Raw genomic sequence first — 166132 nt, forward strand, 5'->3', positions numbered from 1 at the left:
GGAGACTGGTCGGAGGCGTGGGGGCCGGTCGGAGACTGGTCGGAGGCGTGGGGGCCGGTCGGAGACTGGTCGGAGGCGTGGGGGCCGGTCGGAGACTGGTCGGAGGCGTGGGGGCCGGTCGGAGACGCGACGGCGCGGAAGGCCGGTCGGAGGCGTGGGAGGCGGCGCATCCGGGCCGACCGGGGCAGTGGCCTTTGGCCTGGGGCGGGACATGCCGGACGGGCCCCCGAGCCCGGCCCGGGGTAGCCTGACTCTGAAGGCCGCTCCGACACTGCCGAGCTCACCGGGCGGCCGCGGTGCGGGCTGCACGCTCCGGCACGCCGGGCCCAACCGTCGCTGTCGGTGCGCTTGACGCTCCTCGGGTGCCGGTGAAAACTTCCCGGTGTCAGTCGGCATCGCCGTACATTCTCGGCGGATTGCGGCACTGCGCCGTGCGGGCCCCCGGGTCGAGGCCCGCTTGTCCGTGGGCGGTTCGGCTGCGAGGGCACGCTCGTCACGGACGCCGGGCGGGGCGCGGGACTCCCCGCCGGGCGGAAGTCGCCAAGGGAACCGCACGCTGCACGGAGCAGCCGGGGCCGACCCACCGGGCCCGGCCTAGGAGCCGCCATGAGCAGTGGAGACACAGTCGTCGGCGAGATCATCGGTGCCGCGTTCCTCGTCCTGTCCGGCACCGGCGCCCGCGCGGCCGTCACCATGCTCGTGGCCGGTATCGGCCTCTCCCTCGGCCTGCCGGCCGGCTACGCCGTCGACCCGGCGCGCGACCTCGGTCGGCCTATCGTGCACACCTTCCTGCCGATCCCGGACAAGGGCACCTCCGACCGGGCGTACGCGCGGGTCCCGGTCGCCGGTCCGCCGGCCGGAGGGGTACGGGCGGGCCTCCTCCACAACGCAGCCTTCTGAACCCGAGCCCAAGGGGTAGCCATGACGGACAACGCCGAGAAGTACGTGGCCGCGATCGACCAGGGCACCACGTCCAGCCGTTGCATCGTCTTCAACCAGGACGGTGCGGTCGTCGCCGTGGACCAGCGCGAGCACCGCCAGATCTTCCCCAAGCCCGGCTGGGTGGAGCACGACGCCACGGAGATCTGGGCCAGGGTGCAGGCGGTGGTCGCCGGGGCGCTCGCGAACGCCGGCCTGCGGGCCGACCATCTCAGTGGGCTCGGTATCTCCAACCAGCGCGAGACGACGGTCCTGTGGGACCGGGCGACGGGCAAGCCGGTGCACAACGCCATCGTGTGGCAGGACACGCGCACCACCGCCCTGTGCAACCAACTGGGCGGCGGGGACGGGCAGGACCGCTTCCGCGACCAGACCGGGCTGCCGCTGGCCAGCTACTTCTCCGGCCCCAAGGCAGCCTGGCTGCTGGACAACGTGCCGGGCCTGAGGGACCGCGCCGAGCGTGGCGAGATCGCCTTCGGCACGATCGACTCCTGGCTGATCTGGAACCTGACCGGTGGGACCGACGGCGGGCAGCACGTCACCGACGTCACCAACGCCAGCCGCACCATGCTGATGAATCTGGAAACCCTGCAATGGGACCCCTCGATCCTGTCCGCGATGAACGTGCCGGAAGCCGTCCTGCCCGAGATCAAGTCGTCCGCCGAGGTGTACGGAACCGCCGTCGGCCAGCTCGCCGGCGTGCCGGTCGCCGCGGCACTGGGCGATCAGCAGGCGGCCCTGTTCGGCCAGGCCTGCTACGACGTGGGAACGGCGAAGAACACGTACGGCACGGGCAGCTTCCTGCTGCTCAACACCGGCGACCGCCCCGTGCCGTCCAAGAACGGGATGCTCACGACGATCGGCTACAAGATCGGCACCGAGACGCCCGTCTACTGTCTGGAGGGCTCCATCGCGATAACGGGTGCGCTGGTGCAGTGGTTCCGCGACCAGCTCGGCATCATCCGGACCTCCGAGGAGATCGAGACCCTGGCGGAGAGCGTCGACGACAACGGTGGCGCGTACATCGTGCCCGCGTTCTCGGGTCTGTTCGCACCGTACTGGCGCTCCGACGCGCGCGGTGTCATCACCGGGCTGACCCGGTACGTCACGAAGGGACATCTCGCGCGCGCGGTGCTGGAGGCGACCAGCTGGCAGACGCGCGAGGTCGTGGACGCCATGTTCCAGGACTCCGGGGTGCAGATCACGACCCTGAAGGTGGACGGCGGCATGACGAAGAACAACCTGCTCATGCAGCACCAGGCGGATGTGCTCGACGTTCCCGTCATCCGGCCCAAGGTCGCCGAGACGACCTGTCTGGGCGCCGCGTACGCGGCCGGGCTGGCCACCGGCGTCTGGCACGACCTCGGCGAACTCAAGGCGCACTGGCAGCAGGACGTCGAGTGGACACCCGGCATGAACCCCTCGGTGCGCGACCGCGAGTACCACAACTGGCGCAAGGCGGTGGAGAAGAGCTTCGGCTGGATGGAGGACGACGGCGACCATTAGGGCCTGTCTGTCCGGCGGAGCGGACCGCGCGGCGCGTCGGCCGTGCGGTCAGGTGGTGACGGCGCGGCGGCGGTCCGCCGCATGGGTCATCGCGTGCTCGACGACGCCGACGAGGATGTCCTTGACCGACTCCCGGTCGCGGGCGTCGCACAGCAGGAGCGGCACGTCGTCGTCGAGGTCGAGGGCCTTGCGGACGGCTTCGGCCGGGTAGCGCGCGGCCCCCTCGAAGCAGTTGACGCCGACGAGGAAGGGTATGGAGCGCCGCTCGAAGTAGTCGATGGCGGCGAAGCAGTCCTCCAAGCGCCGGGTGTCGGCGAGGACGACGGCGCCGAGCGCGCCCTCGGAGAGCTCGTCCCACATGAACCAGAAGCGCTCCTGGCCCGGCGTGCCGAACAGGTACAGGACAAGGTCCTCGCGCAGCGTGATGCGTCCGAAGTCCATGGCGACGGTGGTGGTGTGCTTGCCCTCGACGCCGCTGAGGTCGTCGACCGGGCGCCCGGCCTCGGTGAGCAGTTCCTCGGTACGCAGCGGCTTGATCTCACTGACCGCGCCGACCAGCGTGGTCTTGCCCACGCCGAAGCCGCCGGCCACCAGGATCTTGAGCGTGACGGGCTCGATCAGGTGCTTGCCGCGCTCAGAACGCCCGAGGATCATCGATCTCTTCTCCTGCTGTGTGGGGGTCGGCCGACGGCAGGCCGTAGCCTCCGCCGCCGGGGGTTTCGACGACGAGCACGTCGCCGGGGCGGACGTCCACGGAGTCGCTGCCGCGGAGCCGGACGACGGTGCCGTCCGCACGTTCCACCCGGTTGGCGCCCAGGGCGCCGGGCGCGCCGCCGGCCATGCCGTACGGCGGCACTCTGCGGTGCTGGGACAGGGTGGAGACGGTCATGGGTTCATCGAACCGGATCCGGCGGACGGCTCCGTCCCCGCCGGGCCAGCGTCCGGCGCCACCGCTGCCGGGCCGGACGGCGAACTCCTCCAGCCGGACCGGCAGCCGCCATTCCAGGACCTCGGGATCCGTCAGCCGCGAGTTGGTCATGTGGGTCTGGACGACGCAGGCGCCGGGGAAGCCGTCCCCCGCGCCGGATCCGGAGGCGACCGTCTCGTAGTACTGGTGGCGTTCGTTGCCGAAGGTGACGTTGTTCATGGTGCCGGAGCCCTCCGCCTGCACCCCGAGCGCCGCGTAGAGGGCCCCGGTGATCGCCTGGGACGTCTCCACGTTGCCCGCGACGACGGCGGCCGGCGGCCGCGGGGCGAGCATGGAACCCGGCGACACGACGATGTCGAGCGGGCGCAGACAGCCGTCGTTGAGCGGGATGTCGTCGTCGACCAGGGTGCGGAAGACGTACAGGACGGCCGCGTTGACCACGGAGAACGGTGCGTTGAAGTTCGTGGCGAGCTGGGTCGAGGTGCCGGTGAAGTCGACGGTCGCCCGGCGGTTGTCTCGGTCCACGCGCACGCGTACCCGGATGACGGCGCCCGAGTCGGTCTCATAGGCGCACTCGCCGTCGTCCAGGGCGTCGACGACCCGGCGCACCGCTTCCTCGGCGTTGTCCTGCACGTGCCTCATGTAGGCCTGGACGACGTCGAGGCCGAAGTCCTCGATCATGCGGCCGACTTCCTCCACGCCCCGCTGGTTGGCCGCGATCTGGGCACGGAGGTCGGCGAGGTTGATCCTCGGGTTGCGTGAGGGGTGCGGGGCGTCGGTGAGCAGGCGGAGGGTCTCCGCCTCCCGGAACCGGCCCCCCTCGGCGAGCAGCCAGTTGTCGAAGAGGACGCCCTCCTGCTCGATCGTGCGGCTGTCGGCGGGCATGGAGCCCGGGGCGATGCCGCCGATCTCGGCGTGATGGCCGCGGGAGGCGACGTGGAACAGGATCCGCTCACTCTCCGTGCCGTCGGCCGGGCCGGTGCCGAAGACGGGGGTGATCACGGTGACGTCCGGAAGGTGGGTGCCGCCGTGGTACGGGTCGTTGACGGCGTAGGTGTCGCCGGGCCGCATGGTGTCGCGGCGGCGGCGGACGACCTCCTTGACGCTGGTGCCCATCGAGCCCAGGTGGACGGGGATGTGCGGGGCGTTGGCCACCAGGTTCCCGTCCGGGTCGAACAGGGCGCAGGAGAAGTCGAGACGCTCTTTGATGTTGACGGACTGGGCCGTGGACTCCAGCCGGGCGCCCATCTGTTCGGCGATCGACATGAAGAGGTTGTTGAAGACCTCGAGCAGAACCGGGTCGACTTCCGTGTCGAGATCGGAACTCTGCGTGACCGTCGCGCGTTCCATGACCAGATGCCCGTCGTGGGTCGTCGCGGCCCGCCAGCCGTCGTCGACGACGGTCGTGGCGCCGGCCTCGGCGATGATCGCGGGTCCGGTGACGGTCTCGCCGGGGGGCAGGCCCTCGCGGTGATACAGGGGTACGTCGCGCCAGACGCCGCCGGTGTGGAGGCGGACGGTCTCCGGCGCGCGGGAGCGGCCTTCGTACGGGGCGAGGGCGGACAGATCGGGGGGGTCGGTGAGGCCGGTGGCTTCGACGGAGAGGGCTTCGACGACGATCGGGCGGTCCAGGACGAAGGAGTACGTGGCGCGATGACGTTCTTCGAAGGCGTGTCTCATGGTGTCGGGCTCGGTCAGCTCGACGGTGAGGGTGGTGTCGGTGCCGTCGTAACGCAGCTGGGCACGGCGGGTGACCCGGATGCGGTCCTCGGGGACGTCCTCGGCCCGGAGTTCGGCGCGGCCCGCGGCCTCCAGGTCGGCGGCCGTCTTGTGGATCCCGGGCATGGCGGACGGCTCCAGCGGTGCCTCGACGGACTGCTCGCGCATGGCCGTGGTGTCGGCGAGGCCGATGCCGAGTGCGGACAGGACGCCGGCCATGGGGGGTACGAGGACCGTGCGGATGCCGAGCGAGTCGGCGACCTTGCAGGCGTGCTGGCCGCCCGCGCCGCCGAAGGTGGTGAGGGTGTAGCGGGTGACGTCGTGGCCCTTCTGGACGGAGATCCGCTTCACCGCGTTGGCGATGTTGGCCACGGCGATCCGCAGGTAGCCCTCGGCGACCTGCTCGGGGCTGCGGTCGTCGCCGGTCTGCTCGTGGATCTCGCGTGCGAGGGCGGCGAAGCGGCGGCGGACGAGGACGTCGTCGAGGGGCTGGTCGGCGTCGGGCCCGAACACGCGGGGGAAGTGGGCGGGTTGGATGCGGCCGAGCATGACGTTGGCGTCGGTGACGGCGAGCGGACCGCCGCCGCGGTAGCAGGCCGGGCCGGGGTCGGCGCCCGCCGAGTCAGGACCCACGCGGTAGCGCGAGCCGTCGAAGTGGAGGATCGAGCCGCCCCCGGCCGCGACCGTGTCGATGTCCAGCATCGGCGCGCGCAGCCGCACCCCGGCGAGCTGTGTGGTGAAGACGCGTTCGTACTCCCCCGCGAAGTGCGAGACGTCGGTGGAGGTGCCGCCCATGTCGAAGCCGATGACGCGGTCGAAGCCGGCGAGCTGCGACATGCGGGCCATGCCGACGATGCCGCCGGCGGGGCCGGAGAGGATGGCGTCCTTGCCGCGGAACTGGTGTGCCTCGGCGAGTCCTCCGTTGGACTGCATGAACATCAGCCGCACGCCTTCGAGTTCGCCGGCGACGTGCTCGACGTAGCGGCGCAGCACCGGCGAGAGGTAGGCGTCGACGACGGTGGTGTCGCCGCGCGGGACCAGCTTCATCAGCGGGCTGACCTCGCTGGACAGCGAGATCTGCGGGAAGCCGATGCGGGCGGCCACCGCGCGGACGGCGTGTTCGTGTCCGGGGTGGAGGTGGCTGTGCATGCAGACCACGGCGACGGCGCGGATGCCGTCGTCGTAGGCCTCCTGGAGGGGACCCGCGAGAGCGTCCGGGTCGGGGGCGCGCAGGACGGTGCCGTCGGCGGCGATGCGCTCGTCGACCTCGACGACCCGCTCGTACAGCAGCTCGGGCAGTTCGATGCGGCGGGCGAAGATGCTGGGCCGGTTCTGGTAGGCGATGCGCAGGGCGTCGCGGAAGCCGCGGGTGATGACGAGCAGAGTGCGTTCGCCCTTGCGTTCCAGGAGGGCGTTGGTGGCGACCGTCGTCCCCATCCGGACGGCGGCCACGGGGTCCCGGGAGTCGTCGAGGAGCGCGCGCACTCCCGCGACCGCCGCGTCGGCGTAGCGCGAGGGACTGTCCGACAGCAGCTTGTGCGTCAGCAGCCGGCCGTCGGGGCGCCGCGCGACGATGTCGGTGAAGGTACCGCCCCGGTCCACCCAGAACTGCCAGCCTGTCACGTATTCACCTCGCTTCCGCGCTGCTCACAGCGCCCGGAGGCCGTCGATCACGTCGCGCAGAATACTCTCGTCCGGCAGTTCGGCAGGCGGTACGGGCCGGTTCACATGGACGAATTCCCCGGTCACGAGGTCACCGACGAGGACCCGGACCACTCCGATGGGCAGATCGAGCTCGGCGGCGAGTTCGACGACCGACTGCGGGGTGTCGCGGCACAGCTCGACGATGTCCACGTGTTCCGGGGAGAGGCTGTGGTCGCCTTCGGGGTCGTCTCCGTGGGGTTCGGTGACGACCACCGCGATCAGGTCGAGGCGGTGCTGAGCCGCACCCGTGGTGCGGCCGCGCGTCATGGCGTACGGACGGACGACCGGTCCGGCGTCGTCGTCGAACCAGTGGCTTCTGCGCTGACCGTCTGTGCTCATGCCATCTCACTACCCGCCCGAGGGCAGGTCGGTACGCGGGGAGGCACCCAGATGTGCGCCGACTCTCTTGACCAGGAGTGTCATCTCGTAGGCGACCTGGCCCACGTCCGAGTCGGCGTCCGCGAGCACGGCGAGGCAGCTGCCGTCGCCGGCGGCCGTCACGAACAGGAAGGCCTCCTCGAGCTCGACGACCGTCTGACGGACGTTGCCCGCGTCGAAGTGCCGCCCCACGCCCTTGGCGAGGCTGTGGAATCCGGACGCGACGGCGGCGAGGTGCTCGCTGTCCTCCCGGGTCAGGTCCTTGGAGACCCCGATGGCGAGACCGTCTCCGGAGAGCACGACGGCCTTGCGAATGCTCGCGACGCGGTCCACCAGTTCGTCGAGGAGCCAGTTCAGCTCGCCCTTGCCGTTCGTGGTGTGGTCGGTTGCCTTCGGTGCGGTCATCGACCGTCCCCCTCTGTCGTTCCTTGTGATGCCGTGTCGCTGTGGGAGTCTTCGCTCTCGGCGTTCTCCTGGCGGCCGCGTTGCCAGCCGCGTTGGAGTGAGGCCATGCGGCTGCGTACCTCGTCGGCGTCGCGTTCCGCGAGCTCCGTGCTGTCCTGCGCGCGTCGCGCGGGATCCTGTTTCAGTTGCGGTGCCAGGTTGGCCTGCCGCACCCGGCGGGGCAGTGGGCCGGTGCCGGGGGCTGTCTCGTGATCCGGGGTGCGCAGGGGGCGTTCGGTGGCGTCCGGTCCGCTCGGCGGGTCCGTGCGGCGCCGGGTGCGGGTGGGAAGTGCCGGGGCGACCGGCGTCTCGTCCGGCCCGGTGGCCCGGGGGCTGGTGGTATCGGGGAGTCCGTCGCCGTGGCCGGCGGCGCCTCGGGTCCGGCTCAGGGGCGCGGTGACCCCGCGGCGACGGGTCGGCAGGGGTGCCGGGCCGTCGGTGGCCGGGTTGTCCGTGCCCAGGCCGCGCGGGCCCGGCACCGCGGACGGTTCCTCGTCCGGCTCGCGGCGCCGGGAGCGCTGCTCGGTCACGGGGCGGCCGTGGGAGCTGACCAGCTTGGGGGAGCTGCGGCGGGGCAACGGCAGCGGGGTGCTCGGATGCTCGCCGGGGTCGATGCGGTCCGCCGGGCGCTGGGGGTCGGTGTATCTGCGGTTGCGCTCGCCGCCGGGGCCGCTCGGCCCGGCCGCCGCGCTCGCTCCCTCGGCCCTGCTCGTCCCGTCCGGGGCGGGGACGATCGAGCGGCGCGGGCGGAACAGCCCGCCGGCTTCGTCCTCCTCGCCGTCCTCGCTGTCGAGCACGCCCGGGAAGCCGTCGAGGCCTTCGAGGCCGAGGGGGCCTTCCAGTTCGACGGGCCCGTCCAGGAGCGAGGCGGGCAGACCGGGCAGTGGCACGGGCGTCGGGGAGAGTGTGGTGCGCCGGCTCTCGGCGGGAGATCCCTCGGGCGAGGGCCGGGGCCGGTCGAGGCGGAATCCGATGCCGTTGGTGTCCGGGACGTCGTCCGTCAGCAGGACGTCCGGGATGAAGACGACGGCGGTGGTGCCGCCGTAGGGGGACGGCTGGAGGGAGACCCGGACGTTCTGCCGCTGGGCGAGCCGGCTCACCACGAACAGACCCAGCCGGTCGGTGTCGGACAGCTCGAACTCGGGGGTCTCGGCGAGCCGGAGGTTGGCGTCCAGCAGTGCCTCCGCGGTCATGCCGAGGCCACGGTCGTGGATCTCCAGGGTGAAACCGTTGGCGACCCGTTCGCCCAGCACCTGGACGGCGGTGTGCGGCGGCGAGAACACCGTGGCGTTCTCGAGGAGTTCGGCGACGAGATGGGTGAGGTCGGCGACCGCCGGGCCGGTGATGGCCGTGCGGGGCAGTCGGCGCACCTCGATGCGTTCGTAGTCCTCGACCTCGGCGACGGCGGCGCGCACGATGTCCATGAGCTGGATGGGTTTGCGCCACTGCCGCGAGGGGGCCGCGCCGGAGAGGATCACCAGGCCCTCGGCGTGCCGCCGCATACGGGTCGTGAGGTGGTCGAGGCGGAAGAGGTCGGCGAGTTCCTCGGTGTCGTCGGTCCGGCGTTCCATGGTGTCGAGCAGGGTGAGCTGCTTGTGGAGCAGGACCTGGCTGCGGCGGGCGAGGTTGACGAACACCTCGGAGACTCCGGCGCGCAGCTGGGACTGTTTGACGGCGGCTTCGACGGCGGCCCGTTGCAGGGTGTTGAGCGCCTGGCCGACCTCGCCGATCTCGTTCCTGTCGTACTCCAGACGCGGCATCTCGGTCTCCACGTCGACCTGCTCGCCCGCGGACAGCCGGCGCATCACGCTGGGCAGCCGCACACCGGACGCCTCGTGGGCCTCCAGGCGCAGTTGGCGCAGGTCGCGGATGAGGCTGCGTCCGATGCGCACGGACAGGAAGAGCGAGAGCAGCAGGGCGATCAGGCCGAGCACGCCGACGACGGCCGACTGGACGATGACGCCCATCGCGATGGGGCGGACCCGGTCCTGGAAGCGGTCGTTCGCCTGGTCGTCGAGGTGGGCGAGTTCGTCGAGCACGTTGCCTGCCGCGACGTCCCAGTTCTCGGCGGTCACGCCACGGGGCATGTCGTCCGGCCGGGAGGCCAGGACGGACTGTTCGGCCGTGCGCAGCGGGGCGGTGGTGGCGTTCTTCCAGAAGCGCTCGTAGCGGTCGCGTTCGGCGGTCGGCAGCTGCGGGAGGCTGATGTCGTACACCGCGGCCCGCTGTGCCTCGATGTTCGAGAGGTGGTGGACCTCTTCGCGCGTGACCCGGCCCACGACCAGGGCGGAGCCCAGCAGGGCGTCCTCCTGGGAGAGCAGTTCGCGGGCTCGCGCGACGTTGACGAGGGCCCGGTACTGCTTGTCCATGTCCACGCTGTCGACCACGTCGATGGTGGCCAGCAGGGCGTAGCAGGGGTCGATCAGACGGTTGTAGAGGTCGAGTGCCTGGGCGCGGGAGACGGTGCCGTCCTCGACGCTGCGGCGCAGCGAGCCGATGCCGTCGAAGGCGTCCAGGACGGCGGTGAGGGCCTCGGTGTCGTCCTGGTCCAGGACATCACGGACGGCGGCGCTGTCGGAGTTGCCGCGGATCCTGGCGATGACCTCGTTCGTCGCCCGACGGGTGCGGCGGAGCGCGGCGAGGGCGTCGGCGGCGCGCGGGTCGGCGAGGTAGACCAGGGTCTGGCGGCGTTCCTGCTGGATGGCGCGAGCCGTGTCCTCGACGGGGTAGCCGATCCTGTCCGCCACCGACGACACGTTGAACAGCCGGTTCACCTCGCGGCCCATGAGTACCGTGGCGAAGCCCCAGACGGCGGTCAGGGACACCAGCGGCACGAGCAGCAGCGCCACGATCTTCCGGCGGATCGACTTCCCGCGAAAGCGCATGGCCTCCCCCAGCTCGACCCCCACAGGGAAGGGGGGTACACCTGTGCGTCAATAAACGGCGCGAGCCTACTACTGACGCACGAGTAACTCGAAGAGGCATCCGGAAGCCGAAATTCCGAACCAGCGTCAAGACATGGCGAGTTGTCATGTCATTGCGGGAGATTGCCTCCCCGAAACCGGCAGCGACCGACGAGGCCGATCCCGCGTTCCCGTACGGGTAGTTGGCCAGAATTTTTCGTTCATTGGGAATCTTCGGGAGACTTCGTTCGTCTTTTTCTACGGGAGTCGGGGGCGGAATCGGCCACAGGAGCCGCATCTCGCACCCGGGCGGCGTAAAACAGCGCAAGCCGGGCAGCCACTGGGGAGTCGGGGTCTTCGGACCGGGCGAGGGGTCTGCTGGCGGTGGGGAGTGACACGGTGATGGGCACGGCGGAGCGGCATGACGCGCCGGAGTACGGCGCGGTGGCGCACAGGACGGTGCCTCGGCGGCGCGAGGCACCGGATCACGACATTCCGGCGGATGGACACGGACCGGCACCGCAGACGGCCCGGGACGCTGTGCGCGAGACGGTCCAGGACCGGCCGCAGCACCGGCCGTTGTGGGTCGAGGAACCCGCCCGCCGGCGCCGGATGCCGGACCCGGTGCGCAACGCGGCCGTTCGCGCGGTGCTGTTCATCGCGGTGACGCTGATCCTGGCGATGACGGCTGTCCTGTGCACCCTGGCGGGCTCGTGGCTGGCGTTCCCGATGGTGATCGGCAGCGTGGCCGGCACCGTGGTGGCCACCTGGGGCGCACTCGACGTCTGGATCACGCGCCAGGTCTGGAACCAGCGCAACGGCGTGGTGTCGGTCCCCAGCAGCACCGCCCGGGCGCTGCGCCGCGAGCGCCGCCGGGCCCGGCGGCAGGCACGGGCCGACGAGCGGGCGAAGAAGCGCATAGCCAGGGCCGACGGTACCGGACAGCTGTCGCACTCCTGACCGGTTCCGCCCCGGCCCCGCTCGTGGGGAGAACCACTCGACTCCCCCCACGAGCCACCGCGCGGGCCGCGGCTGTGCCACGGCCCGTCCGGGCCACGGCTACGCGGGCCGCTTGAACATCCGGGTCGCCGTGATCTCGCTGTGGACCGACTCGCTTTCTCCGGCGGGGGCCTGCTGGGGCAGACCCGGCCGCAGGTGCTCCTCCACGCTGATGTACTTCAGGCCGGCGCGCAGGTCGGCGTCGTTGCGCAGCCGGATGACCAGCGGGAACTCCGCCAGCGCCGTGGTGTCGAACAGGCCGGTGGTGTAGAGGAGCTGGACACCGAGCGCGTCGGACACCGCCCGCTGGAGCTCCAGCAGATAGGTGGCGTTGGCGCGGCCGATGGGGTTGTCGAGGAACAGGGTGCCGGCGTGCCGGTGCTTGTCCCGGCCCCGGTCGTTGGAGCGCAGGGCGGCCATCGTGCAGTACAGGGCGATGGCCGCGGTGAGCAGCTGGCCGCCGGAGAACACGTCGCCCATCTGGCCGACGGGCACACGCTCGGCGCGCAGGACGGCATCGGGCTTGAGGATCTCGACCGCGATGCCCCTGGGCTGGAGGGCGGCACCGACTCCCCGCAGCAGCAGGGACATCCCGTCACGCCGGAGATCGGAGTTCTTCTTCACCGCGGCCCGGGTCGCCTCGTCGACGACCTCACCGAGGCGTTCGGTCAGCGTGGCCTGGTCGGGTTCCTCGAACCGGATGCGCAGGAACTCCTGTCCGGACCACTCGCCGAGCCCCTCGGGCAGCCGGGACAGACGCTGGGCAGAGCGCAGGGTGGCGAGGGACGACTCCACCAGTCCCCGCAGCCGGTCCACGATCGAGTCCCGGTTCCGCTCCAGCTGCGCCAGTTCGTCGGTGAGGACGCGCAGCCGGGGCGCGAAGGCGTCGGCCCACTTCTGGGCGTGCTCGGGCAGCGCCGCGGCGGGCAGTTCGCGGATCTGCTGGCGGGCCGGGGTGCGGACCTGCTCGTAGCGGGTGGAGTTGGCGTGCCGGACCAGGATGTCGCCGGCTTCGCGCACGGACGCCTCCGCGGTGGACAGGTCGGCGGCGCAACCGCGCAGCGAACGGCGGGACTCGGCGGCCGACTGCCGGGCCTCCTCCAGAGTGCCGGGGTAGGGCTCCACCTCCTCCTGCTCCTCCTCGGACGCGTGCTCGCGCAGCAGGTCGCGGAGCATCGCGGCGGTCTCCTCGAAACCGCCGACGGCGTCCTCGGCGGCCCGGTGCGCATCCAGCAGCTCGGAGTGCGCCCCGCGAGCCTCGACCAACGCCTCGGTACGGGCGGCCAGTTCGGTGCCGGCGGTGCGCCGCAGCGCCTGCGCGTGGTCGGCGTCGCGCGGCTGGAGCTCCTCGGACAGCTCGGTGTGTGCCTCGCCGTCCTCCGGTGCGTGCCGCTCGGCCTCGCCGCGCAGCCGCCCGAGCTGCTCGCTGGCGTGCGACATCCGGGTCTCCAGAAGCTGCACCAGTTCCTCGGCCCGTGCGGCCGCGGCCTGCCGGGACGGTCCGTCGGAGCCGTCCGGCGACTGGAGCAGCTGCTCGGCGCGGGTACGGACCTTGTTGCTCAGCCGGTCCAGTTCGGTCCGTGCCGCGCTCTCGTCGCTCTCCGCGCGGGCCTGCTCGGCACGCAGATCGGCGCCGACGCCGACCTTCTCGTAGACCTGGGAGGCGGCCCGGTAGGCCTCACGCAGGGCGGGCAGGGACGCCTGGGACGCGTGCGGGTCGTCCTGCGGCACGTCGTCGGGGGCGCCGGCGATCTCGGCCCGCTCGGCGCGCAGCGCGCGGGCCGTGCGACGGCTGTCGTCGGCGGCGCGCTGGGCGGCGCGGCGGTCCTCGTCGGCGGCCCGGGCCCGCTCCAGGCAGGTCTGGGCGCGGGCTTCCGACTCGGTGGCGTCGTCGGCCAGTTCACGCAGTTTCACCTGCCAGCCGGCGCGCTCGCGCAGCCGGAAGGCGAGCCCGGCGAGGGCGTCCGCGGCCCGCCGGGCGCGCTGGGCGCTCTCCTGTCGTTCGTCGCGCACCCGTGCGGCCTCGGCGGCGGTCTCCTCGGCCTCGGCCCGCACGGTCCGCGCCTCGGCCAGCTCGGCCTCGGCCTCCTCGGCGAACGCGCGTGCCTCCTGGGCGAGCTGGTCCAGCTGCGCGAGCCGGCCGGCCGGGCAGCCCGTGCGCCACGAGGCGAGCCTGGCGGCCAGTTCGCGGTCCTTGCCGAGGCGGGCGGCAAGGCCGCGGATCTCCTCGTCGCGCTCCGCGGCCCGCGCCCGCAGGGCCTGCCGCTCCTCGTCGGCGGCGTGCTCGTCGTGCATGGCCGGGTTCGGCGGTACGAGGAAGACACCGCTGTCCTGCGACTCCGCGGCCGGGGTGGGCGCGAGGAGGGCGGCCGCGGTGCCGACCGCCACGGTCGACCGGGGCAGCAGCGCCGCGTTGCCGAGGGCTTCCCGGGCCCGTGCGTGCGAGTCCGGATCGGTGATGATCACACCGTCGACGAGTTCGGGGCGGGCGGCCAGCACACGCGCGTGGTCGGCGGGGTCGACGGCCTGGGCGAGATAACGCCAGCCGGGCAGCGCGGGAATGCCGTGTTCGCCGAGGAACTCCACGGTGGCCAGTACGTCCGGGCCGGGCGGCAGCAGTCCCCCGTCGCCGAGCGCGCCGAGGATGCGCGCGTCGTCGGCGGCCGCGGTGCGCAGCTCGAAGAGCTGCCGTTCCGCGGCGGAGACGGCTTCGGCGAGGAGTTCGCGCAGTTCGTCGGCGAAGCGGTCCAGCTCCGTGGGCGCAAGGGCGCCGTCCGGGGCGTCCTGGCCGATGTCCTGCCGGGTCCGCGGGCCGCCCGTCTGCGCGTCACCGTGGGTCAGTCCCAACAGGTCGGCCAGCCGCTCCTCGGCGGCAAGTGCCTCGGCGAGGCGCAGTTCGGCCTCGCGGGAGCGCTCGGCCGCCGTCGCGGCGTCCGCCGCGCGGGCCGCGGTCAGTTCGGCGCGGGACTCCGCGGACGCCGCCTCCCGGGCGTGCTCGCTCGCCCGGCGGGACGCCTCGCGTGCGGTGTCCCAGGCCGCGACGGCCGTCTGTTCGGCGTCGCTCGCGGCGAGGGCCGCGCGCGCGGGGTCGGCGTCGGGCGCGCTGTCGTCGAGCCAGCCCGCGCGCACCGCCTCGGCGGTCTCCTGTTCCACCTCGGCCAGGCGCTGGCGCAGGTGTCCGATCTCGCTGCGGGCGCGCTGGGACTCGGTCGCGGCGGACGTGGAGTCCCGGTGGGCCGAGTCGCCGGCCTCCTGGAGCGCCGCGGACCGCTCCTCCTCCTCGTTGGCGAGGGTCTCGGCGTTCTCCGCGGCCAGGTGCAGGGCTCGTACGAGATCGACGGCGGCCTTGGTCCGGGCGGCGAGCGCGGGTGCGGCATCGCGCTCGGCCTCCTGGATCGCGGCGGACACCCGGGTGACCCGGTCGGTGGCGGCCCGGTGGCGCAGTACGGCCTCGGCGGCCTGCCAGGCGGCGTGCAGGGTGCGCGCCTCGGCGAGCTCGCGCTTCTGTGCGGCGGCCGACTTCTCGGCCGCGGCCAGGGCCAGCGAGGCGTGCCGGTAGGCGAGTTCGGCGGCGACGAGGGCGCTGCGCTCACGCGCTCCCTCGGCGTGGGTGACGGCGTAGGCGGCGGCCGTGACCCGCTGGGCGAGGTCGGTGGCACGCGTGCGTTCGCGCACCGCGCGGGTGGACAGCCGACGCGCCAGCGTACGGGTACGGCGCTCGGCCGCCGTGTGGATGTCACGCGCGCGTGCGCGTGCCTCGGTGGCCTCCACGATCCGGCCGAGCAGGTCCACCGACCCGGCGGTGAAGTCGCGTTCGGCGATCAGTTCGGCGCGTCGCCCCAGCTTGTTGCCGAAGCCGCTGACGAGGTCGGCGAGTCCGTCGGTGTCGCGGGTGTCGGTGACGGCCCGCAGCAGCAGGTCGGTGAAGTCGGAGTCCTTCTTGACCGCGAACAGGCCGGCGGCCTCGCCCTCGTCGGCGTTCATCTCGCGCTGGTAGCGGAAGAGTTCGGGGTCGAGGCCCAGGTCGCCGAGGTGTTCGATCCAGCGGTCGTGGATCTCCTCCCAGTGCACCTCCAGGTGCGGGTAGGCCTTGCCCGCGTCGGTGATGGCGTCCCGGAAGCCCTTCATGGTGCGGCGCCGGCCCTGCGCGCCGGACTGGCCCTCGACGGGCGGCCGTACCGCGGTGGCCTCGGCGACCGGCAGGTTGTCCAGGCTCAGCCCGGGACCGGGCCGGAAGGAGTACCAGGCCTCGGCGAACTTCCGCGGGTCGTTGGAGACCTGGCGGCCGCGCCATTCGCTGACCTTGCCGACGACGACGCACTCGCCGGTCAGCACGTGCTGCCACTCCAGTGCCACGTGCCCGCAGTCGTCGGCGAGCAGGAACTTGCGCAGCACGCCGGAGCTGGCGCCGCCGAGCGTGTTGCGGTGGCCGGGCAGCATCACGGAGAAGATCAGCTTGAGCAGGACCGACTTGCCGCCGCCGTTCTCCAGGAAGAGCACGCCGGCGGGCGCGGGCCGGCGCGGCGGGCCGACGGGCTCCTCCTCGAAGAACTCCGCCTGGGTGGGTGCGGGGTCGGGCACGACGTCGCCCACACCTCGCAGGTCAAGCACGGTGTCGGCGTAACGCGCACCGGCGGGCCCGATGGAGTAGAGACGGACCCGGGACAGCTCGTACATGGCGGACTCTCGTAAGTCTTCGGCAGATCGGTCGGCAGAGCGGGGGCGGAAGCCTGCGGCGGTCCAGCGGCTTCCGGCGCGCTTCGGGCCCTTCGAGGACTCGGGCCCTCCGGGGACTTCCGGCGCGCTGTGGGCGCTGTGGGCGCCTCAGGAGTGGAACGGCAGGCCCGCGTCGGCGACCAGTTGCAGGTCGTCCGTGTCCTCGGCGGGCAGCAGGGTCGGCGTGCCGTCGGTGACCGGGACGACGCCCAGTTCGATGAGCTCGGCCAGGGCCGCGCCACCCGCCATGTCCCGCACCTGGAGCTGGTAGCGGGCCGTGGTGCGGTAGGTGCCGCCGCCGTCGTCGCCGGTGCGCTGGAGGAAGCCGGAGTCGGTGAGGAAGGCGACCGCCTTGCCGACGATGCCGGTCGTGGAGCCGGCGAGGCGGCGCGCGTCCTTGGTGGCGCCGGTCGCGCTGCGTCTGGCCCAGATCCGCCAGGCGGCCTCCAGACCGGGGGCGTCGGTCGCGGGGTCGCTGTTGTGGCCCTGTTCGTCCGCGCGCTCCTCCAGCCTGCGGCAGGCCTGGCGGACGAACGCGTCGACGCCGTTGACGCTCACCCGGCCGATGTACCCGTCGTCGGCGAGGTCCTCCGGCCGCGGGAACGCCAGCGCGGCGACCGCGAGGTGGGCCAGGCCGTGCAGGAAGCGGTCCCCGGAATCCGCGGACGTGCGGCGCGCGTAGTCGCCCATGCGGACGGCGAACACCGAGTCCTCGGCCGCGGTCACGGCCATCCCCGCCCGTGGCGAGACCTCCAGCACCACGAGCCCGAGGCCGGCCGCCACGGCGTCGGCGAGCCGTGCGAACGGCGGGTCCTCCCGGTAGCGGCGCAGCAGATCGGCGTACTCCTGGTCGCGCGCGGGCTGCACCTTGGGCTGGAGCCCGAAAGCGACGAGGCGCGCCGCGTCGGCGGCGTCGGCGGGGGTGACGGCGGCGGTCGCCGGAACGGGACCGGCGTCCGGCTCACTCCACTCGACGTACTCGCTCACGGTCGGGACTCCTTGTTGCGTCGGCGGTCGTTCGTTCGGTTCTCGGGCCGGCTCATGCCGCCTCCGTCCGGTCCGCCGCCATCCCGGCGGCGTCCAGGAGCGCGGTGCCGACGATCAGGTCGGCGCCGCCGAACTCCGGGTCGTCCAGCTCGGTCCCGTCGTCCACGGCGAACAGCAGCTTCTCCTCGCCCTGGCGGTAGGCCGTGCCCACCGCCGGGCTGGCCGCGTGGACGGCCAGCAGCGCCACCAGATAGGGCAGTTCGGCGTCGCGTCGCCGGGCGTCGGCGAGCAGCCCCGACAGCCGTCGCGGGGCGTCCGCCGGCAGGTCGAGCAGTTTCATCGCCGCCGCCAGCTGCTCCTCGCTGAACCGGCTGTCGTCCGGCGTGGCGATGAGGTCGGGCTCGGGCATCTCCGCGCCGAGGTGCTCACGCTCCACCGGGGGCGTCAGCAGGATGTCGACGAGATCCGCGACCCGCACCGACACGGGCGTGCGCAGACCCGTCCCGCGGGCGAAGAACGCGTCGGTGACCCGGACCGCCTGCTCGACCGGCAGCGGCAGCGCCGGGGCGACGAGATGTCCGTACAGGTCGATCCCGGACGTCGTCATCGGGGTGGCGAAGGCCTGCCGGTCCTGCTCCGCGCGGAACAGCGGCCCGGCCTCCAGCAGGCGCGACTGCAACTGCGTGTGGCGGCGGATGCAGTCCTTCACGATGTCGACGAGCTCGGCGGCGCGCCGCTTCTGCTCGGGGTCCTCGGACTCGTCGCGGGCCTTGCGGATGTTGGTGAGGATCGCGTTCTCGTGGCGGTAGCGGTCGGCCACGTGGTCGAGGGCTTCGGCGATCATGTCGGGCACGGAGTTGAGCCAGTCCACGGCCCGTACGTTGCGCCGGGTCGCGTCCAGCGCCCGGCGCAGGGTCTCCGAGTACTGCACGGTGCGGTAGCGGGCCTGCTCGGCGGCGAGCTGGGCGTCGGCGAGCCGGCCGCGGCTGATGAGCACCTCCAGCTTGACCTCGGCGGCGATCTGGGCGCTGGTGACATCGGTGTCGAGGGCGCCCACCAGGACGTTGACGGCCTCGTCCGTCGTGCGCAGGTAGACGCTGCCGCCGGGGCCGGGGACCTCCTCGATCAGCTTGAAGTCGTAGTCGCGGCGCACATAGCTGCCGTCGGTGGTGAACGTGCCGTATATGGCCCGGAAGCCGCGGTCGACGCTGCCGACGTTGATCAGGTTCTCCAGGACCCAGCGGGCCACCCGCTCGTGCTCGGCGGCGGAGCGCTGCGGGGCCTGGGCGGTGATGCGCGGGACGAGCCTGGTCACTATCTGGTCGTGGTCGGCGCCCGTGTCGAAGTCCATGTTCAGTGTGACGAGGTCGATCGCGGCGAGGGCGATCTCCGCCATGCCGTACACCGAGTACGCGCCCGCGAGGTTGGCCTTGCGGGCGTCGAGGTCGTGGATCGGCGCCGTGCAGGCGAGCGCGCGCAGCCGCCGCGCCAGCCCCTCGTCGGCGGCCGGACCCGGTGCGAGTCGCGGCGCCGCGCTGAGCTGGGGCGGAACGCTGTCCGGCGATGCAGGCGAAGTCACGGTGCACAGACTAGGTCCTCCATCTGACAACGACCCAAACGACGCAGATGGGGCCCGGCGTCACGCTTGTCACACCGCCCCTGCGCCGGCCCCCTGCACCACCGGCCCCGGGGCGGCTGCGTCCGCGCCGGCCCCGGGTCCGGTCCGCCCGCACGGCCCCGACGGCGGCCCGACGGGAGTCCCCCACGCCCGCCCCGTGGTGGTCTCCCTCACACGAGCCCCGCCGTGGCCCCTCTCACACGAGCCCCACGGCGGCCCCCCTCGCCCCGGCCGCCGGACGCCGGACCGACAGGCCCGGTGGCGTACCCCCGGCTCGCACCGCGCCAGCCACGCGCCGCCGGCTCACTCGGCCGCGGTGGCCGCCCCCTGCTCGCCCTGCCCGACCCTTCGCCGGTACACCTCCACGACCCGCTCCAGCGAATCCGCGAGATAGACCTCCAGCAGCTTTTCGGCCTCGCCGCCGTCCCCGTCCTCCAGCGCCCGGAGGATCTGTCGATTGCGGGCGAGGTAGGGCTCGTGCAGCCGCCGGGGGTCGTCCACGACGTGGAAGGCCAGCCGCAGCTCGGCGAAGACGCTGCGCATCAGTTCGTCGGTGCGCTCGCTGCCGGCCAGGGTGACGAGTTCCCGGTGGAAGTGGATGTTCGCCGTACCCACTGCTTTCCAGTCGTTCTCGACGACCGCCGACCGGCCCTCGGCGACCGCCGCGGCCAGACCCTCCACCGCGTACGGCGGCTCCCCCAGACCGCGCACGACGGCGCACTCCACGAGGATCCGGGTGCGGTAGATGTCCTCGACGTCCTCGACGGTCAGGACCCGGACGAAGACGCCCCGGTTGAGCTCGTGGACGAGCAGACGTTCATGGGTGAGCAGCCGGAACGCCTCGCGCAGCGTGTTGCGCGAGACCCCGAGCGCCCCGCCGATGCTGTCCTCCGACAGCCGGGTCCCCGGCGGGAAGTAGCCGTCGGCGATGCGGCTTCTGAGGATGTCCGAGACGCGTTCGGCGGTGCTGGTGCGCCCCAGGAGCGCGCGGTCGTCGGCCAGTCCCGTCAGCTGCTCTGCCATGCCCGGAATTGAACCGCAGACACCAGGACGAAACAACAGGGGTATTGAGGGATCGTTGAACAATCCTCTACGGTGCTCCGCACGGCACGACAACGCACGGCGCCGCCCGGCACGGCTCGACACGACACCGGACGACCCGGCACGACCCCGCACGGCATCGCACGGCACGCCCCCGCACGGCATCGCACGACACCCCACGGCACGACCCCGCACGGCACGACAACGCACGGCATGACACGGCACGGCACGGCTCACCCCCAGCACCCCTCCGTCATCCCTCTGCGAGGTGCCCATGAGCACGACCCCTCCACCTGAGGCCCTGGCCGCCGGCCACCCCGCCACCACCGCTGAACACGCCGTCGGCGACGGCGCGTCGGGCTGGCTGCGCGCCCTCGGTCCACGCGGCCGCCGCGCCTTCGCCGGCGCCTTCGGCGGCTATGCGCTGGACTCCTACGACTACTTCGCCCTCCCCCTGACCATGGTCGCGCTGGCCGCCCACTTCGGCCTGGACAGCGGCCGGACCGGACTGCTCACCACCGTCACCCTCGTCGTCTCCGCCGTCGGCGGCGCCCTCGCCGGTGTCCTCGCGGACCGGGTCGGCCGGGTACGGGCGCTGATGGTCACGGTGCTCACCTACGCCGTGTTCACCGTCGCCTGCGGCTTCGCTCCCGACTACGGGACCCTGCTGGTCTTCCGGGCGCTCCAGGGCCTCGGCTTCGGCGGCGAGTGGGCGGTCGGCGCGATCCTGGTGGCCGAGTACGCGAGTGCCCGGCACCGCGGCCGTACGCTCGGCGCGGTCCAGAGCGCGTGGGCGGTGGGCTGGGCGCTCGCCGCGGTCGTGTACACCCTGGTCTTCTCGTTCCTCGGCGACGACCTGGCCTGGCGCGTGATGTTCTGGACCGGCGCCCTGCCCGCCCTGCTGGTGGTGTGGCTGCGCCGCCGGGTGCAGGACGCGCCCGAGGCGGCCACGGTACGGGAGCGCAACCCGCGGCGGGGATCGTTCGCCGCGATCTTCCGGCGAGGCACGGCCGACTCGCCGGGGCTGCTGCGTACGACGGTCTTCGCCGGCCTGCTCTCCACCGGCGTCCAGGGCGGCTACTACACCCTCGCCACCTGGGTTCCGACGTATCTGAAGACGGAGCGCGGTCTGTCGGTCGTCGGCACCGGCGGCTATCTGACCTTCCTGATCTCGGGCGCCTTCACCGGCTACCTCACCGGCGGCCATCTCACCGACCGGCTGGGCCGCAGGCCCAACATCTGGCTCTTCGCCCTCCTGTCGGCGGTGTGCATCCTGGCGTACGCCCACATCCCGGACGGCGCCGACACACTGCTCCTGGTGCTCGGATTCCCGCTCGGCTTCTGCATGTCGGCGATCTTCAGCGGCTTCGGCTCGTACCTGAGCGAGCTGTACCCGACGGCCGTGCGGGGCACGGGCCAGGGCTTCACGTACAACACCGGCCGGGCCGTGGGCGCCGCCTTCCCCACCACGGTCGGCTTCCTCGCCGACAGCTGGGGCGTGGGCGGCGCACTGGTCTTCGGCGCGATCGGCTACGGCATCGCGGCACTCGCGCTGCTGGGACTGCCGGAGACGCGCGGGAGGGAACTGCTGTGAACGGTACGCAGGACCGCCCCTCGCCCGGCACCACGGATCGCCCCCTGCTCCTCGCCGACGAGCACGCGCACGCGTGGAGCCCGAGAGCCGCCCGGACCCGGTTCCGTGACGGCCTGTCCGGTCCGACGGCCGGGGTCGCGGCCGGCCACACCCAGGTCAACCTGATCTCGGTCCCCGCCGACTGGGCGTACGACATGCTGCTGTTCTGCCAGCGCAACCCCAAGCCCTGCCCCGTCCTGGACGTCACGGACGCCGGCTCGTGGACCACCGTTCTCGCGGACGGCGCCGATCTGCGCACCGACCTGCCGCGCTACCGGGTGTGGCGGCACGGCGAACTGGTGGACGAGCCGACGGACGTACGCGCGTACTGGCGCGACGACCTGGTGTCGTTCCTGATCGGATGCAGCTTCACGTTCGAGTGGGCGCTGTCCGGGGCGGGCGTCCCGCTCCGGCACATCGAACAGGGCCGCAACGTACCGATGTACGTGACGAACCGCCGGTGCCGGCCGGCGGGCCGGCTGCACGGCCCGCTGGTGGTGTCCCTGCGCCAGGTGCCGCCGCAGCACCTGGCGGCCGCGATCCGGGAGAGCAGTCTGCTGCCGGCGGTGCACGGCGCTCCGGTGCACTGCGGCGATCCGTCGGGCCTCGGCGTCGCCGACCTGGCCCGGCCCGACTTCGGCGACCCGGTGGACGCCGAACCGGACGACATCCCGGTGTTCTGGGCCTGCGGGGTGACAGCGCAGGCCGCGGTGGTGGCCTCGCGGCCGCCGTTCGCGCTGACGCACGCACCGGGACAGATGTTCCTCACCGATGCCCGCGACGAGCAGTACCGCGTGGCCTGAGCAGGAGAGACGTGACATCCATGACCTCCATCGACCTGAACGCCGACCTCGGCGAGGGCTTCGGCCGCTGGCGGCTGACCGACGACGAACAGCTGCTGTCCGTCGTCACCAGCGCCAATGTGGCGTGCGGCTTCCACGCCGGGGACGCGGCCACCATGCGGCGGGTGTGCGCGCAGGCGGCCGAGCGCGGGGTGGCCATCGGTGCCCAGGTCTCCTACCGGGACCTGGCCGGGTTCGGACGGCGTGCGATGGACGTCCCGGCCGCCGAGCTGACCGCCGAGGTGGCGTACCAGATCGGTGCTCTGGAGGTGTTCGCCCGCGCGGCCGGCGCACGCGTGGCGTACGTCAAACCGCACGGCGCGCTGTACAACCGCGTGGTGCACGACGAGGAGCAGGCGCACGCCGTCGTGGACGGCGTGCGCCTGGCCGACGCTGCGCTGCCGGTGCTCGGACTGCCCGGGTCGCGACTGCTGGAAGTGGCCTCGAAAGCCGGACTGCCGGCCGTCGCGGAGGCCTTCGCGGACCGCGCGTACACCGAGGAGGGCACCCTCGTGCCGCGCGGCCGGGACGGCGCGGTGGTCACCGACGCGGCCGCGGTCGTGGCGCGCTCGGTGGAGCTGGCCCGCTCCGGCACGGTCACGGCCCACTCGGGGGTGCGTATCGAGGTACGGGCGCGGTCCCTGTGCCTGCACGGCGACACGCCCGGTGCGGTGGAGCTGGCCCGGCGGGTCCGGCGGCGGCTGGAGGAGTCGGGCGTGCGGGTGGAGGCGTTCGAATGAGGGCGCTGCCCGTGGGTGAGGACTCGCTGCTCGTCGAGGTCTCCTCGGGCGAGGAGGCCCAGGCCCTGCACGCCGAGCTGGTGCGCAGGCGGGCGCAGGGCCTGCTCGTCGTCCGCGAGATCGTCCCGGCGGCCCGTACGGTCCTCCTCGACGGGGTCTTGGACCCAAACCGGCTGGCCCGCGAACTGGCCCGCGCCGAAGTGCCTGCCACGGTCCCGCGCGCCGCGGAGGTGGTCGACATCCCGGTGCGCTACGACGGCCCCGACCTCGCGGACGTCGCCGCGCACTGGGGTGTCCGGGCGTGCGAGGTGGCGCGGATCCACACGGCCGCCGAATTCCGTGTCGCGTTCTGCGGCTTCGCCCCCGGCTTCGGCTATCTCACCGGTCTGCCGCCGGGCCGCGAGGTCCCGCGGCGGGCCACGCCGCGTACGGCCGTGCCGGCCGGGGCGGTGGCGCTGGCGGGCCCGTACACGGGGGTGTACCCGCGGTCGTCGCCGGGCGGCTGGCAGCTGATCGGCCGTACGGACACACAGCTGTGGGATCCCGCGCGGGTGCCTGCCGCGCTGCTGTCACCGGGTACCCGGGTGCGCTTCGTCGCGGTGGAGGGCGCATGACGGACCGCGCGCTCGCCGTCGTACGGGCCGGGGCGCTGACGACCGTGCAGGATCAGGGGCGTTCCGGGCACGCCCACCTCGGTGTGCCCCGTTCGGGGGCGCTCGACGGACCCGCGGCGGCGCTCGTCAACCGGCTGGTCGGCAACCCGCCGGAGGCGGCCGTCCTGGAGACCACTCTGAACGGCTGTGCGCTGCGCCCGCGTTCGGCGGTCACCGTGGCGGTGGGCGGCGCGCCCTGCCCGGTCACGGTGGACGGGCGGCCGGTCGCCTGGGGGGCACCGGTACGGGTGCCGGCCGGGGCTCTCCTCGACGTGGGAGCCGCCGTGCACGGCGTGCGCAGTTACGTGGGCGTCGGCGGCGGCATCGCCGTCGAGCCGGTCCTCGGCAGCCGCTCCACGGACCTGCTCTCGGGGCTCGGTCCGCCGCCGCTCACGGACGACTCGGTGCTGCCGCTGGGCAGGGCCGCCGGCCGGTACGCGCGCGTGGACAGCGCTCCGCAGCCGAGGCCGCCGACGGAACTCGTCCTGCGGGTGGCGCTCGGCCCGCGCGACGACTGGTTCACACCGCGGGCCGTACGGGCCTTCACCACCGGCACCTACCGGGTGTCGGCGGCGAGCAACCGCATCGGCCTGCGCACGGAAGGGCCCGCCCTGGAACGGGCCCGCCCCGGTGAACTGCCCAGCGAGGGCATGGTCCTGGGCGCGGTCCAGGTGCCCCCGGACGGGCGTCCCGTGGTCTTCCTGGCGGACCACCCGACCACCGGGGGCTACCCGGTGGTCGGGGTCGTACGGGCCACCGACCTCCCGGCGGCCGCGCAGGCGATGCCCGGGGTCCCGGTCCGCTTCGTGGCCGTGCGCCGGCGCTCCGGGCGCCCGGGGCCCGTCTGACCGCCGCCGGCCACCCCGCGGCCCCTCCCGTCCGCCCCGCCGCCACTGGGTGCAGGACGACGGGAGCGGCCGGACCGCGGGGACGGCCGGACCGGCCCTACGCCACGTCCGCCTGATCGACCGACGACAGCGCGGCGAGTGCCGTGGAGACCGCCGCGGAGGCTCTCAGGTCGAGCCGGGCGCTGGTGCCGCGGGCCCGGTGGCGCATCTCGTCGACGGCCAGGGTGAGCAGCTGCGGCAGCAGGTCGGTGCACCGCCGCATCACCCAGGCGGTGCCCGCGGTGGCCAGCCACAGCAGGCTCGCCGATCTGGTCGGCGCGGGGAACTCGGGCTCGGGCGAGGGCGCGGCCCCCTTCGCGACGCCCGCCTGTGCCAGCAGGTCGTGGAAGCTCACGGCCAGCTGCCGGTGCCCGCGCTCGCCGGGATGCAGCCGGTCCGAGCTCCACATGGCGCGGTCGGTCAGCCACTCCTCCTCGGAGGCGTGCAGATGCACCGCCCCGTAGCGTTCGGACAGCGCGTGCACCACGGCGTTGACCGCGCGCTGCCGCCGGGCGAGCGGCCGGGCCAGGGCACCGGGGAGCCGGAGCATCGACCCCGGGTCGGGCAGGCAGGCCGTGAGCAGGACCGCGCGCCGCGCGGTGAACGCCGCGTACACCTTGTCGAGCCGTTCGGCGACGGCATGGATGTCGAAGGTGCAGCGCAGCGTGTCGTTGACGCCGATCACGACGGACACCACGTCCGGCTCCAGCAGGAGCGCGTCCTGCGTCTGCCGTTCCAGCACGTCGCGCGTCTGCGCCCCGCTGACCGCGAGGTTGGTGAACTCCACGGGCCCGGCGGCGAGTCCGTCGGCGAGCAGCGCGGCCCAGCCGCGCCATTTCGCGGCGTCCGCCGGATCGCGCACCGGGTCGCCCACCGGGTCGCCCACGCCCTCGGTCAGCGAGTCGCCGAGGGCCACGAAGCGGACGGGTCTCATGCGGCGCCCTCCGGCACGGCAGGACGCGTCCGGACCGACGGTACGTGAGCGTCGTGTGCGGCCAGGAACGCCTGGACCGCCGTGTCCCAGCCGAAGCACTCCGCACGCGCGCGTGCCACTTCGCGCCGCTCGGCCTCGGACCGGGAGAGGAGGGTCTCGACGGCGTCCGCGAAGGCGTCTCCGCTGTCGGCCGCGGTGGCGCCGGCCGCCCCGATCACCTCGGGCAGCGCGGAGGACGCGCTCGCCACCACCGGTGTGCCGCACGCCATCGCCTCCAGCGCGGCGAGCCCGAAGGTCTCGGCGGGGCCGGGTGCCAGCGACACGTCGGCGGAGGCCTGGAGCGCGCCGAGCAGCGAGCGGTCGGCGACGTGTCCGAGGAAGGTGACCGGCAGTCCCCGCTCCTTGGCGCGCTGCTCCAGGCGGGGCCGCAGGGGCCCGTCCCCCGCGACCACCAGCACCGTCTTCCGGCCGCGCCGCAGCAGCGCCTCCAGGGCGTCCAGCGCCGTGCCGGGGCGCTTCTCCACGGACAGCCGGGAGCACATGACCAGCAGTGTCTCGTCCTCGCGCGCGTGCAGGTCGCGCACCGCCGGGTCGCGCAGCGAGGGATGCCGCTGCACCAGGTCGACACCGAGCGGAGCCCGTACGACGTTGCGGGCGCCGATGCGGACGAACTCCCTCTCGGCGAACTCGGTGGTGCACACCACGCGCGAGTAGGTGTGCGCCGTCCGCACGTTGAGGGCGTCGGCGGTGCGGCGCGCCGCCCGCTCCGACAGGCCCCAGGTGCGCAGCACCCCGTCGGCGGTCTCGTGGGAGACCATCACGGCCGGGACCCGGGCGCGCCGCGCCCACCGGCCGGTCCACCGCAGGGTCGTACGGTCGGACACCTCCAGCCGGTCGGGGCCGAGTTCCTCCAGGAGCCGGGCCACGCGCCGCTTGTCGGTGAGGACGCGATAGCCGCCGGTGCCGGGCAGCAGCGGGCCGGGCAGGGTGATCACCCGGCCCTGCTCGGTCTCGCTGTCCGTGTGCCGCTCGCCGGGCACGATCAGGACCGGCTCGTGTCCCGCGGCCTTGAAGCCCTTGCCCAGCTCGCGCAGCGCGGTGCGCAGCCCGCCGGAGGCGGGGGCGACGAAGTTGGCGAGCCTGACGATGCGCAACCCGCTCATGCCGCCACCACCGGCTTCCGCTTCCGCGCGGCCAGGACGTCCGCGTAGTGCCCGATGAGCAGGTCGCCGACGGCCGCCCAGGTGCGGCCCTCGACCGTGGCGTGTCCGGCGGCGCCGTAGGCGGCGCGCAGGGCGGGGTCGGCGGCCAGCGACGCCACCGCGTTCCGTACGGCGTCGGCGTCGCGCGGCGGCACCAGCAGCCCGGTGCGGCCGTGGTCGACCAGGTCCAGCGGACCGCCGGCCGCGGGCGCCACCACGGGCACACCGCTGGCCATGGCCTCCTGCACGGTCTGGCAGAAGGTCTCGAAGGGGCCGGTGTGCACGAAGACGTCCAGGGAGGCGAAGATCCGGGCGAGGTCGTGGCCGGTCCGTCGGCCCAGGAAGACGGCGCCGGGCAGCGCCTCGCCGAGGCTCGCCCGGCTGGGCCCGTCGCCGACCACCACGACCTTCACGCCGTCCAGGCCGCAGACGCCGGCCAGGAGCTCGACCTGCTTCTCGGGGGCGAGCCGTCCGACGTAGCCCACGATCAGCTCGCCGTTGGGGGCGAGTTCGCGCCGCAGTTCCTCGTCGCGGTGCTCGGGGCGGAAGCGGTCGGTGTCCACACCGCGGGGCCACAGCTTCACCCGGGGCACGGCATGGGCCTCCAGGTCGCGCTGGGCCGCGCTGGACGGGGCGAGCGTGAGGTCGGCGGCGGCGTGCACGGAGCGTATGCGCCGCCAGGCCGCGGCCTCGCCCGCGCCCATGTACGTACGGGCGTACCCGGCGAGGTCGGTCTGGTAGACGGCCACGGCGGGCAGGCCCAGCCGGGCGGCGGCCGCCATGCCGCGGACACCGAGGACGAAGGGACTGGCCAGGTGGACGATGTCGGCGCGGTGCTCGCTGATGGCCGCGGCGACACGCCGGCTGGGGAGGGCCACGCGGACCTGGGGGTAGCCGGGGAGCGGTAGGGAAGGGATGCGGACGACGGGGCACGGCGCGTGGGCGTCGGGCCCGCTGCCGATGGCGGCTCCTGCCTGGTCGAGCGGGGCCGTGAACTTGGGGGAGGTGGCCGGAGCGACGACAACAGGAGCGTGACCGCGATCGACGAGGTGCCGGGCGGTCTGGAGCGCGCAGTGGGCCACGCCGTTCACATCGGGGGGAAAGGATTCGGTCACGATGACGACACGCATACGGGTGTTCTCGCCGTGCTGGACGTGGTCGCGACAACGTGGATCTTTCCGAACGAGGAACGTCCCATGAGCGTTGCGCTGCACACCCGAGCAGGCCAGGCCGCGTCCATGCGCACCTGGTCTGCGGGTCACCCGAAGTTCATACGACGTGCCGCGACGCGCCGAGCGCCCGATCCGGTCCCGCCCGGGTCACCGCACCGGAACCGCCGCCCCGGTCCGGCCCGGGAGCACGACGCACACCGCCCCGGCCGACGTGGCCGGGGCGGATTCGAGAGCCGGGCGGGGCCGTCCGCGTCGGCGCGGCCCCGGCCGGTTCACATCGCTGCGGCGTCCGGGCCGATGCGGCTGCGGACGGCCGTCTGGACCTCGTCCTCCTCCGCCGGGTCCGCGGCCAGCCGGCGCAGGCGCTCCACCACGCGCGCGTCACCCGTCTCGGCGTGCCGGGCGGCGACCTCGCGGGTGGACTCCTCGCAGTCCCAGAGGCACTCGACGGCGAATCCCACGGCGAAGGCCGGGTCGGTGGCGGCCAGCGCCCGTGCGCAGCGTCCCCGCAGATGGGACGAGGCCGTCTCGCGGTAGATATGACGCAGGACAGGGGCCGCGCAGGCGATGCCGAGCCGCCCGGTGCCGTCGACGAGGGTCCACAGGGTCGGCGCGTCGGGGCCTTCCCCGCGTACGGCCTCGCGCAGGGCCCCGAGGACCAGGTCGCTGTCCTGGGCGCCGCCCCGGCAGGCGAGCACGCGCCCGGCGGCGGCACCGAGCGGATCGGGCCGGCGGGCCCAGCCGCGGGCACGGTCGACGGCGTCGGCACCGCGCATGCGTTCGAAGGCGTCGACGGCGGCGTCGACGACGGTGGCGGAACCGGTGGCCACGGCCCCCTCGATCAGGTCGAGGGCGTCGGGATCGTCACGATCGGCGAGATAGCGCAACGCGGTGCAGCGGGCGCCGTCGTCGCCGTCCCGGGCGGCCTGGAGGATCTCCGGCCGGTCCTCGGGGCCGGCCACGGCCACCAGACAGCGGGCTGCGGGCACATGCAGGGCGGCGCCCCGTTCGATGCCCTGCTGGGCCCACTCGAAGACGGCGCGCACGCTCCATCCCGGCCGGGGGCCGCTCGGCCGCATCTGGCGTTGCCATCGGTCGAAGCAGCCGGCCTCGTGGGCGGCGCGCACCCGGGCGGAGACGTACTCGCGCGGGTCCTCGGCCCACAGCCGCCAGGGCCGGGGCTCGAAGGCGTCGCGCACCACCGCGGCCAGCTCGGCCTCGCCCTCGGCGTCGGTGGCGAACCGCGCGAGGACGGGGGCGGCCAGGGCGCGCAGGCCGGCGTCGTCGTCGCGCAGGGCCAGCTCGTCCAGGGCCCAGGCCCAGTTGGAGCCGGAGGCGGCGTATCTGCGCAGCAGTTCGAGGGCGTCCCGCCGGCCGTAGGAGGCGAGATGACCGAGCACGGCGAGGGCCAGCCCGGTGCGCGACTCGCCGGTGTCGAAGGCGTCCTCGGCATCGAAGAGATGGGCCTCGATCGCGCCGAGGTCGCCGTCGAGATCCAGGTGGAGTCGGGCGTAGTAGAGGGAGCGGTTCTCCACCTGCCAGTCGTGGCGGGGGTCCCGCAGCACACAGTGGTTCAGGGCCGCGAGCGCTTCGGCGCGCGGGGCGGTGAGCGCGTGCAGTGTGCCGTCGCCGCGCCCCCGCTGGAGCAGGCCGAGCAGCGTACCGCTGGGCGCTATGACCGGATCGAACATGGGAAACAGCCTCACATCAAGCGTCGACGCAACCGGGGACGTGCATTACCTGGCCGCGTGACAACACGTCGGGGCGCCCGCCGCTTCCTGCTTGCTGTAGACCATTTTCCTCTGCCTCTCGTCGGTGGCCCATGCGGACCGCATCACGGCCCGCGCGGTGCGGCAACGTCTGCCCAGCCATCGCGTCCGTGAATCACGACGTCATGATGACTCGGCACTTCCGTCTGCCGCGACCGAAATTTCCGGCGGCCCCGCTCCGCCTCCCCGTGTGGTGTGTCATGTCTGGTCAGGAAACCCGTCCCGGCTGCTCGAAGCAGCCGGTTCAGGTCAGACCGAACAGTTCCAGCAGCTCCGCTTTACCGAACATGCGCGCGGTGTCGACGGCGGACGGAGTACCGGCCGCCGGATCGGCGCCGGCCTCCAGGAGCACCGTGACGACCTCCGTCTCGCCCTTGAAGACAGCACCGGCGAGCGGGGTCTGCCCCCGGTCGTTGACCCGGTCGGCCTCCGCCCCACGGGCCAGCAGCGCGCGTACCGTCTGCGCGTGACCGTGGTAGGCGGCCAGCATGACCAGGCAGTCGCCGCGGTCGTTGGTGAGACCGGCCGGTACGCCCGCGTCTACGTACGCCACGAGCTCCTCGGTCCGGCCCCGCCGAGCCAGGTCGAAGATCCTGGTCGCCAGTTCCACGACCTCGGGGTCGGGGACATCGGTCATCGGCCTGACCGCCTCTCGCTACGGACGTCGGGGACTGGGGACCCACGCGTCTGCGGGCCTGCGGGCCGCGGAACCCTGGGTCCCGTGGGGAGCAAGCCTACGGCCACGGGTGATGCGGCCGTACGGGTGATTCGCCAGCGTACTGGCTCGACGGAGACATGACCGGACCCGTCGCGGCAAAGATCCCCGCAGGACCCGTTCGACGCAATCTTCCTGCTCAGGCGGCCCATCAGGGCTTCCGCCAGTCGGGGGAAATCGCTGAGATTTCACCCAGTTGCACCTTTTATCCTATGGATACATCCTGTGATCCTGGAAGTACTCATGGTGACTGTCCCCACGAACCAGGAGAGCTCAAATGATCCTGTCCATCTCAGGTGTGGTCCTGCTCGGCATCGTCGTCTTCCTCTTCTTCCGCAAGGACGGTCTCAAGCCGTCGCACTGCCTGGCGTCCACCCTGTTCGGTTTCTACCTGGCGAGCACCGCCATCGCCCCGAGCATCAAGGCCGGCGGGGAGAGTCTGGCGAGCCTCCTCGGCGGCATCAAGTTCTGACCCCGTCCCCACCCACCTCCAGGAGACCGCAGTGGCCCGGCGCCCCCTCCCTCGCATTCTGAGCAACGGCAGCGCGCAGATCGCCCGGAGCCGGGAGCTGGCCCGGACGGCGGCGGACAGCGCCACCGATGTCCTGCATCCGCTGATCACGATCGCTCGTGGTCTGCGCCGACTGGCCTCGGCCGGGCGGCGCAAGGTGGCCGAGACTCCCAAGGACAAGCGGGGTCCCCTGCTGTTCATGGTGGCCTCGGCGATCCTGGTCGTGGTGCTCGTGCCCTACGGCCCACTGCTTGCCGCCGTCACACTCATGGCGGCGGCAGCCTGGCACGGCAGGGACCGCACCCCGCCGGAGCCCGACGGCCCCGACGAGACCCAGACGCAGCGCCTCCAGTCGCTGCACGAGGCCCTGGTCCCGTACTTCTCGGCCGCCAAGGACCCCGCGCCGCTGTACGCGCACGGCGGCGACTGGGAGAAGACCTTCCCGGCGTACGAGTTCGACGACACGGGCCGCCTCACCCACCTGGTGATCCGCTACCCGGCCTACTTCACGGACGGCGAGGCCGCGTCGCGCACCCGGATCGAGAACCTGCTCACGGCCAAGTCGGGCCGCGGCCGCGAGTACCACTTCGGCTGGGACGAGGAGGGCAACCAGGTCACGGTCACGGCCCTCCCCCCGCTCCCCACCGACACCGCCGCCCAGCGCTTCGTCACGGCACCGGGCGAGACGGTGCTCGGCTTCACCGACCCCACCCAGATCCAGCGCACCCTGCCCCTGTCCTTCGGCGAGGAGCAGCGGGACGTCCCCCCGGTGGTCTGGCGCACCGGAATGCGCTCCACCGAACCGCATCTGCTGGCGGTGGGCCAGCCCGGCAGCGGCACCTCCACGCTGCTGCGCTCCATCGCGCTGCAAGCCCTTCAGCACGGTGACGTGCTCATCGTCGAGGGCGGCGGCACCGGCGAGTACGCCTGTCTCACCGGCCGGGACGGAGTCCTGGCGGTCGAGTGCGGGCTGTCCGGGACCCTGGCCAGTCTGGAGTGGGCCGCCCACGAGACGGAACGCCGTCTGATCGCCGCCAACCGCGCCCGCCAGGAGGGCCACCCGCCGCCGGAGGACACCAGACGGCCGCTGTGGATCCTCCTCGACCGGCCCGGCGCGTTCACGCACCTCGCCGCCGCCGACGGCCGCACGGATCCCCAGTCGCTGCTCCAGGTGCCCCTGCGGCACGGCCGCGCGGCCCATGTGACGGTGGTCGTGGCCGAACAGTTCGACGCCCTGGACACGCTCAGCGACGCGGTACGTCAGCACACCCGCGCCCGTGCGGTGCTCGGCCAGGTCACGGCGCAGCAGGTCGAGGCCGTCCTGGGCGCTCCCCCGCACACCACGCCCGCCGGCCATGTGCCGCCCGGCCGCGGGTACGCCCGGCTGGGTGTCGGCCCGGTGCACCGCCTCCAGGTCCCGGCCACGCCCGACCCCTACGACGACGCGACCTCCGACGCACATCGGCAGGCCGTGCTGGCGCTGCTTCCCCAGCGCTCGACGCCGGCGGACGCACAGCCGGGACAGCAGGAGCAGGAACAGGACCCCGAGCGGGTGCCCACGGAGCCGGTGCCGGCGAAGGCGGTGGTGGTGGAGCAGGCCTGACCACGGCCGTACGCCCCTCGCCCCGGCCTGACCACGGCCGTACGCCCCCCGGCCTGGCCCCTGCCGCTACGCCACGAAGGTGCGAGGCGCCTCCGCCCCCGTGGTCCCGCCGCTCTCCACCAGCCGCGCGGCGGCCGCCAGTCGTGCCGCGGCCTCGTCCGCCACCGAGCCGCCCACGGTGAACGGCAGCCGCACATAGCCCTCGAAGGCCCCGTCCACGCCGAAGCGGGGCCCCGAGGGCACCCGCACCCCGACCCGCTCCCCCGCCTCGGCGAGCCGCGAGCCGGACAGTCCGCCCGCCCGCACCCACAGCGTGAGCCCGCCTCGGGGCACCTCGAACTCCCACGTCGGCAGCTCCCGCCGTACCGCCGCCACGAGCGCGTCGCGGTTGTCCCGGGCCTGGGTGCGCCGCAGCTGCACGGCCTGCTCCCAGCCACCGGTGCTGAACAGCCAGTTCACCGCGAGCTGCTCAAGTACGGGGGTGCCGAGGTCGGCGTACGCGCGGGCGGCGACCAGGCTGCGGATCACGTCCGGCGCCGCCCGGACCCAGCCGATGCGCATGCCCGCCCAGAAGGCCTTGCTGGCCGACCCCACGGTGATCACCGTGGATCCGGCCGGGTCGAAGCCGCACACCGGCCGGGGCATCTCGACGTCGTCGTCCAGCCAGAGTTCGTTCATGGTCTCGTCGCAGACGAGCACGGTGCCCGCCGAGCGCGCCGCCTCCACCAGCCGTCGCCGCTGGTCCTCGGCGGCCAGCGCGCCGGTCGGGTTGTGGAAGTCGGCGACGATGTACGCCATCCGCGGCGCGGCCTCGCGCAGCACCTGCCGCCAGCGCTCCAGGTCCCATCCGGCGAGCCCCTCCGCCATCGCGACGGGCACCAGCCGGGCACCCGCCTCCCGCATCAGCTGGAGGATGTTGGCGTACGACGGCGACTCGACCGCGATGCGCTCGCCACGGCCGGCGAAGAGATGGCAGATCGCGTCGATGGCGCCCATCGCGCCGGTCGTCACCATGATCTGTTCGGGCATGGTCGGGATCCCGCGCGCGGTGTACCGCTCGGCGATCATCGTGCGCAGCGCGGGCAGCCCGGCCGGGTAGTCGCCGTGCGTGTGGGCGTACGGAGGCAGTTCCTCCAGGGCGCCCTGCACCGCCCGGGTCAGCCATGGCTCCGGCGCGGGCAGGGCCGCGCAGCCGAGGTCGATCACCGATCCCAGCGCCTCGGGCGGCAGGGGTTCGAGGCCGCGGGCCGGGAGCGGGTTCCCGGCCGGTACGGCCGTCCAGCTGCCGGCGCCGCGCCGGGACTCCAGGAAACCCTCGGTGCGCAGCGTCTCGAAGGCGGTGGCGACCGTGGTGCGGCTCACGGCCAGGGAGAGGGCCAGCTCGCGTTCGGCGGGCAGCCGGGCGGCGACCGGCACTCTGCCTTCCAGGACCAGCAGCCGGATGCCGTCGGCCAGCGCACGGTAGGCGGGCGGGCGGCGGGTGCCGGGGCCCGCGGGGCGGTCCTGCTGCGACTTGAGCAGCCGGGCGAGCTGAGCGGCCCCCACCGCGGAAGTCCACTGCGTCATTTTTCCAGTCCACCTTCCTCGAATTGGCCATGGTTGACTCTGGTTTCCGAGCCACAGAGTGTCATGCGCCAGGCCACTACCACCACAGGGAGCCCCCGTGTCCGCGTCACAGCCCCTCGCGCGACGGCTGATCCAGCTCTACGCCGGCCTTGTGCTGTACGGCGCGAGCTCCGCTCTGCTGGTGCGGGCGGACCTCGGCCTGGAGCCCTGGAACGTGCTGCACCAGGGGCTCGCCGAGCGCACCGGTCTGACGATCGGTGTGGTGTCGATCGTCGTGGGCGCGGCGGTGCTGCTGCTGTGGATACCGCTGCGGCAGCGCCCCGGCCTCGGCACGGTGTCCAACGTGTTCGTCGTCGGCCTGGCCATGGACGGCACGCTCACGCTGCTCCCCCAGGTCCACGGCCTCGCCGTCCGGGTGGCGCTGCTGCTGGCCGGCGTCCTTCTCAACGGCGTGGCCACCGGTCTCTACATCACCGCGAGCTTCGGAGCGGGCCCGCGCGACGGGCTGATGACGGGACTGCACCGCCGTACGGGCCGCTCGATCCGGCTGATGCGGACGGCCGTCGAGGTGGCGGTCGTCGTCACCGGCTTCTGCCTCGGCGGGACCGTCGGGGTCGGCACCGTGGTGTACGCCGTGTCGATCGGCCCGCTCGCCCAGCTCTTCCTGCGGGTGTTCGCCGCTCCGGCGGCATCCGGCAGCAGTCCGGTGGTTGCCGCCGGGACACCCGGGCGAGCGATACTGCGTCCGTGACCACGCACATACGCCACCCGTACCTCGATCACCCGGGCCCGATCGCCTTCGCCCACCGCGGCGGGGCCGCGGACGGTCTGGAGAACACCGTGGCGCAGTTCAGGCGCGCGGTCGAGGCGGGCTACCGCTACATCGAGACGGACGTGCACGCCACCCGGGACGGCAGGCTCGTCGCCTTCCACGACTCGACGCTGGACCGGGTGACGGACGGCGCGGGCCGGATCGCGGACCTGCGCTGGGAGGACGTGAGCCACGCGCGCGTGGGCGGCAAGGAACCGGTGCCGCTGTTCGAGGAGCTCCTGGAGACGTTCCCCGAGGTGCGCTGGAACGTCGACATCAAGGCGGAGCCCGCGCTGCACCCGCTGCTGAACCTGATCGCCCGGACCGACGCCTGGGACCGGGTCTGCGTCGGCTCCTTCTCCGAGGCCCGCGTCGTGCGCGCGCAGCGGCTGGCCGGGCCCCGGCTGGCGACGTCGTACGGCACCCGCGGGGTGCTCAACCTGCGGCTGCGGTCCTGGGGGGTGCCGGCCGCGCTGCGCGACTCGGCCGTCGCGGCCCAGGTGCCCGAGACCCAGTCGGGCATCCAGGTGGTGGACCGGCGCTTCGTGCGCACCGCCCACGCGCGCGGGCTCCAGGTGCACGTGTGGACGATCAACGAGGCGGATCGGATGCACCGGCTTCTCGACCTGGGAGTCGATGGCATCATGACCGATCACATCGACACGTTGCGCAAGGTCATGGAGGACCGGGGCGTCTGGGTCTGAGCCCGGAAGCACCGGCCCCGCCCTTCGCACACCACCTCCAGCGGGGAAGCGAGGGGCGCGGGTGGGCATCGACACCGTGCGGACCACGACGGCCGACGAGACCGCCGACCGGCGGCGCGAGCAGCGCGGCTGGTATTTCTACGACTGGGCGTGCTCCGTCTACTCGACGAGCGTGCTCACCGTGTTCCTCGGCCCCTATCTGACCTCGGTCGCCAAGGCGGCCGCGGACGCCGACGGATACGTCCATCCGCTGGGTGTGCCGGTGCGCGCGGGCTCGTTCTTCGCCTACTCGGTGTCCCTGTCGGTGATCGTGGCCGTCGTGGTGATGCCGCTGGTCGGGGCCGCCGCCGACCGGACGGGCCGCAAGAAGCCCCTGCTGGGCGCGGCCGCCTATGTGGGGGCCGCGGCGACGACGGGCATGTTCCTCCTCGACGGCGACCGCTATCTGCTCGGCGGCGCCCTGCTGGTCGTCGCGAACGCCGCGCAGTCGGTGGCGATGATGCTCTACAACTCCTACCTGCCGCAGATCGCGCCGCCCGAGGAGCGCGACGCGGTCTCCTCCCGCGGCTGGGCCTTCGGGTACGCGGCCGGGGCCCTGGTCCTGGTGGCGAACCTGGTGCTGTACATGGCCCATGACTCCTTCGGCGTCTCGGAGACCATGGCCGTACGGATCTGCCTGGCGTCGGCGGGTCTGTGGTGGGGCGCGTTCACACTCGTGCCGCTGCGGCGGCTGCGCGACCGGCGCTCGGCGACGCGGGAGGCCACGGCCCCCGGGCTGCGGCAGCTCGTGGCGACCGTGCGGGACATGCGCCGTCACCCGCTGACGCTGGCCTTCCTGCTCGCCTATCTCATCTACAACGACGGCATCCAGACGGTGATCTCGCAGGCCTCGGTGTACGGCTCCGAGGAGCTGGGGCTCGGTCAGTCCACGCTGATCGGGGCCGTGCTGCTGGTCCAGGTGCTGGCGGTGGCGGGCGCGCTGGCGATGGGGCGGCTGGCCCGGACGTACGGGGCCAAACGCACGATCCTCGGCTCGCTGGTGGCGTGGACGGTCACCCTGGGCGCCGGCTACTTCCTGCCGGCCGGCGCGCCGGCCGGTTTCTTCGCCCTGGCGGCCGCGATCGGGCTGGTGCTCGGCGGCAGCCAGGCGCTCTCGCGCTCCCTGTTCTCCCATCTGGTCCCGCCCGGCAAGGAGGCCGAGTACTTCTCGGCGTACGAGATGAGCGACCGGGGCATGAGCTGGTTGGGCCCCCTGCTGTTCGGGATCACCTACCAGCTGACCGGAAGCTACCGGGACGCGATCATCTCGCTGGTGATCTTCTTCGTCGTGGGGTTCGCGCTGCTCGCGCGGGTCCCGGTCCGGCGGGCGATCGGCGACGCGGGCAATCCCGTACCGGCGAAGATTTAGCACTCAGGGCGAAAGGGCGGTAGTGTACGCGTTTGGCCTGCCAGACGTACCGTTACTGCGCGTCAAAGATGCCGAAACGCTGTGTGACATCTGCTAGCAGATGTGACAAACCGGGCGCTGGTGGGTACAACAAGGGGCGGCTACGACGGCGACGCATGACCCGGAACGGGAATCTTTACCGCCGACCGGACGTTGACCGGATGACGACGACAGCGACACCTGTCCTGTGGGCGACAAGCCCGGGAGGCACGATTCATGAGTGAGCGAGCTCTTCGCGGCACGCGCCTCGTGGTGACCAGCTACGAGACGGACCGCGGCATCGACCTGGCCCCGCGCCAGGCCGTGGAGTACGCATGCGAGAAGGGACATCGCTTCGAGATGCCCTTCTCGGTCGAGGCGGAGATCCCGCCGGAGTGGGAGTGCAAGGTCTGCGGGGCCACGTCACTCCTGGTGGACGGCGACGGCCCTGAGGAGAAGAAGGCCAAGCCCGCGCGTACCCACTGGGACATGCTGATGGAGCGGCGCACCCGCGAGGAGCTCGAAGAGGTCCTCGAGGAGCGTCTGGCAGTTCTGCGGTCCGGGGCGATGAACCTGGCGGTCCATCCCCGCGACAGCCGCAAGTCCGCCTGATCCCCGCGGGATCCGAGCGGCATACAGCGCACCACGTACAAGACCGCGGGCGCCGTACCGGATTTCCGGTACGGCGCCCGCGGTCTTGTACGTCTGCGGCCGGCCCGTTCACCGCGTCAGCGGCGGGCGCGGTCCCGGGGGCGTCTCGCTCGGCCGGTCCCTGACGACCTCGCCCTGGACGACCTTGCCGTCGGGGCGGTGGATCCTGGCCTGCTGGAAGGCGTCGCCGAAGGTGCCGGGGGCGGAGCGGCGCAGGGTGCGGTGGAAGGAGCGCTCCGCGTAACGGGCCAGGACCTTCTGGACCGGCGGGATCAGCAGGAGCAGGCCCAGGGCGTCCGAGATCAGGCCGGGGATCATCAGCAGCAGCCCGCCGAGCATGAGCAGGCCGTTGCCGCCGCCCTTCGACGGGGAGCCGCCGCCCTGGAGCGCCTCGTTCAGGTTGCGGAAGGCGCGTCGGCCGGCCCGCTTGACGACCACCGCGCCCAGCACGAACCCGGCCACCAGCAGCAGGAACACCGTGAAGCCGCTCGTCGCTCCCGCGACCACGGTCAGCAGCCAGATCTCCAGCACCACCCACGCCGCCACGCCCAGGGGCAGGAAGGTCCGCAGCCGGGAACGCGGGGGTCGGGTGGAGGAGGGGGTCGGAACGCCTGTCGTCATGCATCCAGTGTGCCCGGACCGGGCTCAGTGCCGGATAAGGGGCTGATCAAGGGTGCCCGTGCGACCGTCGGGCACCCTGTGACCACGTGCTGCGTACGACTACCGCTTCGGCGGCTTCGTGGCTCCGCCCCGGCTCGTGAGCTTGCCGACCCGCTCCCCCACGCCCCACGCCGTGACCCGCCACAGCGCCTCGACGAGGATGTCCTTGCTCATCTTGGAGTCGCCGAGCTCGCGCTCCACGAAGGTGATGGGGACCTCGACCACGTGGTAGTCCGCCTTGACGGCACGCCGGGCCAGGTCGACCTGGAAGCAGTAGCCCTGGGAGGAGACCTCGTCGAGCCCGAGGCCCTCGAGGGTCTCGCGGCGGAAGGCGCGGTAGCCGCCGGTGATGTCGCGCAGCGGCAGGTCGAGGGCGATGCGCGAGTAGAGGCTGCCGCCCCGGGAGATGAACTCGCGGGACCTGGGCCAGTTCACCACCCGGCCGCCCGGCACCCAGCGGGAGCCGAGGACGAGGTCCGCGCCCTTGAGCGCGGTCAGCAGCCGGGGCAGCTCCTCGGGCTGGTGGGAGCCGTCGGCGTCCATCTCGATCAGGACGCCGTAGTCGTGCTCCAGACCCCAGCGGAAGCCCGCGAGGTAGGCGGCACCGAGGCCCTCCTTGCCCTTGCGGTGCAGCACATGGACCTGTCCGTCCTCGGCCGCCAGCTCGTCCGCGAGCTTGCCGGTGCCGTCGGGGCTGTTGTCGTCGGCCACGAGCACGTGTGCCTCGGGAACCGCCTTGCGCACCCGGCCGACGATCGTCTTGATGTTCTCCGCCTCGTTGTAGGTGGGGATGATCACCAAGGCCGTGCCGAGCGGGCCGAACTGCCTGCCCCGGGCCTGTCCCGCAAGGGTCCCGTCGCCGTCGTTCACTGCTGCCCCTTCATTTCCGTACGCAGAGGTCCACCATAGTGGCCACCGCCTGCGCTGACGTGACAGCACCGACCTATGGCGGTGTCGATTCGACAAGAGCGGGGTAAGAACATACTTTTCGCCCGTGATCGGCCCGATCGGTGACCGGCGACGGCGGCCGCGGAGCAGCGGCCCGGGAGCAGCGGCGGTCGGGGGCGGCGACGGCCGGAAGACGGCCTGCGGATCGCCGACCGGGTACGGCGGATGGGGGCCCGGCGCTCTTCGGGCCGACCTGGGGCCCGCTGGCTGCGGGTCGACCGAAAGCCGTTGTCTACTGAGCGCCCGGGCCCCATCCCGGTCACACCTTGCCGACCGGCCGGAACGTTCCCTCGTCGGCGCGGACGCTGAGCCTGGCTCCCAGTGGAGGTGCCCCGGTACGGCACACCGTCCCTGACCCAGCAGCGCTGCGACGAGTGCGCGGACGTTCCCCGGTTCGGGCGTCCGGTGGTGGACTCCGCCGAACCTACCGGCCCCCTGCCGTGACCTGTCAACAGCCGTCCGACCTGCTGGTTCTCCACAAACGTGCTGGTCAGCGCCGCGGATACACAGGTTTCGCGACAATCGGCGGCAGGTGGGCGGCCGCCCGCCTGCCGCGCCGGATCACTCGCCCGGCCGTACGAAGACCGTCCGTCCGCCCACCACCGTGCGCAGGCAGACGGGAAGGTCGGCGCCGGGGGTGAGGTCGGGCAGGCCGGGGGTGCCGGAGCGGGGGTCGGTGGACCAGCGCGCGACCCGGTCGTCCGGGGCCTGGACGACCAGGGCGTCGGTGCGCCACACGGCGTAGTCCGCGGGCGCGCCCGGCACCAGGATGCCCGCGTCGTCGCGTCCGATCGCGCGCCAGCCGCCACGCGTATGCGCCGTGAACGCGGCACGGACGGAGACGCGGTGCTCGGGCGTGCGGTGGAAGGCGGCGGCCCGGACCGTGCCCCAGGGGTCGAGGGGCGTGACCGGGGAGTCGGAGCCGAAGGCCAGCGGCACACCGGCCCGCAGCAGCGCCGCGAAGGGGTTCAGCGTCCGGGCCCGCTCGGCGCCCAGCCGGTCGGCGTACATGCCGTCCTCGCCGCCCCACAGCGCGTCGAAGGCGGGCTGGACGGAGGCGGTCAGCCCCAGCTCGGCGAAGGCCGCGACGGTCTCCGGGGTGAGCATCTCGGCGTGTTCGACCCGGTGCCTGGCAGCCCGTACGCGGGCGAGGCCGACCTTCTCGGCGGCCGCGCGCACGCCTTCCACCACCGCGGTCACGGCGGCGTCGCCGATCGCGTGGAAGCCCGCCTGCAGGCCCGTCTCGGTGCAGGCGGCGACGTGGGCGGCGACCGCGTCGGCGTCGAGGTAGGCGGTGCCGGTGTGGTCGGCGTCGGTGTAGGGCCGGTGCAGGCAGGCGGTGTGGGAGCCGAGGGCGCCGTCGACGAACAGGTCCCCGGCGGCGCCGAGGGCGCCCAGCTCACGCGCCTTGTCGAGGTCCCGGTCGGCCCAGTAGCCGACGACCCGCGGCCCCGGCTCCTGGGCGGCGAGCCGCAGCAGGCCGGTGAAGTCGTCCTCGGAGGAGATCTCGGGGCCGCCGCACTCGTGGACGGACCCGATGCCCAGGGAGGCCGCGTGGGCGAGGGCGGCGCGCTGGGCGTCGGTGCGCTGCGCCGGCGTCACAGCCGCGAACGCGGCGGCGCGCACGGCGTGGTGGGCCGCGCGGGTGAGGGGCTCCCGGTCCGCGAAGCCGGGCTCCGTGCGCGCGTGCGGCGCCAGGTCGAGCAGGGCGGTGGTGACGGCGGCCGAGTGGACGTCGATCCGGCTGAGGTAGAGCGGCCGGCCACCCGCGGCCTCGTCCAGCTCGTCCCGCCGGGGAGCCCGTCGTTCGGGCCAGCGTGCGGCGTCCCAGCCGTGGCCGAGCAGCACCCGGTCGTCCGGACGGCGGGCGGCGAAGTCCCGCACCAGGTCGAGCGCCGCCGCCAGGGAGGGCGCGGACGACAGGTCCAGGCCGGTCAGCGCGAGGCCGGTGGCGGTGCTGTGCACATGGGCGTCGGTGAAGGCCGGGGTGACCAGGGCGCCGTCCAGGTCGACCACCTCGTCGACACCGTCGGCGAAGGCGTCGGCGGCACCCTCGGAACCGACCCAGGCGACCTGGCCGCGCTCGACGACCATCGCGGTCGCGAACGGGTCGGCAGGGCTGTGGACCTCTCCGCGGCGGAGCAGGACGGTCTTCGGTTCGGCGGTGCGCTCACTCATGGGAACAGTCTCGCGCCTCGCCGCGGTCGCGCTGCACGCAGGTGGGTCAGATGCGCGGCGGCCGGGCCTCGTAGGGCGTCGAGAGCACCACGGTGGTCCGGGTGGACACGCCCGCCAGCGAGCGCAGCCGGGCCAGCAGCTCCTCCAGTTCGTGCGGGGTCGCCACCCGCACCTTGAGGATGTAGTTCTCGTCGCCCGCGACGCTGTGGCAGGCCTCGATCTCGGGGACCCCGGCGAGGCGGTCGGCGATGTCGTCGGGGGCGCTGGGGTCGAAGGGTTTCACCGAGATGAAGGCGGTCATGGGCAGTCCGACGGCCTCGGGGTCGACCACGGCCGCGTAGCCGCGGATCACACCGCGCTGTTCCAGCCGGCGCACCCGCTGGTGCACGGCGGACGTGGACAGGCCGGTGGCCTTGCCGAGGTCCGTGTAGCTCATCCGCCCGTCCTTGACGAGCAGCTGCACGATCTGACGGTCGAGCTCCTCCATGTCGCAAGAACCTACAGGGCGCTTGATCTCCTCCGATACCCGAGCAGCCCAGGTCATGCCCGGTTCGTGATGTGAAGGGGCACCGCCGGGGCGTCGGACGGCGACGCCCGGCGGGGGACGGATCCCGCGCGCGGGGCGCCCGCCGTCCTCCGCACCGGGCATCTGCGAGCGGCATGTGACGAACACCACAGCACCCGGACCGTCTCCGAGCTGGTCTCGCGATTACCGCCGAGACCGGACGGGAAGTGCTTGCTGTGGTCGAGGCCGCAGTGCCTTCACGGCCCAGCCCGAGGGGGAGAATCCCATGCAGAGTCTTAAGCGCCCTGGTCGTACGTTTGCCAAGCGGCAGCAGCCGGTGGTCGAGCCCGCGCCGGAGGGCGTCGAACCCGACGACTTCGACGGCGACGAGTTCGACGCGTACGACACCTTCGAGATGTTCCGGGTGATCTGCCCGGACTGCGCGCAGCCCATCGCCCTGCTGGCGGACGAGGAGTTCCTGCCGGAGCACGCGCTGTGCGCCTCGCCGTGGAACCCCTTCGGGCTCACGGTGTGCGCCGGTACGGGCCGGGAGGCCTCCGCGGCGCAGCCCGCGGACGAGTCCATCGAGCCCCAGGAGCAGGACACCGCACTGCTGTTGACGCTGCCCCAGGGACTCGACTGGCGCACGCAGCCCTTCTCGCACGTCGGCGGCCCGGGCTCGCGCCCGATGCGCGTGCCGGTGATGCGCCGCGCCGCCTGAGGCGCCTCGCACCGTCCTCGTAGCCGCCCTGCACCATGGCCCGCAGGCTGCCGTGGTGCAGGTTCGGCATGTCCGGACGCACCGGACGCGCCGGACGCACCGGGACGGCGATCTCCCGAAGTGCGCCGGGCGGTACGGACAGCGGGCTGGCCGGGACCCCGGCCGAGGTGCGACCGAAGTCCGGCCGAAGTCCGGCTCGCACGGGGCGAGCGGGCGCGCCGAGCGGCTCCGCGCGATCGGCGGCCACGCCGTACCGCCCCTGGAAGCATCACGGCCGACTCCGGAAACACCACAGCCGACGCTGGAAGCAGCACAGTTGACGCTGGAAGCAGCACAGTTGACGGCGCGTCAGATGCGTCGGGACAGGTGTGCGCACAACACCCCGGCCGCAGGGGCACAGAGCGAACTCACGGTCGATTGCGCGGGAAAGTGACCTGGCCGCCCGCCGTCGCGTTGCCCTGGTATGACCATTGCCCAGTCGCTGCCCGCAGTCACGCGCCGCGTGTTCGTCCCGGCGCCCGCGGAATCGGTTCCGCTGCCTCCTCCGCAGCCCCAGGACCCGCCCATCTACCGCGCGTTGATGCGCGCCTGGGCGGACCGGGGCCGGACGCTGCCGGGCCGCCACGACCCGGAGTGGGTCAGGCTGGCGGCCCCGCAGGTGCGGCCGGGTCAGTTCAGCGGGTCTCCGGACCCGCGAGGTGACGGGCGATGACCATGCGCTGGATCTGGTTGGTGCCCTCGACGATCTGGAGGACCTTGGCCTCGCGCAGGTAGCGCTCGGCCGGGAAGTCCGCGGTGTAGCCGTATCCGCCGAGGACCTGGACGGCGTCGACGGTGACCTTCATCGCGGTGTCGGTGCAGTGCAGCTTGGCCATCGCCGCCTGCTTCGCGAACGGCCGTCCGGCGTCCCGCAGCCGCGCCGCCGACAGGTACAGGGCCCGGCCCGCCTCGATCTGCGTGGCCATGTCGGCCAGCATGAAGCGCAGCCCCTGGAAGTCGGCGATCGGCCGCCCGAACTGCTGCCGTCCGGTGGCGTACTCGACCGCCGCGTCGAGCGCGGCCTGGGCCACGCCTATCGCGCAGGCCGCGATGCCGAGCCGGCCGGAGTCGAGCGCGGACAGGGCGATGGCGAAGCCCTGGCCCTCCTCGCCGATGCGCCGGGAGTCGGGGACCCGCACACCGTCGAAGTTGACCTGCGCGGTGGGCGAGCCCTTCATGCCCATCTTCTTCTCGGGCGCCGCGGCGCTCAGTCCCTCGGCGTCGGCCGGCACCAGGAACGCGGTGATCCCGCGCGGACCGTCGGCGCCGGTGCGGGCCATGACCGTGTAGAAGTCGGCGATCCCGCCATGGGTGATCCACGCCTTGGTGCCGGTGATCACCCAGTCGTCGCCGTCCCGCACCGCCTTGGTACGCAGGGACGCGGCGTCCGAGCCGGACGACGGCTCGGAGAGGCAGTAGGCGCCCAGCAGACCGCCGCCGAGCATCGCGGGGAGGTGTTCGACCTGCTGCTGCTTGGTGCCGTAGGCCGCGACGGCGTAGGAGGCCAGGGTGTGGACACTGACCCCGAGACCGACGGTCAGCCGGGCCGCGCTGAGCTCCTCCAGGACCTGGAGGTAGACCTCGTAGGGCTGCTCGCCGCCGCCGTACTCGCTGTCGTAGGGCAGACCGAGCAGTCCCGATTCGGAGAGCAGGGTGAAGACCTCGCGGGGGAAGCGTCCGGCGTCCTCCTCCTCGGCCGCCTTCGGTGCGATCTCGCGCTGCGCGATGTCGCGGACGAGCGAGATCAGATCCCGGGCCTCGTCCGTGGGCAGTTGCCGTTCCACCGGCTGCGGGGCGCGCTCCAGCATGGCGACGCTCTCCTCCCTGTCGGGCACATCGGCGGATGTACGCCTTGGGTGTGGGCGGCTCCGCCAGGTCTTTCTCGGTACCGCCGCCGCGCCTGCTTCCGGGTCGCGGAAGCGGCTGACCAGCGGCTGTGCGCTGTGAGTATGCCCGATCCGAGACACCCAGTCACCAGTTAACGACCGCTTACTTCAAGAAGTTCCATCCATGGTCATCCGCACCCGGACACGCCGGATCCGGTCCGGACCATTGACCTCACCGGTCTAGTCCATTTAGGCTGAGCCACGGGCGCGTTCGTCGTGTCCATGCCGAACGGCGCACACCTCTTTCCCCACGAGGGGACGAGACACCGGACGCGGGGCGCGGAACCCGGAACGTACGGCCGGGCACGCGGCCCCGACGCCTCTCAGCGCATCACGAAGACCGGTCCGCCGCATCACGAGCGGCCCCGGCCGGGCCACGGACCGCTGCCTTCGACCCCCGATGGGTCGGCCGTGCGGCCCGTTCAGCCGTCCCGGCGGGCGGGCGTTGGGGCCGGATAGGCGGGGTCGAGCTCCTCGATGGCCCGCAGGGTGCCCCCGAGCGACTTGACCAGCAGCTCGCCCATGGTCGCGCGGGACAGTTCGAGGCGGTCGATCCAGTCGAGGGCGGCGCCCTCCACGCTGCACACCCAGGCGATCAGGCCCATCCGCGCCAGCGGCGCGATGTCCGTGCGCCCGTACGCCCCGTCGGCGATGGTCGCCACGATCGCCTCGCGCACGCCGTCCCGGATGGCGTGCACCTCGGTGTCGAAGCCGACGCCACCGCTGACGATCGTGCGGTACGCGGCCTGGTTGTGCTCGGCGTAGCGCAGATAGCTGTCGATGGTCCGGTGGACCCGGTCGACCTGGCCCAGTTCGACCCCACCCGCCGCGTAGGAGACCAGGTCGGCGACGGAGTCCTGGATGATCGCCAGGTAGTAGCCGCGCTTGGACTGGAAGTAGTAGTAGATCAACCCCTTGGCGACATGCGCCTGCCGGGCGATGTCGTCCATCGAGAGCGCGTCGTAGGACGTGTCGGCGAACAGTCTGCGCCCGATGGCGATGAGTTCGGCGCGGCGTGCGAGTGAGCGCTCGGTGCCGCGCGCCCGCGGCCGGACGGCCGCGTCACGCTGTTGACTGATATTCAATTTCGACCCTGGTCTCCTACGGGCGGCGGAACATCCGCAGTATGTCAGGTTCGGGTATGTCTCAGGTCACAGCAGTCCGAGCTGAGTGACAAGCATCGCGATCACCACGACGAGGGTCCAGCCCAGCGCGTGTTCGAGGATTTTCGGGCCGTCTTCACGGGGGCCGCCGGTGCGGGCGCGGACGGCGGTGGCTGACTGTGCGGTCATGTCTTCTCACTGCGCTCGGAGGTACGGGACGAACTCCCCCACACCGGCCCATGCCGCTCCCCGGCCGGTCCGTCCACCTTGCCACCGTTCACGGCCTTTGCGGCGGAGAGTTCCGTCACAGCACCGACGGCCCCCGGGTCGGCGGGGGCCGTCGAGTGCGAGGTCGGAGGCCGGCAGGCCCCGGATTCAGTGGACGCCGACCGCCGCCAGGGCATCGCGCTGGCGCGGGGTCGGATGCGCCGGGAAGTAGAGATAGCAGACCCCGCCGGTGCCCGAGGCGACCTTGCCCGAGGCGTTGTAGCGCTTGGTCCGCAGCCAGATGGTCTCGAACTCCGACCGCTTGTACACGCGCCGGACCGCCGCGTCGTCCGCCGAGGCCGGGTCGTTGGCGATCACGTCGCCGGCCGCGGTGAAGCCGATCACCGTCATGAGATGTCCGGCGGTGCCGTAGCCGGCCCCGGTCAGCTCGGTCTTCAGGAACGACTGCGACGTGATGGCCGGGATGCCCGCCGCGATCAGCGTCTCCAGGTCGACCAGGGAACCGAGCCGGGTGACGACGCCCTGGAGGTCCTTGAAGGTGGCCGCGTAGGCGGCGTTGAACGGCCAGTTGCCGCAGCCGGTGTACTGGTAGTCGTAGGTGCTGCGGGCCGCATGGCACACCTGCGGGTCGGCGTAGGAGGGGTCGACCCAGGCCAGCTGCTCCGGCGTGAGCCGGTGGCCCCAGTACTCGATGATCATCTGCGAGGAGGTGGGACTGCACCAGGCCTCGCCGCCGTTGTCGTACTGGGGGTACTGACCCTTGTGGATCTCCTGCGAGTAGCGCGGGACGGCCAGCTCCCCGGCGTGCACGGGCGTGGACGTGGGGACGGTGAAACGGTCGGGGACGTCGGAGCCCATCGCACCGAGCCGCCAGACCTTCGGGGTGAGCTTGGTGCCGGGCTTGCGGTACAGGGTCAGCCGCAGCCGGTACGAGACCAGGCGCAGGCCCGACGCCGAGTCGTCGATCGAGAAGGTGTCCGTCCAGACGGTGCTCTTGCCGTCGCTCTGGCCGTCGACCGAGGTGCGCTTGATGTCCTGGTCGCCGGCTGCCCAGCGGCCCATCACGTACCAGGGGGTGTCGGTGCCGTCGGTGTACGTGCCCCGGAGTTCGATCTGGAGCCAGGTACCGGCCGGGGTGCGGGCGTTCCACGAGGCGATGACCTCGGTGGCGGGGACGGCGAGCCGGTGGACCGGGGAGGTCCAGGTCCCGTACTCCCAGGCCGCGGTGGTCCCGGTGTGCGGGTCCGTGTAGGCGAAGGTGCCGGCCGGGGTGCCCATCTCCAGACCGGGCCGGGCGCCCGCGACGGGCCGGGTGCCGCGGGCGGCGCCCTCGCGCCACTGGCTGTACGTGGTCCAGGAGTGGTAGCCGACCGGGCGCGCCGAGGGTCCTCCCCCGGCGGCGACGGGTGCGGGTGCGGGTGCGGAGTCGGCGGCGGTGGCCGGTCCCGCACCGCCCGCCACGGCGGCGGCGACCGCTGCGGCCAGAACGGTTCTCCGGGACGGCTGTTCGGCTCTGCTCATAGGCGGAAGGCTCCCAGGTGTCCGAGTCGGGGCGGGTCCCATGCACGGTGTGGGCCCACTATGACCGCAGGCGACATGCTCCTGCCAGCATTTCGGGCCATGCCACGCCCACCAATATTGGTCTCAACCACTGGCATGACCTGCGACGGATAGGACGCACGAGCGAGACGAGCACACCGGCACGACCGGGCCGGCCATAGACTTCACCGGACCCCACGACCGCAGGCGCACCTCATGCTCCCCCCGAACCCCACACCGCGCACCCCGAGCCCCGCACGCCCCCACCTCCGCACCCCAGGAACGGCCATCCAGCACCTCGCCTCCCGGCTCCGCCGCCTCCCCCCGTCCTGCGGCCCGGTCCGCCTGATCGGGGTCGACGGGCACGCCGGCTCCGGGAAGTCCACGTTCGCCGGGCGGCTGGCCCACGCCCTCGGCGACGCGCCGGTACTCCACCTCGACGACATCGCCAGCCACGACGAGCTGTTCGAGTGGACCGGGCGGCTGGGCAGCCAGGTGATCGAGCCGCTCGGCCGGGGCGAGCAGGCGCAGTACACGCCCTACGACTGGCACACCCGGCGCTTCCGGGCGCCCCGCCCCCTGCCGGCGGCCCCGGTGATCCTCGTCGAGGGCGTCGGCGCGGGCCGCCGCGCGCTGCGCCCGCACCTGGCCCGGCTGCTGTGGATGGAGCTGCCCGAGGAGGAGTCCTGGGCGCGCGGCCGGTCGCGGGACGGCGAGGAGCAGCGGGACTTCTGGGACGGGTGGGTCGTGGCGGAGCGACGGCACTTCGCCGACGACCCTTCCCGGCCGTTCGCGAACCTTCTGGTGCGGCAGGAACAGCAGGGGTACGAGGTGCTGCCGGGGCCTGCCGAGACGCGGGGACCGAACCGGAGAAGCACGCACAGTGACGGACCATCGGCAGTGTGCTGAACCCGTGAAGATCCCCGCACGGGAACTTCCAAGAGTGTCTCAACTCTGCTTGACCGGGCGCCCGTACAGGTCTTACGTTCTCAATGTGCGGAGTTGCAGGCCGCACCCTTGACGCGAAGCCCCCGGTTGTTCCCCCGTGATCGGGGGCTTCGTTCTGCCCGGGGCCCCTCTCCGGGCCCGTACCGGCTGCCGCGAGGCGTGATCCGCTCACGCTCGGTGACCATTCCCGCGGTCCATCCCGTCCGCTCCCACCTCGCCAAACGGCCGGTACCGCACCCTACGGCGGGTCGTGCCCCCGCAGGTACGATGCCCTCGGTGCGACCTACGGACGGCTGCTTCGCGCACTTGGCAACTCCGGTCCGCGGCACAGCGGTTCGACCAGGACACCGCCGGGCGACGCCCGGCGGCATCCATACCGACGGGGGCACGGTCTGTGGGGGACGTGACGTGATGGACTTCGGCACGCAGGGCCCGAAGGCCCCTGCCGACCTCGCCTGGACGCGAGGCGTGGACGCCTACACGATGGGGGCCTATCCGCAGGCGGAGGAGGAGTTCCGCAACGCGGTGCGGATCGACCCCGGAATGGCAGACGGCTGGCTCGGCCTGCACGCGCTGCGCGTCGACACCACGACCGCGCTGCTGCGGATGTTCCGGCACCGGGAGCGTTTCGGCGAGCAGCGGGCCAGGCACCGGCGCACGCTCAACTCCTGGTACTGGCTGGGCTGGTGGGTGCAGCCCGTACTGGAGAGCCCGCGCGACCTGCTGCTCGCGCACGCCTCCCACTGGCTCGACGGCCGCCATGTCCCGGAGCTGGACCGGGCGCTCGCCGGGCTCCCGCCCGTCGACGCCGATCCCCAGGTCCGCTTTCTGCACGCCTGCCGCGCCTACCTCGTCAAGGACTGGGAACAGCTCGTACGGCACACCGAGCCGCTGATCGACGACCCCATGCTCGGCATCGAGGCCGGCCTGTTCGGCGGGATGGCCCGGGTCCGGCTGGAGATGTACGGACAGGCCGAACCCCTGCTGTCGGCGGCCCTGATGCGCTGTCGCAGCGAGCAGCCGCAGCGCAAGGAACTGCGGTACTGGCTGGCGCGGGCCCACGAGGGGACGGGCCGCTCGGCGGCCGCGCTCCCGCTGTACCGGGCGGTGCACCGGGTCGACCCGGCCTTCATGGACACCTCGGCCCGGCTCGCGGCGATCGCCGAGGGCGACGGCTACGACGACCACGCCGACCTCGCCGCGATCACCCTCACCGGCACCGGACAGGACACCGTCGACGGTCCCGACCTGCTCGACCCGCTCTACGGCGCCGAGGGACGGGACCTCAAGTACCCCCCGACCGATCTGCCGCCGTCCGGACCACTGCCGTCGGCCGGCGACCCGGCCGTGCGCGCGAAGAGCGCCGTCCCCGCCTCGCCGCTGCCCGCCGGACCCACCGACCCCGGGTTACTCGAGGAAGCGCTCGCCGAGCTCGAGCGCATGGTGGGCCTGGAACCGGTGAAGCGCCAGGTGAAGGCGCTGTCCGCCCAGTTGAACATGGCCCGGCTGCGGGCCGGGCAGGGCCTTCCGGTGCAACCGCCCAAACGCCACTTCGTCTTCTCGGGCCCCTCCGGCACCGGCAAGACCACCGTGGCCCGCATCCTCGGCCGCGTCTTCTACGCCCTCGGTCTGCTGGGCGGCGACCATCTGGTGGAGGCGCAGCGGGCCGATCTCGTCGGCGAGTACCTCGGCCAGACGGCCGTGAAGGCCAACGAACTGATCGACTCGGCCCTCGGCGGTGTCCTCTTCGTCGACGAGGCCTACTCCCTGTCCAACACCGGCTACGGCAAGGGCGACGCCTACGGCGACGAGGCCCTCCAGGTGCTGCTGAAGCGGGCGGAGGACAACCGTGACCACCTGGTGGTGATCCTGGCCGGGTATCCGGAGGGCATGGACCGGCTGCTCGCCGCCAACCCCGGACTGTCCTCGCGCTTCACCACCCGGGTCGACTTCCCCTCGTACCGCCCTCTCGAACTGACCTCGATCGGCGAGGTGCTCGCCGCCGAGAACGGCGACGTGTGGGACGAGGAGGCGCTCGACGAACTGCGTTCCATCGCCGGGCACGTGGTCGACCAGGGCTGGATCGACGAACTGGGCAACGGGCGGTTCCTGCGCACGCTGTACGAGAAGAGCTGCGCCTACCGGGACCTGCGGCTGTCGATGTATCCGGGGAGCCTGTCGCGTGACGACCTGTCGACGCTGCGGCTGCCCGATCTGATGCAGGCGTACGGCGAGGTGCTGTCGGGCCGAGGCCCGCAGGATCCGTCGGCCCTGTGACGGATCCCGCGGGCCCGCTCGCGCGTCAGCTCGCCATGGCCCCCTCCGGGGACGGGGGTCCCGTCTGCTCCAGCGGGACCGGGATCTTGACGGCGCTGATCCGCGGCTCGGCCGCCCTGGGCTCCGGGGCCTTGCGGTGCGCCGGATCCCGTACCTCGCCGACCAGCAGCTCCAGCACGTCCTCCAGCGCGACCAGGCCGAGCACCTTCCCGGTGGGGTCGGCGACCTGGGCCAGGTGCGTCGCCGCGCGCCGCATCACCGTGAGCGCGTCGTCCAGCGGCAGTTCGGACCGCAGGGTCGTCATGGGCCGCCAGATGTGCTGCGGCACCGCCCGCTGCGACTCCTCCACGTCGAGTACGTCCTTGACGTGCAGGTACCCCATGAACGCGCCGTTCTCCGCCGCGATCGGGAACCGGGAGTAGCCGGTGCGGCCGGTGAGCTCGACGATCTGTCCGGGGGTGACCGAAGGACTGACCGTCACCAGGGACTCTCGCGGCAGCAGCACGTCCATGACCGGGCGGGAACCCAGTTCGAGGGCGTCCTCCAGGCGCTCCTGCTCCTCCGGGTCGAGCAGGCCGGCCTGCCCGGAGTCCTCCACCAGCCGGTTGAGCTGCTCGCTGGTGAAGACGGCCTCGACCTCGTCCTTGGGCTCGACGCGGAAGAGCTTCAGGATGCCCTGGGCGCAGGCGCCGAGGGCCACCGTGATCGGCCGGCACAGGCGGGCGAAGGCGACCAGACCGGGGCTGAGCCACAGCGCCGCCTTCTCGGGGGCCGCCATGGCGAGGTTCTTGGGCACCATCTCGCCGATCACGAGGTGGAAGAAGACCACCGCCGCGAGCGCGATGACGTACCCCAGGGGGTGGATCACGCCGGCCGGGAGGTGGACCGCCTCGAAGAGCGGCTCCAGCAGCCGGGCGACGGTCGGCTCGGCGACCGCGCCCAGGGTCAGCGAACAGACGGTGATGCCGAACTGGGCGGCGGCCATCATCTGCGGCAGCCGTTCCAGGCCGTAGAGCACCTGGCGGGCCCGGGCGGTGCCGAGCGGCTCGATCTGGCTGCGGCGCACGGACACCAGCGCGAACTCGGCACCGACGAAGAAGCCGTTGGTGAGCACGAGCAGGGCCGCGAAGACGAGTTGGAGCACGCTCATCGGGCCGCCTCCATCACCGCGGCGGTCCTGACCAGGCGCACCCGCTCGGCACGGTAGTGCCCGACCTGACGCACGGACAGCCGCCAGCCCGGCAGCTCGGCCCGGTCGCCGGGGGCCGGGATCCGGCCCAGCAGGTCGGCCACCAGACCCGCGACGGTCTCGTACGGGCCCTCAGGCACGTCGAGGCCTATGCGTTGCAGGATGTCCACCCGGCAGCTGCCGTCGACGTCCCAGGCGGGCCTGCCGTCCTCGGGCGGGGCGGCGGCGAGCTCGGGCAGGTCCTGGCCGTCGTGCTCGTCGCGGACCTCGCCGACGAGTTCCTCGACGATGTCCTCGAGGGTGACCACACCGGCCGTGCCGCCGTACTCGTCGACGACGACCGCGATGGGCTGCTCGCTGCGCAGCCGTGCCAGCAGCGGCTGCACGGGCAGCGACTCGGGCACCAGCAGCGCCGGGCGGGCGATCCGGCCGACGGGGGTGCGCAGCCGGTCCTGGGCGGGGACCGCCAGGGCGTCCTTGAGATGGACCATGCCGACGATTTCGTCGATCTTCTCCCGGTAGACGGGGAAGCGGGACAGACCGGTGGCCCGGGTGAGGTTGACCACGTCCTCGGCGGTCGCCGACGACTGGAGCGCGCTCACCCTGACCCGCGGGGTCATGACGTGCTGCGCGGTGAGCTCGCCCAGCGACAGGGTCCGTACGAAGAGGTCGGCCGTGTCCTGTTCCAGGGCGCCGGCCTGGGCCGAGTGCCGGGCGAGCGAGACGAGCTCGCCCGGGGTGCGGGCGGAGGCCAGCTCCTCGGCGGGCTCGATGCCCAGGGCGCGTACGAGCCGGTTGGCGACGGCGTTGAGCGCCGCGATGACCGGCCGGAACAGGCGGGCGAAGCCGTGCTGCGGGCCCGCGACGAACCGGGCGACCTGGAGCGGCTTGGACACCGCCCAGTTCTTGGGCACGAGTTCGCCGATCACCATCTGCACGGCCGCCGCCAGCAGCATGCCGACGACCACGGCGACCCCGGACGCGGCGCTCTCGGGCACGCCGAGCAGGGTGAACGGGCCGCGCAGCAGCCGCGCGAGCGCGGGCTCGGCGAGCATGCCGACGACGAGGGAGGTGATGGTGATGCCGAGCTGGGTGCCGGAGAGCTGGAAGGACAGCTCCTTGAGCGACTCGACGACCGTGCCGGCCCGTCGGTCGCCCTCGGCGGCGGCCTTCTCGGCCTCCGGGCGTTCGACCGTCACGAGGCCGAACTCGGCCGCCACGAAGAATCCGTTGGCGAGGATGAGCACAAAAGCCGCTCCGAGGAGCAGCAGGGAGATGGTCATGATGCCGCCGCCTCCGCAAAGACACGGACGCGGTCCGCGCTATGTCGGCAGGGGGCGGCGCAGGTACTGCAGGACGATCCGTCCATCGCCGGAGAGGGTCACTCCTCGGGTTGCAGGAATCCCCTGTGTGCCGGGACGGCACCACAGGGGTGGAGGCGCAGCGAAAGCGCCTCCGTCACCAGATTAATCAAGACACCGGCCTGTGCGGCAGGGTGGACGGCCCCGAGTCAGCCCTGATGTTGCTCCGGGTCGCGGATCGAGCGGGCTTCGACGAGCATGCGCAGGGTGCGCGCGTCGGCGACGGCCCGCTGCCTGGCGATGCCGGGCTGGATGCCGAGCGCGGGCAGGCTGGTGCCGTCACTGAGGTCGAGGAAGACCCAGGGGTCGCCCGCCCGCAGATTCACCCGGAGGATCTCCGCCCAGGCCAGACGGCGCCTGCTCGTGATGTTGACCACGGTGACACCGGAGTCGTCGGCGACGACCCTCACCCGGGCGAGCAGGGCCAGCACCCAGAAGATGACGGCCCCGGTGAGGATGAAGCTGAGCCGCTCCCCCGGGCCGAGCTGCTCCAGCAGCATCGCGACCGCGGAGATGACCACGAAGATCGCGACGCCGGCGCCGAGCAGCACGGCGCGGGTGTGTCCTGGCCGGAAGGTGACGGGCAGGCTGGGCAGGTCGGACATCGGTGTGCGGCTTCCCGGGCTCAGAGACGGCAGGCGTGGATGGCCGTGGTCAGGATGGCCCGTGCGCCGATGTCGTACAGGTCGTCCATGATCCGCTGGGCCTCCTTGGACGGGACCATCGCGCGGACGGCGACCCAGCCCTCGTTGTGCAGCGGGGAGACGGTCGGGGACTCCAGGCCGGGGGTCAGCGCGACGGCCTTCTCCAGCTGCTCGACCCGGCAGTCGTAGTCCATCATCACGTACGTCCGGGCCACCAGGACGCCCTGGAGGCGGCGCAGGAACTGCTGGACCTTGGGCTCCTCGACGTCCGCGCCGGTACGGCGGATGACGACGGCCTCGGACTTCATGATGGGGTCGCCGAAGACCTCAAGGCCCGCGTTGCGCAGCGAGGTGCCGGTCTCGACGACGTCCGCGATGACCTCGGCGACCCCGAGCTCGATGGCCGTCTCGACGGCGCCGTCGAGGTGGACCACGGAGGCGTCGACGCCCTGGTCGGCGAGGTAGCCCGCGACGATGCCCTCGTAGGAGGTGGCGACCGTGCGGCCCTTGAGGTCCTGGACGGTGCTCGCGGTGCCGGGCTTGGCGGCGAAGCGGAAGGTGGAGCGGGCGAAGCCGAGCGGCAGGATCTCCTCGGCCCCGGCGGCGGAGTCGACCAGCAGGTCGCGGCCGGTGATGCCGATGTCGAGGCGGCCGGAGGAGACGTAGATCGCGATGTCGCGGGGGCGGAGGTAGAAGAACTCGACCTCGTTGACCGGGTCGACGATCCGCAGCTCCTTGGACTCCCGGCGCTGCTGGTAGCCGGCCTCATGCAGCATCTCCGCCGCAGGTCCGGACAGGGAACCCTTGTTGGGGACGGCGATGCGCAGCATGAGGTCGGCTTCCTTCGCTCGGTCGTACGGGAGTGCCGTACGGGGAGTTTCGTACGGGGACGGTGGTGCGGGTGCGGCTCAGAGGTGGGCGTAGACGTCGTCCAGGGAGATCCCCCGGGCGACCATCATCACCTGGACGTGGTAGAGCAGCTGCGAGATCTCCTCGGCGGCTGCCTCCTTGCCCTCGTACTCGGCGGCCATCCAGACTTCGGCGGCCTCCTCGACGACCTTCTTGCCGATGGCATGGACACCCTTGCCGACCAGCTCGGCGGTGCGGGAGGTGGCGGGGTCGCCGGTGGCGGCCTTGTGCTGGAGCTCGGTGAAGAGCTCCTCGAAAGTCTTCTTGGACATGGTGGTCCTCACCCTACGCGCTCCCGCCGGTACCTCAGTGCCAGGGTTCGGATACTGAACGCAGGGTGGCCGCGGTCGCCACCGCCGCGGTCACCGCCTCGTGGCCCTTGTCCTCGTTGGAGCCCTCGATGCCCGCCCGGTCCAGTGCCTGTTCCTCGGTGTCACAGGTCAGCACGCCGAAGCCGACGGGCACGCCGGTCTCGACGGAGACCTGGGTGAGGCCCTGGGTGACGCCCTGGCACACGTACTCGAAGTGGGGCGTGCCGCCGCGGATGACGACACCGAGGGCGACGACCGCGTCGTAGCCGCGGCCCGCGAGGACCTTGGCCGCGACCGGGAGTTCCCAGCAGCCGGGGACCCTCAGCAGGGTCGGCTCGTCGATGCCGAGGTCGTGCAGGGCGCGCAGCGCGCCGTCGACCAGACCGTCCATCACCTTCTCGTGCCACTGCGCCGCGATGACGGCGACCCGCAGGTCCCCCACGTTGCGTACGGACAGTTCCGGTGCACCCTTGCCGCTCACGTCTCTCCTTCGTGCTGTCTCTTACTGGTTGCCGCAGGTGGACGCGGTGGGCGCGTCCAGCCAGGGCAGGTCGTGCCCCATCCGGTCCCGCTTGGTGCGCAGGTAGCGGAGGTTGTGCTCGCCCGCCTGCACGGGCATCGGCTCGCGGCCGGTGACCTCGATGCCGTGGCGCTCCAACGCGGCCGTCTTGTCCGGATTGTTGGTCATCAGGCGTACGCCGCGCACCCCGAGGTCGGCGAGGATCTGCGCGCCGGCTCCGTAGTCGCGGGCGTCGGCGGGCAGGCCGAGTTCGAGGTTGGCGTCGAGGGTGTCGTGGCCGCGCTCCTGGAGCTCGTAGGCGCGCAGCTTGGACAGCAGGCCGATGCCGCGGCCCTCGTGTCCGCGCAGATAGACCACCACGCCCCGGCCCTCGCTCTGGATGCGCTGCAGGGACGCGTCCAGCTGGGGGCCGCAGTCGCAGCGCTGGGAGCCGAAGACGTCGCCGGTGAGGCATTCGGAGTGGACGCGGACCAGGACGTCCTCGCCGTCGCCGATGTCGCCGTGGACCAGGGCGACATGCTCGACGCCGTCGACGGTGGAACGGTAGCCGTACGCGGTGAACGTGCCGTGGACGGTGGGCAGTCGGGTCTCGGCCTCGCGGCGGACGGTGGGTTCGGCGGAGCGCCGGTAGGCGATCAGGTCCTCGATGGAGATGATCGTCAGTCCGTGCTTGCGGGCGAACGGGATCAGTTCGGGCAGCCGCAGCATCCGGCCGTCCTCGCCGGCGATCTCGACGATCGCGCCGGCCGGACGCAGTCCCGCCAGCCGGGCGAGGTCGACGGCGGCCTCGGTGTGGCCGTTGCGGACCAGGACGCCGCCCGGCCGGGCGCGCAGCGGGAAGATGTGGCCGGGACGGACCAGGTCGGTGGGCTGTGCGGTCCCGCTCGCGAGGAGCTGGAGCGTGGTCGCGCGGTCGGCGGCCGAGATGCCGGTGCTCACGCCGTGGGCGGCGGATGCGTCCACGGAGACGGTGAACGCGGTCTTCATGGACTCGGTGTTGTCCTCGACCATCTGCGGGAGCCGGAGCCGGTCGAGTTCCTCGCCCTCCATGGGGGCGCAGATCAGGCCGCGGCACTCGCTCATCATGAAGGCGACGATCTCGGGGGTGGCCTTCTCGGCGGCCACGACGAGGTCGCCCTCGTTCTCGCGGTCCTCGTCGTCGACGACGACGATGGGCCGGCCGGCCGCGATGTCGGCGATGGCCTGTTCGATCGGGTCGAGCACGAAGTCCTCGAAGTCGTCGGAGCCGTACAGGATCGGTGCCGTGCTCATGCCGGTGCTCCTTCCAGGGCGGGCTGGGGGCCCTTGCGGGACCGCAGCCACCAGTCGCGCATGCCCCACAGGACGAGCGCGCCGTAGATGACGTAGACGAATCCGGAGAAGGCGAAGCCGTTGGCGAAGTTCAGGGGGACGCCGACGACGTCGACGAGCAGCCAGGCGAACCAGAACTCGACCATGCCGCGCGCCTGGGCGTACATCGCGACGACGGTGCCGACGAAGATGTAGGCGTCGGGCCAGGGGTCCCAGGACAGGGACGGGTAGGCCTTGAAGAGCAGGGCCACGGCGACGGTGCCGACGGCGGCGGCCGCGACCAGCACCGCGCGCTCGCGCCAGGTGGCGAAGCGCACGGCGATGTGGCCGTCCTCGCCCTGGCCCCGGCCGCGGTTCCACTGCCACCAGCCGTAGACGGCGACGACCATGACGACGATCTGCTTGCCCGCGCTGCCGGAGAGGTGCGCGGTGGCGAAGGCCGCGAACAGGATGAGGCCGGAGACGAACTGGGCGGGCCAGCTCCACAGGGAGCGCCGCCAGCCGAAGGCGAGCGCGATCAGCCCGATCACGTTGCCGATCATGTCCGACCACTTGATGTGCTGGTCGAGCAGGACGAAGGCCTCGGAGTTCAGCCAGTTCACCGGGTGCTCCCCTGGCCGGCCGCGAGCAGGCGCTCGACGTACTTGGCGACGACGTCCACCTCGAGGTTGACCGGGTCGCCGGGCTGCTTGTGGCCGAGCGTGGTCAGGGCGAGGGTGGTGGGGATGAGGCTGACGGTGAAGTAGTCGGGGCCGGCCTCGACGACGGTGAGGCTGATGCCGTCGACCGTGATGGAGCCCTTCTCGACGACATAGCGCGCGAGGTCCGCGGGAAGCGAGACCTTCACGATCTCCCAGTTCTCGGAGGGGGTGCGCGCCAGGACTTCGCCGGTGCCGTCGACGTGGCCCTGCACGATGTGTCCGCCGAGGCGGGCGCCCACGGCGGTGGGGCGTTCGAGGTTGACGCGGGAGCCGACGCCCAGGGCGCCGAGGCTGGAGCGGTCGAGGGTCTCGGCCATGACGTCGGCGGTGAACTCGTCACCCTCGTGCTCGACGACCGTGAGACAGACACCGTTCACGGCGATGGAGTCACCGTGCTTCGCGCCCTCGGTCACGACGGGGCCGCGCAGCCGGAAGCGCGAGGCGTCGCCGAGGTTCTCGACGGCGGTGATCTCGCCCAGCTCTTCGACGATTCCGGTGAACACTTCCCGGGTCCTCCTGCCACATAGGGGCACGGACTCCGGGGCCTGTCGAGGACGACAGAAAGTACGGACAACGGCACCGGGGGCGACGCCGGACAGACCCGTCCACACGGACGAGCACATACGGCGGCGCGCACGAATGCCCGCCCGCCGCGCACTGCCTCCCATCCGGACTTTAACCGTCGGTCCAGGAATTTCACCTGGTCAACCGGCCGCTGGAAGCGACCGGGTCGCGGACTGTAACCGCCGGTTCGGACTTTCACCGACCCCGGAGTGCGCTGCTTTAGGTACAGGGCCAGTCTGCCACGGCCGATCGGTGTCCATGCGAGTGGCCCGTGTGGGGTCGCTCACAAGTGACGTCAACGGACTTCCCGCACGGCCGCAGGGGCCCTAACCGCCGCTCACCCCGGACCACTTGAGGCTGGTCCGTACCTATTGACGGAGTGGTCTAGTCCTTTTTAGGGTTCGGATCATGCCCGGCGGCGGTGACGACGGCCCTTGCCCGCCGCCGGGCCGCCCCACACCTGCATCCCCACACCTGCGCCCCTGCCCCTCGCCGGGCGATCCCGCTACGGCTCCCGCGGTCCGAACAGTTCCCGCTGGGCCGACTCACGTGCCGTCAGCAGCGCCCCGCGCAGCACCGCGGCACCGCCCAGCAGGCCGGCCCGCACCTCCGTAGGCAGCGGGGACATCCCGCGGGTCCGCTCCGCGACCCGGGCGGCGAGCACCTCGCCCCCGGCCTGCCCCACCTCGCCACCCAGGACCACGCAGCCCGGGTCCAGCACGGCGGCGACGGAGGCGACCCCGACGGTGACCCGGCCGGCCAGGGCGTCCAGGAAACGGTCGGCGGCGGCACCGGACGAGGAGACGGCCTCGGCGACCAGGGCCGCGGCCCGCGGCTCGTGGGCGGCCGGCGCGGCGAGGATGCCGTACTCCGCGGCGAGGGCGGTGATCGCCTCCGACCCCACCAGGGCATGGAAACCGCCGTCGCAGCCCGTGGCCGAGGGGAGCCCGCCGGTCCCCGGCACCGGCAGGAAGCCGATCTCCCCGGTGCCGCCGGAGGCGCCCCGGCGCAGGACGCCGTCGAGGACGACGGCCGCACCGGTGCCGTGGCCGAGCCAGAGCAGCACGAAGGTGTCGTGGTCGCGGGCCGCGCCGTCGCGCTGCTCGGCCAGGGCGGCGAGGTTGGTCTCGTTCTCGACCAGGACACGGGCGTCCGGGAACCGCTCCTGGAGCGCGGTCACCAGACGGCGGTGCCATTCGGGCAGACCCGTGGAGTCGCGCAGTTCACCGGTGGCCGGCGCGATCAGGCCGGGGGCACCGATGCCGACCGTGTGCAGCCGGTCGACACCGGCCTCCTTCGCGACCCGTTCGACCAGCGCGACCGCCCGTTCGAGGGCCGGCCCCGTGTCCGTGTCGCCGCCGATCGGCACCGAGGCCTCGGCGAGCACCTCGCCGAGCAGGTCGGAGACGACCACGGTGACGCCCTCGGTGCGCACGTCCAGGGCGGCGAGATGGGCGAGGTCGGCGACGATGCCGTACAACCGGGCGTTCGGGCCGCGCCGTTGCTCCCCGGACTCGCCCACCACCGCGATCAGGCCGGAGACGGTGAGGCGCTCGACGAGGTCGGCGACGGTCGGCCGGGACAGGCCGGTGCGCTCTTTCAACTGCCCTGCCGTCAACGGACCTTCCTGCAACAGCCGCAGGGCGAGCCGGTCGTTGATGGCCCGGGCGGTGCTCGGGGATGCGGGCATGCCGGGAATCCTCCCAGATCGGCGCGGCCGCCCGGCGGGCACCTGCCCCCTCGTACCGCGTGGCCTCATTACCCCTATCTATCAGGCAGGGTTCCTGATAGTTTACGTCGGCGCTACGGGGATACACACGTCCGGGAGGGGCCCGAGAATGAGTGCAGTGGTCTACGAGGCGTCCGAGGTGCGGCGCGCCCGGTACGCCGTGGCGGCCGTGTTCGCCGTGCACGGCGCCGTCACCGGCTCGTTCGCGACCCGGGTGCCCTGGATCCAGGACCACGCCTCGCTCAGCACCGGCCAGCTCGGGCTGGCCCTGGCCTTCACGGCGTTCGGCGCCTCCTGCGCCATGCCGCTGGCCGGCCGGATCAGTCACACCCTCGGCAGCCGCAACGCCCTGCGCTGCCTGATCGCGCTGTGGACGGTGTCGCTGATCCTGCCCGCCCTGGCGACCAACCTGTACACGCTGTGCCTGGCGATGTTCGCCTACGGGGCGAGCGCGGGCATGGCGGACGTGGCGATGAACGCGCTGGGCGTCGAGGTCGAGCGGCTGCTCGACAAGTCGATCATGTCCGGGCTGCACGGCATGTGGAGTGCGGGCGCGCTGATCGGCTCTGCGGCCGGCACGCTCGCCGCCCACCTCGGATCGGACGCACGCCTGCACTTCGCGCTCGCCGCCGCGGTCCTCACCCTGCTCGGCGTGTCCGTCTGCCGCTGGGTGCTGGACCTCCAGCCGGCCGAGGACGAGGAGCCGCCGCCGCGGTTCGCGCTGCCGCCGCGCTCGGCGCTGCTGATCGGCGCGGTCGGCTTCTGCGCGGTGTTCGCGGAGGGCGCCAGCCTGGACTGGTCGGCGGTGTACCTGCGCGACCGGCTGGAGGCGTCGGCGGGTCTCGCGGCGGCCTCGACGACCGGGTTCATGCTGACCATGGCGGTGGCCCGGATCCTCGGGGACGCGGCGGTGGACCGCTTCGGCGCGGTGCGCACGGTCCGCGCGGGCGGTGTCCTGGCCGCACTCGGCGGGCTGCTCGTCGTGGCGGCCGGCCATCCGGCCGTGGCGATGGGCGGGTTCGCGCTGATGGGGCTCGGTATCGCGGTCGTCGTACCGCTGTGCTTCGCGGCGGCGGGCCGCAGCGGCCCGAACCCCAGCCAGGCCATCGCGGGCGTCGCGACGATCACGTACACCTCGGGACTGATCGCGCCGAGCCTGATCGGCGGGGTCGCCCAGGCGACCAGTCTGATGGTGTCGTTCTGCCTGGTGGCCGCGCTGTCCTGCGGGCTCGCCGTGTTCGCCGGCGTGCTGCGGGCCGGCGAGCGCGACCGGCCGACGGTCAGTCCGCGGGCCGCAGCAGTTCCCGACCCGCGGCCCTGAACCGCTCGCTCCAGGGCGCGGGACGCAGGGTGGCCGCGTCCAGCCGGACCAGCACCCGGGTGCCCTGGGCGTAGGTCACCGCCCCGTCGGCCGAGCAGAACCGGAACCCGTACGTCAGACCGGTGTTGCCGAGCCGTTCCAGCCAGAGGTGGACGGCGTAGGTGCCGGTCCGGGTGACCGGGGCGTCGTAGCTGATCCGGAGTTCCCGGACCGCGTTGCAGGCGTCCCCGGCCGCCACCCAGTCGCCGTCGAACCGTATGCCGTGCTCCTGCCACAGCTCGCTCCACGCCCGCTCGACCATGAGCGGGTAGCGGGCGTTGTGCAGCAGGCCGAGGGCGTCGAGGTCGTCGAAGTGGACGGTGACGGGGACGAGTCGGCCGTAGGAGAGGGCGGGGGCGATCGGGGCTTCGGCGGTCACGGGTGGTGCTCCTGACACAGTTGAGACGCTTACGTCCATCCTAAGCGGACGCTCAGCAGCCTCCTCGCCTCACATGCCCCACTCTCCCCATCCGACCCGCCCACCCCACACGTCACGCTCTCCGGGTCTCCCAGAAAGGGCCCTGACCAGGCACCTCCCCGACAATGGTGCGGACGGTCGCACCTTCCGACGAAAGCGAACCCGCACCATGGATCTCGGTGTCCGCTGGAAACTGCACGGGGACGGACGCACTCCGGCGCCGGGCGCGGTGGTCCGGCCCGACGAGCGGCTGTCCTGGCCCCGCACGGTGGGGCTCGGGGCCCAGCACGTGGTGGCGATGTTCGGCGCGTCGTTCGTGGCCCCCGTGCTGATGGGCCTGGACCCGAACCTGGCGATCATGATGTCCGGCGTCGCCACCGTGATCTTCCTGCTCGCGACCCGCGGCCGGGTGCCCAGCTACCTGGGCTGTTCGCTGTCCTTCGTCGGGGTCGCCGCGGTGATCCGCGCCCAGGGCGGCACCAGCGCCACGGTGACCGGCGCGGTCTTCGTCGTCGGCGTCGCCCTGTTCCTGGTCGGACTGGCCGTGCAGCGCTTCGGAGCACGGATCATCCACGCCGCGATGCCCCCGATCGTGACCGGCGCGGTCGTGATGCTGATCGGCTTCAACCTCGCCCCGGTCACCGCCTCCACGTACTGGCCGCAGGACCAGTGGACGGCCCTGCTGGTGATGCTGTTCACCGGTATGGCGGTCGTCTGTCTGCGTGGTTTCTGGTCCCGCATCGCGATCTTCCTGGGGCTGGTCTTCGGATACGGCATCTCCTGGGCCTTCGACGCGATCTTCGGGAAGATCCACTCGGTGGACGCGAGCGGCAAGCTCACCGACCACTGGCGGCTGGACCTGTCCGGCGTCGGCAAGGCCCACTGGATCGGACTGCCGTCGTTCCACGGGCCGACGTTCCAGTGGTCGGCGATCCTGGTCGCGCTGCCGGTCGTCATCGCGCTGGTCGCGGAGAACGCCGGGCACGTCAAGGCGGTCGGCGAGATGACCGGGGACCCGCTGGACGACGAGCTCGGCACGGCGATCTCGGCGGACGGCGCGGCCTCCATGCTGTCGACCGCGGTGGGCGGTCCGCCCAACACCACCTACTCCGAGAACATCGGAGTGATGGCCGCGACCCGCGTCTACTCGACCGCCGCCTACTGGGCCGCCGCCGGCTTCGCCCTGCTGTTCGGCCTGTGCCCGAAGTTCGGCGAGGTCGTCGCGGCGATCCCGGGCGGGGTGCTCGGCGGCATCACGGTGATCCTCTACGGCATGATCGGCCTGCTCGGCGCCCAGATCTGGCTCAACGCCAGGGTGGACCTGCGCAACCCGCTGAACCTGGTGCCGGCCGCCGCGGGCATCATCATCGGCGTCGGCAACGTCAGCATGAAGTTCACGGCCAACTTCTCGCTGAGCGGGATCGCCCTCGGCACCCTGGTCGTCATCACCGGCTACCACGCGCTGCGCGCCTTCGCGCCGGCCCACCTCAAGCCCCAGACACCACTGCTGGACGCGGGCACGTCGACGTACGACGACGACTCCGGCGGCGACAGCGGCAGCGGCGGTCAGCCCGCCAGGTCGTAGGCGTACGAGGCGCTGAACGTCCCCGGCTCCCCCTTGCAGCCGTCGGACTCCCCCGGCAGCTTCACCCACAGATAGGCGTCGATGCGCCCCTCGCCGGTGTCCAGCGTGGGCGCCCGGCCGATCCTCCGGCCGTCCGGGTCGCACCACTGTCCGCCGGCCGGGGCGCCGTTGCCGTTGCGACTGGTGTCGATCACCGCGCCGAGGTCCGCGGACCCGCCGAGGGCGTCGAGGACCGCACGGTCGTAGGTGATCTCGTCGGCGGTCCGGTGGAAGTTGGAGACGTTGCTGAAGACGCCGTCCGAGGAGGCGGGCGACGCGGCACCCGCCTGCCTGAGCAGGGCCGCCTGCTGCGCCGCGGGGTTCCAGGCCGAGTGGCCGGCGTCGTAGTAGACCCGGGCCCGCGGGTCGGCACCCTTGAGGACCCGGCCGGCCCGGGCCAGCGAGGCGAAGCGGGCGCCGCGGTCGGCGGCGGAGAGGCAGTCGGACTGCGCGACCGCGTCGGGTTCCAGCACCACCATGACCTCGCCGGAGCCCAGCCCGGCGGCGACCTCGTCGATCCAGCCGTCGTAGGCGTCGAGGTCGGACGCCCCGCCCTCGGAGGCCCCGCCGCAGTCGCGGTCCGGGATGGCGTACACGACGACGGTCGGCACCCGGCCCGCGGCGGCCGCCGACGCCGTGACCTCGCGGACCCGCGCGGTGGTGTCCGTCGCGTCGGCGTCGGTGAACCACACCGCGGCCGGCTGTTCGGCGATCCGGGACTCGATGACGGCCGCGCGGGGGTCGCCGGGGTGGTCGTGGACCCACTCGTCCACCTGCGAGTCGGGGTAGTGGTAGAGGCGGGGCGACACGGCGGCGGTCGCCCGGGCCCGTCGGGGGCCGGCCGGGGAGGCGGTGGGACTCGCCTTCGGCCTGGACGACGGCGAGGGCGAGGCCTTGGCCGTGGGGACCGGCGGCACGGCCGGCCACGACGCCAGGGCCGGTGAACCGGTCGGACCGGGCCGGGCCTCGCCGGAACCCCGGGCCTCGCCCGGCGCGGACGTCAACCCGGCCACGGCGGCGACGGCCACCACCACGGACGCGAGCGCGACCATGCTCCCCCGCCCGACGGCGCGGCCGCGCCGGTCCTCGCGCGCGGCCGGACGCTGGGCACGTAAGCCTGCCAAGGTGCTGATCCCCTCTCCCGCACGACGGGATCGTTCCCTCGTTCTGGGGAAGCGTCGGGCCCGCCGGCACGTCGCAGAGCCTAGGACTGGGACCCTGCCCTCATGGCGCAATTGGCACAGTTCACCACTTCCGTAGACACCGTGGTCTCCCGTATGCGCGCCCTGGACGCGACCCTGGACGCGCGGGACGGGATCGCGGTCTTCAACCGCGTCTACCTCACGGTGACCGAGGAGGTCGACCGGCACATCGACCGTGGGGAGTTCACGGACCCGCGGGCCGCGAGCACGCTGGACGTCCGGTTCGCCGAGCGCTATCTGGCGGCGGTCGACGCGGTGGCCGACGGGCGCCGCCCACCGGCCTGCTGGCGGCCGCTGTTCCAGCTCCGACGTCATCCGGGGGTACGCCCGGTGCAGTTCGCGCTCGCGGGCATCAACGCGCACATCGGCCACGACCTGGCGCTCGCCGTCGTGGACGCCTGTCGTACGCTCGGCTGCGAACCCGCGGCTCTGGAGGACGAGTTCGACCGCGTGGGCGAGCTGCTCGGGTCGCTGGAGGAGCGCATCCGCGACGAGCTGACACCGGGTCCCGACCTGTTCCGGATCGCCGATCCGCTGGCCCATCTGCTCGGCTCCTGGAGCCTGGAACGCGCCCGGGACGCCGCCTGGTCGGCGGCACGGGCCCTGTGGGCGCTGCGCGCACTGCCCGACGTGGCCGGGGAGTTCGCGCAGCGCCTGGACGCGGCGGTCGGTCTGGCGGGCCGCATGCTGCTGACACCGCTGCCCGTCTGATCCGCCGCGCCGGTGTCCGGATCCGGCCACCGCAGACCTGAACCGCCGTATGCGCGTTGTACGTTCGGCGGAACCGCACCCTGTGTCGAAGGAGCAGTCGGACATGGCGACCAAGCTCGGACTCGGTCTTCCGCAGAACCGGAAGTACGACCTCGGCCGGGACGTGCCCGACGTGGCCCGCACCGCGGAGGCGATCGGCTACGACAGCCTCTGGGTCTACGAGCGGCTCCTCGTCCCCGAACCCGCCACCCAGGGTCTGTACAACATCGAGGGCCTGCCCTGGCCTGACGAGTACCGCGGGGTGGCCGAACCGCTGGTCACGCTCACGCTCGCCGCGGCGGCCACCGAACGGGTCGAGCTGGGCAGCAGTGTGCTGGTCGCCCCGCTGCACATGCCGTTCCGGCTCGCCAAGACGCTCGCCACGCTGGACGCGGTCAGCGGCGGCCGGGTGCTCGCGGGCTTCGGCACGGGCTGGTCGCACGACGAGTACGCGGCCTCGTCGGTGCGCCCGTTCGAGGAGCGCGGCGCCGCCCTGGACGAGCTGATCGGGGTGTGCCGCGCGGTCTGGGGCCCGGACCCGGTGTCGTACGACGGCCGGGTCACGCGGATCGCCTCGGCGGTCGTGGGTCCCAAGCCCGCCCGGCCGATCCCGATCCTGCTGGCGGCGGGCCCGGGGCCGGCCCAGCGCCGGCTCGTCGACCACGCCGACGGATGGCTTCCGGTGGCCATGGGCGCGGAGAGACTCGCCGCGCAGTGGCGCGCGTTGCAGGAGCTGGCCGCCGAGCGCGGACGCACCCGGCCGATCCGGACCGTGCTGCGCGCCAACGCCCGGTACCTGGCCCAGGGCCGCTCCGGGACCGGCCGTGCGCCGTTCCACGGCAGCGTCGACCAGATCGTCGAGGACCTCGCCGCGCACGCCGAGGTCGGTCTCGACGAGATCCTCGTCGAGCTCCAGTCCGGGACGCGGGACGCGCAGGAACTGAAGGATGTGGCGGCGGAGGTCTACGAGAAATCTCGGGCGGCGGGGATCTGAGCCCGCCGCCCGGGTCCGGCTCGGGCCGGCTGACCTCCGTCGGCGGGGTCAGTCCTCCGGGAGTTCCACGGGGGCGATGTCGGCGTAGACGTCGCCCGGGCCCGGGTTGGTCTCGTCGGTCGTGCCGCCGAAGTGGTGCATGACGCCCCAGACCGCGTTCAGCGCGGTCTGGATCGCGCCCTCGGCCCAGCCCGCCGTCCACGAGATGTCGTCACCCGCGAGGAAGATGCCCCGCTTGTCCTCGGGCAGCGACTCCTGCATGAAGTGCGTGAACAGGCGCCGCTGGTAGCGGTAGTGACCGGGCAGGTTGGCCTTGAACGCGCCCATGAAGTAGGGCTCGTTCTCCCAGGACACGGTCACCGGGTTGCCGATGATGTGCTTGCGGATGTCGACCTTCGGGTAGATCTCGCCGAGCGACTTCAGCATGACCTCCATCCGCTCGCTCGCGGACAGCGGCAGCCACTTCAGGCTGTCGTCGCACCACGTGTACGACAGGCAGATGACGGCGGGCTTGTCCGGGCCGTCGTCCAGCAGGTAGGTGCCGCGGGTCATGCGGTCGGTGAGGGTCATCGACATGACGTCCCGGCCGGTCTCCTCGTCCTTGTCCAGCCAGAACGGCCGGTCCACGGGCACGAAGAGCTTGCTGGACTCCATGTAGTGGGTGCGCTCGATCGCGGTCCAGTGGTCGATCGGGAAGAGCGAGTCGTCGCAGGCGATCTTCGACAGCAGCATCCAGGACTGGGCGGTGAAGATCGCCGCCCGGTAGGTGCGGATGTCCCCGTCGGCGTCCGTGACGGTGATCCGGTTGCCGGCGGTGCGGTGCAGCCGCGTCACGGCGGGACGCGGCGCGCCGTCCTCGTGGAGCGACTTCAGCGAGGTGCCGTACGCCCAGTGGACGATCTTCTCCGGCTCGCGCTCCCACAGGCGCAGCGGCAGCTGCTGGGAGCCGCCGACGATGCCGCGGTGGTGGTCGTCCGCCTCGGTGTAGACGACCCGCAGGATCTCCAGGATGGAGTTGGGGAAGTCGGTGTCCCAGCCGCCGGTGCCGAAGCCGACCTGGCCGAAGATCTCGCGGTGCCGGAAGGACTTGAAGGACTCCGACTCGCAGAGGAAGCCGTAGAAGGTCTGGTTGTCGAGCTTCTCGACGAGCCGGGCCCAGATCTCGCGGATGCGCGGCACGTCGCGCTCACGCATGGCCTGGTTCATGTCGGAGAAGTCGGCGCCGTCCTCGAGGCAGGCGTTCCAGGCGTTCATCACGTCGCGGTAGACCTGCGGCAGGTCGTCGACGCTGGTCGCGTAGTGCGACTCGCCCTTGAGATCGACGACGGTCGACGGGGTCGCCTCGGCGAGGGGGTTGGGGAAGGGCTGGGTCTCAAGGCCCACCATGTCGATGTAGTGCTGGAGCGCCGTGGAGGACGGCGGGAAGCGCATCGCACCCATCTCCGCGGTGAGGGAGGGGTCGCAGCCCTCGAAGCCCACGGTCCGCAGCCGGCCGCCGATCTGGTCGGCCTCGTACACGACGGGCTTGAGGCCCATCTTCATCAGCTCGTACGCGGCCACCACACCGGACAGGCCGCCGCCGATGACGGCGACCTCCGCGCCGTGCTCGGTCGCGGGTATCTGGCCGAGGCCCGCCGGGTGGGCGAGGAAGTCGTCGTACGCGTACGGGAAGTCCGGGCCGAACATGGTGATCGGCAGCTGCTGCTCGTCTGCGTGCTCGGCGGCGTTGGGCACGGTGGACGTCATGGGGTACGGACTCCTTGCGCGAAAAACATGGGGACGAGGGAGCGGGGAGGGCTGGAGGGGAGCGGCGGCGGTCAGACCAGGGACCCGTAGAGGCCCGGACGGCGGTCCTTCAGATACGGGTTCGTCTCGCGGGACGCGGCGAGGAAGGCGGGGTCCACGTCGGCGAGCAGCAGTTCGTCCGCGCGGCCGGCGCGGGTGCGGGCGACCCCGTCGGGACCGGCCAGCGTGGACAGCCCGACGAACTCGAACTCCCCTTCGCGGCCGACCCTGTTGACGTAGGCGACGTACATCTGGTTCTCGAAGGCGCGCACCGGCACCACGGACTCGGCGACGAACTGGAACGGGTGCATCTGCGCCGTCGGCACCACCAGGAGATCGGTGCCGGCCAGGGCGTGGGCGCGGACGTTCTCCGGGAACTCGACGTCGTAGCAGATCATGATGCCGACCCGCAGACCGTTCAGCTCGGCCTGGACGACAGGCGTCCCGCCCGGGACGAAGTGCTCGTGCTCGAAGCAGCCGAAGAGGTGGGTCTTGCGGTAGTTCGCGAGGCGGCTGCCGTCGGCGGAGATCAGCTGTGCGGAGTTGAAGACGATCTCGCCGTCGCGCTCGGGGTATCCGTAGGCGACCGCGAGGCCGTGCCGGCCGGCGATCTCGGCGATCTCGTCGGCGCAGGCGCCGTCGGCGGGTTCGGCCAGGCGGCCGATGTCGTCGCCGATCGCGTACCCGGTCAGGAACATCTCCGGGGTGACCAGCAGCGCGGCGCCCGCGGCGGCGGCACGGCCCGCGGCCTCGTCGAGGACCTTGAGGTTCTCGACGACGGAACCGGGGCGGCCGGAGCTCTGGAGCAGGGCGGTGCGCATGCGTGTTCCTCACCGGATACGGAGGGGGTCGGGGTCACGTAGACGGTACGGGCGGCGGAGCGGGCCGGACAAGGAGGAGCCGTTGCGCGCCGGTGAGCGGTTCGTTGCGTCGCACCCGGGGTCGGCGGCGATTCGTTGCGCGGGCCCGCTCGCGTCTTCGGGCGGGGCATGCGTGCCGCCTCGGAGCGGGCCGTCGAGCGGCTTCGGGGTGTGTGACGCGACACAGTCACGGGCTCCCCCGCCCTGGCCTCGCGCGCCGCTCAGGGCTCCTGGTCGGAACCCTTGGCCAGAGCTCCTGGTCAGAGCTCCTGGTCAGGGCTCGTGGTCAGGGCTCGTGGTCGGGGCTCCTGGTCAGGGTCTCGCTCAGGGCTCAGAGCTCGCGCAGGCGGTCCGCGATCTCGCGCAGCAGCTCGGGGTCGGTGGCCGGGCCCGCTACGACCGGCCGCGGCTCGTCGACCCGCACCACACCGGCCGCGACCAGATCGCCGAGCAGCACGCGGACGACGGTCAGCGGCAGGTCGGCGTCGGCCGCGAGCTCGACGACCGGCCGCGGCCCACGGCGCACCAGGTCGAGCAGGGAGGAGCGGGCGTGGTCGAGCGCCGGGTCGCCGCCCTCCGGCCACAGGGCCGTGACCTGGGACATCAGGTCGATGACGGGTCCGCCGGAGGGCCGGGTCCGGCCGTGTGTCACGGCGTACGGCCGGACCATCGGCCCGGTCTCGTCCTCGTACCAGTGGTCGTCGTCTGCCACCAGGGGATCAGGCGCCGGCCGGACCGGCGGGTGCGGCGGCCTCGCGTACGGCGGCGTCCAGATGGCGGCCGACGCGGCGGACGAGCAGTTCCATCTCGTGGGCGAGCTGGCCGACGTCGGTCTGCGCCTCGCTGAGCACCGCGAGACGGCTGCCGTTGCCCGCCGGGGTGATGAAGAGATAGGCGTCGTCGAGCATGACCATGGTCTGTCGTACCTGGCCCGCGGCGAACCGCTCGCCCGCCGAGCAGGCCAGGCTGTGGAACCCGGAGCAGACGGCGGCCAGATGCTCGATGTCGCGCCGCTCGATCCCCTCCGAGCAGCACAGCGGCAGGCCGTCGGCGGTGAGCAGGACCGCCTGACGGACGTGGTCGGTCCGGGCCACCAGGTCGTCGAGCAGCCAGCCGAGGTCCGTACCGGGCTGTTCGACGGTGTTGTCAGGGAGCATCTTCGGCGTCCCTCCTTTCGTCCGTGTCGGCTCGCTCACCGGCGGTGTGGGCCTGAGGGGTGCGTGCGGTCCGCTCACCGGCGGTGTGGGCATGCGGCGTGCGGCCGGTCCGGTCGTCGACGGTGGCGGGGTGCCCGTGGTCCGTCGGGCCGTCGGCGGTCCTGGAGTGCCCGGCGCCGGTGGGCTCTCCGGGTGCGGGGGCGTCCCCCGGGCCGGGCTCGACGCCCCTGCGTCCGCGGTCCAGCCCGCGCTGGAAGGAGCCGAAGATCGCCCGCATGTCCTCGGGGCTCACCTCGCGCCCGGACGCCCCGGCGGGGGTCCGCGGGGGCTCCTGGCGCAGCTCGGGGGCGAGGGCCGCCTGCCGTACCCGGGTGGGCAGCACGGCGACACCGGGCGCGGCCGACGCAGGCGCCGCCGACGCGGGGACGGGTCCGGGTTCGGGTCCGAGTTCGGGTCCGGGTTCGGTTTCGGGTTCGAGGTCGGCTTCGGGAGCGGCGGGCTCGGGCGTGGCGGACCCGGGAAGCGCGGGTCGGGAGCGGGTGGGCAGCGGGCGCAGCGGCGGCACGGGCCCGGTCTGCGGGGCGACGGCCGCGACGGCGACCGGTCCTCCGGCACCGGACTCCACCGCGGCGCGCTCGCCGAGGCCGCTCTCCGCCGCGCCGGACCCCATCGGCTCCACCGACGCGAGCAACGACTCCGGCAGCAGGACCACCGCCGTGGTCCCGCCGTACGGGGACCGGCACAGCGTGACCTCGATGCCCTGACGGGCGGCGAGCCTGCTGACCACGTACAGGCCGAGGCGGTCGTGCCGGGTCGGGTCGAACTCGTCGGGCCGGGTGAGGGTGCGCCGGGCCTGCTCCGCCTGCTCCGGGTCGAGGCCCAGGCCGCGGTCGTCGATCTCCAGGACGAAGCCGCCGCGGGCGTGCCCGGTGCGCAGGGTGACCTGGGTCTGCGGCGGGGAGAACACCGCGGCGTTCTCCAGGAGTTCGGCGATCAGATGGACCACGTCGGCCACGGCGTCCGCGGCGATTCCGATCCGCTCCATCGACGGGACGACCACGCGCGTGTAGTCCTCGATCTCGCTGACCGCGGCGGAGACCACGTCGGCGACCGGGACCGGGCTGCGCCATCTGCGGCCGGGTGCGGCGCCGGAGAGGATGATCAGGCTCTCCGCGTGCCGTCTCATACGGGTGGTGAGGTGGTCGATCCGGAACAGCTCCTGGAGGATGTCCGGATCGTCCGTCCGTCGCTCCAGCGTGTCGACGAGCTTCAACTGGCGGTGCACCAGCGCCTGGTTGCGGCGGGCGATGTTGAGCAGCACCGCGAACAGCCCGCGCCGCAGGGTGGCCTGCTGCACGGCGGCCTCGACGGCCGCGAGCCGGGCGGAGTTGAAGGACCGGCCGACGTCGCCGATCTCGTCGGCGACCTTCTCGCCGTCCGACAGGGGCGGCGCCTCGGCCGCCGCGTCGACGTCTTCGCCGGCGCTCAACCGGCTCATCACCGACGGAAGCTGACGGGTCGCCAGCAGGTCGGCCGCGTCCCGCAGCAGCTCCAGGCGGCGCGAGATGCGCCGCGCGCCGCGCACCGCGAACCACAGCGACAGGGACACGGCGGCGAGTCCCAGCACGGCCACGACGGCGGCGCGGGTCAGCTCGCCGTAGGCGAACTCCCGTCCGCGCGCGGCGGAGTTCTCGGCGGCGCGGGTGCACAGCTGCATGTAGCGCTTGACGGCCCGGTCGGTGGTGGTGCGCCAGGAGTCGGCCGCGACGGCCCGCGCCGCGCCGCCCGCTCCGGCCCGCAGCAGGGCGTCCTCGCTCTTCGTGAGCTGCCGGTGCAGGTCCTCGCGCTGGAACTGCTCGAACAGCGCCCGGGAGTCGTCCGGCAGGTCGGGCACATAGGTCCGCTCGAAGACGCGGCGGTCCTCGATGGTCGCCGTCAGCATGTCGTACTGGCCGTCGGTCAGCCGGCCCGCGGCCCGCGCCCCGGCGACCAGCGCGTCCTCGCGCGAGACGAACTCCCTCACCCGGACGAGCTCCACGACGGTCTGCGCCTCGCGCGCCAGCTGTCCCGCCTGGAGGGCGGTGAGCGCGGACGGGACGTCGAAGCCGGGGTCCAGCAGCGTGTCGTAGGCGGTCACCGCCCCGTCCCAGGAGATGTCGCGGGACAGCACGCGCTCGCGCAGCGGCTCCAGGCCGCCCACGGAGGCGACCACGGTGTCCAGGACCTCGCGCTGCCGGGCGGAGAGCCGGCCGCGGTCGCCGTTGCCGATCGCCTCGCGCATCGCCTCGACGGCGCGGTCGGTGCGCCGCTGCTGCGTCATCAGCTCCACCGCGGCGGCCGTGCGGTGGCCGCCGCCCAGGTAGGCGGCCGAGAGCCGGCGCTCGATCTGGATCTGCCCGACCGCCGTGTCGACGGGCGTGCCGAAGTCCTCGTACACCCCCTGGAGGCGGATCAGGGCACGCAGTTCGCCGGTGACCGACACCATGGCGAAGGACCACAGCGTCATCAGGGCGAGGACGGGAGCGAGCGCGAGGGCCACGATGCGCGCGCGTACGGTGGTGGGACGGCCGAAGGGCCAGCGCATGGACTCCCCAGGGCGGCAGTGCGGTTCGGGCGGCGAGGCACAGGTTGGCCGCCACTCGCTGTTACCGGCGGGTAGCGGGCGGCGCTCAACCTACGGGATGCCCTGGTCGCCCCGCAATGGTTACCAAAGGTAACTCCGGGTCACTTCAGCGAAGGTACGGCAAAGCGGGTCCCGGTCGCCGCCCGGTTCGAGGGCAGCCGTTTTGCGCCACGCCGGGTCGGGGTGCCGCGGTGACTGCGGGTGCACGACCGCGGCCACGCCGGGCCACGGTGTGACGGTGGCCCAGGGGCCCCCGGCCGCCGCGGTCGGGCGCCCACGGTGTGACGGTGGTCCACCATGGGCCCCCGGTCGCCGCGATCGGGCCGGGCCGTCGCGTGACGGCGGTCCACGGCGCCCGGGTCAGGTCGCGGTCAGGTCGGCGAGCCCGAGGAGAAACGGCGCAGCAGCGGTGACAGCACCAGCACGGACTTCGTCCGCTCCACGAACGGCTCCCCCGCGATCCGCTCCAGCACCCGCTCGAAGTGACGCATGTCGGAGGCGAAGACCTGGACCATCGCGTCCGCGTCCCCGGTGACGGTGGACGCTGCCACGACCTCCTGGTAGCGCTCGAGGCCGCGCTGGATCGTCTCCGGCGAGGTGTTGCGCCGGCAGTAGATCTCGACGAACCCCTCGGTCTCCCAGCCGAGCGCCGCCGGGTCCACCCGTACGGTGAATCCGGTGATGGCGCCGGTGGCACGCAGCCGGTCCACACGCCGCTTCACCGCCGGTGCGGACAGGCCGACCAACTGCCCGATGTCCGCGTAGGAGCGGCGGGCGTCCTCGGCGAGGGCGTGCACGATGCGTTCGTCGAGATCGTTCAGCACTGCGGGTGGATCACTTCTCTGCGGTCGCGAGTCGGGAGCGGCGGTAGCCGTACACGAAGTAGAACACGAGGCCGACCGCCATCCAGACTCCGAAGACCACCCAGGTGACGGTGGCGAGACTGCCCATCATCCAGACGCAGAAGCCGAAGCCCAGGGCGGGCATCAGCGGCGACAGCGGCACCCGGAAGGTGCGCGGCATCTCCGGGCGGGTCCGGCGCAGCACCACGACGGCGATGTTGACCAACGCGAAGGCGAACAGCGTGCCGATGCTGGTCGCGTCGGCGAGCTGCCCCAGCGGAACGGCGGCGGCCAGGACGCCGCAGAACAGGGAGACGATCACCGTGTTGGCGCGCGGCGTGCCGGTCTTCGGGTGGACCCGGCCGAACACCTTGGGGGCGAGACCGTCCCGGGACATGGCGAACAGGATGCGGGTCTGGCCGTACAGAACGGTCAGCACGACACTCGCGATGGCGATGACGGCGCAGGCGGCGAGCAGCGTGCCCCAGAAGCTCTGGCCGGTCACGTCCCGCATGATCTGGGCGAGCGCGGCCTCCGAGTCGTTGAACCGCTGCCAGGGCTTGGCGCCGACGGCCACCGCGGCGACGAGGACGTAGAGCGCCGTCACGATGACGAGCGAGAGCATGATGGCGCGGGGCAGGTCACGCTGGGCGTTCTTGGCCTCCTCACCGGCGGTGGAGGCGGCGTCGAAGCCTATGTACGAGAAGAAGAGCGTCGCTCCCGCCGCGCTGACCCCGGCCATGCCCAGCGGCATGAAGTGCTCGTAGTTCCCGGAGCGGAAGCCCTGGACGCCGATGGCGCAGAACAGCACCAGCGCGGCGATCTTCACGGCGACCATGATCGTGTTGGCGCGGGCGGACTCGCGGGCGCCGCCGAGCAGGAAGGCCATGGCGAGCAGGACCACGATCAGCGCGGGCAGGTTGAAGATCCCGCCGTCACCGGGCGGCGCGGACAGGGCGTCCGGGATGGTCACCCCGATGGTGCCGTCGAGCAGCTCGTTGAGGTACTCGCCCCAGCCGACGGCCACCGCGGCGACCGACACGCCGTATTCGAGGACCAGGCACCAGCCGCAGATCCAGGCGATCAGTTCGCCCATCGTCGCGTACGCGTACGAGTACGAGGACCCGGCGACCGGGATGGTGCCGGCCAGCTCGGCGTAGGACAGGGCCGAGAAGAGCGCCGTGAGGCCGGCGATCACAAAGGACAGGGTGACGGCCGGACCGGCCTTGGGGACGGCCTCGCCGAGCACGACGAAGATGCCGGTGCCCAGCGTGGCACCGATGCTGATCATGGTGAGCTGCCACAGCCCGAGAGACCGGCGGAGAGCCCCTCCGTCGCCCTGGCCACCCTCGGCGACCAGGCGTTCCACGGGCTTGCGCCGCATCAGACGCGCGCCGAGGCCCGGGGACGCGGGGACTGTCTCGGTGCGGTCGTGCGGGGGTGCGCCTTGATCGAGCACGCGCTGACTCCTTCGTCGCTACGGTGAGGGCGACAGGGACCGGCGGCACTCCCGCACGAGCGGGAACCCACCGAGCGGGGTCCCCGCCACGCCTTGTACAGCGCTCGACCCTATGAGCCGGGGCGTCACGGCCGTAATGCAGCAACCTTGCGCGTCCCGGCAAGAACGTTGCGTTGATCGCGGCCGGGCGGGCGTTCGTTGCACGGCACCCGTCGATCGCGTCGATCGGGCCCGGTCGACGGGGCCGGAGGGCGGGGGCCGGGCCCGGGAGGCACTCTGGAGGGACCCCGGCCGGGCGGACGTTCGGGAGGCCGTGCGCGGGCCGCCCGCCGGGCGCGTCCGGGAACGCGGACGGCCCCCGCCCTCCCGGTGCCGGGGGGACAGGGGCCGCTCCGTACGGAGTCGGGGGTCAGCTCCAGCTGGCGTGCAGCGGCTTGCCCTCGGCGTAGCCCGCGGCGCTCTGGATGCCGACGACGGACTTCTCGGCGAACTCCTCCAGGGAGCCCGCGCCTGCGTAGGTGCAGGAGGAGCGGACGCCCGCGATGATCGAGTCGATCAGGTCCTCCACACCCGGGCGGTCCGGGTCGAGGTACATCCGGGAGGTCGAGATGCCCTCCTCGAACAGCGCCTTGCGGGCGCGGTCGTACGCCGACTCGTCCGAGGTGCGGTTGCGCACGGCACGCGCGGACGCCATGCCGAACGACTCCTTGTACGCGCGGCCGTTCGCGTCGTGCTGAAGGTCGCCCGGAGACTCGTACGTGCCCGCGAACCAGGAGCCGACCATCACGTTGGAAGCGCCGGCCGCGAGGGCCATCGCCACGTCGCGCGGGTGGCGGACACCGCCGTCGGCCCACACGTGCTTGCCGTACTTCTTCGCCTCGGCGGCGCACTCCAGGACGGCGGAGAACTGCGGCCGGCCGACGCCGGTCATCATCCGGGTGGTGCACATGGCGCCGGGTCCGACACCGACCTTGATGATGTCGGCGCCCGCCTCGATCAGGTCCCGCACACCCTCGGCGGCGACGATGTTGCCGGCGGCGATCGGCACGTGCGGGTCGAGCCCGCGGACGGTGCGGATCGCGCTGATCATCGACTCCTGGTGGCCGTGCGCGGTGTCGATGACGAGGGTGTCGACGCCCGCGTCCAGCAGCTGCTTGGCCTTGCCCGCGACATCGCCGTTGATGCCGACGGCGGCGGCGATGCGCAGCCGGCCGCGCTCGTCGGTGGCGGGCGTGTAGAGCGTGGCGCGCAGGGCGCCCTTGCGGGTGAGGATGCCGGCGAGCTTGCCTTCCGCGTCGACGGCCGGGGCGTAGCGCCGGTTGGCCGCGTCCAGGCGGTTGAAGGCCTCGCGCGGGTCGATGTCCGCGTCGAGCAGCAGCAGGTCCCGGGACATCACCTCGCTGAGCTGGGTGAAGCGGTCCACGCCGGTGAGGTCCGCGTCGGTGACGACACCGACCGGGCGGCCGTCCTCGTCCACGACGACACCGGCGTTGTGCGCCCGCTTGGGCAGCAGGGCGAGCGCGTCGGCGACGGTCTGATGCGGGGTCAGCACGATCGGGGTGTCGAGCACCAGGTGGCGGCCCTTGACCCAGGAGACGACATCGGTGACGACGTCGATCGGGATGTCCTGCGGGATGACCACGAGTCCGCCGCGCCGGGCCACCGTCTCGGCCATACGACGGCCGGCGATCGCGGTCATGTTGGCGACGACCAGCGGGATCGTGGTGCCGGTGCCGTCCGGTGAGCTGAGGTCGACACCCTGCCGCGAGCCGACCGCGCTGCGGCTCGGCACCATGAAGACGTCGTCGTACGTCAGGTCGTACGCGGGCTGGATGTCGTTGAGGAAACGCACGTGCTGCACATCCCAGTCGATCAGAGGCGGCCCCCGGACAGGTCAGCCAGGGGGAATGAGCACGTACTTCATTCTCCCACGGCCTGCGCCCGATCGTCCCCCGACAGAACCTCCAGGCTGGTCAGCGGCGCCCTAGGAGGAACCTCCAAGCGTGAGCAGCACGGAGAGCGCCGGCTGCGCGTCCACCGCCTGGGCGAAGACGTCCTGGGCGGTCCCCCACTCCCCCGGGCGGGCCTCGGCGTACGCCCGCCAGCCGCGTACGACGATCAGGAGCCCCCGGCCCGTGGTCTGCTCGGGCCAGACGGCGGGGTCGGAGAGACTGTCCGCGAGGGCGTCCCAGTTGCGCCCGAACCACTCGGGGAGGCCGAGCGCGCCGACGCACCGGTCCATCAGCCCGGCCTTGTCCTTGACGCCGTCGAGGTCCAGCAGGACGACGTGTCCGCCGAACGGATCGCGCGTCGGATCGTCGGTCATCTCGGCACCGCCCGGAACGAGTTGGAGTGATCGCCGGTGTAAGTGATCGCCTGTGTAGTAGAACCCGCCGCCCCGCCCGGTGACAATGCGCCGGGCTTCGCGATCCCGCGAACCCGGCGTCCTGACGGTGAATTCGTGGCGGTGGGGCCGTTCGTGCACCTGCCCGCGCCCCGGGGACGTACCGCGACAGCGTGCCCCGATGCTGTCACGGCCGTCCCCTCACGGTCCGGGGCCGGGTCCCGTCAGGGCCCGTCGGGGTCCGCGCGGTTGAGCGCGGAGCGCGGTGTCGGGCCCGCCGTCATCAGGTAGTCCGCCGCGGACGTGTCCGTCACCAGGCTGGTGACGAGTCCGGAGCGCAGCACCGCGTCGATGGCGGCCGCCTTGCGCTGCCCGCCCGCGATCGCGACGACCTCGGGGATCCGGCGGAGCTGGTCCGCCTTCACGGTGATGCACCGCTCGCCCAGGTCGCGGCCGACCCGACGACCCTCGGTGTCGAAGAGGTGCGCGGACATCTCGGCGGCGACGCCGAGCGAGGCGTAGTGCGCCCGCTCCTCGTCGCTGAGCATGTCGTGCACCGTCGAGATGCCCGGCTCCCAGGAGCCGATGGAGACACAGGCGACCGTGACCTTGTCGAAGTACTCGAAGGCACGGGCGATCCCCGTCTGGTTGCGCAGCGCGGCCGCGGTGGCCACGTCCGGCAGCAGCATCGGCGCGTAGATCGGGTGGGCGTCGCCGCCCGACACCTGGGCTGCGCGGCGCACCGCCTCCACCGAGCCGCGCTCGGCGGTCCCGGCGTCGTACACGCCGGTCAGCTGCACCACGGTGCACGGCGGCAGCCGGTCGAGCGCCGCCGCCATGTGGATCGTGGACCGGCCCCAGGCCAGTCCGAGCACATCCCCCTCGTTGACGAGTTCGCCGAGCAGGTCGGCCGCGACCTCGCCCAGGTTCTCGGGGTCGGGCGTCTCCTCGGCCTCCGCCGGGGACTCGACGACGACGGCGTGCCTGAGGCCGTACCGGGCACGGAGCGCGTCGGAGCGCTCGGCGTCCAGTTCGGCCGGCACACGGATCTCGATGCGTACGAGATCCCGTTCGAGGGCCGTCTCCAGGACCCGGGCCACCTTGAAGCGGCTTACGCCGAACTCCTCCGCGATCTGGATCTTGGACTTTCCCTCGAGATAGAAGCGGCGGGCCATGGCCGCCGCCTGCACCAGCTCAGCGGGTCCCATCCGCACGGCTGACCGGCCCGCCGACATACCCGACACGGCGATCTCCTCACTGCTGTTCACACTCTGGATTCACCGTTCATCCTTGCAGATCCGGTGCATTTGATCAGCCTTGCAGGCCGCCGTTCACGTTCCCGTCGTTCAGTGGCTGCACGCCCATGACGCCTTGGCCGTGGCCTCGTCCGCCTGGCTGCGCAGTGCACGTACCGCCTCGGCCGGGTCGGATGCCCCGTACACCGCCGAACCGGCGACGAAGACGTCGGCGCCCGCCTCCGCGCACCGCTCGATCGTCTCGGCCGACACCCCGCCGTCGACCTGCAGCCAGAGCTCCAGCCCGTGCTTGGCGATCAGCTCCCGGGTGCGGCGGATCTTCGGCAGCATGATGTCGAGGAAGGCCTGACCGCCGAAGCCCGGCTCCACCGTCATGATCAACAGCATGTCGAGCTCGGGCAGCAGGTCCTCGTACGGCTCGATGGGCGTCGCGGGCTTCAGCGCCATCGAGGCACGGGCGCCCTTGGCGCGGATCTCCCTGGCGAGTCGCACCGGCGCGGCGGCCGCCTCGACATGGAAGGTGACGGAGGAGGCGCCCGCTTCGACGTACTGCGGTGCCCACCGGTCGGGGGCCTCGATCATCAGATGGCAGTCCAGCGGGGTGTCCGTCGCACGCGCCAACGACTCCACGACCGGCACACCGAGCGTGAGATTCGGGACGAAGTGGTTGTCCATGACGTCGACGTGGAGCCAGTCGGCTCCTTCCACCGCCCTGGCCTCGTCCGCGAGGCGGGCGAAGTCGGCGGAGAGGATGCTGGGGCTGATCTGTGCGGCCATGCCCCAAGACTGCCACGTCCTCGCCCGGTTGTTCGCCCCGGTACGGTCAGCGCCTCCCGCGCGGCCCGCCCCGGAGCCGGTCCGAAGGCGGTCCGGTGCCGCCTCCGACGGGCACCGGGCCGCTCTCGGACGGCCGGCGGACGGCTCCGCGGCCTGCCCGCAACCGGCCCACGACCTGCCATGACCGGCCCGCGCCAGGATCCCGCCCGAGGAGATCCCGGCTCGCCGGCCAGCCGTCGCGGCGGTCAGCCGTTGCGACGGATGAGCGCCAGGTACATCGCGTCGGTCCCGTGCAGATGCGGCCACAGCTGTACGTCGGGACCGTCGCCCAGCGCCGGTACGCCCGGCAGGAATGGCCGGGCGTCGATCAGGTCGGCTTCCGGGAACTGCTTGAGCACGTCGGCGACGACGGCCCGGGTCTCGGCGAGGTGCGGCGAGCAGGTGGCGTAGCCGACCACACCGCCGACCCGCACCGACTCCAGAGCCGTGCGCAGCAGCCCGCGCTGGAGCGGAGCGAAGCCGTCGAGGTCGTCCGGACGACGCCGCCAGCGCGCCTCGGGCCGCCGGCGCAGGGCGCCCAGCCCGGTGCACGGCACGTCCATCAGGACCCGGTCGAAGACTCCGGGGCGCCACGGCGGCCGGGTCCCGTCGGCCGTGATGACCTGGTAGGGCCCGGGATTGCCGGCCAGGGCCTTGGCCACGAGACCCGCCCGGTGCGGCTGCTTCTCGGAGGCGAGCAGCGTCGCGCCGCGCTCCGCGGCGAGGGCGGCCAGCAGCGCGGCCTTGCCGCCCGGCCCGGCGCACCCGTCGAGCCACCGCTCGTCCGGCCCCTCGACCGGCACGTCGGCGAGCGCGAGCGCGACGAGCTGGCTGCCCTCGTCCTGCACTCCGGCCCTGCCGTCCTTCACGGCCTGGATGGCACCGGGCTCGCCGCCCTCGGTGAGCCGTACGGCGTACGGCGACCAGCGCCCCGGTACGGCGGCCTCCTCCGCGAGCAGCTCCTCGGTGCCCGCTCGGCCCGGCCGGGCCACCAGCGTCACCTCGGGCCGCTCGTTGTCGGCCTCCAGCAGGTCCTCGATGCCCGCCCGGCCGCCGCCCAGCGAGTCCCACAGCGCGGAGACGACCCAGCGCGGGTGCGCGTGCACCACGGCGAGGTGTTCCTCGGGATCGTCGTCGTAGGGCGGCGCGATCTGCTCCAGCCAGGTGTCGAGGTCGTGCTGCGCGATCTTCCGGAGCACGGCGTTGACGAACTTGGCCCGCCCGTCGCCGAGCACGACACGGGCGAGTTCCACGGAGGCGGAGACGGCGGCGTGGCTCGGGATCCGGGTCCCGAGCAGCTGGTGCGCGCCGAGGCTCAGCACGTCGAGGACCGGCGGGTCCACCTCGCGCAGCGGCCGGTCGACGCAGGCGGCGATGACCGCGTCGTACGTCCCCTGCCGTCGCAGCGTCCCGTACACCAGCTCGGTGGCCAGGGCGGCGTCCCGTCCGTCGAAGTCGCCCTTCTCCCGCGCCTTGCGCAGCAGCGGCGGCAGTACGAGGTTCGCGTACGCGTCCCGCTCGTCCACGGCTCGCAGCGCCTCGAAGGCGAGCATGCGGACGGGATCCTTCTGGGGTCGTCGGTAAGGCTTGCCCGGCTTGCGGGGCCGACGGGAGGTATCGCTCACGAAAAAGGTGCTCCGGATGTTAGATGGTGATACGCCCCAAGCCTACGTCCCGGCGGTCCCGGCCCCCGTGCCCGGCCGTCCTCCCCGACCCTGCTGACCAGCCGTGCTGCCCGGACCCTGCTGACCGGCCGTGCTGCCCGGACCTTTGCCGGGGCTCCTACGCATCGCGGCTGCACGCACCACACCCCGCTCGGGCCGGCCGGCCGGGCGCAGCGGGCGCAGCGGGCCCGAGCCGGTTTCAGCCAACTTGAGCCGACGCGGGCCGACCTGAGCCGGCCGCAGGGGCCTACCTCCCGAGGCTCTCCCCGTGGCCGATCCGCACGCCCCGCGCCCAGTCCGCCGCCCGCATCGGCTTCTTGCCCTGGGCCTGCACCCACAGCAGCTCGACCGCGTACGAGCCGGTACCGACGTAGACGTTGTTCTTGGCGACGTCCAGGACGCCCGGGGCGAGGTCGGTCCGCTCCGGCAGGGGGGTGACGTGGACGAGTTTCAGCCGCTCGCCGCGGAAGACGGTCCAGGCGCCGGGCGCGGGCGTACAGCCGCGGACGACCCGGTCGACCCGCAGCGCCGGGGTGGACCAGTCCACCTGGGCGTCGTCCACGGTGATCTTCGGTGCCACGGTGATGCCCTCGCCCGGCTGCGGCACGGCCCGCAGGCTGCCGTCCTCGACCCCGTCCATGGTCGCGGCGAGCAGCCCGGCACCCGCGAAGGCGAGCCGGGTCAGCAGGTCGCCGCTGGTGTCGGTGGGCCGGATCTCCTCGGTGACGGTGCCGTAGACCGGCCCGGAGTCCAGCCCCTCCTCGATGAGGAAGGTGGAGGCGCCCGTGATCTCGTCCCCGGCCATGATGGAGTGCTGCACGGGAGCGGCCCCGCGCCAGGCCGGCAGCAGCGAGAAGTGCAGGTTGACCCAGCCGTGGGCCGGGATGTCCAGGGCCGACTTGGGCAGCAGGGCGCCGTAGGCGACGACGGGGCAGCAGTCGGGAGCGATCTCCCGCAGCCGTTCCTGGAACTCCGGGTCGCGCGGCTTCGCGGGCTTGAGCACCTCGATCCCGGCCTCCTCCGCACGCTGGGCCACGGGGGACGCGACCAGCCTGCGACCGCGCCCGGCCGGTGCGTCCGGGCGCGTGACGACGGCGGCCACCTCGTGCCGCCCGGAGGCGATCAGGGCGTCCAGAGCGGGAACGGCGACCTCGGGGGTACCGGCGAAGACGAGCTTCATGGGTGGGATCGGGCCTCTCGGGCGGGATGGTCAACGGCAGCGCACAAGTCTATGACCATGGGAGCGGCCCCCGCCGATCCATGACCACGGAAGCGGCCCCGCCTGTCCGTCACCGACCGCGGGAGCGGCCCCGCCTGTCCGTCACCGACCGCGGGAGCGGCCTCGCCTGTCCGTGACCACGGGCCCTGGCCGACGGCTGCGCCCCGGATGTCCGCCCCGCGCACGTCCGCCCCGCGCACGTCCGCCCCGGGGGCGTACGCGGATGCTCATACGCCCCCATGCCGTGACCAGCGGCGCTCACACGCGTTGGTCAAGAAAGAGTTGACACAGCGGGCCGCCCAGCGGTCCGGTTTCCTTGCAACGCCGGTTCGAGAGGCTTGTTCATGGCCGACCACGCAACCAACGACGCCCAGGCCCGGGCCAGCCTGCACTTGCTGGTGCGGGACATCGAGCGGGTCCGCCGCCAGGTGGACGCGCTCCGCACGCTCACGGCGCAGTTGGGCAACGTCTACCGTCCGCGCCGCTCCGGCCCCTCCACGGGCTTCGTGGTGTACGGACGCGCCCCCGCCCCGACGGTCCGGCTGGCCCAGGAACTGCGGGACAGCGTCGAGACCCTGGTGACGGCCGCGGTCGACTTCGACCGTTCGCTCGGCTTCTCGTGGGACGCGGTGGGCTCCGCGCTCGGTGTCACCAAGCAGGCCGTGCACCGCCGTTACGGTTCCCGTCGCGCCGCGGCCCAGGCAGCCGCCGAGTCGGAGCAGCTCACGGAGACGTCGGAAAACCGCGCGGTCAACGTCGGCACCACCATCCCCACGGTGCCCGCGGCCCGCTCGATGCCCACCCAGCCCACGGCGGGCAGCCCCACCCTGCGCGACGAGGTCAGATCCACCGTCTTCCCCGCCCCCCGCAACGGCTGACGCGCCTTCGTCGCTGCCTTCCCCGCCCCCTGCCCTCCCGGCCGCCCCCGGGAGGGCAGCCGTGTGTCGGCGTCCCGCGCGCGCCCGGGGCAACCGACGCCCGTCTCGGCCAAAGCCCATCTCAGCCGAACTCCGTCTCGGCCGAAGCCCGTCTCAGCCGAACTCCGTCTCAGCCGACGCCCGTCTCAGCCGACGCCCGTCTCAGCCGATGTCCGGCGGGTCGATCCGCACCCGTACCGGCTCGCTCGCCGCCCCGGCCGCGCCGCCGCCCGTACCCCGGGCCATCCGGGCGGCCTGCGCCGCCTTCAGGGCGGCCGCCATCGCACCACCACTGCCCGGCGGCACCCGGACCAGCGCGCGCTCCCAGTGCTCCCCCGGCGGCGGCGCCCCCGGCCGTCGCGGGCGGCCCGGTGCCGTGCCGGGGACGGGCACGGGCCCGAGCACCTCGGCGTCCGGGGGCAGGCGCACCGCGTCGAAGAACGCGGCGACCGCCTCCGCCCGGCCCGACACCGCGGCCATCCGCGAGACCGGTGGGAAGCCCAGTTCGGCCCGCTCGGCGAGCTCCCGCACCGCATGACCGACGGGATCCCACCGCACCAGCGCCTGCACCGGGCGCAGGGTCGGCTCGGCGACGACCACCACGGTCCCGCCCGCGCTCTGCGGCCGCACGAGCGAGGCCGCCGCGATCCACCGGCGCAGGGCGTCCTCCCCGGCCCGCAGATCGGGCCGGCCGAGCATGGCCCAGCCGTCCAGCAACAGGGCGGCCGCATAACCTCCCTCGGCGACGGGCTCGGCTCCCGGTGTGCTCACCACCAGCGCGGGTGTCCCCGGCACGGTGTCCAGGACGTGCTCGCGGCCCGAGGTCCGCACCGGCACCGCCGGGAACGCCCGCCCCAGCTCCTCCGCGGTGCGCCGGGCGCCCACGACCTGGGCGCGCAGCCGGAACGAGCCGCACTCCGGACAGTGCCAGCCGGATTCCTCCCGCCCGCACCAGCCGCACCACAGCGCCCCGCCGTCGCGTGCCTCCAGCGGCCCGGCGCAGTGCCGGCAGCGGGCGGGGGCGCGGCACTGCGCGCAGGCCATCCGCGGCACATAACCGCGCCGGGGCACCTGGACCAGCACCGGTCCGTGCCGCAGGCCTTCCCTGGCGGTCTGCCAGGCGAGGCTCGGCAGCCGGGCGGCCCGCGCCGCCTCGTCCCGGGCCAGATCCAGGTCCCCGACGGTCCGTACGAGCGGAGCGGCGCGCCGTACCTGCTCGCGTCCGGCGACCAGCGGCCCGGCCCATCCGCTCTCGACGAGCTGTGCCGCCTCCACGGTGCAGTCCCGGCTGCCCAGCAGGAAGGCGCAGCGGTCCTGGGCCGCGCGCAGCAGGAGCACCTCGCGGGCGTGCGGCTGGGGCGCGTGCGGCTCGCTGTGGCTGTCGTCGCCGTCGTCCCAGAGGGCGACCAGCCCGAGGTCCTGAACCGGCGCGAACATCGCGGCCCGGGTGCCGACCACGGCCCGCACCGATCCCCGGCGCACCGCGAGCCACTGCCGGTAGCGCTTCTCGGGTCCGGCGTCGGCGGTCAGCAGCGCGTGCCGTCCCTCGCCCAGCAGCGCCGTCAGCGCGGCGTCGACCCGGGAGGCGGCGCGTCCGTCGGGCACGACGACGAGCGCCCCGCGGCCCGAGGCGAGGGTCGCCGCGACGGCCAGGGCCAGTTCGTCGCTCCACTCGGGGCCGGGCAGGGCGTTCCACACGGCACGCGGCGCGCCTCCCGTGGCCAGCGACCGGAGGAACGCGGCCCCCCGCTCGTACCGCGTCCAGGACCCCGGCTCGGGCGCTCGTGGGGCGGGCAGGGGCTGGGGGGAGGGTCGTTGCTCGGCCTTCGCGCTGCGCGGCGGCACGGCGAGCTGGAGCACATCGGCGAGGCTCCCGGCGTACCGGTCGGCCACGGCCCGCGCCAGCGTCAGCAGTTCCTCGCTCAGTACGGGCTCGGGCGACACGACCTGGGCGAGCGCGGCCAGCGGCCCGGAGTAGTCGGACTCGGCCCGGCGCTCCACCAGGAACCCGTCGATCAGGCCTCCGCCCTCGCGGCGGCCGTCGCGCACCCGGTGCCGTCCGGCGCCGAATCGCACCCGCACCCGCACGCCGGGCTGTGCGTCCGCGTCGAGTTCCTCGGGGACGGCGTAGTCGAAGTAGCGGTCGAGATGCAGCACGCCCTTGTCGACGAGCACCCGGGCGACGGGCAGCTCCTTCGCCAGCGCGGCCCCCCGCCAGGTCCGGGGTTTGGCCCGCGGCACCTTGGCCTCGCGCACGCTCGCCCGGATGAGCGCGAGCTGTTCGGGCGGCGCGCCTTCGGCGCCGCCCTCCCCCGTCCGGTTCTCGCTGCTCACGCTTGCATTCTTACCAAACGCGACCGACAACCGGCGTCGCCGGTGATCACCGAGGTCTCCCGAGATCCGCACGGCAGCGGCGACACATGCCTGATTTCACCGCGCGCCCTGGGGGCGCACTCCATCGAAGTAACCGCGGCCTTCGCACCGGGAGAGTCGTCACCGTACGGTCCCCGCGCCCCCCGCGGCCACCGGTTTTCGCCCCGCACGGCCCGGGCGGGAGGCACCGGACAGGCCCGCTCGGCACACACAGGACGGGCCCGGACCTCCCCGAGGGGAGAGCCGGGCCCGTGCCGGGAAGCGGAGGCGGGGCCTACAGGCCCGCGGCCTTCTTCAGCGCGTCCACGCGGTCCGTGCGCTCCCAGGTGAAGTCGGGCAGCTCACGGCCGAAGTGGCCGTAGGCGGCCGTCTGGGCGTAGATCGGACGCAGCAGGTCGAGGTCGCGGATGATGGCGGCCGGACGCAGGTCGAAGACCTCGTCGATCGCCTTCTCGATCTTCTCCGGCTCGACCTTGTGGGTGCCGAAGGTCTCGACGAAGAGACCGACGGGCTCGGCCTTGCCGATCGCGTAGGCGACCTGGACCTCGCAGCGGGAGGCGAGCCCCGCGGCGACGACGTTCTTGGCGACCCAGCGCATCGCGTAGGCGGCCGAGCGGTCGACCTTGGACGGGTCCTTGCCGGAGAAGGCACCGCCGCCGTGGCGGGCGAAACCGCCGTAGGTGTCGATGATGATCTTGCGGCCGGTGAGGCCGGCGTCGCCCATCGGGCCGCCGATCTCGAAGCGGCCGGTGGGGTTGACCAGCAGGCGGTAGCCCTCGGTCTCCAGCTTGATGCCGTCGTCGAGGAGGGCCTTCAGCTCCGGCTCCACGACGAACTCGCGGATGTCCGGGGTCAGCAGCGAGTCCAGGTCGATGTCGCTGGCGTGCTGCGAGGAGACGACGACCGTGTCCAGGCGGACCGCCTTGTCGCCGTCGTACTCGATGGTGACCTGGGTCTTGCCGTCGGGGCGCAGGTAGGGGATGGCGCCGTTCTTGCGGACCTCGGACAGCCGCTTCGACAGGCGGTGCGCCAGGAAGATCGGCAGCGGCATCAGGGTCGGCGTCTCGTCGCTGGCGTAGCCGAACATCAGGCCCTGGTCGCCGGCGCCCTGCTTGTCGAGCTCGTCGTCGTCGCCCTCGACCCGGGACTCGTAGGCCGTGTCGACGCCCTGCGCGATGTCCGGGGACTGCGAACCGATCGACACCGAGACGCCGCAGGAGGCGCCGTCGAAGCCCTTCTTCGAGGAGTCGTAGCCGATCTCGAGGATCTTCTCGCGCACGAGCTGCGGGATCGGCGCGTAGGCCTTGGTGGTGACCTCTCCGGCCACGTGCACCAGACCGGTGGTGATCAGGGTCTCGACCGCGACCCGGGAGGTCGGGTCCTCGCGCAGAAGCGCGTCGAGAATGGTGTCGCTGATCTGGTCAGCGATCTTGTCGGGGTGACCCTCGGTCACAGACTCCGAAGTGAACAGGCGACGGGACACAACGCTCCCTGGGGTTGCAGCGGCTGCTGGCTGATCATTGGCGGACGGACAGGGCTGCGCCTGATGTCGTCCGAGAACAGTTTATCGGTCGCGCTCGGTCATGGCCCCACTGTCTCGCCTCTCGGAAGGGCTGTGACCTGCGGCACGGGGCATTCTGCCCAATGCCGCTCGAGCTTGGCCAGGGGCGCCACGCCCGAATGTCCGGGCCCGGCGTGATCCCCGAGGCGAGGGAAACATTCACCCCAGGCGTTGCGCCACAAGGTCCCATACGGTTTCGGCCAGGGCCTCTTTCGGGCCGTACGGCACGGCCGTCTCGGTTCCGTCGGCGCCCAGTACCACAGCCTCGTTCTCCTCGGAGCCGAAAGTCTTGCGTTCCCCCACCTCGTTCACCACGAGCAGGTCACAGCCCTTGCGCTGCAGCTTGGTGCGGCCGTTGGCGAGGACGTCGTCGGTCTCGGCGGCGAAGCCGACGACCACCTGGCCGGGCCGTGCGCGATCGGCGGAGATCTCCGCGAGGATGTCCGGATTCCGTACGAGGACGATGGGCTCCGGTTCCTGGCCGTCCTTCTTCTTGATTTTTCCGGTCGCGTAGGCCAAGGGGCGGAAGTCGGCGACCGCGGCGGCCATCACGACCGCGTCCGCGTCCGGGGCCGCCTTGAGCACAGCCTCGCGCAGCTGGACGGCCGTGCCGACCTGGACGACGTCCACACCCGCCGGATCGGGCAGGCCGGTGTTCGCGGCGACCAGGGTGACCCGGGCGCCGCGGGCCGCGGCCGTGCGGGCGAGGGCGTAGCCCTGCTTGCCCGAGGAGCGGTTGCCGAGGAAGCGCACCGGGTCGAGGGGTTCGCGGGTGCCGCCGGCGCTGACCACGACATGGCGGCCGGCGAGATCCGGCCGCGCGACACCGCGGGCCAGCACACGGCGGCAGACCTCGAAGATCTCGGCCGGGTCGGGCAGCCGGCCCTTGCCGGTGTCCACACCGGTGAGGCGGCCCACGGCGGGTTCGATCACGACGGCGCCGCGGCGGCGCAGCGTGGCCACGTTCTCCTGGGTGGCCGGGTGCTCCCACATCTCCGTGTGCATGGCGGGGGCGAAGACCACGGGGCAGCGCGCGGTGAGGAGCGTGTTGGTGAGCAGGTCGTCCGCGAGTCCGTGGGCGGCCTTGGCGAGCATGTCGGCCGTGGCGGGGGCGACGACCACCAGGTCGGCGTGCTGGCCGATGCGGACGTGCGGGACCTCGTCGACGTCGTCCCAGACCTCGGTCGAGACGGGGTGGCCGGACAGTGCGGACCAGGTCGCGGCGCCGACGAAGTGCAGCGCGGAGGCGGTGGGCACGACCCGGACGTCATGCCCCGACTCCGTCAGTCTTCGCAGCAGCTCGCAGGCCTTGTAGGCGGCGATGCCACCGCTGACCCCCAGTACGACCTTCGGCTTGTCCACCGTCGCTCCCCTCCGCTCGCTCGCGTGCGCCGGTGACGGGCGCACGCCTCCATCACACACCACAGGCCCGGCAGTCGCGCTGCCGGGCCTGTGGAAAAACCAACCTTAAGCTGGAAATACTACTTACGCCGGGCCCTCGATGGCCTCGGACGTCAGCAGTCCCGCGTTGATCTCGCGCAGGCTGATCGAGAGCGGCTTCTCGTGGACGTGGGTGTCGACGAGCGGACCGACGTACTCGAGGAGGCCCTCGCCGAGCTGCGAGTAGTACGCGTTGATCTGGCGGGCCCGCTTGGCCGCGTAGATCACGAGGCTGTACTTCGAGTCCGTGGCCTCGAGAAGCTCGTCGATCGGCGGGTTGATGATGCCCTCGGGCGCGGAGATGGAAGAGGACACGCTCTACCTTCCGATGGTGGGGAAAAGGTCGGTCGTGGTCACATGCTCGTGATCACACAACATCCATCAAGGCTAGCAGCTCTCGCGCCACGTCCTTGACAGAGGTGTTGACAAGGGTCTCGTCGAACTCCGGCTCCGCCGCCAGTTCGATCTTCGCCGCGTCCAGGCGGCGCTCGATGACCTCGGGCGGCTCGGTGCCGCGGCCGGTGAGCCGGCGCACCAGTTCGTCCCAGGAGGGCGGGGCCAGGAACACCAGCTGGGCCTCGGGCATGGACTCACGGACCTGCCGGGCGCCCTGGAGGTCGATCTCCAGGAGGACCGGGACACCGGACTCCAGGTGCTCCAGCACGGCCGCGCGGGGCGTGCCGTAGCGGTTGCCCGCGAACTCGGCCCACTCCAGCAGCTCGCCGTTGGCGATCAGCTTGTCCATCTCGTCGTCGCTGACGAAGAAGTAGTGGACGCCGTGCTTCTCCCCGGGGCGGGGCTTGCGGGTCGTCGCCGACACCGACAGCCACACCTCGGGATGTTCCTTGCGCATATGGGCGACGACCGTGCTCTTACCGACCCCGGAGGGGCCGGAGAGCACGGTCAGCCGCGGACGTACGTCCGGGGGCTCGGGGGTCGTCCCCCGGAATGTTGCAGCCATGCAGCGATTATTCCAGCAATCCCGGGGTGCCCGGAACGTCAGTCCCGGACCACCCGGCACTCAGGAGCCGGTGCTGCCGAACTCGCGCTCAAGGGAGGCGATCTGGTTGGACCCGAGGCCACGCACGCGGCGGCTCTCGGAGATGCCGAGTCGCTCCATGATCTGCTTGGCGCGGACCTTGCCCACGCCCGGCAGGGACTCCAGCAGGGCGGAAACCTTCATCTTGCCGATGACGTCGTTTTCCTGACCCTGCTTGATGACCTCGTGAAGGGAGGCGCCGGAGTGCTTGAGTCGATTCTTGACCTCGGCCCGCTCCCGGCGAGCCGCGGCGGCCTTTTCGAGCGCGGCTGCGCGCTGTTCGGGGGTAAGGGGCGGAAGAGCCACGCCTACGTCACCTCGGATGTCGAACTGTCGGATACGGACCGGTGAGGAACCTAGTCGCCCCACACCTAGGGAGTTACGAGCAACACGCTGCGCCCGTTCACTCTGCTCGGAGACTAGCGGCCAACTCCGTCCGAGTCAGCGAGAACAGAGGAAAAGTCCTGGTCAGCCTCCATCAGGACTGGACATTTCAGACATATTGCCCCGGATTTGAGAATGTATCCAGCCTCAAGTCGGCCTGGACGGCTGTCGACGGCGGCCTCCGGGTGCCTCAGACGGCCGCGACAGCCGCCTCGATCTCCCGCGCGAACCGGTCCGCGGCGGCACGCAGCGCGCCCGCGTCGGGACCGTGCCGCAGCACACCCCTGCTGACGTTGGGCACGACGTTGCGCACCGCCGCGCCGAACACCCCGGGAAGGTCGGCCGGCGTCGCGCCCTGGGCGCCGATGCCGGGCGCGAGGAGCGGACCGTGGATGTCGAGGTCGTACGACGACAGGTCGCCCAGCGTGGCGCCGACGACCGCCCCGAAGGACCCCAGCGGCTCCTCCCCCGCGTTCTCGGCCGCCAGGTGGGCCAGCATCGTCGCGCCGACCGTACGGCCGTCCGCGCGCACCGCGTGCTGCACCTCGCCGCCCTCCGGGTTGGAGGTCAGGGCGAGCACGAACAGGCCCGCGCCGTTCTCCCGCGCCAGGGCGACGGCCGGGGCCAGCGACCCGTAGCCGAGGTAGGGCGAGACGGTCAGCGCGTCCGAGAACAGCGGGGCGTCCTTGTGCAGGAAGGACTCGGCGTAGGCGGCCATGGTGGAGCCGATGTCGCCGCGCTTGGCGTCCATGACGACCAGCGCACCGGCCGCCCGCGCCTCCTCGACCGTCTTCTCCAGCACGGCCACCCCGCGTGAGCCGAAGCGCTCGAAGAACGCGCTCTGCGGCTTCAGGACGGCGACCCGGTCGGCCGTCGCCTCGACGACCGTGCGGCTGAACCGCTCCAGACCTGCCACGTCGTCGTTCAGGCCCCACTCGGCGAGCAGGGAGGCGTGCGGGTCGATACCCACGCACAGCGGCCCGCGCTCGTCCATGGCGCGGCGCAGTCGGGCGCCGAAGGGTTCCAGAGAGCTCATGCGGCCTTCCTGACGTCGGCACCGACCGCGTCGGCGAGAGTGGGGTAAGGGCTGGTGCGCAGGCGCGCGGCGAGCCCCTTGTGCAGGGCGCGGGCCCAGAAGGGGCCCTCGTAGATGAAGGCGCTGTAGCCCTGGATCAGGGTGGCGCCCGCGAGGATGCGCTGCCAGGCGTCCTCGGCGTTCTCGATGCCGCCGACGCCCACCAGGGTGATCCGGTCGCCCACGCGCGCGTAGAGGCGGCGCAGCACCTCCAGCGAGCGTTCCTTCAGCGGCGCGCCGGACAGTCCGCCGGTCTCCTGGACCAGTGCGGGCGAGGAGGTCAGACCGAGTCCCTCGCGCGCGATGGTGGTGTTGGTGGCGATGATCCCGTCCAGGCCGAGTTCGACGGCCAGGTCGGCGACGGCGTCGACGTCCTCGTCGGCGAGGTCCGGGGCGATCTTCACCAGCAGCGGGACCCGGCGGTCGGTCACCGCGCGGTCCGCGGCCTCGCGCACGGCGCCGAGCAGCGGGCGCAGCGCCTCGGTGGCCTGGAGGTTGCGCAGGCCGGGCGTGTTCGGGGAGGAGACGTTGACGACCAGGTAGTCGGCGTACGGCGCCAGCCGCTCGGCCGACTTCACGTAGTCGCCGACGGCCTCCGTCTCCGGGACGGCCTTCGTCTTGCCGATGTTCACGCCCACGACGGTCCTGAACACGGGCGTCCGCGCGGCCAGCCGGGCCGCGACCGCGAGCGAGCCCTCGTTGTTGAAGCCCATGCGGTTGATCAGCGCCCGGTCCGGGACCAGGCGGAACAGCCGCTTCTTGGGGTTGCCGGGCTGTGCCTCCCCGGTCACCGTGCCGATCTCGATGTGGTCGAAGCCGAGCATCGCCATGCCGTCGATCGCGATGGCGTTCTTGTCGAAGCCGGCCGCGAGCCCGAAGGGGCCGTGCATGCGCAGCCCGAAGGCCTCGGTGCGCAGTTCCCGGTGGCGGGGCGCGAGCGCGGCGGCCAGGAAGGTGCGCAGGACGGGGACGCGCGCCGCGAGCCGGATCCAGCGGAAGGCCAGGTAGTGGGCCTGCTCGGGGTCCATGCGCCGGAAGACCAGACGGAAGAAGAGTTTGTACATCTCGGAAGTCCTCGAGTCCTCGGGGGTCCTCATGACATGGGGCCATGACGTGGGGGCCATGACTTGGGGGCCGTCATGAAGAGGGGGACACCGTTTCCGGTGTCCCCCTCGGAGCTGCTAGTCGCGCGCCGCGGTCAGGTGCTGCGCGTGTTCCTGGAGCGAGCGGACGCCCACGTCGCCGTGGTTGAGCGCGTCGATGCCCTGGACGGCGGCGGCGAGCGCCTGGACCGTCGTCAGGCACGGCACGGCCCGGGCGACGGCGGCCGTACGGATCTCGTAGCCGTCGAGCCGGCCGCCGGTGCCGTACGGGGTGTTGACGATGAGGTCGACCTCGCCGTCGTGGATGAGCTGCACGATGGTGCGCTCGCCGTTCGGTCCGGTGCCCTCGGACTGCTTGCGCACCACCGTGGCGTTCAGGCCGTTGCGCTTGAGGACCTCGGCCGTGCCGGAGGTGGCGAGCAGCTCGAAGCCGTGGGCGACCAGCTCGCGCGCCGGGAAGATCATCGAACGCTTGTCGCGGTTGGCGACCGAGATGAACGCGCGGCCCTTGGTGGGCAGCGGCCCGTACGCGCCCGACTGCGACTTGGCGTACGCCGTGCCGAAGACGGAGTCGATGCCCATGACCTCGCCGGTGGAGCGCATCTCGGGGCCGAGGACGGTGTCCACACCGCGGCCGGAGGTGTCCCGGAAGCGGCTCCAGGGCATCACGGCCTCCTTGACGGAGATCGGCGCGTCCAGCGGCAGCTCGCCGCCGTCGCCGGTGGCCGGCAGCAGCCCCTCGGCGCGCAGCTCGGCGACGGTGGCGCCCAGCGAGATCCGCGCGGCGGCCTTGGCCAGCGGCACCGCGGTCGCCTTCGAGGTGAAGGGGACGGTGCGCGAGGCGCGCGGGTTGGCCTCCAGGACGTAGAGGATGTCGCCCGCCATCGCGAACTGGATGTTGATCAGGCCGCGGACGCCCACCCCGCGCGCGATGGCCTCGGTGGAGGCGCGCAGACGCTTGATGTCGAAGCCGCCCAGGGTGATCGGGGGCAGGGCGCACGCCGAGTCGCCGGAGTGGATGCCGGCCTCCTCGATGTGCTCCATGACACCGCCGAGGTAGAGCTCGTGGCCGTCGTAGAGGGCGTCGACGTCGATCTCGATGGCGTCGTCGAGGAAGCGGTCGACCAGGACCGGCCGGGTGGGGCTGATCTCGGTCGACTCGGCGATGTAGGACGACAGCCGGGTCTCGTCGTAGACGATCTCCATGCCGCGGCCGCCCAGGACGTACGACGGGCGCACCAGGACCGGGTAGCCGATCTCGTCCGCGATGGCCTTGGCCTCGTCGAAGGTGGTGGCGGTGCCGTGCTTCGGGGCCGGCAGCCCGGCCTCGGCGAGCACCCGCCCGAAGGCGCCCCGGTCCTCGGCCGCGTGGATGGCCTCGGGGGAGGTGCCCACGACCGGCACGCCGTTGTCCTTGAGGGCCTGCGCCAGGCCCAGCGGGGTCTGGCCGCCGAGCTGGACCACGACGCCCGCGATCGGGCCGGCCAGCGACTCGGCGTGCACGATCTCCAGCACGTCCTCCAGGGTGAGCGGCTCGAAGTACAGCCGGTCGGAGGTGTCGTAGTCGGTGGAGACGGTCTCCGGGTTGCAGTTGACCATCACGGTCTCGTACCCGGCGTCGGACAGCGCGAAGGAGGCGTGGACGCAGGAGTAGTCGAACTCGATGCCCTGGCCGATGCGGTTCGGGCCGGAGCCCAGGATGATCACCGCGGGCTTCTCGCGCGGCGCGACCTCGCTCTCCTCGTCGTAGGAGGAGTAGAAGTACGGCGTCTTCGCCGCGAACTCGGCGGCGCAGGTGTCGACGGTCTTGTACACCGGGCGGATGCCCAGCGCGTGCCGCACCTCGCGCACGACGTCCTCGCGCAGCCCGCGGATCTCGCCGATCTGCTGGTCGGAGAAGCCGTGCCGCTTGGCCTCGGCGAGCAGGTCGACGTCCAGGCGCTCGGCCGCGGCGAGCTCGTCGGCCGTCTCCTTGATGAGGAAGAGCTGGTCGACGAACCAGGGGTCGATCTTCGTGTGCTCGAAGACCTCCTCGGGCGTGGCGCCCGCGCGGATGGCCTGCATGACCGTGTTGATCCGGCCGTCGGTGGGCCGTACGGCCTCGCGCAGCAGCTCGTCCTTGTCTCCGGGCTCGCCGGTGAACGTGAACTGGCTGCCCTTCTTCTCCAGCGAGCGCAGCGCCTTCTGGAGGGCCTCGGTGAAGTTGCGGCCGATGGCCATGGCCTCGCCGACCGACTTCATGGTGGTGGTGAGGGTGGAGTCGGCCGAGGGGAACTTCTCGAAGGCGAAGCGCGGGGCCTTGACGACCACGTAGTCGAGCGTCGGCTCGAAGGAGGCCGGGGTCTCCTGGGTGATGTCGTTGGGGATCTCGTCGAGGGTGTAGCCGACGGCGAGCTTGGCGGCGATCTTGGCGATCGGGAAGCCGGTCGCCTTGGAGGCGAGCGCCGAGGACCGCGACACGCGCGGGTTCATCTCGATGACGATGACGCGGCCGTCGACCGGGTTCACCGCGAACTGGATGTTGCAGCCGCCGGTGTCGACGCCGACCTCGCGGATCACGGCGATGCCGATGTCGCGCAGGATCTGGTACTCGCGGTCGGTGAGGGTCATCGAGGGCGCCACGGTGATGGAGTCACCGGTGTGCACGCCCATCGGGTCGAAGTTCTCGATGGAGCACACGACGACGACGTTGTCGTGCTTGTCGCGCATCAGCTCCAGCTCGTACTCCTTCCAGCCGAGGATGGACTCCTCCAGGAGCACCTCGGTGGTCGGGGAGAGCGTCAGGCCCTGGCCGGCGATGCGGCGCAGCTCCTCCTCGTCGTGCGCGAAGCCGGAGCCGGCGCCGCCCATGGTGAAGGAGGGGCGGACGACGACCGGGTAGCCGCCGAGCGTGTCGACGCCGGCGATGACGTCGTCCATGGTGTGGCAGATCACCGAGCGGGCGGACTCGCCGTGGCCGATCTTGCGGTTGACCTCTTCGACGACCGTCTTGAACTGCTCGCGGTCCTCGCCCTTGTGAATGGCCTCGACGTTGGCGCCGATCAGCTCGACGCCGTACTTCTCCAGGACGCCGTTCTCGTGCAGCGAGATCGCCGTGTTCAGGGCCGTCTGGCCGCCCAGGGTGGGCAGCAGCGCGTCGGGGCGCTCCTTGGCGATGATCTTCTCGACGAACTCGGGGGTGATCGGCTCGACGTAGGTCGCGTCGGCGATCTCCGGGTCGGTCATGATCGTCGCCGGGTTGGAGTTGACCAGGACCACGCGCAGGCCCTCGGCGCGCAGGATGCGGCACGCCTGGGTGCCGGAGTAGTCGAACTCGGCTGCCTGGCCGATGACGATCGGGCCGGAGCCGATGACCAGGACGGACTGGATATCGGTGCGCTTAGGCACGCTGGCCCTCCATCGGGACTGTGCTCATCAAAGACGTGAAGCGGTCGAACAGGTAGGCGGCGTCGTGGGGTCCCGCTGCCGCTTCGGGGTGGTACTGGACGGAGAAGCCCGGCTGGTCGAGCAGCTGCAGGCCCTCCACCACGTCGTCGTTCAGGCAGACGTGGGAGACCTCGACGCGGCCGAAGGGCGTCTCGGTGACCCGGTCCAGCGGCGCGTCCACGGCGAAGCCGTGGTTGTGCGCGGTGACCTCGACCTTGCCGGTCGTACGGTCCTGGACCGGCTGGTTGATGCCGCGGTGGCCGTACTTCAGCTTGTAGGTGCCGAAGCCGAGGGCGCGGCCGAGGATCTGGTTGCCGAAGCAGATGCCGAACAGCGGCGTCTTCCGCTTCAGGACGGCCGTCATCAGCGCGACGGGGCCGTCGGCGGTCGCCGGGTCGCCGGGGCCGTTGGAGAAGAACACGCCGTCGGGGGCGACGGCGTAGATGTCGTCCTCGGTCGCCGTGGCGGGCAGCACGTGCACCTCGATGCCGCGCTCGGCCATGCGGTACGGGGTCATGCCCTTGATGCCGAGGTCGATGGCGGCGACGGTGAACTTCTTCTCGCCGACCGCCGGGACGACGTAGGCCTCCTTGGTGGCGACCTCCTCGTACAGGCTCGCGCCCTTCATGTGCGGCTGGGCCTGCACGCGCGCGAGGAGCTCGGCGTGGGGTGCGATCGCGTCGCCGGAGAAAATGCCGGCCCGCATGGAGCCGCCCTCGCGCAGATGGCGGGTCAGGGCGCGGGTGTCGATGCCGGAGATGCCGACGACGCCCTGGTTGACGAGTTCCTCGTCGAGGGAGCGGCTGGCGCGCCAGTTGGAGGGCACGCGGGCGGGGTCGCGGACGACGTAGCCGGAGACCCAGATGCGGCTGGACTCGTCGTCCTCGTCGTTCCAGCCGGTGTTGCCGATCTGCGGGGCGGTGGCGACGACGATCTGCCGGTCGTACGACGGGTCGGTGAGGGTCTCCTGGTAGCCGGTCATGCCGGTGGAGAACACCGCCTCGCCGAAGGTCTCCCCCACGGCCCCGTAGGCGCGGCCGCGAAAGACCCGGCCGTCCTCCAGGACGAGTACGGCGGGAGTCCTGGCGGCTCCCCTGGTGGAGGTGGTCATCGTGCGCCTTCCGTTGTTTCCGTCTTTTCGATCATCGCGTTGATGGCGTCGACCCACTCGTTGTGCTCGGCCGCCCGGTCGGAGCGGAAGCCGGAGTCGATCAGCCGGTCGCCGTGGGCCCAGGTCACGACCAGCAGGCCGCCCTCGGTGAGCACCTTGCCCGCGATGCCCTTGTCCAGCCGGGCCTCGCGCAGTGCCTGGCGCGGGACGAAGAAGTCGTCCGCGCCGGGGCGTACGACGTCCAGGCCCGCGTCGGTCAGCGTGAGCTCGGCCCGGCTGCGGGTGCCCAGGCCGCGCGCCACGATGCGGTCCAGCCACTGCCCGGCGGTGGTGGAGCCGTGGTAGCGGCCGCTCATGCCCAGTCTCACCGGACCGGGCTCTTCCGGCGCGGTGGGCAGCTCGGGCAGGTCGCCCTGGAGGGTGCCGCGCCACTTCCAGCCCTCGCGCATCAGCCAGTAGACGAGCGCGACGAAGAGGGCGAGTCCGACGAGCCAGCCGATGCGGGCGGCCCAGTCGGTGACCTCGGCCGATTTCTTCTCGGCGGCCAGCAGGATTACAGGTGTCACGTGAGCTTCCCGTCGACGAGGGTGGCCTTGCCCCGCAGCCAGGTGTGCGTCACACGGCCCGGCAGCTCGCGGCCCTCGTAGGGGGTGTTGCGGCTGCGCGAGGCGAAGCGCGCGGGGTCCACCGGTCCACGGTATTGCGTGTCCACCAGGACGAGGTTCGCGGGCTCACCTGCCGAGACAGGTCGTCCATGGCCGGAGGCCTGTCCGATCTGCGCCGGCCTGACCGACATCCGGTCGGCGACGCCCGCCCAGTCGAGCAGCCCGGTGTCGACCATCGTCTCCTGGACCACCGACAGCGCGGTCTCCAGGCCGACCATGCCCATGGCGGCCGCGGCCCACTCGCAGTCCTTGTCCTCGTGCGGGTGCGGGGCGTGGTCGGTGGCGACGATGTCGATCGTGCCGTCGGCGAGCGCTTCGCGCAGCGCCATGACGTCCCGCTCGGTGCGCAGGGGCGGGTTGACCTTGTAGACCGGGTTGTACGAGCGCACCAGCTCGTCGGTGAGGAGCAGGTGGTGCGGGGTGACCTCGGCGGTGACGTCGATGCCGCGGGACTTGGCCCAGCGGACGATCTCGACGGAGCCGGCGGTCGACAGGTGGCAGATGTGGACGCGGGAGCCGACGTGCTCGGCCAGCAGGACGTCCCGGGCGATGATCGACTCCTCGGCCACCGCGGGCCAGCCGCCCAGGCCGAGTTCGGCGGAGACGACGCCCTCGTTCATCTGGGCGCCCTCGGTCAGTCGCGGCTCCTGCGCGTGCTGGGCGACCACGCCGCCGAAGGCCTTCACGTACTCCAGCGCCCGGCGCATGATCACGGCGTCGTCGACGCACTTGCCGTCGTCGGAGAAGACGGTGACGCCGGCGGCGGACTCGTGCATGGCGCCGAGCTCGGCGAGCTTCTTGCCCTCCAGGCCGACGGTGACGGCGCCGATCGGCTGCACGTCGCAGTAGCCGTGCTCCTGGCCGAGCCGGTAGACCTGCTCGACCACGCCTGCGGTGTCGGCGACCGGGAAGGTGTTGGCCATGGCGAACACGGCCGTGTAGCCGCCGGAGGCGGCGGCGCGGGTGCCGGTCAGCACGGTCTCGGAGTCCTCGCGGCCCGGCTCGCGCAGATGGGTGTGCAGGTCGACCAGGCCCGGCAGCAGCACCTTGCCGTCGGCCTCGACGACCTCGGCGCCCTCGGCGTCGAGTCCGGTGCCGACGGCGGCGATCGTCGCGCCGTCGATCAGCACGTCCTGGGGCTCGCCGCCGAGCACCTTCGCACCACGGATCAGGATCTTGCTCATCGTCTTACTTCTCCTCGGTGGTGCGGGCTTGGGTGCCGGCGGGCTCGTTGCCGCCGAGCAGCAGGTAGAGGACCGCCATGCGGATGGAGACGCCGTTGGCGACCTGCTCGACGACCGTGCAGCGCTCGGAGTCGGCGACCTCGGCGGTGATCTCCATGCCGCGGACCATCGGGCCGGGGTGCATCACGATCGCGTGCTCGGGCATCTTCGCCATGCGGTCACCGTCCAGGCCGTAGCGCCGCGAGTACTCGCGCTCGGTCGGGAAGAAGGCGGCGTGCATGCGCTCGCGCTGGACGCGCAGCATCATCACGGCGTCGGACTTGGGCAGCGTGCTGTCGAGGTCGTAGGCGACCTCGCAGGGCCAGGTCTCCACGCCGACCGGCACCAGGGTGGGCGGGGCGACCAGGGTGACCTCGGCGCCGAGGGTGTGCAGCAGGTCGACGTTGGAGCGGGCGACCCGGCTGTGCAGCACGTCGCCGACGATGGTGATCCGCTTGCCGGCCAGGTCCTGGCCGAGGCCGGCGTCGCGGCCGACGAGCCGGCGGCGCATGGTGAACGCGTCCAGCAGGGCCTGCGTGGGGTGCTGGTGGGTGCCGTCGCCCGCGTTGATCACGGCGGCGTCGATCCAGCCGGAGGTGGCCAGACGGTAGGGGGCGCCGGAGGCGCCGTGCCGGATGACCACGGCGTCGACGCCCATGGCCTCCAGGGTCTGCGCGGTGTCCTTCAGGGACTCGCCCTTGGAGACGCTCGACCCCTTGGCGGTGAAGTTGATGACGTCCGCCGAGAGACGCTTCTCGGCGGCCTCGAACGAGATCCGGGTGCGGGTCGAGTCCTCGAAGAAGAGGTTGACGATCGTGCGGCCGCGCAGGGTCGGCAGCTTCTTGATCGGCCGGTCGGCCACCCGGGCCATCTCCTCGGCGGTGTCGAGGATCAGGACGGCGTCGTCGCGGGTGAGGTCGGCGGCCGAGATGAGATGACGCTGCATCTTTCAGGCTCCGTAAGGCAGTTCAGGCGGGGAGGCGGGTCCGGGGGTGTCCCCCGGAGCGGCGCGGCGGGCGTGCGCGGGCACACGGGCAGGACGTACGTCGGTGACGTACGCCCCCCGTGTGACTACTGCTCGCCCGGGACGGTCCGCTTCGCGCCGAGCAGCACGGTGTCGCGACCGTCCTCCTCGGCGAGCTGGACCTTGACCGTCTCCCGCAGCGACGTGGGGAGGTTCTTGCCGACGTAGTCGGCGCGGATGGGCAGCTCGCGGTGGCCGCGGTCGACGAGGACCGCGAGCTGGACCGCGCGGGGGCGCCCGATGTCGTTCAGGGCGTCGAGGGCGGCGCGGATCGTGCGGCCGGAGAAGAGCACGTCGTCGACCAGGACGACGAGGCGGCCGTCGATCCCGTCACCGGGGATCTCGGTGCGGGCCAGCGCACGCGGTGGGTGCATACGCAGGTCGTCGCGGTACATCGTGATGTCGAGCGAGCCGACCGGGATCTTGCGGTCGGTGATCTCCGCCAGCTTGTCGGCGAGCCGCCGGGCGAGGAAGACGCCCCGGGTCGGGATCCCGAGGAGCACCACGTCGTCGGCGCCCTTGGCACGTTCGACGATCTCGTGGGCGATGCGGGTCAGTACCCGCGCGATGTCCGGGCCCTCGAGAACGGGCCGTGCATCGGGCAATGATGTGTCCATACGAAACGGACCTCCTTCTCCGCCTCACGGGACGGACCTTAAAGGACGTCGGGATTGCGCCATCCACGTTAGCAGGCCGACGCGACCGTCCTGATCACCCCCTTGGCGCAATCGATCGCCGCCTTCCCCGAAGCGTCGGTGTGGACCATTCGGCTTGACGCAGGAGAATCACGCTGCGTAACCTCACAGTGAGTTACCAACTGCGTGGCGGGAATCAACGCCAGCCGCGTCGACCCAGTGCCGGGGAGCCATATGTCCAGCGAATACGCCAAACAGCTCGGGGCCAAGCTCCGGGCCATCCGCACCCAGCAGGGCCTTTCCCTCCACGGTGTCGAGGAGAAGTCCCAGGGACGCTGGAAGGCGGTCGTGGTCGGTTCGTACGAGCGCGGTGACCGTGCCGTGACCGTACAGCGTCTTGCCGAACTGGCGGATTTCTACGGCGTTCCCGTACAGGAGCTGCTTCCGGGCACCACCCCTGGCGGCGCCGCCGAGCCGCCGCCGAAGCTGGTGCTCGACCTGGAGCGCCTCGCCCACGTGCCGGTCGAGAAGGCCGGCCCGCTCCAGCGGTACGCGGCCACGATCCAGTCGCAGCGCGGTGACTACAACGGCAAGGTCCTCTCGATCCGCCAGGACGACCTGCGCACCCTCGCCGTCATCTACGACCAGTCGCCCTCGGTGCTCACCGAGCAGCTGATCAACTGGGGTGTCCTGGACGCGGACGCGCGCCGCGCGGTCGCCCACGAGGACAACTGAGCAAGCACCGTCTCAGCAGAAACGTGCCGCCGGGGTGGCCGGAACTTCACCGTTCCGGCCACCCCTGCGGCCTTCTACGGGCCTCAGGGACCTCATGGGTCCCACAGGAACCCCCTGCATGCCGGAGGGCCCGCAGCATGACGCTGCGGGCCCTCCGGCATGCAGGGGGTCTCCCCCGTCTTCCGTTACCGCTTATGCCTCGTCGCGACGCAGCGAAGGCTTGAGCTCCTTCAGACGGCCGAGCAGGCCGTTGACGAACGAGGGCGACTCGTCCGTGGAGAACTCCTTCGCCAGCTGCACCATCTCGTCCAGCACCACGGCGTCCGGGGTCTCGTCGACCCAGATCAGCTCGTAGGCTCCGAGACGCAGGAGGTTGCGGTCGACGACCGGCATCCGGTCGAGCGTCCAGCCGACCGAGTACTGCGCGATCAGCTCGTCGATGCGCCGCGCGTGCTGCGCGTACCCCTCGACCAGTTGCATCGTGTACTCGCTCACCGGCGGCTGCCGGTCGTCGGTCCGGGAGAGCCGGATCCAGTCCGCGAGGACCGTCAGGACGTCCGCGCCACGCTGGTCACCCTCGAAGAGGATCTGGAAGGCGCGCTTGCGGGCCGTGTTGCGGGCAGCCACGGTTAGCTGTTCACCCGGCCGAGGTAGTCGCTCGTGCGGGTGTCGACCTTGATCTTCTCACCGGTGGTGATGAAGAGCGGGACCTGGATCTGGTGGCCGGTCTCCAGCGTGGCGGGCTTGGTGCCGCCGGTGGAGCGGTCGCCCTGGACACCCGGCTCGGTCTCCTGGATGACCAGCTCGACGGCGGCGGGCAGCTCGACGAAGAGCACCTCGCCCTCGTGCTGGGCGACGACGGCCGTGAAGCCCTCGATGAGGAAGTTGGCCGCGTCGCCGACCGTCTTGCGGTCGATCATCAGCTGGTCGTACGTGTCCATGTCCATGAAGACGAAGTACTCGCCGTCCATGTACGAGAACTGCATGTCGCGCTTGTCGACAGTGGCCGTCTCGACCTTGACACCGGCGTTGAACGTCTTGTCGACGACCTTGCCGGAAAGCACGTTCTTCAGCTTGGTGCGCACGAAGGCAGGGCCCTTGCCGGGCTTGACGTGCTGGAACTCGACGACGGACCAGAGCTGGCCGCCTTCGAGCTTGAGCACCAGGCCGTTCTTGAGGTCGTTCGTGGAAGCCACGGTTGCGGAATCTCCTGGACTGACGTGGACGACCCCGGCGCACGCACCTGCCTACAGGGCGAGCAGCTCCTTGGTCGTGATGGTGAGTAGCTCGGGTCCGCCGTCCGCCTCAGGGCGTACGACGAGCGTGTCATCGATCCGGACGCCGCCCCGGCCCGGGAGGTGAACCCCCGGTTCGACGGTGACCGGCACGCAAGCGTCCAGTTTACCCATGGCTGCGGGAGCCAGCTGCGGGTCCTCGTCGATTTCGAGTCCCACGCCGTGCCCGGTGAGCGGTGAAAGGCCCTCGCGGTACCCCGCGGAGCCCAGTACGTGACGTGCGGCACTGTCCACGTCGCGATAGGCCGCACCGGGCGTCAGGGACTCGCGCGCGGCGCGCTGGGCAGCGAAGACCAGGTCGTAGAGCTCGATCTGCCAGTCGGCGGGCGAGGTGCCGATGACGAAGGTACGGCCGATCTCGCAGCGGTAGCCGTGGTAGGTCGCGCCGAGACAGACCGAGAGGAAGTCGCCCTCCTCGACCCTGCGGTCGGTGGGCGCGTGGCCGCGCATCCCGGAGTTCGGGCCGGTGGCGACGGAGGTCGCGAAGGCGGGACCGTCGGCCCCGTGGTCGACCAGGCGCCGCTCCAGCTCCAGGGCGAGGTGACGCTCGGTCCGCCCGACCAGGATGGACTCCAGCAGCTCGCCGAGGGCCTGGTCGGCGATCTCCGCCCCGATCCGCAGACAGGAGATCTCCTCCTCGTCCTTGACCACCCGCAGCTGCTCGACCGCGCCGCCGAGGTCGGCCAGGCGCAGCCCGGGGGCGACCGAGCCGATGGCGCGGTGCCGGGCCACGGTGAGGTGGTGCTCCTCGACGGCCACGGAGTCGGCGCCCTGGCCCGCGACGAGATCGGCGGCCGCGACCGCCGGATCACCGCCGGGTCCGGACAGGACATGGACGCGCAGCGCCTCGTCCGGGCGGCCCTCGGCGGGCCGCTCGTCCGGCGGGGCGGCACAGACCAGCAGGTCCTCGCGCTTTCCCAGGAGCAGGACTGCCTCCCGCGGGGCGGCGCCCGCGAGATAGCGCACATTGGCGGCCCGGGAGACGAGCGCCGCCGCGCTGCCGCCCGCGTTGCAGCGCTCTCGTAGCCGCGTCCGGCGGGCCGCGTACACCTCTGACATGAGCCGAGCCTACGAGCGGTGGCCGGATCCCGCCGTTCGAGAGGGCCGTGTGGGCGGACTCCGTTCGGGGGACCTATCGCCCGAGACCCCGCAACGCCCCGGCGGCCCGGCCGGCTACCACTGCGGCGGGCTCGCGATCGAGCGGGCCAGTACGTCGTCCAGGACGCGTGCCGTCGCGGGTACGTCCAGCTGCGAGTTGTCGATGATCGGCAGCCCCGAGCCGTACCACCCGGCCATCCGGCCGTGGATCCGGGCGACCTCCTCGTCGGTCAGCCGGCGGTTGCCGCGGCGCTCGGCGTTGCGCTCCAGGACGATGTCCAGGCCGGGCAGCAGCACGACCGGCAGCAGGCCGGGCCCCACGTGCCGCTTCCAGCCGCCGAGCCCGACGACCGGGCGGTCGGGGAAGACGGCGTCGTCGAGAATGCACGAGATGCCGTTGGCCAGGAAGTTGCGCGCGGCGAACCCGCAGGTGCGGCGGGCCAGCCGGTACTGCGCCTCGGAGTTGTCGTTCCACCCGGACTGCGGGTCGGCGAAACCCGCCCGCACCCATTCGCGCACGTCGTCGAGACTGATGTGCGCGGTGGGCACACGGCGGTGGTCCGCCCAGTACTTGGCGACGCTGGTCTTGCCGGCTCCCGCGGGGCCGATGAGCAGCACCGCGAGGGTGGTGGCCGACGGGTCGGGAGCGGCCGCGGCGGCGGGCGGCGGGGCCGGCATGGCGACGGGACCGCCGGGCGGCAACGGGACATGACCGGTGGAGTCAGGGGCCGGAACCGGCGTCTGAAGGTGCTGCGAGACCGCGTACGGCGCGGCCGGCGGTGGCACCGGCGGCACGGGCGGGACCGGCCCCGGCGCCGGTGGTCCGATGTATCCGGGCGCCGCGGGGGGCGGCACCGGGGCGGGCCCCTGGTGCGCACCCTGGTGGTGCGGTCCCTGGTGTTGTGCGGCCGGCGACCAGCCGGCGGCCGGACCGTGCCCCGGCTGGTGGGGCTGCGGCAGCGGAGAACCCACTGCGTGCTGCATCCGGTGCCACTCCGTCTCGTACAGGCAATGGGCGAGGGCAAGGGGTGCATACCCCGTTCGCTACTGAACGGTACCGCCCCAGGCTGTCCTTTGGTGAACGGCCGGGGGCGGTCCGTAGTGCCCTGGCGTGCGAAGAGGCCCGGACGGATCGGGTGTTGCGGTACTTACTGGCCCACTTCTCCGTACGCGGCGAGCAGGACGGCCGGGTCCGGTCCCTCCAGCACGGTCGGCTTCGCCAGTCCGTCGAGCACGATGAAGCGCAGCAGGTTGCCCCGGGACTTCTTGTCGACCTTCATGGCCTCCAGCAGCTTGGGCCACTGGTCGTAGCGGTAGTGCAGCGGAAGACCGACGGACTCCAGGACCGTGCGGTGGCGGTCCGCCGTGGCGTCGTCGAGCCGGCCGGCCAGACGGCCGAGTTCGGCGGCGAAGTGCATGCCGACCGAAACCGCGGCGCCGTGGCGCCACTTGTAGCGCTCGTTCTTCTCGATGGCGTGCGCGAGCGTGTGACCGTAGTTGAGGATCTCCCGCAGCCCCGACTCCTTCAGGTCGGACGACACGACGTCGGCCTTGACCCTGATGGAGCGTTCGATGAGCTCGGCGGTGTGCGGGCCCGCGGGGGTGCGGGCGGCGGCGGGGTCGGACTCGATCAGGTCGAGGATCACCGGGTCGGCGATGAAGCCGGCCTTGATGATCTCGGCGAGGCCGGAGACGTAGTCGTTGACCGGGAGGGAGTCCAGCGCGGCCAGGTCGCACAGCACCCCGGCCGGCGGGTGGAAGGCGCCGACGAGGTTCTTGCCCTCGGCCGTGTTGATGCCGGTCTTGCCGCCGACGGCCGCGTCCACCATGGCGAGCACGGTGGTCGGTACGGCGATCCAGCGCACCCCGCGCAGCCAGGTCGCGGCCACGAACCCGGCGAGGTCCGTGGTGGCACCGCCGCCGACGCCCACGACGACGTCGGTACGGGTGAACCCGCACTGGCCGAGCGCCTTCCAGCAGTAGGCGGCGACCTCGACGGTCTTGGCCTCCTCCGCGTTGGGCACCTGGATGGCGACGGCCTCGTAGCCCTGCTCGGCCAGGTCGGCGCGGAGCGCGTCCCCGGTCTCGGCCAGCGCCTCGGGGTGGATGACCGCGACCCGCTGGGCCCTGTCGCCGATCAGCGCGCCGAGCTCGCCCAGCAGCTGACGCCCGACCAGGACCTCGTACGGCGCGGATCCCGCGCTGCCGCCGACCTGGATCCGCGTCACAGACTCGCTCATGCTTCCTTCAACTCCAGTGCGTCCAGGGCGGCCTGGGTGACCTCTTCGGGGGTACGGCCGTCCGTCGCCACGACGGCCGTGGCGATCTCCTCGTACAGATGCCGGCGGGCCTCCATAAGCTCGCGCCACTGCTTGCGCGGGTTGACGGCGAGCAGCGGGCGGGCCGTGTTGAGGCCGGTGCGCTTGACGGCCTCTTCGACGTCCATCGAGAGGTACACCACCCGGTGCCCGGCCAGCAGGGCGCGCGTGCCGTCGTCGAGCACCGCGCCGCCGCCCAGCGCCAGCACGCCGTCGTGGCCGGCCAGTGCGCGCTGCACGGACTGCTTCTCGATCACGCGGAAGGCGCTCTCGCCCTCGTCGACGAAGATCTCCGCGATCGTGCGGCCCTGCTCGGCGACGATGTCGTCGTCGGTGTCCCGGTAGGCGACGCCCAGCCGTTCGGCGAGGAGCTGCCCGACGGTGGACTTGCCGACGCCCATCGGGCCGACCAGGACGACCAGCGGCCCGCTCATCGGATGTGCAGGTGGTCGAGGTACGACCGCACGTTGCGGCGGGTCTCGGTGACGCTGTCGCCGCCGAACTTCTCCGCCACCGCGTCCGCCAGCACCAGCGCGACCATCGCCTCGGCGACGATGCCGGCCGCGGGGACCGCGCACACGTCGGAGCGCTGGTGGTGCGCCTGGGCGGCCTCGCCGGTGGCGACGTCCACCGTCTGAAGGGCCCGCGGCACGGTCGCGATGGGCTTCATCGCGGCCCGCACCCGCAGCAGCTCGCCGGTGGTCAGACCGCCCTCGGTGCCGCCGGAACGGCCGGTGGCCCGCCGGATGCCGTCGGCGGTGGTGAGGATCTCGTCGTGCGCCTTGGAGCCGGGCACCCGGGCCAGGTCGAAGCCGTCGCCGACCTCGACGCCCTTGATCGCCTGGATACCCATGAGGGCGGCGGCCAGGCGCGCGTCCAGCCGGCGGTCCCAGTGCACGTGCGAGCCCAGGCCGACGGGCACGCCGTAGGCGAGGACCTCGACCACACCGCCGAGGGTGTCGCCGTCCTTGTGGGCCTGGTCGATCTCCGCGACCATCGCCTTCGACGCGTCCGCGTCCAGGCAGCGCACCGGGTCGGCGTCCAGCCGCTCGACGTCGGCGGGGGTCGGCAGGACGCCGTAGGGCGCCTTGGCGGCGGCCAGTTCCACCACGTGCGAGACGATCTCGATCCCGGCCGTCTCCTTGAGGTACGACCGGGCGACGGCGCCGAGCGCGACGCGGGCCGCGGTCTCCCGGGCGGAGGCGCGCTCCAGGACCGGGCGGGCCTCGTCGAAGCCGTACTTCTGCATGCCGGCCAGGTCGGCGTGGCCCGGCCGCGGCCGGGTCAGCGGCGCGTTGCGGGCGAGTTCGGCGAGCTCCGCCGGGTCCACGGGGTCGGCCGACATGACCTTCTCCCACTTGGGCCATTCGGTGTTGCCGACCATGACCGCGACCGGGGAGCCCATGGTCAGTCCGTGCCGGACGCCGCCGAGGAACGTGACCTCGTCCCGCTCGAACTTCATCCGCGCGCCGCGCCCATAGCCCAGCCGCCGCCTCGCCAGATGATCCGCCACCATCTCCGTGGTGATCGGCACGCCGGCGGGAAGGCCCTCCAGCGTCGCGACGAGTGCGGGACCGTGGGATTCCCCCGCGGTCAGCCAACGCAGCCTGCTCAACGGTGCTCCTCAGTGCTCGCGCCCTGGTACTGCCCTGCATACGCGCGTCATCGCGTACGGCGACGGCGCTACCGGGTGCGCGGCCCCGGCCCGCCACCTCCGATCCTCCCACGTTCCCGAGGCGGACCCGGCCGCCGGTCCATCAGGCGGGACAGCCCGGCGCGGGCCGCGGACTCAGCCCGTCCCTCCCTGCCCTTGCCCTTGCCCTTGCCCCTGCCCTTGCCCTTGCCCCTGAGCGTGGGCACCGAGGAAGTCGGCACCCCTGGGGCCGGCCGGCGCCGGGTTCTGCGGGAGCTGGTTCCGCGGTGGGGCGTACGCGCCCAGGTAGTCCGCGCCGCGCCCCTGTCCGGGCTGCGCCGGAGCGTGCACGGGCACACCAGTACGCCGGGACCGGATTTTGCGCCTGAGCTTGAGGAGCCACGAGCCAACGACGGCGAGCGCGGCCAGCACGAGCATCGCCGTCCGCGCCCAGTCGGGCACGAACTGGAAGGCGAACTTGAAGATCTCCCACCTGAGGGACGCCAGTGGCACCCCGGCCGATCCGCTGGTCATGTACCTGACTCCCCCGATGTCGCGCTCCGCCCCCTGCGGAACCGAGCGGATCCTACCGGGCCGCCAGGGCCTGCTCGCCGGCCTTGCGCATGGCCTCCAGCGGTGCCGGGGCGCGGCCGGTCATCTGCTCGACCTGGAGCACCGCCTGGTGGACCAGCAGGTCGAGTCCGCCGACGACGGCGCCGCCGTACATCGACCAGCGGGCCGCGAGGGTGGTGGGCCAGGGGTCGTAGAGGACGTCGAAGAGGGTGGCGGGCCGCTCGGGCACGGCGCCGGCCAGCGCGTCCGTCGTACCGGCCGGGGTGGTGGCGACGACGAGCGGGAAGCGCAGCGCCTCGGCCGCGTCCGCCCAGTCGGCGGTGCGGACCTCCACCTCCAGCCGCTCGCCCCACTGCCGCATCTCGGCGGCGCGCGCCTCGCTGCGTACGTAGGCGACGACCTCACCGGTGCAGATCCGGGCCAGCGCGGCCAGCGCGGAGGAGGCGGTGGCACCCGCGCCGAGCACGGCCGCGGTGTCGACCTGCTCGATCCCCCGCTCGCGCAGCGCGGCGACCATGCCGGGGACGTCGGTGTTGTCGCCGACCCGGCGGCCGTCCTCGGTGAACACCACCGTGTTGACGGCCTCGATCGCGGCCGCCGTCCCGCTGATCCCGTCGAGCAACGGGATGACGGCCCGCTTGAGCGGCATGGTCAGCGACAGCCCCGCCCACTGCGGGCCGAGGTCCGCGAAGAACGCGGGCAGGCCCGCCTCGTCCACGTCGAACCGCTCGTACGTCCAGCCGTCGAGCCCCAGCCGGGCGTACGCGGCGCGGTGCAGCACCGGGGAGAGCGAGTGGGCGATCGGTGAACCGAGTACGGCGGCCCGACGCGCCTCAGTTGCCGCTGCTGGCATTGAACCTTTCCTTGAGTTTCTGGAATTCCTCGTAGGTCTTCGCGAATTCGGTGTTGTTCTGACCGTCGGTCGCCACGAAATAGAGCCAGCCGTCGTCGGTCGGATTCAGCGCCGCCTTCAGCGCGTCCTCGCCCGGGTTTCCGATGGGACCGGGCGGCAGACCCCTGTTCGTATAGGTGTTGTACGGGTCCTTGTTGCTGTTGATCTCGGACTCGCTGATATTGATCTTGCTCTCGCCCTTCAGGTAATTGAAGGTCGAGTCGAACTGGAGCTTCTGGTTGGTCTCGGTGTTCGTCGACTTGAGGCGGTTGTAGATGACCTCCGCCATCTTGCGGAAGTCGTCGTGCGTCTTGCCCTCCGCCTGGACGAGGCTGGAGACCGTGACGAGCTGGAACGGGTTCTCCAGGTCGAACGACTTGGCCTTGTTCACGAGGTCGTACCTCGTGTACACCTCGTTCGCCTGCTCGACCATCGGCTTCAGGACCGCGTCGGGCTTCATGCCCTTGGCCGCGGGATAGGTGCCGGGGAAGAGGAAGCCCTCCAGCGGGTCCTTGACGTCGGCACCGCCGGTCGCCCACTTCGGCAGTCCGAGGTTCTTGTACTCCTTCAGGGCCACCTTCTTGGTGGAGCCGGCGGAAAGGCCCAGCTTGGCGTCGATGTCCTTGTAGACGGCCGCATTCCGCTCGCCGGGCTTGACGACGAGATTGGCCTGGCTCTTCGGGTCGAGCATCATCTTGACGGCGCTCGCCGCGGACATCTCCTTCCGCAGGATGTACGCGCCGGCCTGGATCGAAGTGCCCTGGGGATTCTGCTGCTGCGCGGAGACGAACGCGTCGACACTCTTGACGACACCGGCGTCCTTCAGCCTGATGCCGATGTCGTAGCCGCCGGCCCCCTTGGGGATCTGGACGGTCACCGTCTCGTCGGTGCCGTCGCCCGCGTAGTCGGGCGCCGCGCCGAAACGATTTTGGTAGTACTGGTAGCCGAAATAGCTGACACCGGCGAGGCCGCCACCGAACACCAGGGCCACCACCAGGCACGCACAGCCGTTGCGGCGCTTCTTGCCCGCGGCGCCGCCCTTGCCCCGCTTGTCGCCCCGGCCGCTCCGGCCGTCCGGCTCGTCGGCGCTCTCGTCGTCGTCATCGTCGTCGCCGCCCGCGAAGAAGGCGTGTTCGCCCTCGTCGGGACCCGGGTCCCAGTCGACCTTGGGTTCCGGTTCGGCGCGCCGCCGGCTCGGCGGCTCCGGCGGCGGATACGCCTCGGGGGTACCGTAGAGATCGGGCTGCTCGGCGCCGTACGCGGCGGCCTGCTGGCCGTAGGGGTCACCCGGGTCGGCCGCGTAGGGGACGTGCGCGTGCGTGCCCGTTCCGTCCCAGCCGCCCTGCTGGTACTGCTGCTGGTGGTGGTCGGCGTAGTGCTGCTGGTCGTACTGCTGCTGGTACTGGGCGGCCTGCTGGTCGTACTGCTGCGAACCGTCGTAGGCGGCCTGCTGACCGCCCTGCCCCCAGTCGCCGTACCCCGGCTGCTGCGGCTGCGGATAGTGCTGCGGCTGGCCGCCGTAGGCAGACTGATGGGCCGCCTGGGCCTGCTGCCCTTCCCATCCGCCGTCCCCGTACGCCGGGTCCTGCGGATGCCACGGTTCGGAGCCTTGGCCCCGGCCATACTCAGTCATCGATCCCCTAGAGCCGCGAGGCGGCGATCCCGCGGCTTCAAGGGCCGGTGGACGTTCCGCCTCATTTCTGTGCGGCGGCTGTTCGAAGACCACCACATCGCGCGGAACGTTACCGTATCGCGATCAGATGACCACTTCGACGCCCTCACCGGGTGGATTGCCTGACACCCGTTCGGATTCCAGCGCCTGCTGAAGAATGATGACAGCAGCCGCCTGGTCGATGACCGACCGGCCCTTCTTGGATTTCACTCCCGAGGCCCTCAGTCCCTGACTGGCCGTCACCGTCGTCATCCGCTCGTCGACGAGGCGGACCCCGACCGGGGCGACGCCCCGGGCGAGCTCCTCTGCGAAACCGCGGACCTTGGCCGCGGCCGGGCCCTCGCCCCCCTTGAGGGAGCGAGGCAGACCGACCACGACCTCGATGGGTTCGTACTCCTCGACGAGTTGCCTCAGCCTACGGTGCGCCGCCGGGATGTCCCGCCCGGGGACGGTCTCCACCGGGGTGGCGAGGATCCCGTCGGGGTCGCACGAGGCGACCCCGATACGGGCGTCCCCGACGTCGATCGCGAGTCGACGTCCTCTTCTCATCTTCTCGACCGTTTCTTGCTCTTCTTACTTCGCGGTCTCGGCGACCAGTCGCTCGACCGCCTCGACGGCCTCGCCGACGGCGGCCGGGTTCTGGCCGCCGCCCTGGGCGACGTCCGGCTTGCCGCCACCGCCACCGCCGAGCGTCTTGGCGGCCGTACGGACCAGGTCGCCGGCCTTGAGGCCACGCTCGCGGGCGGCCTCGTTGGTGGCGATGACCGTCAGCGGCTTGCCGCCCACCGTGGTGAACAGGGCGACCACCGCGGCCCGTCCGCCCTGGATGCGGCCGCGCACGTCGAGGACCAGCCTGCGCAGGTCGTCGGCCGTGGTGCCGTCCGGGACCCGGCCGGTGACCAGGGCCACACCGTGGACGTCCCGGGCCGACTCGGCCAGACCGGCGGCGGCCTGGAGGACCTTCTCCGCGCGGAACTTCTCGATCTCCTTCTCGGCGTCCTTCAGCTTGCCGAGCATGGCGGAGACCTTCTCCGGGAGCTCCTCCGGACGGCCCTTGATCAGCTCCTGGAGCTGGGCGACGACCGTGTGCTCCCGGGCCAGGAAGTTGTAGGCGTCCACGCCGACGAGGGCCTCGATCCGGCGGACGCCGGAACCGATCGACGACTCGCCGAGCAGCTTCACCAGACCGAGCTGGGCGGTGTTGTGCACGTGCGTGCCGCCGCAGAGCTCCTTGGAGAAGTCGCCGATGGTCACGACGCGGACCCGCTCGCCGTACTTCTCGCCGAACTCGGCGATGGCGCCCTGCTTCTTGGCCTCGTCGAGGCTGAGGATCTCGGCGTGCACGTCCAGGTCCCGGGCGAGCACCTCGTTGATCTTCTGCTCGACGTCGGTCATCACGGCCGTCGGGACGGCGGCCGGGGAACCGAAGTCGAAGCGGAAGCGGCCGGGCTGGTTCTCGGAACCGGCCTGGGCGGCCGTCGGGCCGAGGGCGTCGCGCAGGGCCTGGTGGGTGAGGTGCGTGGCCGAGTGGGCGCGGGCGATCGCCTTGCGGCGGCGTCCGTCGATCGAGGCGTGGGCCTTGGCACCGAGGGTCACCTCGCCGACCTGGACGACGCCCTTGTGCACGTACACGCCCGGGACCGGCTTCTGGGTGTCACGGATCTCGATGACGGCACCGGTGTCGACCTTGATCCGGCCGGTGTCGCCGATCTGGCCGCCGCCCTCGGCGTAGAACGGGGTGCGGTCGAGGACGATCTCGACCTCGTCGCCCTCGCTGGCGGCCGGGGAGGAGGCGCCGTCGACGAGGATGCCGACGATCGTCGACTCCGTCTCGGTGTCGGTGTAGCCGGTGAAGTCGGTCGCGCCGGCCTTGTCGGCGATCTCGCGGTAGGCGCCGACCCCGGCGTGGCCGGTCTTCTTGGCCTGGGCGTCGGCCTTGGCGCGCTCCCGCTGCTCCTTCATCAGCCTGCGGAAGCCGTCCTCGTCCACGGACAGGCCCTGCTCGGCGGCCATCTCCAGGGTGAGGTCGATCGGGAAGCCCCAGGTGTCGTGGAGCAGGAACGCCTTGTCGCCGGCCAGGACGGTGCCGCCGGAGGCCTTGGTCTCGGTGACGGCGGTGTCCAGGACGTTGGTGCCGGCGTTCAGCGTCTTGAGGAAGCGGGTCTCCTCGGCGAGGGCGACCGTCTCGATGCGCTCGCGGTCGGTGACCAGCTCCGGGTACTGCTGCCCCATCATCGCGATCACGGTGTCGATGAGGTCCTTGACCACCGGGCCCGTGGCGCCGAGCAGACGCATGTTGCGGATGGCACGGCGCATGATGCGGCGCAGGACGTAACCGCGGCCCTCGTTGCCGGGGGTCACACCGTCGCCGATGAGCATCACGGACGTGCGCATGTGGTCGGTGACCACGCGCAGGGACACGTCGGACTCGTGGGCGGCGCCGTAGGCGACACCGGTCAGTTCGGTGGCCTTGTCGATGACGGCCATCGAGGTGTCGATCTCGTACATGTTCTGCACGCCCTGCAGAATCATGGCGAGGCGCTCCAGGCCGAGGCCCGTGTCGATGTTCTTGCTCGGCAGGTCCCCGAGGATCTCGAAGTTGTCCTTGCCGATGCCCTCGCCCCGCTCGAACTGCATGAAGACGAGGTTCCAGATCTCCACGTACCGCTCGTCGTTGACGGCCGGGCCGCCCTCGACGCCGAACTCGGGGCCGCGGTCGTAGTTGATCTCGGAGCAGGGGCCGCACGGGCCGGGCACGCCCATGGACCAGTAGTTGTCCTTCATGCCCAGGCGCTGGATGCGCTCCTTGGGCACGCCGACGACCTCGTGCCAGATGCGCTCGGCCTCGTCGTCGTCCTTGTAGACGGTGATCCAGAGCTTCTCCGGCTCCAGGCCGTAACCACCCTTGTCCTGGGGGCTGGTGAGCAGCTCCCAGGCGTGCTTGATGGCGCCTTCCTTGAAGTAGTCGCCGAAGGAGAAGTTGCCGCACATCTGGAAGAACGTGCCGTGCCGGGTGGTCTTGCCGACCTCTTCGATGTCGGGCGTGCGCACACACTTCTGCACGCTGGTGGCGCGCGCGAACGGCGGCTTGACCTCGCCCAGGAAGTAGGGCTTGAAGGGCACCATGCCGGCCGGGACCAGGAGCAGAGTCGGGTCGTCCGCGATGAGCGACGCCGAAGGGACGACGGTGTGCCCGCGCTCCTCGAAGAAGCTCAGCCAGCGGCGGCGGATCTCAGCCGACTCCATCAGTGGTCCTCATTCCGGTTGTACGAGTACGTCGACCTCTCGACGTACTTCGGGTTGTTGCGGTTCTCGATGGCGACGAAGCGCCGGGGAGCGGGGAGTTCGGGGTCCGCGTGGATCCCGAGGGCCTCACCCAGTTCGGCCTCCCGCCGGGCCATGTTGTCGCGGACGTCGAGCGCGAAGCCCACCGCTCTGTCCTTGAGGCGGTGGCCCGTCTCCAGTGCCTTGTTCGCCGCGGTCGCGGCGAGGCTCTCGGGCGTCAGCTGCTTCAGCTTGCGGTTGACCTTGGTGGTGGCCCACACACCGGCGGCGACGCCCGTGGTGAACCAGAAGGTACGGCGGAACATCGCTGGGTCAGTCCCTCTCTCCGCGGGCGTTGCGCTTCTCCCGCCGCGAGGCCGGGACGGTGCGGCCCACGATCACGGTACGCCGGGGGGCCTTGGCGGGCACGTCGTCGCCTCGGCGGGCGCCCAGGGCCCGGCGTACGCCGTAGCCGAAGGCCGCGACCTTCACCAGGGGACCGCCGAAGGTGGACGCTACGGTCGTCGACAGCGCCGAGGCGTTCGACGTGACCTCCTGGACGTCCGACGCGATCGAGTCGACCCGGTCGATCTGGGTCTGCGCCGAGCGCACCGCCGCGGAGGCGTCGGCCAGCAGCGGGACGGCCTGCTCGGTCACGTCCGCCACGAGCTTGGTGGTCGCCCTGAGCGTCTGGGCCAGCCTCGCCAGTGCCACCGCGAGGAAGGAGACCAGGATCGCCCAGAAGACGGCCACCAGGATCCCGGCCACCTCTCCACCGGACACTGCGCACCCGCTCCCTGAAACGTGCCTCTACATCGAAAAAGTCGTGCACCGAGCCTATCGCGCCGGACGTGCGGCTCCGTACCGGATTACCGCCCGCGCCGCCAGTGTTCGCGTCCGGCGATTGTACGGAATGAACACGAGTCAGTACGCTCCGTGCATCATGCGAGACCGACAGCGCGAAGACCGCACCCCGCACGGCAGCCTTCCTCTGGAGACCGACCGGTTCGTGGGGCGGACGAACGAACTCGCCGCGCTGGCCGGAGCGCTCGACGCGGCACGACTGGTGACGGTGACCGGGCCCGGCGGGGTCGGCAAGTCCCGGCTCGCGGCCTGCGCCGCGGCGCGGCGCACACCGGGCGAGGGCGGGTGGCGCGACGGGGTGTGGCGGGTGGACCTGACGCCGCTGCGCGACCCGGAGTTCGTCGCCTACGCGGTCGTGGAGGCCCTGGGTCTGACCGACCACACCACACGGCTGCCCCGGGAGACCCTCCTCGCGTACCTCGGCGGCCGTCAACTCCTGCTGCTCCTCGACGGGTTCGAGCATCTGGTGGAGCCCTGTGCGGCGCTGGTGAGCGATCTGCTGCGGCACGCGCCGGGGCTGGCCGTGCTCGCCACCGGCCGCAGACCGCTCGGTGTGGCGGGGGAGCGCCTGCTCCCGCTGGCTCCGCTGGACGAGGACGCGGCGGTCGAACTGTTCGCCGACCGCGCCGCCCAGCTGGGGCTGGCGGTCGACGGCGACGAGGACGTACGGGAGCTGTGCCGGCGTCTGGACGGGATCCCGCTGGCGATCGAGCTGGCGGCGGGGCGGCTGCGGGCCCTCTCCCCCGGGCAGCTGCTCGACCGGTTCGAGGACCGGTTCCGGCTGCTGACGGGCGGTGCCCGGGACGCCCCGGCGCGCCACCAGACGCTGCGCACGGCGATCGGCTGGAGCCATGAGCTGTGCACGCCGGGGGAACGTCTGCTGTGGGCGCGGCTGTCGGTGTTCGCCGGCCCGTTCGACCTGGAGGCCGTCGAGTACGTGTGCAGCGGCGACGGCCTGGACGCCGACGACGTCCTCGACGTCCTGTCCGAGCTGCTGGCCCAGTCCGTGGTGGCCCGCGAGGACACCGCGACGGGCGTGCGCTACCGGATGCTCGGCACGCTGCGGGCGTACGGCGCCGACTGGCTGGAGGCCATGGGCGACGCGACCCGGCTGCGGCGGCGCCACCGCGACTGGTACATGGGGCTGGCGACCTGGTGCGAGCTGGACTGGTTCTCGCCCCGGCAGCGGGAGGTGGCCGCCAGAATCGAGGCGGAGCTGCCGAATCTGCGCCGCGCCCTGGAGTACTGCCTGACCGAGCCGGACGAAGCGCATCTGGGCCAGTATCTGGCGGGCTCGCTGTGGTTCTACTGGGCGGGCTGCGGCCGGCTCTCGGAGGGACGGCGCTGGCTGGAGCGCAGCATTCAGCTGGACGCCGAGCAGACGGCCAACGAGCAGTCGCGGCTGAAGGCGCTGTGGGTGCTCGGCTATGTCGCGATCCTCCAGGGCGACGCGGTGCCCGCGCTGGCGGCGCTCCAGGAGTGCCGGGAGGGGGCGGAGCGGGTCGCCAGCCCGACGGCGCTCGCCTACGCGGAGCACCGCACCGGCTGTCTGGCCCTGGTCACGGACGACATGGCCCGTGCGGAGACGCTGCTGCGCTCGGCGCTGGAGCGGTACCAGGAGATCGGCGAGCTCAACAGCAACGTCCTGATGGGACAGGTCGAACTGGCCATGGCGCGGGCGTTCCAGGGCGATCTGCCGGGCGCGGTGACGCTCTGCGAGGACGTCCGGCAGGTGTGCGAGGACCACGGGGAGCGGTGGACGCGCTCGTACGCCCTGTACGTCCTCGGGTACGCCGCCTTCCGGGACGGTGATCTCGCGGGGGCCCGGGAGCTGCTCACGGAGTGTCTTGCCGGTGCCCATGCCTTCCGTGACCTGCTCGGTTCGGTGCTGGCGGTGGAGCTGCTGGCCCTGGTCACGGTCGCCGAGGGCGACGCGGCGGAGGCCGCGGTGCTGCAGGGCGCGGCGGCCGGCATGTGGCCCTCGGTGGGGCTGCCGCTGTTCGGCTCGGCGTACTACAACGCCCCGCACGAACTGTGCGAGACGAAGGCCCGGGACCGGCTGGGCGACGAGCGGTACGAGGAGTGCGTACGGCAGGGGGCGCGGCTGGGCCGGGAGGCCGGGGTGGCGCGGGCGCTGGGCCGGGGCCGGGGGCGGTCGCTGGAGGCCCTGCCCGGACCGCGCGGGTCGGTGCGGCCGGCCCGGGACGCCGCCGGAACGCGAGAACCCGCCGCCTCGCCCACCCGGAAGGGCGGGGAGACGGCGGGCTGAGGTGCTACACCCGGCTGGTGATCAGCGGGCGTAGTACTCGACGACGAGCTGCTCGTCGCAGATCACCGGGATCTCCTTGCGGTTCGGCTCACGGTCCAGGCGGAAGGCCAGGGCTGCGAGGTTCACCTGGAGGTAGCGCGGGGTCTCGCCGTCGGGGGCGAACCCACCGGCGCGGGAGACCTCGAACAGCGGCTTGCTGCGGCTGCGCTCGCGGACCATCACGACGTCGTCGGGACGGACGCGGAACGACGGCTTGTCGACCTTGCCGCCGTTGACCTCGATGTGGCCGTGCACGACCATCTGGCGGGCCTGGTAGATCGTGCGGGCGATGCCCGAACGCAGGACCAGCGCGTCGAGACGACGCTCCAGCTCGATGATCAGGGCCTCACCGGTCTTGCCCTGGACCTTGGAGGCACGCTCGTAGGCGCGGACGAGCTGACGCTCGGACACGTCGTACTGCGCGCGCAGACGCTGCTTCTCGAGCAGACGGACCTTGTAGTCCGAGTTCTGCTTGCGGCCGCGGCCGTGCTCGCCCGGCGGGTAGGGGCGGGCCTCGAAGTACTTGACGGCCTTCGGGGTCAGCGCGATGCCGAGGGCACGCGACTTCTTGACCTTGGGGCGGGACTGATTCGCCACTGTCTGTATCTCTTTCCTGGGTTTCGGCTCACCAGAGTTAAGGGAGGTCGCATCCGCAGCCGGGGAAACCCGTCTCGTCCCTGCGGACGGGGCGGGCAGCCGCTCCCTGGTCTGGGCACATACGTGCAGCACGCGAGTGGCCCACCGACCTCTCCCGGGATTCCGGGTGGTGGTGGGCTGCCCGCGACACCTTCGAAGGTGCGCGACGCTCCTGGAATCCCCGCCCTGCGACAGGGTTCCGGCTGGATGTCCCGTTCTGGTGATGCCGACGCCTTCTTACGACGGGCCGGACACGGGACTCAGCACTCCGGTGGATTCTACAGGGTGCTCAGGGCGCCCTGCGACCGAGGTGCTTCCTGGTCCATTCGACCGCGTCCGCGTAGCGTGCCTCGCTGCCGTGCCGGGTGGGGGTGTAGTACTCGCGGTCCTTGAGGGCGTCCGGCGCGTACTGCTGGGCCGCGATGCCCTCGGGCACGTCATGCGGATACACATAGCCCTGCGCGTGGCCCAGCTTGGCCGCGCCCTTGTAGTGCCCGTCGCGCAGATGCGGCGGCACCGGTCCGGCCAGTCCCTTGCGTACGTCGTCCAGCGCGGCGCCGATCGCCGTGGTCGCGGCGTTGGACTTGGGGGCCAGGGCCAGGGCGATGGTGGCGTGGCTGAGGGTGAGGGCGGCCTCGGGGAAGCCGATCATGGCGACCGCCTGGGCGGCCGCGACAGCTATGGGCAGGGCGTTCGGGTCGGCCAGGCCGATGTCCTCGCTGGCGGAGATCATCAGGCGGCGGGCGATGAACCGGGGGTCCTCGCCGGCCTCGATCATCCGGGCCAGGTAGTGCAGGGCCGCGTCGACGTCGGAGCCGCGGATGGACTTGATCAGGGCGCTGGCGACGTCGTAGTGCTGGTCGCCGTCGCGGTCGTACTTCACCGCGGCGCGGTCGACGGTCTCCTCGAGGGTGGTCAGCGAGATCAGCGGCTCGCCCTTGTCGAGCGCGGCGCCCGCGGCCGCCTCGAGGGCGGTGAGGGCGCGGCGGGCGTCGCCCCCCGCGATGCGCAGCAGGTGGTCCTCGGCGTCCTCGGGGAGGGTGACGGTGCCCTTGAGTCCGCGGTCGTCGTCCAGGGCGCGGCGCAGCAGGCCGCGCAGGTCGTCGTCGGTGAGGGGTTCGAGGGTGAGCAGCAGGGAACGGGACAGCAGCGGCGAGATCACGGAGAAGTACGGGTTCTCCGTGGTCGCGGCGATCAGGGTCACCCAGCGGTTCTCGACCGCCGGGAGCAGGGAGTCCTGCTGGGCCTTGCTGAAACGGTGGATCTCGTCGAGGAAGAGGACGGTCTCCTTGCCGTAGCCGCCGCTGGCCCGGCGGGCGCCGTCGATGACCGCGCGGACCTCCTTGACGCCGGCGGTGATCGCGGACAGTTCCACGAAGCGCTTGTCGGTGGCCTTCGAGACCACGTACGCCAGGGTGGTCTTGCCGGTGCCGGGCGGGCCCCAGAGGATCACCGAGGAGGGTCCCGCGGGACCGCCCGTGCCCTCGCCGACCAGCCGCCGCAGGGGCGAGCCCGACTTCAGCAGATGCCGCTGGCCCACCACCTCGTCGAGGGTGCGCGGACGCATACGGACCGCCAGGGGGCTCCCTGCGGGGTCCTTCTCCTGGCGGTCTTCGGCAGCTGCGGTGAACAGATCGGGCTCCACCCTGGAAACCCTAAATCACCGCACCGACAATCCCGGCGGACCGGTCAGCTGGTCCAGAACTCCCACCAGCGGGTCAGGACCAGCATGCCGATGATGCCGACGTGCAGGACCGGCATGACCCAGGTGAACTCGCCGAAGAAGCCCTTCAGCCAGCGGGGGGCGGGCAGGAAGTCGTTGCGGACGTTGAACGACGTGACGTACCAGAACATGGTGATGGTGGCGACCCAGGCCAGGGAGCACCACAGGCACAGCGCGTTGATCCGGTACAGGGACTGGAACTGCAGCCAGGTGCAGAAGGCCACCCCGAAGAGGGTGCCGAAGTTGAAGGTGAGCCAGTACCAGCGCGGGAAGCGGGCGCGGGCCAGCAGGCTCATGCCGACGCAGATCACGATGCCGTAGCAGACCAGGCCGAGCATCGGGTTGGGGAACCCGAAGGCGGCGGCCTGCTTGCTCTCCATCACGCTGCCGCAGGAGACCACCGGGTTGAGGCTGCAGCCGGGCGTGAACGTGGTGCCGGCGACCTTGGCCTCGAGCAGCTTGAACTTGTCGATCGTGATGACCCACGCGGCGAGCAGTCCCGCGGCGCCGGTGATCAGCAGCAGGATCGCAAACGCACGGCTACCGCCCACCGTGCGCGGCGCGGTGGCGGCGCGTCCGGGCTCGGGGTCGGTGGAGACGTCCTTGACTGTCGTCTTGCTCATCACGCCGATTCCGTCACTTGAGAGGTGGACCTGCTTGCGGGCTGGGGCCATTGTGCCGTACGGGGGCCGCTGCGCACCGTTCGGTGCGGATAAGGAAGCGCCTGCGGCAGGTCCCGGCGTCCGGTTCCGGCCAGTCGCCGCAGGGGACGAGAAGGGCGCCGGTGCCCCTTCGGCACCGGCGCCCTTCCACCCGTACGACTGACGGGAAATCCCGCACGACTGACGGGAATCCCGGACGGCCGACGGGAAATCCCGTACGGCCGACGGGACGTCCTAGCCCAGCCGTGACTCCAGTTCCGCCACGATCTCGTTCACGCCGACCGCCGTCTGCTCGCCGGACTCCATGTCCTTGAGCTGGACGACGCCCTCGGCGAGGTCGCGTTCGCCGAGGACCAGGGCGTAGCGGGCGCCCGAGCGGTTGGCTGCCTTCATCGCGGCCTTCAGGCCCTTGCCGCCGTAGGCGAAGTCGGCGGCGACGCCGTTCTTGCGCAGTTCGGTGACCTTGGCGAACAGGACGCGGCGCGCCTCCTCGCCGAGCGGGACGGCGAACACGCTGGTGGCCGCGGGAAGTTCGAGCTCGATGCCCTCGGCCTCCAGCGCCAGGACCGTGCGGTCGACGCCCAGCGCCCAGCCGACCGACGGCAGCGCGGGGCCGCCGATCATCTCGGACAGGCCGTCGTAGCGGCCGCCGCCGCCGACCGCGGACTGCGCGCCCAGGCCGTCGTGGACGAACTCGAAGGTCGTGCGCGTGTAGTAGTCGAGACCGCGCACCAGCTTCGGGTCGTCCTCGAAGACCACACCCGCCGCCGTGACCAGTTCGCGGACCTCCTCGTGGTACGCCTTGCAGGCGTCGCAGAGGTAGTCGCGCAGCAGCGGCGCCTCGGTCAGCTGCTTCTGGACGTCGGGGCGCTTGTCGTCCAGGACGCGCAGCGGGTTGATGTCCGCGCGACGCAGGGTGTCCTCGTCCAGGTCCAGACCCCGCAGGAAGCTCTGGAGCGCCTCCCGGTACACCGGGCGGCACTCCTTGTCGCCCAGGCTGTTGAGCAGGATCCGGAAGTCGCGCAGGCCCAGCGAGCGGTAGGCCTGGTCGGCCAGGATGATCAGCTCGGCGTCCAGCGCCGGGTCCTCGGCGCCGATCGCCTCGGCACCGACCTGGGAGAAGTGCCGGTAACGGCCCTTCTGCGGGCGCTCGTAGCGGTAGTACGAGCCGGAGTACCAGAGCTTGACCGGCAGGTTGCCCGTCTTGTGGAGGTTGGCCTCCAGGGCGGCACGGAGCACGGAGGCGGTGCCCTCGGGGCGCAGGGCGAGCCGGTCGCCGCCCTTGGTCTCGAAGGCGTACATCTCCTTGGTCACGATGTCGGTGGACTCGCCGACACCGCGTGCGAACAGCTCCACGTTCTCGAAGCCGGGTGTCTCGACGTAGCCGTAGCCGGAGCTGCGCAGGGGCGCGGCGATCGCCTCGCGGACCGCCAGGTAGACGGCGGAGTCCGGCGGGATCAGGTCGTAGGTGCCCTTGGGGGCCTGGAAGGTACTCACGGAAAAGTCTCTCGTCACATTCCTCGTCGGGGAGCGTCCACGCTCCCGAGGCCGGCCGCCAGCTGCCGCAGATACGGGTTGGCGGCGCGTTCCTGGCCGATGGTCGTCTGGGGGCCGTGGCCGGACAGCACCACGGTCGAGTCGTCGAGCGGCAGGCACACACGGGCCAGCGAGTCGAGCATCTCGGCCATGTCGCCGCCGGGCAGGTCGGTGCGTCCGATGGAGCCGGCGAACAGCAGATCCCCGGAGAAGAAGACCGACGGGATGTCGGCGGTCTCGGGCATCCGGAAGGTCACCGACCCCTTGGTATGGCCGGGCGCGTGCGCGACGGACAGCTCCAGCCCCGCCAGCTCCAGCTTCGCGCCGTCGGTCAGCTCCTTGACGTCGTCCGGCTCGCCGACGGTCAGCTCGCCCATCAGCGGCATCCCGATGGAACGCCCGAGCGACTTCTCGGGGTCGCTCATCATGTACCGGTCCTCGGGGTGGATCCAGGCCGGTACGTCGTGCGCGCCGCACACCGGGACGACCGAGGCCACATGGTCGATGTGGCCGTGGGTGAGGACGACGGCCACGGGCTTGAGCCGATGCTTCCTGAGCGTCTCCTCGACTCCTGCGGCGGCCTGGTGGCCCGGGTCGATGATCACGCACTCCTCGCCGGCGGCGGGGGCGACGAGATAACAGTTCGTCCCCCAAGCCCCGGCTGGGAACCCGGCAATGAGCACGATCGTCCTTCGTTGTGTCGATACGGGCGACTACGGCAGTGCTCAGAAGCCTACCGGCGCTGCCGAATCCTCAGCGAACCCATATACGGTACGGGGCACACGCAGGCGATCGGCACACCAGACGCGCGCGTCCCCGTGGGCGCTCGAGACGCATGAGGAGAAAACCCCGTGGTCACCCAGGAACAGCGGCGGCGGCAGCTCGCCCGGGAGAAGTTCTTGCGGCAGCAGCAGCGACGTACATCCGCCCGGCGCAAGTCGCGCGTTCGCAACTCGGTGATCGCGTCGGTCCTCGGCGTGATCCTGGTCGGCAGCCTCGCGCTGTACACGACCGGGGTCCTCAAGGGCGACGACGACAAGGTCAACGCGAGCGCCACCGCGTCCCCGAGCGCGAGCACGCCGAAGGACCCGTGCGAGAAGGCCGCCGCGGGCGCGGTCAAGACGGAGACCTGGAAGAAGGAGCCGGCGGTCACGATCGACAAGTCGGCGAAGTACACGATGAAGCTGGCCACGACGTGCGGCGACATCGACATCGCGCTGAAGGCGTCGGCGGCCCCGCACACGGTGAACTCGTTCGACTTCCTCGCGGGCAAGGGCTACTTCGACCACACCAAGTGCCACCGGCTCACCACCAACGGCATCTACGTGCTTCAGTGCGGTGACCCGCAGGGCACCGGTACCGGCGGTCCCGGCTACACGATCCCGGACGAGAACCTGAAGGACGCGAGCCTGAAGAACAACGTCTACCCGGCGGGCACGGTCGCGATGGCGAACCAGTACGACGCCAGTTCGGGCCAGGGACGTCACACCGGCGGCAGCCAGTTCTTCCTCGTCTACCAGGACAGCCAGCTTCCCCCCAACTACACACCGTTCGGTACGGTGTCCGAATCGGGGCTGAAGGTACTGAAGAAGATCGCCGCCGCGGGCGAGAACACGGGGGCCGGGGACGGGGCCCCGAACGCGACCGTCGTCATCGACAAGGCGACCGTCGCGAAATCCTGATGACCAGCACGGCCAGCTCCGAAATTTCGGCCGCGCTGGATGCGGACAGGCAACCCGCTGGTCGCCTATGTTGGCCGTGACGAAACTGTGGACGATGCCCGGGCGCCAAGGCCCCCGCAGGCATCATGTGGAGGAGGCGCTGTGAGCAGCGACCCGTGGGGCCGCGTCGACGAGACGGGGACCGTGTACGTGCGTACGGCCGACGGCGAGCAGGTCGTCGGCTCCTGGCAGGCAGGCTCTCCTGACGAGGCGCTGGCCTACTTCGAGCGCAAGTACGAGGGCCTGGTTGTGGAGATCGGCCTCCTCGAGAAGCGAGTCCAGACCACCGATCTGTCCGCCAAGGACGCGCAGACGGCCATCGACCATCTGCGCGAGCAGGTCGAGGCCCATCACGCGGTGGGTGATCTGGAGGCGCTGCGGGGCCGCCTGGACAAGCTGGTGGCGACGGTCGAGTCGCGGCGCGAGGAGCGCAAGCAGCAGCGCGCCAAGCAGTCCGACGAGGCACGGCACGCCAAGGAGGCCCTGGTCACCGAGGCGGAGGAGCTGGCGCAGTCCGATCAGTGGCGGGCCGCCGGTGAGCGGCTGCGGTCCCTGGTGGACACCTGGAAGGGGCTGCCGCGGCTCGACCGCAAGTCGGACGACGAGCTGTGGCACCGCTTCTCGCACGCGCGGTCGGCGTTCTCCAAGCGGCGCAAGGCACACTTCGCGCAGCTCGACGCGCAGCGCGAGGACGCCCGCCGGGTCAAGGAGCGGCTGGTCGCCGAGGCCGAGGCACTGTCCGGCTCGGCCGACTGGGGTCCGACGGCGGCCCGCTACCGCGAGCTGATGGCGGAGTGGAAGGCCGCGGGCCGGGCCCAGCGCGAGCACGAGGACGATCTGTGGAACCGCTTCCGTGGTGCCCAGGACGTCTTCTTCGCCGCCCGCAGCTCGGTGTTCGCCGAGCGGGACGCCGAGCAGACGGAGAACCTGAAGCTGAAGGAGGAGCTGGCCGAGGAGGCCGAGAAGCTCCTGCCGGTCGGCGACCTGAAGGCGGCACGGGCGGCCTTCCGCTCGGTCAACGAGCGCTGGGAGGCCATCGGTCACGTCCCGCGGGACGCGCGGCCGAAGGTCGAGGGCCGGATGCACGCCGTCGAGCGGGCCATCCAGGAGGCCGAGGAGAACGAGTGGCGCCGGACCAACCCGGAGGCCCGTGCGCGGGCCGAGGGGCTGACCGGTCAGCTCCAGGCTGCCGTCGACAAGCTGCGCGGCCAGATCGAGCAGGCGCGCGCCCAGGGCAACACCGCCAAGGCGGAGAAGCTCGGGCGCGAGCTGGAGGGCCGTCAGGCGCTCCTGGACCAGGCACTGAAGGGTCTGCACGAGTTCGGCGGCTGACCCGGACCGCCTCGTAGTGACCGGAGGCCCCCGTACCTTGCGTACGGGGGCCTCCGGTGCGTCTGCGGTGCGTCTCTACGGCCGGCGGGCCGAGGTCACCCGGTAGACGTCGTAGACGCCCTCCACGCCCCTGACCGCCTTCAGGACGTGCCCCAGGTGCTTGGGGTCGCCCATCTCGAAGGTGAAGCGAGAGGTGGCGACGCGGTCGCGGGAGGTCTGCACGGCCGCGGAGAGGATGTTGACGTGCTGGTCGGACAGCACCCGGGTGACGTCCGACAGCAGCCGCGAGCGGTCCAGCGCCTCGACCTGGATGGCGACCAGGAAGACCGAGGACTGGGTGGGCGCCCACTCGACGTCGAGGATGCGCTCGGGTTCGCGGGACAGCGACTCCACGTTGACGCAGTCGCTGCGGTGCACCGAGACGCCGCTGCCCCGGGTGACGAAGCCGATGATCGGGTCGCCGGGCACCGGTGTGCAGCAGCGGGCCAGCTTGACCCACACGTCGTCGACGCCCTTGACCACCACACCCGGGTCGGCGTTGGAGCGGCGCTTGCGGCTGCGGCCGCGCGCGGGCGGGACGCTCTCGTCGATCTCCTCGGTGGCGGCCTCCTCCCCGCCTAGGGCCTGGACGAGCTTCTGTACGACGTTCTGCGCGGCGACATGCCCCTCGCCGATCGCCGCGTACAGCGACGAGATGTCGGGGTAGCGCATCTCGTGGGCGAGCGTGACGAGCGAGTCGCCGGTCAGGATCCGCTGGATGGGCAGGTTCTGCTTGCGCATCGCGCGGGCGATGGCGTCCTTGCCCTGCTCGATCGCCTCGTCGCGGCGCTCCTTGGAGAACCAGGCGCGGATCTTGTTGCGGGCGCGCGGCGACTTGACGAAGTTCAGCCAGTCCCGGGACGGCCCGGCGCCGGCCGCCTTGGACGTGAAGACCTCCACCAGGTCGCCGTTGTCCAGGGTCGATTCCAGCGGTACGAGGCGTCCGTTGACGCGGGCTCCTATGGTGCGGTGGCCCACCTCGGTGTGCACCGCGTACGAGAAGTCCACGGGTGTGGCGCCGGCCGGCAGCGCTATCACGTCGCCCTTCGGCGTGAAGACGAAGACCTCGTTGCGCGACAGGTCGAAGCGCAGGGACTCCAGGAACTCGCCGGGGTCCTCGGTCTCCTTCTGCCAGTCGAGGAGCTGGCGCAGCCACGCCATGTCGTTGAGGTGGTCGTCCTTGCCGGTGCTCTTCGGCGCGTCCGAGCGCACCTTGGAGGCTCCGGCGACGGCCTCCTGCTTGTACTTCCAGTGCGCGGCGATGCCGTACTCGGCGCGGCGGTGCATGTCGAACGTACGGATCTGGAGTTCGACGGGCTTGCCGTTGGGGCCGATGACCGTCGTGTGCAGCGACTGGTACATGTTGAACTTGGGCATCGCGATGTAGTCCTTGAACCGGCCGGGGACCGGGTTCCATCGCGCGTGCACCGTGCCGAGCGCCGCGTAGCAGTCGCGGACGGTGTCCACGAGGACGCGGATGCCCACCAGGTCGTAGATCTCCGCGAAGTCACGGCCGCGGACGATCATCTTCTGGTAGACGCTGTAGTAGTGCTTGGGGCGGCCGGTGACGGTCGCCTTGATGCGGGCGGCGCGCAGATCGGACTGGACCTCGTCGGTCACTATGGCCAGATACTCGTCACGCTTCGGTGCCCTTTCGGCCACCAGCCGTACGATTTCGTCGTACATCTTGGGGTAGAGAATCGCGAAGGCGAGGTCCTCCAGCTCCCACTTGATGGTGTTCATGCCCAGGCGATGGGCGAGCGGCGCGTAGATCTCCAGGGTCTCGCGCGCCTTCTTCTCCTGCTTCTCGCGCTTGAGGTACCGCATGGTGCGCATGTTGTGCAGGCGGTCGGCGAGCTTGATGACGAGGACGCGGGGGTCCTTCGCCATGGCGACGACCATCTTGCGCACGGTCTCCGCCTGCGCGGCCTCGCCGAACTTGACCTTGTCCAGCTTGGTCACGCCGTCGACGAGCAGGGCGACGGTGTCGCCGAAGTCGCGGCGCAGCTGGTCGAGGCCGTACTCGGTGTCCTCGACCGTGTCGTGCAGCAGACCTGCCATCAGCGTGGCCGGATCCATGCCCAGCTCGGCCAGGATGGTGGTGACGGCCAGCGGATGGGTGATGTACGGGTCGCCGCTCTTGCGCTTCTGGCCGCGGTGCCAGCGCTCGGCGACCTGGTAGGCCTTCTCGATCTGGCGCAGCGTCGCGGTCTCGATCTTGGGGTCGTTGCTGCGCACTATCCGCAGCAACGGCTCCAGCACCGGGTTGTAGGGGTTGGCGCGCTGGACGCCGAGGCGGGCGAGGCGGGCCCGGACGCGGTTGGAGGAGCCGGAGCGGGAGGACTGCCCGGACGTCGGACGCACGGCGGACCCGGTCCCGGCTCGCTCGGGCGCGGCCGGTTTGGGACGCGCCTGCTCGGCCGGCCTCTCGGCGGGCGCGGAACGGTCGTGCTCCACCGCCCGCCGGGCGTCGTTCTTCGCGTGCGGCGGGGGCGTCGCCGTGGTGCCCGGGGCGGGCTCGGGCTTGGCGGCGGTCAGGTGCTGGGCCTCGTCTGCCAAGAGGACTCCTCGTGCGCGATCCGGGTCCCCCGGTCAGGCTCCGGAACACCCATCGTAGCGATCCTCGGCTCCGGGATCGCCTTCAGGCCGATGTGAGGGCTTTGTACCCGAGAAACGCAAGAGGCGGGCGCCGGATTCCTCCGGGCCCGCCTCGATGCCGTTCGCCGTCGGCCGGACGGCGGTCAGACGGTGATCAGAGCCTCCAGCGGGGCTCCGTCCAGGGCCGCCTCCAGGCGGGGACGGCCCGCGAGGAAGCCGAGCTCCATCAGGACGGCGGCGCCCGCGACCTCGGCTCCGGCCCGGTGGACGAGCTGGATCGCGGCCTCGGCGGTGCCGCCGGTGGCGAGCACGTCGTCGACGATGAGCACGCGGTCCTGCGCGCTCAGGTCCTCGGCGTGCACCTCGATCTCGGCGGAGCCGTACTCCAGGTCGTAGCGCTGGCTGAGGGTCGCTCCGGGGAGCTTGCCCGCCTTGCGTACGGGGATGAAGCCGATGCCCGCGCGGACGGCGACGGGTGCGCCGAGGATGAACCCCCGGGCCTCCAGACCGACGATCTTCGTGGCGCCGGTGCGCCGGGCGATCTCCGCGAGGGCCTCGGTGAGCGCGGTGAAGGCCACCGGGTCCGCCAGGAGCGGGGTGATGTCCTTGAACATCACGCCCTGCTCCGGGTAGTCCTCCACGTCACGGATCCTGCTGAGCAGCAGGGTCGTGATGTCGGTGAGCTCGGTCATCGGCGCTTCCCCGACGGACGGCCACGGCCACGGCTGCGCGGACCGACGACCGCGGCGGACGCGTCCTGCGGCTCGTCGCCGTCGTGGGCGTGCGCGGACCGCGCCTCGGCGTACTCCTCCTCGGCGGCGGCCTGGGCGCGCTTGGCCATGACCCGCTTCCTGAGGGCCTTCATCTGCGGCTCGCGCTCCTTGAGGTCGGCGACGAGCGGCGTGGCGATGAAGATCGAGGAGTACGCGCCGGCCGCGAGGCCGACGAACAGCGACAGCGAGATGTCGTTGAGCGTGCCCGCGCCGAGCACACCACCGCCGATGAACAGCAGGCCCGCGACCGGCAGCAGCGCGACCACCGTGGTGTTGATGGAACGCACCAGGGTGCTGTTGATCGACTGGTTGGCGACGTCGCTGTAGGTCCAGCGGGTCTGCTTGGTGAGGTCCTTGGTCTGCTCCTTGAGGCTGTCGAAGACGACAACCGTGTCGTAGAGCGAGTAACCGAGGATCGTCAGCAGACCGATGACCGTACCGGGCGTCACCTCGAAGCCGACCAGGGCGTAGATGCCGACCGTGATGGTGATGTCGTGGATCAGCGCGACCAGCGCGGCGATGGCCATACGCCACTCGAACGCGATGGCGAGGTAGATCACCACCAGGATCATGAAGATCGCCAGGCCCTGCCAGGCCTTGTTGGCGATCTGGTCACCCCAGCTGGGGCCGACCAGGTCCGCGTTGATCTGCTCCGGATCGACGTTCAGGTCCTTGGACAGCGACTTCTTGATCGCGTCGGACTTGTCGGTGTCCACACCGGAGATCTGGATGCGCAGGCCGCCCGTGCCGAGCTTCTGCACGACCGCCTGGTGGCCGGACGCCGATTCCGCGTAGTTCTCCGCCGACGACACCGAGACACTGGTCTTCGGCGTGGTGAAGACGGCACCGCCCTCGAACTCGATGCCCATGTTCAGGCCGCGCACCGTCAGACCGAGGATGGCCGTGATGGTGATCAGGATCGAGATGCCGTACCAGATCTTGCGGTTGCCGACGAAGTCGTAACCGATCTCGCCACGGTGCAGTCGGGCGCCGAGGTTGCCGAGTTTCGACATTCTCACGCCTCCTTCGTCTCGGCGGGGGCGGAGGGACGGCGGGTGCGGCGCAGCGGCGGCTTGGCACCCAGTCGCTTCGGGTCGAGGCCGGACCAGCTGTGACCCTCGGCGAAGAACTTCCTGCGGGCCAAGATCGTCATCAGCGGCTTGGTGAACAGGAAGACCACGACCACGTCCAGCAGGGTGGTCAGACCCAGCGTGAACGCGAAGCCCTGGACCTTGCCGACGGTGACGATGAAGAGCACCGCGGCGGCGAGGAACGACACGAAGTCGGAGACCAGGATGGTGCGCCGGGCTCGCGGCCAGGCCCGCTCGACGGCGGGACGCAGGCTGCGGCCCTCGCGGATCTCGTCCCTTATGCGTTCGAAGAACACGATGAACGAGTCCGCGGTGATACCGATCGCGACGATCGCACCGCAGACCGCCGGCAGGTTCAGCGCGAAGTGGATGGTCGGGCCGAGCAGCGCCATGATCACGTACGTGAGGATCGCGGAGACCATCAGCGAGGCGATCGCGATGAGCGACAGACCCCGGTAGTAGAGCACCAGGTAGATCACGACGAGCGCGAGGCCGATGGCACCCGCGACCAGACCGGCGTGCAGCTGGTCGCCACCGAGGGCGGCGGTCACCGTGGTGACGCTCGCCTCCTTGAACGTCAGCGGCAGCGCGCCGTACGACAGCACGTTGGCGAGGCCCTGGGCCTCCTCCTGCGAGAAGCTGCCGGAGATCTCCGCGTTGCCGCCGGTCAGCGCCTGCTTGACGTACGGGTCGGAGATGACCTCGCCGTCCAGGACGATGGCGAACTGGTTCTGCGGGGACTGCTGCTGGGCCAGCTGGCCGGTGACGTCGGCGAACTTCTTGGCGCCCTTGGACGTGAAGTCCATGGTCACGGTCCAGCCCGCGGCGGTCTGGGTGTTGTAGATGGCCTGGGCCTTTTTCACATCCGTGCCGTCGACCTGGGCAGGGCCGAGAATGTACTTCTGCCACTGGTTCTGCGAGTTCTTGCCGCAGGCGACGGTGGCGTCCGTGGGCTTGGCACCCTTGCCGGCGTTGGCACGGGCCGTCGGCTTCGTGCAGTCCAGGGCCGCGTACTCCGCTTCCAGCTTGCTGGTCGCGGCGTCGGCGGAGGCGCTGGCGGACGGGGAGGCGGAGGCCTTCGCGTCACTGGAGGCCGAGCTGCTCGCCGACGGCGTGGCGTCGTCCTTCAGGGCGTCGCTGACCGCGCGGCCCTGGGAGGTGGCCGTCGCCGACGGGCTCGCGGAGCCGGAGGGGGACGCGGACGAGGTCGCCTTGTCGGTCGCCTTGCCCGAAGCGCTGCTGGAGGCGTTCGGCGTCGGGGTGGCCGTCGCAGCGCCGCCGGACACCTCGGTCGCGAGGACGGGCCGGAAGTACAGCTTCGCCGTGGTGCCGACCTGCTTGCGGGCCTCCTCCGAGTTCGTGCCCTTGGGGATGTTGACGATGATGTTCCGCGTGCCCTGCGTCTGGACCTCGGTCTCCGAGACACCAAGACCATTGACACGGCGGTTCATGATGTCGACCGCGGTGTCCATGTTGGTCTTGTTGATCGCGGACTCCTGGCCCGCCTCGGGGACCGCCTCGAGCGTGATGCTCGTACCGCCGGCCAGGTCGATGCCGAGACGCGGAGTGGTGTGCCCGGAGGCGAACATCCCCCCGGTGAGCGCCGCGATGGCGATCAGGATCAGGGCCAGCGAGCGCCCCGGCTTGCTCTGGGCGCTCGCGTTCCGGCCCTTTTTAGGTGCTGCCACCTTCTCGTACTCCCTCTCGGGCCGCTCCGCGCCGGGTCAGCGCGGCTACGACCATGACATGGTGTCGGGACCGCTTGCGAGATCCGCGTGCCCGGGGCACGCGGACCGGTTCCGCGTCTCCCCGCTCACGCCTACTTCGCGTCGGTGTCGCCGTCGGTCTTCTTCGGCTCTTCGTCCGTCTTCGCGTCGACAGCCTTGTCGGCCTCGGACTCGGACTCGGCGGTCTCGGTCTCGGCGGGCTCGTCCTTCTTGCCGAGGTCGACGGACTTGTCGCCGGGGAGAGCGGCAGCGTCGTCGGCGGGCGCGTCGGCCTCGGTGAGGGAGGAGGCGTCGTCCGGGACGACCTCGGTGTCGGACTTCAGGTCGTGCTGGACGCCGTGGACGATGCGGTTGTACTCGTCGTCGGTCAGGACCGCACCGATGGCGTTCTTCGCGAAAAGCAGTTCCACACCCGGACCGGCGTCGACGAGAACGGTGTCCTCGTTGACCTCCTTGACCGTCGCGTACATGCCCCCGATGGTGCGGATGCCGCTGCCGGGCTGCATCTCGTTGCGCATCTGCGCAGCCTGCTGCTGCTTCTTCTTGGCCGACCGGGTCATCAGGAACATGGCCCCGATGAGCACGATGAACGGGAGGAGGGTCACGAGACTCACGGGTCGGAACTTCCTTCACACGACCGCGAAGGTGAGCGGCCTGATGGTTGGGGGTATGTATACCGCCGAGAGAGGCGGCATCGGCGGAGTCTAAGCGAGTCCGCGCGCATGGAACAACGCTCAGCATCGCACCAGGGTTCCTGCCCCGGCGAATGCGCGCGCCGTCACGCCCCGAACAGGTCCCCTTGTCCGTTTCCCCCGGCTGAGGTGCGGGGCGGGGTCAGTCCGAGGTGCGTCCAGGCCGCCGGAGTGGCCACCCGTCCACGCGGGGTACGCGCGAGCAGCCCCTCCCGCACGAGGAAGGGTTCGGCGACCTCCTCCACGGTCTCACGCTCCTCGCCCACCGCGACCGCCAGCGTCGACAGACCGACCGGACCGCCGCCGAACAGCTTCAGCAGGGCCTGGAGGACCGCCCGGTCGAGGCGGTCCAGGCCGCGCGAGTCGACCTCGTAGACCGCCAGGGCCGCCGAGGCGATCTCGGGTGTGATGAAACCGTCGGCCTTGACCTGCGCGTAGTCGCGCACGCGGCGCAGCAGACGGTTGGCGATGCGGGGGGTGCCACGGGAGCGGCCGGCGATCTCGGCCGCGCCGGCGGGGTCGATCTCCACGTCGAGCAGGCTCGCCGAGCGGTGGATGACGCGCTGGAGCTCGGCGGGCTCGTAGAACTCCATGTGTGCGGTGAAACCGAACCGGTCGCGCAGCGGGGGTGGCAGCAGACCGGCCCGGGTGGTGGCGCCGACCAGAGTGAACGGCGGCAGTTCGAGGGGGATGGCGGTGGCGCCGGGGCCCTTGCCGACGATGACGTCGACACGGAAGTCCTCCATCGCCATGTACAGCATCTCCTCGGCGGGCCGCGACATGCGGTGGATCTCGTCGAGGAAGAGGACCTCGCCCTCCTGGAGCGAGGAGAGGATCGCCGCCAGGTCGCCGGCGTGCTGGATGGCGGGGCCGCTAGTGATGCGGATCGGGGCGCCCATCTCCGCGGCGATGATCATCGAGAGGGTGGTCTTGCCGAGGCCGGGGGCGCCGGAGAGCAGCACATGGTCGGCGGTGGCGCCGCGCGCGCGGGCGGCGCGCAGCACCAGGTCGAGCTGCTCGCGGACCTTCTCCTGGCCGATGAACTCGCCCAGGTCCTTGGGGCGCAGCGCGGCTTCGACGGCCTGGTCCTCGCGGTCGGCGACAGCGCCCACCAGCCGCTCGGTGGCGGCGGCGTCGGTCGTGTCGTCCCAGTTCATGGAGTGTGCCTCGGGGTCTCGTGGGGGCGCGGTGGCGCGGTGGGGCCCGGTCGCCGACGGGTCAGCGGGCGCGGTTCAGGGTCTGGAGGGCCGCCTTCAGGAGCTGGCCCACCTGGGGTGCGGCGCCCGCGGCCTCGGCCTGCGGGGCCACGGCGGACACGGCCTCCTCCGCCTCCCGGGTCGCATAGCCGAGGCCGATCAGGGCCGCGTGCAGCTGCTCGCGCCAGCCGCTGGTGACCGCGGTGCCCACGGCGGGGGCGCCGGTCGGCGCGCCGAGCCGGTCCTTCAGCTCCAGCAGAAGCTTCTGGGCGCCCCGCTTGCCGATGCCGGGGACCGCCACGAGCGCCTTCTCGTCACCCGTGGCCACGGCTCGGCGCAGGGCGTCGGGGGTGTGCACGGCGAGCATCGCCTGGGCCAGCCGGGGGCCGACCCCGCTGGCCGTCTGGAGCAGCACGAAGACCTGGCGCTCGTCGTCGTCCGCGAAGCCGTACAGCGTCAGCGAGTCCTCGCGGACGACCAGGGAGGTGGCGAGCTTGGCGGGCTCCCCGATCCGCAGGGTCGACAGCGTGTTCGGGGTGCACAGGACGGCCATGCCGACCCCGCCCACCTCGATCACCGCGGTGTCGGGAGCGAGTGCGGCGACCGTGCCGCTGACGAAGGCGATCATGCCGTACGGCCTTTCGAGGTGTGCAGGGCGACGGCCTGCTGGAGTCGGTTCTGCGCGGGGGCGCGCCAGATGTGGCAGATGGCGAGGGCGAGGGCGTCGGCCGCGTCGGCGGGCTTGGGCGGTGCGTCGAGCCGCAGCAGACGGGTCACCATGGCGCCGACCTGTGCCTTGTCGGCGCGGCCGCTGCCGGTGACGGCGGCCTTGACCTCGCTGGGGGTGTGCAGGGCGACGGGGATGCCGCGGCGGGCCGCGCAGAGCATGGCGACGGCGCTGGCCTGGGCCGTGCCCATCACCGTGCGCACGTTGTGCTGGCTGAACACCCGCTCCACGGCGACGAATTCGGGCCGGTACTCGTCCAGCCACTCCTCTATGCCCTGTTCGACGGCGAGCAGACGGAGGCTCAGCTCCGCGTCCGCGGGCGTCCGGACGACACCGACGCCGCGCATCGTCAACGGGCGTCCCGCGACGCCCTCGACGACTCCCACACCGCATCGGGTCAGTCCTGGATCCACACCGAGTACGCGCACCGCGCTCCTTCTGCCGCCCACCTTGCCCGTCCTGCTGCGACAGGCTATCCGGCGGCACCGACAACGCACCGCCGCCGGGGTCGGGACCGCAGCCCCGGGCGCCCGCCCCGAACCCACCGGATCTCCAAAGGAAAGGCAAAGAATCATGCTCGAATGATCCGTCATATCCGTCACATCACGAGAAAACGGGTTGGCGGCAGCCGATCACCATTGCCGCATCCTCTTGATCACTTATAGCTTCCGGAGCGACGCGTACAGCTGACCACCGCACGCATCGATGCGAACTGGAGTTCGCATCATCACCATCACATCGAGAAATCGGGGAATTCATGCGCTCCATAGCGAAGGCTGCCGCCGTGACCGCGTCCGTCCTGCTGGCCGGCATGGCCGTGGCCACGCCCGCGCAGGCCGCCAGCGACTCCAAGCACACCGGCCGCAGCGGCTGCTTCAACTGGTCGTGGGCCGACGGCGTCGCGACGACGACCGTCTACTTCCACAACATCTGCGGCAAGAAGGCCACCATCAACATCTGGTGGAGGGACGGCCAGATCGACGTCATGCGCGCGGCCACCGTCGACGCCGACGGCAAGGGCCACATCAAGCACGCCGGCAGCGTGAAGAGCATCGACGGCTGATCCGAAGCCGCACAGCGAACGGCCCGCCGAAGTCCACTTCGGCGGGCCGTTCGGTCGTCCGGTGCGCTCAGGCGTCGACCTTCTCCATGACGTCGTCACTGACGTCGAAGTTGGCGAAGACGTTCTGCACGTCGTCGCTGTCCTCGAGCGCGTCGATCAGCTTGAAGATCTTCCTGGCGCCGTCCTCGTCCAGCTCGACCTGCATGGTCGGGACGAAGTTGGCCTCGGCCGAGTCGTAGTCGATCCCGGCGTCCTGGAGAGCGGTGCGGACCGCCACCATGTCGGTCGCCTCGCTGAGCACCTCGTAGGACTCACCGAGGTCGTTGACCTCCTCCGCGCCGGCGTCCAGGACGGCGCCCAGGACGTCGTCCTCGGTCAGCTCGCCCTTGGGGACGATCACGACGCCCTTGCGGTTGAAGAGGTACGACACCGAACCCGGGTCGGCCATGTTGCCGCCGTTGCGGGTCATCGCGACCCGGACGTCCGAGGCGGCACGGTTGCGGTTGTCGGTCAGGCACTCGATGAGCACGGCGACACCGTTGGGACCGTAGCCCTCGTACATGATCGTCTCGTAGTCGGCGCCGCCGGCCTCGAGGCCGCCGCCGCGCTTGACCGCGGAGTCGATGTTCTTGTTGGGGACCGACTGCTTCTTCGCCTTCTGGATGGCGTCGTAGAGCGTCGGGTTGCCCTCGATGTCGACGCCGCCCATCCGGGCCGCGACCTCGATGTTCTTGATCAGCTTCGCGAAGAGCTTGCCGCGCTTGGCGTCGATCACGGCCTTCTTGTGCTTCGTCGTAGCCCATTTAGAGTGGCCGGACATCTGCCTGTCTCCTTCGCGTAACCCATCCTGTACGAACGCCCCCGGGTGTCGCCGCCCGGAAGTACCCCGGAGATCCTACAAGGACTCCGCTGTGCGGTTCGCGCGCACCATGTCGACGAACAGCGAGTGAACACGGTGGTCCCCGGTCAGCTCCGGGTGGAACGACGTGGCCAGGACGTTGCCCTGCCGTACGGCGACGACGTGGCCCGCGTGCTCGGCGAGCACCTCGGCCCCGGCCCCGACGGACTCCACCCACGGGGCGCGGATGAAGACGCCCTCTACAGGATCGCCCTCGATGCCCTTGACGTCGACCGCCGCCTCGAAGGACTCGTTCTGCCGTCCGAAGGCGTTGCGGCGCACGATCATGTCGATGCCGCCGATCGTCTCCTGGCCCGAGCGCGGGTCGAGGATCTTGTCGGCGAGCATGATCATGCCGGCGCAGGTGCCGTAGACGGGCATTCCGGCCGCCACGCGCGCGCGGAGCGGTTCCATCACGCCGAAGAGGACGGCCAGCTTGGAGATGGTGGTGGACTCGCCGCCGGGCAGGACCAGGCCGTCCAGCTCGGCCAGTTCCTCGGGGCGCCGCACCGGCCTGGCCACGGCGTCGGCCGCGGCCAGGGCGATGAGGTGCTCCCGTACGTCGCCCTGAAGGGCCAGGACGCCGATCACAGGTGCGTCGTTCATGTGGGTTACCAGCCGCGGTTGGCGTAGCGCTCGGTCTCGGGGAGGGTGTCGCAGTTGATGCCGACCATGGCCTCGCCCAGGTTGCGGGACGCGTCCGCGATGATCTTCGGGTCGTCGTAGAAGGTGGTGGCCTTCACGATGGCGGCGGCACGCTTGGCCGGGTCGCCCGACTTGAAGATGCCGGAGCCGACGAAGACGCCCTCGGCGCCGAGCTGGCGCATGAGCGCGGCGTCGGCAGGGGTGGCGACACCACCGGCGGAGAACAGCACGACCGGGAGCTTGCCGAGCTCGGCGACCTCCTTGACGAGCTCGTACGGGGCGCGCAGGTCCTTGGCGGCGGCGTACAGCTCGTTGTTGTCGAAGCCGCGCAGCCGGGCGATCTCGTTCTTGATCTGGCGCAGGTGGCGGACCGCCTCGACGACGTTGCCGGTGCCGGCCTCGCCCTTCGAGCGGATCATCGCGGCACCCTCGGCGATCCGGCGCAGGGCCTCGCCCAGGTTGGTGGCGCCACAGACGAAGGGGGTGGTGAACGCCCACTTGTCGGAGTGGTTGACCTCGTCGGCCGGGGTGAGGACCTCGGACTCGTCGATGTAGTCGACACCGAGCGACTGGAGGACCTGGGCCTCGACGAAGTGGCCGATCCGGGACTTGGCCATGACCGGGATGGAGACGGCCTCGATGATCTCCTCGATCATGTTCGGGTCCGACATCCGGGCCACGCCGCCGTCCTTGCGGATGTCGGCGGGCACCCGCTCCAGCGCCATGACGGCGACGGCGCCGGCGTCCTCGGCGATCTTGGCCTGCTCGGCGTTGACGACGTCCATGATCACACCGCCCTTGAGCTGCTCGGCCATGCCGCGCTTCACGCGGGCGGTGCCGGTCTCGGGGGCCTGGGCGGTGGGGGGAATCGTGCTGGACACGGGTTGACCTCGCTCGGAGAAGAGGGTTTCTACAGCAGGGAGGAAACGGGATCGGACCAGGCCACAGCAAGGGCCAATGGGGAGGCGGTGGATCGTTTTGGCCCGCGGACCGGCCCGCGGACCGGTCCGCGGGCCGTCCGGCCGAGGCTCAGGCGGCGCGGTCCGCCAGGCCGGCCGGGGGTTCGTCGTCCATCTCGAAGGCCATGGGGAAGGGCGCGTGTCCGGCCAGCCGGAACCAGCGCACCTTGCGGTGCTCGCGCAGCCGACGGGCCGCGCCCACCGCGTCGTTGTGGAAGCGCCGGGCCATCGGGACCCTCCGTACGGCCTCGGTCAGCTCGTGGGTCGCGGCCTCTCCCCCGGGGGCCTCGCGCACGGCCTCCATCTGCTGCGGCTCCGCGAACACGGCGCGCAACGCCTGGCTGAGCTCGCTCTCGGCGACCTCACGCTGCTCCTCCTCCGCCTGCCGGGCGGCATGCGCCGCCTCGTACAGCACGATGGAGGCGGCCGGGTCGAGCACGCCGGCCGTCGCCAGTTCCTGCGCCACGGAGGCCCGGCGCAGCAGCTGCGCGTCGAGCGCGGCACGGGCCGCGTCCATCCGGGTGTGCAGCCGGTCCAGCCGGCCCGCGGTCCAGCTGAGGTAGAGGCCGAACGCGACCAGGGCGACGAGGATCCAGATGAGGGTTGAGGTCACGGGCGGCAAGGCTACCGGGGCGCTCCGCGGGGGGCGGCGAAGCATCGGGCCGGGGCAGGCGCCGCCGGGGCCGTCCCGGGCCAGGGTCCGCTGGGCCGTCCCGGCGCCGACCGCAGCAGGGCCGTCCCGGCGCCGACAGCGGCACGGCTGTCCCGGGGCCGTCGCCCCCGGAGTCCGGCTGCGGCACGGCCAACCGCGTCCCGGGAGGCCACAGGGGCCGACTCGGCCCACGGCGACCCAGGTCGCAGGCGCCCAACCAGCCAGTCCCGCCCGAGGTCGGCCTCGTCCTCGGCGGCCGCGCGGGCCGACCCGGCCCAAGGCAGCCCAGGTCGCAGGCGCCCCGCCGGTCCGTTTCGCCGAGGTCGGGCTTGGGTCAGTCTCGGGCCAGGCCCAGGCGGGCGCGCAGGCCCGGGCCGCGTTCGTCCGTCGCCGCCACCGCGGCGGCGCCCGCCGTGACCGTCTCGTACACGGACAGGATGTCCGCGCCGACCGTCGACCAGTCGAAGCGCCGTACGTGGGCGCTGCCCCGTTCGCGCAGCTCGGCGCGGCGGGCCGGGTCGGCCAGCAGCCGCACGGCCGCCTCGGCCAGCGCGTCGGCGTCCTCGTTGGCGAACAGCTCGCCCGCCGCGCCCCGGTCCAGGACCTGAGCGAAGGCGTCGAGGTCGGAGGCGAGCACCGGCGCGCCCGCCGACATCGCCTCGACGAGGATGATGCCGAAGCTCTCGCCGCCGGTGTTGGGGGCGATGTACAGGTCGAGGCTGCGCAGGAAGCGCGCCTTGTCCTCGTCGCTGACCATGCCGAGGAACTCCACCCGGGAGCGCAGTTCCTCGGGCAGCGACTCCACCGCCGCCTCCTCGTCACCGCGTCCGGCGATCAGCAGCCTGGTCCCCGGGCGGGCGGCCAGGATCTTCGGCAGGGCGCGCATCAGGACCGGCAGACCCTTGCGGGGTTCGTCGATGCGGCCGATGAAGCCGATGGTGTCGCCCTGCCACTCGGGTCTGGGCTCGGCTTTGGCGAAGAAGTCGACGTCGACGCCGTTGGGGATCACCACGGCGTCCCCGCCGAGGTGCTCGACGAGGGTGCGGCGGGCGTACTCGCTCACGGCGATCCGCGCGCTGATCTTCTCCAGGGCGGCCTGGAGGATCGAGTACGCGGCGATCATGGCCCGGGAGCGCGGGTTGGACGTGTGGAACGTGGCCACGATCGGCCCCTGCGCGGCCCAGCAGGCCAGCAGGCCCAGCGACGGCGAGGTCGGCTCATGAATGTGGATCACGTCGAACTCGCCGTCGTGCAGCCAGCGGCGCACCCGCGCGGCGCTCAGGAAGCCGAAGTTCAGCCGGGCCACCGAGCCGTTGTAGGGCACCGGGACCGCGCGGCCGGCCGAGACGACGTACGGCGGCAGGGGGGTGTCGTCGTCGGCGGGCGCGAGCACCGACACCTCGTGGCCGAGCCCGATGAAGTACGCCGCGAGGTCACGGATGTGGAACTGGACACCGCCCGGGACGTCCCAGGAGTACGGGCAGACGATCCCGATCCTCATGCGGACCCTCCGGGCGGAGCAGGGGCGGGTTCGAGATCCGCGAGCCACAGACGCTGGAGCATGTGCCAGTCCTCCGGATGGTCGGCGATCCCGGTGGCGAAGGCGTCTGCCAGCGCCTGTGTCATGACAGACGTCTTCTCGGCCCGCGTACCTGTCTCGGGCACGTCGAGCGGGGGGTGGATACGGCCGCGCATGACCGGGGAGTCGTCGTACCAGAGCGTGACCGGCAGCAGCAGCGCGCCGGTCTGCTGGGCGAGCAGGGCCGGACCCGCGGGCATCCGGGCGGTGTCGCCGAAGAACTTCACCTCGACGCCCGAGGCGGACAGGTCGCGCTCGGCGACCAGGCAGACCAGGCCGCCGTCGCGCAGCCGCCGGGCCAGGGTGCCGAAGGCGGTGCCGCCGCTGTGCGGCAGGACCTCCATGCCGAGGCCCTCGCGGTAGGCGACGAAACGGTCGTACAGCGTCTCCGGCTTCAGGCGCTCGGCGACCGTCGTGAACGGCGTCCGCAGCCTGGTGGTGACCCAGGCGCCCGCGAGGTCCCAGTTGGCCATGTGCGGCAGCGCGAGGACCACGCCCCGCCCGGAGGCGAGCGCCTCGGTCAGATGGTCCATGCCCTCGGGTTCGAAGCCGTCGCAGATCCGCTCGGCGCTCCAGGCCGGCAGCCGGAAGGACTCCATCCAGTAGCGCAGGTACGAGCGCATGCCCGCACGCGAGAGCTCGGCCAGCCGCTCGGGGCTCGCGTCGGGCACCACGCGCGCGTAGTTGCTCTCCAGGCGCCGGACGCCCTTGCCGCGCTTCTTCCAGGCGAGGTCGGCGACGGTCCGGCCGAGCCGTACGGCGACCGGTTCGGGCAGCTTCTTCACGGTGCTCCAGCCGAGCCCGTAGACCGCGTCCGCCAGCCGTTCCCGGGCGCTCACTTCGCGGCCTCGCTCCCCCGGGAGCCGTGCCCGGCCACGGCCGCCTCCGCCTCCGCGGACTCCCGGCGGACCGTGACGACGCGCTGGATCAGCGTGACGAGGCTGCCGACGGCGACGATCCACAGCGCGACGGGCAGCAGGTACTGGACGCCGGGCACGCCGAACGCGTGCAGGCCGGCGACCCCGGCCGCGACCAGCGAGATGACCAGGCGCTCGGCGCGCTCGACGAGCCCGTTGACGGCGACCGGCAGGCCGATCGACTCGCCGCGCGCCTTGGTGTACGACACCACCTGGCCGCTGGCCAGGCAGAAGATGGAGACGGCGCACAGTGTGTTGTCGTCGCCGCCGCCCGCGTACCAGAGGGCGAAGCCACCGAAGATCGCGCCGTCGGCGACCCGGTCGAGGGTGGAGTCCAGGAAGGCGCCCCAGCGGCTGGTGCGGCCGAGCTGGCGGGCCATGTTCCCGTCGACGAGGTCGGAGAACACGAACAGGGTGATCACGATCGTGCCCCAGAAGAAGTCGCCCCGGGGGTAGAAGACCAGCGCGCCCGCCACCACGCCGGCGGTACCGATCAGCGTCACCGTGTCGGGGCTGACGCCCCGCCGGATGAGAAACGCGGCGAACGGTGTGAGGACACGCGTGAAGAATGCACGCGCGTACTTGTTCAGCATGGCCTTCCCGAGGGTCGGTGTCGCCGGACGGCCCCTGCTGACCTCCGGCTGGCCCATCGTAGTCACGCGCGCTCATCTGCGACGGGCGGGTGCCGTCGGGCCGTGTCACGGCCCGGTGGTGTACGGGCCACGGCCGGGCCACGGCCTCCCGGCCACGGCCCGATGGCGCGATCCCGTCCTCCGTATGGACGCACCGTGACAGGAGTGGAAAGCTCGAAGGACCGCGGGCGTCATCGGAGCCGCCACCGGTGGGGGCCTCCGGACTCGGTCCGGGAGCGGAGTTCCGGCATGCCCGCGCCCACAGTGACCTCACCGTGCACGGGAGGCAAGGCCATGGGCGACAAGGCGAACGCACACCCCGGAGCCGCCGGCAGGGCTACGGCGGCCGACCACCCCGCGTCCATACGGAATGTGGTGCTGGTCGGCCACTCCGGATCGGGCAAGACGACTCTGGTGGAGGCTCTCGCGCTGACCGCGGGAGCGGTGAACCGGGCGGGCCGCGTGGAGGACGGCGGCACCGTGTCCGACTACGACGACATCGAGCACCGCCAGCAACGCTCGGTACAGCTGTCCCTGGTGCCCGTCGAATGGGACGGCATCAAGGTCAATCTCATCGACACCCCCGGATACGCCGACTTCGTCGGAGAGCTCAGGGCCGGTCTGCGCGCGGCGGACGCGGCCCTCTTCGTCGTCTCGGCGTCCGACGAGGTGGACGGCTCGACCCGGATGGTCTGGGAGGAGTGCGCGGCCGTCGGGATGCCGCGCGCGATCGTCGTCACACATCTGGAGTCGGCCCGCGCCGACTTCGAGGAGATGACCCGGAGCTGCGCGCTGGCGTTCGGCGGCGACGACCCCGACGCGGTGCTGCCGCTGTACCTGCCGCTGCACGGCCCGCAGGGGCCCGACGGGCACGCGCCCGTGACCGGGCTGACCGGGCTGCTGTCGCAGAAGCTGTTCGACTACGCGTCCGGGGAGCGCAAGGAGTCCGAGCCGGGTTCCGAGCAGCTGCCGGGGATCGAGGAGGCCCGCAACCGGCTGATCGAGGGGATCATCGCCGAGAGCGAGGACGAGACCCTCATGGACCGCTACCTCGGCGGCGAGAAGATCGACATCAAGACGCTGGTGCAGGATCTGGAGCGGGCCGTCGCACGCGGGGCGTTCTTCCCGGTCCTGGCCGCCGCCCCGGCGGCCGAGGGCGCCCGGCAGGGCATCGGCACGGTCGAACTGCTGGAACTGATCACCGGGGGCTTCCCGACCCCGCTGGAGCGGGAGGCGCCAGCCGTGACGACGGTCGACGGCAGGGCGCGCGAGCTGAAGCCCTGCGATCCCGGCGGACCGCTGGTCGCCGAGGTGGTGAAGACCACGTCCGACCCGTACGTCGGCCGGGTCTCCCTGGTGCGCGTCTTCTCCGGCACCCTGCGGCCCGACGAGACGGTCCATGTCTCCGGGCACGGGCTGGCCGACCGCGGCCACGAGGACCACGACGTCGACGAGCGGATCGGCGCCCTGTCGGCGCCCTTCGGCAAGCAGCAGCGGCTGCTGACGCAGGCCATCGCGGGTGACCTCGCGTGCGTGGCGAAGCTGAGCCGCGCGGAGACCGGGGACACCCTCTCGGCCAAGGACGACCCGCTGCTCATGGAGCCATGGCAGATGCCCGACCCGCTGCTGCCGCTCGCCATCCAGGCGCACAGCAAGGCCGACGAGGACAAGCTCTCGCAGGGGCTCGGCCGGCTGGTCGCCGAGGATCCGACGATGCGTCTCGAACAGAACCAGGACACCCACCAGGTGGTGCTGTGGTGCCTCGGCGAGGCGCACGCGGACGTCGCCCTGGAGCGGCTGCGCAGCCGTTACGGCGTCCAGGTCGACGTGGTGCCGTACCGGGTCTCGCTGCGGGAGACGTTCGCGGACCGGGCCGCCGGGCGGGGACGGCACGTGAAGCAGTCGGGCGGGCACGGTCAGTTCGCCATCTGCGAGATCGAGATCGAGCCTTTGCCGGGCGGTTCCGGCATCGAGTTCGTGGACAAGGTGGTCGGCGGGGCGGTGCCGCGGCAGTTCATCCCCTCGGTGGAGAAGGGGATACGCGCCCAGGCCGCGCGGGGCATCGCGGCGGGCCATCCACTCGTCGACATCCGGGTCACCCTGCTGGACGGCAAGGCGCACTCGGTGGACTCCTCCGACGCCGCCTTCCAGACGGCGGGCGCGCTGGCGCTGCGCGAGGCAGCGGCCGGCGCGCGGATCCATCTGCTGGAACCGGTGGCCGAGGTGAGCGTGCTGGTCGGTGACGACTACGTGGGCGCGGTGATGAGCGATCTGTCCGGGCGGCGCGGCCGGGTGGTCGGCACCGAGCAGTTGAGCACCGGGCGCACCCTGGTCAGGGCGGAGGTGCCGGAGATCGAGATCGGCCGGTACGCCGTCGACCTGCGGTCGCTGTCCCACGGCACCGCGCGTTTCGACCGCGCGTACGTCCGGCACGAGCCGATGCCGCAGCAGGTCGCCGACCGGGTGCGCGAACAGACGGTGGACGTGGCGTAGCCGGGGTCCGGGCGCGCACAACTGCGGCCGGACGCAAGGGATCGGGCGTCCGGCCGCGGGCAACCGCCGCCTGACGCACCGGTCCGGGTGTCCGGCGGAGCACAACTCGCGCCGGACGCCCGGGGGCAGGTGTACGGGGGCGCACAACCGGCGCACGCGGTACGGCCGTACACCACCGTGCGAGCCTCCGTGCTGGAATGCCCCCCTCCGCGTCGGTGGACCGCTTCCGCGGACCGCCGACGCGGGCCCGCGCCTGCGGATACGCTGATGACCTGATCAACAGGTGTGCGGAGCCGGGAAGTCGGGAAGGCCGCAGGAGCGGGCTTGGGCGGCGTTGGGGGGCGGTAATGACCGTGGACGGCGGGTACGGCGACATCTTCGGGCCGCAGGTGCCGCGCACGGGCGACGAGGGGCAGACGGCCACCTTCGCGCTGGCATCGGCGGCCTACCGGGACAACCCGGTCGAGGAGATAACCAAGGCGGACAACGACTGGCACCAGTCGACCGTCAAGGCCGGCAAGGTCTCGCTGTTCCGGCCGAACCTCGGCGAGGCGTTCTCCCGGGCCGTGGTGGACCGCATGCTGGGCAGCGGCCGCAAGCCGCTCATCCAGTCCTTCGGCACCGAGCCGCAGGTCGTCGTCGAGCACTGCCTGGCCGCCAACAACATCCGCCGCGACCGCGACAACCGGCTCAGCGCGGTCATGGTGCTGTGCGGCCTGATCTTCCTGCCGGGGCTGCTGGTGTGGCTGCTGGTCTTCACCATCCGCACCAACATCGACAAGCGTGACGACCGGCGGGCCTCCGCCCTGGCCACCACGCTGCTCGTGGCCGTCGGCGCGCTCGCGGTGATCTTCCTCATCCGGATGCCGTTCGCGGGCTTCTGGGCGTGGTACTCCCGCGCGGCGGTGATCCTGCCCGTGGTCGGCTGGGTGCTGGCCCGGCGGATCTGCGAGAGCACGGCCAAGGACCTGCGGGAGCGCTGGGCCGGACTGCTGTCGGGCAGCAACATCGGGGCGAAGGTCCCCGAGGCGGTGCCGAGCAGCCCGCGCGAGACCGCGGCCGAGGGGCTGCGCCAGTCGCTGGCCAAGCTCAGCGCCGAGCAGCAGTCGAACTCGGTGTTCTACGCCGGCCCCAAGGGCATCCTCGGCATGGGCACCCGCTGGGGGTCCTGGCAGCTGGCCGAGGACCTGCGGCCGGCCGACCCCGGCAAGGAGATCCACCCGTTCCGCAGCTGGGACGTCATCCGCTCGATCCACGACCAGCTGCGGATGCTGGAGCGCGGGCCGCTGAACACCGGCGGCTTCCCGAAGGCGTCGATACGCCACTGGATCGTCACGCCGATCGGGGAGAACGCCAAGGCGGTGTCCCGGCCCGAGGGCACGGACGTGGAGGCGTACCAGGTCAAGTCGCACGCCATACAGAACATCTGCAACAAGCAGCAGTTCGGCGCCGGTGACCGGCACTACCTGGGCGTGCAGTGGACGCTGTGGGACGGACAGCTGGTGATCACCATGCTGATCACGGTGACCGTGCTGCACTCGACGCTGCGCATCGAGGTCACCGGCCATGCGCTGGGTCCGGTGAACGGGCTGTTCACCACGGCCCCGGAGGCGCCGAGCAAGGAGGTCACGAAGTCCTTCAAGCCGTGGGAGACCCGCACGGTGAAGCTTCCGCTGGTCACCACCAACGAGGTGGTCCGGCTCGCCGTGCGCGCCCCGCTCACCTGGTATCCGCCGCTGCTGAACTGGCTCGGCGGGAGCGTGACCCTGCCCGAGCCGTTCGGTCTGCGGCACGCCTGGGCGGACCAGCCATGGCGGCACCGGTTCATGGCCGACGACGCGCTGCGCGCGGCCACGCCGGTACTGCGGGTGGTGCACGCGGCGGCGCTGCGGACCCTGGAGGAGAACGGCGTGGACATCGAGAAGTTCGGGATGCGGTCGGGGTTCCTCAGCACGGCGGTGCAGGACGCCTCGCCGCGCAAGGCCGACCTGTACGACGCATAGAGCCGGGCCGCCCGGACCGTACGGGTCTCACTCACCGACACCGCCTTCGCGCGGGCCGCCCGGGCCCGTACGAAGGCGGTGTCGGTTCGCGGTCGCCTCAGGCCGTGGGCCAGGCCTCCGCCAGCATCTTGCGGGTGTCCGCGAGCAGCTGCGGCAGCACCCGGGTGTGACCGACGACCGGCATGAAGTTCGTGTCGCCGCCCCAGCGGGGGACGATGTGCTGGTGGAGGTGGGCGGCGATGCCCGCGCCCGCCACCGCGCCCTGGTTCATGCCGATGTTGAAACCCTGTGCGCCGGACGCGGCACGCAGCGCCGTCATCGCCTGCTTGGTCAGCTCGGCGAGCTCGACGGTCTCCGCCCCGGTCAGGTCCGTGTAGTCGGCGACATGACGGTAGGGCACGGTCATCAGGTGGCCGCCGTTGTACGGGTAGAGGTTCAGCACCGCGTAGACGTGCTCTCCCCGCTTGACGACCAGGCCGTCCTCGTCGGACTTGGCCGGTATCGCGCAGAAGGGGCAGCCGTCCTCCGCCCCCGGGCCGGTCGGCTTGTTCTCCCCCTGGATGTAGGCCATCCGGTGGGGCGTCCACAGACGCTGGAACGCGTCCTGCGTCCCGACACCGATCTGCTGTTCCGGCTCACTCGTCATGCAAGGCAGCATATGGCTTCGCCCGTTCGCAGCGTGTCGGCGGGGTTCGGGCAAAGGCGTCGCGGGCGAAGCTGGGCCGATGGACGACGACGACCGCATGCTGCGCTGGGAGCACCGCACGGAGCTCCCGCTCGCGCTGGCATCGCTGCTCTTCCTGGCCTCGTACGCGGTCCACGTGCTGGGCCAGGGGCTGGCCGAATTCTGGCATGCGCTCTGTCTGACGGTGACCGGTGCGACCTGGGCCCTGTTCATCGTCGACTACCTGGTGCGCTGGCGGATCAGCGGCCAGCGGCTGGGCTTCGTGCACCGGCATCTGCTGGACACGATGGTCGTGCTCCTGCCCCTGCTGCGGCCGCTGCGCGTCGTCAAGACGTACGACGCCGTACAGCGCCGGCGCGGGCAGCCGCGGCTACCGCTGCCGCTGCGGGTGATGGCGTACGCGAGCATGTCGTCCGTGCTGCTCGGCTTCTCGGGCGCGCTCGCCGTGCTCCAGCAGGAGCGCGGCGTCCCGGACGCCACCATCAAGACGTTCGGCGACTCGGTCTGGTGGGCCGCCGCCACCCTGTCGACCGTGGGCTACGGGGACGTCGCGCCGGTGACCTCGCTGGGCCGGACGATCGCGGTGGGCATGATGGCCTGCGGTCTGGCGCTGCTCGGGGCGGTCACCGGCTCGTTCTCCTCCTGGCTGCTCCAGGTGTTCGCCCGCCCCGAAGAGACCGAGGGCCCCCGGAGCGGCGATCGCTCCGGGGGCCCCTGAGGTCTGCGGGATCAGACCTGCGTCCGCTCCTCGACGATCTTCGCGATCTTCGCGATGGCCTCGTCGAACGGGATGCCGTTCTCCTGCGAGCCGTCGCGGTAGCGGAAGGAGACCGATCCGGCCGCCATGTCCTCGTCGCCCGCGATGACCATGAAGGGCACCTTCTGCTTCTGGGCGTTGCGGATCTTCTTCTGCATGCGGTCGGAGGACGAGTCCACCTCGACGCGCAGGCCCTTGGCCTTGGCCGCCGCCGTGAACTTCTCCAGGTACTCCACGTGCGCGTCGCCGATCGGGATGCCGACCGCCTGGACGGGGGCGAGCCAGGCCGGGAAGGCACCCGCGTAGTGCTCCAGGAGCACCGCGAAGAACCGCTCGATGGAGCCGAAGAGGGCCCGGTGGATCATGACCGGACGCTGCTTGGCGCCGTCGGGACCGGTGTACTCCAGGTCGAACCGCTCGGGCAGGTTGAAGTCGAGCTGGACCGTCGACATCTGCCAGGTGCGGCCGATGGCGTCGCGAGCCTGCACGGAGATCTTCGGGCCGTAGAACGCGGCGCCGCCCGGGTCCGGGACCAGCGGGAGGCCCTGCTTCTCGGCGACCTGGCGCAGCGTCTCGGTGGCCTCCTCCCAGACCTCGTCCGAGCCGACGAACTTCTCCGGGTCCTTGGTGGACAGCTCCAGGTAGAAGTCGGTCAGGCCGTAGTCGCGCAGCAGGTTCAGGACGAAGGTGAGCGTCCTGTCGAGCTCGTCCGCCATCTGCTCGCGGGTGCAGTAGATGTGCGCGTCGTCCTGGGTGAAGCCGCGGGCCCGGGTCAGACCGTGCACGACGCCCGACTTCTCGTACCGGTACACGGTGCCGAACTCGAACAGGCGCAGCGGCAGTTCGCGGTAGGAGCGGCCGCGCGCGTCGAAGATCAGGTTGTGCATCGGGCAGTTCATGGGCTTGAGGTAGTAGTCCACGCCCTCGTCGAGCTGCATGGGCGGGTACATGCCCTCGGCGTACCAGTCCAGGTGGCCCGAGGTCTCGAAGAGCTTCCCCTTGGTGGCGTGCGGGGTGTAGACGAACTCGTAGCCCTCCTCCTCGTGCCGGCGGCGCGAGTAGTCCTCCATGACCCGGCGGACGATGCCGCCCTTGGGGTGGAAGACGGCGAGGCCGGAGCCGATCTGCTCCGGGATGGAGAACAGGTCCAGCTCGTTGCCCAGCTTGCGGTGGTCGCGCTTCTCGGCCTCGGCGAGGAAGTCGAGGTGCGCCTTCAGCTCCTCCTTGGAGGGCCAGGCGGTGCCGTAGATGCGCTGGAGCATGGGGTTCTTCTCGCTGCCGCGCCAGTAGGCGGCCGCGTTGCGCATCAGCTTGAACGCCGGGATGTTGCGGGTGGTGGGCAGGTGGGGACCGCGGCAGAGGTCCTTCCAGCACAGCTCGCCGGTCTTGGCGTCGAGGTTGTCGTAGATGGTCAGCTCGCCGCCGCCCACCTCGACGTCCGCGCCGTCGTCCGTGGAGGCGGCACCCTTGATGCCGATGAGCTCCAGCTTGTACGGCTCGGCCGCGAGCTCCTCGCGGGCGTCCTCGTCGGTGACGACACGGCGGGAGAAGCGCTGCCCGCGGCGCTGGATCTCCTGCATCTTCTTCTCGACGGCCTTGAGGTCCTCGGGCGTGAAGGGCTTCTCGACGTCGAAGTCGTAGTAGAAGCCGTCCCGCACCGGCGGGCCGATGCCCAGCTTGGCCTCGGGGAAGAGCTCCTGCACGGCCTGGGCCATCACGTGCGCGGTGGAGTGGCGCAGGATGTTCAGGCCGTCCTCGGAGGAGATCTCGACGCCCTCGACGGTCTCGCCGTCCTGGACCGCGTAGGCGAGGTCCTTGAGCTCGCCGCCCACACGCGCGGCGATGATCGAGCGCTCGCCGGCGAAGAGGTCGGCGGCCGTAGTGCCCGTCGTCACCACGCGTTCTTCCCGCTCGGAATCGCGCTGGATGATCACGCGGACGTCTGACACCGGTCTCTCCTGACTGAAGGTGGGTGCGGCGCCATACGGGAGCGCGCGCATGACTGGGATCGTACCGACCCCGACCCGCCCACCGCGAAACGGTTACGGTCGGTCCTCGCCCGTGCACGCCTCCTCGAAGAAGTCCAGGTTCTCCTGGAGCGACTTCATCAGCCGGTCCCGCTCCGCCTCGTCCACCTGCACCGGTACGACCCCGCCGGCGCCGGTGAGCCTGCGGAAACCGCCCCGGCTCTCCAGCCGCCCGTGCACCCGCACCGGCAGACCGACCAGGTGGGCCTGTCCGGCGATGCGGTAGTCCTCCTCGTCCAGGGTCAGCCGGACGTGCGGGACCTCGGCGCCGGCGATCACCCGCAGCCGTACGGCCCCCTCGCCACGGGGTCCGGACCTGCGCATCCGCTCCACGGTGCCGGTGATCCGCACCGGTACGGACGGTTCCTCGCGCAGATAGCGTGCGCCGGCCTCGCGCAGCACCGGCAGGTCGCCGGGCGAGAACTCGACGGGTTCGACCCCGGCCGCGCAGTCCTCGGGCACACCGGCCGCCGGCGCCCAGTCCACGGCGATCCGGGCGCCCTCGGCACCGCGCACCAGGATGATCAGCGCCTCGGTGAGCTCACGGCTGACGCCCGCCTCGACGGCTCCGTCGAAGGCGTCCATCCCGCCGGTGGCGCGCTGGTAGTCGATGGCTTCCCGGGCCGCGTACAGCGCCTGGTGCAGCCGGACGACGAGCGGGCGGGCGGTGGCGACGGGCACGAAGGCGGTCAGGCTGCCGCCCTCGGCGGCCGAGCCGACGAGGACGCTCTCCAGCAGCGCGGTGGCCGAGCGCCGGTGCCGGGCTCCGTAGTAGCCGGCCCGGGCGCGGGTGGCGAGCGCGCAGGCCAGCAGCATCTGGCGGGCGCCGGAGCGCAGCTGCTCCTGCACGCTCCAGGGCGCGGCTCCGGCGGGCCCGCTGGGCACGTCCCGCCACCAGCGGATCTCGTCGCTGGGCACGGTGAGCCCGACCAGCACCTCGCGCGCGGAGGGCGTACCGCTGCGGGCGAGCGCGACGAGCGCCTCGCTCAGCAGGTCGTCGCTGTCGGGAAAGGCGCGGCTCTCGGGCACCAGCAGGCTCGTGCCCGCGCCGCCCTGGCCAGGCGGCGTCCAGCGCCCGTACCGTCCGGGGGCGCCGCCGCGGCGCTGCCAGCCGTGCCGGCGCAGCAGGGCGCCGAGCACGGCCGGGTCCACCTCGCCGGGGGCGGGCGGGCGCTCCCAGTGGGCCTCGGGATGCGGCCGTACAGGGCGCAGGGTCCCTTCGAGCGGGCGGTGCGTCATGGTCTGCCTCCCGTCCCGACCCGCGTCATGATCTCGCACAGCGCCCGGTCGTCGAAGATGCGTGAGGTCGGTATCCGCACGGTGGTGCGGTGCCGTCCGGTGACGGGCACCCCCGCCAGGTTGACCCAATAGCAGCAGTGCCGCAGGTCCAGGCGGTCGTGGCTGGCGCGCAGCCAGTCGTCCTGGGATCTGGGCACGAGCATCACGACCAGGATCTTGTGCACCGAGACGGGCGTGCGGGCGAGCTTCGCCAGGTGGTCGTTGTCGAGCGTGAAGGAGAAGAAGCGGCCCGGTGGGTTCGGCCGGATCTGGTAGGTGCACTTCAGCTGCACCTTGATGGTCACCTCGTCGTCGACGGTGTGTCCGGGCGCGCTGTGACTGACGTGCCAGTCGATGCCGTTGTCCGGAAAGGGCTGGGACAACGAGCATCCCGCGGCCGCCGCGACCGCGTGCAGATACCCCACCTGCAGTGTCTCCATGCAGGCGGTGGTGGCGAGTGTGCCGCGATGGGGTGCCGTCCGTTCGGGCAGCAGCCCGCCCCGCTCGGGCTGCGCTATCGCCATGACCAACAGCCTTCCAAGCCAGAGGTTTGCCCACGACGGGCCGCTGAACTGCAAAGACCCGTACTCCTGTTGTGTCCTTCCGGCGTACGGCGCAAACGGCCCGGGTATCACCAAACAGGCAGAAGAAGGTGCGTCACCTGCCGTGGGTGAACGAGGAGTTGTGTTCCTATGACGTACTGGTACGACGGGCCCCTGGCCGCGTTCGACACCGAGACAACGGGCGTGGACGTCGAGACCGACCGCATAGTGTCGGCCGCCCTCGTCGTCCAGGACGCCCCGGGCATGCGGCCGCGGGTGAGCCGCTGGCTGGTGAATCCGGGCGTGCCGGTGCCCGCCGGGGCGACGGCGGTGCACGGGCTGACGGAGGATCATCTCCAGCGCAACGGCCGCTGGCCGGCGCCGGTGATGTACGAGATAGCCGAGGTTCTGGCCGAACAGGCCGCCGCGGGGCGCCCGTTGGTGGTGATGAACGCGCCGTTCGACCTGACCCTCCTGGACCGCGAGCTGCGCCGGCACCGGGCCTCGTCGCTGGACCGCTGGTTCGACGCGTCGCCGTTGCGGGTGCTGGACCCCCGGGTGCTGGACAAGCATCTGGACCGCTACCGCAAGGGCCGCCGCACGCTCACCGACCTGTGCGCGCACTACGGCGTGACGCTGGAGGGCGCGCATGACGCGGCGGAGGACGCGCTGGCCGCGCTGGAGGTCGTGCGGGCGCTCGGCCGCCGGTTCGCGACCCGGCTGGAGCGCCTCTCCCCCGCCGAGCTGCACACCCTCCAGACGGGCTGGCACGCGGCCCAGGCGCGTGGCCTCCAGGCCTGGTTCGCGCGCAGCGGCACGGAGGAGGTGGTGGACCAGGCCTGGCCGCTGCGCCCGGAGCTGCCGGCCGCCGCCTGAGCAGGGCACCCGGCGTCCGGAGCGCATCGGGACGCCGCGGGGCGACGCGGGACGACACCGGGACGGCATGCAAAAGGGCCGGTCCGTACGGATACGGACCGGCCCTTCCCGGTGGGCGATACTGGGTTCGAACCAGTGACCTCTTCGGTGTGAACGAAGCGCTCTCCCACTGAGCTAATCGCCCGGGAACGGACTGAACCATACAGGGCACTGCGGGCTTCGTTCAAACCGCGCGCAGACGGGCGGCCAGTCCACGCCGTCCGGCGCGCATCATCAGCCGGTGGTTGGCGCGGAAGACGGGCCGCCCCGGCACGGCGAACCGCCTGAGCAGCGGCTTGTTCACCGCCACCTCCTGCGCGTAGTGCGCGAGGGTGCCGTCGCCGTGCGCGGTGACCGTCCAGCGCGCCCAGCCCTCGATGTCGCCGGACATGGCGATCTCCAGGACACCGGCCGCCGGGTCGCGCCGCACCTCGCGCGCCGTGAACGTCATGTCGTACGGCAGGAGCGAACGGATGCGGATGACCCCGGTGATGTCGTCGAGCCGGGTCACCTCCCGGACCTGCGGCCACCAGCGGGGGTAGTCGTCGGCCCGCTCCAGCGCCGCGTAGACGGTCGCGGGCGGCGCGGGCAGCGTCCAGCGGCTGCGGAAGCGGTAGTGGGTCCAGTCCATGTCCGGAGTCTGCCCGGCCCCCGGCGGTTTCTCCCGGGATCTGAGTACGCCCTGAGTACCCACGCTCATGCCGTACGCCGTGACCCGGGCCACACTCGCGGACATGACACATGTTCCGCCGCCCGCCGAGGAGTTGCGGCTCCTCGACGCCGAGCTGTGGCGGCTCGACGCCCGCCGGGCCCAGCTGCTGGCCCGCCGCGCCTGGCTGCTGACCGTCCTGCGACCGGACGCGCAACCGGACGCCCCGCGGCCCGGCCTGCGGTCGCCGGTGGCGCCGCCCCGGCCCGAGGCCTCCGCCCCCGGGGTGCAGAACGCGCTGCTGCTGCTCGGCGGTGTGCTGCTCACCCTGGCGGCGATGGTGTTCACCCTGGTCAGCTGGGGGCACCTGGGGATGGCCGGGCGGTGCGCGGTGCTGGGCGCGCTCACGCTGGCCGTGCTGGCGGCGCCGGTGGCACTGCTGCGGCGCGGTCTGCGCTCGACGGCCGAGTCCGTCGCGGGCCTGGGGACGGCACTGACCGCGCTCGACGCGTACGCGCTGCACGAGGCCGGTCTCACGGCGGTCGACGGCACGGCGTACGCGGCGCTCGCGACGGCGGTGCTGGCCGGGCTCTGGGCGGGGTACGGCCGGGCCCTGGACGCCCTGCGCCTGCCCCTGCCCGCCGCCCTGGCCGCGGCCCAACTCCCGCTGCTGCTGGGCGCGATCGCCGTCGACGCGGGAGCGTACGGAGTGACGGCCGCGCTCCTGGTGACGGCCGGGGCGGACACGGTCGTGGCGCTGCGGGCGCCCACCCGGCCCGTACGGTACGTCGCCGTCGGCGGCGCGTGCGGCCTGGGCGCCTGGGGGGCGTCGGCGGCCGGCTGGCTGTCGTGGACGGCCACCGGTCCGGGCGCCGCCGCCCGTGCGGCGGCGCTCCTCTGCCTCGCCGCGGCGATCGCGCTGGGGGCCGCCTGGACGGCGCGCCCGCCGTCGGCCGCGCTCGTGACCGCGCCGGTCGGCGGGCTGCTGGCGGTGGTGGCAGGCGGTGGCCTGCTGCGGACGCTGCTGCCCGACGGCTGGACCGTGCCCGCCGTTGCGGTCTGCGGTGTCGCGCTCCTTGCGGTGCCGCGCGGCCGCCTCCCCGAGCCCGTGCGCGTCGGCCTGCTGCGGGCCTCCGGCGCCGTTCAGCTGGTGACGCTCGCCGCGGCGCTGCCGCTCCTCGCCGTCGCGTGGGCGGGTCCGCTCGGCCGGGCGGAGCGGGCCTGGTCGGGCGCCCCGGCGGACGCCCGTGCCGCGGTGACGGCGTACCTGCCGTGGCCCGCGCACGCTCCGCAGCTGCTGATCGCCCCGGCGCTGGTCGCCGTCGTGCTGGTGGTGCTGGTGCGGGACGAGGCCGGGCGCCCGCGCGCCCTGGCCGGCGCGCTGGTCCTGGCCTGGGGTACGGCCTTCGCCCTGCCCGCGGTCCTCGCGCTCCCGTACGCCGCCGGTCTGTGGGCGCAGGGCGCCGTCACGGCGGCCGCGCTGGCGGCCGTGGCCGGCGGCCGTCTGCACCCGCTGCCGCGGCTGACCGCCACCGTCCTCGCCGTGGCCGGTTCGCTCTCACTGGCCTTCCTCGCCCTCGCCACCGAGACCGCGACGCTGGCCGTGCTGACCGTGCTGACCGTGCTGTTCGCGGCGGCCTCGGGGCGCCGGGAGGCGACCGCGGTCACCGCTCCGGCGGCGCTCGTCCTTGCGGCCGCGCTGGCCTGCGCGACCGGTGCCGCGGCGGGCTGGCCGACGCGGTACACGGCCCTGCTGGTCCTCGTGGTCCCGGTGGCCGCGGCCGGGCTCGCCGCCCTGCTCGCCGTCCGGCCCGGTGCGTCCGGCGCGAGGGTGCCGGTCGAGGTAACCGGCGCCGCCGCCGCACTCCTCGCCGTGGGCCTGGCCGTCACCGAGCCGGCGTTCCTGGCCCTGGTGCTGGCGCTGACCGGTGTGATCGCCGCGGCCACGGCGGTCCGCGCCGACCGCCGGCCCGTGGGACACGCCGCGGCGGCCCTGTTCGTCCTGGCCGCCTGGGTACGGCTGGCGTCCTGGGGTGTCGGCGCCCCGGAGGCGTACGCGCTGCCGGTCGCCCTCCCGGCGCTGTGCGTGGGCGTCCTGCGCAGGCGCCGCGATCCGTCGGTCACCTCCTGGACGGCGTACGGGCCCGCGCTGTGCGTCATGCTGCTGCCGAGCCTCGCCGGCGTCTGGGGCGACTCGCAGGGGCCGCGCCCGCTGCTGCTGGGCGCGGCCGCGCTGCTGGTCACCGTGGTGGGCGCCCGGCACCGGCTCAAGGCACCGCTGGTGCTGGGCGGTACGACGCTCGTCCTGGACTGTCTGCACGAACTCGCCCCGTACCTGGTCCAGCTGTTCGGTGTGCTGCCCCGCTGGATGCCTCCCGCGCTCGCCGGACTGCTGCTGCTCGCGCTCGGTGCGACGTACGAGCGGCGGATCCGGGATGTCCGACGGGTGCGGGAGGTGCTGGGGCGGATGGACTAGGGCCCCTACCGGCGGTCACGCTCGGACGGTCGGCCGGGCCCCGGCTCCCACCTCCTGGGGCCCGCCGGCGTCCGCCGCGGTCAGTCGGGCATCCGGTCGCCGAGCAGTGCCAGGTTCTCGATGGCGGCGAGGCCGTAGAGCGCGGTGTCGTTGCTCGACACCCAGGCGGCCTCGCTGCCCGCGACCAGGGTGACCGGGCCGTCGAGCCGCTCCGTCCGCCACGGCGAGGACTCGGTGTAGCCGTCGGAGCCGTAGAACTTCGCCCAGGCCCGCTGGGCGAGCGCCGCGTCGCCGGTCCGGACGGCGGCGTAGGCGTCGAGGCGGGAGTGGCCCTGGAAGAGCAGCAGGGTGCCGAAGTTCGTGCCGTACCGGGCCGCCTGTTCGGTCTTGGAGGCGTTGAAGTAGCGGCAGTAGTCGTAGTAGGCCTCGTCGAAGGCCGGCATGTCGGTGAGGTGGATCAGTTCGGCGCACAGCTCGTTCAGGCCGAAGACGGCCGACAGATGGGAGACGCCGACGACGGGCGTGGTGGCGACGGCGAACCTGCCGGTGTCCAGGTCGTACAGGCCGCTGCCCTGGACGAAGCCGTTGGGCTGGGCGGCGATGCCCTCCATCGTGGACAGCACACGGGCCTTGGCCTTCTCCCACTTGGGGCCCCTGCGTTCCCACTCGGTGAGCCAGGCCGAGACCAGGCCGCTCCAGTCGGTGCCGAAGCCGATGGACAGGGCGTGCCGGTCGGGGGTGTAGGGGTCGGTGCGGACCTTGCGGTTGGGGTCGAGGACGAGGAACGTCTCGTCGGAGTCGACGTTGGCGTGCATGAGGTCGCCCACCCGCTCGTCGGCGGTGAGGAAGTAGTAGAAGCGCCGGTAGGTGGTGTTGGCGATGCGCTGCTGCTTGGCGCTGTCGGCGTAGTGCTGCACACCGTGCCGGGTGCCGAGGCCGGCCCACTGGCCGAGGTGGTAGACGTCGACCTCGCCGGTGTGCCGGGTCATGGCCTCGGCGAAGCGGAAGATGTCGGAGCGGCCGGAGCGCAGGTAGGCGTACCAGAGCCAGAGGTCGGGCGACAGCTCGGAGTTGTCCCAGGCGTAGCCGCCGATGTCGTAGCGCCACACGTGCCGCACCGTGTCGTAGGTGTGCATGATGTCGCCGTAGTCCCAGAAGCCGTACCAACGGCGCATCTCCACCTGGTCCTTGTAATAGGTGAAGAGGAAGTCGAGGTGGTCCTCGATCTTCGCCTTGGCGGGGGTGGAGCGGTCCGGCTCGGAGTAGAGGCCGGGGCCGAAGACCTTGGCCTTGATGAGCTGCTTGGGCGGCGCGGCGAGCTGGGGCAGTACGCGCACCGCCGCTATCTGGGCGGCGAGTTGCTCGGGGGTGGGGGTCGACTCGTTGGCCCAGAAGAGGAGTTCGGAGGTGCGGGCGATGCCGTACGGGGTGCCGAACTCCGGCTCGTAGTCCTCGTAGGTGATGTTGAGGCCTTCGAGCTGTTCCGCGTACGTGTCCTGGCCCATGCCGTCGTGGTAGAAGCGCAGGTCCATGGGCTGCGCCTCGGGCGACCACAGCCAGACGGTCACCTCGGCCGCGTCGGTCTGGGCGTCGCGGATGTCGAGCTGGGCGGGGTACTTCTCCCAGAAGTCGCGCAGGCCGAAGGAGAGTCCGCCGCTCGCGCCGCCTACGTAGCCGAACCCGGAGGCGCGCCGGCCGCCGCCCGCGCCGATCCAGCCGTGGCCCTTCTTCGTCCGCTTGCGGACCGTGAAGCCGTCGGCGGACAGCTGGGAGAGCGTGTAGTCGCCCCACTCGGGGATGTACTGGAGCCGGGTCGTCACCCGCTGGTCCCAGGTGGACGGGTCGGGCAGCTTCTGGCCCGCGTACTGGGCAGCCTGGACGGCCGCTCCGGGGTCGCGGCGCAGTCCGGTGACGCCCTGGACGGCCTCGCGCAGCAGGCCGGTGCCCTCGCCGCCGAGCCGGATGTGGCGGTCGTAGGCCGCGTCCCGCATCGGCACGGTGAAGCGGACGCCGAGGCCGCGGATGAAGTCGCCACCGGCCTTGCCGGGCTCCTGGGTGCCGTCGTAGGTGACGGTGTGCACCATGCGGAAGGAGTCGGCGCCCGCGTAGAAGTAGAGGCGGATCGAGAACGGCAGCCAACTGCGGCTGCCCTTGCGGTGCTTGCCGTCGATGCGCACGACCGCGCGGACGGGGCCGTCCTGCTCGACGGTCACCTCGGCGATGACGCTCTCGAAGCGCTCGGTCTTCACCGAGCCCTGGTCCTCGTCCTCGATCTCCGGCTGACGGATCAGTACGAGGCGGCCGTTGCCGGCGATCTGCGTCGAACCGCGGGTGACGGACTTGATCAGCGTCGTTCCCGAGGTGCCGATCCGCGCGGTGATCACCCCGGTCGACACGTCGACGGTGCCGCCGCTGCGGTCGACGGTCACCTTCTTCGCGGCCTGCGCGGGTGTGCCCGCGGCGAGGGTGAGTCTGCCGGCGCCCTCGGCGACCGCGTGCGCGGTCCACTTCAGGGAGCCGTCCGGCCAGTAGGCGATCGGCCACGACTGGACGGGGACGGCCCGGCCGCCGGCGTCCGTCAGCGCGAAGGTCTGGTCCTCCTGGTAGGTGCCCATGGGCCAGGGCACGCCGAGGGTGGAGCCGGGGGCGGCGCCGAGACCGCCGTCCTCCAGCCAGTCCAGGGTCACCGGGTCGTCGTCGGCCGCCGCCGCGGCCGGGGCGGCCTGGGCGGTGCCGCTGCCGAGTGCCCAGCTGAACTGGGCGGCGGCGCCGGCGACGGCCGCCGCCTTCAGGAGGGACCTGCGGGGAATGGGAGACATGGATGCAGCCTTTCCTTGCCGTGCGGATGCAGGGGATGGTCAGGGGCATGACAGAGCGCGGTACGGCGGGGCGGGGTGCGGCGCCGGCAGCACATGGGGCGGTTCCGACGGCGCGTGAACGGGGCCGGTGGGGCGTCAGCGGCGCCGGTAAAGTTCCCGGCGTTCCTCCACGGCCACCGCGGCCCCCGCGACCGCGCCGAGCACGGGTACGGCGAGCGGTGGGGTGAGCCAGCCGGACAGGACCACCACCGCCAGTCCGCCGACGAGCAGAAACGATCCGGCCGGGTCGAGCACCGTACGACGGCCGGCCTCGGCCACCAGCGAGCGCCAGCGTGCCCCCGGTGTCCACACCGCCGCCGCGCGCAGTCCGGCCACGGTGAGGCCGATCAGGGCGGCCGCACCGACCGCGCCGACGAGCGGGCCGCCGGGCAGCCCGGCCCGCGCGGCCCGGACGTCGACCCAGACCGCCGCGACGGCCGCCCACCAGGCCAGCCCGGCGAGCGCGCCACCGGGCAGGGCCGCGCCGAAGTCGGCCACGAACTCCCTGAGCCCGCCGCGCTCGTGGCGGACCCGGCGACGCAGATGGCTCGCCCCGGCGGCGAACGCGGCGGGGGCGGTGACCACGCCCAGCGAGGCCACCGCGATCCACACGCCGGTCAGCAGACACTCGGCGAACACCCCGAACCGTTCCGCGAGCGGGGACTCCTTGCGCTCCTTGCGCGCCTTCACCCGTGCTTCGGCCATGGTGGGACCGTTCAGCCCTTCAGTCCGGAGGTCGCCATACCGTCGATGAGGTACCGCTGGAAGGCGAGGAAGAACAGCAGCACCGGCAGCAGCGCCACCAGCGACATCGCGATCAGCCCGCCGTAGTTGGAGGCGAGGCCGTCCGAGTCGCGGAACATCGTCAGGCCCAGCGAGACGGTGTACTTGCCGGGCTCGTTGAGGTAGATCAGCGGGCCCATGAAGTCGTTCCAGGCGTTGATGAAGGTGAAGATCGCGCTGGTGATGAGGGCCGGCCGGCACAGCGGCAGCACGACCGACCAGTAGATCCGCAGATGGCCGCAGCCGTCGAGACGGGCCGCCTCGTCGAGCTCCTTCGGCAGGTTGCGCATGAACTGCACCATCAGGAAGACGAAGAACGCCTCCGTGGCCAGGTACTTGCCCAGCAGCAGCGGCACATAGGTGTTGATGAGCTCCATCTTCTGGAACATCACGTACTGCGGGATGAGCAGCACGTGGTACGGCAGCAGCAGCGTGCCGATCATCAGGGTGAACAGCAGATTCCGGCCCGCGAACCTGATCTTGGCGAAGGCGTACGCGGTCAGCGAGCAGGAGATCAGCACACCGGCCACGGCGCCGAGCGCGTAGAGGAGGGAGTTCTGGAAGAACGACCAGATCGAGACGTCCGCTATGCCGTCGGCCAGACCGGTGAAGTTGTCCATGACTGGCTTGGCGGGGAAGAGCTCCAGGCTGCCCAGGATGTCCTTGCTCGGCTTGAACGACGCGCCGATCACCCACAGGACGGGGTAGAGCACGACGGCGAGGACGAGCAGGGAGCCGAGGTGCCAGACCAGCGAGCCGGCCCGGCGGCGGGACACGGCCGGACGGTGGGCGACGGGGGCGGTGGCCGGCGCGGCGGTGACCGGCGGGGCGGTGGCGCTCATCGGGCGTCCTCCGTGTCGTTCTCGTAGTGCACCCACTTCTTCTGCGACCAGAACAGGACGGCCGTCACCAGGACCACGGCCAGCAGCAGCATCCAGGCCATCGCGGAGGCGAAGCCCATCTGCGCGTTCTTGAAGCCCTGCTGGTAGAGGTAGCAGGTGTAGACGAGGGTGGCGTCGGCCGGACCGCAGCTGGTGTTGGAGACGACGTAGGCGGAGCCGAAGATCTGGAACGAGTGGATGGTCTCCAGCAGTACGTTGAAGAAGAGCACCGGGGAAATCATCGGCAGGGTGATGCTCCAGAACCGGCGCAGCGGTCCTGCCCCGTCCATCGCCGCCGCCTCGTACAGCTCCTTCGGCACCTGTTTGAGACCGGCCAGGAAGATGACCATCGGGGCGCCGAACTGCCAGACCGTGAGCCCGACCAGGCAGTAGAGGATCCAGTCCGGGTTGCCGACCCAGCCGCCGACGTGGACGCCCAGCACCGACATGCCCTGGTCCACGACGGCGCCGTCGGAGAACATCGCGCGCCATACGAAGCCGACGGACACGCTCGCCCCGATCAGGGACGGGGCGTAGAACGCGGCCCGGTAGAAGGCCTGGCCGCGTCGGCTCTGGGCGAGCAGCAGGGCGACGCCGAGGGCCAGCAGCAGCTTCAGCGGGGTGCCGATGACGACGTACTTGGCCGTCACCTCGACCGACTTCTGCCAGCGCGGATCGTCGAACATCCGGGTGAAGTTGCCGAAGCCGATCCACCTGGGGCTGGTGAACAGGTTGTAGTCGGTGAACGCGAAGTACAGCGAGGCGGCCATCGGGCCCGCGGTCAGGAGCAGGAAGCCCGCGATCCACGGGGACATGAACAGGTAGCCGGCGAGATTCTCCCGGCGCCCCCGCCGGCGTACGGCGGGGGCTCCGGAGCGGACCTTCCGCAGGGCCGGCGGAGCGTCCTTGACGAGCGTCACGGGTGTTCCCAATCAGGTCAGGCCTGGAAGGCGGCCTCGGACTCGGAGAAGAACTGCTTCACGGCGTCGGAGACCCTGGTCTTGCCCTGGGCCATGTCGCCGCTGATGCGCAGGAAGGCCGCCTCGACCGTGTCGGCACCGGACGGGTGGGGGGTGATGGCCCCGAGGACGCCCGCCGCCGCGGTGTCCTGCTCGTACTGCGCGATCTCCTTGCCGACGGCGTCGGTCGGCTTGTAGGCGTCGAACTGGTCGGTGGTGGCCAGGACGCCCCGGTCGTAGCCCATGATCCTGCCGACCTCGGGGTCGTGGACCATGAAGTCGATGAACCGGGCGACCTCCTTCGGATGCTGCGTGCGCGCCGAGGCGCTCAGCATCAGGGAGGCGAGGTACTGGCCGGTGTTCTTGCCGTCCATGGTGGGGATCGGGGCGAGGCCGTACTCGCTGGTGCCCTCCGCCGAGTAGCGGACCGTGAAGTTGTCCCAGGTGAACTCGCAGGCGGCGTGGCCCGCCGAGAGGGACGACTTGGGGGCGTCCTGCGCGACGATCTTGGGCGAGGTGATGATCCCGGCCTTGACCCGGTTGTAGCCGTCCGTCCACCACTCCGTCAGATCGGTCTGCTCGAAGCCGAGCCCGTCCTTGTCGAAGAACGCCTTGCCGTTCTGCCGCAGATAGAGGTCGTACAGGTACATGATGCCGAAGTAGCCGGTGTCGCCCGGGACCTTGGTCCTGTCGTGGATGGTCTTCAGGGCCTTGAAGTACTCGTCCCAGGTCCAGCCCGACTGCGGGTCGACGCCCGCCTTCGCGAGCACCTTCTTGTCGACGACCAGCGCCATGGTGTTGGACCCGACCGGGATGCCGAGCTGCTTGCCGTCGACCTCGCCCACCTTGGTGACTCCGGCACGGAAGTGGTCGAGGCTCAGATTGCCCGCGTCTATCTGGGACTTGAGATCCATCAGGATGCCGCGCTTGTCGTACTTCCGAAGAAATCCGACGGCGTTCTGGAATACGTCCGGCGGATTTCCGCCGGCGGCCTGTGTCTGGAACTTCTCCCAGAAAGAGGCGTAGTCCTGGAAGTCGGTCTTAACCTTGATCTTCGGGTACTTCTTCTCGAAGAGCGCGATGGACTGATTGATCCTCTTGGCCCGTTCGTCGGCGCCCCACCACGAGTAACGGATCGTCACGGTCCCGTCCGCCGAGGTGCCGCTGTCACCGCCGCAGCCCGTCGTGGCGGCGAGGCCCAGCGTGGCCATCGAGGCTCCGGCCGCCTTCAGGATCGTGCGCCTCTCAACATTCCCGGTTCCCACAGTCGGGCCCCTCCCCGCAGCATCGTCGCCGCTCATGAATCGTTTCAAGTAAGCGCTTGCTGGCACAAGCTACGGAGGGGTTGAGGGTGCGTCAATGATTCGGACAGGAAATTCTTCCGAGGCACCCCGGCGACCCCCTGGTCAGGGAACGTCGAGGGCGGTGCCGGACGGGCCGACGGCGCAGGTGGGGCCGTCGGCGCCGACGGGCCGAACCGGGAGCGGGGCGGCACGCACCGGCGCGTACCGGCCGGAAGCCGACGGCGGGGCGAGGGGGTCCGCGGGTGACTCGCGAGCCCGGCGGGGCGACAGCGGGGCGCGGCGCGAAGGTGGCCGGAATGCCACAGGTGGCGGCGGGGACGGCGGCCGGGTTCCGCGGGGACGTATCCGGAGCGTGGCCGCGACACGGCCGAGGCGATCACGCACCGCCGAGGGGATCGATCTCGTACCGGCGAGGGGATCGATCACGCACCGAGGAGGGGATCGATCACGCACCGCCGGAGGTATCGATCACGCACCGAGGAGGGGATCGATCACGCACCGCCGGAGGTATCGATCACGCACCGAGGAGGGGATCGATCACGCACCGCCGTGGGGATCAGGAGTCGCCGCGGACCCTGCGCCGGCCAGGGCGCCGCAGCAGAGCACATCGACGGGCGCCACGCCAGCGCACGACGGCCGGGCAGCGCGAGAACGCGGCCTCGCCCGACGGACCGGCGGCTCATTTGCGGTCAACGAACAGCGGCCCACCTGCGCATTCGCAGATGGGCCGCTGTGTCCGGGTGGGCGATACTGGGTTCGAACCAGTGACCTCTTCGGTGTGAACGAAGCGCTCTCCCACTGAGCTAATCGCCCGGGCACAGGAAGAACATTACCCCATGTCAGGGGGTACCTGTGACCGGCGGCGGACGAGGCCGGCCGGTCCCCGCGCCCGGCCCCGGATCACTGGTCCTTGATCTTCCAGGGCATCACGACGCCGAACTTCGAGACATAGATCCCGACGAGGACGGCCACGATCACCAGGCCGATCGCCGTCAGGGTGATGTTGCGTCGCCGCACCCTGGGGTCGAGTGCCTTCTGTGCCGCCTCGGTGACCTTGCGTTTGGTCCAGCGCAGCACCAGCTGGGCCCACACGAACTCGGTCGCCCAGATCGCCATACCGCCGAAGATCACGACCCAGCCCGGTCCGGGCAGCGGCAGCATGATCACGCCGGCCACCACGACCGCCAGGCCCACCACGAAGACGCCCACCTGCCAGCTCAGGTGCAGCATCCGGCGAGCCTTGACGAACTCCGGCGCCTTGGAGCCGAGCCCGCTCCCGTCCGCCCCGTCCGGCCCGTCGGGCCCGCCCGCTCTCGCCTCGTCCGGTTTCCCGGCCGGCCCGGTCTCGTCCGATGTCACCGCGACCTCGCCCGGTTCGTCACTCCCCGTGTTCATACCGATGAACACTACCCGAGACAATCCGGTCACCGAAATGGTCGTAGCACCCGAACGGATCCTCGGCCGAAAGAGTTACATAAACGCACGCAAAACACTCAGAGGGGTTTACAACGGCACCGTAGGTGGCATGTCGATTTCGCCGACGTGCGAATCCCCGAGCGCACACTGAGCGGAAAGGCCCTGGCGCTTATGAACACCACGGTCAGCTGCGAGCTGCACCTGCGCCTCGTTGTGTCGAGCGAGTCATCCCTGCCTGTCCCCGCAGGCCTGCGGTACGACACGGCCGACCCCTATGCCGTGCACGCCACCTTCCACACCGGAGCCGAGGAGACCGTCGAGTGGGTGTTCGCCCGCGACCTCCTGGCTGAGGGACTTCATCGTCCCACCGGTACCGGCGACGTCCGCGTATGGCCGTCACGCAGCCACGGTCAGGGTGTCGTGTGTATCGCCCTGAGCTCTCCGGAGGGTGAGGCTCTGCTCGAGGCCCCGGCGCGGGCCCTGGAGTCGTTCCTGAAGCGGACTGATGCCGCGGTGCCGCCGGGCACCGAGCACCGGCACTTCGATCTGGATCAGGAACTTTCACACATCCTGGCGGAGAGCTAGGCCGAGGCCGCCACAGAGCCGCCCGGCGCCGTCCACTCGGGGAGACGGCTCGGGCCAAGACAACCGCATACGGTATGCGCCGACGCCGTCACCGTGGGGCCCCACGGTGACGGCGTCGGCGTGCCTGTTCGCGGCAGGCATGCCTTCGCTCCGAGCGGGAAGGCGGGGCAGTGACGGTGCTGGCGGGTCGTCGCGGTCGCGCCGGAGGAGCCGGACAGTGACAGCGCGCCGGAGGACCCGGACAGTGACAGAGAGTCACCGCTGCCGTCCGTGCGGGCGCCCCGGGCGGAGCGGGCCGGGAACGCCTGCGGGGCCGGGGTCGTTCCACGGGCAGGCGTGGTCCGCGCACCGCCGTCGTCGAGGTCACGGGAAGCACTACCATCGGCCAGCATCGGCGGGCGTCCGCCCACCCCCAGGTCAGGGAGCGAAATGTGCTGATCACCCACGACACCCGGCGTGCCCTTGACGCCGTGGTGGATCTGGTCAACACCGCACCGGAGGACGAGTCGGCCCCGGACGGGCTGGCGGACCTCCGGGCCCTCACGGATTTCGTGCGAAGGCACGAGGTCAGTGACGTCGGGGTGCTGTCGGAGTTCGACCTGTCGGCGGTGCGCCGGATCCGCGGGCGGTTCGCCGGGATCTTCGCGGCCCGGGACGCCCGGACGGCCGCCGGAATGATCAACGATCTGATCGCGGCCGCGGGCACCACGCCCCGGCTCACGGACCACGACGGCTACGACTGGCATGTGCACTACTTCGCCCCGGGTGCCTCCATCGCCGATCACCTGGCGGCCGACTGCGGGATGGCCCTGGCGTTCTTCGTGGTGGCCGGGGAGGAGGAGCGGCTGCGGCGCTGCGAGGCACCGGACTGCCGGCGCGCCTTCGTCGACCTCTCCCGCAACCGCTCCCGGCGGTACTGCGACAGCCGGACCTGCGGCAACCGCCTGCATGTGGCCGCGTACCGGGCGCGACGCAAGGAAGCCACGGGTTGAGACCCGCGCGGGCACGACATGTGGGATGCGACGCGATCCCCGGCGGGTGACGCCGGGGAACGCGGGTACGGCTCACAGCATCAGCAGGTCATGCAAAGAGGCCATGAGGAGCAGACACCCGATCACCGCAAGGAAGATCATCAGCGGTGGCTGGGAAAGGGCGAATAGGCATCCGCGCGGCTCGTCCTGCTGCGGCGCGGCATCGCTCTGTTTCGTGTCCAGCATCTCGCGGCGATGATGACGCAGCCGACCCCGCCCACGCGATCAACACGCCCGTAAAGAGCGGGAGTTCGCCAGAATCCGTGACGTGTGGGGTGGGGCATGATCACACACTGGGCAAGGCTTGATCATTTTCTGACCGAGCCGGACCTTCTGTGTCGTTTCAGCCCGGGTCGGGCTCGTCGCCCGCCCGGGGTCCCCGACGTCAGATCCCGTGCTTCTTCAGGATGGCCTCGATGTCGCTGAAGTCGTCCGCGGGAGACTGCCCCGGCGCGGCCGCGGGCCGGGCGGCCGGGCGGGTGGCCGGCCCCAGCTCGCGGGCCGGGGCCGCGGGCTGCGCCGCCTCGCGCGGTGCCGAGCGGGCCTCCTTGCGCTGCTTGCGGCTGCCGCCGCCGCGCCGCTCGACCGCACGGGTGGTCGCGAACAGCGCCCAGGACGCGGCGAGCGCGCCGAATCCCGCCCAGGCCGTCGGGCTGAAGGCGGTGTCGGCGGCCCAGCCGACGACACCCGTCATCACCAGGCCGATCGGGATGAGGGAGTAGGCGGCGATGCGGGCGGCCTTGAGGAAGCGCCTGCGGTAGGCCGTGACCGCCGCGATGCCCAGGCCTGCCACGGAGACGGCGGAACAGACGGTCTCGGCAATCATCCGGTCCTCCAGGCAGGGTTCGTCGGGCAAGGGACACTTCGTCCCCTCCATCCTGCACCGCCCGGACCCCCTCGGGCCATCGTCCGGCCCCACATCAGGGACATCTCCGGGTCGGCTCCTCCGCAGGTGCCGGTCGCGGCCGCCGCCGGCCCGGCGCTCCCTCCGGCCGGCCGTCCCGACGACCGTGCCGGTCCCGGTTGGGACGGCCGCGCGGGGCTGGGAGACTGGGGGCATGAGCGACTCCTCCCCCGCAGACCCCGCAGACCCCGCCGCCCCCACCGCCGTACTCGACGTGTGGTGCGAACTCCAGTGCCCGGACTGCCGTAGCGCCCTCGACGACCTGCGTGCCCTGCGCGAGCGGTACGGCGACCGGCTGGAGCTGCGGCTGCGGCACTTCCCGCTGGAGAAGCACAAGCACGCGTTCGCCGCGGCGCAGGCCGTCGAGGAGGCCATGGAGCAGGGACGGGGCTGGCCGTACATCGAGGCGGTCCTGGGCCGGGTCGAGGAGCTCGACCACCGGGGTGAACGCTTCCTGGTCGAGGTGGCCGGGGAACTCGGCCTGGACGCCGAGGAGTTCGACACGGCGCTCGTCGACGGCCGGCACATCCTGATCGTGGACGCCGACCAGGCCGAGGGCAAGGCCATCGGGGTGACCGGTACCCCCACCTATGTCATCGGCGGCGAGCGCCTCGACGGCGGCAAGAGCCAGGACGGGCTGCGCGAGCGCATCGAGGAGATCACGGACCGGCTCCTGGCCAGGTAGCGGCCGCCCTTCGGGGCGCGGTCGGATCCGGGGACCGGTCGGATCCGGGGACCGGTCGGATCCGGGGACCGGTCGGATCCGGGGACCGGTCGGATCCGGGGACCGGTCGGATCCGGGGACCGGTCGGATC

143 protein-coding genes, 2 tRNA genes, 2 pseudogenes and 1 riboswitch are annotated in these 166132 nt (G+C 71.9%); of the genes and pseudogenes, 36 read left to right on the forward strand and 111 right to left on the reverse strand.

Features of this window, described 5'->3' with window-relative positions:
* Positions 1-624: 624 nt before the first annotated feature.
* Both ACZ7OY_RS21345 and glpK read left to right on the forward strand, forming a co-directional pair.
* Positions 625-900, forward strand: a pseudogene (locus ACZ7OY_RS21345) (MIP/aquaporin family protein); the annotation flags it as partial.
* Positions 901-921: 21 nt separating this feature from the next.
* Positions 922-2445 (forward strand): glycerol kinase GlpK, encoded by a 1524-nt coding sequence (gene glpK / locus ACZ7OY_RS21350; protein ID WP_471912823.1) that lies wholly within the window; start codon positions 922-924, stop codon positions 2443-2445.
* A 48-nt stretch (positions 2446-2493) separates the two neighbouring features.
* Here glpK and ACZ7OY_RS21355 read toward each other — a convergent pair whose 3' ends face one another.
* The 5 genes from ACZ7OY_RS21355 to ACZ7OY_RS21375 are packed head-to-tail and all read right to left on the reverse strand — an operon-like array spanning position 2494 to position 10503.
* Positions 2494-3099, reverse strand: a complete 606-nt coding sequence (locus tag ACZ7OY_RS21355; RefSeq protein ID WP_471912824.1) for a GTP-binding protein — start codon at positions 3097-3099, stop codon at positions 2494-2496.
* A complete protein-coding gene (locus ACZ7OY_RS21360) occupies positions 3080-6715 on the reverse strand; it encodes a hydantoinase B/oxoprolinase family protein (protein ID WP_471912825.1) in 3636 nt (1211 codons plus the stop codon). The genes ACZ7OY_RS21355 and ACZ7OY_RS21360 overlap by 20 nt, the downstream gene beginning before the upstream one ends.
* Positions 6716-6739: 24 nt before the next feature.
* Positions 6740-7135, reverse strand: a complete 396-nt coding sequence (locus ACZ7OY_RS21365; protein WP_351604798.1) for a DUF742 domain-containing protein — start codon at positions 7133-7135, stop codon at positions 6740-6742.
* A gap of 9 nt (positions 7136-7144) precedes the next feature.
* Positions 7145-7579: a roadblock/LC7 domain-containing protein gene (locus ACZ7OY_RS21370; protein ID WP_351604795.1), complete on the reverse strand. Its 435-nt coding sequence runs from the start codon at positions 7577-7579 to the stop codon at positions 7145-7147.
* Positions 7576-10503 carry a nitrate- and nitrite sensing domain-containing protein gene (locus ACZ7OY_RS21375; RefSeq protein ID WP_471912826.1) on the reverse strand — a complete coding sequence of 976 codons (2928 nt, stop codon included), beginning with the start codon at positions 10501-10503 and terminating at the stop codon, positions 7576-7578. Before ACZ7OY_RS21375 ends, ACZ7OY_RS21370 begins: the two co-directional genes overlap by 4 nt.
* A gap of 420 nt (positions 10504-10923) precedes the next feature.
* Here ACZ7OY_RS21375 and ACZ7OY_RS21380 point away from each other — a divergent pair, with 420 nt between their 5' ends.
* Entirely contained in the window at positions 10924-11481 is a 558-nt protein-coding gene (locus ACZ7OY_RS21380; RefSeq protein WP_471913128.1) for a hypothetical protein, read from the forward strand.
* Between the two features lie 99 nt (positions 11482-11580).
* Here ACZ7OY_RS21380 and ACZ7OY_RS21385 read toward each other — a convergent pair whose 3' ends face one another.
* From ACZ7OY_RS21385 to ACZ7OY_RS21400, 4 genes are all read right to left on the reverse strand, one after another.
* Positions 11581-16197: a coiled-coil domain-containing protein gene (locus tag ACZ7OY_RS21385; RefSeq protein WP_471912827.1), complete on the reverse strand. Its 4617-nt coding sequence runs from the start codon at positions 16195-16197 to the stop codon at positions 11581-11583.
* A 147-nt stretch (positions 16198-16344) separates the two neighbouring features.
* Positions 16345-17223, reverse strand: coding sequence for a hypothetical protein (locus tag ACZ7OY_RS21390; RefSeq protein WP_471912828.1), 879 nt, complete (start codon positions 17221-17223; stop codon positions 16345-16347).
* A gap of 52 nt (positions 17224-17275) precedes the next feature.
* The gene (locus tag ACZ7OY_RS21395) at positions 17276-18802 is read right to left on the reverse strand and encodes a hypothetical protein (RefSeq protein WP_471912829.1); all 1527 of its coding nucleotides are present in this window, start codon (positions 18800-18802) and stop codon (positions 17276-17278) included.
* Between the two features lie 342 nt (positions 18803-19144).
* The gene (locus ACZ7OY_RS21400; protein ID WP_471912830.1) at positions 19145-19864 is read right to left on the reverse strand and encodes a GntR family transcriptional regulator; all 720 of its coding nucleotides are present in this window, start codon (positions 19862-19864) and stop codon (positions 19145-19147) included.
* A 292-nt stretch (positions 19865-20156) separates the two neighbouring features.
* Between ACZ7OY_RS21400 and ACZ7OY_RS21405 the strand changes: the two genes are divergently transcribed.
* From ACZ7OY_RS21405 to ACZ7OY_RS21425, 5 genes are read left to right on the forward strand one after another with little or no spacing between them, the layout of a single operon-like run.
* Entirely contained in the window at positions 20157-21476 is a 1320-nt protein-coding gene (locus ACZ7OY_RS21405) for an MFS transporter (protein WP_471912831.1), read from the forward strand.
* A complete protein-coding gene (locus ACZ7OY_RS21410) occupies positions 21473-22318 on the forward strand; it encodes a putative hydro-lyase (RefSeq protein ID WP_471912832.1) in 846 nt (281 codons plus the stop codon). Before ACZ7OY_RS21405 ends, ACZ7OY_RS21410 begins: the two co-directional genes overlap by 4 nt.
* 20 nt (positions 22319-22338) lie before the next feature.
* A complete protein-coding gene (locus tag ACZ7OY_RS21415) occupies positions 22339-23097 on the forward strand; it encodes a LamB/YcsF family protein (RefSeq protein WP_471912833.1) in 759 nt (252 codons plus the stop codon).
* Positions 23094-23711, forward strand: a complete 618-nt coding sequence (locus tag ACZ7OY_RS21420; protein ID WP_471912834.1) for a 5-oxoprolinase subunit B family protein — start codon at positions 23094-23096, stop codon at positions 23709-23711. Before ACZ7OY_RS21415 ends, ACZ7OY_RS21420 begins: the two co-directional genes overlap by 4 nt.
* Positions 23708-24598: a 5-oxoprolinase subunit C family protein gene (locus ACZ7OY_RS21425; RefSeq protein ID WP_471912835.1), complete on the forward strand. Its 891-nt coding sequence runs from the start codon at positions 23708-23710 to the stop codon at positions 24596-24598. Before ACZ7OY_RS21420 ends, ACZ7OY_RS21425 begins: the two co-directional genes overlap by 4 nt.
* A 97-nt stretch (positions 24599-24695) precedes the next feature.
* Here ACZ7OY_RS21425 and ACZ7OY_RS21430 read toward each other — a convergent pair whose 3' ends face one another.
* The 5 genes from ACZ7OY_RS21430 to ACZ7OY_RS21450 all read right to left on the reverse strand — a co-directional run bounded on the left by ACZ7OY_RS21430 (position 24696) and on the right by ACZ7OY_RS21450 (position 30351).
* On the reverse strand, positions 24696-25571 hold the full coding sequence (locus tag ACZ7OY_RS21430) for an SGNH/GDSL hydrolase family protein (RefSeq protein ID WP_471912836.1): 876 nt from the start codon (positions 25569-25571) through the stop codon (positions 24696-24698).
* Positions 25568-26734 carry a glycosyltransferase gene (locus ACZ7OY_RS21435; RefSeq protein WP_471912837.1) on the reverse strand — a complete coding sequence of 389 codons (1167 nt, stop codon included), beginning with the start codon at positions 26732-26734 and terminating at the stop codon, positions 25568-25570. Before ACZ7OY_RS21435 ends, ACZ7OY_RS21430 begins: the two co-directional genes overlap by 4 nt.
* Positions 26731-27903 (reverse strand): glycosyltransferase family 4 protein, encoded by a 1173-nt coding sequence (locus ACZ7OY_RS21440; protein WP_471912838.1) that lies wholly within the window; start codon positions 27901-27903, stop codon positions 26731-26733. The genes ACZ7OY_RS21435 and ACZ7OY_RS21440 overlap by 4 nt, the downstream gene beginning before the upstream one ends.
* Before the next feature lie 314 nt (positions 27904-28217).
* Positions 28218-29636: a HEAT repeat domain-containing protein gene (locus ACZ7OY_RS21445; RefSeq protein ID WP_471912839.1), complete on the reverse strand. Its 1419-nt coding sequence runs from the start codon at positions 29634-29636 to the stop codon at positions 28218-28220.
* A gap of 322 nt (positions 29637-29958) precedes the next feature.
* Positions 29959-30351: an ankyrin repeat domain-containing protein gene (locus ACZ7OY_RS21450; protein ID WP_471912840.1), complete on the reverse strand. Its 393-nt coding sequence runs from the start codon at positions 30349-30351 to the stop codon at positions 29959-29961.
* 355 nt (positions 30352-30706) lie between these two features.
* On the opposite strand from ACZ7OY_RS21450, the gene ACZ7OY_RS21455 reads away from it, so the two are divergent.
* A complete protein-coding gene (locus ACZ7OY_RS21455) occupies positions 30707-30901 on the forward strand; it encodes a hypothetical protein (RefSeq protein ID WP_152894702.1) in 195 nt (64 codons plus the stop codon).
* A gap of 31 nt (positions 30902-30932) precedes the next feature.
* Positions 30933-32543, forward strand: coding sequence for a hypothetical protein (locus tag ACZ7OY_RS21460; RefSeq protein WP_471912841.1), 1611 nt, complete (start codon positions 30933-30935; stop codon positions 32541-32543).
* Positions 32544-32609: 66 nt separating this feature from the next.
* On the opposite strand, the gene ACZ7OY_RS21465 is transcribed toward ACZ7OY_RS21460, so the two are convergent.
* Positions 32610-34109, reverse strand: coding sequence for an SCO1417 family PLP biosynthesis transcription factor (locus ACZ7OY_RS21465; protein WP_471912842.1), 1500 nt, complete (start codon positions 34107-34109; stop codon positions 32610-32612).
* A 97-nt stretch (positions 34110-34206) separates the two neighbouring features.
* Here ACZ7OY_RS21465 and yczE point away from each other — a divergent pair, with 97 nt between their 5' ends.
* From yczE to ACZ7OY_RS21485, 4 genes are all read left to right on the forward strand, one after another.
* Complete coding sequence (yczE, locus tag ACZ7OY_RS21470) at positions 34207-34860, forward strand: membrane protein YczE (protein ID WP_351618501.1); 654 nt, start codon at positions 34207-34209, stop codon at positions 34858-34860.
* Positions 34857-35624: a glycerophosphodiester phosphodiesterase gene (locus tag ACZ7OY_RS21475; RefSeq protein WP_471912843.1), complete on the forward strand. Its 768-nt coding sequence runs from the start codon at positions 34857-34859 to the stop codon at positions 35622-35624. The genes yczE and ACZ7OY_RS21475 overlap by 4 nt, the downstream gene beginning before the upstream one ends.
* Positions 35625-35685: 61 nt before the next feature.
* A complete protein-coding gene (locus ACZ7OY_RS21480) occupies positions 35686-37032 on the forward strand; it encodes an MFS transporter (protein WP_471912844.1) in 1347 nt (448 codons plus the stop codon).
* 255 nt (positions 37033-37287) lie between these two features.
* Positions 37288-37662, forward strand: coding sequence for an RNA polymerase-binding protein RbpA (locus tag ACZ7OY_RS21485; RefSeq protein ID WP_152894188.1), 375 nt, complete (start codon positions 37288-37290; stop codon positions 37660-37662).
* Between the two features lie 108 nt (positions 37663-37770).
* On the opposite strand, the gene fxsA is transcribed toward ACZ7OY_RS21485, so the two are convergent.
* The 4 genes from fxsA to ACZ7OY_RS21505 form a co-directional block, all read right to left on the reverse strand.
* Positions 37771-38322, reverse strand: coding sequence for an FxsA family membrane protein (fxsA, locus tag ACZ7OY_RS21490; protein ID WP_471912845.1), 552 nt, complete (start codon positions 38320-38322; stop codon positions 37771-37773).
* 99 nt (positions 38323-38421) lie between these two features.
* Positions 38422-39231 carry a polyprenol monophosphomannose synthase gene (locus tag ACZ7OY_RS21495; protein ID WP_471912846.1) on the reverse strand — a complete coding sequence of 270 codons (810 nt, stop codon included), beginning with the start codon at positions 39229-39231 and terminating at the stop codon, positions 38422-38424.
* 639 nt (positions 39232-39870) lie between these two features.
* Positions 39871-41487, reverse strand: coding sequence for an amidohydrolase (locus ACZ7OY_RS21500; protein WP_471912847.1), 1617 nt, complete (start codon positions 41485-41487; stop codon positions 39871-39873).
* A gap of 46 nt (positions 41488-41533) precedes the next feature.
* Positions 41534-41974: an Lrp/AsnC family transcriptional regulator gene (locus ACZ7OY_RS21505; RefSeq protein WP_004002750.1), complete on the reverse strand. Its 441-nt coding sequence runs from the start codon at positions 41972-41974 to the stop codon at positions 41534-41536.
* A gap of 304 nt (positions 41975-42278) precedes the next feature.
* On the opposite strand from ACZ7OY_RS21505, the gene ACZ7OY_RS21510 reads away from it, so the two are divergent.
* Positions 42279-42713 (forward strand): hypothetical protein, encoded by a 435-nt coding sequence (locus ACZ7OY_RS21510; RefSeq protein WP_450666172.1) that lies wholly within the window; start codon positions 42279-42281, stop codon positions 42711-42713.
* A gap of 463 nt (positions 42714-43176) precedes the next feature.
* Positions 43177-43425 (forward strand): hypothetical protein, encoded by a 249-nt coding sequence (locus tag ACZ7OY_RS21515; RefSeq protein WP_471912848.1) that lies wholly within the window; start codon positions 43177-43179, stop codon positions 43423-43425.
* Here the strand turns inward: ACZ7OY_RS21515 and ACZ7OY_RS21520 are convergent.
* From ACZ7OY_RS21520 to ACZ7OY_RS21535, 4 genes are all read right to left on the reverse strand, one after another.
* On the reverse strand, positions 43388-44560 hold the full coding sequence (locus ACZ7OY_RS21520; RefSeq protein WP_471913129.1) for an acyl-CoA dehydrogenase family protein: 1173 nt from the start codon (positions 44558-44560) through the stop codon (positions 43388-43390). The genes ACZ7OY_RS21515 and ACZ7OY_RS21520 overlap by 38 nt on opposite strands.
* Positions 44561-45060: 500 nt before the next feature.
* On the reverse strand, positions 45061-45723 hold the full coding sequence (locus ACZ7OY_RS21525) for a TetR/AcrR family transcriptional regulator (protein ID WP_471912849.1): 663 nt from the start codon (positions 45721-45723) through the stop codon (positions 45061-45063).
* Positions 45724-45789: 66 nt separating this feature from the next.
* Positions 45790-45930: an SCO1431 family membrane protein gene (locus ACZ7OY_RS21530; protein WP_152894181.1), complete on the reverse strand. Its 141-nt coding sequence runs from the start codon at positions 45928-45930 to the stop codon at positions 45790-45792.
* 186 nt (positions 45931-46116) lie between these two features.
* Positions 46117-47490: a peptidase C39 family protein gene (locus ACZ7OY_RS21535; RefSeq protein WP_471912850.1), complete on the reverse strand. Its 1374-nt coding sequence runs from the start codon at positions 47488-47490 to the stop codon at positions 46117-46119.
* Between the two features lie 234 nt (positions 47491-47724).
* On the opposite strand from ACZ7OY_RS21535, the gene ACZ7OY_RS21540 reads away from it, so the two are divergent.
* Together ACZ7OY_RS21540 and ACZ7OY_RS21545 are read left to right on the forward strand one after the other, a co-directional pair.
* Positions 47725-48417 (forward strand): uridine kinase family protein, encoded by a 693-nt coding sequence (locus ACZ7OY_RS21540; protein WP_471912851.1) that lies wholly within the window; start codon positions 47725-47727, stop codon positions 48415-48417.
* Between the two features lie 450 nt (positions 48418-48867).
* A complete protein-coding gene (locus ACZ7OY_RS21545) occupies positions 48868-50733 on the forward strand; it encodes an AAA family ATPase (RefSeq protein WP_471912852.1) in 1866 nt (621 codons plus the stop codon).
* 25 nt (positions 50734-50758) lie between these two features.
* Here the strand turns inward: ACZ7OY_RS21545 and ACZ7OY_RS21550 are convergent, their stop codons facing one another.
* The 10 genes from ACZ7OY_RS21550 to ACZ7OY_RS21595 all read right to left on the reverse strand — a co-directional run bounded on the left by ACZ7OY_RS21550 (position 50759) and on the right by ACZ7OY_RS21595 (position 59933).
* Positions 50759-51883, reverse strand: coding sequence for a hemolysin family protein (locus ACZ7OY_RS21550; protein WP_471912853.1), 1125 nt, complete (start codon positions 51881-51883; stop codon positions 50759-50761).
* Positions 51880-53205, reverse strand: coding sequence for a hemolysin family protein (locus tag ACZ7OY_RS21555; RefSeq protein ID WP_351608899.1), 1326 nt, complete (start codon positions 53203-53205; stop codon positions 51880-51882). Before ACZ7OY_RS21555 ends, ACZ7OY_RS21550 begins: the two co-directional genes overlap by 4 nt.
* A 227-nt stretch (positions 53206-53432) precedes the next feature.
* The gene (locus tag ACZ7OY_RS21560; RefSeq protein WP_384722957.1) at positions 53433-53888 is read right to left on the reverse strand and encodes a PH domain-containing protein; all 456 of its coding nucleotides are present in this window, start codon (positions 53886-53888) and stop codon (positions 53433-53435) included.
* A gap of 20 nt (positions 53889-53908) precedes the next feature.
* On the reverse strand, positions 53909-54757 hold the full coding sequence (gene hisG / locus ACZ7OY_RS21565) for an ATP phosphoribosyltransferase (protein ID WP_351608904.1): 849 nt from the start codon (positions 54755-54757) through the stop codon (positions 53909-53911).
* Positions 54758-54835: 78 nt separating this feature from the next.
* The gene (locus tag ACZ7OY_RS21570) at positions 54836-55108 is read right to left on the reverse strand and encodes a phosphoribosyl-ATP diphosphatase (RefSeq protein ID WP_026249121.1); all 273 of its coding nucleotides are present in this window, start codon (positions 55106-55108) and stop codon (positions 54836-54838) included.
* 34 nt (positions 55109-55142) lie between these two features.
* On the reverse strand, positions 55143-55628 hold the full coding sequence (gene ribH / locus ACZ7OY_RS21575; protein ID WP_385528092.1) for a 6,7-dimethyl-8-ribityllumazine synthase: 486 nt from the start codon (positions 55626-55628) through the stop codon (positions 55143-55145).
* Positions 55629-55649: 21 nt separating this feature from the next.
* Positions 55650-56939 (reverse strand): bifunctional 3,4-dihydroxy-2-butanone-4-phosphate synthase/GTP cyclohydrolase II, encoded by a 1290-nt coding sequence (locus tag ACZ7OY_RS21580; RefSeq protein ID WP_384722950.1) that lies wholly within the window; start codon positions 56937-56939, stop codon positions 55650-55652.
* Positions 56936-57580, reverse strand: a complete 645-nt coding sequence (pnuC, locus tag ACZ7OY_RS21585) for a nicotinamide riboside transporter PnuC (RefSeq protein WP_384722947.1) — start codon at positions 57578-57580, stop codon at positions 56936-56938. The genes ACZ7OY_RS21580 and pnuC overlap by 4 nt, the downstream gene beginning before the upstream one ends.
* Positions 57577-58182, reverse strand: a complete 606-nt coding sequence (locus ACZ7OY_RS21590) for a riboflavin synthase (RefSeq protein WP_351608914.1) — start codon at positions 58180-58182, stop codon at positions 57577-57579. Before ACZ7OY_RS21590 ends, pnuC begins: the two co-directional genes overlap by 4 nt.
* 147 nt (positions 58183-58329) lie before the next feature.
* Positions 58330-58460: riboswitch (FMN riboswitch) on the reverse strand.
* A gap of 288 nt (positions 58461-58748) precedes the next feature.
* Positions 58749-59933, reverse strand: coding sequence for an ROK family transcriptional regulator (locus tag ACZ7OY_RS21595; protein ID WP_471912854.1), 1185 nt, complete (start codon positions 59931-59933; stop codon positions 58749-58751).
* A 148-nt stretch (positions 59934-60081) separates the two neighbouring features.
* Here ACZ7OY_RS21595 and ACZ7OY_RS21600 point away from each other — a divergent pair, with 148 nt between their 5' ends.
* Entirely contained in the window at positions 60082-61293 is a 1212-nt protein-coding gene (locus ACZ7OY_RS21600; RefSeq protein ID WP_471912855.1) for an MFS transporter, read from the forward strand.
* On the opposite strand, the gene ACZ7OY_RS21605 is transcribed toward ACZ7OY_RS21600, so the two are convergent.
* A complete protein-coding gene (locus ACZ7OY_RS21605; RefSeq protein ID WP_471912856.1) occupies positions 61253-61711 on the reverse strand; it encodes an acyl-CoA thioesterase in 459 nt (152 codons plus the stop codon). The genes ACZ7OY_RS21600 and ACZ7OY_RS21605 overlap by 41 nt on opposite strands.
* A 208-nt stretch (positions 61712-61919) precedes the next feature.
* Here ACZ7OY_RS21605 and ACZ7OY_RS21610 point away from each other — a divergent pair, with 208 nt between their 5' ends.
* Positions 61920-63335, forward strand: a complete 1416-nt coding sequence (locus ACZ7OY_RS21610; RefSeq protein WP_471912857.1) for a uracil-xanthine permease family protein — start codon at positions 61920-61922, stop codon at positions 63333-63335.
* On the opposite strand, the gene ACZ7OY_RS21615 is transcribed toward ACZ7OY_RS21610, so the two are convergent.
* On the reverse strand, positions 63317-64426 hold the full coding sequence (locus ACZ7OY_RS21615; RefSeq protein WP_471913130.1) for a glycoside hydrolase family 6 protein: 1110 nt from the start codon (positions 64424-64426) through the stop codon (positions 63317-63319). The genes ACZ7OY_RS21610 and ACZ7OY_RS21615 overlap by 19 nt on opposite strands.
* A 174-nt stretch (positions 64427-64600) precedes the next feature.
* On the opposite strand from ACZ7OY_RS21615, the gene ACZ7OY_RS21620 reads away from it, so the two are divergent.
* Positions 64601-65287, forward strand: a complete 687-nt coding sequence (locus tag ACZ7OY_RS21620) for a DUF5995 family protein (RefSeq protein ID WP_471912858.1) — start codon at positions 64601-64603, stop codon at positions 65285-65287.
* Between the two features lie 103 nt (positions 65288-65390).
* The gene (locus ACZ7OY_RS21625; protein ID WP_471912859.1) at positions 65391-66320 is read left to right on the forward strand and encodes an LLM class F420-dependent oxidoreductase; all 930 of its coding nucleotides are present in this window, start codon (positions 65391-65393) and stop codon (positions 66318-66320) included.
* A 48-nt stretch (positions 66321-66368) separates the two neighbouring features.
* On the opposite strand, the gene ACZ7OY_RS21630 is transcribed toward ACZ7OY_RS21625, so the two are convergent.
* From ACZ7OY_RS21630 to fmt, 14 genes and pseudogenes are all read right to left on the reverse strand, one after another.
* Complete coding sequence (locus ACZ7OY_RS21630; protein ID WP_471912860.1) at positions 66369-68066, reverse strand: flavin monoamine oxidase family protein; 1698 nt, start codon at positions 68064-68066, stop codon at positions 66369-66371.
* A 71-nt stretch (positions 68067-68137) separates the two neighbouring features.
* Positions 68138-68926, reverse strand: a complete 789-nt coding sequence (locus ACZ7OY_RS21635; RefSeq protein WP_471912861.1) for a carbon-nitrogen hydrolase family protein — start codon at positions 68924-68926, stop codon at positions 68138-68140.
* Between the two features lie 370 nt (positions 68927-69296).
* Positions 69297-69677, reverse strand: coding sequence for a DUF742 domain-containing protein (locus ACZ7OY_RS21640; protein ID WP_471912862.1), 381 nt, complete (start codon positions 69675-69677; stop codon positions 69297-69299).
* A 7-nt stretch (positions 69678-69684) separates the two neighbouring features.
* Positions 69685-70122 carry a roadblock/LC7 domain-containing protein gene (locus tag ACZ7OY_RS21645; RefSeq protein ID WP_471912863.1) on the reverse strand — a complete coding sequence of 146 codons (438 nt, stop codon included), beginning with the start codon at positions 70120-70122 and terminating at the stop codon, positions 69685-69687.
* Positions 70112-72706 (reverse strand): sensor histidine kinase, encoded by a 2595-nt coding sequence (locus tag ACZ7OY_RS21650; RefSeq protein WP_471912864.1) that lies wholly within the window; start codon positions 72704-72706, stop codon positions 70112-70114. Before ACZ7OY_RS21650 ends, ACZ7OY_RS21645 begins: the two co-directional genes overlap by 11 nt.
* A gap of 410 nt (positions 72707-73116) precedes the next feature.
* Entirely contained in the window at positions 73117-73569 is a 453-nt protein-coding gene (locus ACZ7OY_RS21655) for an Lrp/AsnC family transcriptional regulator (protein ID WP_384722908.1), read from the reverse strand.
* Between the two features lie 10 nt (positions 73570-73579).
* Complete coding sequence (locus ACZ7OY_RS21660; RefSeq protein ID WP_471912865.1) at positions 73580-75046, reverse strand: amino acid permease; 1467 nt, start codon at positions 75044-75046, stop codon at positions 73580-73582.
* Positions 75047-75455: 409 nt separating this feature from the next.
* Positions 75456-76898, reverse strand: coding sequence for a GuaB1 family IMP dehydrogenase-related protein (locus ACZ7OY_RS21665; RefSeq protein WP_471913131.1), 1443 nt, complete (start codon positions 76896-76898; stop codon positions 75456-75458).
* A gap of 132 nt (positions 76899-77030) precedes the next feature.
* Complete coding sequence (locus ACZ7OY_RS21670) at positions 77031-77372, reverse strand: barstar family protein (protein ID WP_471913132.1); 342 nt, start codon at positions 77370-77372, stop codon at positions 77031-77033.
* A gap of 42 nt (positions 77373-77414) precedes the next feature.
* Positions 77415-77528 (reverse strand): annotated as a pseudogene (locus ACZ7OY_RS21675) (ribonuclease domain-containing protein); the annotation flags it as partial.
* An 86-nt stretch (positions 77529-77614) separates the two neighbouring features.
* Positions 77615-78658 carry a sugar-binding transcriptional regulator gene (locus ACZ7OY_RS21680; RefSeq protein WP_471912866.1) on the reverse strand — a complete coding sequence of 348 codons (1044 nt, stop codon included), beginning with the start codon at positions 78656-78658 and terminating at the stop codon, positions 77615-77617.
* Between the two features lie 78 nt (positions 78659-78736).
* Positions 78737-79423: a ribulose-phosphate 3-epimerase gene (gene rpe, locus ACZ7OY_RS21685; RefSeq protein WP_471912867.1), complete on the reverse strand. Its 687-nt coding sequence runs from the start codon at positions 79421-79423 to the stop codon at positions 78737-78739.
* 245 nt (positions 79424-79668) lie between these two features.
* Entirely contained in the window at positions 79669-81087 is a 1419-nt protein-coding gene (locus tag ACZ7OY_RS21690) for an RsmB/NOP family class I SAM-dependent RNA methyltransferase (RefSeq protein WP_471912868.1), read from the reverse strand.
* Between the two features lie 286 nt (positions 81088-81373).
* Positions 81374-82306 (reverse strand): methionyl-tRNA formyltransferase, encoded by a 933-nt coding sequence (gene fmt, locus ACZ7OY_RS21695; protein ID WP_471912869.1) that lies wholly within the window; start codon positions 82304-82306, stop codon positions 81374-81376.
* 383 nt (positions 82307-82689) lie between these two features.
* On the opposite strand from fmt, the gene ACZ7OY_RS21700 reads away from it, so the two are divergent.
* Positions 82690-83223: a hypothetical protein gene (locus ACZ7OY_RS21700; protein ID WP_471912870.1), complete on the forward strand. Its 534-nt coding sequence runs from the start codon at positions 82690-82692 to the stop codon at positions 83221-83223.
* A 201-nt stretch (positions 83224-83424) separates the two neighbouring features.
* Here ACZ7OY_RS21700 and ACZ7OY_RS21705 read toward each other — a convergent pair whose 3' ends face one another.
* The 14 genes from ACZ7OY_RS21705 to pyrR form a co-directional block, all read right to left on the reverse strand.
* Complete coding sequence (locus ACZ7OY_RS21705) at positions 83425-85596, reverse strand: primosomal protein N' (protein WP_471912871.1); 2172 nt, start codon at positions 85594-85596, stop codon at positions 83425-83427.
* 313 nt (positions 85597-85909) lie between these two features.
* Positions 85910-87118, reverse strand: a complete 1209-nt coding sequence (metK, locus tag ACZ7OY_RS21710; RefSeq protein WP_162469547.1) for a methionine adenosyltransferase — start codon at positions 87116-87118, stop codon at positions 85910-85912.
* Between the two features lie 237 nt (positions 87119-87355).
* Positions 87356-88558, reverse strand: a complete 1203-nt coding sequence (gene coaBC / locus ACZ7OY_RS21715) for a bifunctional phosphopantothenoylcysteine decarboxylase/phosphopantothenate--cysteine ligase CoaBC (protein WP_471912872.1) — start codon at positions 88556-88558, stop codon at positions 87356-87358.
* A gap of 123 nt (positions 88559-88681) precedes the next feature.
* Entirely contained in the window at positions 88682-88951 is a 270-nt protein-coding gene (gene rpoZ / locus ACZ7OY_RS21720; RefSeq protein WP_030785847.1) for a DNA-directed RNA polymerase subunit omega, read from the reverse strand.
* 52 nt (positions 88952-89003) lie between these two features.
* Positions 89004-89597 (reverse strand): guanylate kinase, encoded by a 594-nt coding sequence (gmk, locus tag ACZ7OY_RS21725; RefSeq protein WP_351605895.1) that lies wholly within the window; start codon positions 89595-89597, stop codon positions 89004-89006.
* A 60-nt stretch (positions 89598-89657) separates the two neighbouring features.
* Positions 89658-89981: an integration host factor gene (locus ACZ7OY_RS21730; protein WP_003977346.1), complete on the reverse strand. Its 324-nt coding sequence runs from the start codon at positions 89979-89981 to the stop codon at positions 89658-89660.
* A 268-nt stretch (positions 89982-90249) separates the two neighbouring features.
* Positions 90250-91095 (reverse strand): orotidine-5'-phosphate decarboxylase, encoded by an 846-nt coding sequence (gene pyrF / locus ACZ7OY_RS21735; RefSeq protein WP_385533661.1) that lies wholly within the window; start codon positions 91093-91095, stop codon positions 90250-90252.
* Positions 91092-92198 carry a quinone-dependent dihydroorotate dehydrogenase gene (locus ACZ7OY_RS21740; RefSeq protein WP_471912873.1) on the reverse strand — a complete coding sequence of 369 codons (1107 nt, stop codon included), beginning with the start codon at positions 92196-92198 and terminating at the stop codon, positions 91092-91094. The genes pyrF and ACZ7OY_RS21740 overlap by 4 nt, the downstream gene beginning before the upstream one ends.
* A gap of 117 nt (positions 92199-92315) precedes the next feature.
* Positions 92316-95624 (reverse strand): carbamoyl-phosphate synthase large subunit, encoded by a 3309-nt coding sequence (gene carB / locus ACZ7OY_RS21745; protein ID WP_471912874.1) that lies wholly within the window; start codon positions 95622-95624, stop codon positions 92316-92318.
* Complete coding sequence (carA, locus tag ACZ7OY_RS21750; protein WP_471912875.1) at positions 95617-96774, reverse strand: glutamine-hydrolyzing carbamoyl-phosphate synthase small subunit; 1158 nt, start codon at positions 96772-96774, stop codon at positions 95617-95619. Before carA ends, carB begins: the two co-directional genes overlap by 8 nt.
* Positions 96771-97340 carry a PH-like domain-containing protein gene (locus tag ACZ7OY_RS21755; RefSeq protein ID WP_384730737.1) on the reverse strand — a complete coding sequence of 190 codons (570 nt, stop codon included), beginning with the start codon at positions 97338-97340 and terminating at the stop codon, positions 96771-96773. Before ACZ7OY_RS21755 ends, carA begins: the two co-directional genes overlap by 4 nt.
* Positions 97337-98623 (reverse strand): dihydroorotase, encoded by a 1287-nt coding sequence (locus ACZ7OY_RS21760; protein ID WP_471912876.1) that lies wholly within the window; start codon positions 98621-98623, stop codon positions 97337-97339. Before ACZ7OY_RS21760 ends, ACZ7OY_RS21755 begins: the two co-directional genes overlap by 4 nt.
* Positions 98624-98627: 4 nt before the next feature.
* Positions 98628-99608: an aspartate carbamoyltransferase catalytic subunit gene (locus ACZ7OY_RS21765; protein WP_471912877.1), complete on the reverse strand. Its 981-nt coding sequence runs from the start codon at positions 99606-99608 to the stop codon at positions 98628-98630.
* Between the two features lie 125 nt (positions 99609-99733).
* Positions 99734-100303 carry a bifunctional pyr operon transcriptional regulator/uracil phosphoribosyltransferase PyrR gene (gene pyrR / locus ACZ7OY_RS21770; RefSeq protein ID WP_351605875.1) on the reverse strand — a complete coding sequence of 190 codons (570 nt, stop codon included), beginning with the start codon at positions 100301-100303 and terminating at the stop codon, positions 99734-99736.
* Between the two features lie 252 nt (positions 100304-100555).
* Between pyrR and bldD the strand changes: the two genes are divergently transcribed.
* Positions 100556-101056, forward strand: a complete 501-nt coding sequence (bldD, locus tag ACZ7OY_RS21775) for a transcriptional regulator BldD (protein WP_152893850.1) — start codon at positions 100556-100558, stop codon at positions 101054-101056.
* A 192-nt stretch (positions 101057-101248) separates the two neighbouring features.
* On the opposite strand, the gene nusB is transcribed toward bldD, so the two are convergent.
* The 13 genes from nusB to ACZ7OY_RS21840 all read right to left on the reverse strand — a co-directional run bounded on the left by nusB (position 101249) and on the right by ACZ7OY_RS21840 (position 114584).
* Complete coding sequence (nusB, locus tag ACZ7OY_RS21780; protein ID WP_351613823.1) at positions 101249-101683, reverse strand: transcription antitermination factor NusB; 435 nt, start codon at positions 101681-101683, stop codon at positions 101249-101251.
* A gap of 2 nt (positions 101684-101685) precedes the next feature.
* Positions 101686-102252 (reverse strand): elongation factor P, encoded by a 567-nt coding sequence (efp, locus tag ACZ7OY_RS21785; RefSeq protein ID WP_162470102.1) that lies wholly within the window; start codon positions 102250-102252, stop codon positions 101686-101688.
* 51 nt (positions 102253-102303) lie between these two features.
* Positions 102304-103410, reverse strand: a complete 1107-nt coding sequence (locus ACZ7OY_RS21790; RefSeq protein ID WP_471912878.1) for an aminopeptidase P family protein — start codon at positions 103408-103410, stop codon at positions 102304-102306.
* 114 nt (positions 103411-103524) lie between these two features.
* Positions 103525-104433, reverse strand: coding sequence for a Pro-rich N-terminal domain-containing protein (locus tag ACZ7OY_RS21795; protein WP_471912879.1), 909 nt, complete (start codon positions 104431-104433; stop codon positions 103525-103527).
* Between the two features lie 164 nt (positions 104434-104597).
* Positions 104598-105689: a 3-dehydroquinate synthase gene (gene aroB, locus ACZ7OY_RS21800; protein ID WP_471912880.1), complete on the reverse strand. Its 1092-nt coding sequence runs from the start codon at positions 105687-105689 to the stop codon at positions 104598-104600.
* On the reverse strand, positions 105686-106201 hold the full coding sequence (locus ACZ7OY_RS21805; protein ID WP_384724316.1) for a shikimate kinase: 516 nt from the start codon (positions 106199-106201) through the stop codon (positions 105686-105688). The genes aroB and ACZ7OY_RS21805 overlap by 4 nt, the downstream gene beginning before the upstream one ends.
* Positions 106198-107382, reverse strand: a complete 1185-nt coding sequence (gene aroC, locus ACZ7OY_RS21810) for a chorismate synthase (RefSeq protein WP_471912881.1) — start codon at positions 107380-107382, stop codon at positions 106198-106200. Before aroC ends, ACZ7OY_RS21805 begins: the two co-directional genes overlap by 4 nt.
* 604 nt (positions 107383-107986) lie before the next feature.
* Positions 107987-108826: a shikimate dehydrogenase gene (locus ACZ7OY_RS21815; protein WP_471912882.1), complete on the reverse strand. Its 840-nt coding sequence runs from the start codon at positions 108824-108826 to the stop codon at positions 107987-107989.
* Positions 108807-110498, reverse strand: coding sequence for an endolytic transglycosylase MltG (mltG, locus tag ACZ7OY_RS21820; protein WP_471912883.1), 1692 nt, complete (start codon positions 110496-110498; stop codon positions 108807-108809). The genes ACZ7OY_RS21815 and mltG overlap by 20 nt, the downstream gene beginning before the upstream one ends.
* A gap of 123 nt (positions 110499-110621) precedes the next feature.
* Positions 110622-111086: a Holliday junction resolvase RuvX gene (ruvX, locus tag ACZ7OY_RS21825; protein WP_152894630.1), complete on the reverse strand. Its 465-nt coding sequence runs from the start codon at positions 111084-111086 to the stop codon at positions 110622-110624.
* Positions 111087-111110: 24 nt separating this feature from the next.
* The gene (alaS, locus tag ACZ7OY_RS21830; RefSeq protein WP_471912884.1) at positions 111111-113783 is read right to left on the reverse strand and encodes an alanine--tRNA ligase; all 2673 of its coding nucleotides are present in this window, start codon (positions 113781-113783) and stop codon (positions 111111-111113) included.
* Positions 113783-114127 (reverse strand): hypothetical protein, encoded by a 345-nt coding sequence (locus ACZ7OY_RS21835; protein WP_385527278.1) that lies wholly within the window; start codon positions 114125-114127, stop codon positions 113783-113785. Before ACZ7OY_RS21835 ends, alaS begins: the two co-directional genes overlap by 1 nt.
* Positions 114128-114134: 7 nt before the next feature.
* Positions 114135-114584 carry a DUF948 domain-containing protein gene (locus ACZ7OY_RS21840; RefSeq protein ID WP_471912885.1) on the reverse strand — a complete coding sequence of 150 codons (450 nt, stop codon included), beginning with the start codon at positions 114582-114584 and terminating at the stop codon, positions 114135-114137.
* A gap of 160 nt (positions 114585-114744) precedes the next feature.
* Between ACZ7OY_RS21840 and ACZ7OY_RS21845 the strand changes: the two genes are divergently transcribed.
* Positions 114745-116934: an ATP-binding protein gene (locus ACZ7OY_RS21845; RefSeq protein WP_471912886.1), complete on the forward strand. Its 2190-nt coding sequence runs from the start codon at positions 114745-114747 to the stop codon at positions 116932-116934.
* 21 nt (positions 116935-116955) lie between these two features.
* Here ACZ7OY_RS21845 and rpsD read toward each other — a convergent pair whose 3' ends face one another.
* The 5 genes from rpsD to ACZ7OY_RS21870 all read right to left on the reverse strand — a co-directional run bounded on the left by rpsD (position 116956) and on the right by ACZ7OY_RS21870 (position 122213).
* The gene (rpsD, locus tag ACZ7OY_RS21850) at positions 116956-117570 is read right to left on the reverse strand and encodes a 30S ribosomal protein S4 (RefSeq protein WP_471912887.1); all 615 of its coding nucleotides are present in this window, start codon (positions 117568-117570) and stop codon (positions 116956-116958) included.
* Positions 117571-117898: 328 nt separating this feature from the next.
* Positions 117899-119254 (reverse strand): replication-associated recombination protein A, encoded by a 1356-nt coding sequence (locus tag ACZ7OY_RS21855; RefSeq protein WP_471912888.1) that lies wholly within the window; start codon positions 119252-119254, stop codon positions 117899-117901.
* A 44-nt stretch (positions 119255-119298) separates the two neighbouring features.
* Complete coding sequence (locus ACZ7OY_RS21860) at positions 119299-119955, reverse strand: vitamin K epoxide reductase family protein (protein WP_384724298.1); 657 nt, start codon at positions 119953-119955, stop codon at positions 119299-119301.
* A 273-nt stretch (positions 119956-120228) separates the two neighbouring features.
* Positions 120229-121491, reverse strand: coding sequence for a histidine--tRNA ligase (gene hisS, locus ACZ7OY_RS21865; protein WP_471912889.1), 1263 nt, complete (start codon positions 121489-121491; stop codon positions 120229-120231).
* Between the two features lie 14 nt (positions 121492-121505).
* Positions 121506-122213 (reverse strand): MBL fold metallo-hydrolase, encoded by a 708-nt coding sequence (locus ACZ7OY_RS21870; RefSeq protein WP_384729405.1) that lies wholly within the window; start codon positions 122211-122213, stop codon positions 121506-121508.
* 168 nt (positions 122214-122381) lie between these two features.
* Between ACZ7OY_RS21870 and ACZ7OY_RS21875 the strand changes: the two genes are divergently transcribed.
* On the forward strand, positions 122382-123212 hold the full coding sequence (locus ACZ7OY_RS21875; RefSeq protein WP_471912890.1) for a peptidylprolyl isomerase: 831 nt from the start codon (positions 122382-122384) through the stop codon (positions 123210-123212).
* 141 nt (positions 123213-123353) lie between these two features.
* Positions 123354-124583 (forward strand): DUF349 domain-containing protein, encoded by a 1230-nt coding sequence (locus ACZ7OY_RS21880; RefSeq protein WP_471912891.1) that lies wholly within the window; start codon positions 123354-123356, stop codon positions 124581-124583.
* A gap of 75 nt (positions 124584-124658) precedes the next feature.
* Here the strand turns inward: ACZ7OY_RS21880 and ACZ7OY_RS21885 are convergent, their stop codons facing one another.
* The 8 genes from ACZ7OY_RS21885 to ruvC form a co-directional block, all read right to left on the reverse strand.
* Positions 124659-127181 carry a RelA/SpoT family protein gene (locus tag ACZ7OY_RS21885; RefSeq protein ID WP_471912892.1) on the reverse strand — a complete coding sequence of 841 codons (2523 nt, stop codon included), beginning with the start codon at positions 127179-127181 and terminating at the stop codon, positions 124659-124661.
* Between the two features lie 182 nt (positions 127182-127363).
* On the reverse strand, positions 127364-127912 hold the full coding sequence (locus ACZ7OY_RS21890) for an adenine phosphoribosyltransferase (protein ID WP_471912893.1): 549 nt from the start codon (positions 127910-127912) through the stop codon (positions 127364-127366).
* Entirely contained in the window at positions 127909-129006 is a 1098-nt protein-coding gene (secF, locus tag ACZ7OY_RS21895; RefSeq protein WP_471912894.1) for a protein translocase subunit SecF, read from the reverse strand. The genes ACZ7OY_RS21890 and secF overlap by 4 nt, the downstream gene beginning before the upstream one ends.
* Before the next feature lie 2 nt (positions 129007-129008).
* Positions 129009-130772 carry a protein translocase subunit SecD gene (secD, locus tag ACZ7OY_RS21900; protein ID WP_471912895.1) on the reverse strand — a complete coding sequence of 588 codons (1764 nt, stop codon included), beginning with the start codon at positions 130770-130772 and terminating at the stop codon, positions 129009-129011.
* Between the two features lie 131 nt (positions 130773-130903).
* The gene (gene yajC / locus ACZ7OY_RS21905) at positions 130904-131425 is read right to left on the reverse strand and encodes a preprotein translocase subunit YajC (protein WP_471912896.1); all 522 of its coding nucleotides are present in this window, start codon (positions 131423-131425) and stop codon (positions 130904-130906) included.
* Positions 131426-131589: 164 nt separating this feature from the next.
* A complete protein-coding gene (gene ruvB / locus ACZ7OY_RS21910; protein WP_471912897.1) occupies positions 131590-132660 on the reverse strand; it encodes a Holliday junction branch migration DNA helicase RuvB in 1071 nt (356 codons plus the stop codon).
* 61 nt (positions 132661-132721) lie between these two features.
* Entirely contained in the window at positions 132722-133327 is a 606-nt protein-coding gene (ruvA, locus tag ACZ7OY_RS21915; RefSeq protein ID WP_471912898.1) for a Holliday junction branch migration protein RuvA, read from the reverse strand.
* Positions 133324-133854, reverse strand: a complete 531-nt coding sequence (gene ruvC, locus ACZ7OY_RS21920; protein ID WP_162468629.1) for a crossover junction endodeoxyribonuclease RuvC — start codon at positions 133852-133854, stop codon at positions 133324-133326. The genes ruvA and ruvC overlap by 4 nt, the downstream gene beginning before the upstream one ends.
* 329 nt (positions 133855-134183) lie before the next feature.
* Here ruvC and ACZ7OY_RS21925 point away from each other — a divergent pair, with 329 nt between their 5' ends.
* Complete coding sequence (locus tag ACZ7OY_RS21925; RefSeq protein WP_471912899.1) at positions 134184-134489, forward strand: hypothetical protein; 306 nt, start codon at positions 134184-134186, stop codon at positions 134487-134489.
* Between the two features lie 67 nt (positions 134490-134556).
* Here ACZ7OY_RS21925 and ACZ7OY_RS21930 read toward each other — a convergent pair whose 3' ends face one another.
* The 7 genes from ACZ7OY_RS21930 to pgsA form a co-directional block, all read right to left on the reverse strand.
* Positions 134557-135309, reverse strand: coding sequence for a YebC/PmpR family DNA-binding transcriptional regulator (locus ACZ7OY_RS21930; RefSeq protein ID WP_152888274.1), 753 nt, complete (start codon positions 135307-135309; stop codon positions 134557-134559).
* Positions 135310-135384: 75 nt separating this feature from the next.
* Positions 135385-135993 (reverse strand): pyridoxal 5'-phosphate synthase glutaminase subunit PdxT, encoded by a 609-nt coding sequence (pdxT, locus tag ACZ7OY_RS21935; RefSeq protein ID WP_385530104.1) that lies wholly within the window; start codon positions 135991-135993, stop codon positions 135385-135387.
* Between the two features lie 5 nt (positions 135994-135998).
* Positions 135999-136913 carry a pyridoxal 5'-phosphate synthase lyase subunit PdxS gene (gene pdxS / locus ACZ7OY_RS21940; protein WP_351619657.1) on the reverse strand — a complete coding sequence of 305 codons (915 nt, stop codon included), beginning with the start codon at positions 136911-136913 and terminating at the stop codon, positions 135999-136001.
* Positions 136914-137061: 148 nt separating this feature from the next.
* Complete coding sequence (locus ACZ7OY_RS21945) at positions 137062-137604, reverse strand: LemA family protein (protein WP_471912900.1); 543 nt, start codon at positions 137602-137604, stop codon at positions 137062-137064.
* Between the two features lie 373 nt (positions 137605-137977).
* Positions 137978-139144: a glycosyltransferase family 4 protein gene (locus tag ACZ7OY_RS21950; RefSeq protein ID WP_471912901.1), complete on the reverse strand. Its 1167-nt coding sequence runs from the start codon at positions 139142-139144 to the stop codon at positions 137978-137980.
* A complete protein-coding gene (locus ACZ7OY_RS21955) occupies positions 139141-140061 on the reverse strand; it encodes a phosphatidylinositol mannoside acyltransferase (RefSeq protein ID WP_471912902.1) in 921 nt (306 codons plus the stop codon). Before ACZ7OY_RS21955 ends, ACZ7OY_RS21950 begins: the two co-directional genes overlap by 4 nt.
* On the reverse strand, positions 140058-140789 hold the full coding sequence (gene pgsA / locus ACZ7OY_RS21960; RefSeq protein WP_471913133.1) for a phosphatidylinositol phosphate synthase: 732 nt from the start codon (positions 140787-140789) through the stop codon (positions 140058-140060). The genes ACZ7OY_RS21955 and pgsA overlap by 4 nt, the downstream gene beginning before the upstream one ends.
* 276 nt (positions 140790-141065) lie before the next feature.
* On the opposite strand from pgsA, the gene ACZ7OY_RS21965 reads away from it, so the two are divergent.
* Both ACZ7OY_RS21965 and ACZ7OY_RS21970 read left to right on the forward strand, forming a co-directional pair.
* Positions 141066-143264: an elongation factor G-like protein EF-G2 gene (locus tag ACZ7OY_RS21965; RefSeq protein WP_471913134.1), complete on the forward strand. Its 2199-nt coding sequence runs from the start codon at positions 141066-141068 to the stop codon at positions 143262-143264.
* Positions 143265-143611: 347 nt separating this feature from the next.
* Positions 143612-145267 carry a hypothetical protein gene (locus ACZ7OY_RS21970; protein WP_471912903.1) on the forward strand — a complete coding sequence of 552 codons (1656 nt, stop codon included), beginning with the start codon at positions 143612-143614 and terminating at the stop codon, positions 145265-145267.
* 97 nt (positions 145268-145364) lie between these two features.
* Here the strand turns inward: ACZ7OY_RS21970 and ACZ7OY_RS21975 are convergent, their stop codons facing one another.
* Positions 145365-145925 carry an HIT family protein gene (locus tag ACZ7OY_RS21975; RefSeq protein WP_351619882.1) on the reverse strand — a complete coding sequence of 187 codons (561 nt, stop codon included), beginning with the start codon at positions 145923-145925 and terminating at the stop codon, positions 145365-145367.
* A gap of 67 nt (positions 145926-145992) precedes the next feature.
* On the opposite strand from ACZ7OY_RS21975, the gene ACZ7OY_RS21980 reads away from it, so the two are divergent.
* Positions 145993-146670, forward strand: coding sequence for a potassium channel family protein (locus ACZ7OY_RS21980; RefSeq protein WP_471912904.1), 678 nt, complete (start codon positions 145993-145995; stop codon positions 146668-146670).
* Between the two features lie 11 nt (positions 146671-146681).
* Here the strand turns inward: ACZ7OY_RS21980 and thrS are convergent, their stop codons facing one another.
* The 3 genes from thrS to ACZ7OY_RS21995 all read right to left on the reverse strand — a co-directional run bounded on the left by thrS (position 146682) and on the right by ACZ7OY_RS21995 (position 150538).
* Entirely contained in the window at positions 146682-148658 is a 1977-nt protein-coding gene (gene thrS, locus ACZ7OY_RS21985) for a threonine--tRNA ligase (protein WP_471912905.1), read from the reverse strand.
* A 93-nt stretch (positions 148659-148751) separates the two neighbouring features.
* A complete protein-coding gene (locus ACZ7OY_RS21990; protein ID WP_471912906.1) occupies positions 148752-149975 on the reverse strand; it encodes a hypothetical protein in 1224 nt (407 codons plus the stop codon).
* Positions 149972-150538 (reverse strand): DUF4365 domain-containing protein, encoded by a 567-nt coding sequence (locus tag ACZ7OY_RS21995; protein ID WP_152888253.1) that lies wholly within the window; start codon positions 150536-150538, stop codon positions 149972-149974. The genes ACZ7OY_RS21990 and ACZ7OY_RS21995 overlap by 4 nt, the downstream gene beginning before the upstream one ends.
* Before the next feature lie 168 nt (positions 150539-150706).
* On the opposite strand from ACZ7OY_RS21995, the gene ACZ7OY_RS22000 reads away from it, so the two are divergent.
* On the forward strand, positions 150707-151432 hold the full coding sequence (locus ACZ7OY_RS22000) for a 3'-5' exonuclease (protein WP_351619869.1): 726 nt from the start codon (positions 150707-150709) through the stop codon (positions 151430-151432).
* 112 nt (positions 151433-151544) lie between these two features.
* On the opposite strand, the gene ACZ7OY_RS22005 is transcribed toward ACZ7OY_RS22000, so the two are convergent.
* Positions 151545-151616 (reverse strand) — tRNA-Val (locus ACZ7OY_RS22005).
* 39 nt (positions 151617-151655) lie between these two features.
* Entirely contained in the window at positions 151656-152102 is a 447-nt protein-coding gene (locus ACZ7OY_RS22010) for an SRPBCC family protein (protein ID WP_471912907.1), read from the reverse strand.
* A gap of 103 nt (positions 152103-152205) precedes the next feature.
* Between ACZ7OY_RS22010 and ACZ7OY_RS22015 the strand changes: the two genes are divergently transcribed.
* Entirely contained in the window at positions 152206-154596 is a 2391-nt protein-coding gene (locus ACZ7OY_RS22015) for an SCO7613 C-terminal domain-containing membrane protein (protein WP_471912908.1), read from the forward strand.
* An 80-nt stretch (positions 154597-154676) separates the two neighbouring features.
* Here the strand turns inward: ACZ7OY_RS22015 and ACZ7OY_RS22020 are convergent, their stop codons facing one another.
* The 7 genes from ACZ7OY_RS22020 to ACZ7OY_RS22050 form a co-directional block, all read right to left on the reverse strand.
* On the reverse strand, positions 154677-157415 hold the full coding sequence (locus ACZ7OY_RS22020) for an exo-rhamnogalacturonan lyase family protein (protein ID WP_471912909.1): 2739 nt from the start codon (positions 157413-157415) through the stop codon (positions 154677-154679).
* Between the two features lie 135 nt (positions 157416-157550).
* On the reverse strand, positions 157551-158159 hold the full coding sequence (locus ACZ7OY_RS22025) for a hypothetical protein (RefSeq protein ID WP_471912910.1): 609 nt from the start codon (positions 158157-158159) through the stop codon (positions 157551-157553).
* Between the two features lie 11 nt (positions 158160-158170).
* On the reverse strand, positions 158171-159079 hold the full coding sequence (locus ACZ7OY_RS22030) for a carbohydrate ABC transporter permease (protein WP_471912911.1): 909 nt from the start codon (positions 159077-159079) through the stop codon (positions 158171-158173).
* Entirely contained in the window at positions 159076-160038 is a 963-nt protein-coding gene (locus tag ACZ7OY_RS22035; protein WP_471912912.1) for a carbohydrate ABC transporter permease, read from the reverse strand. The genes ACZ7OY_RS22030 and ACZ7OY_RS22035 overlap by 4 nt, the downstream gene beginning before the upstream one ends.
* 17 nt (positions 160039-160055) lie before the next feature.
* Entirely contained in the window at positions 160056-161342 is a 1287-nt protein-coding gene (locus ACZ7OY_RS22040; RefSeq protein WP_471912913.1) for an ABC transporter substrate-binding protein, read from the reverse strand.
* A gap of 780 nt (positions 161343-162122) precedes the next feature.
* Positions 162123-162194: transfer RNA gene (locus ACZ7OY_RS22045), tRNA-Val, on the reverse strand.
* Between the two features lie 87 nt (positions 162195-162281).
* Positions 162282-162776 carry a TIGR02611 family protein gene (locus tag ACZ7OY_RS22050; protein ID WP_471912914.1) on the reverse strand — a complete coding sequence of 165 codons (495 nt, stop codon included), beginning with the start codon at positions 162774-162776 and terminating at the stop codon, positions 162282-162284.
* Positions 162777-162968: 192 nt separating this feature from the next.
* Here ACZ7OY_RS22050 and ACZ7OY_RS22055 point away from each other — a divergent pair, with 192 nt between their 5' ends.
* Positions 162969-163382, forward strand: coding sequence for an SsgA family sporulation/cell division regulator (locus ACZ7OY_RS22055; protein ID WP_004002642.1), 414 nt, complete (start codon positions 162969-162971; stop codon positions 163380-163382).
* A 431-nt stretch (positions 163383-163813) separates the two neighbouring features.
* Positions 163814-164374: a CGNR zinc finger domain-containing protein gene (locus tag ACZ7OY_RS22060; protein WP_471912915.1), complete on the forward strand. Its 561-nt coding sequence runs from the start codon at positions 163814-163816 to the stop codon at positions 164372-164374.
* A 72-nt stretch (positions 164375-164446) separates the two neighbouring features.
* On the opposite strand, the gene ACZ7OY_RS22065 is transcribed toward ACZ7OY_RS22060, so the two are convergent.
* Both ACZ7OY_RS22065 and ACZ7OY_RS22070 read right to left on the reverse strand, forming a co-directional pair.
* Positions 164447-164599 carry a hypothetical protein gene (locus ACZ7OY_RS22065; protein WP_202919857.1) on the reverse strand — a complete coding sequence of 51 codons (153 nt, stop codon included), beginning with the start codon at positions 164597-164599 and terminating at the stop codon, positions 164447-164449.
* A 199-nt stretch (positions 164600-164798) separates the two neighbouring features.
* A complete protein-coding gene (locus ACZ7OY_RS22070; protein ID WP_471912916.1) occupies positions 164799-165290 on the reverse strand; it encodes a hypothetical protein in 492 nt (163 codons plus the stop codon).
* A gap of 181 nt (positions 165291-165471) precedes the next feature.
* On the opposite strand from ACZ7OY_RS22070, the gene ACZ7OY_RS22075 reads away from it, so the two are divergent.
* On the forward strand, positions 165472-166002 hold the full coding sequence (locus ACZ7OY_RS22075) for a DsbA family protein (protein ID WP_471912917.1): 531 nt from the start codon (positions 165472-165474) through the stop codon (positions 166000-166002).
* The last annotated feature ends 130 nt before the right edge of the window (positions 166003-166132 follow it).

The organism is Streptomyces sp. NPDC107559 (genome assembly GCF_055657365.1).

Coding starts and splice junctions, on each gene's coding strand:
- ACZ7OY_RS21645 (WP_471912863.1), bottom strand. CDS start 70,122: ATGCTCCCTGACAACACCGTCGAACAGCCCGGTACGGACCTCGGCTGG.
- bldD (WP_152893850.1), top strand. CDS start 100,556: ATGTCCAGCGAATACGCCAAACAGCTCGGGGCCAAGCTCCGGGCCATC.
- fmt (WP_471912869.1), bottom strand. CDS start 82,306: ATGAAGCTCGTCTTCGCCGGTACCCCCGAGGTCGCCGTTCCCGCTCTG.
- ACZ7OY_RS21375 (WP_471912826.1), bottom strand. CDS start 10,503: ATGCGCTTTCGCGGGAAGTCGATCCGCCGGAAGATCGTGGCGCTGCTG.
- ACZ7OY_RS21425 (WP_471912835.1), top strand. CDS start 23,708: ATGACGGACCGCGCGCTCGCCGTCGTACGGGCCGGGGCGCTGACGACC.
- ACZ7OY_RS21455 (WP_152894702.1), top strand. CDS start 30,707: ATGATCCTGTCCATCTCAGGTGTGGTCCTGCTCGGCATCGTCGTCTTC.
- aroB (WP_471912880.1), bottom strand. CDS start 105,689: ATGAGCGAGTCTGTGACGCGGATCCAGGTCGGCGGCAGCGCGGGATCC.
- ACZ7OY_RS21550 (WP_471912853.1), bottom strand. CDS start 51,883: ATGAGCGTGCTCCAACTCGTCTTCGCGGCCCTGCTCGTGCTCACCAAC.
- ACZ7OY_RS21615 (WP_471913130.1), bottom strand. CDS start 64,426: ATGGTCGCGCTCGCGTCCGTGGTGGTGGCCGTCGCCGCCGTGGCCGGG.
- ACZ7OY_RS21990 (WP_471912906.1), bottom strand. CDS start 149,975: ATGACGCACCGCCCGCTCGAAGGGACCCTGCGCCCTGTACGGCCGCAT.
- ACZ7OY_RS21510 (WP_450666172.1), top strand. CDS start 42,279: ATGCAGAGTCTTAAGCGCCCTGGTCGTACGTTTGCCAAGCGGCAGCAG.
- ACZ7OY_RS22055 (WP_004002642.1), top strand. CDS start 162,969: ATGAACACCACGGTCAGCTGCGAGCTGCACCTGCGCCTCGTTGTGTCG.
- ACZ7OY_RS21400 (WP_471912830.1), bottom strand. CDS start 19,864: ATGGCAGAGCAGCTGACGGGACTGGCCGACGACCGCGCGCTCCTGGGG.
- ACZ7OY_RS22000 (WP_351619869.1), top strand. CDS start 150,707: ATGACGTACTGGTACGACGGGCCCCTGGCCGCGTTCGACACCGAGACA.
- glpK (WP_471912823.1), top strand. CDS start 922: ATGACGGACAACGCCGAGAAGTACGTGGCCGCGATCGACCAGGGCACC.
- ACZ7OY_RS21595 (WP_471912854.1), bottom strand. CDS start 59,933: ATGCCCGCATCCCCGAGCACCGCCCGGGCCATCAACGACCGGCTCGCC.
- pgsA (WP_471913133.1), bottom strand. CDS start 140,789: ATGGGCCAGCCGGAGGTCAGCAGGGGCCGTCCGGCGACACCGACCCTC.
- ACZ7OY_RS21520 (WP_471913129.1), bottom strand. CDS start 44,560: ATGCTGGAGCGCGCCCCGCAGCCGGTGGAACGGCAACTGCCCACGGAC.
- ACZ7OY_RS22025 (WP_471912910.1), bottom strand. CDS start 158,159: ATGGCCGAAGCACGGGTGAAGGCGCGCAAGGAGCGCAAGGAGTCCCCG.
- ACZ7OY_RS21555 (WP_351608899.1), bottom strand. CDS start 53,205: ATGACCATCTCCCTGCTGCTCCTCGGAGCGGCTTTTGTGCTCATCCTC.
- ACZ7OY_RS21535 (WP_471912850.1), bottom strand. CDS start 47,490: ATGAGCAGAGCCGAACAGCCGTCCCGGAGAACCGTTCTGGCCGCAGCG.
- ACZ7OY_RS21670 (WP_471913132.1), bottom strand. CDS start 77,372: ATGACCGACGATCCGACGCGCGATCCGTTCGGCGGACACGTCGTCCTG.
- ACZ7OY_RS21385 (WP_471912827.1), bottom strand. CDS start 16,197: ATGTACGAGCTGTCCCGGGTCCGTCTCTACTCCATCGGGCCCGCCGGT.
- ACZ7OY_RS21450 (WP_471912840.1), bottom strand. CDS start 30,351: ATGACCGATGTCCCCGACCCCGAGGTCGTGGAACTGGCGACCAGGATC.
- ACZ7OY_RS21650 (WP_471912864.1), bottom strand. CDS start 72,706: ATGCGCTGGCCCTTCGGCCGTCCCACCACCGTACGCGCGCGCATCGTG.
- ACZ7OY_RS21970 (WP_471912903.1), top strand. CDS start 143,612: ATGACCGTGGACGGCGGGTACGGCGACATCTTCGGGCCGCAGGTGCCG.
- ACZ7OY_RS21805 (WP_384724316.1), bottom strand. CDS start 106,201: ATGAGCGGGCCGCTGGTCGTCCTGGTCGGCCCGATGGGCGTCGGCAAG.
- mltG (WP_471912883.1), bottom strand. CDS start 110,498: ATGACTGAGTATGGCCGGGGCCAAGGCTCCGAACCGTGGCATCCGCAG.
- ACZ7OY_RS21740 (WP_471912873.1), bottom strand. CDS start 92,198: ATGTACAAACTCTTCTTCCGTCTGGTCTTCCGGCGCATGGACCCCGAG.
- ACZ7OY_RS22065 (WP_202919857.1), bottom strand. CDS start 164,599: ATGCTGGACACGAAACAGAGCGATGCCGCGCCGCAGCAGGACGAGCCG.
- ACZ7OY_RS21465 (WP_471912842.1), bottom strand. CDS start 34,109: ATGACGCAGTGGACTTCCGCGGTGGGGGCCGCTCAGCTCGCCCGGCTG.
- ACZ7OY_RS21505 (WP_004002750.1), bottom strand. CDS start 41,974: ATGGAGGAGCTCGACCGTCAGATCGTGCAGCTGCTCGTCAAGGACGGG.
- secF (WP_471912894.1), bottom strand. CDS start 129,006: ATGTCGAAACTCGGCAACCTCGGCGCCCGACTGCACCGTGGCGAGATC.
- ACZ7OY_RS22075 (WP_471912917.1), top strand. CDS start 165,472: ATGAGCGACTCCTCCCCCGCAGACCCCGCAGACCCCGCCGCCCCCACC.
- ACZ7OY_RS21610 (WP_471912857.1), top strand. CDS start 61,920: ATGGATCTCGGTGTCCGCTGGAAACTGCACGGGGACGGACGCACTCCG.
- ACZ7OY_RS22015 (WP_471912908.1), top strand. CDS start 152,206: ATGACACATGTTCCGCCGCCCGCCGAGGAGTTGCGGCTCCTCGACGCC.
- ACZ7OY_RS21835 (WP_385527278.1), bottom strand. CDS start 114,127: ATGTTCCGCCGTACCTTCTGGTTCACCACGGGCGTCGCCGCCGGTGTG.
- ACZ7OY_RS21445 (WP_471912839.1), bottom strand. CDS start 29,636: ATGTTCGATCCGGTCATAGCGCCCAGCGGTACGCTGCTCGGCCTGCTC.
- ACZ7OY_RS21995 (WP_152888253.1), bottom strand. CDS start 150,538: ATGGCGATAGCGCAGCCCGAGCGGGGCGGGCTGCTGCCCGAACGGACG.
- ACZ7OY_RS21600 (WP_471912855.1), top strand. CDS start 60,082: ATGAGTGCAGTGGTCTACGAGGCGTCCGAGGTGCGGCGCGCCCGGTAC.
- ACZ7OY_RS22050 (WP_471912914.1), bottom strand. CDS start 162,776: ATGAACACGGGGAGTGACGAACCGGGCGAGGTCGCGGTGACATCGGAC.
- ACZ7OY_RS21620 (WP_471912858.1), top strand. CDS start 64,601: ATGGCGCAATTGGCACAGTTCACCACTTCCGTAGACACCGTGGTCTCC.
- alaS (WP_471912884.1), bottom strand. CDS start 113,783: ATGGAGTCGGCTGAGATCCGCCGCCGCTGGCTGAGCTTCTTCGAGGAG.
- ACZ7OY_RS21860 (WP_384724298.1), bottom strand. CDS start 119,955: ATGAGCAAGACGACAGTCAAGGACGTCTCCACCGACCCCGAGCCCGGA.
- ACZ7OY_RS22020 (WP_471912909.1), bottom strand. CDS start 157,415: ATGTCTCCCATTCCCCGCAGGTCCCTCCTGAAGGCGGCGGCCGTCGCC.
- ACZ7OY_RS21380 (WP_471913128.1), top strand. CDS start 10,924: ATGGGCACGGCGGAGCGGCATGACGCGCCGGAGTACGGCGCGGTGGCG.
- ACZ7OY_RS21765 (WP_471912877.1), bottom strand. CDS start 99,608: ATGCAGCGTCATCTCATCTCGGCCGCCGACCTCACCCGCGACGACGCC.
- ACZ7OY_RS21625 (WP_471912859.1), top strand. CDS start 65,391: ATGGCGACCAAGCTCGGACTCGGTCTTCCGCAGAACCGGAAGTACGAC.
- ACZ7OY_RS22070 (WP_471912916.1), bottom strand. CDS start 165,290: ATGGAGGGGACGAAGTGTCCCTTGCCCGACGAACCCTGCCTGGAGGAC.
- rpe (WP_471912867.1), bottom strand. CDS start 79,423: ATGGCCGCACAGATCAGCCCCAGCATCCTCTCCGCCGACTTCGCCCGC.
- ACZ7OY_RS21365 (WP_351604798.1), bottom strand. CDS start 7,135: ATGAGCACAGACGGTCAGCGCAGAAGCCACTGGTTCGACGACGACGCC.
- ACZ7OY_RS21355 (WP_471912824.1), bottom strand. CDS start 3,099: ATGATCCTCGGGCGTTCTGAGCGCGGCAAGCACCTGATCGAGCCCGTC.
- ACZ7OY_RS21430 (WP_471912836.1), bottom strand. CDS start 25,571: ATGAGACCCGTCCGCTTCGTGGCCCTCGGCGACTCGCTGACCGAGGGC.
- fxsA (WP_471912845.1), bottom strand. CDS start 38,322: ATGACGACAGGCGTTCCGACCCCCTCCTCCACCCGACCCCCGCGTTCC.
- ACZ7OY_RS21950 (WP_471912901.1), bottom strand. CDS start 139,144: ATGAGGATCGGGATCGTCTGCCCGTACTCCTGGGACGTCCCGGGCGGT.
- ACZ7OY_RS21485 (WP_152894188.1), top strand. CDS start 37,288: ATGAGTGAGCGAGCTCTTCGCGGCACGCGCCTCGTGGTGACCAGCTAC.
- ACZ7OY_RS21540 (WP_471912851.1), top strand. CDS start 47,725: ATGCTCCCCCCGAACCCCACACCGCGCACCCCGAGCCCCGCACGCCCC.
- ACZ7OY_RS21515 (WP_471912848.1), top strand. CDS start 43,177: ATGACCATTGCCCAGTCGCTGCCCGCAGTCACGCGCCGCGTGTTCGTC.
- ACZ7OY_RS22010 (WP_471912907.1), bottom strand. CDS start 152,102: ATGGACTGGACCCACTACCGCTTCCGCAGCCGCTGGACGCTGCCCGCG.
- ACZ7OY_RS21415 (WP_471912833.1), top strand. CDS start 22,339: ATGACCTCCATCGACCTGAACGCCGACCTCGGCGAGGGCTTCGGCCGC.
- ACZ7OY_RS21500 (WP_471912847.1), bottom strand. CDS start 41,487: ATGAGTGAGCGCACCGCCGAACCGAAGACCGTCCTGCTCCGCCGCGGA.
- ACZ7OY_RS21440 (WP_471912838.1), bottom strand. CDS start 27,903: ATGCGTGTCGTCATCGTGACCGAATCCTTTCCCCCCGATGTGAACGGC.
- ACZ7OY_RS21560 (WP_384722957.1), bottom strand. CDS start 53,888: ATGTCCGACCTGCCCAGCCTGCCCGTCACCTTCCGGCCAGGACACACC.
- ACZ7OY_RS21795 (WP_471912879.1), bottom strand. CDS start 104,433: ATGCAGCACGCAGTGGGTTCTCCGCTGCCGCAGCCCCACCAGCCGGGG.
- ACZ7OY_RS22030 (WP_471912911.1), bottom strand. CDS start 159,079: ATGAGCGCCACCGCCCCGCCGGTCACCGCCGCGCCGGCCACCGCCCCC.
- gmk (WP_351605895.1), bottom strand. CDS start 89,597: ATGGCTGCAACATTCCGGGGGACGACCCCCGAGCCCCCGGACGTACGT.
- ACZ7OY_RS21930 (WP_152888274.1), bottom strand. CDS start 135,309: ATGTCCGGCCACTCTAAATGGGCTACGACGAAGCACAAGAAGGCCGTG.
- ACZ7OY_RS21975 (WP_351619882.1), bottom strand. CDS start 145,925: ATGCTGCCTTGCATGACGAGTGAGCCGGAACAGCAGATCGGTGTCGGG.
- ACZ7OY_RS21845 (WP_471912886.1), top strand. CDS start 114,745: ATGCGAGACCGACAGCGCGAAGACCGCACCCCGCACGGCAGCCTTCCT.
- ruvB (WP_471912897.1), bottom strand. CDS start 132,660: ATGAACTGGGACGACACGACCGACGCCGCCGCCACCGAGCGGCTGGTG.
- ACZ7OY_RS21420 (WP_471912834.1), top strand. CDS start 23,094: ATGAGGGCGCTGCCCGTGGGTGAGGACTCGCTGCTCGTCGAGGTCTCC.
- ACZ7OY_RS21545 (WP_471912852.1), top strand. CDS start 48,868: ATGGACTTCGGCACGCAGGGCCCGAAGGCCCCTGCCGACCTCGCCTGG.
- ACZ7OY_RS21815 (WP_471912882.1), bottom strand. CDS start 108,826: ATGCCAGCAGCGGCAACTGAGGCGCGTCGGGCCGCCGTACTCGGTTCA.
- ACZ7OY_RS21630 (WP_471912860.1), bottom strand. CDS start 68,066: ATGACGTCCACCGTGCCCAACGCCGCCGAGCACGCAGACGAGCAGCAG.
- pyrR (WP_351605875.1), bottom strand. CDS start 100,303: ATGGACACATCATTGCCCGATGCACGGCCCGTTCTCGAGGGCCCGGAC.
- ACZ7OY_RS21965 (WP_471913134.1), top strand. CDS start 141,066: ATGGGCGACAAGGCGAACGCACACCCCGGAGCCGCCGGCAGGGCTACG.
- ACZ7OY_RS21760 (WP_471912876.1), bottom strand. CDS start 98,623: ATGAGCAAGATCCTGATCCGTGGTGCGAAGGTGCTCGGCGGCGAGCCC.
- ACZ7OY_RS21700 (WP_471912870.1), top strand. CDS start 82,690: ATGGCCGACCACGCAACCAACGACGCCCAGGCCCGGGCCAGCCTGCAC.
- ACZ7OY_RS21530 (WP_152894181.1), bottom strand. CDS start 45,930: ATGACCGCACAGTCAGCCACCGCCGTCCGCGCCCGCACCGGCGGCCCC.
- carA (WP_471912875.1), bottom strand. CDS start 96,774: ATGACCACCTCCACCAGGGGAGCCGCCAGGACTCCCGCCGTACTCGTC.
- ACZ7OY_RS21925 (WP_471912899.1), top strand. CDS start 134,184: ATGCGCTCCATAGCGAAGGCTGCCGCCGTGACCGCGTCCGTCCTGCTG.
- ruvA (WP_471912898.1), bottom strand. CDS start 133,327: ATGATCGCCTTCGTCAGCGGCACGGTCGCCGCACTCGCTCCCGACACC.
- ACZ7OY_RS21370 (WP_351604795.1), bottom strand. CDS start 7,579: ATGACCGCACCGAAGGCAACCGACCACACCACGAACGGCAAGGGCGAG.
- pyrF (WP_385533661.1), bottom strand. CDS start 91,095: ATGAGCTCTCTGGAACCCTTCGGCGCCCGACTGCGCCGCGCCATGGAC.
- ACZ7OY_RS21405 (WP_471912831.1), top strand. CDS start 20,157: ATGAGCACGACCCCTCCACCTGAGGCCCTGGCCGCCGGCCACCCCGCC.
- ACZ7OY_RS21580 (WP_384722950.1), bottom strand. CDS start 56,939: ATGAGCACGGCACCGATCCTGTACGGCTCCGACGACTTCGAGGACTTC.
- ACZ7OY_RS21570 (WP_026249121.1), bottom strand. CDS start 55,108: ATGTCCAAGAAGACTTTCGAGGAGCTCTTCACCGAGCTCCAGCACAAG.
- ruvX (WP_152894630.1), bottom strand. CDS start 111,086: ATGAGAAGAGGACGTCGACTCGCGATCGACGTCGGGGACGCCCGTATC.
- ACZ7OY_RS21790 (WP_471912878.1), bottom strand. CDS start 103,410: ATGTCAGAGGTGTACGCGGCCCGCCGGACGCGGCTACGAGAGCGCTGC.
- ACZ7OY_RS21435 (WP_471912837.1), bottom strand. CDS start 26,734: ATGAGCGGGTTGCGCATCGTCAGGCTCGCCAACTTCGTCGCCCCCGCC.
- ACZ7OY_RS21890 (WP_471912893.1), bottom strand. CDS start 127,912: ATGACCGAGCTCACCGACATCACGACCCTGCTGCTCAGCAGGATCCGT.
- pdxT (WP_385530104.1), bottom strand. CDS start 135,993: ATGAACGACGCACCTGTGATCGGCGTCCTGGCCCTTCAGGGCGACGTA.
- ACZ7OY_RS21980 (WP_471912904.1), top strand. CDS start 145,993: ATGGACGACGACGACCGCATGCTGCGCTGGGAGCACCGCACGGAGCTC.
- ACZ7OY_RS21635 (WP_471912861.1), bottom strand. CDS start 68,926: ATGCGCACCGCCCTGCTCCAGAGCTCCGGCCGCCCCGGTTCCGTCGTC.
- hisG (WP_351608904.1), bottom strand. CDS start 54,757: ATGCTGCGCATCGCCGTCCCCAACAAGGGTTCCCTGTCCGGACCTGCG.